Annotated in this window: 226 protein-coding genes, 6 pseudogenes and 1 other annotated feature (2 of these 233 cut by a window edge); of the genes and pseudogenes, 125 read left to right on the top strand and 107 right to left on the bottom strand. The window is 66.7% G+C overall.

The genetic code is table 11. The features are described from left to right. On the top strand, nucleotides 1-338 hold the 3' end of the coding sequence (locus E8M01_RS25925) for a gamma-glutamyl-gamma-aminobutyrate hydrolase family protein (RefSeq protein ID WP_136964837.1). The gene continues 478 nt to the left of window position 1, outside the view; only the last 338 of its 816 coding nucleotides appear in the window; the start codon falls outside the window, past its left edge; its stop codon occupies nucleotides 336-338. 56 nt (nucleotides 339-394) lie between these two features. Here the strand turns inward: E8M01_RS25925 and E8M01_RS25920 are convergent, their stop codons facing one another. The 4 genes from E8M01_RS25920 to E8M01_RS25905 all read right to left on the bottom strand — a co-directional run bounded on the left by E8M01_RS25920 (nucleotide 395) and on the right by E8M01_RS25905 (nucleotide 3,948). After that, on the bottom strand, nucleotides 395-1,087 hold the full coding sequence (locus tag E8M01_RS25920; RefSeq protein ID WP_170182076.1) for a GntR family transcriptional regulator: 693 nt from the start codon (nucleotides 1,085-1,087) through the stop codon (nucleotides 395-397). 38 nt (nucleotides 1,088-1,125) lie between these two features. Beyond that, entirely contained in the window at nucleotides 1,126-1,950 is an 825-nt protein-coding gene (locus tag E8M01_RS25915) for an ABC transporter permease (RefSeq protein WP_136962789.1), read from the bottom strand. A gap of 8 nt (nucleotides 1,951-1,958) precedes the next feature. Continuing rightward, the gene (locus E8M01_RS25910) at nucleotides 1,959-2,795 is read right to left on the bottom strand and encodes an ABC transporter ATP-binding protein (protein WP_136962788.1); all 837 of its coding nucleotides are present in this window, start codon (nucleotides 2,793-2,795) and stop codon (nucleotides 1,959-1,961) included. Between the two features lie 64 nt (nucleotides 2,796-2,859). Continuing rightward, a complete protein-coding gene (locus E8M01_RS25905; protein WP_170182075.1) occupies nucleotides 2,860-3,948 on the bottom strand; it encodes an ABC transporter substrate-binding protein in 1,089 nt (362 codons plus the stop codon). 242 nt (nucleotides 3,949-4,190) lie between these two features. Here E8M01_RS25905 and E8M01_RS25900 point away from each other — a divergent pair, with 242 nt between their 5' ends. From E8M01_RS25900 to E8M01_RS25855, 10 genes are all read left to right on the top strand, one after another. Next, nucleotides 4,191-5,324, top strand: coding sequence for a pyridoxal phosphate-dependent aminotransferase (locus tag E8M01_RS25900; protein ID WP_136962787.1), 1,134 nt, complete (start codon nucleotides 4,191-4,193; stop codon nucleotides 5,322-5,324). Between the two features lie 554 nt (nucleotides 5,325-5,878). Then, on the top strand, nucleotides 5,879-6,661 hold the full coding sequence (locus tag E8M01_RS25895) for an SDR family oxidoreductase (protein WP_136962786.1): 783 nt from the start codon (nucleotides 5,879-5,881) through the stop codon (nucleotides 6,659-6,661). 10 nt (nucleotides 6,662-6,671) lie between these two features. Further along, nucleotides 6,672-7,553 (top strand): alpha/beta fold hydrolase, encoded by an 882-nt coding sequence (locus E8M01_RS25890; protein WP_136962785.1) that lies wholly within the window; start codon nucleotides 6,672-6,674, stop codon nucleotides 7,551-7,553. 8 nt (nucleotides 7,554-7,561) lie between these two features. Next, nucleotides 7,562-8,839 (top strand): M20 family metallo-hydrolase, encoded by a 1,278-nt coding sequence (locus tag E8M01_RS25885; protein WP_136962784.1) that lies wholly within the window; start codon nucleotides 7,562-7,564, stop codon nucleotides 8,837-8,839. A gap of 50 nt (nucleotides 8,840-8,889) precedes the next feature. Further along, entirely contained in the window at nucleotides 8,890-9,663 is a 774-nt protein-coding gene (locus tag E8M01_RS25880; protein WP_136962783.1) for an enoyl-CoA hydratase/isomerase family protein, read from the top strand. A gap of 213 nt (nucleotides 9,664-9,876) precedes the next feature. After that, nucleotides 9,877-10,197, top strand: coding sequence for a BufA1 family periplasmic bufferin-type metallophore (locus E8M01_RS25875; protein ID WP_136962782.1), 321 nt, complete (start codon nucleotides 9,877-9,879; stop codon nucleotides 10,195-10,197). A gap of 45 nt (nucleotides 10,198-10,242) precedes the next feature. Beyond that, complete coding sequence (bufB, locus tag E8M01_RS25870; protein WP_136962781.1) at nucleotides 10,243-11,169, top strand: MNIO family bufferin maturase; 927 nt, start codon at nucleotides 10,243-10,245, stop codon at nucleotides 11,167-11,169. After that, nucleotides 11,156-11,956: an HvfC/BufC N-terminal domain-containing protein gene (locus E8M01_RS25865; protein ID WP_136962780.1), complete on the top strand. Its 801-nt coding sequence runs from the start codon at nucleotides 11,156-11,158 to the stop codon at nucleotides 11,954-11,956. Before bufB ends, E8M01_RS25865 begins: the two co-directional genes overlap by 14 nt. A gap of 4 nt (nucleotides 11,957-11,960) precedes the next feature. Continuing rightward, nucleotides 11,961-12,473 carry a DoxX family protein gene (locus E8M01_RS25860; RefSeq protein WP_136962779.1) on the top strand — a complete coding sequence of 171 codons (513 nt, stop codon included), beginning with the start codon at nucleotides 11,961-11,963 and terminating at the stop codon, nucleotides 12,471-12,473. Between the two features lie 222 nt (nucleotides 12,474-12,695). Then, entirely contained in the window at nucleotides 12,696-13,118 is a 423-nt protein-coding gene (locus E8M01_RS25855) for a YciI family protein (RefSeq protein WP_136962778.1), read from the top strand. A 213-nt stretch (nucleotides 13,119-13,331) separates the two neighbouring features. Here E8M01_RS25855 and fhuF read toward each other — a convergent pair whose 3' ends face one another. Beyond that, complete coding sequence (gene fhuF, locus E8M01_RS25850) at nucleotides 13,332-14,096, bottom strand: siderophore-iron reductase FhuF (RefSeq protein ID WP_136962777.1); 765 nt, start codon at nucleotides 14,094-14,096, stop codon at nucleotides 13,332-13,334. Nucleotides 14,097-14,249: 153 nt separating this feature from the next. Next, nucleotides 14,250-14,963, bottom strand: a complete 714-nt coding sequence (locus E8M01_RS25845) for a TetR/AcrR family transcriptional regulator (RefSeq protein WP_136962776.1) — start codon at nucleotides 14,961-14,963, stop codon at nucleotides 14,250-14,252. Between the two features lie 114 nt (nucleotides 14,964-15,077). On the opposite strand from E8M01_RS25845, the gene E8M01_RS25840 reads away from it, so the two are divergent. Further along, nucleotides 15,078-15,296: a putative antibiotic biosynthesis monooxygenase gene (locus E8M01_RS25840; RefSeq protein WP_136962775.1), complete on the top strand. Its 219-nt coding sequence runs from the start codon at nucleotides 15,078-15,080 to the stop codon at nucleotides 15,294-15,296. A gap of 28 nt (nucleotides 15,297-15,324) precedes the next feature. On the opposite strand, the gene E8M01_RS25835 is transcribed toward E8M01_RS25840, so the two are convergent. Continuing rightward, the gene (locus tag E8M01_RS25835) at nucleotides 15,325-15,777 is read right to left on the bottom strand and encodes an anthrone oxygenase family protein (RefSeq protein ID WP_136962774.1); all 453 of its coding nucleotides are present in this window, start codon (nucleotides 15,775-15,777) and stop codon (nucleotides 15,325-15,327) included. A 181-nt stretch (nucleotides 15,778-15,958) separates the two neighbouring features. Here E8M01_RS25835 and E8M01_RS25830 point away from each other — a divergent pair, with 181 nt between their 5' ends. Beyond that, nucleotides 15,959-16,396: a MarR family winged helix-turn-helix transcriptional regulator gene (locus E8M01_RS25830; RefSeq protein WP_136962773.1), complete on the top strand. Its 438-nt coding sequence runs from the start codon at nucleotides 15,959-15,961 to the stop codon at nucleotides 16,394-16,396. Here the strand turns inward: E8M01_RS25830 and E8M01_RS25825 are convergent. Then, nucleotides 16,393-17,427, bottom strand: coding sequence for a GlxA family transcriptional regulator (locus tag E8M01_RS25825; protein WP_136962772.1), 1,035 nt, complete (start codon nucleotides 17,425-17,427; stop codon nucleotides 16,393-16,395). The genes E8M01_RS25830 and E8M01_RS25825 overlap by 4 nt on opposite strands. A 102-nt stretch (nucleotides 17,428-17,529) precedes the next feature. On the opposite strand from E8M01_RS25825, the gene E8M01_RS25820 reads away from it, so the two are divergent. Beyond that, nucleotides 17,530-18,252, top strand: coding sequence for a DJ-1/PfpI family protein (locus E8M01_RS25820; RefSeq protein WP_136962771.1), 723 nt, complete (start codon nucleotides 17,530-17,532; stop codon nucleotides 18,250-18,252). Between the two features lie 75 nt (nucleotides 18,253-18,327). Further along, the gene (locus E8M01_RS25815; RefSeq protein ID WP_136962770.1) at nucleotides 18,328-19,503 is read left to right on the top strand and encodes an MFS transporter; all 1,176 of its coding nucleotides are present in this window, start codon (nucleotides 18,328-18,330) and stop codon (nucleotides 19,501-19,503) included. Nucleotides 19,504-19,563: 60 nt separating this feature from the next. Here E8M01_RS25815 and leuA read toward each other — a convergent pair whose 3' ends face one another. Beyond that, nucleotides 19,564-21,234, bottom strand: a complete 1,671-nt coding sequence (gene leuA / locus E8M01_RS25810) for a 2-isopropylmalate synthase (RefSeq protein WP_136962769.1) — start codon at nucleotides 21,232-21,234, stop codon at nucleotides 19,564-19,566. A gap of 1,080 nt (nucleotides 21,235-22,314) precedes the next feature. Here leuA and E8M01_RS25805 point away from each other — a divergent pair. Further along, nucleotides 22,315-22,785, top strand: coding sequence for an aminoacyl-tRNA deacylase (locus E8M01_RS25805; protein WP_136962768.1), 471 nt, complete (start codon nucleotides 22,315-22,317; stop codon nucleotides 22,783-22,785). Between the two features lie 87 nt (nucleotides 22,786-22,872). Here E8M01_RS25805 and metG read toward each other — a convergent pair whose 3' ends face one another. The 3 genes from metG to E8M01_RS25790 form a co-directional block, all read right to left on the bottom strand. Continuing rightward, entirely contained in the window at nucleotides 22,873-24,564 is a 1,692-nt protein-coding gene (gene metG / locus E8M01_RS25800) for a methionine--tRNA ligase (RefSeq protein WP_136962767.1), read from the bottom strand. Nucleotides 24,565-24,813: 249 nt separating this feature from the next. After that, complete coding sequence (locus E8M01_RS25795; RefSeq protein WP_136962766.1) at nucleotides 24,814-25,575, bottom strand: sulfite exporter TauE/SafE family protein; 762 nt, start codon at nucleotides 25,573-25,575, stop codon at nucleotides 24,814-24,816. A 34-nt stretch (nucleotides 25,576-25,609) separates the two neighbouring features. Then, entirely contained in the window at nucleotides 25,610-26,425 is an 816-nt protein-coding gene (locus tag E8M01_RS25790; protein WP_170182074.1) for a helix-turn-helix domain-containing protein, read from the bottom strand. A 210-nt stretch (nucleotides 26,426-26,635) separates the two neighbouring features. On the opposite strand from E8M01_RS25790, the gene E8M01_RS25785 reads away from it, so the two are divergent. From E8M01_RS25785 to E8M01_RS25765, 5 genes are all read left to right on the top strand, one after another. Further along, entirely contained in the window at nucleotides 26,636-26,959 is a 324-nt protein-coding gene (locus E8M01_RS25785) for an ArsR/SmtB family transcription factor (RefSeq protein ID WP_136962765.1), read from the top strand. 61 nt (nucleotides 26,960-27,020) lie between these two features. Beyond that, on the top strand, nucleotides 27,021-27,485 hold the full coding sequence (locus E8M01_RS25780; protein WP_136962764.1) for an SRPBCC domain-containing protein: 465 nt from the start codon (nucleotides 27,021-27,023) through the stop codon (nucleotides 27,483-27,485). A gap of 194 nt (nucleotides 27,486-27,679) precedes the next feature. Further along, a complete protein-coding gene (locus tag E8M01_RS25775; RefSeq protein ID WP_136964835.1) occupies nucleotides 27,680-28,396 on the top strand; it encodes a GntR family transcriptional regulator in 717 nt (238 codons plus the stop codon). Between the two features lie 149 nt (nucleotides 28,397-28,545). Further along, on the top strand, nucleotides 28,546-29,463 hold the full coding sequence (locus E8M01_RS25770; protein ID WP_136962763.1) for an NAD(P)-dependent oxidoreductase: 918 nt from the start codon (nucleotides 28,546-28,548) through the stop codon (nucleotides 29,461-29,463). Continuing rightward, the gene (locus tag E8M01_RS25765) at nucleotides 29,460-30,683 is read left to right on the top strand and encodes an alpha/beta fold hydrolase (RefSeq protein WP_136962762.1); all 1,224 of its coding nucleotides are present in this window, start codon (nucleotides 29,460-29,462) and stop codon (nucleotides 30,681-30,683) included. Before E8M01_RS25770 ends, E8M01_RS25765 begins: the two co-directional genes overlap by 4 nt. A gap of 82 nt (nucleotides 30,684-30,765) precedes the next feature. Here the strand turns inward: E8M01_RS25765 and E8M01_RS25760 are convergent, their stop codons facing one another. From E8M01_RS25760 to E8M01_RS25730, 7 genes are all read right to left on the bottom strand, one after another. Continuing rightward, nucleotides 30,766-31,554 carry an N-acyl homoserine lactonase family protein gene (locus tag E8M01_RS25760; RefSeq protein WP_136962761.1) on the bottom strand — a complete coding sequence of 263 codons (789 nt, stop codon included), beginning with the start codon at nucleotides 31,552-31,554 and terminating at the stop codon, nucleotides 30,766-30,768. A gap of 85 nt (nucleotides 31,555-31,639) precedes the next feature. Continuing rightward, nucleotides 31,640-32,032, bottom strand: a complete 393-nt coding sequence (locus E8M01_RS25755) for a carboxymuconolactone decarboxylase family protein (RefSeq protein ID WP_136962760.1) — start codon at nucleotides 32,030-32,032, stop codon at nucleotides 31,640-31,642. A gap of 45 nt (nucleotides 32,033-32,077) precedes the next feature. Further along, nucleotides 32,078-32,797 (bottom strand): ABC transporter ATP-binding protein, encoded by a 720-nt coding sequence (locus tag E8M01_RS25750; RefSeq protein WP_136962759.1) that lies wholly within the window; start codon nucleotides 32,795-32,797, stop codon nucleotides 32,078-32,080. Then, nucleotides 32,794-33,528, bottom strand: coding sequence for an ABC transporter ATP-binding protein (locus tag E8M01_RS25745; protein WP_136962758.1), 735 nt, complete (start codon nucleotides 33,526-33,528; stop codon nucleotides 32,794-32,796). Before E8M01_RS25745 ends, E8M01_RS25750 begins: the two co-directional genes overlap by 4 nt. Further along, nucleotides 33,525-34,526 carry a branched-chain amino acid ABC transporter permease gene (locus E8M01_RS25740; RefSeq protein ID WP_136962757.1) on the bottom strand — a complete coding sequence of 334 codons (1,002 nt, stop codon included), beginning with the start codon at nucleotides 34,524-34,526 and terminating at the stop codon, nucleotides 33,525-33,527. Before E8M01_RS25740 ends, E8M01_RS25745 begins: the two co-directional genes overlap by 4 nt. Then, entirely contained in the window at nucleotides 34,523-35,383 is an 861-nt protein-coding gene (locus E8M01_RS25735) for a branched-chain amino acid ABC transporter permease (protein ID WP_136962756.1), read from the bottom strand. Before E8M01_RS25735 ends, E8M01_RS25740 begins: the two co-directional genes overlap by 4 nt. A gap of 126 nt (nucleotides 35,384-35,509) precedes the next feature. After that, entirely contained in the window at nucleotides 35,510-36,736 is a 1,227-nt protein-coding gene (locus E8M01_RS25730) for an ABC transporter substrate-binding protein (protein WP_215908803.1), read from the bottom strand. Between the two features lie 259 nt (nucleotides 36,737-36,995). Here E8M01_RS25730 and E8M01_RS25725 point away from each other — a divergent pair, with 259 nt between their 5' ends. Together E8M01_RS25725 and E8M01_RS25720 are read left to right on the top strand one after the other, a co-directional pair. Then, complete coding sequence (locus E8M01_RS25725) at nucleotides 36,996-37,970, top strand: Bug family tripartite tricarboxylate transporter substrate binding protein (protein WP_215908802.1); 975 nt, start codon at nucleotides 36,996-36,998, stop codon at nucleotides 37,968-37,970. Between the two features lie 132 nt (nucleotides 37,971-38,102). Continuing rightward, complete coding sequence (locus tag E8M01_RS25720; protein ID WP_136962755.1) at nucleotides 38,103-38,756, top strand: peptidylprolyl isomerase; 654 nt, start codon at nucleotides 38,103-38,105, stop codon at nucleotides 38,754-38,756. A 15-nt stretch (nucleotides 38,757-38,771) separates the two neighbouring features. Here E8M01_RS25720 and E8M01_RS25715 read toward each other — a convergent pair whose 3' ends face one another. Continuing rightward, entirely contained in the window at nucleotides 38,772-39,290 is a 519-nt protein-coding gene (locus E8M01_RS25715; RefSeq protein WP_136962754.1) for an MFS transporter, read from the bottom strand. Between the two features lie 208 nt (nucleotides 39,291-39,498). Between E8M01_RS25715 and E8M01_RS25710 the strand changes: the two genes are divergently transcribed. Next, nucleotides 39,499-40,110: a hypothetical protein gene (locus tag E8M01_RS25710; protein WP_136962753.1), complete on the top strand. Its 612-nt coding sequence runs from the start codon at nucleotides 39,499-39,501 to the stop codon at nucleotides 40,108-40,110. 206 nt (nucleotides 40,111-40,316) lie between these two features. Here E8M01_RS25710 and E8M01_RS25705 read toward each other — a convergent pair whose 3' ends face one another. The 4 genes from E8M01_RS25705 to E8M01_RS25690 form a co-directional block, all read right to left on the bottom strand. After that, the gene (locus tag E8M01_RS25705; protein ID WP_136962752.1) at nucleotides 40,317-40,736 is read right to left on the bottom strand and encodes a DUF3597 domain-containing protein; all 420 of its coding nucleotides are present in this window, start codon (nucleotides 40,734-40,736) and stop codon (nucleotides 40,317-40,319) included. Nucleotides 40,737-40,822: 86 nt separating this feature from the next. Next, entirely contained in the window at nucleotides 40,823-41,650 is an 828-nt protein-coding gene (locus tag E8M01_RS25700) for an SRPBCC family protein (RefSeq protein ID WP_136962751.1), read from the bottom strand. Beyond that, on the bottom strand, nucleotides 41,650-42,465 hold the full coding sequence (locus tag E8M01_RS25695; protein WP_136962750.1) for an SRPBCC family protein: 816 nt from the start codon (nucleotides 42,463-42,465) through the stop codon (nucleotides 41,650-41,652). The genes E8M01_RS25700 and E8M01_RS25695 overlap by 1 nt, the downstream gene beginning before the upstream one ends. Next, nucleotides 42,456-43,064: a helix-turn-helix domain-containing protein gene (locus tag E8M01_RS25690; RefSeq protein ID WP_136962749.1), complete on the bottom strand. Its 609-nt coding sequence runs from the start codon at nucleotides 43,062-43,064 to the stop codon at nucleotides 42,456-42,458. Before E8M01_RS25690 ends, E8M01_RS25695 begins: the two co-directional genes overlap by 10 nt. A 144-nt stretch (nucleotides 43,065-43,208) precedes the next feature. On the opposite strand from E8M01_RS25690, the pseudogene E8M01_RS25685 reads away from it, so the two are divergent. The 3 genes and pseudogenes from E8M01_RS25685 to E8M01_RS35605 all read left to right on the top strand — a co-directional run. Beyond that, nucleotides 43,209-43,445, top strand: a pseudogene (locus E8M01_RS25685) (flotillin family protein); the annotation flags it as partial. Nucleotides 43,446-43,483: 38 nt separating this feature from the next. Then, nucleotides 43,484-43,582, top strand: a pseudogene (locus E8M01_RS35895) (SDR family oxidoreductase); the annotation flags it as partial. A gap of 36 nt (nucleotides 43,583-43,618) precedes the next feature. Then, nucleotides 43,619-43,780 (top strand): hypothetical protein, encoded by a 162-nt coding sequence (locus tag E8M01_RS35605; protein WP_246088435.1) that lies wholly within the window; start codon nucleotides 43,619-43,621, stop codon nucleotides 43,778-43,780. Here E8M01_RS35605 and E8M01_RS25675 read toward each other — a convergent pair. Then, nucleotides 43,777-44,436 carry an SdpI family protein gene (locus tag E8M01_RS25675; protein WP_136962747.1) on the bottom strand — a complete coding sequence of 220 codons (660 nt, stop codon included), beginning with the start codon at nucleotides 44,434-44,436 and terminating at the stop codon, nucleotides 43,777-43,779. The two genes, E8M01_RS35605 and E8M01_RS25675, sit on opposite strands and share 4 nt — an antisense overlap. Next, nucleotides 44,433-44,702 (bottom strand): autorepressor SdpR family transcription factor, encoded by a 270-nt coding sequence (locus tag E8M01_RS25670; RefSeq protein WP_215908801.1) that lies wholly within the window; start codon nucleotides 44,700-44,702, stop codon nucleotides 44,433-44,435. Before E8M01_RS25670 ends, E8M01_RS25675 begins: the two co-directional genes overlap by 4 nt. A 208-nt stretch (nucleotides 44,703-44,910) precedes the next feature. Between E8M01_RS25670 and E8M01_RS25665 the strand changes: the two genes are divergently transcribed. Then, entirely contained in the window at nucleotides 44,911-45,234 is a 324-nt protein-coding gene (locus E8M01_RS25665; protein ID WP_136962746.1) for a DUF1330 domain-containing protein, read from the top strand. A 36-nt stretch (nucleotides 45,235-45,270) separates the two neighbouring features. On the opposite strand, the gene E8M01_RS25660 is transcribed toward E8M01_RS25665, so the two are convergent. Next, nucleotides 45,271-45,648, bottom strand: a complete 378-nt coding sequence (locus E8M01_RS25660; protein WP_136962745.1) for a nuclear transport factor 2 family protein — start codon at nucleotides 45,646-45,648, stop codon at nucleotides 45,271-45,273. Between the two features lie 134 nt (nucleotides 45,649-45,782). Between E8M01_RS25660 and E8M01_RS25655 the strand changes: the two genes are divergently transcribed. After that, the gene (locus E8M01_RS25655) at nucleotides 45,783-46,457 is read left to right on the top strand and encodes a DUF4304 domain-containing protein (RefSeq protein ID WP_136962744.1); all 675 of its coding nucleotides are present in this window, start codon (nucleotides 45,783-45,785) and stop codon (nucleotides 46,455-46,457) included. Between the two features lie 28 nt (nucleotides 46,458-46,485). Here E8M01_RS25655 and E8M01_RS25650 read toward each other — a convergent pair whose 3' ends face one another. Further along, complete coding sequence (locus E8M01_RS25650; protein WP_136962743.1) at nucleotides 46,486-47,667, bottom strand: Fic family protein; 1,182 nt, start codon at nucleotides 47,665-47,667, stop codon at nucleotides 46,486-46,488. 173 nt (nucleotides 47,668-47,840) lie between these two features. Beyond that, the gene (locus E8M01_RS25645; protein WP_342778626.1) at nucleotides 47,841-48,554 is read right to left on the bottom strand and encodes a DUF2867 domain-containing protein; all 714 of its coding nucleotides are present in this window, start codon (nucleotides 48,552-48,554) and stop codon (nucleotides 47,841-47,843) included. Between the two features lie 26 nt (nucleotides 48,555-48,580). Here E8M01_RS25645 and E8M01_RS25640 point away from each other — a divergent pair, with 26 nt between their 5' ends. Together E8M01_RS25640 and E8M01_RS25635 are read left to right on the top strand one after the other, a co-directional pair. Further along, nucleotides 48,581-49,033, top strand: a complete 453-nt coding sequence (locus E8M01_RS25640) for a type II 3-dehydroquinate dehydratase (RefSeq protein WP_136962742.1) — start codon at nucleotides 48,581-48,583, stop codon at nucleotides 49,031-49,033. Continuing rightward, nucleotides 49,033-49,968 (top strand): 2-hydroxyacid dehydrogenase, encoded by a 936-nt coding sequence (locus E8M01_RS25635; protein ID WP_136962741.1) that lies wholly within the window; start codon nucleotides 49,033-49,035, stop codon nucleotides 49,966-49,968. Before E8M01_RS25640 ends, E8M01_RS25635 begins: the two co-directional genes overlap by 1 nt. On the opposite strand, the gene E8M01_RS25630 is transcribed toward E8M01_RS25635, so the two are convergent. Further along, nucleotides 49,921-50,883, bottom strand: coding sequence for a LysR family transcriptional regulator (locus E8M01_RS25630; RefSeq protein ID WP_136962740.1), 963 nt, complete (start codon nucleotides 50,881-50,883; stop codon nucleotides 49,921-49,923). The two genes, E8M01_RS25635 and E8M01_RS25630, sit on opposite strands and share 48 nt — an antisense overlap. Nucleotides 50,884-50,975: 92 nt before the next feature. Between E8M01_RS25630 and E8M01_RS25625 the strand changes: the two genes are divergently transcribed. From E8M01_RS25625 to E8M01_RS25585, 9 genes are all read left to right on the top strand, one after another. Then, nucleotides 50,976-52,439 (top strand): 4-hydroxyphenylacetate 3-hydroxylase family protein, encoded by a 1,464-nt coding sequence (locus E8M01_RS25625; RefSeq protein ID WP_136962739.1) that lies wholly within the window; start codon nucleotides 50,976-50,978, stop codon nucleotides 52,437-52,439. After that, a complete protein-coding gene (locus E8M01_RS25620; RefSeq protein WP_246088434.1) occupies nucleotides 52,436-52,930 on the top strand; it encodes a flavin reductase family protein in 495 nt (164 codons plus the stop codon). Before E8M01_RS25625 ends, E8M01_RS25620 begins: the two co-directional genes overlap by 4 nt. A gap of 11 nt (nucleotides 52,931-52,941) precedes the next feature. Continuing rightward, a complete protein-coding gene (locus E8M01_RS25615) occupies nucleotides 52,942-53,355 on the top strand; it encodes a RidA family protein (protein WP_136962738.1) in 414 nt (137 codons plus the stop codon). A 174-nt stretch (nucleotides 53,356-53,529) separates the two neighbouring features. Then, entirely contained in the window at nucleotides 53,530-54,567 is a 1,038-nt protein-coding gene (locus E8M01_RS25610) for an ABC transporter substrate-binding protein (RefSeq protein ID WP_136962737.1), read from the top strand. 72 nt (nucleotides 54,568-54,639) lie between these two features. Beyond that, a complete protein-coding gene (locus tag E8M01_RS25605; RefSeq protein WP_136962736.1) occupies nucleotides 54,640-55,491 on the top strand; it encodes an ABC transporter permease in 852 nt (283 codons plus the stop codon). Further along, nucleotides 55,491-56,309 (top strand): ABC transporter permease, encoded by an 819-nt coding sequence (locus tag E8M01_RS25600; protein WP_136962735.1) that lies wholly within the window; start codon nucleotides 55,491-55,493, stop codon nucleotides 56,307-56,309. Before E8M01_RS25605 ends, E8M01_RS25600 begins: the two co-directional genes overlap by 1 nt. Continuing rightward, nucleotides 56,299-57,456 carry an ABC transporter ATP-binding protein gene (locus E8M01_RS25595; protein WP_136962734.1) on the top strand — a complete coding sequence of 386 codons (1,158 nt, stop codon included), beginning with the start codon at nucleotides 56,299-56,301 and terminating at the stop codon, nucleotides 57,454-57,456. Before E8M01_RS25600 ends, E8M01_RS25595 begins: the two co-directional genes overlap by 11 nt. After that, the gene (locus E8M01_RS25590) at nucleotides 57,453-58,106 is read left to right on the top strand and encodes a DUF1028 domain-containing protein (protein WP_136962733.1); all 654 of its coding nucleotides are present in this window, start codon (nucleotides 57,453-57,455) and stop codon (nucleotides 58,104-58,106) included. Before E8M01_RS25595 ends, E8M01_RS25590 begins: the two co-directional genes overlap by 4 nt. A gap of 106 nt (nucleotides 58,107-58,212) precedes the next feature. Next, the gene (locus tag E8M01_RS25585) at nucleotides 58,213-59,037 is read left to right on the top strand and encodes an LssY C-terminal domain-containing protein (RefSeq protein WP_136962732.1); all 825 of its coding nucleotides are present in this window, start codon (nucleotides 58,213-58,215) and stop codon (nucleotides 59,035-59,037) included. Nucleotides 59,038-59,066: 29 nt separating this feature from the next. On the opposite strand, the gene E8M01_RS25580 is transcribed toward E8M01_RS25585, so the two are convergent. Beyond that, nucleotides 59,067-59,840, bottom strand: coding sequence for a peptidoglycan-binding domain-containing protein (locus E8M01_RS25580; protein ID WP_136962731.1), 774 nt, complete (start codon nucleotides 59,838-59,840; stop codon nucleotides 59,067-59,069). A 248-nt stretch (nucleotides 59,841-60,088) separates the two neighbouring features. Between E8M01_RS25580 and E8M01_RS25575 the strand changes: the two genes are divergently transcribed. Further along, a complete protein-coding gene (locus E8M01_RS25575) occupies nucleotides 60,089-60,919 on the top strand; it encodes a bestrophin-like domain (RefSeq protein ID WP_246088433.1) in 831 nt (276 codons plus the stop codon). Nucleotides 60,920-61,150: 231 nt separating this feature from the next. Beyond that, a complete protein-coding gene (locus E8M01_RS25570) occupies nucleotides 61,151-61,483 on the top strand; it encodes a GYD domain-containing protein (protein ID WP_136962730.1) in 333 nt (110 codons plus the stop codon). Between the two features lie 64 nt (nucleotides 61,484-61,547). On the opposite strand, the gene E8M01_RS25565 is transcribed toward E8M01_RS25570, so the two are convergent. Together E8M01_RS25565 and E8M01_RS25560 are read right to left on the bottom strand one after the other, a co-directional pair. Beyond that, entirely contained in the window at nucleotides 61,548-62,015 is a 468-nt protein-coding gene (locus E8M01_RS25565; protein ID WP_136962729.1) for a hypothetical protein, read from the bottom strand. Nucleotides 62,016-62,034: 19 nt separating this feature from the next. Next, on the bottom strand, nucleotides 62,035-62,388 hold the full coding sequence (locus E8M01_RS25560; RefSeq protein WP_170182073.1) for a DUF6152 family protein: 354 nt from the start codon (nucleotides 62,386-62,388) through the stop codon (nucleotides 62,035-62,037). A gap of 295 nt (nucleotides 62,389-62,683) precedes the next feature. On the opposite strand from E8M01_RS25560, the gene E8M01_RS25555 reads away from it, so the two are divergent. After that, complete coding sequence (locus E8M01_RS25555; protein ID WP_136962728.1) at nucleotides 62,684-63,430, top strand: hypothetical protein; 747 nt, start codon at nucleotides 62,684-62,686, stop codon at nucleotides 63,428-63,430. Nucleotides 63,431-63,519: 89 nt separating this feature from the next. Here the strand turns inward: E8M01_RS25555 and E8M01_RS25550 are convergent, their stop codons facing one another. After that, nucleotides 63,520-65,715, bottom strand: a complete 2,196-nt coding sequence (locus tag E8M01_RS25550; protein ID WP_136962727.1) for a TonB-dependent receptor — start codon at nucleotides 65,713-65,715, stop codon at nucleotides 63,520-63,522. Between the two features lie 157 nt (nucleotides 65,716-65,872). On the opposite strand from E8M01_RS25550, the gene E8M01_RS25545 reads away from it, so the two are divergent. The 8 genes from E8M01_RS25545 to E8M01_RS25510 all read left to right on the top strand — a co-directional run bounded on the left by E8M01_RS25545 (nucleotide 65,873) and on the right by E8M01_RS25510 (nucleotide 75,962). Continuing rightward, nucleotides 65,873-67,039: a hypothetical protein gene (locus E8M01_RS25545; protein ID WP_136962726.1), complete on the top strand. Its 1,167-nt coding sequence runs from the start codon at nucleotides 65,873-65,875 to the stop codon at nucleotides 67,037-67,039. A 129-nt stretch (nucleotides 67,040-67,168) separates the two neighbouring features. Continuing rightward, entirely contained in the window at nucleotides 67,169-67,459 is a 291-nt protein-coding gene (locus E8M01_RS25540; RefSeq protein ID WP_136962725.1) for a hypothetical protein, read from the top strand. Nucleotides 67,460-67,714: 255 nt separating this feature from the next. Beyond that, nucleotides 67,715-69,049 (top strand): SMP-30/gluconolactonase/LRE family protein, encoded by a 1,335-nt coding sequence (locus E8M01_RS25535; RefSeq protein ID WP_246088432.1) that lies wholly within the window; start codon nucleotides 67,715-67,717, stop codon nucleotides 69,047-69,049. A gap of 250 nt (nucleotides 69,050-69,299) precedes the next feature. Further along, the gene (locus E8M01_RS25530; protein WP_136958680.1) at nucleotides 69,300-70,499 is read left to right on the top strand and encodes an IS4 family transposase; all 1,200 of its coding nucleotides are present in this window, start codon (nucleotides 69,300-69,302) and stop codon (nucleotides 70,497-70,499) included. A gap of 170 nt (nucleotides 70,500-70,669) precedes the next feature. Then, nucleotides 70,670-72,292, top strand: a complete 1,623-nt coding sequence (locus tag E8M01_RS25525) for an ABC transporter substrate-binding protein (protein ID WP_136962724.1) — start codon at nucleotides 70,670-70,672, stop codon at nucleotides 72,290-72,292. 17 nt (nucleotides 72,293-72,309) lie between these two features. Next, entirely contained in the window at nucleotides 72,310-73,029 is a 720-nt protein-coding gene (locus tag E8M01_RS25520) for a DUF1028 domain-containing protein (protein ID WP_136962723.1), read from the top strand. A gap of 307 nt (nucleotides 73,030-73,336) precedes the next feature. After that, nucleotides 73,337-75,271, top strand: coding sequence for a putative bifunctional diguanylate cyclase/phosphodiesterase (locus E8M01_RS25515; RefSeq protein ID WP_246088431.1), 1,935 nt, complete (start codon nucleotides 73,337-73,339; stop codon nucleotides 75,269-75,271). 94 nt (nucleotides 75,272-75,365) lie between these two features. Continuing rightward, nucleotides 75,366-75,962 carry a TetR/AcrR family transcriptional regulator gene (locus tag E8M01_RS25510; RefSeq protein ID WP_215908800.1) on the top strand — a complete coding sequence of 199 codons (597 nt, stop codon included), beginning with the start codon at nucleotides 75,366-75,368 and terminating at the stop codon, nucleotides 75,960-75,962. Nucleotides 75,963-76,032: 70 nt separating this feature from the next. On the opposite strand, the gene E8M01_RS25505 is transcribed toward E8M01_RS25510, so the two are convergent. The 7 genes from E8M01_RS25505 to E8M01_RS25475 all read right to left on the bottom strand — a co-directional run bounded on the left by E8M01_RS25505 (nucleotide 76,033) and on the right by E8M01_RS25475 (nucleotide 83,408). Next, on the bottom strand, nucleotides 76,033-76,872 hold the full coding sequence (locus E8M01_RS25505; RefSeq protein ID WP_136962720.1) for a MipA/OmpV family protein: 840 nt from the start codon (nucleotides 76,870-76,872) through the stop codon (nucleotides 76,033-76,035). Between the two features lie 325 nt (nucleotides 76,873-77,197). Further along, the gene (locus tag E8M01_RS25500) at nucleotides 77,198-78,244 is read right to left on the bottom strand and encodes a tagatose 1,6-diphosphate aldolase (protein ID WP_136962719.1); all 1,047 of its coding nucleotides are present in this window, start codon (nucleotides 78,242-78,244) and stop codon (nucleotides 77,198-77,200) included. Beyond that, a complete protein-coding gene (locus tag E8M01_RS25495; protein ID WP_136962718.1) occupies nucleotides 78,244-79,158 on the bottom strand; it encodes a PfkB family carbohydrate kinase in 915 nt (304 codons plus the stop codon). The genes E8M01_RS25500 and E8M01_RS25495 overlap by 1 nt, the downstream gene beginning before the upstream one ends. Nucleotides 79,159-79,163: 5 nt before the next feature. Next, nucleotides 79,164-80,675 (bottom strand): tripartite tricarboxylate transporter permease, encoded by a 1,512-nt coding sequence (locus tag E8M01_RS25490; protein WP_136962717.1) that lies wholly within the window; start codon nucleotides 80,673-80,675, stop codon nucleotides 79,164-79,166. A 135-nt stretch (nucleotides 80,676-80,810) separates the two neighbouring features. Beyond that, the gene (locus E8M01_RS25485) at nucleotides 80,811-81,284 is read right to left on the bottom strand and encodes a tripartite tricarboxylate transporter TctB family protein (RefSeq protein ID WP_136962716.1); all 474 of its coding nucleotides are present in this window, start codon (nucleotides 81,282-81,284) and stop codon (nucleotides 80,811-80,813) included. Then, nucleotides 81,281-82,243, bottom strand: coding sequence for a tripartite tricarboxylate transporter substrate binding protein (locus tag E8M01_RS25480; protein WP_136962715.1), 963 nt, complete (start codon nucleotides 82,241-82,243; stop codon nucleotides 81,281-81,283). The genes E8M01_RS25485 and E8M01_RS25480 overlap by 4 nt, the downstream gene beginning before the upstream one ends. Before the next feature lie 247 nt (nucleotides 82,244-82,490). Then, complete coding sequence (locus tag E8M01_RS25475; RefSeq protein ID WP_136962714.1) at nucleotides 82,491-83,408, bottom strand: dihydrodipicolinate synthase family protein; 918 nt, start codon at nucleotides 83,406-83,408, stop codon at nucleotides 82,491-82,493. Between the two features lie 183 nt (nucleotides 83,409-83,591). On the opposite strand from E8M01_RS25475, the gene E8M01_RS25470 reads away from it, so the two are divergent. Both E8M01_RS25470 and E8M01_RS25465 read left to right on the top strand, forming a co-directional pair. Further along, nucleotides 83,592-84,422 carry an IclR family transcriptional regulator gene (locus E8M01_RS25470; protein WP_246088430.1) on the top strand — a complete coding sequence of 277 codons (831 nt, stop codon included), beginning with the start codon at nucleotides 83,592-83,594 and terminating at the stop codon, nucleotides 84,420-84,422. 97 nt (nucleotides 84,423-84,519) lie between these two features. Then, complete coding sequence (locus E8M01_RS25465) at nucleotides 84,520-85,509, top strand: AraC family transcriptional regulator (RefSeq protein ID WP_136962712.1); 990 nt, start codon at nucleotides 84,520-84,522, stop codon at nucleotides 85,507-85,509. 301 nt (nucleotides 85,510-85,810) lie between these two features. On the opposite strand, the gene E8M01_RS25460 is transcribed toward E8M01_RS25465, so the two are convergent. The 3 genes and pseudogenes from E8M01_RS25460 to E8M01_RS25450 all read right to left on the bottom strand — a co-directional run. Further along, on the bottom strand, nucleotides 85,811-87,307 hold the full coding sequence (locus E8M01_RS25460; RefSeq protein ID WP_136962711.1) for a flavin-containing monooxygenase: 1,497 nt from the start codon (nucleotides 87,305-87,307) through the stop codon (nucleotides 85,811-85,813). A gap of 383 nt (nucleotides 87,308-87,690) precedes the next feature. Further along, a complete protein-coding gene (locus E8M01_RS25455; RefSeq protein WP_136962710.1) occupies nucleotides 87,691-88,140 on the bottom strand; it encodes a cupin domain-containing protein in 450 nt (149 codons plus the stop codon). 304 nt (nucleotides 88,141-88,444) lie between these two features. Continuing rightward, nucleotides 88,445-88,756, bottom strand: a pseudogene (locus E8M01_RS25450) (phosphatase PAP2 family protein); the annotation flags it as partial. A gap of 103 nt (nucleotides 88,757-88,859) precedes the next feature. Here E8M01_RS25450 and E8M01_RS25445 point away from each other — a divergent pair. Continuing rightward, nucleotides 88,860-90,059 carry an IS256 family transposase gene (locus tag E8M01_RS25445; protein ID WP_136958310.1) on the top strand — a complete coding sequence of 400 codons (1,200 nt, stop codon included), beginning with the start codon at nucleotides 88,860-88,862 and terminating at the stop codon, nucleotides 90,057-90,059. A 10-nt stretch (nucleotides 90,060-90,069) separates the two neighbouring features. Here the strand turns inward: E8M01_RS25445 and E8M01_RS25440 are convergent, their stop codons facing one another. From E8M01_RS25440 to E8M01_RS25430, 3 genes are all read right to left on the bottom strand, one after another. Further along, nucleotides 90,070-90,645 carry a phosphatase PAP2 family protein gene (locus E8M01_RS25440; protein WP_136962709.1) on the bottom strand — a complete coding sequence of 192 codons (576 nt, stop codon included), beginning with the start codon at nucleotides 90,643-90,645 and terminating at the stop codon, nucleotides 90,070-90,072. Nucleotides 90,646-91,054: 409 nt separating this feature from the next. Next, nucleotides 91,055-92,089 carry a DUF1254 domain-containing protein gene (locus E8M01_RS25435; protein WP_170182072.1) on the bottom strand — a complete coding sequence of 345 codons (1,035 nt, stop codon included), beginning with the start codon at nucleotides 92,087-92,089 and terminating at the stop codon, nucleotides 91,055-91,057. Between the two features lie 271 nt (nucleotides 92,090-92,360). Next, nucleotides 92,361-93,161 (bottom strand): neuromedin U, encoded by an 801-nt coding sequence (locus tag E8M01_RS25430; protein ID WP_211596672.1) that lies wholly within the window; start codon nucleotides 93,159-93,161, stop codon nucleotides 92,361-92,363. A gap of 641 nt (nucleotides 93,162-93,802) precedes the next feature. Here E8M01_RS25430 and E8M01_RS25425 point away from each other — a divergent pair. Next, a complete protein-coding gene (locus tag E8M01_RS25425) occupies nucleotides 93,803-94,822 on the top strand; it encodes a helix-turn-helix transcriptional regulator (protein ID WP_136962708.1) in 1,020 nt (339 codons plus the stop codon). A gap of 29 nt (nucleotides 94,823-94,851) precedes the next feature. Here the strand turns inward: E8M01_RS25425 and E8M01_RS25420 are convergent, their stop codons facing one another. Further along, entirely contained in the window at nucleotides 94,852-95,322 is a 471-nt protein-coding gene (locus E8M01_RS25420) for an Lrp/AsnC family transcriptional regulator (RefSeq protein WP_136962707.1), read from the bottom strand. A 378-nt stretch (nucleotides 95,323-95,700) separates the two neighbouring features. Between E8M01_RS25420 and E8M01_RS25415 the strand changes: the two genes are divergently transcribed. The 4 genes from E8M01_RS25415 (at nucleotide 95,701) to E8M01_RS25400 (ending at nucleotide 99,190) form a co-directional block, all read left to right on the top strand. Continuing rightward, nucleotides 95,701-95,991: a hypothetical protein gene (locus E8M01_RS25415; RefSeq protein WP_136962706.1), complete on the top strand. Its 291-nt coding sequence runs from the start codon at nucleotides 95,701-95,703 to the stop codon at nucleotides 95,989-95,991. Continuing rightward, entirely contained in the window at nucleotides 95,988-96,536 is a 549-nt protein-coding gene (locus tag E8M01_RS25410; RefSeq protein ID WP_136962705.1) for a PPC domain-containing DNA-binding protein, read from the top strand. Before E8M01_RS25415 ends, E8M01_RS25410 begins: the two co-directional genes overlap by 4 nt. Next, nucleotides 96,529-96,954 (top strand): PPC domain-containing DNA-binding protein, encoded by a 426-nt coding sequence (locus tag E8M01_RS25405; RefSeq protein WP_246088429.1) that lies wholly within the window; start codon nucleotides 96,529-96,531, stop codon nucleotides 96,952-96,954. Before E8M01_RS25410 ends, E8M01_RS25405 begins: the two co-directional genes overlap by 8 nt. A 424-nt stretch (nucleotides 96,955-97,378) precedes the next feature. Continuing rightward, the gene (locus E8M01_RS25400) at nucleotides 97,379-99,190 is read left to right on the top strand and encodes a metallophosphoesterase family protein (RefSeq protein ID WP_246088428.1); all 1,812 of its coding nucleotides are present in this window, start codon (nucleotides 97,379-97,381) and stop codon (nucleotides 99,188-99,190) included. Between the two features lie 122 nt (nucleotides 99,191-99,312). Here E8M01_RS25400 and E8M01_RS25395 read toward each other — a convergent pair whose 3' ends face one another. The 3 genes from E8M01_RS25395 to E8M01_RS25385 all read right to left on the bottom strand — a co-directional run bounded on the left by E8M01_RS25395 (nucleotide 99,313) and on the right by E8M01_RS25385 (nucleotide 102,668). Beyond that, a complete protein-coding gene (locus E8M01_RS25395) occupies nucleotides 99,313-100,200 on the bottom strand; it encodes a dihydrodipicolinate synthase family protein (RefSeq protein ID WP_136964823.1) in 888 nt (295 codons plus the stop codon). Nucleotides 100,201-100,255: 55 nt separating this feature from the next. Then, entirely contained in the window at nucleotides 100,256-100,822 is a 567-nt protein-coding gene (locus E8M01_RS25390) for a peroxiredoxin (RefSeq protein WP_136962704.1), read from the bottom strand. 121 nt (nucleotides 100,823-100,943) lie between these two features. Beyond that, nucleotides 100,944-102,668, bottom strand: a complete 1,725-nt coding sequence (locus E8M01_RS25385; RefSeq protein ID WP_170182071.1) for a serine aminopeptidase domain-containing protein — start codon at nucleotides 102,666-102,668, stop codon at nucleotides 100,944-100,946. Nucleotides 102,669-102,958: 290 nt separating this feature from the next. Between E8M01_RS25385 and E8M01_RS25380 the strand changes: the two genes are divergently transcribed. Continuing rightward, nucleotides 102,959-103,414, top strand: coding sequence for a cupin domain-containing protein (locus E8M01_RS25380; protein WP_136962702.1), 456 nt, complete (start codon nucleotides 102,959-102,961; stop codon nucleotides 103,412-103,414). A 57-nt stretch (nucleotides 103,415-103,471) separates the two neighbouring features. Here E8M01_RS25380 and E8M01_RS25375 read toward each other — a convergent pair whose 3' ends face one another. The 3 genes from E8M01_RS25375 to E8M01_RS35785 all read right to left on the bottom strand — a co-directional run bounded on the left by E8M01_RS25375 (nucleotide 103,472) and on the right by E8M01_RS35785 (nucleotide 106,316). After that, the gene (locus E8M01_RS25375) at nucleotides 103,472-103,804 is read right to left on the bottom strand and encodes a hypothetical protein (protein ID WP_136962701.1); all 333 of its coding nucleotides are present in this window, start codon (nucleotides 103,802-103,804) and stop codon (nucleotides 103,472-103,474) included. A gap of 269 nt (nucleotides 103,805-104,073) precedes the next feature. After that, nucleotides 104,074-106,068, bottom strand: coding sequence for an HWE histidine kinase domain-containing protein (locus E8M01_RS25370; RefSeq protein WP_136962700.1), 1,995 nt, complete (start codon nucleotides 106,066-106,068; stop codon nucleotides 104,074-104,076). Between the two features lie 122 nt (nucleotides 106,069-106,190). Next, nucleotides 106,191-106,316, bottom strand: a complete 126-nt coding sequence (locus tag E8M01_RS35785; RefSeq protein WP_281287805.1) for a hypothetical protein — start codon at nucleotides 106,314-106,316, stop codon at nucleotides 106,191-106,193. Nucleotides 106,317-106,550: 234 nt separating this feature from the next. Here E8M01_RS35785 and E8M01_RS25365 point away from each other — a divergent pair, with 234 nt between their 5' ends. The 4 genes from E8M01_RS25365 (at nucleotide 106,551) to E8M01_RS25350 (ending at nucleotide 109,555) form a co-directional block, all read left to right on the top strand. Then, on the top strand, nucleotides 106,551-107,537 hold the full coding sequence (locus E8M01_RS25365) for a sigma-70 family RNA polymerase sigma factor (protein WP_136962699.1): 987 nt from the start codon (nucleotides 106,551-106,553) through the stop codon (nucleotides 107,535-107,537). 215 nt (nucleotides 107,538-107,752) lie between these two features. Next, a complete protein-coding gene (locus E8M01_RS25360; RefSeq protein ID WP_136962698.1) occupies nucleotides 107,753-107,980 on the top strand; it encodes a hypothetical protein in 228 nt (75 codons plus the stop codon). A gap of 158 nt (nucleotides 107,981-108,138) precedes the next feature. Further along, complete coding sequence (locus E8M01_RS25355; protein WP_136962697.1) at nucleotides 108,139-108,603, top strand: carboxymuconolactone decarboxylase family protein; 465 nt, start codon at nucleotides 108,139-108,141, stop codon at nucleotides 108,601-108,603. A 67-nt stretch (nucleotides 108,604-108,670) separates the two neighbouring features. After that, nucleotides 108,671-109,555 carry a sigma-70 family RNA polymerase sigma factor gene (locus E8M01_RS25350; protein WP_211596671.1) on the top strand — a complete coding sequence of 295 codons (885 nt, stop codon included), beginning with the start codon at nucleotides 108,671-108,673 and terminating at the stop codon, nucleotides 109,553-109,555. Nucleotides 109,556-109,684: 129 nt separating this feature from the next. Here E8M01_RS25350 and E8M01_RS25345 read toward each other — a convergent pair whose 3' ends face one another. Next, the gene (locus tag E8M01_RS25345; protein WP_136962696.1) at nucleotides 109,685-110,152 is read right to left on the bottom strand and encodes a YccF domain-containing protein; all 468 of its coding nucleotides are present in this window, start codon (nucleotides 110,150-110,152) and stop codon (nucleotides 109,685-109,687) included. Nucleotides 110,153-110,491: 339 nt separating this feature from the next. Between E8M01_RS25345 and E8M01_RS25340 the strand changes: the two genes are divergently transcribed. Further along, the gene (locus E8M01_RS25340; protein WP_136962695.1) at nucleotides 110,492-110,734 is read left to right on the top strand and encodes a hypothetical protein; all 243 of its coding nucleotides are present in this window, start codon (nucleotides 110,492-110,494) and stop codon (nucleotides 110,732-110,734) included. 204 nt (nucleotides 110,735-110,938) lie between these two features. Here E8M01_RS25340 and E8M01_RS25335 read toward each other — a convergent pair whose 3' ends face one another. After that, nucleotides 110,939-111,241, bottom strand: a complete 303-nt coding sequence (locus E8M01_RS25335) for a hypothetical protein (protein ID WP_136962694.1) — start codon at nucleotides 111,239-111,241, stop codon at nucleotides 110,939-110,941. Between the two features lie 301 nt (nucleotides 111,242-111,542). On the opposite strand from E8M01_RS25335, the gene E8M01_RS25330 reads away from it, so the two are divergent. The 3 genes from E8M01_RS25330 (at nucleotide 111,543) to E8M01_RS25320 (ending at nucleotide 114,644) form a co-directional block, all read left to right on the top strand. Next, nucleotides 111,543-112,271 (top strand): carbonic anhydrase, encoded by a 729-nt coding sequence (locus tag E8M01_RS25330; RefSeq protein WP_136962693.1) that lies wholly within the window; start codon nucleotides 111,543-111,545, stop codon nucleotides 112,269-112,271. A 517-nt stretch (nucleotides 112,272-112,788) separates the two neighbouring features. Beyond that, on the top strand, nucleotides 112,789-113,697 hold the full coding sequence (locus E8M01_RS35140; protein ID WP_170182070.1) for a cupin domain-containing protein: 909 nt from the start codon (nucleotides 112,789-112,791) through the stop codon (nucleotides 113,695-113,697). A gap of 128 nt (nucleotides 113,698-113,825) precedes the next feature. Next, a complete protein-coding gene (locus E8M01_RS25320; RefSeq protein ID WP_136962692.1) occupies nucleotides 113,826-114,644 on the top strand; it encodes an IclR family transcriptional regulator in 819 nt (272 codons plus the stop codon). 286 nt (nucleotides 114,645-114,930) lie between these two features. On the opposite strand, the gene E8M01_RS25315 is transcribed toward E8M01_RS25320, so the two are convergent. After that, nucleotides 114,931-116,142 (bottom strand): aminotransferase-like domain-containing protein, encoded by a 1,212-nt coding sequence (locus E8M01_RS25315; RefSeq protein WP_136962691.1) that lies wholly within the window; start codon nucleotides 116,140-116,142, stop codon nucleotides 114,931-114,933. 348 nt (nucleotides 116,143-116,490) lie between these two features. Between E8M01_RS25315 and E8M01_RS25310 the strand changes: the two genes are divergently transcribed. From E8M01_RS25310 to E8M01_RS25265, 11 genes are all read left to right on the top strand, one after another. Then, nucleotides 116,491-117,060, top strand: coding sequence for a hypothetical protein (locus E8M01_RS25310; RefSeq protein WP_136962690.1), 570 nt, complete (start codon nucleotides 116,491-116,493; stop codon nucleotides 117,058-117,060). A gap of 96 nt (nucleotides 117,061-117,156) precedes the next feature. Then, nucleotides 117,157-117,753, top strand: coding sequence for a TetR/AcrR family transcriptional regulator (locus E8M01_RS25305; RefSeq protein WP_136962689.1), 597 nt, complete (start codon nucleotides 117,157-117,159; stop codon nucleotides 117,751-117,753). Nucleotides 117,754-117,969: 216 nt separating this feature from the next. Next, nucleotides 117,970-118,965 carry a TRAP transporter substrate-binding protein gene (locus tag E8M01_RS25300; RefSeq protein ID WP_136962688.1) on the top strand — a complete coding sequence of 332 codons (996 nt, stop codon included), beginning with the start codon at nucleotides 117,970-117,972 and terminating at the stop codon, nucleotides 118,963-118,965. Nucleotides 118,966-119,216: 251 nt separating this feature from the next. Continuing rightward, a complete protein-coding gene (locus tag E8M01_RS25295) occupies nucleotides 119,217-119,795 on the top strand; it encodes a TRAP transporter small permease (protein ID WP_136962687.1) in 579 nt (192 codons plus the stop codon). 9 nt (nucleotides 119,796-119,804) lie between these two features. Continuing rightward, complete coding sequence (locus tag E8M01_RS25290) at nucleotides 119,805-121,085, top strand: TRAP transporter large permease (protein WP_136962686.1); 1,281 nt, start codon at nucleotides 119,805-119,807, stop codon at nucleotides 121,083-121,085. A gap of 27 nt (nucleotides 121,086-121,112) precedes the next feature. Then, nucleotides 121,113-121,895, top strand: a complete 783-nt coding sequence (locus E8M01_RS25285; RefSeq protein ID WP_136962685.1) for an HpcH/HpaI aldolase family protein — start codon at nucleotides 121,113-121,115, stop codon at nucleotides 121,893-121,895. Nucleotides 121,896-121,929: 34 nt separating this feature from the next. Further along, nucleotides 121,930-122,874, top strand: coding sequence for a DUF6282 family protein (locus E8M01_RS25280; protein WP_136962684.1), 945 nt, complete (start codon nucleotides 121,930-121,932; stop codon nucleotides 122,872-122,874). Between the two features lie 269 nt (nucleotides 122,875-123,143). Further along, the gene (locus E8M01_RS25275; protein ID WP_136958680.1) at nucleotides 123,144-124,343 is read left to right on the top strand and encodes an IS4 family transposase; all 1,200 of its coding nucleotides are present in this window, start codon (nucleotides 123,144-123,146) and stop codon (nucleotides 124,341-124,343) included. A 56-nt stretch (nucleotides 124,344-124,399) separates the two neighbouring features. After that, nucleotides 124,400-125,113, top strand: a complete 714-nt coding sequence (locus E8M01_RS25270) for an NAD(P)H-dependent oxidoreductase (protein WP_170182069.1) — start codon at nucleotides 124,400-124,402, stop codon at nucleotides 125,111-125,113. A gap of 66 nt (nucleotides 125,114-125,179) precedes the next feature. After that, nucleotides 125,180-125,341 (top strand): hypothetical protein, encoded by a 162-nt coding sequence (locus tag E8M01_RS35135; RefSeq protein ID WP_170182068.1) that lies wholly within the window; start codon nucleotides 125,180-125,182, stop codon nucleotides 125,339-125,341. Between the two features lie 208 nt (nucleotides 125,342-125,549). After that, nucleotides 125,550-126,398, top strand: a complete 849-nt coding sequence (locus E8M01_RS25265) for an aldo/keto reductase (protein WP_136962682.1) — start codon at nucleotides 125,550-125,552, stop codon at nucleotides 126,396-126,398. Between the two features lie 11 nt (nucleotides 126,399-126,409). On the opposite strand, the gene E8M01_RS25260 is transcribed toward E8M01_RS25265, so the two are convergent. Then, complete coding sequence (locus tag E8M01_RS25260; RefSeq protein ID WP_136962681.1) at nucleotides 126,410-126,604, bottom strand: hypothetical protein; 195 nt, start codon at nucleotides 126,602-126,604, stop codon at nucleotides 126,410-126,412. Nucleotides 126,605-126,990: 386 nt separating this feature from the next. Here E8M01_RS25260 and E8M01_RS25255 point away from each other — a divergent pair, with 386 nt between their 5' ends. Further along, entirely contained in the window at nucleotides 126,991-128,190 is a 1,200-nt protein-coding gene (locus tag E8M01_RS25255; RefSeq protein ID WP_136958628.1) for an IS256 family transposase, read from the top strand. Nucleotides 128,191-128,371: 181 nt separating this feature from the next. Then, nucleotides 128,372-129,010, top strand: a complete 639-nt coding sequence (gene bluB, locus E8M01_RS25250; RefSeq protein ID WP_136962680.1) for a 5,6-dimethylbenzimidazole synthase — start codon at nucleotides 128,372-128,374, stop codon at nucleotides 129,008-129,010. A gap of 414 nt (nucleotides 129,011-129,424) precedes the next feature. Here bluB and E8M01_RS25245 read toward each other — a convergent pair. Continuing rightward, a pseudogene (locus E8M01_RS25245) lies at nucleotides 129,425-130,201 on the bottom strand (MBL fold metallo-hydrolase); the annotation flags it as partial. Between the two features lie 53 nt (nucleotides 130,202-130,254). Here E8M01_RS25245 and E8M01_RS25240 point away from each other — a divergent pair. Further along, nucleotides 130,255-131,189 (top strand): annotated as a pseudogene (locus E8M01_RS25240) (IS3 family transposase); the annotation flags it as partial. Continuing rightward, nucleotides 130,539-130,655: a sequence feature (AL1L pseudoknot), on the top strand. Its footprint overlaps the pseudogene before it by 117 nt. Nucleotides 131,190-131,229: 40 nt before the next feature. Here the strand turns inward: E8M01_RS25240 and E8M01_RS25235 are convergent. Then, nucleotides 131,230-132,600, bottom strand: a complete 1,371-nt coding sequence (locus E8M01_RS25235) for an IS30 family transposase (protein ID WP_211596664.1) — start codon at nucleotides 132,598-132,600, stop codon at nucleotides 131,230-131,232. A gap of 46 nt (nucleotides 132,601-132,646) precedes the next feature. Between E8M01_RS25235 and E8M01_RS25230 the strand changes: the two are divergent. Then, nucleotides 132,647-132,946, top strand: a pseudogene (locus E8M01_RS25230) (integrase core domain-containing protein); the annotation flags it as partial. 1 nt (nucleotide 132,947) lies between these two features. Here E8M01_RS25230 and E8M01_RS35780 read toward each other — a convergent pair. Both E8M01_RS35780 and E8M01_RS25225 read right to left on the bottom strand, forming a co-directional pair. Next, nucleotides 132,948-133,079 carry a hypothetical protein gene (locus E8M01_RS35780; protein ID WP_281287804.1) on the bottom strand — a complete coding sequence of 44 codons (132 nt, stop codon included), beginning with the start codon at nucleotides 133,077-133,079 and terminating at the stop codon, nucleotides 132,948-132,950. 165 nt (nucleotides 133,080-133,244) lie between these two features. Continuing rightward, nucleotides 133,245-133,685: a winged helix-turn-helix transcriptional regulator gene (locus E8M01_RS25225; RefSeq protein ID WP_425467682.1), complete on the bottom strand. Its 441-nt coding sequence runs from the start codon at nucleotides 133,683-133,685 to the stop codon at nucleotides 133,245-133,247. 130 nt (nucleotides 133,686-133,815) lie between these two features. Between E8M01_RS25225 and E8M01_RS25220 the strand changes: the two genes are divergently transcribed. Next, the gene (locus E8M01_RS25220) at nucleotides 133,816-135,078 is read left to right on the top strand and encodes an MFS transporter (protein ID WP_136962678.1); all 1,263 of its coding nucleotides are present in this window, start codon (nucleotides 133,816-133,818) and stop codon (nucleotides 135,076-135,078) included. A 294-nt stretch (nucleotides 135,079-135,372) separates the two neighbouring features. Here E8M01_RS25220 and E8M01_RS25215 read toward each other — a convergent pair whose 3' ends face one another. The 6 genes from E8M01_RS25215 to E8M01_RS25190 form a co-directional block, all read right to left on the bottom strand. Then, nucleotides 135,373-135,873 carry a hypothetical protein gene (locus tag E8M01_RS25215; RefSeq protein ID WP_136962677.1) on the bottom strand — a complete coding sequence of 167 codons (501 nt, stop codon included), beginning with the start codon at nucleotides 135,871-135,873 and terminating at the stop codon, nucleotides 135,373-135,375. 31 nt (nucleotides 135,874-135,904) lie between these two features. Continuing rightward, entirely contained in the window at nucleotides 135,905-136,288 is a 384-nt protein-coding gene (locus E8M01_RS25210; RefSeq protein WP_170182067.1) for a RidA family protein, read from the bottom strand. Then, nucleotides 136,285-136,812 (bottom strand): YcxB family protein, encoded by a 528-nt coding sequence (locus E8M01_RS25205; protein WP_136962675.1) that lies wholly within the window; start codon nucleotides 136,810-136,812, stop codon nucleotides 136,285-136,287. The genes E8M01_RS25210 and E8M01_RS25205 overlap by 4 nt, the downstream gene beginning before the upstream one ends. Nucleotides 136,813-136,991: 179 nt before the next feature. Continuing rightward, complete coding sequence (locus E8M01_RS25200) at nucleotides 136,992-137,837, bottom strand: APH(3'') family aminoglycoside O-phosphotransferase (protein ID WP_425467681.1); 846 nt, start codon at nucleotides 137,835-137,837, stop codon at nucleotides 136,992-136,994. A 222-nt stretch (nucleotides 137,838-138,059) separates the two neighbouring features. Beyond that, complete coding sequence (locus E8M01_RS25195) at nucleotides 138,060-138,350, bottom strand: hypothetical protein (RefSeq protein WP_136962674.1); 291 nt, start codon at nucleotides 138,348-138,350, stop codon at nucleotides 138,060-138,062. Nucleotides 138,351-138,808: 458 nt separating this feature from the next. Continuing rightward, nucleotides 138,809-139,111, bottom strand: coding sequence for a hypothetical protein (locus E8M01_RS25190; RefSeq protein ID WP_136962673.1), 303 nt, complete (start codon nucleotides 139,109-139,111; stop codon nucleotides 138,809-138,811). Nucleotides 139,112-139,298: 187 nt separating this feature from the next. On the opposite strand from E8M01_RS25190, the gene E8M01_RS25185 reads away from it, so the two are divergent. From E8M01_RS25185 to E8M01_RS25175, 3 genes are all read left to right on the top strand, one after another. Beyond that, entirely contained in the window at nucleotides 139,299-139,529 is a 231-nt protein-coding gene (locus E8M01_RS25185; RefSeq protein WP_136962672.1) for a hypothetical protein, read from the top strand. 177 nt (nucleotides 139,530-139,706) lie between these two features. Continuing rightward, nucleotides 139,707-140,120, top strand: a complete 414-nt coding sequence (locus E8M01_RS25180; protein ID WP_136962671.1) for a VOC family protein — start codon at nucleotides 139,707-139,709, stop codon at nucleotides 140,118-140,120. Between the two features lie 235 nt (nucleotides 140,121-140,355). Then, on the top strand, nucleotides 140,356-140,703 hold the full coding sequence (locus E8M01_RS25175) for a hypothetical protein (RefSeq protein WP_136962670.1): 348 nt from the start codon (nucleotides 140,356-140,358) through the stop codon (nucleotides 140,701-140,703). Between the two features lie 89 nt (nucleotides 140,704-140,792). On the opposite strand, the gene E8M01_RS25170 is transcribed toward E8M01_RS25175, so the two are convergent. After that, the gene (locus tag E8M01_RS25170) at nucleotides 140,793-141,089 is read right to left on the bottom strand and encodes a hypothetical protein (RefSeq protein WP_136962669.1); all 297 of its coding nucleotides are present in this window, start codon (nucleotides 141,087-141,089) and stop codon (nucleotides 140,793-140,795) included. Between the two features lie 577 nt (nucleotides 141,090-141,666). Here E8M01_RS25170 and E8M01_RS25160 point away from each other — a divergent pair. Further along, nucleotides 141,667-142,011 carry a VanZ family protein gene (locus E8M01_RS25160; RefSeq protein WP_170182066.1) on the top strand — a complete coding sequence of 115 codons (345 nt, stop codon included), beginning with the start codon at nucleotides 141,667-141,669 and terminating at the stop codon, nucleotides 142,009-142,011. Between the two features lie 155 nt (nucleotides 142,012-142,166). Here the strand turns inward: E8M01_RS25160 and E8M01_RS25155 are convergent, their stop codons facing one another. Further along, on the bottom strand, nucleotides 142,167-142,724 hold the full coding sequence (locus E8M01_RS25155) for a hypothetical protein (RefSeq protein ID WP_136962667.1): 558 nt from the start codon (nucleotides 142,722-142,724) through the stop codon (nucleotides 142,167-142,169). A 103-nt stretch (nucleotides 142,725-142,827) separates the two neighbouring features. After that, a complete protein-coding gene (locus E8M01_RS25150; RefSeq protein ID WP_136962666.1) occupies nucleotides 142,828-143,190 on the bottom strand; it encodes a LexA family protein in 363 nt (120 codons plus the stop codon). Nucleotides 143,191-143,324: 134 nt separating this feature from the next. Here E8M01_RS25150 and E8M01_RS25145 point away from each other — a divergent pair, with 134 nt between their 5' ends. The 6 genes from E8M01_RS25145 to E8M01_RS25120 all read left to right on the top strand — a co-directional run bounded on the left by E8M01_RS25145 (nucleotide 143,325) and on the right by E8M01_RS25120 (nucleotide 146,743). Then, complete coding sequence (locus E8M01_RS25145) at nucleotides 143,325-144,035, top strand: XRE family transcriptional regulator (protein WP_136962665.1); 711 nt, start codon at nucleotides 143,325-143,327, stop codon at nucleotides 144,033-144,035. Between the two features lie 31 nt (nucleotides 144,036-144,066). Further along, nucleotides 144,067-144,831, top strand: a complete 765-nt coding sequence (locus tag E8M01_RS25140; RefSeq protein WP_136962664.1) for a hypothetical protein — start codon at nucleotides 144,067-144,069, stop codon at nucleotides 144,829-144,831. Between the two features lie 327 nt (nucleotides 144,832-145,158). Continuing rightward, nucleotides 145,159-145,473, top strand: a complete 315-nt coding sequence (locus E8M01_RS25135; protein WP_136962663.1) for a hypothetical protein — start codon at nucleotides 145,159-145,161, stop codon at nucleotides 145,471-145,473. 13 nt (nucleotides 145,474-145,486) lie between these two features. Then, entirely contained in the window at nucleotides 145,487-145,687 is a 201-nt protein-coding gene (locus E8M01_RS25130; protein WP_136962662.1) for a hypothetical protein, read from the top strand. A 320-nt stretch (nucleotides 145,688-146,007) separates the two neighbouring features. After that, nucleotides 146,008-146,337 carry a hypothetical protein gene (locus tag E8M01_RS25125; RefSeq protein WP_136962661.1) on the top strand — a complete coding sequence of 110 codons (330 nt, stop codon included), beginning with the start codon at nucleotides 146,008-146,010 and terminating at the stop codon, nucleotides 146,335-146,337. Nucleotides 146,338-146,536: 199 nt separating this feature from the next. Further along, the gene (locus E8M01_RS25120; RefSeq protein WP_136962660.1) at nucleotides 146,537-146,743 is read left to right on the top strand and encodes a hypothetical protein; all 207 of its coding nucleotides are present in this window, start codon (nucleotides 146,537-146,539) and stop codon (nucleotides 146,741-146,743) included. 194 nt (nucleotides 146,744-146,937) lie between these two features. Here E8M01_RS25120 and E8M01_RS25115 read toward each other — a convergent pair whose 3' ends face one another. Further along, nucleotides 146,938-147,183 carry a hypothetical protein gene (locus tag E8M01_RS25115; protein ID WP_136962659.1) on the bottom strand — a complete coding sequence of 82 codons (246 nt, stop codon included), beginning with the start codon at nucleotides 147,181-147,183 and terminating at the stop codon, nucleotides 146,938-146,940. Nucleotides 147,184-147,445: 262 nt separating this feature from the next. On the opposite strand from E8M01_RS25115, the gene E8M01_RS25110 reads away from it, so the two are divergent. Then, nucleotides 147,446-147,757 (top strand): hypothetical protein, encoded by a 312-nt coding sequence (locus E8M01_RS25110; protein WP_136962658.1) that lies wholly within the window; start codon nucleotides 147,446-147,448, stop codon nucleotides 147,755-147,757. 257 nt (nucleotides 147,758-148,014) lie between these two features. Continuing rightward, on the top strand, nucleotides 148,015-148,155 hold the full coding sequence (locus tag E8M01_RS35130; RefSeq protein WP_170182065.1) for a hypothetical protein: 141 nt from the start codon (nucleotides 148,015-148,017) through the stop codon (nucleotides 148,153-148,155). Nucleotides 148,156-148,660: 505 nt separating this feature from the next. Here E8M01_RS35130 and E8M01_RS25105 read toward each other — a convergent pair. Together E8M01_RS25105 and E8M01_RS25100 are read right to left on the bottom strand one after the other, a co-directional pair. Beyond that, nucleotides 148,661-148,978 carry a hypothetical protein gene (locus tag E8M01_RS25105; protein WP_136962657.1) on the bottom strand — a complete coding sequence of 106 codons (318 nt, stop codon included), beginning with the start codon at nucleotides 148,976-148,978 and terminating at the stop codon, nucleotides 148,661-148,663. Nucleotides 148,979-149,071: 93 nt separating this feature from the next. Continuing rightward, nucleotides 149,072-149,587 carry a hypothetical protein gene (locus tag E8M01_RS25100; RefSeq protein ID WP_136962656.1) on the bottom strand — a complete coding sequence of 172 codons (516 nt, stop codon included), beginning with the start codon at nucleotides 149,585-149,587 and terminating at the stop codon, nucleotides 149,072-149,074. Between the two features lie 269 nt (nucleotides 149,588-149,856). Between E8M01_RS25100 and E8M01_RS25095 the strand changes: the two genes are divergently transcribed. Together E8M01_RS25095 and E8M01_RS25090 are read left to right on the top strand one after the other, a co-directional pair. Next, complete coding sequence (locus E8M01_RS25095; protein WP_136962655.1) at nucleotides 149,857-151,011, top strand: OpgC family protein; 1,155 nt, start codon at nucleotides 149,857-149,859, stop codon at nucleotides 151,009-151,011. A gap of 78 nt (nucleotides 151,012-151,089) precedes the next feature. After that, nucleotides 151,090-151,800: an IS110 family transposase gene (locus E8M01_RS25090; protein WP_136962654.1), complete on the top strand. Its 711-nt coding sequence runs from the start codon at nucleotides 151,090-151,092 to the stop codon at nucleotides 151,798-151,800. A gap of 99 nt (nucleotides 151,801-151,899) precedes the next feature. Here E8M01_RS25090 and E8M01_RS25085 read toward each other — a convergent pair whose 3' ends face one another. Continuing rightward, nucleotides 151,900-154,938 carry a tetratricopeptide repeat protein gene (locus E8M01_RS25085; protein ID WP_136962653.1) on the bottom strand — a complete coding sequence of 1,013 codons (3,039 nt, stop codon included), beginning with the start codon at nucleotides 154,936-154,938 and terminating at the stop codon, nucleotides 151,900-151,902. A gap of 187 nt (nucleotides 154,939-155,125) precedes the next feature. Here E8M01_RS25085 and E8M01_RS25080 point away from each other — a divergent pair, with 187 nt between their 5' ends. After that, nucleotides 155,126-156,331 (top strand): MFS transporter, encoded by a 1,206-nt coding sequence (locus E8M01_RS25080; protein ID WP_136962652.1) that lies wholly within the window; start codon nucleotides 155,126-155,128, stop codon nucleotides 156,329-156,331. A 321-nt stretch (nucleotides 156,332-156,652) separates the two neighbouring features. On the opposite strand, the gene E8M01_RS25075 is transcribed toward E8M01_RS25080, so the two are convergent. From E8M01_RS25075 to E8M01_RS25065, 3 genes are all read right to left on the bottom strand, one after another. Beyond that, complete coding sequence (locus E8M01_RS25075) at nucleotides 156,653-158,413, bottom strand: Eco57I restriction-modification methylase domain-containing protein (RefSeq protein ID WP_136962651.1); 1,761 nt, start codon at nucleotides 158,411-158,413, stop codon at nucleotides 156,653-156,655. After that, nucleotides 158,317-160,887 carry a BREX-1 system adenine-specific DNA-methyltransferase PglX gene (locus E8M01_RS25070; protein ID WP_136962650.1) on the bottom strand — a complete coding sequence of 857 codons (2,571 nt, stop codon included), beginning with the start codon at nucleotides 160,885-160,887 and terminating at the stop codon, nucleotides 158,317-158,319. Before E8M01_RS25070 ends, E8M01_RS25075 begins: the two co-directional genes overlap by 97 nt. 242 nt (nucleotides 160,888-161,129) lie before the next feature. Next, complete coding sequence (locus E8M01_RS25065; RefSeq protein WP_136962649.1) at nucleotides 161,130-161,564, bottom strand: hypothetical protein; 435 nt, start codon at nucleotides 161,562-161,564, stop codon at nucleotides 161,130-161,132. Between the two features lie 318 nt (nucleotides 161,565-161,882). Here E8M01_RS25065 and E8M01_RS25060 point away from each other — a divergent pair, with 318 nt between their 5' ends. The 5 genes from E8M01_RS25060 to E8M01_RS25040 all read left to right on the top strand — a co-directional run bounded on the left by E8M01_RS25060 (nucleotide 161,883) and on the right by E8M01_RS25040 (nucleotide 165,859). After that, nucleotides 161,883-162,611 (top strand): outer membrane protein, encoded by a 729-nt coding sequence (locus E8M01_RS25060; RefSeq protein WP_136962648.1) that lies wholly within the window; start codon nucleotides 161,883-161,885, stop codon nucleotides 162,609-162,611. Nucleotides 162,612-162,893: 282 nt separating this feature from the next. Further along, complete coding sequence (gene queE, locus E8M01_RS25055; protein ID WP_136962647.1) at nucleotides 162,894-163,526, top strand: 7-carboxy-7-deazaguanine synthase; 633 nt, start codon at nucleotides 162,894-162,896, stop codon at nucleotides 163,524-163,526. Nucleotides 163,527-163,714: 188 nt separating this feature from the next. Continuing rightward, nucleotides 163,715-164,056: an ArsR/SmtB family transcription factor gene (locus E8M01_RS25050; protein ID WP_136962646.1), complete on the top strand. Its 342-nt coding sequence runs from the start codon at nucleotides 163,715-163,717 to the stop codon at nucleotides 164,054-164,056. Next, on the top strand, nucleotides 164,056-164,487 hold the full coding sequence (locus E8M01_RS25045) for an SRPBCC family protein (protein WP_136962645.1): 432 nt from the start codon (nucleotides 164,056-164,058) through the stop codon (nucleotides 164,485-164,487). Before E8M01_RS25050 ends, E8M01_RS25045 begins: the two co-directional genes overlap by 1 nt. Nucleotides 164,488-164,752: 265 nt before the next feature. Beyond that, nucleotides 164,753-165,859 (top strand): helix-turn-helix transcriptional regulator, encoded by a 1,107-nt coding sequence (locus E8M01_RS25040; RefSeq protein WP_136962644.1) that lies wholly within the window; start codon nucleotides 164,753-164,755, stop codon nucleotides 165,857-165,859. 78 nt (nucleotides 165,860-165,937) lie between these two features. Here the strand turns inward: E8M01_RS25040 and E8M01_RS25035 are convergent, their stop codons facing one another. Next, the gene (locus tag E8M01_RS25035; RefSeq protein ID WP_425467751.1) at nucleotides 165,938-167,077 is read right to left on the bottom strand and encodes a threonine synthase; all 1,140 of its coding nucleotides are present in this window, start codon (nucleotides 167,075-167,077) and stop codon (nucleotides 165,938-165,940) included. Between the two features lie 399 nt (nucleotides 167,078-167,476). Between E8M01_RS25035 and E8M01_RS25030 the strand changes: the two genes are divergently transcribed. From E8M01_RS25030 to E8M01_RS24990, 9 genes are all read left to right on the top strand, one after another. Continuing rightward, nucleotides 167,477-168,409, top strand: a complete 933-nt coding sequence (locus E8M01_RS25030) for a tripartite tricarboxylate transporter substrate binding protein (protein WP_215908799.1) — start codon at nucleotides 167,477-167,479, stop codon at nucleotides 168,407-168,409. A gap of 293 nt (nucleotides 168,410-168,702) precedes the next feature. After that, nucleotides 168,703-169,599: an ABC transporter permease gene (locus tag E8M01_RS25025; RefSeq protein ID WP_136962642.1), complete on the top strand. Its 897-nt coding sequence runs from the start codon at nucleotides 168,703-168,705 to the stop codon at nucleotides 169,597-169,599. A gap of 16 nt (nucleotides 169,600-169,615) precedes the next feature. After that, nucleotides 169,616-170,734 carry an ABC transporter ATP-binding protein gene (locus E8M01_RS25020; protein WP_136962641.1) on the top strand — a complete coding sequence of 373 codons (1,119 nt, stop codon included), beginning with the start codon at nucleotides 169,616-169,618 and terminating at the stop codon, nucleotides 170,732-170,734. A gap of 2 nt (nucleotides 170,735-170,736) precedes the next feature. After that, on the top strand, nucleotides 170,737-171,774 hold the full coding sequence (locus tag E8M01_RS25015; protein WP_170182064.1) for an extracellular solute-binding protein: 1,038 nt from the start codon (nucleotides 170,737-170,739) through the stop codon (nucleotides 171,772-171,774). Between the two features lie 151 nt (nucleotides 171,775-171,925). Continuing rightward, entirely contained in the window at nucleotides 171,926-172,753 is an 828-nt protein-coding gene (locus E8M01_RS25010; protein WP_136962640.1) for an ABC transporter permease, read from the top strand. 279 nt (nucleotides 172,754-173,032) lie between these two features. Beyond that, nucleotides 173,033-174,223, top strand: a complete 1,191-nt coding sequence (locus tag E8M01_RS25005; RefSeq protein WP_136962639.1) for a M24 family metallopeptidase — start codon at nucleotides 173,033-173,035, stop codon at nucleotides 174,221-174,223. A 264-nt stretch (nucleotides 174,224-174,487) separates the two neighbouring features. Next, nucleotides 174,488-175,093: a GAF domain-containing protein gene (locus tag E8M01_RS25000; protein ID WP_215908798.1), complete on the top strand. Its 606-nt coding sequence runs from the start codon at nucleotides 174,488-174,490 to the stop codon at nucleotides 175,091-175,093. Between the two features lie 21 nt (nucleotides 175,094-175,114). After that, nucleotides 175,115-175,894 (top strand): TetR/AcrR family transcriptional regulator, encoded by a 780-nt coding sequence (locus E8M01_RS24995; RefSeq protein ID WP_136962638.1) that lies wholly within the window; start codon nucleotides 175,115-175,117, stop codon nucleotides 175,892-175,894. Nucleotides 175,895-175,901: 7 nt separating this feature from the next. Further along, nucleotides 175,902-176,465: an AAA family ATPase gene (locus E8M01_RS24990; RefSeq protein ID WP_136962637.1), complete on the top strand. Its 564-nt coding sequence runs from the start codon at nucleotides 175,902-175,904 to the stop codon at nucleotides 176,463-176,465. Nucleotides 176,466-176,534: 69 nt separating this feature from the next. On the opposite strand, the gene E8M01_RS24985 is transcribed toward E8M01_RS24990, so the two are convergent. From E8M01_RS24985 to E8M01_RS24940, 10 genes are all read right to left on the bottom strand, one after another. Next, complete coding sequence (locus E8M01_RS24985) at nucleotides 176,535-176,894, bottom strand: Rap1a/Tai family immunity protein (protein WP_136962636.1); 360 nt, start codon at nucleotides 176,892-176,894, stop codon at nucleotides 176,535-176,537. Nucleotides 176,895-177,038: 144 nt separating this feature from the next. Continuing rightward, nucleotides 177,039-179,459, bottom strand: a complete 2,421-nt coding sequence (locus E8M01_RS24980) for a bifunctional diguanylate cyclase/phosphodiesterase (protein WP_136962635.1) — start codon at nucleotides 179,457-179,459, stop codon at nucleotides 177,039-177,041. A 210-nt stretch (nucleotides 179,460-179,669) separates the two neighbouring features. Then, nucleotides 179,670-181,280: a copper resistance CopC/CopD family protein gene (locus tag E8M01_RS24975; RefSeq protein ID WP_246088427.1), complete on the bottom strand. Its 1,611-nt coding sequence runs from the start codon at nucleotides 181,278-181,280 to the stop codon at nucleotides 179,670-179,672. A 32-nt stretch (nucleotides 181,281-181,312) separates the two neighbouring features. Beyond that, nucleotides 181,313-182,158, bottom strand: coding sequence for a DJ-1/PfpI family protein (locus tag E8M01_RS24970; protein WP_246088426.1), 846 nt, complete (start codon nucleotides 182,156-182,158; stop codon nucleotides 181,313-181,315). Nucleotides 182,159-182,295: 137 nt separating this feature from the next. Next, entirely contained in the window at nucleotides 182,296-182,697 is a 402-nt protein-coding gene (locus tag E8M01_RS24965; RefSeq protein ID WP_136962633.1) for a hypothetical protein, read from the bottom strand. Nucleotides 182,698-182,962: 265 nt separating this feature from the next. Beyond that, a complete protein-coding gene (locus E8M01_RS24960; RefSeq protein WP_136962632.1) occupies nucleotides 182,963-184,600 on the bottom strand; it encodes a class I adenylate-forming enzyme family protein in 1,638 nt (545 codons plus the stop codon). Next, nucleotides 184,597-185,403, bottom strand: coding sequence for an enoyl-CoA hydratase/isomerase family protein (locus E8M01_RS24955; protein ID WP_136962631.1), 807 nt, complete (start codon nucleotides 185,401-185,403; stop codon nucleotides 184,597-184,599). The genes E8M01_RS24960 and E8M01_RS24955 overlap by 4 nt, the downstream gene beginning before the upstream one ends. A 2-nt stretch (nucleotides 185,404-185,405) precedes the next feature. Then, on the bottom strand, nucleotides 185,406-187,154 hold the full coding sequence (locus E8M01_RS24950) for an ABC transporter permease subunit (RefSeq protein ID WP_136962630.1): 1,749 nt from the start codon (nucleotides 187,152-187,154) through the stop codon (nucleotides 185,406-185,408). After that, complete coding sequence (locus tag E8M01_RS24945; RefSeq protein ID WP_246088425.1) at nucleotides 187,151-188,245, bottom strand: ABC transporter ATP-binding protein; 1,095 nt, start codon at nucleotides 188,243-188,245, stop codon at nucleotides 187,151-187,153. Before E8M01_RS24945 ends, E8M01_RS24950 begins: the two co-directional genes overlap by 4 nt. Nucleotides 188,246-188,301: 56 nt before the next feature. Then, nucleotides 188,302-189,354, bottom strand: a complete 1,053-nt coding sequence (locus E8M01_RS24940; RefSeq protein WP_136962629.1) for an ABC transporter substrate-binding protein — start codon at nucleotides 189,352-189,354, stop codon at nucleotides 188,302-188,304. A 139-nt stretch (nucleotides 189,355-189,493) separates the two neighbouring features. Here E8M01_RS24940 and E8M01_RS24935 point away from each other — a divergent pair, with 139 nt between their 5' ends. Next, on the top strand, nucleotides 189,494-190,207 hold the full coding sequence (locus E8M01_RS24935) for a TetR/AcrR family transcriptional regulator (protein ID WP_136962628.1): 714 nt from the start codon (nucleotides 189,494-189,496) through the stop codon (nucleotides 190,205-190,207). A 15-nt stretch (nucleotides 190,208-190,222) separates the two neighbouring features. Here the strand turns inward: E8M01_RS24935 and E8M01_RS24930 are convergent, their stop codons facing one another. The 7 genes from E8M01_RS24930 to E8M01_RS24900 form a co-directional block, all read right to left on the bottom strand. Further along, nucleotides 190,223-192,109: a bifunctional sugar phosphate isomerase/epimerase/4-hydroxyphenylpyruvate dioxygenase family protein gene (locus E8M01_RS24930; RefSeq protein ID WP_136962627.1), complete on the bottom strand. Its 1,887-nt coding sequence runs from the start codon at nucleotides 192,107-192,109 to the stop codon at nucleotides 190,223-190,225. 239 nt (nucleotides 192,110-192,348) lie between these two features. Continuing rightward, the gene (locus E8M01_RS24925; protein ID WP_136962626.1) at nucleotides 192,349-193,086 is read right to left on the bottom strand and encodes an ABC transporter ATP-binding protein; all 738 of its coding nucleotides are present in this window, start codon (nucleotides 193,084-193,086) and stop codon (nucleotides 192,349-192,351) included. Nucleotide 193,087: 1 nt separating this feature from the next. After that, the gene (locus E8M01_RS24920; protein WP_136962625.1) at nucleotides 193,088-193,861 is read right to left on the bottom strand and encodes an ABC transporter ATP-binding protein; all 774 of its coding nucleotides are present in this window, start codon (nucleotides 193,859-193,861) and stop codon (nucleotides 193,088-193,090) included. Next, nucleotides 193,858-194,853, bottom strand: coding sequence for a branched-chain amino acid ABC transporter permease (locus E8M01_RS24915; protein ID WP_136962624.1), 996 nt, complete (start codon nucleotides 194,851-194,853; stop codon nucleotides 193,858-193,860). Before E8M01_RS24915 ends, E8M01_RS24920 begins: the two co-directional genes overlap by 4 nt. Next, nucleotides 194,850-195,728: a branched-chain amino acid ABC transporter permease gene (locus E8M01_RS24910; protein WP_136962623.1), complete on the bottom strand. Its 879-nt coding sequence runs from the start codon at nucleotides 195,726-195,728 to the stop codon at nucleotides 194,850-194,852. Before E8M01_RS24910 ends, E8M01_RS24915 begins: the two co-directional genes overlap by 4 nt. Nucleotides 195,729-196,138: 410 nt before the next feature. Beyond that, on the bottom strand, nucleotides 196,139-197,305 hold the full coding sequence (locus tag E8M01_RS24905) for an ABC transporter substrate-binding protein (protein WP_246088424.1): 1,167 nt from the start codon (nucleotides 197,303-197,305) through the stop codon (nucleotides 196,139-196,141). A 63-nt stretch (nucleotides 197,306-197,368) separates the two neighbouring features. Continuing rightward, entirely contained in the window at nucleotides 197,369-198,292 is a 924-nt protein-coding gene (locus E8M01_RS24900) for a shikimate dehydrogenase (protein WP_136962622.1), read from the bottom strand. 361 nt (nucleotides 198,293-198,653) lie between these two features. Here E8M01_RS24900 and E8M01_RS24895 point away from each other — a divergent pair, with 361 nt between their 5' ends. The 6 genes from E8M01_RS24895 to E8M01_RS24870 all read left to right on the top strand — a co-directional run bounded on the left by E8M01_RS24895 (nucleotide 198,654) and on the right by E8M01_RS24870 (nucleotide 206,019). Continuing rightward, on the top strand, nucleotides 198,654-199,616 hold the full coding sequence (locus tag E8M01_RS24895; RefSeq protein ID WP_136962621.1) for an AraC family transcriptional regulator: 963 nt from the start codon (nucleotides 198,654-198,656) through the stop codon (nucleotides 199,614-199,616). A gap of 27 nt (nucleotides 199,617-199,643) precedes the next feature. Continuing rightward, the gene (locus E8M01_RS24890) at nucleotides 199,644-199,988 is read left to right on the top strand and encodes a hypothetical protein (RefSeq protein WP_136962620.1); all 345 of its coding nucleotides are present in this window, start codon (nucleotides 199,644-199,646) and stop codon (nucleotides 199,986-199,988) included. 167 nt (nucleotides 199,989-200,155) lie between these two features. Then, complete coding sequence (locus E8M01_RS24885; RefSeq protein ID WP_136962619.1) at nucleotides 200,156-203,857, top strand: autotransporter outer membrane beta-barrel domain-containing protein; 3,702 nt, start codon at nucleotides 200,156-200,158, stop codon at nucleotides 203,855-203,857. 66 nt (nucleotides 203,858-203,923) lie between these two features. Beyond that, entirely contained in the window at nucleotides 203,924-204,265 is a 342-nt protein-coding gene (locus E8M01_RS24880; protein ID WP_136962618.1) for a hypothetical protein, read from the top strand. 172 nt (nucleotides 204,266-204,437) lie between these two features. Continuing rightward, on the top strand, nucleotides 204,438-205,085 hold the full coding sequence (locus E8M01_RS24875) for a class I SAM-dependent methyltransferase (RefSeq protein ID WP_246088423.1): 648 nt from the start codon (nucleotides 204,438-204,440) through the stop codon (nucleotides 205,083-205,085). A gap of 340 nt (nucleotides 205,086-205,425) precedes the next feature. Next, nucleotides 205,426-206,019 (top strand): TetR/AcrR family transcriptional regulator, encoded by a 594-nt coding sequence (locus tag E8M01_RS24870; RefSeq protein ID WP_246088858.1) that lies wholly within the window; start codon nucleotides 205,426-205,428, stop codon nucleotides 206,017-206,019. A gap of 34 nt (nucleotides 206,020-206,053) precedes the next feature. Here the strand turns inward: E8M01_RS24870 and E8M01_RS24865 are convergent, their stop codons facing one another. Further along, the gene (locus E8M01_RS24865; protein WP_136962616.1) at nucleotides 206,054-206,641 is read right to left on the bottom strand and encodes a thiamine pyrophosphate-dependent enzyme; all 588 of its coding nucleotides are present in this window, start codon (nucleotides 206,639-206,641) and stop codon (nucleotides 206,054-206,056) included. Between the two features lie 6 nt (nucleotides 206,642-206,647). Then, a complete protein-coding gene (locus E8M01_RS24860; protein WP_246088421.1) occupies nucleotides 206,648-207,232 on the bottom strand; it encodes a thiamine pyrophosphate-binding protein in 585 nt (194 codons plus the stop codon). A 171-nt stretch (nucleotides 207,233-207,403) separates the two neighbouring features. Between E8M01_RS24860 and E8M01_RS24855 the strand changes: the two genes are divergently transcribed. From E8M01_RS24855 to E8M01_RS24845, 3 genes are all read left to right on the top strand, one after another. After that, nucleotides 207,404-208,372, top strand: coding sequence for a LysR family transcriptional regulator (locus E8M01_RS24855; RefSeq protein ID WP_136962615.1), 969 nt, complete (start codon nucleotides 207,404-207,406; stop codon nucleotides 208,370-208,372). 97 nt (nucleotides 208,373-208,469) lie between these two features. Continuing rightward, nucleotides 208,470-210,827 carry an Orn/Lys/Arg family decarboxylase gene (locus E8M01_RS24850; RefSeq protein WP_136962614.1) on the top strand — a complete coding sequence of 786 codons (2,358 nt, stop codon included), beginning with the start codon at nucleotides 208,470-208,472 and terminating at the stop codon, nucleotides 210,825-210,827. Between the two features lie 30 nt (nucleotides 210,828-210,857). Beyond that, complete coding sequence (locus tag E8M01_RS24845) at nucleotides 210,858-211,418, top strand: GNAT family N-acetyltransferase (protein WP_136962613.1); 561 nt, start codon at nucleotides 210,858-210,860, stop codon at nucleotides 211,416-211,418. A gap of 25 nt (nucleotides 211,419-211,443) precedes the next feature. On the opposite strand, the gene E8M01_RS24840 is transcribed toward E8M01_RS24845, so the two are convergent. From E8M01_RS24840 to E8M01_RS24800, 9 genes are all read right to left on the bottom strand, one after another. Further along, nucleotides 211,444-212,631: an MFS transporter gene (locus tag E8M01_RS24840; RefSeq protein WP_136962612.1), complete on the bottom strand. Its 1,188-nt coding sequence runs from the start codon at nucleotides 212,629-212,631 to the stop codon at nucleotides 211,444-211,446. A gap of 138 nt (nucleotides 212,632-212,769) precedes the next feature. Beyond that, nucleotides 212,770-213,462 (bottom strand): class II aldolase/adducin family protein, encoded by a 693-nt coding sequence (locus tag E8M01_RS24835; RefSeq protein ID WP_136962611.1) that lies wholly within the window; start codon nucleotides 213,460-213,462, stop codon nucleotides 212,770-212,772. 13 nt (nucleotides 213,463-213,475) lie between these two features. Next, the gene (locus E8M01_RS24830) at nucleotides 213,476-214,333 is read right to left on the bottom strand and encodes a VOC family protein (RefSeq protein ID WP_136962610.1); all 858 of its coding nucleotides are present in this window, start codon (nucleotides 214,331-214,333) and stop codon (nucleotides 213,476-213,478) included. Between the two features lie 26 nt (nucleotides 214,334-214,359). Then, nucleotides 214,360-215,226, bottom strand: a complete 867-nt coding sequence (locus E8M01_RS24825) for a VOC family protein (RefSeq protein WP_136962609.1) — start codon at nucleotides 215,224-215,226, stop codon at nucleotides 214,360-214,362. After that, complete coding sequence (locus E8M01_RS24820; protein ID WP_136962608.1) at nucleotides 215,223-215,966, bottom strand: ABC transporter ATP-binding protein; 744 nt, start codon at nucleotides 215,964-215,966, stop codon at nucleotides 215,223-215,225. Before E8M01_RS24820 ends, E8M01_RS24825 begins: the two co-directional genes overlap by 4 nt. Continuing rightward, nucleotides 215,966-216,727, bottom strand: coding sequence for an ABC transporter ATP-binding protein (locus tag E8M01_RS24815; protein ID WP_215908797.1), 762 nt, complete (start codon nucleotides 216,725-216,727; stop codon nucleotides 215,966-215,968). The genes E8M01_RS24820 and E8M01_RS24815 overlap by 1 nt, the downstream gene beginning before the upstream one ends. Continuing rightward, complete coding sequence (locus E8M01_RS24810; protein WP_215908796.1) at nucleotides 216,724-217,767, bottom strand: branched-chain amino acid ABC transporter permease; 1,044 nt, start codon at nucleotides 217,765-217,767, stop codon at nucleotides 216,724-216,726. The genes E8M01_RS24815 and E8M01_RS24810 overlap by 4 nt, the downstream gene beginning before the upstream one ends. After that, nucleotides 217,764-218,633, bottom strand: a complete 870-nt coding sequence (locus E8M01_RS24805) for a branched-chain amino acid ABC transporter permease (RefSeq protein ID WP_136962607.1) — start codon at nucleotides 218,631-218,633, stop codon at nucleotides 217,764-217,766. Before E8M01_RS24805 ends, E8M01_RS24810 begins: the two co-directional genes overlap by 4 nt. Before the next feature lie 24 nt (nucleotides 218,634-218,657). Then, nucleotides 218,658-219,875 carry an ABC transporter substrate-binding protein gene (locus E8M01_RS24800; protein WP_136962606.1) on the bottom strand — a complete coding sequence of 406 codons (1,218 nt, stop codon included), beginning with the start codon at nucleotides 219,873-219,875 and terminating at the stop codon, nucleotides 218,658-218,660. 254 nt (nucleotides 219,876-220,129) lie between these two features. On the opposite strand from E8M01_RS24800, the gene E8M01_RS24795 reads away from it, so the two are divergent. Then, nucleotides 220,130-220,882, top strand: a complete 753-nt coding sequence (locus tag E8M01_RS24795; RefSeq protein ID WP_170182063.1) for a GntR family transcriptional regulator — start codon at nucleotides 220,130-220,132, stop codon at nucleotides 220,880-220,882. Continuing rightward, nucleotides 220,882-220,927, top strand: the start of a protein-coding gene (locus tag E8M01_RS24790; RefSeq protein WP_136962604.1) for an SDR family NAD(P)-dependent oxidoreductase. The gene runs 692 nt beyond the window's last position; 46 of the gene's 738 nt are visible here — the first part of the coding sequence; it begins with the start codon at nucleotides 220,882-220,884; its stop codon lies off the right edge, out of view. Before E8M01_RS24795 ends, E8M01_RS24790 begins: the two co-directional genes overlap by 1 nt.

The following is a 220,927-nucleotide window of genomic DNA, read 5'->3' as shown; positions in this document are numbered from 1 at the left end:
ATCGCCATGATGTCCGTCTGGTCCCCGGCGGCGTCTTCGCGCGGCTCTTCGGCCGGGAGACGATCCGCGTCAACTCGCTGCATGGCCAGGGCATTCTCGAACCCGGCGAGCGGGTCGTGATCGAGGGCGTGGCCGAAGACGGCACCGCCGAGGCGATCCGCATTGCCGATGCGCCGGGCTTTGCGCTCGGCGTGCAATGGCACGCGGAATATGATCCGCAATGCAACCCGGTGAACCGCGCGCTGTTCGAGGCCTTCGGCGAGGCGCTGGCGGCCCGCAAGCAGCCGGCGGCGCGGCGGGTCCGCCCGGCATGGGCGAAGCCGGCGAGCGTCGGCTGAGGCCTGCGCCTGCGCCCAGGCCAAAGGCTGCATGACCGCCGCTGACCGGCGGTGCGTCAGGCCAGTTCGGCAAGCAGGTTGTGGTCGCCCGAGAAGCGCAGGAAATGCAAGAGGTCGGACAGGCCCTCGCCGAGCAGCGTCACATGGGCGCGCATCAGCTGGCTCGCCTGGGCACCGTCGCCGCGCAGGATCGCCTCCATCACCTGGCCATGCTCGGGAATCGACGACTGCATGCGGCCCGGCTGATAGGTGATGGTGCGCCGGTAGGGCGAGATCTTGAGCGTGAGCCGCCGCAGCTCCTCCTGCAGGATACGGTTGTGGCTCGCCGCCGCGATGGTCTCGTGGAACACCAGATTGGCCTCGTAGAAGCCCTCGACATCCTCGGCGTCGGCAGCCCTGGCACAGGCCGCGTGGGCGGCCTGCAGCCGCTGGCGCTGGTCCGGCTGGATGCGCCGGGCGGCCTGGGCCGAGGCCAGGCCCTCCAGTTCGGCGACGATGGAGAAGGCGTCCAGCAGGTCGGCGAGCGAGAGCTGGGCGACCTGCAGGCCCTGGCGGCCGCGCGAAATGACCAGGCCGCTGGCGGCCAGCCGCTGCAGCGCCTCGCGCACCGGCGTGCGCGACATGCCGAACTGCTCGGCGAGCTGGCGCTCGTCGAGCTTGTCGCCGGGACGCCTGAGGCCTTTGAGGATTTCCTCCTCGAGCCGGTGGACGACCTCGGCCGAAAGCGATTCCGGTTCCTCAGACGCCATGACCGTTCCGATTTTCCGCTGCACGCCGAGACGGGGCTTCATCGGCTGTCCGAAGAGTAAAACCTGTTCGCGATCGATTCCGCGAGCGCCACAAGGCCGTACAGCAACAGTCCGCAAACGCAAAGCACCACGATGGCCGCCATCGAGACCTCGGTATCGGCCCGCGCGGTGGCGAAGATGATGAGATAGCCAAGGCCGGCCTGGGCGGTGATGAACTCGCCGATGATCACGCCGATGATGGCGAGCGTGACCGCGATCTTGGCGCCGGAGAAGATATGCGGCAGCGCGGAAGGGAAGCGCACGCTGGTGAACACCTGCCATTCGGTGGCGGTGAGCGACCGGCAGAGCCTGAGCATGCCCTTGTCGACGCTCAAGAATCCCGCCGTGGTGGCGATCACGACAGGAAAGAAGGCGATGAACACCGAGAAGGCGATGCGCGACTGCGAGCCGATGCCGAGCCAGATGATGAACAGGGGCGCCAGCGCGATCTTGGGGATCAGCTGGAAAAAGATCAGGTTCGGATAAAGCGCCTCATGGGCCACCCGCGAATAGGTGATGATGATGGCGAGCACGATGCCGAGCACCAGGGCGAGCAGGAAGCCGGCAGCCGATTCCAGTGTGGTCGGGACCGCGTGCATCAACAGGATGTCGTAGCGGGCGACGATGTAGCGGGCGATCGAGATCGGCGACGGCAGGATCACCGAGGGGATGTTGCCAATGGTGACATAGAGCTGCCAGGCGGCGAGCACGATGAAGGCGAGGCCCAGCGGCAGCAGGATGCTGCGCAGGCCGGCGACGGTCTGGCCGGCATGGGCGCTGGGGATGACGGCACCGGTCTCCGTGCCGATGGTGGCGGTGGCCATGGTGGACCTCACTCGATGACGGCCGAGCCGGAAGCCGGACTCGCAGTTGAAGATTTGACCAATGCAGGCGGATGACCGTGGGCGGCCTCGATGGTCAGGCGCAATTGCCGGCAGACTTGAGCGAATTCCTGCGTCTCCTCGATCTCGAAGCGGCGCGGACGGGGAAACGGCATCTTCATGTCGAGAATGATGGTCGAGGGACGGCCGCCCATCACCACCACCCGGTCGGACAGGAAGGCCGCCTCGCGGATCGAATGGGTGACGAAGATGACGGTCTTCTTATAGGTCTCCAGGATCTCCGACAGCGCCACGTTCATCTGGTCGCGGGTGATGGCGTCGAGAGCGCTGAACGGCTCGTCCATCAGGAGAATGTCGGGGTCGTGGATCAGCGCCCGGCAAATGGCGACGCGCTGGCGCATGCCGCCCGACAGTTCCGCCGGCTTCTTGTGCTCGAAACCGGTCAGCCCGACCATGGCGATCAGTTCACGCGCCCTCTCCCGGTATTTCTCCATCGGCAGCTTCAGGATCTGGATGGGAAACAGCACGTTTTCCAGCGTGCTCTTCCAGGGCAGCAAGGTGGCGTCTTGGAAGATGATGCCGATGTCGCGGCGCGGATTGACGACGGCCGAGCCGTGCAGGCTGATCGACCCGGCCGTCGGCTTTTCCAGGCCGGCGATCATCATCAACAGCGTGCTCTTGCCGCAGCCCGAGGGCCCGAGCAGCGAGACGAACTCGCCCCGGGCGACATCGACCGAGGCCGAGGCCACGGCCTGGATCGGCGACTGGCGGGTGAAATAGGTCTTCTGCACCCCGCTGACGGAAACAAGGGGCTCCTGTGGCGGCATGAGCTCCGCTTTCGTTGCCAAGGCCAACATTGCGTTCTTCCCTTCTGGCACGTCTTGCGCGTGGTCAGCCGACATATTTGCGGTAGGCCGCGGCGGTCCGCTCGGCGGTTGCGAGCTCGGCCGCGGTCAGCTTGATCTTGCCGGCGAAGGCGTTGGTGAACAGGGCGCCGAGATCGGGCCGCGTGGCGCCCTCGCCGGCGGCATATTTCAGCACGAGATCGGCCATGGTCGCGACCTTCTGCGGGTCGGCAAACCCGAGCCCCTTGTCCTTCACCTCCGGCACCAGGTTGGTCAGATTGGTGAGGCCGAGGCCGATGCGGGAATAGTCCTTGCCGGTGGCGGAGATCGCCACCTCGCTATTGGCCTTCAGGAAGATGTCGATGGCTTCGTCGAAATTGGTCAGCGTGAAGCGGATCGCCTCCATGGCGCCCTGGACGAAGGCCTCGCAGAGCGCCCGGTCCTTCTCGATGCGCGCCGGCTGGGTGGTCAGCGACTGGCCGTAGAATTCGATGCCGACGCTGGAGAACAGCATGAAGCGCACGTCGGTGCCGAGCGGTGCCAGCGAGGGCACCGTGCTGGTGGCGAAGGCCGAGACGGCATCGACCTGCTTCTCGACCAGGGTGCGCTCGCGCACCTTGCCGTCGACCTGGACGATCTGCACCTTGGCGAGGTCGAAGCCGGCCTTCTCGGCATAGAGCGGCAGGAAGGGATATTCGCCCGAGGTGACGCTGGCGCCGAGCTTCTTGCCTTCCAGGTCTTTCGGGGCCCGGATCGGCGAGGCGGCGAGCACGCCGACACCCATCAGCGCATCGTAATTGATCTGACCGATGCAGGTGATCGGCAGCTTCTTGGCGGCCTGGATGATGACGGTTGGTGTCGCCGCCATGCCGAAATCGAAAGTGCCGGCGCTGACCGCCTGGGCGGCGGCGCCCGAGCCCGAACCGCGAGCGACGCTGACATCGAGGCCGGCATTCTTCCAGAAGCCTTTGTCGCGGGCGACATAGGCGAAGAGGTTCGGCCCTTCCGGAATCCACGAGGTGGTGAACGACACCCGGCTCGCGCCCTGGGCGATGGCCGGGGCTGAGAGCGTCAGGCCACCGGCGGCGGCAGCGGCGGCGCCCAGGCCTTTAAGAGCATTTCGGCGTGACAGCATGTGACTTCTCCCAAACCCGTCGGTCATGCGGTGAGATCCCCTCTACACCCAGGCCACAACCATCACTGCCTTTGCTCTGGCGCGCAAGTCTCATTATGCCAGAAATCAAACTTGGCATAATATTTTTGCTTATTGCGCATTTTTTGAGCTATCCGGCATGCCAGAATAGTGCATATTTGGCTCGAGCAAGGAGCGAGACGGCCTCTCATTATGCCAGATCGCCTGATATGTGCGGAGAGATGATGAAACCCTTCGAGGTCAGGAACGCCCATTTCGATCGCCTGGTGAACACGCCGGGCCTGCGCTGGATGGGTCAGAACACCAATCACGCCACGCCGCATCCAGCCGTCCTGGCGGCAATGGAGAAATGCATCCGCGACGAGGAGTTCCACATCTACGCGCCGCCGGCGGGCCTGGAAGAGCTGCGCCACGGCATCGTCGCCGATCTCGGGCTGCCAGGTCAGGCGGCGCTGCTGTCGGACGGGGCGGTCGCCTCGCTCTACCACGTCTGCCACACGCTGCTTGAGCCCGGCGACGAGTTCATCACCACCGATCCGACCTGGAACTGGCCGATGGCCTTTGCCCGCTCGGTCGGCGCCACGGTGACGCAGATCCCGATCTATGGCGAGGAGCACGGCTATCGCCTGGCGCCGGAACGGCTTGCCGCCGCCATCACGCCGAAGACCAAGGTGGTTTACCTGGTCGATCCGAACAATCCGCTCGGGAGCGCCTGCACGGCAGCCGAGATCGACGGCATCGTCGCGGCGACAAGACAGGCCGGCGCCTATCTGATCCACGACTGCACCTATCGCCATTTCGCCTATGACCACACGCTCGCCGCGACCCGCTACCCCGAGCGGACCATCACCATCTACAGCTTCTCGAAATGGCTGGGCTTCGCGGGCCTTCGGGTCGGCGCCGTGGTCGCCCATCCCGATATCGTCGAAAAGCTCGCCGGCGCGCCGCCGAACAATCTCGGCTCCAACATCCTGTCGCAGCGCGCAGCGCTCGCCGGTCTGACAATCAAGGACGAATGGTTCCCGGGCGTGCTGGCTCAGCAGCGGGCGAACCAGAAGCTGATCAAGGACGCCTCCGACCGGATCCCCGGCCTCGCTATGCCGGTCTATCCCTCCAACGGCAATTTCATCGTGCTGGAATGCGAGCGCGCCGGGGTCAAGCCGGAGGCGCTGGTCGCCGCCTATCAGGAGCACGACATCATGATCCGCCAGGGCGCCTATCACACGCCGACCTTCGGCGACCGCTTCGTCAAGATCAGCACCAGCGTGCCGACCGCCTGGGTCGAGGAATTCGTCGACCTGCTGCCGCGCCTGGTCGAACAGGCCCGCGGCCGCAACGAAGCCGTCAAATTGTTCTGACCCGCCTGCCCTCGCCCATGAGGTTTCCGCCAATGGCCGCCTTCGCAGAACGCAAGACCCACAACCGGCCCAGGTTCGCTTTGCCTTTCCCAGCGGCACCTCTTCACCTCTCCCCGGCGGGGCTACCGGATTCACACAACGCATTACACGCCGCAGTACGTCACCCCCGGCGAGCGAAGCGAGGGAAGGGGGTCCAGGAGTTGCGGGGCCCTGGCCTCAACACAGCGAGATCACCCAAACACATGCACTGGGGGCGCGGCGAAGCGACCCCTGGCCCCCCTTCCCTCGCTTCGCTCGCCGGGGGTGACGTAGAGCATGGTGCGTCGCCGGTTTCGCATGATGCCTTCGCGGAAAGCGGCGCGCCCCCTCTCCCGGCCTTCGGCCGACCTCTCCCCGCCGGGGAGAGGTCAAGGCGGTGGTTCTCGGGCGGACCTTCAAGGCTCGTGCATCAGACCAAGTTCACCCCGCGGGTCGAAGGCCGGAACACAAGACGTCCCTAGGCGACCACCCTCACCCGTCGCGCAGACACCACTCTCATACGGAGATTTCGAACCATGGACCTCGGGCTCAAAGGCAAGACGGTGCTGATCACGGGCGCCTCGCAGGGGATCGGCGAAGGGCTCGCCCGTTCCTTCGCCGAGGAAGGCTGCAACCTGCATGTCGTGGCGCGCTCGGGCGACCGGCTCGACGCGTTGAAGCGCGCGCTGGAGGCCGAGCACGGCGTCACCGTCACGGCCCATGCCATGGACATGACGGCACCCGGCGCGGTCGAGACGCTGGTCGCCGCCGTCGGCGACATCGACGTTCTCGTCAACAATGCCGGCGTCATTCCGAGCGGCTCGCTGTGGGATGTCGACGAGGCCAAGTGGCGCGCCGGCTGGGAGCTGAAAGTGCTCGGCTATATCAATCTGACCCGCGCCTTCTATCCGCGCATGAAGGCGCAGGGCGGTGGCGTCATCATCAATAATATCGGCAATGGCGGCGAGGTCTTCGACCCGGCCTATGTCGCCGGCACGACCGGCAATGCCAGCCTGATGGCCTTCACCCGCGCCATGGGCGGCCATTCGCTCGACGACAATATCCGGGTGGTCGGGGTCAATCCCGGTCCCGTCGATACCGACCGCATCTACAACATGCTGAAGAAGCGGGCGAAGGACTGGCTCGGCGACGCCGACCGCTACGACGAGCTGCAGCAGCGTTATCCGCTGAAACGGCCGGCCCATATCCACGAGGTGACCGACCTCATCGTGTTCCTGGCCTCCTACCGCTCCGGCTACACGTCGGGCGCCATTTTCACCGTCGACGGCGGCATCGCCTCGCGCCGTTCCGTGATCTGAGGGCTGAGCCATGGCTTTTGCGACGACCAGCGACGGCATCCGCCTGTTCTACGAAACCGCCGGCCAGGGCACGCCGATCATCTTCGTCCACGAGTTCGGCGGCAGCCACTGGAGCTGGGAGCCGCAGATGAATGCCTTCGCCAGGCGGCACCGCTGCATCACCTTCGCGGCACGCGGCTACCGGCCCTCGGACGTGCCGGCCGATGTCGAGCGCTATTCGCAGGCGCGCGCCGCCGACGACATCGTCGACGTGCTGAGCGCCGAAGGCATCGACAAGGCCCATGTCGTCGGCTTGTCGATGGGCGGCTTCGCCTCGTTGCATGCGGCATTGCGCCATCCCGACCGCGTCAAGTCGGTGGTCGCCGCCGGCGCCGGTTATGGCGCGGAAAAGGCCCATGAGGACTATTTCAAGGGCATTTCCGAACAGGTCGCGCGCAACTTCCAGGAGCGCGGCCCAAAAGACTTTGCCCCCGTCTATGCCGAGGGCGCCTCGCGCGTACAGTTCCAGAACAAGGATCCGCGCGGCTGGCAATTGTTCGCCGACCGGCTCGGCCAGCATGACGCGCTGGGCGCCGCCAACACCATGCGCGGCGTGCAGATGCGCCGGCCCTCGCTCTATGACCTGGAAGCCGAATTCGGCAAGCTCGACGTGCCGGTGCTGGTGATGACCGGCGACGAGGACGACCACTGCATCCAGCCCGGCCTGTTCCTGAAGCGCGCCATTCCGCGCTGCGGTCTCGCCGTGCTGCCGAAGGCCGGCCACACGCTGAACCTCGAAGAACCCGAACTGTTCAACCGCCTGGTGGCCGAGTTCATCGCCCAGGTCGAAGCCGGCCAATGGGGGCCGCGCGACCCGCGTGCCAATCCCGCCCAGATCATGCGGACCAATTGAGGCATGGCATGACGCAGTCGAGAACCTCCCAATCCAAAACCTCCCAATCGAGAACATCGGATGCGGTCGACGGCCAGCGGCTGTGGGATCGCCATATGGCGCTTGCCCGTTTCGGCGCCCGCGACGATGGCGGCGTCGACCGCCCCACCCTCTCAGGCGTCGAGAGCGAGGCGCGCGCCCAGGTGATCGCCTGGGGCCGGCGGATCGGGCTGAAACCGTTCACCGACGGCATCGCCAACCTGTTCCTGCGTTACGAGGGGCGCGATCCCGCGCTGCCGCCGGTTGTCGCCGGCTCGCATATCGATTCCCAGCCGACCGGCGGCAAGTTCGACGGCGTGTTCGGCGTGCTGGCGGCACTCGAAGCGGTGGAGGCCATGGCGGCGCGCGGCGCGCGGCCGCTCCGGCCGATCGAGATCGTCGCCTGGACCAATGAGGAAGGCTCGCGCTTCGCGCCGGGCATGACCGGATCGGACGTCTTCACCGGCACCAAGACGCTCGACCAGGTTCTGCCGATCCGCGACGCCCAGGGCGTTTCGATCGCCGACGCGGTGAAGGCGATCCTCGCCGGCGACCAGGGCGTGCCGCTCCGGCCCTTCGGTTTGCCGATCGCGGCTTATGTCGAGCCGCATATCGAACAGGCCTCGGTGCTGGAGGCGGCCGGCATTCCCTTAGGTGTCGTCACCGGCATCCAGGGCACCCGGCGCTACCGGGTGACGGTGACGGGCGAAGCCGCCCATGCCGGCACGGCGCTGCGCGCCGACCGCCGCGACGCGCTGATGGCCGCGGTCAGGATGATCGCCGCCATGGATCAGGCGGCCATGGAGCCAGCCGATACGCTGCTCACCGTCGGGCTCATGCAGGTGACGCCCAACGCCCCTTCGGTGGTGCCGGCGGAAGTGTTCTTCTCGATCGACCTGCGCCATCCCGACAATACGATCGTCGACCGGGTCGATGGCGAGATCAGGCGCATTGTCGAGGCCGAGCGCGGGCCCTGCCAGGTCGCGCTGAAGCAGATCCAGCACTCCCCCTCGCTCACCTTCGCGCCCGCCATCCGCGACGCCATCGGCAAGGCCGCCGGCGCGCTCGATATTCCGGCCATGGATGTCTATTCGGCTGCCGGCCACGACGCACGCCAGCTGCACTATGTCTGCCCGGCCGGCATGATTTTCGTGCCCTGCCGCGGCGGCATTTCGCACAATCCGGCGGAATGGGCCGAGCCGGCGCATCTGACCGCCGGGACCCAGGTTCTCGCCGATGTGCTTTGGGATCTCGCCAACCGCGCCTAGGCTCGGGCGACGATTCAGAACCGCCAGACGCCAAAAGAAAGTCAGCCCGCATGGACCAGGGAACCGTCCGTTTCACCCGCGAGGGCGCCATCGCCCACGTCCTGTTCGACCGGCCACAGGCGCGCAACGCCATGACCTGGGCGATGTATGAGCAACTGGCCGAGATCTGCGCGACCATCCGCGCCGACCGCACGCTGCGGGTCGCGACCTTCCGCGGCGCCGGTGGCAAGGCCTTCATCGCCGGTACCGATATCCATCAGTTCCAGGCCTTCACATCAGGCGAGGACGGCATCGCTTATGAGGCGCGGATCGAGGCGATCCTGACCGCGCTCGAAACCTTGCCGGTGCCAACCCTCGCCGTGGTCGACGGCTGGTGCGTCGGCGGCGGCCTGGCGATCGCCGCCTGCTGCGACCTGCGCATCGCAACCGCCGACGCCCAATTCGGCATTCCGATTGCCCGGACGCTCGGCAATTGCCTGTCCGCCGCCAATTACGCCCGCCTGGTCGCCGAGCTCGGGGTTGCGCGCACCAAGCGCATCCTGCTGATGGCCGAGATGATCCCGGCCGCCGAGGCGCGTGATGCCGGCTTCCTGCTCGACGTGGTCGAGGAAGGCATCGACGGCCGCGTCGCCGAGATCACCGGGCGCCTGGTCAACCACGCCCCGGTCACCATGCGGGTCAGCAAGGAGGCCATCCGCCGCATCCTGAAGGCGGTCGAAGTCGACGGCGACGACCTGGTTCGCGAATGCTACGGCAGCCGCGACTTCCGCATTGGCGTCGACGCCTTCGTCGCCAAACGCACGCCGGAATGGACCGGCAGCTGAGGGACGGCCAGGGCGTGAGGCGCCGGGAGCAATAGCCGCGGTTGATTCAGCTACGCTTTTTACGCCGAATCCGTCGATCACGCACTCGTGTCGCCAGAGCCACGTAACGCATGGCCCATCCGCATCGAACTGCCCATTGCGTGCTGATCCCGCGCGCGAGTGGCCATGGCGCTTGGGGAATAGCGCTCTGAGCAACACACCGGAGATGGCAACATGTCCACCAGATCAATCGTGAGTTCGACCTTCCTGGCGAGCGCCGTCGCGACCGCGCTTTCGTCCTTCGCAGCCGCGGCACCGCTGACGGATGCGCAGGTCAGGGACGCCATGTCGAGGGGCATGGAGAAATGCTACGGCGTCGTGCTGAAGGGACAGAACGACTGCGCCGCCGGTCCCGGGACGACCTGCCAGGGCACTTCTACCGTTGATTACCAGGGCAATGCCTGGAAGTTCGTGGCTGGCGGCACCTGCGCCACGATGCAGCTACCGGGAGGTCGCACCGGCTCGCTTCAGGCGCTGACGCGCGACTTGCGGTAGCGGACGGCCGAGCCATGAGCCTGGCTACCCGAACCGGAGGCCAAGATGAAGTATTTGGCGCCAAGACCCGAGCCGAACGCATCCGGGATGCTCCGCCTTCCCGCGCATCCCGTGGCAGGCCTCGCCGGAACCAGCCTCAAGCATGAGCATCTGCCGGCCATTCTCGCCGACGTGAAGCAGACCGGCTTCTTTGAAGTTCATGCCGAAAACTATATGGGCGCCGGCGGCCCGCCACACGACGCGCTCACGCGCATCCGCCTGAGCTACCCGGTCTCGCTCCACGGCGTGTGCATGTCGATTGGCGGGCCTGAGCCTCTGGACAAGACCCATCTCGGGCGCTTCCAGGCGCTTGTCGATCGTTACGAGCCGGCGCTTGTTTCCGAGCATCTCGCCTGGTCGACCCACGATACGACCTATTTCAACGATCTATTGCCGCTGCCCTACACACTGGCCACGCTCGCCCGGGTCGCCGACCACATCGATGAAGTGCAGGAGGCGATCGGCCGCCCGATCCTGCTGGAGAATCCGTCCACCTACGTCCTTTTTGCCGAGTCGACGATGAACGAGACCGATTTCATCCGCGAACTTGTCCGGCGCACAGGCTGCGGCCTGTTGCTCGACATCAACAATGTCTTCGTTTCCGCCACCAATCACGGCTACGCCGCGCTTGCCTATCTGGCTGATTTTCCGCTTGAGCATGTCGGCGAAATCCATCTGGCGGGACATGCCGAACAGGCGGACGACGAAGGCGATCTCCTGCTCATCGACAGCCATGACGGCCCGGTCGCCGACGCCGTGTGGACGCTTTTTGGCGTCGTGATCGGCCACTGCGGACCGATACCGACGCTGGTCGAATGGGACAGCGCCATTCCCGACTGGCCCGTGCTCAAGGCGGAGGCCACCGCCGCGCAAGCGATCCTCGACCGCCACGCGACCAGTGCCATACGGGACAGGACCCATGCTGGCGCGTGAACGCCCCGCGGACGATTTCGGCGACAAGCCTGGCTATGCGCGGGCCTTTGCCGCCGCGCTGCTCGATCCCGGTCGACCGCCGCCCTCGTCGCTCACCGGGCCAGCCGGCAAGGCCGCGGGCAAACGTTACGACGTCTATCGCAACAACATCACCGTCAGTCTCGTCAACGCGCTGGCGGCAACGTTTCCGGCGACGGCGCGCATTGTCGGCGTGGATTTCTTCCGGGCGATGGCGAGGGCTCATGTGCGCGCCGCGCCACCCTCATCGCCGCTTCTGTTCGAATATGGCCACGGCTTTGCCGATTTCATCGAAGCTTATGAACATGCGCAGCCGATGCCATGGCTGGCGGACGTGGCGCGCATCGAGCGGGCCTGGCTCGACGCCTATCACGCCGCCGATGCCGAACCGCTGACGCCCCAGGCTCTGGGTTCCGTAGCGTCGGACCGGCTGGCCGATACCGTTCTGACGCCCCATCCGGCGACCCGGATCCTGCGCTCCCGGTTCCCGGCACTCACCATATTCGTCGCAAACCGGAGCGACGGCCCGGTCGGGCGGATCCGCGCAACCGAGCCGGAGGACGCGCTGGTGACGAGGCCCGGTCTCGAGGTCGTTGTCAGGCGCCTGCCACCTGGCGGCACGGTCTTTCTGATGCACCTCGTCGCGGGCGCGCCACTCGGCGCGGCCGCCGCGGCGGCGCTTGCGGACAGTCCGGAATTCGATCTCTCCGCCAGCATCGTCGGGATGCTCGAGGCCGGTGCCTTCATCGCGGCAAATCAGGGAGGATAAGGCCATGGCCCCTGGACCGCATGTCGCCGGCGCCGCTGGATGGCAAGCGATCGGCAGGGTTTTCTACCGCGCAGGCGCCATCCTTCGCGCCCTCGCCCCGCCGTCGCTGACCCAGCTTGTCCTGCGCTGCGCGCTGGCAGTTCCGTTCTGGCGATCCGGGGTCAACAAATGGGACGGTTTCCTGCAATTGAACGAGGTCGCCGTGCTGCTCTTCAGTTCGGAATTCCAGTTGCACTTGCCGGGCGGTCCTTATTCCTTCCCGGCTCCCGCCGTGGTGGCCTTCGCCGCAGGTTCCGCGGAAATCCTCTTGCCCATCCTCCTCGTTCTCGGTCTGGCGACGCGACCGGCTGCGTTCGGACTTCTGGTCATGACGCTCGTCGTGCAACTGACCGTGCCGCAGGGCTGGCCTCTGCATGTGACCTGGGCCGCGATGGCGCTCGCCATCATGGCGTCTGGGCCGGGGCGGATTTCGCTCGACCACTGGCTCGATCGGTGGATCAAGCGGCGTCCAGGATGAGCATTTCCGTCGAAGCTGGCCGCTTCCGCAATTCAGTTGGCCGATCCGGCAGGACCCCGCCTTGCCGCGCTGTCGCTCCAGGATCGCGCGCAAACGGCGCACGGCCCTGCCTCGAAAAAAGCATCGGACGATGTCGATCCCGCGGGATCCCGTTCGTTGTCAGGATGGAGCGCGAGCCCCAAGGCCCGCCTCCCGACAACATGCGAACCAGGAGACACGACCATGCGATTCATGATGCTGATGATCCCCAGGGGCTATGAGACCGCGGCGCCCGGCACGTTGCCCGACGCCGAGGCGGTGGCCGCCATGATGAAATATAATCAGGAGCTGAAAGCGGCCGGCGTGCTGATCACGCTGGATGGCCTGCACCCGCCGTCGATGGGCGCGCGGGTGACCTTTCCCGGCGGCAAGGCCAAGGTGACCGACGGTCCCTTCTCCGAGGCCAAGGAAGTGCTCGGCGGCTATTGGATGATCGACGTGAAGTCGAAGGCGGAAGCTGTCGCCTGGGCCTCACGCTGTCCGGGCACTGACGACGCGACCATCGAGATACGCCAGGTGCAGGAATTCGACGATTTCCCGGCCGATGTGCAAGCCGAGCTCAAAGACTTCACCGAGATGCATGCCGGCGAAGCGCGGAACGGCTGAAGCGGCCGGCAGCGCGCCGCGGGGCGCAAAAGGCCACTCTGAGATCGATCCGAGGCAACGGTCACGCCGGTCGCCGGGCTTGAAACCGCCTGTGACCGGCGCAACCATGGCCGGGCCCCGGCCTCGTCGCCTCGCTCATCGGCATGCCCTATCTGGTCTGGCAACGGAGCCGGCGGGGATAAGGGATCGAGCGGCGCGCGCGGCGTCCCAAAGTCATGTTCGCGCGCGCGCCGCCTGACGCTCGTCCGCATCGCGGCTCGCCCGATCCTTGCGGACGATCGGACAGGCACCGCAATATTTCTGTTCGGGAATGAGGTAGCGGATACAGCAGATCCGCCGGCGCCGGCCGGTCTCAGCCTGTTGGTCGAGGTAATAGACCGGCTCGAACAAGGGGTTCGGCCGGCCATCCGCTCGTGTCCGGCTCGCCAGCAAAGCCTTGGCGTGAACGACGCCGGGCTGGGCTGACGAGGTCGCCCGCTCGACGGTGCGCAGCGCATGCTCGAAATAATTGCCGGCATTGCTCCAGAGCACCCGCGGCGTGATGCCGGTTTCCCCTGCGAGCGCGGCAATGACCGGTTCGAGATGGCCGTCGATCAGCGCGGCGAAACGCGCCTCCGCCGTCGCCGGCTTGAAGGCATGGCCGGCACGGGACACCTTGAGCGCCTGCGCCCGCGCCTCGGCGGTGAAGATCAGGCCAATGTCGCCGAGACCGGTCGGCAGGGCCCAGTCGAGCAGCATGTTGGTCGCCAAGGCCGGCTCGAGCACGACGGCGAAGTGCCATTTCGACCAGAGCGAGGCGACGGCGCGCGGGTCCTGGCCGGGATAGGCCTCGCCGTAACGCGCCAGGATGTCACGCAAGACCGTCCGGTCGGTGAGATCGGCGCCATGGACTGCCTCGCGCGGGTCATCGGCGAAGGCGAGCTTTTCTTTCAGGAAGGCCAGCTGGCCGTCGAGCAGCGGCGCGAGCGCGTTGGTCACCTCGCCTCCCGGCCATGATCCTCACACGAGGCCCGATCTCTATAGGCTCCGAGAAAAAGCTGCAATCTCAACAGTTTAAATGAATTCCAAGGTAGGCCGTCGGATCGTGCGTCGCGCGCGAGGCAGTGATCCGCGGCGGGCACCGCGAAGCGATCACTCCTCGGGCAGCAGCGTCAGCTGTAGCGCTAGTTGCCGGGTGCGCGCTCGCGGCTTTGCCTGCGGAGCGGCCTCCGGCGCGCGCGTTGGACCCGCGCCGCCACCGCGCACGATGATGCGCGCCATCCGCTCGATGGCCTCAACCTCGTCCTCGACGCGACCGGTGAGCAGGTGAAACCAGTTGAAGCCGATATAGAGCGCCAGCAGCGTCTCGATATCAGCGGCATCGATCTCGCCCCGCGCCGCGGCGCGGGCAAAGATATGCCTGAGCAGATCGATCCGTTCGGGCAGGAACTTGACGCGCAACGCATCAAGCGCGGCTTGGCTCGCCTGCGCCTCGGCCACCAGCGCCCGAAACGCCCGCCCCGAAGGCGTCTCGCGCCAGAAGCCCCAGAGCGCGCGTGTGAACTCGGCGAGATCGCGGGCCAATGAACCGGTATCCGGCGCGGCGATCGACGCCGCCTTGTCCTCGGCATAGACGGCGATGAACAGATCCGCCTTGGTTGGCCACCAGCGATAGATCGTCGGCTTGCCCGCTCCGGCGCGGCGCGCCACCTCGTCGATCGAGAAACCGGCATAACCCTTTTCCGCCAGCAAGCCGCGCGCGGCGGCCAGCACGGCAGCCTCGCTGTCGGGATTGCGCCTGGCGCCGACCGAGGCGCGGCGGGCAAGGGGTTTGGATTTGGGCTTGGGTTTGCGGGCGGCCGCCATCGGGAACTCCCAGACGATTTTCGTGATGCGCGACCTTGCCATAACGGAACGGTCCGTTTATATCAAGACCCACATAAGAACGACCCGTTTCGTTTCGACATTCGAAAGCTTGCCATGCCCCGTGTTCGCGCCGCCACCGCAACGCTTGCCCACTGCCGTTTCCTGGCCATTTTGATGTTCGGCGCCTATGCCCTGATCAATGCGTTGCTGTTCGCACTCGCCCCGCTCACCACCGGCTGGCCGACCTGGGCGGTCACCGCGCTGGCTGTCCCGCCCATGGTGCTCGGCATGGTTCACCTGGTCATTCCGCTGGCGCGGCGAAGCGGCCGCTGACGCGGACGGCCATAGGCGATCATCGATCTCACCGGCTGATCGCCACCACCCCGAGAACGGCTGAGGCCAGGCCCAGCAGGATGCGGACGGCATGCAGCTGGAGCCAGAGATCCAGTGTCGCCCTGATGTCGGCCAGCGCGATGGACTTGGCCGCGAAGGCGTTGTTGGTCGGGATGTGCCAGGCGAAGGTGATGACCCCGATGCCGATCATCGCGGCCAGGGATGCGAGCCAGAGCCCCCTTGCGACCGGCGCGTTCCAGTCGAGCCAGAGCGCGCCGGCAAGCCCGATGAAGGTCGGGACGACAAAGAGCGGGATGGTCCGCCCGATGAGCCAGCCATTGGCGCCGAACCAGTCGAGGAACTCGGCCGGTGGCAGCCTCTTCCAATAGGCGCCGAAGGAGAGGCCAATATTGAGCATGGCGCCGGCGAAGGTCGCGGCGCCGCAAATGGCGAGGATGTGGAAGACCAGGCGTATGGTCATGACGGATTGCTCCCGTTTCGAGGGGTGGAGGTCATGCCTGAAGCGATCGATGCCGCTGCCCCGAAGAGATGGTCGCCGGGACCCGCCTGCCCTCCGCTGGCGGCTTGGCGGGACCTGCTTGCGGTGGCTCCAATCAAGCGGTTATATAGCATGCAATATATTTCAATAGCAAGCTATACAAATGACCTTCCGACGCACCCGGTCCGCCGGCTACATGACCAATTGGGCGGCGCGCCTGTTCGCCCGCGCCATTGATCGCCGATTGAAGGAGATCGGCGTCTCCTCCGGTCATCTGCCGGTGTTCTTCGCCCTCGGCGACGGCGCCGCGCTGTCCCAGAAGGCACTGACCGAGGCAGCCGCCATCGAGCAACCGACCATGGCGGCGACGCTCACCCGGATGGAGCGCGACGGGCTGATCCTGCGCAGGCCCGACCCGCAGGACGGGCGCAGCACGCTGATCTCGCTGACGCCGGATGCCATCGAGAAGATGCGGGCGGTGCGCGAAGCGATCGTGGCGGTGAACGGCGCCGCCCTGACGGGATTGGACGAGGCGGAGCGCACGGCTTTCCTGAAGGCGCTGGCGACGGTGGTGGCGAACCTCGAGAAGGCGGGGGCCTAAGGGGCCGAGCCAAGGCGCACCGGAGGGAGAGGCTTGGTTCCAGAGCCCGTGCCGGCCTCGCCCCGGCGAAACCGGATCCGATAATCCTGCGGCAGCACGTTCAATCGTCGACGGAAGGCGCGGCGCATATGCTCCTCGTCCTGGAAGCCGGCGCGCGCCGCGATCTCCTTCATGCTGAGCGCGCTTTCCTCGAGCGCCCGCCGTGCCGCCTCGACGCGGAACTCCTCGACCACCTTGCCGGGGGTCCGGCCGGTCTTCTGCCGGAACAGGCGGGCGAAGGTGCGTGGGCTCATGCCGGCCTTGTCGGCAAGCACTTCCACCCGCAGATCCCGCTGGAGGTTGTCCTGGATCCAGGCCGACAGGTTTTCGAAACCCTGCTCCGCCTCGGATTGCAGGGTCAGCGGCACGCTGAACTGGGCCTGGCCGCCGGGACGTTTCAGGAAGACCACCAGCCGGCGTGCCACCCGCATGGCCTCGCGATGGCCGAGATCGTTTTCCAGCAAGGCGAGCGCCAGATCGATGCCGGCGGTGACCCCCGCCGAGGTCCAGATGCCGCCGTCGCGAATGAACACCGGGTCGGTCGACACGGCGATGTCGGGATAACGCTCGCTCAACAGCCCGCAGGAGCCCCAATGGGTCACGGCCCGGCGGCCTTGCAGCAGGCCGGCCGCGGCCAGCACAAAGGCGCCGGTGCAGACCGAGCAGACGCGCCCGACCGCCGGCGCGTTACGGCGGAACCAGTCGACCAGTTCGGCATCGGCCGCCGCCTGATGCACTCCCGGCCCGCCGCCGACAACCAATGTATCGACCCCCACCAGGTCGCAATCGCCAAGCGCCGTCGTCATGACCTCAAGGCCGGACGATGTCCGCACCAGTCCGCCGGCGAGCGACGCGATCTGCCAACGATAGGGCGGCTGATGCGCCGGTGCGGTTTCGCAGGCCAGCTCGAACACCTGCAGCGGGCCGGCGAAATCGAGCAGCAGGCAACCCTCGAACAGCACGAAGACGAGGCGGCGGGGATCTGAAGCCATGGCGGTCCTGGCAAGGACTGGCAGGAAATGCGTCCACTATGACATTTCGGTAAATCCGGCTCTCCGTCAACGTGGCGTCATTCCAACCGCGAGGTACGCCCCATGTCGGACAAGCCGATCCAGATCGGACTGCTGTTCTTTCCCGGAATGACCCAGCTCGATGTCACCGGGCCGTTCGAAGTCTTCGCCCGCCTGCCGAATGCGCGCATCCACCTCCTCTGGAAGCGGATCGAACCGGTGGTCAGCGATGTCGGCCTGCCGCTGATGCCGACCACCACTTTCGCCGACTGCCCGGATCTCGACGTGCTCTGCGTCGGCGGCGGCCCGGGCCAGGTCACCGTCATGGACGATGACGACCTGCAGGCCTTCCTGCGCGACAAGGGCGGTTCCGCCCGCTACCTCACCTCGGTCTGCGCGGGCTGTCTGATGCTCGGTGGCGCCGGCCTGCTCGACGGCTACAGATCGGCCTGCCATTGGCTACTGATCGACCAGCTCAAGGCCTTCGGGGCTATCCCGGTCGATCAGCGCGTGGTGGTCGACCGCAACCGCATTTCCGGCGGCGGCGTCACCGCCGGCATCGATTTCGGTTTCAAGGTGGCGGCCCTGCTGTGCGGCGAGGATGTCGCCAGGCGGCTGCAGCTCTTCCTCGAATACCAACCCGAGCCGCCCTTCGACATCACCGTCCAGAATGCCCCGCCGGAACTGCTGGCCGAGATCCGCGCCGCGGCCGTGCCGATGGTCCGCGAGCGCGCGGCCGCGGGCCAGCGGGCGCTCGCCAAGCTCAGGGCGTCCGAGCGGCCTCGAACGGAAAAGGCCATTGCCTGACGTCCAGACCAACCCGGCGCCGATCCCAAAGCCATGAACAACAAGGCATGGGCGGCCCCACCAGAGGGGACCCACATGAATCGCAATGTCATTCTGCTCTGCCTCGCGGAAGCGCTCTACGTTTGCTACCTGTCGATCGGCTTCACGCTGATCAGCCTGGTCGGCCAGAGCCTGGCGATCGACAAGAACCTCGCCACCCTGCCCTTCTCGCTGACCATCGTGGCCTCCGCCGTCACCACCATCGGCGCCTCCATGCTGATGGCACGCATCGGGCGGCGTCCGGGCTTCATGGTCGGCGCGATGATCGGCGTCGCCGGCGGCGCGCTGGCCACCTTCGCCATCATTGGCGGCAGCTTCTGGCTGTTCTGCGCCGGCAATTTCCTGATGGGGATGTTCAAGGCCTTCGCCCAATATTACCGTTTCGCCGCGGGCGAGGTCACCGAGCCCGACAACCGTGCCTCGGCGATCTCGCTCGTGCTTGCCGGCGGCGTGCTGGCCGCCGTCGGCGGACCGCAGCTCGCCGCGTTCAGCCGCGACCTGCTGGCGCCGGTGGCCTTTGCCGGGTCGTTCGCCGCCATCACCGTGCTGGCCTTGCTGACCTTCGTGCTGACCGCCTTTCTGAAGGTCCCGCCGGTCGCCAAGGCCGTCAGGTCGGAAGGCGGCCGGCCACTGGCGGACATCATGAAGACCCCGCCGTTCATCGTGGCGGTCGCCGCCGGCTCGGTCGGCTACAGCGTCATGGGCTTCGTCATGACCGCCACGCCGCTGGCGGTGATCGGCTGCGGCTACAGCATCGGCGAAGCCGCCACCGTCATCCAATGGCATCTGCTCGGCATGTTCGCGCCGTCGTTCCTGACCGGCAAGCTGACCGCCCGGATCGGCACCTCGACGGTGATCCTGACCGGCGCCGTGCTGCTGCTGGCAAGCGCGGCGATCGGCGTCTCCGGAACGACGCTCGGCCATTTCTGGGTCGGGCTTCTCATGAGCGGCATCGGCTGGAACTTCATGTATGTCGGCGCGACCATTCTCCTGACCGAGAACCACGCGCCGGAAGAGCGGGCCAAGGTCCAGGCAGCCAACGAGTTCATCATGTTCACCTGCGTGTCGCTGTCGACCTTCATCGCCGGCGCCTTCTACAACCTCTATGGCTGGACCGCCGTTGCCCTGCTCGGGGTACCGCCGGTCATCCTGGTGCTCGGCCTGATCCTCTGGCTGATGACGCGGCGACGGCCCGAACCGGCCTCGGTCTGAACCTTCTCCGGCCATGCGCGAGAGGCGGCGGGCCTTGGTGCCCGCCGCCATTCCTTGGCATCACGCGGCGTTGGCGGCGCCGAGCACGGCCTTCACCGAGGCGGTCGCGACATCGCCGTCGATGCCGACGCCGAACACCGTGCGGCCGTCGGCCAGGCGCGCTTCGACATAGGCCGCGGCCTGGGCATCCGAACCGCGGCGCAGCGCGTGCTCGTGATAGTCGACCACCTCCATGTCGATGCCGCAGCCGTCGTTCAGCGCCGCCACCACCCCGGAGATCAGGCCATTGCCGATGCCTGCGATCGCCCGCACTTCGCCGTCGATGCGGATATGGCCGGCGAAACGACGCTTGTCGCCGGGACGGCGCAGGCCCGCCGCTTCGTAATCGACCAGCGCGAAACGTTTGTTCCCGTCGAGATGATAGGCCGCCTCGAAGGCCTGCCAGATGCTCTCGGAGGTCATTTCCTTGCCCGTCCGGTCGGCGATCTCCTGCACGGTGCGGCTGAAATCGACCTGGAAACGGCGCGGCAGTTTCAGCCCCCGGTCCTGTTCCAGCACCCAAGCGATGCCGCCCTTGCCGGATTGGCTGTTGACCCGGATCACCGCCTCGTAGGTCTCGCCGAGATCGGCCGGGTCGATCGGCAGGTAGGGCATCTCCCAGATGCCGTCATTGCGGGTTTCGTGGGCAGCGAACCCTTTCTTGATGGCATCCTGGTGGGAACCGGAAAAGGCGGTGAACACCAGTTCGCCGGCATAGGGGTGGCGCGGATGCACCGGCAATCCGTTGCAATGTTCCACCGTGCCGACCACCTCGCGCATGCCGGAGAAGTCGAGCTTGGGGTCGATGCCTTGGGTGTAGAGGTTCAAGGCCAGCGTCACCAGGTCGACATTGCCGGTGCGCTCGCCATTACCGAACAGGCAGCCCTCGACCCGGTCGGCACCCGCCAGCAGCCCCAGCTCGGTGGCGGCGACGCCGGTGCCGCGATCATTATGCGGATGCAGGCTGATGACGACCGAGTCCCGCCTGGAGATATTGCGGCAGAACCACTCGATCTGGTCGGCATAGACATTGGGCATGGCCACCTCGACGGTGGCCGGCAGGTTGAGGATGACCGGGTTGTCGGGTGTCGGCTGGAACACGTCGAGCACCCGCTCGCAGACCTCGAGGGCAAATTCCGCTTCGGTGAACGAAAACGTCTCCGGCGAATATTCGAAGGTCCAGCGCGTCTCCGGCTGCTTGCGGCTCTCGGCCAGCATTGTGCGGGCGCCGGCGACCGACAGCGCGATGATCTCGGCCTTGTCCATGCCGAACACCACGCGGCGGAACAGCGGGGCGGTCGCGACATACATGTGGACAATGGCCTGGCGCACGCCCTTCAGGGATTCGAAGGTGCGGGCGATCAGATCCTCGCGCGCCTGGGTCAGCACCTGCACGGTGACGTCGTCGGGGATCTTGCCGCCGTCGATCAGGCTGCGGACGAAATCGAACTCGGTTTCCGACGCCGAGGGAAAGCCGATCTCGATTTCCTTGAAGCCGATCTTCAGGAGCATGTCGTAGAAGCGCAGCTTCTTTTCGACACCCATCGGATCGGCCAGCGACTGGTTGCCGTCGCGCAGGTCGGTCGAGACCCAGCGCGGCGCGGCCTCGATATGGCGTGACGGCCATCGCCGGTCGGCCAGCGCTACGGGCGCCATGAACGGTCGATATTTGGATTCCGGATTGATCAACATGGTGTTGTCTCGCTTGAGCTTTTTGGTATTCGGGGATGATGCGAATACGGCCGAGCTCCAGCCGTCGGGCGGCCGTCAGTCCCGACGGCTGCCGATAAGTCGCGAGGCCGCGCGGGCGAGACCGGCGCGGTGCGAAACAACATGATCGATCAGGACAGATTTCGATGGTATTTCCATCGGCATGACGGCACCCGTGCGGACGACAACCCCAAACGACGTTCCCCCGCCTCCCTCAGGAGGTCGGGCAGACAAGTCGAAGGTTGGCGCCAAGGCACAGGGTCATGATGGCCGCTTCATCTCACGAGGCTGGCTGCCAAGTCAACCGCGAGGATGGGCATCGACGCGTCCGACGCGGCCGCTCGGGCAGCCTGCTTTCGCACGCTGCCAGCCTTGGCCGGATGGGCGGCCTTCAGGGGCCGCCGCGCCAGGTCGCCGACGGACACGCGTGCCCCGAGAACCAGTCCGGGGATCGCAGCGTTCGGCGCCTGAAGGCGGCTTTTGCGACCTGATGCCGAACCGGTGCGCGGCATCAACCCCGCCAGACCGCCATCAGCAGAAGCGTCAGCAGGACCGCCATGATCGGCCATGCGAGCCAAGGCGATATTGGGCCTTCCCTCAGCCAGGGGTCGGCTTGGGGTATTTCCTCGGGCGACGGGTAAGGCTGCGTCCGGCCGCGTTTTTTTGGCGACATTCTGTCCTCCGGGGCTCTGATCGTGGTCCGTCTCATTTCGCCGACCTCCGCCACCTCGAACCCTGCGGTTCAGCAGGGCTCAGGAGGCCGATCAAGATGCGGTGGCATGCGCGATCCAAGGGGGCTAGTTGTCGACAGCCTCTCGCTCCGCGTGACAGGATCGGCGGCCATTGCTTCGGCACGCCGGGCCCTGGGCGGTTTGGCCATTCGCTGGCCACCTCTCACTAGCCTCGAGCCATCTTACTCTTGTTCACGACCAGAGCCAAAGGCCACGCGCCGCGCTGGCGCCAGCGCGGCCCGGATGCCGGGGCTCGATTGACAATGGCGCCCACCGGACCAGAATACCGCGATCGTTTACTTGATGCGTCGACCAGAAAAGGACGGCGACGATGACGATGGCAAACCGACTCCAAACCTATCTGGACAGCGAAGGCGTCCGCTACGAGATCGTCGCGCATCCACGCACCGCGTCGAGCAGCCGCACCGCCGAGGCAGCCCATGTTCCCGGCGGCCGCGTCGCCAAGTCCGTGGTGATCCACCATGAACTCGGCTATGTGCTGGCCGTCGTGCCGAGCACCCATCGGGTCGAGCTTTCGACCTTGCAGGCCGTCCTGGACAAACGTCTCGGACTGGCCTCGGAAGGCGAAATCAGCCGGCTTTTCGACGACTGTGACGTCGGGGCCGTGCCGGCTGTCGGGGCGGCCTATGGCGTGCCGGTCATCCTCGACGACAGCCTTGGCGGCGCGACCGATCTCTATTTCGAGGGCGGCGATCACAAGTCGCTGATACATGTCAGCGGCGACGATTTCCGGATCCTCACCCGGGACGCGCAACGGGCACGCTTCAGCCACCCGGCGTGACCAGCGAAGGCCATGGCTGATGAGGCACGCCTCTCCCGCCGGGAGAGGCGGCCTCGGCCCGTTCCGGTGCCGGGCTGACTGTCCCGGTCAGCTGCCGCCGCCAGCAAACCGCGCCCGGCTTGCCGCCACCCATTCCGGCGTCAGCTTGGCGAACAGCACCGGTGGCAGGCTCACCTCCTGGCCGGAAGGGACCTCGCGCAAGGCGCTGGCGGCGGATTGCGGCAAGGGCGGCACGCCGGCAGAACGCCCCAAGGCCCTCAGGACCTTGTCCGCGGCCTCGGGAATGAAGGGCCAGGCCACCGTCGCCGCGGCGGCCACCAGGTTGACCCCGGTTCTGACCACCACGGCCGCCCGCTCGGGGGCATTGGCAAAACTCCTCCAGGGTGCTTCATCGGCGAGATAGCCGTTGGCAAGGCGCCAGATCGCCCGAACCGTTCCGGCGGCCTTGCGGAGTGCGCAGCCCTTGTGATGGCCGCGCAGGTCATCCAGCTGCCGCTGAAGTGCGGCGGCAAGACGCGCCTCGGGTTCAGCGGAAACCCCGCCGCCGGGCACGATCCCGCCGTGACGGTTGACGGTGAACGTCAGGACGCGGTTGACCAGATTGCCGAAAGTGTCGGCGAGATCGTTGTTCACATCGGTCGCGAAGCGCTCGAAGCTGAAATCGGTGTCCCGGCTCTCGGGCGCATTGGCCGCCAGCCACCAGCGCCAGTAATCGGCCGGCAGCAGGTCGAGCGCCTGATCCAGGAACAACCCGCGGCGCTGGCTGGTCGAGAATTTGCCGCCCTCATAGGTCAGCCAGTTCACGCCTTTGATGACGTCGACGGTCTTCCACGGCTCGCCCGAACCGATCAGGGTGCAGGGAAAACTGACCGCGTGGAACGGCACGTTGTCCTTGCCCAGGAACTGGGCATATTCGACATCGTCCGCCTGCCACCACCAGGCGCGCCAATCACGATGGTCGGGATCGGCGTCCGACCAGTCCTGGGTCGCGGCGATATAGGCGATCGGCGCGTCGAACCAGACATAGAAGACCTTGCCCTCGAAACCAGGCTTCGGCACAGGCACGCCCCAGCCGAGGTCGCGGGTGATGCAGCGGTCCTGGATCCCCTCGTCCAGCCATTTCCGGGCGATCGAGGTGACCAGCGGCGGCCAGCCGTCGCGGCTCCCGATCCAGCTTTCCAGCTCATCCACCAAGGCCGACTGGCGCAGGAACAGGTGACGGGTCGGGCGCACTTCCAGCGCCGTGCTGCCGGACAGGGCCGAACGCGGCGCGAGCAGGTCGACCGGATCGAGCGGCCGGGTACAGCTTTCGCATTGATCGCCCCGGGCCTGGCTGAAGCCGCAATGTGGACAGGTGCCGATGATGTAGCGATCGGGCAGGAAGCGACCATCGGCCGGCGAGTAGACCTGCTGCAGCACGCGCTCCTCGATGAAACCCTGCGCGTCCAGGCAATGGAAGAAATGCTGGGTGAGCGCGTGGTTGCGCGGCGACGACGACCGGCCGAAATGATCGAAGGAAAGGTTCAGCCGGCGATAGATGTCGGCCTGAGCGGCATGCTGTCGCCGGCAATAGTCGGCGACCGCGACGCCGGCCTCGGCGGCCGCCAGTTCAGCCGGCGTACCATGTTCGTCGGTCGCGCAGATGAACAGCGTCCGATCGCCGATCTGACGGCGGTGGCGCGCCTGAATGTCGGCCGGCAACAGCGAGCCCGCGAGATTGCCGAGGTGCTTGACGCCGTTGATATAGGGAAGTGCGCTGGTGATAAGAGCCTTTGCCATGATGCCCTCCTCGGGGCCATGTCACGGGTGAGGCGCCGGTACCTGGTCGACACAAAAAAGCCCTCCGCAGAACCGGGAGGGCTTGGGTCCGACGCTCACACGCGCGGGCAAAAGCACGCGCTCAACCCCTCCGGCCAATCTCCTGCTGGCAGGGCCTGCGCATTCGTGCGGTGAGGCGGCGGGTGAACATGGTGAAAGTCCGGGCAAAAGGCCAAGCGAAAATGCCCGACGGGCGTGCCAAAGGCAAGCTCAGAACCAGTAGCGCCAGGCATAGACGATCGTCATCACGGCGCCTGCCACGATGACCAAGCCCTGGACGAGCCGCCCCGGCAGGACGCGCACCAGCGCGCCGCCGGCATAACCGCCGCCAAGCGCACCCGACAGCATGACCAGGGTTTCCGGCCAGCGCACCATGCCCTGGGCGATAAAGATCCCGATGGCCGCGAGGCTGACGGCGGTGGCCAGCAGGTTCTTCACAACCTTGACCTTGCGGATGTCGTTCGGCTCGGCGATCGACAGCACCGCGGTCAGGATGACGCCAAGGCCGGCGCCAAAGAAGCCGCCATAAACCGAAGCGCCGCCGAGCACGGCGAGGCCGGCCGGCTGCGATGGCGCAGCCCCGCCGCGCCGCCTTTCGGTCCAGGCCTGGATCGTCGGCGCGAAGGCAAAGAGCAGCGTGGCGAAGCCGATCAGCGCCGGCACCGGCAGGACGAAGAGCCGGTCCGGCAGCACCTTCAGCAGCAAGGCGCCCATGACCCCGCCGGCCAACGCGACGCCGAGCGCGGCGGCAAGCCGCCGATCCAGGGGCGGCAGCTTGGCCCGGTCGGCGAAGGCGGCGATCAGGTGGCCGGGCGAGATCGCCACCGCGTTGGAGGCATTGGCGATGACCGGCGGCAGGCCCGCCGCCAGCATCACCGGAAAGGTGACGAGCGTCGCGCCACCGGCGACCGCATTGATAATGCCGCCGGCAAAGCCCGCCAGAACCAAGAGAATTGCGATCGTGATGTCCATGCCAGGCCCTTTTTCGGATCGGGCAAGGGCTAGATCACGGCGGCGGCGGCGTCTGGAACATTTGTGACGGCGCGATCCCCGCCCGGTAGGCCGCCGGGGTCACGCCGAAGACCCGCCGGAACTGCCGGCCGAAATGGCTCTGGTCGGCGAAGCCGAGTTCGGCTGCCGTCGCGGCGACCGCGGCACCTGCCCGCAGCCGGGTGCGCGCCTCGTTCAACCTGGCAATGATGCGCCAGGCATGCGGCGGCAGGCCAACGGCGCGGACGAAGCGCCGGCTGAAGGTTTCGCGGGTCGTGCCGGCCCGCGCGGCGATCCGGCCGATGCTGGCGCGTCCGACGGCAAACGTGTCGCGGCCGGCCGCCGGACCGGCCGTGGTTCCGGCCGCGCCGATCCGCTCCCGAACGCATGCGATCAATTCCGCCGGGGCAAACCTCTCCGCGAGTTCCGCTAGGTCAGGCAGGTCCGGCAGGTCAGGCAGGTCGAGCACGCCAGCCGCCGGGCCGATGCCCGGGATCGGCGCATAGAGATTGAGGCAGCGTGTGCCGGCATGAACCAGCGGCAGGCCGCGATGCGGCAGGCCGGCGGGAATGACGGCGCATTGCCCGGCCGTGACATCGAGCCTGACGCCGCCGGCCTCGAAGGCCCGGGCGCCCGACAACACCAGAGTGAGCTGCGTCACGTCGTGGAAATGGGGCTTCAGGTCCGGCGCGCGATCGCCAGCCCAGCACGCCAGCTCGATCGCGGCCGGGCCGCCGTCGCGCCAATAGCTCCAGATCCCCAGGCGGTGAGTTTCCGGGCGGTTGTCCAGGCGGTGAATGGCAGGGGCTCCCGACGTCATCGGCGCCAGCATGACATGTCCGGCCCTGGTACGGCAGTCCTGGAACCGGCGGGTGGCGACGTCATTTTTTCATGTCCAGGCAAGGGCTTGGCCACGATCGCTGGATGGCAGCGCGAGGCGCATGGCCGCCTTGTCGTGATCCGCCCCACGAAAAACGACGGCGCTGGCTTGACGATAATCGTCTCGTTATATAACGTACTAATTATATAATGAGAGACGCAAATGACCCGCCTGGATGCAACCTTCTCCGCCCTTGCCGACCCGACCAGACGGGCCCTCCTCGCCCGGCTGGCCTTGGGCGAGGCGACCGTCATGGAGCTGGCGCAGCCTTTCGACATGACGCAGCCGGCGATCTCCCGGCACCTGAAAGTGCTGGAAGGCGCGGGGCTGATCGAGCGGCGGATCGACGGTACGAAGCGCCCCTGCCGGTTGGCAGCGGCCGGCATCACCGAAATCGACCAATGGCTTGCGATGCTCCGGCAGGCGCTCGCCACCAATTACGACCGGCTGGACCAGGTGCTCGCCGCCATGGATCCCCAAGACTGACCATCCCGAAACCTGAACCATCCCGAAACCTGGGCAATCCAACTCCTTGAAAGGAAGGCTTATGACCAAGCTGGTGCTCAAGACCGAAGGCGACCGGCACGTTGTCGTCACCAGGCGTTTCGCGGCCTCGCCCGAGGCGGTCTATCGCGCCCATACCGAGCCGAAACTGATCCAGAAATGGCTTCTCGGCCCCGACGGCTGGACCATGCCGGTCTGCATCAACGAGCCGCAGCCGGGCGGCAAGATCCGCTACGAATGGAGCGACGGCAAAGGCGCCGGCTTCAGCCTGACCGGCGAATATGTCGCGCTCACCCCGTTCAGCCGGATCGTCCATGTCGAGCGCATGCACCTGCCCGACACCACCCCGGACAACCATGTCGAAACCCGTTTCGACAAGGACGGGTCAGGCACCCTGATGACCATGCGCATGACCTTGCCGGATGCCGAGACGCGCACGGCCATGCTGGCGACCGGCATGGAGCACGGCATGGAGGCAAGCTATGTCCGGCTCGAGGCCATGGCCTGAGGCCGGAGCCACCGGGCCTCGATCCAGACACGAGGCCTCGCCTCGGCCCGGACTGGCGACTTCGTCGCCAGTCCGGACGTGATGGTTGCCGCACCAGTCTGGACATGACGCCTTCATCGGGAGGCGCTATGGCAGCGTCCTCCGGCGGCTCGCCGGCGATTGACTGATTGTCAGCTCGGACCGACAATTCCGCCATGGAAAACATGAACCTTCAGATTCCGCGCCATGCCGCGACGCTCCGCCTGCTCGTCGAGGAACGCATCCGTTCGGCCATTGCCTCCGGCCATTTCAAGCCGGGCCAAAGGCTGATCGAGCGCGAATTGTGCGAGCAGATCGGCGTCGGCCGGACCTCGATCCGCGAAGCGCTGCGCCAGCTGGAGGCCGAGGGCCTGGTCAATACCGTGCCGCATCGCGGGCCGGAGGTCAGCTCGATCACCTATGACGAGGCGCGCCAGCTCTACCAGGTGCGCGGGCTGCTGGAGGGTTTTGCCGGGCGCAATTTCGCCGAACAGGGCAGCGAGGCCGAGATCGCGGCGCTCGGCGCGGCGGTCGAGCGTTTCGCGGCGGCCGCCGCCGGCACGGAACGGGGCGAACTGATCGCCGCCAAGACCCATTTCTACGCGGTGCTGATGGACGGCGCCGGCAACATGTTCATCAAACAGATGCTGACCTTGCTGCACAACCGGATCACCGTGTTGCGGGTGACCTCGATGACCCAGGCCGGCCGGCTCGCCGACAGCGTCGCCGAGATCCGCGACATCTACGAGGCCATTCGCACCCGCAACGGGCCGGCCGCCGCCGAAGCCTGCCAGATCCATATCGAGCGGGCCGCCAAGATCGCGCTCGCCGTGCTGGCCAAGGGCCCGGAGGGCGGCGACAAGCGCCCGACGGAGCCAGCCGCCGCGCGGTAGAGGCGGTTCGGGCTGGGCCCCTGCCCTGCGCATGGGCGATTGACAGATTGTCTGCTTGTCTGCGACAGACTGACATCGACGAGATGCCGTCGCGCCGCGGGCCCTGAAGGCCGTCGCGGGCCGTCGCACGGCGCAGCGGGAGAAGCGTCATGTCGGAAGCGAGCACTGCGGTCATTGAACCGCCGGCCATCGTCGTGGTCGTCGGCCTCGGCCAGATGGGCCTGCCCATGGCGAACCGGCTGATCGGCGCCGGTTTCACCGTTCACGGCCTGGACCCGACGCCGGCCGCATGTGCGGCCTTGGAGGCGAAAGGCGGCAAGGCCTTCGCCGATCCCGCCGCCGCGGTCGACGGCGCCGCAGCCATCATCACCATGCTGCCGAACGGCAAGATCGTGCGCGACGCCCTGCTCGGCGCGGCGGGCTTTGCCCGCCGGCTGCCACGCGGCACGCTGATCATCGACATGAGCTCGTCGGCGCCGACCGAGACGATCAGCCTCGGCGCCGAACTGGAGCCGCTCGGTCTGCCGCTGATCGACGCGCCGGTGTCGGGCGGCGTCAAGCGCGCCATCGACGGCTCGCTCGCCATCATGGCCGGCGGCCCGGGGCGCCAAGTCGAGCGCGGGCGCGCCATCCTCGAGGCCATGGGCAAGTCGGTGTTCCCGACCGGCCCGCTCGGCTCCGGCCATGCCATGAAGGCGCTGAACAATTACGTCTCCGCCGCCGGCCTGATCGCGGCCTCGGAGGCGCTGCTGGTCGGCCGCACCTTCGGTCTCGAACCCGACACCATCATCGACGTGTTGAATGCCTCGACCGGCCGCAACAATTCGACCGAGGTGAAGATGAAGCAGTTCGTCATCTCGGAGAGTTATGCCTCGGGCTTCTCGCTCGCCCTGATGGCCAAGGACCTGCGCATCGCCGCCGATCTCGCCGGCCACCTGAAGCTCGACATCCCGCAGATCGGCGCGGTCGCCGACATCTGGGACGAGGCCAAGGCGGCGCTCGAAGGCGGCGCCGACCACACCGCGATCTATCGCTTCCTGGCAAAGGACGCAGGCGGCGCCGGATGACCATCGCGGCGCTCACGGCGAGGCTGGCCGCAACGTTCGCCGACGGCGAATTGCCGCGGCTCGGCAAGGGCCTCGACACCGTCGTCAGGTTTCGCGTCGGTGACGCCGCCGTCACGATAACGATCACCAACGGAATGGCGCGGTTCGCGCCGGCCCACTTGGAGGCTGCGATCGAGATCGCCGCCCCGCCGGCCGCCTGGGCCAAGGTGCTTGCCGTTCCGCCCGAGCCGACCTTCCACGCCTTCACTGCCTTGGCGCTCGCCAATCCGGCCTTCACCATCACGGGCGACCCTCTGGTGGTCGCTCAAGGACGGCCGGTGCTGGAGCGGTTGATCGAATGCCTCGTCGCGAGCCCGCCCGCCGCCGCCGAGCCGGTGGCACGGGACCTCGGCCAGATCACCGGCGTCTATCGCGAGATCCGCGCCAATGGCAAACGCTACCAGGTCTTCGTGGAGAGCGCCGGGTCAGGCGCTCCGGTTCTCTGCCTGCACACGGCCGGCGCCGATGCGCGCCAGTTCCAGGGCCAGCTCGCCGATGTCGATCTTGCCGGCAGCCATCACTTCATCGCGCCGGACCTGCCGTTTCACGGCCGCTCCATGCCGCCGCGCGACTGGTCCGGCGGCCCCTATCGGCTGACCAAGAAGGCCTATCTCGGCTTCTGCGCGGCCTTCATCGAACAGGCGATCGGTGAACCTGCCATCATCGCCGGCGGCTCGATGGGCGCGGCGATGGCTCTGGTGCTGGCCGCCGAACGGCCTGACCTCGTTCGAGGCATCGTGGCAATCGAGCCGCCGTTCCGCTCCAAGGGCCGGCTCAATCCCTATCAGCACCATGTCGCCGTCCACGGCGGCCTGCACAATGCGAGCTTCGTGCGCGGCCTGATGAGCCCGACGAGCCCGCTCGCCGACCGCCGGCGCGCTGCCTGGATCTATTCGCAGGGTGCGCCCGGCATCTATGCCGGTGACCTCGCCTTTTACAGCGAAGAGTTCGACGGTTCGGTCACAGCGCCAATGATCTGCGCCGCCCGCACCCCGGTCGCGCTGCTCTGCGGCACCTATGACTATTCGGCGACCCCGGAAGACGGCGCCAAGCTCGCGCTGCTAATACCAGGCGCGAAACTCACCATCATGGGCGGACTCGGCCATTTCCCGATGTGTGAGCATCCGGATCTGTTCCAGCCGCATTTCGCCGCGGCGCTGGCGCATGTGCGGGGCGGTTGAGGCGGGTCTCGGGGCGGCCTGGTCCGGATGCGAAAATATCGCCTAAGCTATTGGGTCTCCCGGGCTCCTAACGTCATCCCCCTCACACCGGATCGAGATGCAGGCACACCGTCTCGCCGTTCGAGCCCGGCAGCGCCGGATAGCGCGTGCGCACCTTGGGGTCGTGGCCGGGAATGACCCTGGCATCGCCGCCGGCGAGCCGTTTCGCCCGCGCCCAGCCGAGCGTCATGGCGCCGAGGTCGTAGACGATCGGAAACGGATTGCCGGTGGCCATATTGGCGTAATAGTGGCTGGCGTCGCTCGCCAGCACCACCGGCCCGCGGCGGGTTTCCACCCGCACCATCTGCAGGCCGTCCGAGTGGCCGCCGACATGGTGCAGGCTGACGCCCTCGGCGATTTCGGCATCGCCGGAATGGAACGTGACGCGCTCGGCATAGACGGCGCGCACCATGGCCACGACGTCCTCGACCTCGAAGGGATGGCGAATGCAGGCCTGGCACATGTGCCGGCCGGTGGCGAAGGCCATTTCGCGGTCCTGCAGGTGGAACCTGGCCTTGGGGAAAAGGTCGAGATTGCCGGCATGGTCGTAGTGCAAATGGGTGACCACCACATCCTCGACCGCTCCGGGATCGACGCCGAGTTCGGCGAGCGCCGTGCCGACCGGGCGCAGGATGGTGCGGCCGCGCGCCTTGGCCGCGGCTTCGCCAAAGCCGGTATCGACCACGATGCTCTGCCCGCCCGCGCGCAGGACCCAGACGAAATAATCCATCGGCATGGCGGCGTCATGCGGGTCGGGCGCCTGGATGAAGTTCAGCCGGGCCGGCCGGTCGTGAAAGGCGTAACGCAGCGCGAAGACGTCCCAAGGCCGCATGGCGATCTGTCCTTCCTTGTTCATTGGAAACGAGCGAGGCGCTTCATATGCCCCGCTCGTCGATCTGACCGCCCTGGCGCAAAGCTCACTTCGCCGGCAGCGCGCCTTCGGCCTTCAGCACCTCGTGCGCCGCCTTGAAGGCGTCGAGGCCGGCCGGAATGCCGCAATAGACCGTGGCATGGAGCAGGATTTCCTTGATCTCCTCAACCGTCACGCCATTGGCGAGCGCGCCCTTCACATGCAGCTTGATCTCGGCGGGGCGGTTCAACGCCGTCAACATGGCAAGATTCAGCATGCTGCGGGTCTTGTGCTCCAGGCCCTCGCGGGTCCAGGCGTAACCCCAGCACCACTCGGTGGTGATGCGCTGGAAGGCCATCATGAAATCGTCGGCCTTGGCGATGCTGCCGTCGACATAGTCGGTGCCCAGCACCTTGCGCCGGACCTGAAGACCCTTTTCGAACTGTTCGCTCTCAGCCATCACTTTGCTCCGCTCTGGTGCTGAAGAAGAAGAATGATCCGGACCCTAGAGGCCGAGATAAGCGGTCCTGACCGCATCGTCGCCGGCCAGCGCCTCGGCCGAGCCGGACAGCACGATGCGGCCGGATTCGAGGACATAACCGCGGCTGGCGACCGACAGCGCCAAAGCGGTGTTCTGTTCGACCAGCAGGATTGCCGTGCCGGTGCGGCTGACCGCGAGAAACGTGTCGTGCAGATCGTCGACCACCTTGGGCGCCAGCCCATGGCTCGGCTCGTCCAGCAGGAGCAGCCGCGGCTCGAGCATCAGCGCCCGGCCGATCACCACCATCTGCTGTTCGCCGCCCGACAGCGTGCCGGCGCGCTGGGTCAGGCGCTCGCGCAGCCTCGGAAACATGTCGAGCACATAGTCGCGGCGCTCGGCGAGCCTGGCCGACTTGCGCACCGCATAGGCGCCGAGCATGACATTCTCGTCGACCGTCATGTCGGGGAAGACGTGGCGGCCCTCCGGCACATGGGCGATGCCGAGGCCGGGAATGCGATGGGCGGCGAGGCCGACAAGCTCGGTGCCGTCGAAGCGCAGGCTGCCGCACGCCGCCACCAGGCCGGAGACCGTGCGCAGCAAGGTGCTCTTGCCCGCGGTATTGGCGCCGATGACACAGACGAATTCGCCTGGGGCGACGGAGAGCGAGATATCGTGCAGCACGTCGCCGGCATCGTAGCCGGCGCTCAGGCCCTCGATGGCGAGAAGCGGATCGGCGCTGGTCATTTCACCTCCTCGCCGGCGGAGCGGCCGAGATAGGCCTTGACCACCTCGGGGTCGCGCGAGACCTCGGCCGGCGTGCCGGTGGCGATCAACTGGCCAAAATTCAGCACCACGATGCGCTGGCACAGCGACATGATCGCCCGCATGTGATGCTCGACGACAACCAGCGTCAGGCCGTCGGCGCTGAGCCGGCGCAACAGCGCCAGGAACTCGTCCATCTCGACATGGTTCAACGCCGCCATGGCCTCGTCGAGCAGCAGGATGCGCGGCTCGGTGCAGAGCGCGCGGGCAACCTCGACGCGGGCGCGTTCCGGAAAGGACAGGTCGCGGGCGAGCTTGGCCGCGATGGCGCCAATGCCGACCTGGTCGAGGCAGCGGCGGGCGAGCGCCCGGGCCTCCTCGACCGAATGACGCATCAGGCCGCCGGTCAGCACATTGTCGAGCACGGAGGAATCCAGGAACAGCGCAATGTTCTGGAAGGTCTTGACCATGCCGGCGGCAGCGATCCGGTGCGGCTTCAGGCCGACCATTTCCGTGCCGTCGAGCCGGATCGAACCGGCGGTCGGGCGATGCAGACCGACCAGGTTGGAGAACAGCGTGGTCTTGCCGGCGCCGTTCGGACCGATCAGCCCGACGATCTCGCCCTGGCGGATGGAGAAGGACACGTCGGACAGCGCGGTGAGCCCACCGAAGCGCTTGGTGACGCCGGAGATTTCGAGGAGCGGTGCGGTCATGACGACGCCCTCCCCGCGAAGCGGCGCTTGAGACGGCTGCCCATGGCAACGAAGCCGCGCGGCTCGACCAGAATGACCACCACCAGCAATGCGCCGAAGACCAGTTGCGACAGGCCGGCGGCTTCGGCTGAGAACACCTGGTTGGCCAGTTCTTCCATCGGGATGATGAAGAGCGCGCCGAGGATCGGCCCGATCCAGGTGCCGATGCCGCCGACAATGGCGATCATGGCGATGCGCACCGAGACCGAGGCGACGCCGAACACCGTGTCCGGGTCGAAGAAATACTGGAACTGGGCATAGAAGGTGCCGAGCGCGGCCGTCAGCGCGCCCGAGATGACCGCGGCGATGATCTTGGTGCGTGTCGTGTCGACGCCGATGACCTCGGCCGCGTCGACATTTTCCTTGATGGCGCGCAGCCGGTAGCCGAGCCGGCTCCGCTGGATGGCGACGAAGACCAGCGTCACCAGCACCAGCGCCGCCAGCATGATCCAGTAATAGGGCCGCGTTTCCTTGAACTGGAACATGGCGAGGCTCGGCTGGGAGAACGGCACGGAAATGCCCACGGGACCGCCGGTCAGCCCGCCCCAGCTATTGCCGATGACCCGCATGACCTCGCCGAAGGCGAGCGTCGCCAGCGCGAAATAATGGCCCTTCAGGCGCATGGTCGGCAGGCTGATGGCGAAAGCCGCGACGCCGCCGAGCAAGCTGCCGGCGATCAGGCCGAGCCAGGGCGACAGGCCGACATGGACCAGCAGGAGCGTCGAGGTATAGGCGCCGATACCGAAAAAGGCGGCGTGGCCGAGCGACATCTGGTTGGCGAGGCCGCCGACAATGTTCCAGGCCTGGGCCATGGCGCCGAACAAGAGCGCCAGGCAAAGAATGCGGATGGCATAACCGCGCGGGTCGAGCCCCAGCGGCAGGACGATGGCGAAGGCCAGCACGGCGGCGATCAGCGCCAGCCGCGGCCAGGAGACGCTCGAAGAGACGCTCCGGATCATTTGGAGCCTCCGAGCAGGCCTTCGGGCCGGAACGCCAACACGCCGATGAACACCACGAAGAGCACGAGGTTCTGCAGCTGGATCGGGAAGGCGAGCGCCGAGACCGACTGGATGATGCCGACCGCGAGGCCACCGGCGACGGCACCGGCGACCGAGCCGAGGCCGCCCAGCACCACCACGGTGAACATCAGCACGACGAACTGGCCGCCAACCGTCGGCGAAGCGGTCAGATAAGGCAGGATCACGGCGCCACCGAAGGCGGTGAGCCCGACACCGAGGCCGAAGGCGAGCATATGCATGCGGTCGGCATCGATGCCCATGAGGCGCGCGGCCATCGGATCCTGGGCGGTGGCGCGCATGGCCTTGCCGAACCAGCTCGCCCGCATGAACAGCCAGAGCGCGAGGCCCGAGGCGACCGACATCACGAAGGCCAGGAGATAGGGCACGCTGATGAACAGCTGGCCGATCTTGAGCGACGCGGTCTGGTAAGGCGTCGAGACCGAGCGGAAGCCCGAGCCGAACATCAAAAGCGCGGCGTTTTCCAGCACGATCAACAGGCCGACGGTCAGGAAGATCTGCGCCACGTCGGGCGCCTTCAGCACCCGCCGGATCAACAGGCGCTGCATGGCGGCGCCAAGAATGAACACCACCACGAAGGCGAGCGGCGCGGCCAGCAGCGGATCGAGCCCCAGCCACGCCCAGGCGTAATAGGCCACGAACATGCCGAGCATGAGGAATTCGGCCTGGGCGAAGTTGACGATGCCCATGACGCCGAACACCAGGGTGAGGCCAATGGAGATGACGGCATAAACACCGCCGATCATCAGCCCGTCGAGGATGGCCTGGATCAGCGCCATGCCGGTCTCCGTCCATAGTCGTGCATAAGTATCGGCGGCGTCTTAAGGCTTGCGATCATCAGCCCGTCGAGGATGGCCTGGATCAGCGCCATGCCGGTCTCCGTCCATAGTCGTGCATGATCGGGCTCAGACCTTCCAGACCGCCTTGGTCCGGGCGACGTCGGAGGGCCAGACGGTGACCAGCTCCTTGTTGCGCCACTGCACCATGACCGGCACGGAAAGCGTGTTGAGGCCGGACTTGTCGAACTTGACCGCGCCGCCGGTCATCGCCTTGGCCCAGCCGCCCTCGAAACGGGTGTCGTGCAGCGCCTTGCGCAGGGCATCGGCCTGGGTGGATTTCGCCTGCTCGATCGCCTGGACCAGCACGTCGAGGCAAACCGCATGTTCCAGCGCCTCGTGCACCATGAAATATCCGAAGCGCTTGCGGAACCGCTCGGTCAGGTCGGGCGCGAGATCGTAATTGGCCGGCGAGATCGACAAGACACCTTCGGCATGTTCGCCGAGGCCCTTCTCGAAATCCGGGATGACATAGCCGGCGGCGCCGCCGATGGCGGGGATGTCGATGCGCTGCTGGCGCATCGAGCGGATGATCTGCAGGCTGTCATTGAGATAGGAGACCGGGAACACCGCCTGGGCGCCCGAGGCCCGCAGCTTGTTGATCAGCGGGGTGACGTCGGTGATCCCCAACGGATAGGCATCGTCCATGACGATCTGGACGCCGGCCGCCTTGGCGCCGTCGCGCAGGCCGGTCGCCTGCGAGGTGCCATAGGCCGTGTCCTCATACATGATGGCGACGCGCTCGAGCTTCTGGCCGGCGGCTTGGGCGACCGCCAGCGTGCCGTCGAACTGGGCCTTGCCGATGACGGAAGCCTTGGCGACCACCTGGAAGATGTTCTCGAAGCCCCTGCCGGTGATCTGGTCGGAAAACGACATGGTCAGCAGCGGCACGCCGCGCCGCTCGGTCACTTCCGAAATGGCGATCGTCAGCGACGAGGCGAAGGCGCCGAGAATGGCGACCACGTCGTTCTGGGTGACCAGCCGCTGCGCGACATTGGCGGCGGTGGTCGGGGTCGAGGTGGAATCGGCGATGACCAGGTTGAGCCTGGCGCCGCCGAGGCCCTTGATGCCGCCGGCCGCGTTGATCTCATCGGCGACCAGCTGAATGCCGTTGCGCGAATTGATGCCGAACTGGGCGTTGGCACCCGACAGCGGCAGCACGACACCGACATTGACGGTGCGGCCTTGAGCCTCGGCGCGGTGCTGCACCAAGGGCATGGCGAGGCCGGACGCGAGGCCAAGCTTCAGCGCGGAGCGCCGGCTGACGGCGCCGGCGAACGTCTTGCGATCGGTCATTCAATCCTCCCGTTCAGATGAGCCCGCGATCGAAACGCCGCGGTTTTGCGAATGCGACACGCCGGTTCGTCCGGCGGGCCTGTTGCCGGCCCAGGAGTAAGGCGGCCTCCGCCACGGTGTCAAGCAGATTGACAGATTGTCTGATAGGAACAAATATCCACCGCGAACGGGCCGCCGATCGCCGGCATCAAGGCCCGGCCGACCAACAAAACCGCGCAAGGCGCGGCGCGACACCGGGAAAGTCCCAGGGGAAACCATGATGATCAGACAGCTCGTTCTGGCTGCGGCTTGCGTCGCGGGACTGGCCACCTCCGCGGCCGCGCAGACTTTCCCCAGCCGGCCGGTGACCTTCATCGTGCCTTATGCCGCCGGCGGCACCACCGACGTGCTGGCGCGCATCATCGCGAAAGCCATGACCACGACGCTCGGCCAGAGCGTCATCGTGGAAAATGCCGGCGGCGCGGGTGCCACCACGGGCACGTTGCGCGTCGTCCGGGCGACCGCCGACGGCTATGTGCTGTCCTTCGGCAATATGGGCTCGCTCGCGGCGAACGTGCCGCTCTATCCCAATCTCGCCTTCGATCCACGCAAGGACCTGGCGCCGATCGGCGTGGTCGCCCGGGTGCCCATGGTGCTGTCGGCCAGCAACAAGAGCGGCATTCGCGACCTCAAGGGCTTCATCGAACGGCTGAAGAACCAGGACAATCCGCTGTCGATCGGCCAGGCCGGCCCGGGCTCGACCGGCCATCTGGCGGCAGCAAGGCTCCTGCAACTGACCGAGACGCGCGCCACCATGGTGCCCTATCGCGGCGCCGGACCGGCCATCGCCGACCTGATCGCCGGCTTCGTCGACGGCGTCGTCGACCAGACCGTCACCATGATCCCGGCCCATCAGGGCGGCAATGCCCGGGCGCTGGCGGTGTCGAGCAAGGCCCGGCTGCCGCAGATCCCGGACGTGCCGACCTTCGCGGAAGCCGGCCTGCCGGCCTTCGACCTGACGGTGTGGAACGCCATCGCCGCACCGAAGGACACGCCGCCGGCCGTGGTCGCCAGGCTGGCGCAAGCGCTGGAGGCAGCACTTGCCAGCCCCGAGGTGCAGAAGACTTTCGCGGAACTGGCGGCCGAAGCGCCCGGCGCGGAGGATCGCGGACCCGAGCCGCTGCGCAGGCTGATCGCGGCGGAGGTCGACCGGCTGACCGACCTGATCCGCTCGGCCGGCATCCGGGTCGAGTGAACGGCAGGCAAGGCCCGGTGGCGCCGGACCAGACAGGATCGTTTCGACATTGCCGGCCGCCCGCCATTCCCCGATGATCGCGCCGGCCATGGTCAGCCGACCATGGCCATGCACGGGCAAGGATCAGGGTTGATGACCGACCGGCACCCACGACGAGGCATTTCGATCATGCGCCGCCGCCTGCTGAACGCCATCCTGCCGGCGGCGCTGGCCGTCGGCGCGGTCTCCTTCGGAGGGCCGGTGGGCGCGCAGGCCCGGCCGCCGCGGGTGAAGGTCACGACCGAGCTCGGCGACTTCGTCGTCGAGGTCTATCCCGATCGCGCGCCGACCTCGGCCAACAATTTCCTCGCCTATGTCGACAAGGGCCTGCTCGACGGCCAGTCGGTCTATCGCATCGTGACCATGGCCAATCAGCCGGCCAGCACGCAGCACAAGATCGAGGTGATCCAGTTCGGCTGGCGCGGCGCCGAAGGCCAGGAGCCACCTTTGCCACGCATCGCGCACGAGACCACCGATGTCATCGGGCTGAAGCACCTGGACGGCACGCTGTCCATGGCACGGCTCGCCACCGGCACGGCGAGCGCCGCCTTCTTCATCTGCGTCGGCGACCAGCCTTCGCTCGATTTCGGCGGCGGCCGGCATCCGGACGGACAAGGCTTTGCGGCTTTCGGCAAGGTGGTCGAGGGCATGGATGTCGTCCGCCGCATCCATGCGACCCGCGCCGAGCCGGCCGACCGCCTCGCCCGGCCGATCCCGATCAGCAAGGCGGCGCGGCTGCCGGTTTAGCCACACGCCTGGACGTCAGCTGTCCTGCCCGGCCCTGCCCCTCGGCAAGGTCAGCGCCACCAGAATGGCGAGGCCAATGGCATTGCCGACATTCAAGGTTGTCGAGGCCATGCCGGAGGCGACGCCCTGCTCGTCATGGGCAACACCCGAGGCCGCGGCGATCCACATCGCCGTCCAGGTGATGCCCTGGCCGATGCCGGAGACGATGAGGCCGGGCACGACGACCGCGTAGCCGCTGTCGAGGCCGGCGCCGGCGACCATGGCAGCCGTGCCGAAAGCACCAACCGTCATGCCGGCGAGCAAGGTGGCGCGCACCGAGGCCCGGGTCGCCAGCCGCTCGCCGATCTGGGTGCCGGCGGTGATCGCCAGCGACGGCACCAGGAAGGCGAGCCCGGTCTGGTAGGCCGAGAAGCCGTGGACCTTGCGGAACAGCACGGTGAGGAAATAGGGCAGCGCGCCGAAGGTGCCCATAGAGATGAAGGTGATGGTCATGCCGGCGGCGAGGCTGCGACTGCCAAACAGCCGAAGCGGCATCAGCGGATCGCGGGCGCGGCTGGGACAAGCCGTGCTTCAAGCACCCGCGTGTGTCGGTCTGGGGCGTTCGCATCGCTCTTCGTGACACTTCGAAGCGGCAGGCCGCACGGCCGCCGCGATGAAACCATGATGCTGGAGGTGAATGCGCGCTCGCCGGACCGGTCCGCCAGGGTGACGCACGCGCCATGCCATTTTCGAGAGACGCGCCTTGAGCACAGAGCCTGACGGCGCGCCGGCGGAACCGACGCCGCGCTTCCGGATCGACCTCGATTATGCCGACGACGAACTCGCCGCCGTCGAGGCGGTCATGGCGCGCCGGCAACAGGCGCTGCTGAAGCGTGACCCGTGGGACCCCTGGGCCATCATCATCATGGGTTGCATCGTAGCCTTCGCCACCGCGATCCTGGCAATGTGGCTCGGCGTCGGCCGGCGCGGCCAGGGCGCCATCATCGCGGCGCTCGCTTTCGTCGCGTTCTGGATCGGCGCCTCGAGCCCGGGTCTCATCGCACGGCGCCAGGCAGCGCGCTTGCGGGCGGCGGAGCGCGCGGACTTCCGGGCGGAATGGGCCGGGACTACGCTGGCCGTCGACGCGCGCGGCATCAGCCTGCAGCGGCCCGATGCGCAGGGCTTCTACGCCGCATCGGCGTTCCGATCGGCGACGCGCGAAGGCGGGCTGGTCCTGCTCTGGCCCCATGCCGGCGCGCCGCTCGCGATTCCCGCCCGGCTGATGAGCACCGGCCAGCAGGCGCGCCTCATGGCCATCGCCAGCGGGCAAAGCGCGACCGAAGCGGGCCTTGCGGCTGCCGCCCAGCACCCATGACGCGGCTGCTCACATGACCAAGGATCTGCTCTTCGTTGGGTCAGAGGGCGGAGTCGCCATCGCCGATGCACAATCCGGCCTGTCGCTGCGACGGCAAGGCCAGTGACGGCGGGCGCCGTTCGCCGGCCCTCTCGCCCGCAGGCCGCGGGGGTGAGGGCGTTCCTTCGCGTCGATGCAACGAAGGAACGCCCTCTCCAGGCTCAGATTCAGTTCTTCAGATCGTCCGGCACCTTGCCGCCATTGGCGGCGAGCTTCACCATGACCTGCTTGTGCAGCCAGACATTCATCGTGGCGGAATCATTGGTGTCGCCGGTGTAGTTGAGCTCCTTGGCGAGCTCCTTGCGCGCCGACAGGCTGCTGTCGAGGTTGAGCAGCTTCATCAGATCGACGATCGAGGTCTTCCAGTTCAACGGCTGGGAGGCTTTCGAGGCGAGATCGGTGAGCACCGCGGCGACATCGACGGTCGCGCCGGGTGCTGCCGGAGCCCCCGGCGTCGCGGGAGCAGCTCCACCCGCTGCGGCGGGCGCCGGACTTGCCGCGCCACCGGCGGCAGGCGCTGCCGGGGCCTCGGCCGCTTCAGCGCGGCCGGGCAGAATCTTGTTCAGGATCGAGCTGAAAATACTCATACGGGTTCTCCAGTTTCACGTTGCCCCGCCGTGAAGCTAGCACGCTGATGCCGGGAGACAATGACAGCGCGAGGAAATCTCCGCACTCAACCCGTTTTGCCCGCCGCCGGCGGTGTCTTGAAATGCTCCGCCATCCAGTCGTCCCAGACCGGCTCTTGGCGCGCCGCGACCGCCAGGGCGTCGTCACCGTAGAAGTAGAGGCTGACCGCGGCACGTGTGATGCCGCCCCAGCTATAGGCGCCGACCATGGCAAGGCCCGGCGCCGGCTGGTCGAGCCGCAATGTCAGTTCCCGGTGATTGCCGCCTTCGCTGATCCGTTCGACCGTGCCGGCCAATGGCGGTGCCGTCTCGGCCGGCGCCGCGCGGCGCTGACCGAGCGCCGCGTCGGCGAGATTGAGCTTGCCGGTCAGCAGGGCCCAGGCCTCGGCATCGCTGCCGGCATGCTGGCCGGTCGGGCGAATCGACGTGCCGGGTTGGCCGGCGAAATGCGTGAGATAGAGCTTGAGCACCTCGAAGAAGGGCGGCCAGCCGGTCTCCATGCTGCCGAGTTCATCATCCCAGTCGGATTGTGTGGTGAACAGGCTGTGGACGAGACGCACCACGCAGGTGCCGCCGGCGCGCGCCTCGATGACGAATTCGGTGCCGAGCGGCGGCGCCGTCTCGCTCCAGCCCGGCTCGACATAAGCAAAGCACCGGGGCGGCTCGAAGGCCGTCACCTCACCTGTCGATTCCAGGCCGGGTCCCAGATGAAAGGCAACCGCTCCGCCTTGCCGCTCCTCGACTTCGGAAGGCACGAACCAGGAGGAGATGCCGGGACCTGTGGCAATCGCCCGCCAGACCTGATCGGGCGTGCCCGGCAATTCGAATTCCAGCGCAATGGAGCGGCGCTCCTGACCATCCGTCTTGATCGGCATCACGAGACCTCCTCGGTTGGGCTGGCGAAACGCGCGCCGATCCAAGCGGTCCAGGCGGTCTCCGCCTGCCGGGCGGCATCGCCCGCGCCCTCGCCATAGAGATAGAAACGGATGGTGAGATAGACCTTGCCGCCCATGGCATGGGGCACGAGATGGGCAAGGCCCGGCGCTGGCCGGTCGAGCTGGACAAGCAGTTCCTCCGGCGCCTCCGGCTGGCCGGCCCATGCGACCGCGCCGGCAAGCGGCGGGCCGTCGGCCGGCGTAGCCACCTGGTCGCCGGCTGTTGCGCCGGCCAGGCCAAGCGGGCCGGTCAATGCCATCCAGGCTTCGCTTTTCGGCTCGGGCGCAATGCCCATGACCTGGAACGACGTGCCATGCCGGCCGGCAAAATGGGCAAGATAGAGCTTGAGCACCCGAAAGAACGACAGCCAGCCATAGGTGTGACCCTCGAACTGGCTATCCCAATCGTCGTTGCTGGCGAACCAGCTATGGACGACGCGCACCACGCAGGTGCCACCGCCACGCGCCTCCACGGTCCATTCGGTGGCGACCGGGCTCGGCCCTTCGGTGGTCTCGACGACGAAACGCCGGGGCGGCGCCCATTCGGTGATGCTGCCGACCGAATCCATGCTGTTGCCAGGGCCGAAATGCGAAACGGCGGTGCCGCCGGTGCGCTCCTCGACTTCGCTCGGCACGAACCAGGACGAGATGCCCGGCCCCGTGGCGATCGCCGCCCAGACCTGGTCCGGCGTGCCGGGAACCTCGACTTCGGCCTCGACCGAGCGACGCCCGGACGCATCCTTCTTCACTGGCACGGCATCGTCTCCCGTCCTGCGTCGGGCGGCAGCGGATGGGCCACCAGCACAAGGCGATGGCGGCGCCCGCCCGGCGCGTCGCCATCGTGGTAGCGTGCGACCAGCGCGGTGATGGCGCCGGTGAGTTCGTGGGTGAAGGCGGCCCGTTCCGCCGCCGAACGGAAGCGGATCTCGGTGTCGATCGCCAATGTCGCCAGGCGCTTGTCGGCGGCGATGGCGCGGCGCCAGAGATCGCCGACCTCGCGGACGATGCGGGCGCCGAGCGCGATGAGATAGCTCGCCGACAGCCGGTCGCCGCCGCGGGCAGGATCGGAGCCGACGGCGCCAAGCGCGTCCGGCGAGACGACATAAGATCTGGCGGTCGCCACCAGCAGGCGCTCGGTGAGGCCGCCCCACTGCCGCTCCTCGGCGACGCGCACCAGCCTGTGGGCCTCCAGCGCGCGCAGGTGATAGTTCACCTTCTGGCGCGCCATGCCGATGCGCTGGGCGAGCGCGGCCGCCGAGGCCGGCTCGGAAAGCTCGGCCAGGAGACGGCTGCGAACCGGTTCGAGCGCCACTGTCGCGGCCATGGGATCGGCAATGACTTCAACATCCAGCATGGCCGGAAGATAGCTTGACAATATTTGTTGTCAAGGCGGGCGATGCGCATTTGCGAAGGTCTGTCTCGAGCCGTCAGACTCGCCGCATTTCCGCAAGCCCGCGTTCACCACCTTCGCCCGACCCAGCCGGCCGCGACGTCATGCCCTTGCGACATCGCCAACAAGACTGCGGCGACCCGGGCTGAGACCGCGCAGAAGGAACAGGCGGCAAAGCGCGCCGAGGAAGAGGCACACATCGAGTCCGAACAGGCGATCGCCGAGCGCGAAGCGGCTGCCCGCCGCGCCCGCGAAACCGCCAACATCGAAGCCGCCCGCGACGTCCGGCAGAAGGACACCGAAGCCAAGCGCGACCTGCAGATCGTCTCGCAGGAAAGCGTGATGATGAGCAGTGGCGCCGGGGCGCCGGGGCGCCCGCCAAGCTGTCCGACCCGTCCTTTTCGACCAATCTGCTCGCCTATGGTTCATCCAAGACGGCGCTGAATGCGATCACCCTGGCCTTCGCCAAGGAATTCCTGGGCACGTCGATCAAGATCAATGCCGCCAATCCCGGTTATGTGGCGACCGATCTGAACGGTCATAGCGGTCCACGCAGGGTCGCCGAGGCTGCGGCGATCGCCATCCGGCTCGCGACGCTCGACGCCGACGGCCCGACCGGTGGTTTCTTCAACGATGCGGGGGTGAAGCCATGGTGCGCGGCACGCTGGAGCGAGACCTAGCGTCCCTGCGCCGGACGGTGGCCGTAGAGGCAGCCATAGAAACCGCCGACGACGGTCGGCACGAGGACCGCCGCGACAAGCGCGACCGCCAGCCACTGCGCCTCATCGACCAACAGGCCGCACAATAGAAGGCCCATGCCGCCGAGCATGAACAAGATGCCGGTCAGGCGCTGCGTGGCGCGCCAATGAGCCGGCTCGGCGGTCATCCAGGGCAGGCGCAGGCCGGCAAGCCGGTTCGGCTGCGTCTTCGGCAGCACATTGCCGAGGAGGATCAGCATGACGGCGAAACCCAGGCTGATGATGCGGACCATGCGGTCGGGATAGCCGGTGCCGATCAGCACGATGCCGCCTTGGACCGCCAGGGCGAGCGCCGAGATGGCCGGCACGACGATCGCCCAGACATGCTTGCCCGCGGCCAGTTGCTCGGCCGGCGCGAAGCGACCGACGAGGGCGAAGATGGCCGCGTTGGCGGCCACCATGACGGGCGCTATGGCGAGGGCGGCATTGCGCGGCCAGAAGGAATCGGCCTCGCCGCTCGGCCCCCAATGCACCGGTAGCAGCGCATTGGCGGGCACTAGGACAAAGCCTGCCAGCGTGACCATCGCCAGGGCCGCCCAGAGGGCAAGGTTGAAGCGCGAGAACAGGGTTTGGCTCATCGAGCCTGATCCTTGAGACTGAGAAGCCCGGCGAGGGCCTCTTCGAGAATGGATGTGTTGAGGTGATAGATCAGGCTCGTCCCCTGCCGCTCCACGGCGACGAGCTCGGCCTGCTTCAGCTTGCTGAAATGGACCGACAGCGTCGGCTTGCTGAGGTCGAAATGGCCTGCCAGATCGCCGGCGCTCATCGGGCTGGCCTTCAGCAGCGCCAGCACCTTGCGCCTGACCGGGTGCGACAGGGCTTCGAAAACCGCATTGATGCCCATGGGCCCCTCGACCGACCGCTATTGGCGACATCTCTTATTTAGCTAATCATCTAATTAGAGTCACGACGAAATTTAAGAGCCGACCGCAAACCGACCCGGGCCAATCCCGATCCATGACGTCAGAGGTCATCGACCCACCTACCCCAAGACGCGATGGTGACCCTGCACGCCGGCCAGAGCGGCCCGGCCAAGCTTTTAGGAGACCACCATGCCCGCCTTTGCCATCGCCCGCCTGCGCAACGTCGCCATGGGCCCTCAGATCGTCTGTTATCTGCAGCGGATCGACGCCACGCTTCAGCCGTTCGGCGGCCGCTTCGTGGTCCATGGCGGCAAGATCGAGGTGCTGGAGGGCAATTGGGACGGCGACCTGATCATCATCGGCTTTCCCGATGGCGACAAGGCGCGCGCCTGGTATGCCTCGCCGGCCTACCAGGACATATTGGCGCTCCGCATCGACAATTCCGAAAGTGACACCTTCTTTGTCGAAGGCGTATCCGAAGACCATCGCGCGACGGATGTGCTGGCGGGATGAGGCGGGGCAAGCCTCGATCACACCGGCCGGGCGCGTTCAATCCCCCATACGTGGCGCGCCCATCTTGAACCAGGCCTTGGCGATGCGACCGCCATCGACCTCGTAGATGGCGATGACGTCGACCTCGCCCCGCCCCTCGGGGAAATTGCGGCTGACGACCTCGCGGTCGACCACCATGGTGCCGACCGAGACACGCGCGATCAACCGGCCGAACAGGTCCGGCTCCTGGAAGCGGGCGACATGGCGGGCGCGGATCGCCGCCGCGCCGTCGGCGAGCAAGGTCGCGGGATGGGCGAAAACCTGGGCGTCGTCATGCCAGAGCGCCATGAAAGCCTCGATGTCGCGGGCATTATAGGCGTCGAGCTGTCGTGCGACGACGGTCTCGGCGTCCGGTTCATTCGTAGCGGTGCTCATCACATGTCCTTGGCGGCAGGGCGCGGCAGAATACCACGCTCCGGCCGGCGGCAATGGCAGGTTCGACTGGCAGGCTATGCGCAGCCGCCGCGCCGCGATAAGGACTCCCGACCAATCTGCGCGGGTCCGATCCCATGCCGAAATCCCCATTTGCCAAACGGCTGGACGCGGTGCAGGCCGAACTCGCCCCGTTGTTCAGGCTCCATGGCTTCGCGCGCCACGGGCGGACCTTCAATCGCCAGACCGAAGACCGCCTCATCCAGGTGGTCAGCCTGCAGATGGGCCAGCCGGCGATCGGCACCTTGGCGCTTTTGCCAGCGGAGCTTGCTCATCTCGGCCGCGACCTGTCGGGCCGCTTCACGGTCAATCTGGGCGTCCACCTCGGGGAGATCTGGGACTGCAACAACCCGCGGCCGGCTGGGCACAATCTCCAGGACCATCATTGCCAGATCCGCGCACGGCTCGGCGAGCTCTGCCGGATGCCCGATGCCTGGTGGCCGCTGGACCAGCCTTCATCTCCCCTCGCCTTCGATATCGGCCGGCGCCTGGTCGCCATAGGCCTGCCGTTCCTCGATCGCTTCCGGTGCCGCGACGACATCATCCGCGACTGGGTGGCGTTCAACGCGGACGAGCGCCTGCTGTCGAGCCGGGCGCGGGTCGACGTGGCAGTGCTGCTCGCGACACGCGGCGACGCGGCCGGTGCGGTTCGGCTGCTCGGCGAACAGGTGCGGGCGACGCCGCTCAAGCTCCATGCCGATTATGTCCGCGCGCTCGCCCGCAAACTCGGGCTCGGCGAATTGCCGACGTGAAACAGCGCTTCCGAGAGGCCGCCCTCCCTCACTCGGCCTGAAGTGGCGCCGTACCGTCATTGAGAATGTCGAGATAGGCCCGATAACCGAACACACGCCCGCGACGACGACCTGTGACCTCCTCGATGATGCCAAGGCGCTTGAGATCGGCGAGCGCCGCGTTGATGGTAGGTGCGGTCAATCCGGTTTGGCTCGCCAGCCTGTTGGCGGTGGCAAAGGGATTTTGCTGAAGGAGGTCGTGGACGCGCAAGGCCGAGTTCGCCCGCTCGGCTGCGGCGACGATGCGCTCACGGTCCTGCTTGAACAGAGCGACAATGCGGGTGGCGGCGTCGAAAGCCTGGTTCGCCGTCTGGGCGACACCATCGAGGAAAAATTCGAGCCAGGCTTCCCAGGCCCCACGCTCGCGCACCTCCTGGAGCAGCCGGTAATACTGTGCACGGTGCGTCTTCAGATAGAGGCTGAGATAGAGCAGCGGCTCGCGCAACACGTCGTGTACGCAGAGATAGAGTGTAACAAGCAGACGGCCGATGCGCCCGTTGCCATCAAGGAACGGGTGGATGGTTTCGAACTGAACGTGCAGAAGCCCCGCCTTGAGGAGAGCAGGCAGGCGCGAGGCGTCCTCGTGCATGAAGCGCTCGAAACCATCGAGGCATGTGTCGAGCTCCGTCACCGGCGGCGGCACGAACAGCGCATTGCCAGGACGCGTGCCACCGATCCAATTTTGCGAACGGCGGAATGCGCCAGGGTCTTTGTTCCCGCCGCGGCCATCCTGGAGGAGCCGCCCATGCATTTCGCAGATCAAACGAAGCGAAAGCGGGAATGTCTTCAGCCGCTCCAGGCCGTACATCATCGCATCGACATAGTTCGACACCTCCCGGATGTCGCCGACAGGCTCGCCCGATTGGGCTTCCGTCTCGAAGCGCAGCAGGTCGGAAAGGCTCGACTGGGTTCCTTCGATCTGCGAGGAAAGCACGGCTTCCTTGCGGACATACATGTAGAGGAACAGGTCGTGTCGCGGCAGCAGGACGGTGATCCCGTCGAGACGGCCAAGCGCACGCTCGGCCAGGCTCAGGCGGTCCAGAAGGCGGAGCACATCGATCGGTGGATGAGGCGGCAGCGGCGGCGGCACGAAGGCACGCACGATCTCGCCGGCAACCGGGGTTTCGACGAAGCGGCCAAGCCGCGTATTGCCGTTCTCGACCAGGCTCATGCGACGACCATGAACGGCACACACTAATTAAGCAATGCGCCACTTTCTTTATTAGCGAGGACCGCTAGTTAAGTCTGCTTAATTGGCGGGTCCCGCTCGGCAGTAGATTGCCGCTCTCTAGCGGGCCCTGCTTGGCGCAGCAGATCTTGGCTGTGGGTCCCGCAGCCGCCCCATCACCTGGCGGGCGCGACGACCTGCGCGACCATGGTCCTGACGATCACGCGGTGGAACGGCAATATGGCGGCAAGATAGGTCCGGCCGAGCAGATTGTGGGTCTTGACCAGGGTCGTCGCCGTGACGCGCCGGCGGCCGCCGGCCTCCGAGACGTCAACGATCATGCGAAAATCCAGGTGCTTGTCATCGAGGCCGGCGATGAGGCGATGTGGCGTCTCACTGATCACCGGAAAGATCCCGATCCTATCCGACGCCTTGGCGGCCGATGGCTGCCCGGCCTTGAGGCCGAACGGCGCGACGACGGCGTTGCGCAAACCAAGGAGGGTGTTGACCCAGCGCGGCGAGCGCCCGAACGCCCGTTCGGCGGCGGTGCGCGCGTCCATCCCCACCTCGTCGACCACCACGCTATAGGCATCGGCGAATTGTGCGCCGGCCAGGACCTGGCCGATCTCGACGTCTGGCTCGACGGCTTGGACCATCATGCCTGATATCCCCATGGGCAGACGATGTATGTCTCGTCGCCGCAGTAGCAGGTTCGCCGGCCGCGCCCAACGCGGGACGTTGCCGCACGGGGCCGCTGGCTCGGCAAAGGGGTCGGCAGCAATCCGCGCCATCAGGCATTCCGATGCAGGCGACAGGTTTTTCCGATTTGCCTTTGCACCCGCACTGATCTCGACTGGCTCGCCGTCGAGGGCGACCCGCGAAGGCACCATGGCGACGACCAGACTGAGGAGCGGGCGTGAGCGGCGAGACGATCTTCTTCATCAATGGGCCGAATGCCAACCTCTACGGGCTCGATCCCGGCGGCACCTATGGCAGCGACAGTTTTCCGGTGCTGCAGGCGCGCTGCGAGGCGCATGCCCGCGGTCTCGGCCTCACGCTCGACTTCCGCCAATCCAACCACGAGGGCGTGCTGGTCGACTGGATCCAGGAAGCCCGCGGCGGCGCCGCCGGCCTGGTGATCAATGCCGCCGGTCTGACCTATACGTCGGTGCCGATCCTCGATGCGCTGCTCGCCTTCGGCAAGCCGGTCGTCGAGGTCCATATGAGCAATATCTGGAAGCGCGAAGCTTTTCGCCACCATTCCTATGTCTCGAAGGCGGCGACCGGCGTGATCGCCGGGCTCGGCGGGCTCGGTTACGAACTCGCCATCACCGCCGCGGCCACGCTCGTGCGCGCGGACATCCGGTAATGGCGCGCGAGACGATCGTCTTCTCCAGCGCGGTCGATCCGATCGCACCCTGGCGCGAAGGGCTCGAGGCGGCACTGCCGGATGTCGCCTTGCGCGCGCCGCCCGAGCTCAGCGCCGACGACGACGTTCGTTATGCGCTGGTCTGGAAACCGCCCGAGGGCTTTTTTGCCGCCTATCCCAAGCTGAGGCTGATCACCATCCTGGGCGTCGGTGCGGACGCCCTGGCCGGCCGCACCGACCTGCCGGACGTACCGATCGCCCGGCTGTCGGATCCGGCCATGGCGCAGATGATGGCGAGCTACATACTCTTCGCCGTCCTGCGCTATGCACGCGACATCGACGTCTTCGAGGCGGCCCAGCGCGACAGGCGATGGCACTATGTCCATCCGCGCGAGGCGCGGTTGACCCGGGTCGGCGTGCTGGGGCTCGGCGAGCTCGGCGGCGTGGCTGCGACCGAACTGGCGCGGCTCGGCTTCGATATCAGTGGCTGGTCGCGCTCGCCGAAGACCCTGCCCGGTGTCAGGACAACCTCCGGCATCGACGCGCTGGATGCCTTCCTGGCCGAAACCGACATATTGGTCGTCATGCTGCCGCTGACCGGGCAAACCCATCACCTGCTCGATGCCCGGCGGCTGGCGCTCCTGCCCGCGGGCGCCAAGCTCATCAACGCGTCGCGCGGCGCGGTGGTCGACGAGCCCGCGATGATCCAGGCGCTGGTCTCGGGCCAGCTCGGCGGCGCGACGCTCGACGTGTTCGAGCGCGAGCCGCTGCCGACAGACCATCCGCTCTGGACGTTGCCGAATGTGCTGATCACGCCGCACCTGGCCTCGGTCGCCTTGCCGGCCTCGGCCGCCGCGCAGATCGCGGCGAACATCCGCCGCCTGCGTTCAGGCGAGCCGGTCCGGCACCGCGTCGACCTCACGCGCGGCTATTGAGGCGGCGGCCGGCAGCCCCTCGGCCGCCAGCGCCCGGTCGAGATAGGACCAGAACGCCTCCACCGCCGGGCGCATCGCATGCCGGCGCAATCTCAGGCGCATGATGCCGACGGCGGTCACGTCGTCCTCGATCGGCACGGCGGCCACCCGGCTGCCGTCATAAGACGATGTCGAGCGCGGCACGACATTGAGGATCGTGTAGCCGTGACCGCGCCCGACCAGGCCGCGGATGAACTCGAACGAACGCGACCGGAAGGCAATGCGCGGCTGCAGGCCGCAGGATGCGAACAGCCGGGCGAAATAGTCGCGCGAATGGGGCAGGTCGAGCAGGATGAACGGCTCGTCGATGACCTCGCGCAGCGACACCGTCTCCCGGCCGGCCAGCGGATGGGTGTGGCTGACGATGAGATGCGGCGGCAGGATCGCCAGCGTCTCGCCCAGCACTTCATCCGGCAGCGCGTAGTCATAGGACAGGGCGATCTCGACGCGGCCCGACAGCAGGCCATCGAGGATCTCCTGCTGGTCGCCCTCCTCCATCTTCACCTGAATGCGCGGATGGAGCAGCGCGAAGCCGGTCAGCAGGCCCGGCATGAAGCGCGCGGTCAGCGTGATGAAACTGCCGACCGTGATCTCGCCCTGCAGCGCGGAACCCAGCGAGCGGGTGTTCTCCTCGAAGTCGCGGGCATGGCTCAGCAAGAGCCGGGCGTCATGCACCAGGCGCTGGCCGGCGCTGGTCAGCGTCATGCCGCGCGCATGGTGGCGCACGAAGACCTGGACGCCGAACTGCTCCTCGATCTGCGCGATGGCGGCGGAGACCGACGGCTGGGAGACGTGGAGGCGGCGGGCGGCCTCGGTGACGTTGCCCGCCTCGGCCGTGGTCACGACGTAGCGCAGCACGCGCAGCGAAATCCGCATCGGATAATCCTATCCTGTTCCACCGATAAACATATTTTACCGATCTCGGGCTTTGCCGCAATCTGAGGCATGACCAAGATTGGAGCAGGCAGATGATCCGTACGGGCGAGGAATACCGCGCCGGCCTTCGCGATGGTCGCGAGGTCTGGATCGACGGCGAACGGGTGAAGGACATCACCGTCCACCGGGCGCTCAAGCCGATCATCGATATCAGGGCGCGCATCTACGACATGCAGCACGAGGCGAAGTTCCAGGACGGACTGACCTATATCGACACCAACCAGCGCAGCTCGAGCCTCTACCGCCCGCCACGCGAGACCAAGGACTGGACCGACAAGACCACCGCCGTCGACCTGGTGCTCAACGAGATCGGCGGCGTCGTCACGCGGGTCGGCGACGAGACGGTCGGCGAGATGTGGTCGCTCTATGACGGCCGCGACGTGCTGGCCGAGATCGATCCGCGCTTCGCCGACAATATCGACCGTCATATCCGCGCAGTGGTCGAGAACGACATTTTCCACGTCTCCGCCAATACCGATCCGAAGGGCGACCGTTCGCGGCCGCCGCAGGACCAGGACCCGGACATGATGGTCCGCGTCACCAGGGAGACCGACGCCGGCATCATCGTGCGGGGCGCCAAATACGAGACGGCCTCGGCCTATGCCGACCAGGCCTTCCTCAAGCCGACGGTCGGTGCCTGGTCGAATGAGAAGCTGTCCGACTATGCGGTCGGATGCATCGTCAAGATGGGCGCGCCGGGGGTGAAGCACATTTGCCGCGCCGGTTTCGCCGGGCGCACCGACCCTGCCGACTATCCGCTGGCCAACCGGTTCGACGAGGTCGAGGCGCTGGTGGTCTTCGACGACGTGCTGATCCCCTGGGAGGACGTGTTCTTCTACCGTCACACCCGCGCGGCCCAGCATGTCCGGGCGACGCTGCACCGCTATTCGGCCTTTCCCTATGTGCTCCGGCTGCTCTACACCGCCGACATGATGATCGGCGCGGCCATGTGGAACGCCAAGCAGACCGGTCTCGACAAGCTGCAATCGGTGCGCGAGAAGCTCGCCGACCTGGTCTGCTACCGCGAGGGCATCAACGCGCACCTCACCGCGTCGATCGCGGCGGCCCAGCGCAGCCCCGGCGGGCTGCTCATGCCGCACCAGTCGATGCTTTATGCCGGCCGCGTCTTCGCCTGCTCCAACCTGCCGACCATGATGCATATCGCCCGCGAACTGTGCGGCGGCCAGATCTGCATCACGCCCAATGCCGAGGCCTTCGCGACCAGCGGCCCGGATGCCTGGCTCAACAAGTTCTACAGCCTGAATGACAACTGGCAGGCCGAGGACCGGCGCAAGCTGCTGGCCTTTGCCCGCGACCTGTTGAACTCCGACTATGCCGGGCATCGGCTGACCTTCGTGCAGTTCGCCCAGGCACCGCACTTCAACCATCTGGCGGCGGTCTATAACAGCTTCGATTTCTCCGGCCCGCTCGACTTCGTGCGCAAGTCGGCGCAGCTGTCGGATCGCGTCGCCGGCCAGCCGGAGGCGCTGCAATGATCGCACCCGTTGACGGCGCCCGGTTTCGCGAGGCCATGCGGCTGACGGTGTCCGGCGTGGCGGTGGTGACCACCGACGGACCGCACGGCCGGGGCGGCATGACCGTCTCGACGCTCTGTTCCCTGTCGATGGAGCCGCCTTCGGTCGTCGTCTGCATCCACGCGGCCAACCGGAGCCTGCAGACCCTGATCGACAACGGCGTCTTCGCGGCCAATGCGCTCGCCGACGGACAGGAGCATGTCGCCGACACCTTTGCCGGCCTCGTCGCGGCGCTCAGGGATGATCGTTTCGCCGCCGGCGCCTGGTCGGTGCTCGGCACCGGCGCGCCGGTCCTCGACGGCGCCCTGTGCAGTTTCGACTGCCGGGTCGCCTCGGTCTTCGCCTTCGGTTCGCACCGCATCGTCGTCGGAGAGGTGCTGGGCCTGAACGTCACGCCGGCCGCGCCGCTGGTTTATTCCGACCGTGCCTATCGCCGCCTGCAGGCGGCGTGAGAAAGGACCCGATGACGACCCATCAGCGCTTTCGCAAATTCAACACCAAAGAAGCCTACCCTGAACAGTCGCTCGACAACGACGTGTGCATGGCGGTGCGCGCCGGCAACACGGTCTATCTGCGCGGCCAGACCGCGATGGATCTCGACGGCAAGATCGTCGGCATCGGCGACGCCGCGGCGCAAGCGGAAAACGCCATGGCTTGCGCCAAGGTGCTGCTTGAAGAGGCAGGATCGCGCCTCGCGCACATCACCAAGATCGTCATCTACATCACCGACCGCGCTTACCGCGAACCGGTCTACCGGGTCGTCGGCCGCTGGCTGAAAGGTGTCTACCCGGTCTCAACCGGGCTGATCGTGCAGGGCCTCGCCAAGCCTGAATATCTGATGGAGATCGATATCATCGCCGAGATACCGCAAGACTGAGCACCTTATAGACATCACTCTTTCGATGACGGACAACACCATTCCGTCACGATATCTTGTCGTTACAAGCTATCAGCCTCCTTAATTCTGCAAGTGCTTCAAAAATAACAGAGCATGGCACGGTCTTTGCTTCAAAGACCGCGACCGCATCGAAGAACACAGAAGGGGATCGTCATGATAAACCGTAGAACCGTGCTCAAGACAGGGCTGCTGACGGCGGCGGCCATCGCCACCCCAGCCAGGGCGGCTGAAAAACTCATCGTCAGCACGTGGGGCGGCAGCTTCCGCGATCTGATCGAGGAGGCGATCGCCAAGAAGTTCAAGGCGGAGACCGGCGCCGAGGTCGACTACATCACCGGTGGCACGATCGACCGGCTCAACAAGGCCAAACTCGCCAAGGACAGTCCGGAGAGCGACATCACCTTCACCACCTCGCATGTCGGCTGGCTCTACGCCAATGACGGCCTGTTCGAGACCGTCGACTTCGCCAGGATCGCCAACGCCAGGAACCTGGTCGAGCAGGCCAGGATCAGCCCGTTCCATTTCGGCGCCTGGGGTTATGTCTATACCATCGGCTATCGGCCGGACCTGACACCCCGGGGCATCGACTTCTCGAGCTGGAACGATCTCTGGAAGCCCGAACTGAAGTCGACACTCGCCTCGCCCGACTTCGATCCGAGCCACATCATCAACGTGGCGGCGCTGCTCTCGGGCGGCGATGCCGCAACCTGGCAGAAGGGCGAGCAGAAGCTGCTCGCGCTCAAGCCCAATTTCAAGGCGTTCTACACCAACGATGCCAACAGCCAGCAGCTCATCGCCACCGGCGAGACGCCGGTCCAGGTGCTGCTGTCGATGAACGCCTACCACATGATCGGACAGGGCGTGCCGATCAAGGTGGTCATCCCGCGCGAGGGCGCCGTGCTCGGCATCGACACGGTGGCGATCACCAAGGGCAGCCGGAAGGCCGAACTTGCCTATAAATTCCTCAACATCGCGCTCGACCCCGAGGTCCAGGCCAAGATCGCCGAGATCAAGAAGGGCAGCCCGGTGGTCACCAATGCGGCGGTCAGCGCCGCGACCGCGGCGCTGCCCGGCGTCTTCACCACGGCCGATCAATGGAAAAGCCAGGCCATCGTGATCGACCACAAGCTGCGCGCCGAAAAAACCGCGGAATGGCGCAAGTGGTTCGCCGAGAACATCATGGCCAAATGACCCGCCCCACCTGACATCTCGGACGGGCGGCGGCCGACGCCGCCCGCTCATCGCACCGGATGCCGCCAAGCCATGAACCGACGTCCCTTCCTCCTGCCGCTGATCTCGCCGGCCTTCCTGATCGCCTTTGGCATCGCGGCCGCGATGGCGGCGATCCTGCAATACAGCCTGCGCACCTTCGTGCCCGGCTCGCTCGATGTCGGCGCCTTCACCCTGGCCAATTTCGCCGGGCTTTTGAAGCCGGTCTATTGGCAGGCCATGATCGATACCGTGGTGATCTGCCTGGAGACCGCGCTGGTCGCGCTGATCCTCGGCTATCCCTTGGCCTATGCGCTGGTCCGCGCCCGCAGCGTCGCGCTGAAATCCTTGATCCTGGTGGTCGCGGTGACGCCACTTTTCCTCGGCGAGATCGTGCGGACCTATTCGTGGATCGTGGTGCTGGGCAATAGCGGCTTCCTCAACTCGCTGTTGCTGAAGACCGGCCTGATCGAGCGGCCGATCCAGTTCATGTTCACCCAGTTCGGGGTGATCGTCGCGCTGGCCCACGTCACGCTGCCGGTGGTGGTGATCATGCTGGCGGCGGCGCTTGCCCATATCGACCGTGACTACGAGAAGGCCGCCGGCAGCCTCGGGGCGACCCCGATCCGGGCCTTCCTGACCGTGACCCTGCCGCTCTCGATCCCCGGCATCGTGGCGAGCTTCACCACCGCCTTCGCCTGGACCTTCAGCGCCTTTGCAACACCCCAGATCATCGGCGGCGGCAAGGTCAACACCGTGTCGACGCTGGTCTACCAGGTCGGCTTCGCCTCGTTCAACTTCCCGTTCGCCGCAAGCCTCAGCCTGGTCGGGCTGATGCTGGCTCTGGCGACGCTGGCGCTGCTGACCCGCGCGACCCGTCGGCTCGAGACCATGGGAGGCCATTGATGCGGATCTCGCCGCTCCATCGCGGGCTTTCGATCCTCGGGCGCATCGTCGTCGCCCTGATCCTCGCCTTCGTCATCCTGCCCTCCTTCGTGGTGACGATTGCCGCCTTCAACGACAAGGCGATCCTGAGTTTCCCGCCATCAGGCTATTCGCTGCGCTGGTTCGAGCGGGCACTGAGCTATGGCGACTTCAGGGCCGGCCTGCGCAACGGCCTGGTGGTCACCGCCTGGGCATCGACCATCGCCCTGGTGGTTGGTGCCGGTTTCGCATTCGCGCTCAAACGCTACGCCTTCCGCTTCAAGGCAATGGTCGAGAGCGTCCTGCTGTCGCCGCTGATCGTGCCGCATTTCACCATCGGGCTCGGCCTCTTGATCCTGGCCGCCCAAATCGGCGCGGCGCGCAGTGTGGCGCTGGTCGTCTTCACCCACGTCATCCTGGTGCTGCCCTTCGTCATGCGCAGCGTCTACATCTCGCTGCAGAATGTCGACGAACGCCTGGAACTGGCGGCCGCGAGCCTCGGCGCGCCACCCGGGCGCGTGCTCACCTCGATCACCTTGCCGTTGCTGCTGCCGGGCCTGGTCAGCGGCTGGCTGTTCGCGGCCATTCTCTCGTTCAACGAGTTCACCGCCTCGCTGTTCGTCACCAGCCAGGCGACCCAGACGCTGCCGGTCGCGATGTACAATTACGTGCGCGAATATGCCGACCCCACCCTTGCCGCGGTCTCGGTCATCTACATCGTGATCACCGCCCTGCTCTTGACCATCGCCAACGCCTTCCTTGGCCTCGGAAAGGTTCTCAATGTTGAGCATGCCCGCTAAACGCCCGGAGGCTTCGAGCGCGCCGCCGCCGCTGCCGGACAGTGCCCGCCTGGTTCCAGCCGTCCAGCTGGACGGCGTCGCCAAGAGCTTCGGCGAGGCCTCGGCGCTGCGCGAGACCTGGCTGAAGGTCGCGCCGGGCGAGTTCGTGACGCTGCTCGGTCCGTCCGGCTGCGGCAAGACCACGCTGTTGAACCTCGTCGCCGGTTTCCTGGAGACCGACGCAGGCGAGATTTTCATCGGCGGCGATCTGGTCACGGAGACCCCGACCTGGCAGCGCGAGATCGGCGTGGTGTTCCAGAACTATGCGCTGTTTCCGCATATGAGCGTCGAGCAGAACATCGGCTACGGATTGAAGATGCGCGGCGTGCCGAAGGCGGAGATCGCCACCCGCGTCGCCGAGGCGCTGGAGCTGGTCAAACTCGCGGGTTTTGGCAGCCGCAAGCCGCGCCAGCTCTCGGGCGGCCAGCAGCAGCGGGTGGCGCTGGCGCGCGCCCTGGTGATCCGTCCCAAGGTGCTCCTGCTCGACGAGCCGTTCTCGGCGCTCGACAAGAACCTGCGTGTCGCCATGCAGGTCGAGCTGAAGGAGATCCAGCGCCGGCTCGGCGTCACCACCATCTTCGTCACCCACGACCAGGGCGAGGCGCTCAGCATGTCCGACCGGGTGGTGGTGATGTCGCAAGGCCGCATGCACCAGATCGGCACCCCAGACGAGGTCTACCGGCGGCCCTGCGACCGCTTCGTCGCCTGTTTCGTCGGCGATGTGAACATCCTGGCCGGTTCGCTCGAGCGGCGGCTGGGCAAGGGCGCGACGGTCGCCGTCGGCGACGCGTCCTGGGCCGTCTCGGCTGACGCGCTCGATGCCTGCGTCCTCGGCTCGGCGATCGACGTCTTCGCGCGGCCGGAGGACATCCGCCTGACCGAACACGCCGCGCCCGGATCGATCGCTGGCACGGTGGCCGCCCTGGTCTACCAGGGCGGCCATGTCGACGTTTACGTCACCGTCGCCGAGGCCAGGGGCGGACGGCTGGTGGCGCGCCTGGCCGGCCATGAGGCCATGGCGCGCTTTCCCGTCGGCACCGCGGTCGGCGTCCTGCCGCCGGCGGCCGATCTGATCGCATTCCCAGCAGAAGAAGGTCCGCCGGCTTGACCTATTCCATCGCAGCCCGATGCCCACGCGACAACGCATTCGGCATCGCCATCACCTCATCCAGCATCGCGGTCGCGAGCCGCTGCGCCTGGGTCGGGCCGCTCGGCCTGGTGGTCACCCAGAACGTCTCCGATCCCGCCCTCGGCCCGGCCGGCCTTGGCCTGCTGCGCCAGGGGCTCGGCGCCGGCGCCGTTCGCGACGCCCTGGTGAGCGGCACGCCGGAGCCGGCCTGGCGCCAGGTCGGCGTGATCGACCGCTACGGCCAGGTGGCGCTGCACTCGGGCGAACAGGCCCTGCCCGTTGCCGCCATCGCCCGGGGCGACGGTTGCTTCGCGCTCGGCAACCTGCTGGCCAACCCTGACGTGCCGCGCATCATGGTCGAGACCTTCGCGGCCGAACCGGCCCTGCCGCTGGCCGAGCGGCTGCTGCGCGCGCTGGAGGCCGGCGTCGCCGCCGGCGGCGAGACCGATGACGAGCATGGCGCGGGGCTGCATGTCGCCCGCGCCTTCGACTGGCCGGTGGTCGATCTCCGGGTCGACTGGCACGACCTGCCGATCACCGAACTGCGCCGGGTCTGGACGCTCTATGCCCCGCAACAGGCGGCCTATGAATGGCGCGCGCTGAAACCGAGCCAGGCGCCGAGCTTCTGACCGCATGAGTGGAAATGCCGGCGCGCATGGCGCAGTCTCGCGCGGCGCAGGCGTTGCGACGGGATGAGTCACGCAAGCCCGCGCTGGCAGGCGGAATGGCGGGCCCATGGCGACGGCGCGGCGGCGGTTCAGGATCAGGCTCTTGGTCTGGGCGCTTGTCCTGGTCGCCAGCCTCTACGGCGCGCTTGCCTATCTGGCGCTGCCGGCGGTCTGGTCGCATTACGAGCATCAGCCCGGCCTTGCCGGCCGACCCATGGTGACCACCACGACGACGGGCATTCCGGGCGACCCGATCAATGTCGGCCTGGTCGGTTCGCGCGGCGAAGTGGCGCAGGCGCTGACGGCCGCCGGCTGGAAGCCGGCCGATGCCATCACCTTGCGTTCGAGCCTCGGGATCGGCTTCAGCGTGCTGTTCGCCAGGCCCTATCCGCAGGCGCCGGTGAGCACCTTGATGTTCGAAGGCCGGCCGCAGGACCTCGCCTTCGAAAAGCCCGTGGGCGGCAGCGCCGACCGCCGCCACCATGTCCGCTTCTGGCAGGCACTGCAGCGCGGCACCGAAGGCCGGCCGGTCTGGCTGGGGGCAGCCAGCTTCGACCGGGGCGTCGGCTTCAGCCGCTTCACCGCCCAGGTCACCCATCACATCGCGCCCGATGTCGATGCCGAGCGCGACCTTGTCATCGCCGACCTGACGGCGGCCGAGATGCTGGCCGCGACCTATCAGGTCTCCGGCATCGGCCCGACATTGGCTGGCGTCAATGGCGGCGGCGACCGCTACTTCACCGATGGCGAGGTGACCATCGGCATCCTCAGCGTCGATGCCGCAAGGGTCGCGGAGGCCCCTCGCGAACTCGCCAACCCGCCGGCCGTCGCGGTGAAACAGGGCGTCTGGCAGGCGATCTCAGGCGTGCTCCGGTGGTTTGCCAGCCGCTAGCGTGCCGGCAATGGCGCGCCGGCTGCGCCTCAGGTCGACATGCTGACATTGCCGTGCGCGGTCTCCATGGCCTGGGCCCATCCGGCCAGGGAGGCGCCACCCGGAAAGCCGGTGACGGTCGTGCCTTCGAAACGGAAGGTTGCCGAACCGCCGGCGAACTGGGTATGGCGGCCGGCGGTGACCGGCACGCCCCAGGTATCGGCCAGGCGCCGCATCAGGATGGGGCCCTTGCCGCCGCCGACCTCGCAGCCGAGCATCTGCACCGATCCGAACTGGACGAACCTGTCGGTGATCTTGGCGAGGCTGGCCTTCACCTGGTCGAAATTATCAACCGAAATGCCGGCCAGGTGCGGCGCGCCGTCGATCTCGCCGCCGGTGACGTTCTGCAGGCCCTTGTTGCCGTGGCCATGGAAGCGCAGCAGCATGACATTGCCGGCGCTCGCCTTGTTGGCGATCGCGTTCATCACCACGTCGACGCCGTTCGACATGCCGAAAACGATGATCGGGTCGAAACCCGCGGCACGCAGGTCCGCCGCCTCGAAGGCAATCAGCGACGGATCGGTTCCGTCGACCACATCGATCGTCTCGAAACGGCTCACCGCGGTGAAGGCACCCCAGGTGTTCTTGCCGATCTTGCCGTCCTGGGTCAGCCGGTGAAACTTCTGAAACTCCCTGACCGCGCCGGCGGTGCGCGGGCCGAAAATGCCGTCGGCCTTGATCACCGACTGCGGATTGTGCCGCCGCAACAGGATCTGCGACGTGGTGACCGAGGGAAAGCGGTCGCCCTGGAACAGCAAGGACATGGACGGCTCCTTGGCAGCGCGCGGGTGGCCCTCTGGCCGGGGGATCGGCCGAAAGAGGTCGCGGGCGGATTGCCGTCAGGGCTTACGTCAACCGGGGCCCAAGCGGATGTGCGGCGGCGCACAGCCCGGCCTCGGCGGACGGCCGCGCCATCGCGACCCAAGCCGAACCAATGCCGCATTGTCGGGCACGAGGCCCCTCCAGAAATTGCTACACTTGGGCCCGGCGACGGCGCTAACTCGACGGTCTGATGATTCACGGCATTGGGAGCGACGCCACGGCGGCGCTCGAGGCTGTCGACGCGCCGGCACCGGAGATCCGACATATGAACTATCTGATCGCCGCCGGCGTGTTCGTGGCCCTCACCGGCGCCTCGCTGCTCTGCCTTGCCTTCCACGAGCGGCTGCCCTCCGAACAGCGCGACGAGCGCACCCACGATGTCGTCAAGCTGGCGATCAACATCTTCGTGGTGATGACGTCCCTGGTGCTCGGGCTCCTGATCACCTCGGTGAAGCGCAATTTCGACTCGATCGACACCAACGTGCACAGCTTCGCCACCGAGATGATCCTGTTCGATCGGGCGCTGCGGTTTTACGGTCCGGAGGCGGCGGGAGCACGCCAGTTGCTCGGCAGCTATGTCGAGCGGGCGCTGCGCGGCACCTGGCCCGCGCAGGGCGAGCCGCTGATCGAAGACAAGGATGCCGAACGTGTCCTGGACGAGCTGGAGCAGCGCCTGCGCGCGATCAACCCGGCCGACACCCGCCATGTCGAATTGTGGAACGACGCGCTGCAACGGCTGCAGCGCATCGTGGCGCTGCGCTGGACCCTGATCGGCGAAGCCGGCGGGACGGTCTCGTCGTCGCTGCTGATCATGCTGGTGGCCTGGCTGACCCTGATCTTCGCCAGCCTGGGCTACAACGCGCCACGCAATCAGGTGGTCGTTGCGACGCTGCTCCTGTGCTCGGTCTGGATCGCCGGCTCCATCTATCTGATGATCGAAATGGATACGCCCTTCACCGGGACGATCCACGTCTCGCCGGCGCCACTGGAACGGGCGCTCGACTATGTCAGGCGGGGGTGAGGCTCGTCGAAGCCGAGATCGAGGCCGACGCAAACGCTCCATAGATAGCCAATCATCCGTCCGACCGGGAGCGCGAAGTCCCGGCCGAACCGCAGGTGGAAGGCGGCCCGGCGGATCGGGACGTCTGCATCCACGCGCGGTCTTGCGGTGCCGATGCGCGAAGCGCACGCTGGGACGTCTGATCCGGCACGTTCTGACCGCCGGCGGGATGAAAGCAAAGGAGGACGACCCATGCCCTTCTACTTGACCCGGTTCAGTTACACGCCAGCAACATGGGCGAAGCTCATCAAGAACCCCGAGGACCGCCGAGCGGCAGCCAAGACGTATATCGAAGCAGTCGGTGGAAAGGTGCACGGTTTCTGGTATGCCTTCGGCGATCACGACGCATACAACTTGTGGGAGGCGCCAGATAACGTCTCGATGGCAGCCACGGCGATCGCGATCAGCGCAGGCGGAGCGCTGAGCTCGTTCCAGACAACCGTCTTGCTGACCGTCGAGGAGACGCTCGCAGCCATGCAAAAGGCCTCGTCGATTCAATATCGGCCGCCCGGAGACAAAGGATAGCGGCGCGAGGTCGAGCGGCGCCACGGGATCGCCGAGATCCTGGCCGCTCGCGTGCCCTGACGGGCTAGAGATAGGCGATCATCCGCCCAGCCAGCAGCGTGGAGACCCAGGCGCCGAGCGAGATCAGGCCGTGCGGGCGGGTGCCCGCCAGGGCATGCCCGGACCACAGGTCCCGGCCGAAGCGCAGGTGGAAGGCCGCGAGGTTGACGATCGCGACCGCGATGAACGCCATCTTGGCGTAGAAGGCCGGGTTCTGGCCGAGCGCGCGCGCCTCGACGGCGAGCAGGATCAGCCCGGTCGGCACCTGCAGCAGGACGCCGATCACCGCCAGGGGAATGGCGACGCGTGCGGTCGACGCAATGGCGGCATCGCGTGCCGCGATCAGCTTGATGTCGAGCACGGCGATCGCGCCGACGAGCAAGGCGGCGCCCAGGACATGCAGCAGATTGGCAAGGGTGAACAGCCAGGCGGAATGGCGTGCGGCATGACCCAGCGCCGAAGCCTCGAGGCTGGTCAGCAGTTCGAGATACATGGCTGGACCTGTGGTTCGGTCAACGCAATTCGACGGTCTTGCCGTCGACGGTAATCCGTTCCGCGCGCATCTCGGTGGCGCTCCTGGTCGAGGGATAACCTTCGACACTGACCCTCACGCCCTTGCCGATCATGGCGGGCGTCAGCCCACGCGTCTGCATGCGGAAGGGCGGCGCCAGCACGATCTCCCAGGTGGCGTTGTCGTGCTTGAGATCGATGTGAACATGCGGGTTCGCCCATTCGAGGCGCTCGACACTGGCGGTGATGGTGAATTTCTTCGCCGCATCGTAGCTGCCCCAGCCATGATGGGCGAGCGCGCCGCCGGCGGCCAACAGAGCCGGAACCGATAGTGCGAAGACGATTGATCGACGCATGATGCCATTTCCTTCCGATGCAGAAGAAGGCCCTCGCCACAGCTTGGTCCGTTTGGTGTCGCGGTCAAGGGCCCATGGGCCGTCCAGACGCGGGCACCGATCGGCGGCGAGAGGCGATTGCGCTGCCACCAACGGTCACGACCGGCCCCGAGCGCCATGCGTTAACCGCATGTGAATTCGCCGACCCATTTCGGCTCAAACGGCTTTTCTCATCACCGGCAGTCCTGCTAACGTCATGGTGGCGATGCACGAAAGATGCACGCGTGTGGGGGATGCCGTTATGCGTTGCGGTTTGATGATCGCGCTCGTCGCGACGATGCTGGCTGGTTGTGTCTCGACCGACCGTGTGCGGTTCAATGCCGGCCAGGGACAGACCGCCATGCAGCGGGACGGACGGCCGGCCGTCTCATCCGTGCAACGAAACACCATTGCTATCTTGAGCCGCATGGGACGAGAAATCCCGCAAGGCGGCCGGGTCGGATATGTCCTGGCCGTCCATAATCGCTCCGGTGGCGCCGTCGACTTTTCCATCCAAGGGGTGGAAGCGGTTCAGACCATGCCCGGTCGTCCGCAGCACCGCATCGCCGTGATCCCCTTCGAACAGATGCTTCAGGAGGAGCGGAATCGGCAGATCGCGACCGCAATCCTTGTCGGTGTTGCGGCGGGAGCAAATGCGGCCGCAGCCGCCAATGCCGGGAACTGGCGTTCCAACACGACGATCTATACGCCGCGTGGCGTCTATTCGGGCACAACGGTCGGCTACAGCCCCGGTCTTGCCGCCGCTGCCTCGGCCAATGCCGCCGTGCAGAACCAGGCCATGATCGAAGGTGTTGTCGCCCAGGGCCAAGCCAATATGGCGTCGCTCGAGGGGACCTATATCAAGGACCACACGGTGATGCCGGGCGAGTGGTATGGCGGCAGGTTCGGCATCGAGCCGCCGGTTTCCGATGGGTCAACCGCGACCAAGACCTACCAGATCCAGGTGCGGCTGGGCGCGGATGTGCATGTCTTCGACATCGTGCAGGAGCCGGTTCCTCGCTGACCGATCCAGCGTCCGCTGGTTCTGACCAGGCCAGCATCCGGGCGGAACGGCGGCGGGCAGAAGGGCCGCGGGCGTCGGCCTCGCTCTCCTCAAAACCTTGCCCGCACGCCCAGCTCGAAGGTCCTTGGCCGCCCCAGGATCACGTAATTCGCATCGGTCGCCCAGGCGGCATAAACCGCGTCGGTGAGATTGTGGACGCGCAGCGTCACGTCGGCCGAGGCTGACACGCGGTAGGTTGCGAAGACATCGGCGATCAGCGCAGCCGGCAGCTTCACCGTATTGGCGTCGTCGGCGGCGATCGAGGAGCGGTAGCTCAGGCTGCCGCCGAGCGACCATTTCGGATCCGGGCTCCAGACCGCGCCGAGATTGGCCACCCAGCGCGGCACGTTGGGCGGACGGTTGCCGGCGAAATCGGCGCTGCCGGAGCGGAACTCGTCATAGCGCGCCTCGACCATGGCGAGATTGGCCGTCAGCCTGATCTCGTCGACCGGACGATAGCTGCCGCCGATCTCGAACCCTTGCGACGATTGCCGGCCGACCTGCACGGTATTGCCAGTCAGCGGATCGGTGGAGGGCACATTGGTCTTCTCGATCCGGTAGAGCGCGGCGGTCACCTCGCCCCGGCCATTCCAAAAGCCCTGCTTGAAGCCGATCTCGATTTGCCGCGCCTCGGTCAGGCTGAACGGCGTGTCGGTCGCGCCGAGCGTGAACAAAGCGAAGCGCGGTTCCACCGCCGTCGCGAAGGACGCGTAGAGCGAAGCTTGCGACCAGACATCCCAGACCGCGCCGACGCGATAGGTGAAGGGCTGGTAGTTGCGCGAATAGGTCTGGTTGGCCGGCTGGCGGTCATAATCGACGGCCAGCCAGTCGCTGCGGAAACCGGCGACCAGCTTGACACCGGGCAGCACCTCCACCCGCCCCTCGCCGAACACCGCGCCCTGGGTCAGGTTTGCCCGTACCGTCTGGTTGCGCGCAGTGCCGCGCGAAAAGAAATCGGTCGCCGGCGGATTGAAGGGGTCGACCAGTTGCAGCGAGGTCACCTCGCTGCGCGGGCTGGTCCAGCGCGTCTGGGCGAGCTCGACGCCGAAGGTCGCGGCAACCTCCAGGCCGGAGATGCGGCCGCGATAGGCGGCCTCGGCCCGGTTGCCGGTGAAGCGGTGGTCGTAACCGAGATTCTCCCAGGTCATGCGGCAGACCTGGTCGGTGCCGGTCCCATTGACCAGCGACTGGCCGCGAAACCGGCAGGTGCCGCCGGCCGGGATGGCGGCGAAACGATAGGCGTTGATCCAGTCGCGATTGGCCTGGTGGTTCCAGACCTGATGGCTCAGGCGCCAGCCATCGTCGGTCTCGTAGTCGAACCGGGCGCGCAGCCACAGCACGCTATCGTCGTAACGGTTGTTGGCGATCGTGTTGTAATTGACCCGCCGCAGCGCCGGGGCGATCGCGCCGCGCACCAGCGGCGTGCCCCAATAGGCATTGTCGATGCTCGAGCGCAGGTAATCGAAATCGATGGTCGCGGCGAAACGCTCGTTGACCTGCCAGCGCAGCGCGCCATTGATCTGGCCCTGGCGGATCCTGTTGTCGTCGACCTGGCCGAGGTCACGGGTGACGACTCCGTCGACGCGGTAGGCAAAGCTCTCGCCGATGACGCCGCCCTTGCCGAGGCCGAGGCGGACCCCGCCGGGCGTGCTGACCGAGGTGATCGCCTCGAACGGCTGGTCGACGGCCGAGGGCTGCTTGCGCACCAGGTTGATCGCGCCGCCCACAGCCCCCTCGCCGTAGAGCACGGAAGCCGGTCCGCGCAGCACCTCGATACGGTCGAAGACGAAGCTGTCGTAATTGCGCGCGCTGATCGTGGTCGACGACACCCGGATGCCGTCATAGAGCAGGGCGAACCCATTTTCGGTGAAGCCGCGCGCCGACATGATGCCGGCAGCGCCCGGCCGGATCGCGGCGGTGAAGCCGGTCAGGCCCTGCAGCGCCTCCACCCAGTTGCGGTTGCCGCGCTCCTGCATGGTCGCCTGGTTCACCGCCTCGACGCTGGCCGGAATGTCGCGGGCGGTGCCCGGCAGCCGCGAGCCCGTCGTGTTGGGCGCGGTCAGATCGGTCGGCGAGCGAACGCTGTCGCGCGACGGGCGGCCGGTCCGCTCGGATTCGACCACGATGGTGTCGAGTTGTGTTTCCGCACCCTGCCCCGCCGCGGGCGCCGTCATGAACAGCCCGGCGGCCAGGCAGAAGCCGCCGGCAAGCCGCGGCAGCGGCGAGGTGGACGAGACATCCGGCATCGGTCTTTCTCTTCAATTTATGTTATACTATAACGTTGCATATCGAGCCGATTTCAGGGAGTCAATCGAGGCCATGCAGAGATTTCAGAACCGGGATGGCGGGAGGATTTCGGCGCGCCGGCAGGCTGTGGGCGCGGTTCTGGCGCTCGCGTGCGCGATGGCCACGGCCCAGGCCGAAAGCACCGGCGCGGCAGGGCAAGGCAGCCGTGTCACCGCCCATCGCCTGCTGGCCTCGGACGGTGGCCAGGGCCGGTTGTGGGTCACCGATCTCGATACCGGCCGGCTGCTTTCGACCTTCCGCCTGGCCAGCCCGGCGCGGCTCGCACGCGGCGCTTCCGGCCGTTATGTCCATGCGCTGCAGGCCGAAGCCGCACGCATTGCGGTCATCGACAGCGGCATCACGCTCGACGATCACGGCGACCACGCCGATATCGCCATCACGCCGCCGCGGCTGCTTGCCGCCCGTCTCGACGGCCCGAAGCCCGCGCACTTCAATGCCGACAGCACGCAGGTCGCCGCCTTCTTCGACGGCAGTGGCAGCGCCCAGGTGATCGCCGAGGCCGATCTCGTCAGCGGCCGCATGGCCAGCCTCCGGCGCATCGAAACCGGCCTTGCCCATCACGGCGTCGCCAAGCCGGTCGGCCGGTTCATCGCGGTCTCGGTCGCCTCGGCCGGCGAGACCTTGCCGGTGGCGGTGGAGCTGCGCGACAGGCAAGGCCGGGCTTCGCAGCGCATCGCCTGCCCGCGCCTGCATGGCGAGGCCACCACCGTGCGCTTCACCGGCTTTGGCTGCGCCGACGGCATCGCGCTTTACGAAGTGGGCCGCGGCACGCCCGCCGCCCGCCACATCGCCTATGGGTCCGCGCTGCCGGCCGGCCGCATGGTGCGCAGCCTCTCGGGTGCCGCCGGTTTTGCCTTCTTCGCCGGCGATTTCGGCGCCGATGGCCTTGTCGTCATCGACCCGACCAAGGCCGATGGCGACATGCGCTTCATCCAGCTGCCCGGCCGGCGTGTGCATTTCGCACTGCATCCGGCAACCGGCGACCGGCTGTTCGTGCTCATCGAGGACGGCCGTGTGCTCACCATCAATCCGCTGACCGGCGCGACCACGCACGAACGTGCCGTGCTCGGGCGCGTCGCCCTTGATGGATCATCGCCCCGGCCACGCCTGACGGCCTCCGGGCCTTATCTCGCGATCTCCGATCCGGCCGCGCGGATGGTTGTCGTGCTCGACGCCGAGACACTGGCGGAGAAACGGCGGATCGCTTTCGACGGCGAACCGATCGACATTCTGGCGGTCGGCGGCAGCGGCCAGCGGCACTGAGGCGGAGAGCGACGACGAGGCGATGTCGCCACGGCGAAACGGTGGCCGTTTCAGCTTCCGGTTTCATCGCTTGTTACCATCGCCATGGTAGTTCCAATGCAGCGACTTGCACATGGCGCAGAACCAACCGTGTCATATCTCGTCAATCTGCTTTTCTCGTGGGCTATCGTTTTCGTCTTCGTCCTGGCTCCGACAAGCTTTGTCGGAGCACTGGTGGCGTGGCTGGTGCCTTCCCGCTGGCGGGCCCTGCCGGTCCTTGGCCTCGTGCTCCTCTGGCCCACGCACCTGGCGGTCAACTTCGGTGCCGACCCGAAGCTGGGACAGCCCCGCGACATCTTCCTCATGTGGCTGCCGCCCGTCCTGCTCGCGATGATGCTGGGCGTGTGGCTGGTCAATTGGATCCGGCGTTTGCCGAGATGATCCGGCGGCGTCGCGGTCGACGCCAGCGACCGGACGTGCAGGGGGCCGAGCGCGCCGTCGCGTCCCTGCGATGCGAATCCGGGGCTGCCAGCTCGCGCGCTCGGGCGTAGGGTCCCCCGTCGCCCTCCGGCGGCACCCGCCATCCCTGATGAGGATGCCGCGATGGCGGGACGACCCAGCAAGCTCTGTTCGACGTCATTCACCGGCTCTCCACCACTGGCCCGATCCAAGGGCTCCATCAGAAGGGTGCTGACCATGATTGCAGAACGAACCAGCCTCCAGGAAACGCCGCGCCTGCCCGGTTCGGCCCAGGAACCGGATGCCCCGGCCGCCTCGCGGCGCGCCCTGCTCCGCGCGGTCGCCGGTCTCGGCGCGGTCGCCGGTCTCGGCGCGGTCGCCGGTCTCGGCGCGGTCGCCGGTCTCGGCGCGGTCGCCGGTCTCGGCGCGGTCGCCCTTGGCGCCGGACCGGCCTTTGCCCAGGCTCCGGCCCCGGTGGCGCCGCCCAGCACCATCACCACGCCACCGCGCGATTTCAGCCCCGGCGGCGCGCCGACCACCTATTTCACCGATCCGGACATTCTCTCGGTCGACCCGGTATTCGACGGCTACGCCCAGCCGAACAGCGCCATCCAGCGGCTGTGGACCGGCGCGCTCTGGGCCGAGGGTCCGGCCTGGAATGCGCAAGGCCGCTATCTGGTCTGGAGCGACATTCCGAACAACCGGCAACTGCGCTGGCTCGAAGACGACGGCCATGTCAGCGTGATGCGCCAGCCTTCGAACAATTCGAACGGCAATTCCTTCGATTTCCAGGGCCGCCAGCTGTCCTGCGAACATCTGATGCGCCGCGTCGTGCGCTACGAGCTCGACGGCTCGGTCACCGTGCTGGCCGCAGCCTTCGACGGCAAGCGGCTGAATTCGCCCAACGACGTCGTCGCCCATCCCGACGGCAGCTATTGGTTCACCGATCCGCCTTATGGCGGCCAGCTCTACGAGGGCGCGCCGGATGCTCCGGGCGGTCCGAGCAATGCCAATCGCCGGCTCAACCCGAAGCTCGGCCAGCCGGCCGGCATCGGCGAATGGCGGCGCGAATTGCCGACCAATTGTTACCGCATCGATCCGAGCGGCCGGATCGACCTGGTCGTCACCGAAAGCCAAGTGCCCGACCCGAACGGGCTTTGCTTCTCGCCCGACTTCAAGAAGCTCTATGTCGCCTCGACCGGCAAGGGTCCCGGCGACCAGGGCCCCGGCGGCAAGGGCGACATCCATGTCTTTGATGTCGGCGCCGACAACAAGCTGTCGAACGGCAAGCAGTTCACCGACTGCATGGTGGACCGGGTGAAATGCGGGCCGGACGGGCTGCGCTGCGACGTCGACGGCAATCTCTGGGCCTCCAGCAATGCCGGCCGGTCGGTCGGCTATAGTGGTGTCACCGTGTGGAACCCCGAGGGCAAGCTGATCGGCCGCATCCGCCTGCCGGAGATCTGCGGCAATGTCTGTTTCGGCGGGCCGAAACGGAACCGGCTGTTCATGGCCGCGAGCCAGTCGATCTATGCGGTCTATGTGAACACCCAAGGTGCCGGCCCCGGCTGAGGCGGGCCGCACCAAGGCACCAGCCCTCTCCCGACGGGCTACGACATTCACACATCGTGGGTTGCGAGGAGGATGCGGCTCTGATTCCTTGATCCGCAGATAGCGGGAGGAAGCAGATGCAGGAGCATGGGCTGGGGCGGTTTGGCGACCGCCGGCTGGAAAAAGGGGGGTCTTTTTGCACCGCCGGCTGGTCGAGTGGGGTGGTCGTGGGATTCGGATTCGGCCGCTGGGCGGCAACCGGCGAGGCGAGATGCGCCTGACCCGTTTGCTGCGCAATCCGGCGGTGACGGTCGAAGAGATGGCGGCGACGGCGCAAGAGCGCACGGCGGAACGGTGTATCGGCCGGCCGGTGCTGGCGATCCAGGACACCACCAGCATCAAGTCGAGCGGCGGCGGTGGGCTTATGTTGCATGCGATGATCGCGGTGGATGCCGAGGACGGCGCCATCCTGGGGTTGGCGCATGCTCAATTCATGAGCCGCGACAAAGGCTTGCGTGGGGAGCGGAAATCCCGCCCATTGGCGGCGAAAGAGAGCCGGCGCTGGCTGGAAGGGGGCGAAGACGCGGCCAGGATCGGGGCGCTGGCTCGTAGCGTGACGGTGATCGCCGATCGCGAGGGCGATATCTTCGAGGCCTTTGCACGACGCCCGAAGGACATCGAGCTTCTGGTCAGGGCGGCCCAAGATCGCAGCCTCGGCGATGGCGGTCTGCTGTTTGCCACCGTGGATGCCTTGCCTGAGGCCGGCCGGACCCTGCTGGACCTGCCGGCCAAGCCCGGCCGCAAGGCGCGCCAGGCGCGACTGGCGGTCCGCTTCATGGCGGCGCAATTGGCACGTCCCAAGGCCGGCACACCAGGACTTGAGGCCCTGCCGGCGAGCGTCGGCATGACGCTGGTCGATATCCGCGAAGTCGATCCACCGGCGGGCGAGCCGGCGGTTCACTGGCGGCTCTTGATCTCGCGCGCGGTCCGCGACATCACCGAAGCCCTGGCGGTGGCCGAGCTCTACCGGCGTCGTTGGGCCATCGAGCAGTTGTTCCGCACCCTGAAGACCCAGGGCTACGACATCGAAGGCCTGCGCATCGCCGAGGATGTGCCCCGTCTCAAGCTGGTCATGGCAGCGCTGGTGGCCGCGGTCAGCGTCCAGCAACTCGTCCATGCTCGTGACGGCGCATCGCCTCAGACCCCGCTCAGGCCGCTCACCGATGCCTTCCAGCCGGAAGATCAGCCCTTGCTCGAGGCGCTCTCGGCCAAGCTGGAGGGCAAGACCCAGCGGCAGAAGAATCCACACCCCAAGGGCTCGCTCGCCTTTGCCGCCTGGGTTTGCGCAAGGCTCGGTGGCTGGACCGGATATTACGGCAAGCCTGGCCCGATGGTCATGCTACAGGGCTGGCTATCCTTCTACGATGCCAAGCAGGGATGGGACGCTCTCGCCCAGGCAAAAGATGTGTGAATCTAGTAGCCCGACGGGAGAGGGTATTTTTCGGAGCCCCCTCGTCGCTCGCGTCGCGTTGCACCACCCGCCGCCTCTGCTATCGTTCTCCCTCGATCTCCTGAGGGGAATGCCGCGTTCGTTCTCGCAAGCTGCGGGCTGACGAACCGGTCGGGCGGGGTGAGGCGCACATGAACATCGTCGGCTGGGGGGCACGAGCGGTCCGCGGTCTTTTTCGAGCGGTCGCGGCCGCGACTTTCATCACCGCCCTGACGGGCGCGCTGCCCGGCGCGACGCCGCGCAGCGCCGCGGCGGAAACGATATTGCGGGTGGCGCTGCATTCCGACCTGAAGATCATCGATCCGGTCTGGACCACCGCGCTGATCACCACCCACCATGGCTTCATGATCTACGACACGCTGTTCGCGGTCGACGAAAAGCTTGCCGTGCAGCCCCAGATGGTCGAGCGCTGGACCGTCAGCGACGACAAGCTGACCTTCACCTTCACCTTGCGCGACGGGTTGGAATGGCATGACGGCCAGCCGGTCACGGCCGAGGACTGCGTCGCCTCGATCCGCCGCTGGGGCGCCCGCGACGGTCTGGCGCAGAAGCTCATGGCCGTGACATCAGAGCTTCGCGCGGTCGATGCCAGGACCTTCATCCTGCGCCTGAAGGAACCCTATGGCCTGGTGCTGTCGACGCTCGGCAAGCCCTCGTCCAACGTGCTGTTCATCATGCCGAAACGGGTCGCCGAAACCGACCCCAACACGCAGATCTCTGACAGCACCGGGTCCGGCCCGTTCATCTTCGTGCGCGACGCCTGGAGGCCGGGCGAGCGGGCGGTCTATGTCCGCAACCCGCGCTACCGGCCCAGGGCCGAGCCACCGTCAGGCATGGCCGGCGCTAAGGTGGTGCACGTCGATCGCGTCGAGTGGATCTGGCTGCCCGACGCCCAGACCCAGGTGAACGCCCTGCTGCAGGGCGAGATCGACATGGTCGAGGCGCCGCCGCACGACCTCTTGCCGCTGATCGAGAAGGACCCCAACATCGCGATGGCGGTGCTCGCCCCAATGGGCCGGCAATATGCCTTCCGCTTCAACGTGCTGCACAAGCCCTTCGACGACCCGCGCATCCGCCAGGCGGTGGCCTATGCGTTCAACCAGCAGGATTTCCTGCAGGCGACCATTGGCGATCCCCGCTTCTTCCGCACCTGCCTGTCGCTCTACCCCTGCGGTTCGCCCTATGAGACGACGGCCGGTTTCGAGGACAAGCTGGAGAGCAATTTCGCCAGGGCCCGGGCGCTGCTGCAGGAGGCCGGCTATGACGGCACGCCTGTCGTCCTGATGCAGTCGACCGACGTCGCCTCGCTCGCCAATCTCGCGCCCGTCGCCAAGGCCCTGATGGAGCGGGCCGGCTTCAGGGTCGACATGCAGGCGATGGACTGGCAGACGCTGGTCTCGCGCCGGGTCAAGCGGGAGCCGCTGGCCGCTGGCGGCTGGAGCGCTTTCCTGACCTCCTGGGGTTCGATCGACGTGCTCGATCCGGTCTCCACCGCCTTCCTCAATGCAAGCTGCGAGCGGGCGACGTTCGGCTGGCCCTGCGATGCCGAGCTGGAGCGCCTGCGCGACGCCTTCGCACGCGAAACCGACCCGGAAGCGCGGAAGGCGCTGGCCGAGGCGGCGCAGCGGCGCGAGGCCGTCTATCCGACCCATATCCAGCTCGGCCAATATCTCCAGCCCTCGGCCTTCCGCCGCAACATCACCGGCGTCTTCCCGGCAGGCAATCTCGCCTTGTGGAACATCGAGAAGAAGTAGCGCCGCGAGGTTTGGACATGACCTGGTCGATCGTCGCCCATGATCCGGCGAGCGGCGCCTTTGCCGTCGCCGTGACGACCTGCTCCTTCGCGGTCGGGGCAAGCTGCCCGTTCGTGCGGGCCGGTGTCGGCGCGGTCGCGACGCAATCGATGACCAACCGCTATCTCGGTCCGGCCGTGCTCGACGGCCTGGCTGCCGGCCTGGCGCCGGCCGAGGCGATCGAGGCGGCGCTCGCGCGGGACGACGGACGCGGCTTGCGCCAGGTCCACGCGGTGGACGCGAGGGGTCGCAGCGCCGCCTGGACCGGACGCAACTGCGTGGAATGGTCGGGCGAACGAACCGGCGCCCATGTCTCGGTTGCCGGCAATATGCTGGCGGGCGGCAATGTCGTCGGCCGCACCTTCGAAACTTTCGCCGCGGGCGTTTCGCTCGCCCTGCCGGAACGGATGATGGTGGCGCTCCTGGCGGGCGAAGCCGCCGGCGGCGACCGGCGCGGCCGGCAATCGGCGGCGATGCAGCTCGTCACGACGGAAGATTTCCCCGATCTGAACATTCGCGTCGACGATCACGCCGACCCGCTCGGCGAACTTCAACGGCTCGTCGCGCTCTGGCGCAGCACCTGGCCGGCCCGGCAGGGCTGGTCGCCGACCAAGGCCAATCCGTCAGGCAATGCCGACATGGACGCGATCGAGGCCGGCTGGATCGCGCAAGGGTCGGATCTCCGGTTCCGGCGGTAGGGCGCGCGCCACTACCCTTCTGAGCAAGCGACCCGTGACGGTGCATGTCGTATCATCAGCCCATTGGCCAGAGTCCATCGGCGCTTGGCTCGTGGGCCCTAACCTTTCGGCATCGTTACGAAATCAGTGACGTCTCTCTGCTTATCCTCTGCCTGCCGCGAACACGTTCGGCGCGATGGCGCATGCCTATCGCCGCCTTCGTCGGCCCGGCAATTCGAAGATCGGTCTGGGGTCTGTCGTGCAAGACGTGCTTCTCAGCAAGGTTCGACGGATCGTTTCGGGCGATCTCTCGGTATTTGGCGGCCCGATGACCGACGAAGCGATCGCGGGGCAGTTGCGCGCGGAGCAACTGGCCGGCGTTCTTCGCCACACGCGCGGCATCATGATCGCCAATATCTGCAACGCGCTGATCTTCCTCGCGGCCCAATGGAGCGCGCCGGACCAAGGCCTTGCCCTGATCTGGGCCGCAATGGTCGTCGCCCTGGTGGCGCTGCTTCATGTCAGGCAACGCACCCGCCAGGGCCGCCCGAAACCCCGGACGGTTTCCGAACGGGCCATCCGGCGCGCCAGCCTTTATGCCCTGGCACTCGGCGGGCTGTGGGCGGCGGTGCCGCTCTTGTTCTTCAACAGCGCCGGCCACGGCGTGCAACTGGTCATTGCCTGCCTCTGCGCCGGCATGCTGGCCGGCGGCGCCTTCGGTCTCGGCGGCATCCCGATCGCCGCCGTCGCCTTCACCGCGCCGATCTTCATCGCCTCGGCGATCGCCATCGGCCGGTCCGGCGATGCCACCTACCTGCTGGTCGCGGCCTTGCTGGTCGTCTATGCCCTCGTGCTGCTGCGCACGGTCTTCGTCTATGCGATCGAAAACGCCGTCCGCCTGGTTGCCCAGTTCGATGCCGAGCAACGGATCCGTCGCGACCCGCTGACCCAGTTGCCCAATCGCGTCGGCTTCACCGAAAGCGTCGAGACGGCATTCGCGCGGCTGGCCAGCACCGGCGAGCCGTTCACCCTGCTCTGGCTCGACCTCGACAGCTTCAAGGCGATCAACGACCGGCTCGGGCACACGGTCGGCGACGAGATCCTGATCCAGGCGGCCGACCGGCTGCGCGCCTGTGCCGGCCCCCGGGATGCGCTGGCACGCCTTGGCGGCGACGAATTCGCCGTCATCGCAGCCGGCATTGGAGGCCTGGATGCGGGAGCCGCCGTCGCCCGCCGCGTGGTCGAGGCCTTCGCCAAGCCCTTCCATGTCGATGGCCAGGAGGTGCTCAGCACCGCCAGCATCGGCGTGGCGATCGCGCCCGGCGACGGCAGCGAGCCGCCGCACCTGCTGCGCAGCGCCGATATCGCACTCTATCACGCCAAGAGCGCGCGCGGCGGATCGTTCCGCTTCTTCGACGTCAGCGACCACGCCCTGGCACGCGAGCGCCGCGCGCTCCAGCATGACCTCGGCAACGCCCTGCACCGCGGCGAGTTTCGTCTGGTCTACCAGCCGATCCTCGCACTCAGCGACAATCGCATCGTCGGTTTCGAAGCCCTGCTCCGCTGGCAGCATCCGACCCGCGGCAGCGTGCCGCCCACCGCGTTCATTCCGGTCGCCGAATCCACCGGATTGATCCGCTCGATCGGCGAATGGGTGATCGAGGAGGCCTGCCGCACGGCCGCCGCCTGGCCGCAGCCGAGCCGGATATCGGTGAACGTCTCGGCGGTGCAGTTCCGCGAACCGGCGATCGCGGCGCAGATCATGGCGGCGATCGCGGCGAGCGGCCTTGCGCCCGAGCGGTTCGAAATCGAGGTCACCGAAACCGTGCTGCTGTCGGACGACGAGACCGCGCTTGAAATCCTCCGGACGCTGTCGGCCGGGGGGATCCGCGTTGCCCTCGACGATTTCGGCACCGGCTACTCGTCGCTGAGCTACCTGCGGAAGCTGCCGCTGCACCGGATCAAGATCGACCGCTCCTTCGTGCAGGACCTGAAAACCGACCTTCAAAGCGCGGCGATCGTCAAATCGGTGATCGGGCTGGCAACCGATCTCGGCATCGACACCACCGCCGAAGGCGTCGAGACGGCCGAACAACTCGGCTTCCTGCGCGCCCATGCCTGCGGCGAAGCGCAGGGCTACCTCATCGGCAGGCCGGTCGATGCCGCCGAGGCCATGGCGATATTGCGACGGCAACCGAAGCGTCCCGGCGCCGGGGCCGCCTCGGCTGCGGACAAGCCCTTGCCGAAAGCCCATTGCAGCTGAACGCCGCCCGCAGGCCGCCATCAAATTGCCCGCCTTGCCAACGCCATGATGGATTTCCCTTAGGTGAGAACCACATGTCGCGACGGTGCCCTCCATGGTGAACGCCCCTCGCAAACTGCCGCGCCAGGCGCGCTCGCAGTCGACCGTCGATGTGATCCTCGATGCCACCGCGTTGCTGCTGGTTGCCGAAGGCTTCGCGAGGACCACCACGACCCGCGTCGCCGAGCGCGCCGGGGTCAGCATCGGCTCGCTCTACCAATATTTCCCGAACCGCGAAGCCCTGGTCCGAGCCGTGGAGCACCGGCGCGATCTGGCGCTGCATGCGGACATCCGGCAAACCCTGGCCGAGACATGCGGCCAAGGCCTGCGCGTGGTTCTGACGCGCGGCCTGCAGACGCTGATCAGGGCCCATGGCAGCAACCTGGCGCTGCATCAGGTTCTGGCGCAGGAGGCGCCGCGGTTCAGCGCCATGGATGGGGCCGCCAATGCCGATGCGCACCGCTATACGGTGACCCGGCAGGCGCTCGAACGGCACCGCGACGAATTGCGCCCCGGCTTCGACCGCGAGGCCGCCGCCTTCCTGATGCCCAATGTCATCGGCGCGACCATCACCGCGACCGCCCTCGCCCGGCCGACCGCCTTCGCCAGCGGCGAACTGGAACGGGAACTGACCGAGATGATGTATTATTAGGTTGCCGGGCGCTGAGAGCGATCAGCGCCCCCCGGGCGGACGGCAAGCGTCGGGACGCAGCCCAATTCCGCTAGCGCACCCTGACGTCGAAGGAATAGGACGCGCCGAAACCGAAGGTCACCTGGTCGGTCGAGCCGCGCAGCCGCACCAGCGGGCTCGACGCCGCGCTGCCCAGCAGGCGGCTGTATTCGACATAAGAATGCACCGTCCATTGCGGATTGATCCGGTAGCGCAGCAACGCACCGGCACCGACCGAACGGGCGCCGCCCTTGGCGTCGAAGCTCGGCAGGCCGGAGGCCAGCGCCTGCGCGGCATTGATGCTGTAATAGGGCTGAACCGAGCGGGTGTCGCCCAGCGAGAAGCGCGGGCCGCCCGACAGCGTGAAGCCATGCCAGGACGGCGCGATCAGATCGGCCGAGAAATCCGCGACGATGCCCTCGTGGCCACCAAAGCCGCGGCGGACCTCGATGCGGGTGCGGAACCATTCGACCGGGAAATATTCGGCGAAGCCGCCGATCTCGACCGCGAACTTGACGTCGCCCAGGCCGTGCAACGCGGCGTAGCTGTCGGCATTGCGCTCGCGCACGAACTTGCCGACCGGGCCGGCGCGAAAGCCGCCGAATTCGATCAGCCCGAAACTGATGCCGTCGCGCGGGCTGCGGAACCGCTCGGCCGTGCCGGCACGCCGGATGGAAAAGATCGGCACCGGACTGAGCAGGAAGTTCTTGGAGCCTTCGAAACTCGGCCGCGCCTCGCCGCCGACGCCGATCGTCACGGTCCAGTCCCCCAAGGGCGACGGCAGGAACGGCAAGGTGAAAGGCGGCGGCGGCAATGTGAATGCGGGCTCGGCGGCAGCGGCGGCGGCCGACACCAGTGCGCCGGCCAGCGCAAGCGAAATGGAACGGAGCATGGATGCCTTCGACCTTGGTCTGCCGCAAATCTCGGGAGAGACCAGCGCGAATGGTCATCCGCGCCGGCCCCGGTTTCGCTCGTGTCGTCTTGAAGTCACCTGAGCCCGGACAAGGTACGGGCGATCGGCCTTAAGCGAAATTCGCGTTCCCGTAACGTAAGGCTGCAGGCCTTAAGATTTTGATATCGTGCGCGAAATCGGCGCCTTCCAAGCCTCGCCCCGGGTTTTTTCCGCGCCGCCTTTCGCATTCCCCGGTCGCCGGGCGGTCAGGCGCCGAAAGCAGCCGGCCGCCGCCGCGAGGAGGGATGATTTGTGCTGCCTGCCCCTACCGGCAAAACCCCGCATATCGCGCGGGAAAATCATGCCCTGCTACCGCCAGCATGGCCCGCCCGCCGATCGCCGGTGCGTCCTGCCAGGGCCGTGCCAGCTTGTCGGTCAGCCAGTTGATTTCCGCCATATAGCCCCTGGCCTCCCCGGCAAGGCTCGCATCCATGGCGGCGAGGTCCGGATAGGCGCCGAAGGCCTTCCACCAGATGGCGCGGCCGGCAAGGTAGCCATTGGCGCCGGCGCGATAGGCAAAGCCCAGCACCCGGCGGAATTCTTCCATGCCGGCGCCGGCCGAGAGCATCACCCAGGGCCGGTCGATGATGGCGCCGAGCTTGTCGAACCAGACCTGCGCCACCCGCGTCTCCGCCATGTCGGCCTCCGGGTCCGGCAGGCTCGCGGCGGTCAGCGGGCTCTCGAGCTTGTAGATGTCGACACCGAACGAGGCATCGGCAAAGTCGCGCGCGCTCTGCAGCACCAGTTCCGGACGCTTGTCGCGGTCCTCGATATAGTCGGTCGTGTGATTGGCCGCGCCGGCGAAGGGATAGACCAGCAGCTCCAGGAGAAGCGGAATATCGCAGCGCGCGCAGTCGGCGCCGACCCGGCGCACCAGGTCCTGCTGATGCCGGATCACGTCCGCGCCGGCATCCGGACGGTACCAGAGCAGGAGCTTCACGCCGTCGGCGCCGAGCCGCTTGATCTGGTCGACCGACCAGCCCTCCATGATCCGCGTCTTGCGTCCATCAGATGTCTCTTCGAAGCGGAAATCCTCCAGCGTGATCAGCAAGCCCCGGTCCGGCCGGATGTCGGGCTCGGCGGTGGAGAAGCCATAATCCGGATCGATCAGCACGGCGGAGCCGTCGGCGAGCAGGCGGCGGGTGAGCAGCGCCTTGACATCCGCCAGTTCCTCATAGGCCGCCGGCCGGCCGCGCTTCTCGCCAATGCCCTTGATCAGCGGCGGACGCTGGTCGACGGCGACCATCTTGAACCGCCCCTGAGCATCACAAAGGCGCTTCAGGCCACGCAGCTTGCCGGCGGAAATGAACATCAGAGGACCTCGGTCTGGAGAAGCAGCCGGTCGACCTCGGCGCGGGTCGGAATGCCCGCCCGGCCGCCGCTGCGGGTGCATTTGAGGGCGGAGGCCGCATTGGCGAAGCGCGCGGCCCCGGCGACGTCGCGGCCCTCGGCAATGGCCAGCGCGAAGGCGCCATGGAACACGTCGCCGGCGCCGAGCGTGTCGATCGCCTCGACAGAAAAACCCGGCTCGTGCCTGATGACACCGGCTTCGAGCCAGCGATAGCCACCGGCGCCGACCGTCACCCCGACATGGCCGGGACAAAGCAGCTGCGCCGCCTTCAACCCGGCGAGCGGTTCGGCTTCGCCTGTCAGCCGGCTGAGGGCCGGCGCCGAGAACACCGCGTAATCGGCAAGCGGCACCAGGCTGCGGGCAATGTCGTCGGTGGTCAGGTCGGCATCGAGCACGCTCGGCACGCCGAGGCGCCTGGCCTCTCGCAGCACCAGTTCGGCGGCGCGCGGCCAGCGCAGGTCGGAGAGCACGGCATCGGCCTCGCCCAGGCGCTCCAGCGGCAGCCAGGACGGATCGCTGTCGAGCTTCGGATCGGCGAAAGCAAAGATCAGCCTTTCGCCCTTGCCGTCGATCGCGATCGCGGAGACGCCGGAACGACCTTCCCGGGCATGGCGGATGACCGGCTCGACGCCCCATTCGCCGATCTCCTCGACGATGCGCCGGCCGACCGGATCGTCGCCGACCCGTGCCCAGAGCTCGACCTTGGCCCCGAGCCGCGCAGCGGTGACCGCGCCGGTGGCGGCCGGGCCGCCGCCGATCTCGTGATAGGAGCGCGCGAAGACCTTGGTTGCCTCGCTTGGCATCTCGTCGATCCCGAAGATCTTGTCCATCACGGCAATGCCGACGGCAATGACACGCTTGCCGCTTCTGTCCATGCCGGTCATTTCGCCGCCGCCTCGGCTGCCGCGATCTGACGCGACAGCGCCAGCGACCGGCGGATCGCGCTGACCGCGGCGAGCACGGCCAGGATCAGGATACAGGCGGCGATCGGCCGGGTGATGAAGATCATCAGGTCGCCCTGGCTCATGGCGAGCGAGCGGCGAAAATTCGATTCCGCCATGGCGCCGAGGATCTGCGCCAGCACCATGGGCGAAACCGGGAAGTCGTAACGCTGCATGAGATAGCCGATGAAGCCGAAGATCAGGCAGACCCAGACATCCGACGGATTGTTGTTCAGCGCGTAGGCGCCGATCAGGCTGAACAGGAAGATCGCCGGCACCAGGAGCCGCCGGTCGACATTCAGGACCTTGGCGAAATAGCGGGCGCCGAGCAGGCCAATGAACAGGAAGGACAGGTTCGCCACGATCATGCCGGCGAAGATCTGATGCACCACGTCGGGATGGTCGCGAAACAGCAGCGGCCCCGGCTCCAGGCTATGGATGGTCAGCGCGCCCATCAGCACGGCGGTGGCGGCGTCGCCGGGCACGCCGAGCGTGATCATCGGCAGCACGTCGCCGCCGGTCGAGGCGTTCTCGGCGGTCTGCGCCGCGACCACGCCAGCCGGCTCGCCCTTGCCGAAGTCTTCCGGGTTCTCGGCGGTGCGCTTGGTCTCGGAATAAGACATGAAGGCTGCGGTCTCCGGCCCCATGGAGGGCATGACGCCGACCGTGATGCCGATCAGGCAGGCGCGCAGCACCACCCATTTGTGCACGACGATCTCGGCGAGCCGCGGCACCACGCGGCCGATCTTGGCGGTGACCTGCTCGGCCTTCTCGATGATCTCGACCTGGCGGAAGGCTTCCGACAGCGAGAACAGGCCGATCAGCATGGGCACGAAACTGATGCCGCCGACGAGTTCAGTGGAACCGAAGGTGAAGCGTGGGAAACCACCGATCGGATCGAGCCCGACCATGGCGATGAGCAGGCCGGCGGTGGCCGAGACCGCGCCTTTCAGCGGTGAGCGGCCGGTCATGGTGACGGTCACGGCCAGGCCGAGGATCGCAAGCGCGCAATATTCCGGCGCGCTGAAGCGCAGCGCGAAGGCCGCCAGGATCGGCGCGAACAGAGCCAGGCAAATGGCCGAGAACAGGCCGCCAAGACCGGAACCGACGGTGGCGAGACCCAGCGCCTGGCCGGCAAGCCCCTTCTGCGCCATCGGATAGCCGTCGAGCACGGTGACCACCGCCGCCGGCGTGCCGGGCGTGCGGATCAGGATCGAGGCGATGCCGCCGCCATAGATGCCAGCGGTATAGACCGCCAGCAGCATGCAGATGCCGGTGGTCGGGCCCATCGAGAAGGTGAAGGGGATGAGCAGCGCGATCGCCATGGTGGCGGTCAGGCCCGGCAATGCACCGACGATGATGCCGCCGATGGTACCGAGCACTATGGCAAGGAGATTCGGCCCGGACAGGACGGTCGCGAAGCCCTGGAAGAGCAGGTTCAAGTCAAGCATGGGACGATCCGCGCGAGGGCTGCATTGCGCCGAGGAACGAACCCTCTCTCAGAGGGAGGGGGTGGTCGCGCAGCCGCTTCTGCGCGCCGGGGCGTGATTCACTGCGCAGTGCCTGTCTCGCCATCCTTCACCTCCTCAGAACGGCCAGGCCGCCGGTGGCAACGGCACTTTCAGCACCGTGCTGAAGACGAGATGGAAGCCTGCCGGCAAGCCCACCGCATAGCCAGCGATCAACGGCCAGTGACGCAGTCCCAGGACCAGCGCGAAGATCGCGAGATAGGCGATGGTCGCCGGCAGGAAGCCCAGCGGCTCGAGCGCGGTGGCATAGAGGGCGGTTACCGCCAGCATGATGCCGAGCCGCTGCTTCTTGACCCAGTCGAGCGGTTCCTCGATCACCTGGGACTGCCCCTTCAGGGCATTCCAGGCGAGCGCCGCGGCCGCCGAGAACAGGATGACCGCAATGACGCGCGGCACCACCGCCGGGCCGCCAATGAATTCCGGCGCCGGCCAACGGCCGGATTCGATCACCGCCCAGGTCGCCGCGGCAAAGGCGAGGCCCGCGGCGACGAGATCGGGAACGGTCATCCGTTTCAGCGCGGCGCCGCTCATATCTTGAGCAGCCCGACTTCCGCCAGTGCCGGCTGGAGCGAGGTTTCCATGCCGGCGAGAAACGTGCCGAAATCGGCGCCGTTCATATAGACGCGCGGCAGAGCGACCTGATCCATCAGGGTGATGAAGTCGGGGTCGCTGGCCATCTTGGCGAACCCCTCGTTCAGCGCCTTGGCGATGTCGGCCGGCAAGTTCTTCGGACCGGCAATGCCGCGCCAGTCATAGATGATGTTCTGGATCGGGAAGCCGGCTTCGGCCACGGTCGGCACGTCGGGGAAGCTCGGGTGGCGCTGCTCGCCCACCATGGCGAGGAAGCGCACCTGGCCGGTCTTGACATATTGCAGCACCTCGTCGGGCCCGGAGACCAGGGCCGAGACGTGGCCGCCGACCATGGCGGTGCGTGCCGGCGCACCGCCGTCGAAGGGCACGAAGCTCAATTTGATGCCGGTGTTCTTGGCCAGCACCGCCGCCGACAGGTGGGTGTTGGCGCCGGCGCCGCTATTGGCCACCGTCACCACGCCGGGATTGGCCTTGGCATAGTCGACCAGGTCCTTCAGCGTCTTGAACGGTGAATCGGCTTTCACGCTGAAGGCGGCCGGCGTGCGGTTCAACAGCGCCAGCGGCTGGAAGTCGCGATAGGAGAGCTGGCTCAGCCCCATCAGCCGGTAGGCCGAAAGGTGGAAGGTGACCAGGCCGACCGTGTAGCCGTCGGGCCTGGCGGCCGAGACCGACTGCATGCCGACCGCGCCGGTACCGCCGGTCCGATTCACCACATTGACGTTGACGCCTATATGCTGCTTGGCGTTTTTGACCAGCGTGCGGGCGAGCGTATCGGTGCCGCCACCGGCCGCCCAGGGCACCACCATGGTGATGTCGCGCTGAAAGCCCTGGCTGAGCGCCGGGCCGGCAAGGCCTGCCAGCGCGGCACCGGCCGTGAATGTGCGTCTCGTGAGCGTCATCGCTCCCTCCCTGATTCCGTTTCTTGCCCGAAGCCCCTGTTTTCAGAGGCATTTTTTCATTGTCTTGAAGATGTACCGGAGGGCGGACTGGCCATCCGGCGTTGCACTCAGATCAGACGTCCTTCCAGATGCACTCACTGGCCTCGAAGGCTCCACCTTCACCTCTCCCCGGCGGGGAGAGGTGATGGGAGAGCCCTTCAATGCCGCAGCCGGGATTTCAGTCGAGCCGCATTGCCCCAGTCCCGACTCAGGCCGCGCCTTTCAACGCGTCCGTCCGCAAATCCTGAATGCCCAACCCCTGCAACGCCTTGGTCACCGCCACCTGCTGCGCGGGCGAGGCCACCGGCATGGGTTGGCGCGGCAGCATGGCCGGCACGCCCTGCAAGCCTTGCGCGAATTTGGTGCAGGCCGGCAGGTTGTCGGCGATCATGGCGTTCCACAGCACCAGGAGCTTGCGGTGCAGGTCGTGTGCCTTCCCATGATCGCCGGCTTTCACCGCATCCCAGAGATCGACGGAGGCCTTGGGCGCCGCCGACAGGATGGCGGCGATCGAGCCGGCCGCGCCCAGTGTGTAGGACGAATACATCAGCGCATCGACGGCCGAGAAGATCAGCTTGTCCTTGGGCGCGTTGAGCATCAGGTCGGCGAACAGCTTGAGGTCGCCGGCGCTCTGCTTGACGCCGATGACCAGCGGCACCTCGGTCATGATGCGGATCAGGAGCGCCGGCGACAGATAGCTCCAGGGCACCACGTTGTAGATGATGATCGGCATGCCGGTCTCGTCCGCCATGGTGCGGAAATGACGGACCATCGCGTCGTCGTCGGGCTTGAACAGGTAATGCACCGGGGTGACCTGCAGCGCCGCGACGCCGAGATCGCGCACCGCCTTGCCACGCCTCACCGCGTCGCGGGTGGAATCGACGATAATGCCGGCGATGACGGGAATGCGGCCGGCGGTGGCGGTGACCGTTTCGGCCATCAGGTCGCGATATTCCTCGTGGTCGAGGGTATGGCCCTCGCCGGTCGAGCCGCCGGCGGCCAGGCCGTGGGAACCGGCCTCGACCAGGAAGTCGACCTGCGCCTTGACCGCGCTCAGCACCATCTCTCCATCGGCCCGGAAGGGCGTGGTCATGGGCGGAATGACGCCATAGAGTTTCGAAGTCATTGGAGGAATTCCCTAGGTTTCCACATGTCCGACTGGACTTCTTATTCCGGATAGCAGAACTCAACAGCCGAAATGGCCATTGGTCAAGGGGCCAATTCCGATTTTCCTTCTTCGCAATATCGGCTATGAAAGCCGTGCATGGCCGGCGACCGGAACCGTGCGGAGGCTGCCGAGAGGGCAAAAGTGAGCGGCGGAACGGCGGGCGGATCTTCGGCCAAGGACCAGGTGCAGTCGCTCACCAAGATGGCGCGCATCCTGCAATGTTTCACCGTGCAGAACCGCACGCTGGGACTTGCCGACATTCACGCCCGTACCGGCTTTCCCAAGGCGACCACCCACCGGCTGCTCGCCAGCATGAAGGAGATCGGCTTCATCGAGCAGGCGCGCGGCCGCGACCGCTACCGGCTCGGCCTGAAGCTGTTCGAGCTCGGCAGCATGTTCCTGGCCAATCTCGACCTACACCGCGAGGCCCAGCCCTATGTCGACGGGCTGGCCAAGCTGTCGGGCGAGGTGGTGCATCTCTGCCTGTTCGACGGCCTGCACGCCGTCTATGTCGACCGCAAGGAGCTTGAATCCGGACCGAGCTCGCTGATCATGACGATCGAGGGCGCGCCCTGCTATTGCACCGGCGTCGGCAAGGCGATCCTGGCCTTTCGTGACCTCGCAACCTTCGACCAGGTGGTGGCGGCCGGCCTCAAGCGCTACACGCCATCAACCATCACCGACCCGGAGGCACTGCGCCGCGACCTCGCGGAGACCCGGGCGCGCGGCTATTCGATCGACCGCAGCGAGCACCAGCCGAACCTGCAATGTGTCGGCGCGCCGATCCGCGACGCCGGCGGCTCGGTCTTCGCCTCCATCAGCGTCTCCGGCCCGCGCGAGCGCATCACCGATGCCCGCGTGCCGGTGCTGGGCCCGCTGGTCGCCGAGACCGCCGAGACCATTTCGCGCGCACTCGGCTGGACGCCGGAGGTGGAAGCACCGGGGAGAAAGACCAGCGCGGCGGCGGGCTGAGCTTTCCCGGGCGACGGCACCCGCTTCCGCCCGCCGGCATTTCACCGCATAGTTCCGCCCCATGCCCAGGCTCACCGGCACGAGGAGATGTGAAGCCATGCAGGCCAATGTCCCCGTTCATGCCCCGCTGGCGCGCTTCGCGGCGGTCGACACGCGCTCTCCCGACCAGGCCCGGGACGAGATCGGCCGGATCTTCTGCCCGCATTTTCTGATCCCCACAGCAGCCAACCCAAGCCATTTCCACGCGCGCCACCACAGCGCCGCCCAGGCCGGCTATTCGATGAACTTCGTCGCTTATGGCGCCGAGGTGGAGATCGATCCGGGCGAGCTCTCCGGCTTCTTCCTGCTGCAGGTGCCGGTGAGGGGCGCGGCGCGGGTGCGCTGCGGCAGCGTGCTGACCGAAGCGGCGGCCGGCCGCTCCGCCTCGATCCTGTCGCCGACGCTGCCGACCCGCATGACCTGGCACGACGGCTGCGAGAAAATCATCGTGCTGATCCGCCGCCAGGAGGTCGAGCGGCTGGCCGGCGCGATGATCGACCGGCGGTGCGAGCGCGTCGAATTCGACACCGGCGTCGACCTGACCGACCCGGTCGGCCAGGCGCTCGCGCGCCATGTCCGGATCATGCTCGACGCCGCCGACGGACCGGCACCGGTGCCCGAAGCCTATCAGGTGCTGTTGCGCGACGGCCTGGCGACGCTGATGCTCACCTGCCTCCGGCATGACCGGGCGGATCTGCTGGCGCGGCCCGAGCCCCTGCCCGGCCCGGCGGTGCTGCGGCGCGCCGAGGCCTATCTCGCCGCCCATGCCGACCGGCCGATCGCCATGGCCGATGTCGCGCGCGCCGCCGGCGCCAATCTGCGCTCGCTGCAGGAAGCGTTCCGCCACCATCGCCAGGAAACGCTGAGCGAGCGGCTGCAGACGATCCGGCTCGAGCGCCTGCGCGCGGCGCTGACCGATGGCACCAACGAGGCCAGCGTCACCGAAATGATGTTCCGTGCAGGCCTTGGCCATGCCGGCCGCGCCGCCGCAGCCTATGCCGCGCGCTACGGCGAAGCGCCGTCGGAGACGCGGCGGAGGGTGAGGTAGCGAATGGTGAGTAGCGAATAGCGAGTGGGGCATGAAGCCAAACGCGCGGCGAACCCTCTCCCGCCTGCGAGAGAGGGTGCCGGCGTCAGCCGGCGGGTGAGGGTCTAAATCCTACACCCGCCAATCATTTGGATGCGGAAGGCACCCCCTGCATTGACGCAACCACCCTCACCCGGCCGCTCCGCGGCCACCCTCTCCCGCGAAGACGCGGGCGAGGGTTCATGCGCCTCGCCCGGGACACAATACCGAGGGAGAGAGGGTTTGCGCGAAGCCTCTCGCATCATGCCCCATCCGCTTCTCGCTATTCGCCACTCGCCCGGTAGTCCGGCGCCGAGGCCAGATAGCGCCCAAAGGCATCGGCGTCGGGCGGCGAGAATTTCTCCACCAGCGGGCTGCGCTTGCGTGTCGTCGCGCCAATATCCTCGAGCAATTCGTCGAGATGTTTGAAGTGGAAGGGCGCGACGCAGAGCCCGCCATAGACACTCGCCGCCGGCCGCTCGTCGCGCTTCCAGCGCAGCATCATCTCGATATTGTCGCGCATTTCGGCTGCGGTCGGCTGGCGGGCGAGCTGGCTATCGGCGTAGCGGACCAGCCAGTTGGCCGCCATTTCCGCGCAGAGCACGGTGGCGAAGGACGAATTGAACCCGACGAAGCCCATGTCGGGCAGGTCGGGATTGGCGACAAGGCGGTAGAGCCGGTACTGGCCGTCGGGCTCGACCAGCTTGGCGCGGTAGTCCTCGGGCAGGAAGGGCACGCCGAGCTTCCAGCCGGTCGCCTGGACGACGATGTCGGTATCGAGCCTTTCGCCGGTGCTGAGCACCACGGTGCGGCCGTCATAACGCGCGATGGTTCCCAGCACGATGTGGATGCGCCCGTCCGCCGCCATCGGATGATAATCCGGCGTGGCGATGGGAAGCGCGCAATTGATCACCGTCTCGATCGGCGTCGAGGGCACCATGCCGCACTTCTTGAGTTTCAGCTGGGTCTTGAGCAGGCTCTCCAGCGCCCGCCAATTGGCCCAGACGAAGGGCTTGGCGATGGCATGGCCGAAACGCGCCCGGCGGGTCTGGCCCCAGCCGCCGAACATCTCCTCCTGGGCGCGGGCATAGACGATGCGCTTGAAGTTGATCAGCCCGCCGAGAAAATAGGGTATGCGCCACAACGGCTCGCGCATGACATTGGTGACCGAGGCGGCGCCCACCTTGACCGCATTGACCGCAATGTCGGTGGCCGATTTCGAGCCGCCGAGCACGATGACGCGCTTGCCCTTGAGCGTGGCCGGATCGGTATAGTCGGAGGAGTGCATGATGGCGCCGCCGGCCGCCGTGAAATCCTGCGCGCCGGGATGGTCGACGACATTTTTGTCGGAGAACTGGCCGGTGCAGACGGCGACGAAGTCGAACTCTTCCGATGTCGCCGGACCGTCGCCGGTTTGGATGTCCAGCGTCCAGCCCGGGCGATCGGCCGGCTGCCGCCTCATCGCGACAACCTTGCTGTTCAGCCTGAGATAGGGCCCGAGGTCGTGATCGCGGGCGAACTCGGTCAGATATTGATGAACCTGCGGGCCCTTCGGCCATTCCGGATAGGACGCCGGCATGGCCTTGCTGGTGTAGCGATAGAGGTCCTTCGGGCTCTGGGTCTGGACATCGGGATAGGAGCGGCTCGGCTCCCAGACGCCGCCGATATCGGCGGCGCGTTCCACGACGGTGATCTTGTGGCCGTGCTGCTTGAACACCTTGGCCGCGACCAGGCCGGAAATGCCGGCGCCGATGATGCAAACAGTCTTCTGGGCAACCATGATCCGGCCCTCGCTCGAGCGGTTTTGTGAGAAGGCACTGCAATCCGGGGGAAGCCGGCGCGGAGGCGCAGCGCCTCACCTCGCCTTGAGCGAGACATGCGGCGTGCACCAGAACCACCACCTTTCACCTCTCCCCGGCGGGGAGAGGTCGACCTGAGGAACGAAGGTCGGGAGAGGGAGAATTGGGCTTTTCCGAACAAGACTTTGGAGGTTTCGCATGGCGCCTGGCCGACAAGCGCCTCGCCCCCTCTCCCGGCTTTCGCCGACCTCTCCCCGCCGGGGAGAGGTGAGTTGGAGGTTCAAGTGCGAACCTCCGGAGATCAGCGATCGGCGACCAGGCCGACGGGATCTTCCGCCTGAAGCAGCCAACCTCCGGGCCCGGCTCAGGCATTGGCCTCGGGCGGCAGGAAGTTGACCTCGTGGCGCGCCGAGATCTTCACCACCTCTTCCGGGTCGGCGACGTTGTGGAGGTTGTTGAACAGTTCCTCCAGCATGCGCGCCGGCGAGACCCAGAACAGCGCGCGCGCCGGCTTGTCCGACTTGTTGAAATAGCCGTGCGGAATGCCGCGCGGCAGGCGCACCAGATCGCCGGCCTTGGCCTTCACCCACTGGCCATCGAGTTTCAGGTCGAGCACGCCCTCCTGGACCAGGATGAACTCCTCCTGGGTCGGGTGGATGTGCACCGGCACGAACTGACCGGGCGCGCTATTGGTCTCGAAAGCGAAGGTGGAGTCGCAGACGGCTTTCGGGAAATAGACCTGGCCCAGGATGTTCCAGGTCTTGCCGGCGTAGCCGGTGCCTTCCTGCGTGATGCCTTTTTCAAGTTCCGCCATCCGATCCTCCCCAGGATGAAGCCGCCTCGCACGGCCGATGATGACGCAACGAGAGCGCGAATGGGCGACAAGCGCAATCCGGATTGCGCGGGGAAGAATCCGGATTGCGCGGATTTTGTTGGGGAGTGGTTGCGCGAGGGCGCCGCGGCGCGAGAACGAAAGGCGCCGACGAACCCTCTCCCAGAGGGAGAGGCTTGATTCATCAGCGTCCCGCCCGCCCCTCAGCCCTCCGGCACCACCGACAGGACCGTGGTTCGCTTCAGACGGCCGCCGTAGCGGTGGGCATGCGCATGCTTCGGTCGCCTCATCGAACGGCCAAGGCCGCCGCTTCGTCGACGCAACTGGTCCGCGGCTCAAGATTCGCCTGGCGCGCGCGCGTCAGCTCTTCGCGTGCGGCCTGAAGATCGGCGAGAAAGGCAGCGTCGGAATGCAGGCGCGACAGCGTGGCGGCAGCCATGATCCGGCCCGCTTCGACATCGCTCTGCCAGTGCGCATTGCAGATGACCCGGCTTTGTCCGAAGGCCAATCCGCGCGCCAAGATCTCATTCGAACGCTCCGGATTGATCTCGGCCAATGCCAGAGCCCAGCCCCAACCAACCGCGGAGTGCCCGGACGGATAAGGTCGTGTCCCGACTGGTGGTGTAACTGACGGGTGGTCATCGGCGGTTGCCGGTTAGGTTTGGGTTGCGACGACCAACCCCGAACCGAGAGATCCACCGATGACCGACGAGATGATGAACCTGCGCGGGCTGCTGGAGAAGAGCCCCGACGCCGATTTGCTGCGCGAGATGATCGGCTTTGCCGCCGGGCGGCTGATGGAGCTTGAGGTCAGCGGCCTTGCCGGCGCCGGCTTCGGCGAGAAGAGCCCGGACCGCCTGGCCCAGCGCAATGGCTATCGCGAGCGGGATTGGGAGACCCGCGCCGGCACGGTCGAGCTGCGCATCCCGAGGCTACGCAAAGGCTCCTACTTTCCGGGCTTTCTGGAGCCGCGCCGGCTGGCCGAGAAGGCGCTGACCGCGGTGATCCAGGAGGCTTACATCCAGGGCATCTCGACCCGCTCGGTCGATGACCTGGTCAAGGCGATGGGCATGAGCGGCATCTCGAAGAGCCAAGTCAGCCGGCTCTGCGAGGAAATCGACCAGCGCGTCCATGCGTTCCTCGACCGGCCGATCGAGGGCGACTGGCCCTATCTGTGGATCGACGCGACCTATGTGAAGGTCCGCCAGGCCGGCCGGATTGTCTCGGTGGCGGTGATCGTGGCGGTCGGTGTAAGCGGCGACGGTCGGCGCGAGGTGCTGGGCATGGATATCGGCCCCTCCGAGGCAGAGACGTTCTGGACGGCGTTCTTGCGCAAACTGGCCAGACGCGGCCTGCGCGGCGTAAAACTCGTCGTCTCCGACAGCCACGAAGGCATCAAGGCGGCGGTCTCCAAGGTGCTCACCGCGACCTGGCAGCGCTGCCGCGTGCACTTCATGAGGAATGCGCTCGCCCATGCCGGCCGCAGCGGGCGGCGCGTTGTCTCAGCCTTCATCGCCACCGCCTTCGCCCAGAACGATGCCGCCGCCGCCAGCCAGCAATGGCGCCGGGTCGCCGACCAGCTCAGGCCAACGGTGCCGAAACTGGCGGCTCTGATGGATACCGCCGAGACCGACGTGCTGGCCTATATGACCTTCCCGACGCAACATCGGGCGAAGCTCCACAGCACCAATCCGCTGGAGCGCGTCAACGGCGAGATCAAGCGCAGGACCGAGGTGGTCGGCATCTTCCCCAACGAGGCCGCCATCGCCCGGCTCGTCGGCGCGATCCTGCTCGAACAGAACGATGAATGGGCCGTCCAGCGGGCCCGCTACATGACCCTGGAAACCATGGCCGGCCTGAGCGATGATCCTAGTGTCGGCCTGCCAGCCGTCGCAGCCTGACCAGCCCGGCCTATGCCGGCGATCGTGGGGCCTTGCGCCAGCTACACCACGCTACGGGACATGACCACGGATAAGACCCGTCGGTCCGAAGGATCGCCTCGTCGCCGGGCGTGCAGGTGCCCTCGGCGTGCCTGACGAAAGGACGCGTCCGCTGGACCTTGTTCTTGACGCCATAGGTGGACAGGCCGACGTCGGTCAGCATCTTCCGCATCAGGTTGTAGAGACGCGGCGTATTCTTCTCGTCGATGGCGATGCCCATGGCGCAGGAGAAGTTCTCGGCGGGCTGCGGGAAATTCAATTCGGCGTCGCGGACCGCCTGCTGCCAGCGCGCCGATCCTCCCTGGCGCGCGGCTTCGGTTCGCGCCTCCTCGTCGCGGGCGAGCGCAGCCGAACCGTCTGCCGGCGAGGCCGGAAGAAGCAGCAGGCTGTCGGGCAAGTCGGCCTGCTGCAGATAGCCAGGCAAAAGGTTGAAATGCGGATCGGCCGGCGCATTGGAGCGGCCGCCATGATCCGTCTGCGCACCAACCGGCCCCGCCAAGGTGATCATGAGGGATGTCAGGATCACGGAGAGGAGATTCTGCTTCATCGTGCTCGCTACATAAGCCAATGGGTATGTCCAGCTCTGCTCTGGGTCATGGATCGCAGGTCGGGGGAATGCGTCGATCGCAGGGCATCGGGCACCGCTGCACAGTGGTTGTGACGGGCTGATTGCCGCGAACAGATGAATGCTTGGCCGGCTCCTGCGCCCGGTCGATCCAACGCCCGCGCGCCCAAGGACAGTTCTCGTCTTGGCCGGGCTAGTCCCGGCCACCCACGAATTGATTGCCGTGAGCGGATGAATGCGTGGGTGCCCGGGACAAGCCCGGGCAAGACGACGTGGTGCGAGCATGAGGACGTGGTGCCGAGTTACCATTGCTCCGCTGTCTATTATCAGCGCAGCGCCTATCCAGCCCAAGAGCCACAACCACTGTGCCCGCCGAACGATCCCCCGAGGCTCAGTTCAAGGGATTTGCCTCCGGAAACCTCCAGTTCCCGCTGAGAATGGGTTGCTCCGGACGATAAAGCCGCGCGGTGTAGTTCCACCCCTCAACGATCGGCAGGCAGTTCGGGATCTTGCCGTCACAGCCGCCGAACTGGATCGTCACCGAGCCGTCCGCATTCTTCTTCGCGGTAATGCTGTTGATCGAATAGGCGTTGTAGGCGTTTTTCTCGAAGAAGCCCCTTGGGTTGTAGACGCTGATCGACCAGAACTCCTTCACCGGCACATTCGTCGGCACGACGAGGGTGTGGACTGTCCGGCCATCGTTTTTCGCGGGCGTGATGCTCACATAGATGGCGTCCCTGTCCGGAATACCGCCCCATCCGGCGGCCGTGCCGATCAGGTGCTGGATCGGATCGACCTGGCCACGCGCTCCGAAGGCGCCCCGAAAAGACGGCTGATGTTTCGCCAATGCGAGCAGCGCATTGCGGATATCCGTGAGACTGGCTTCATCCCAGTTTGGAAGCTCGAGCCGCCCTGTCTGGTTCTGGCTGACCTTGATCGCGTCCTGAAGCCTGTGGACCTCGTCGAGATCCTTGCGATCGTTCGGATCAACCAGCGTCCGGACGGCGACGAAGGCATATCGGGTGCCCACCGATTGCTGCGTCAGCGTGACCGGCTCCGGCCCGTAGGCGACGACCGGCAGGTAGTGGTCCTGGTCAACCACCATCATCGACATGTAGCGCCTGCCCGCGTCGGGCAGCGCGAGCGTCACCGGCCCGCCGGCGAGATCAAACACCGCGAACGAATAAAGCGTGTCCCGGTTCATGCGAATGACCGTTTGATTGTCGATCGACGCGGGTTCCCGGGAGTGCTGGAACCGGCCCAGTCCGCCGATGACCTTGGCATTCATCGCGAGGTAATGGTCGGTCTCCGCGCGATTGAAATTGTCAGTGGTGACCAGCATTCTGCCGCTGGGCGCCTGGGCAAACGCTCCACTGGCCAGTGCAACCGAAGCAATTGCGAGACCGATCCCAACCAAGCGCAACATCAACATACCTCTTCGTTCAAGGCCGCGCTGACGAACGCCGTGGGGCATTCGACAAGGCGCGGCATGGGCCAACTCAGATGCCGTCGAACCGATCACCCTCCGATCGGCAGACGAACTTTGTTCGGCTCATTTCGAGCATAGGCGGGTCACCCGTCTTGCCATTTCGCGCCAATCGCCGTCAGGCGACCGGATTTCTCCCATGCGCCGCCCGCAATGACTGGCCGAGCCTGAGCAGTCCTTCCGCAGGATGCATGTCGGCCCCTCGGACGACCTATTTCGGAAACAGGAACTGGACTTGTGTCCGGATCTGCCAGGACGAACCGCCAGTCGGCGTGACGGCATTGTAGTAAGCGGCAAGCTGCATGTTCACGGCCTGCTCGCCGATCTTGAAGGCACGGCCGAAGCCGCCGCCGACCGGCAAGGTCCAGCGCTCGCTCGACTTCGCTTGCCAGTTCGCGGTGATCACCGGAGACGTGGTCAGATACCAGCCGTCATGAAGGTTGTAGTTCACGAAGGGCTGAATCGTCGTCTGGTTGACCGTGTGGCTGTCATCGAAGGACCACATGTGATTGACCAGTGCGCCGATCACCCAGGGGCCCGAGATCGTCAACGCAACCGCTCCGGCGCCGGCCCCCCAAGCGGCCCTCCCGAGAGCCCTGTCGGTCGAAGTCGGAAGCTGGAACGTCGGTCCGACACCCCAGATGATGCCGGCTGTCGGCTGCTTGGGTGAAAAGAAAAAGCTCGGGTTCACATTGCCCAGGCCAAATTCGCGCTCCCCTCCGATCGAGAGCGCCGGCTGCGAGATGATGGGTGCAATCCAGCGCGTGATCAGATTCCAGTCGTCGTTCAACGAGATCGGGATGACCGGCTGAACATTCATGACGTTCTGGGCGCCGGAATAGGGGCCGACGCCGAAGTTCAGGTTGTTCTGAATCGGCAGGCTGATCATGGTGGAAAGGGGATTTTGCGCCGCCCTCGCAAGATCTTCGCCTCCCGCCTCCCCGGCGCGGGCGAACGAGGTGGCGGCGAGGCTACATGCGGCCACAGCGGAAATAAGCACCCGACTATGCATAGCTTTTCATCCGATGGTCGCTCGCAACCCCGATTTCGCGGTATGCGGAGCAGATCAAGAACGCTCAAATGCCGTCTGACCGATCACCGTCTGATCGGCAGACGAACGTTGTTCGGATCATTTCGAGCATAGGCCGATCACCAGTCTTGCCATTTTGCGCCAATTTCTATCCGACGAGCGCATTTCTTCCATGCGGCGCCCGCGACGAATTCCTCGCCGCCACGGCCCAAAACCTCGGAAAGACGGCGAATCTCCCGCCAATCGAGCCGCAAACTCTGCCCGCCTGGGGCTGGCTCGCCGTTTTCCCGGGACGGACGGCGGAGGCCATGTCGGTGATGCATTGCGCCGCTCTCCGGGAGCTGCTGTGTGTGTGTCGATCACATGCGGGGGCGGTCATCCGCTCGCTTCAATGGCCGGCGGCGCGGCGCGATTGCTGACCCTTCGTGAGGAGGACCGTTCGCGGAAGCCGAGGCCTCCTTTCCACCGATCGCCGGGCGGGACACACTCCGCCCAGATCTTTCCGTGCATGGCAGATCGGCGGCCTTGCCATTTGGCACGCATCGCTACCGGCTATTCACGATCTTCCGATAACCAATCCCACGGAAGCACCAGCATCGACTCCGTGATCGCCGCGAGACCCAATGCCTAGCATTCCTTTGACGCGCTCCCAGCTCCTTCTTCCTTTCGTCGGAATTCTCGACGAAATGGGCGCGCCGACAAACGCGCTCCTGGAAAAGTTCCGGCTTCCGTCCACTTTGGAGGAAAAGAACGATCTCTACGTGCCGCTCCTGCCGGCACTTCATTTCGTCGACGCCGCCCAGAGAGGTCAGGGCATCCAGGATTTTGGCTTCCTGGCCGCTCGGCGGCTGCATTTTACCCATCTCAGTGGAAAGACCCGGGCCCTGATCGCCCATTCCCCGACACTGCTCGTGGCGCTGCGGCATTCCTGCCATTGGGCATCGCGAGAAGACACCATTCTGACGATGTGGATCGAACAGCACCACGACCAGGCGCGGATTTGCAGCAGGCTCGCCGGAACACACGGGGCTCTGCACCTGAAATACGTGCAATGGATTCAGAACATCTTCTCGATATACACCGTGCGGCAATTTGCCGGGCCCGACTGGATGCCGACGGAAATTGCCTTTGAATCTCATTATGCACCGAGCCAGGCGACGCAATCCTCCTGGCCGAATGTGCGGTTCCTGTCAGGCCAGCCGGCTGCCTGGATCAGCTTGCCGATCTCGCACCTGAGTCTCCCCAACCGCTCGACCGGACTATTTCCTCTGCCGCACGATCACGAGGAGGGCCCTTCCGGCTATGACATTGTCGACCTCCTCAAACTGATGTTGCCGGCCTATCTGGATGAGGGAGCACCAGCTCTTGCCGACGTCGCGGAGATGGCCGGCGTCAGCACGCGCACCTTTCAACGCAAGCTCTCTCGTGTCGGCCTTGCCTATTCAGATATACTCGACACGGTCAGGTACGAGCACGCGAGCCGGCTTTTGCGCGACACCAACACCAAGATTATCGAGGTCGCGTTGTCTTCCGGCTACACGGATCCAGCGCATTTCAGCCGCGCCTTCCGCCGAATTTCCGGCGTTCCACCGCGTCAGTTTCGTGAGCAATCGCGGCTACGACAATCGGGTGAAGCACTCTGAGATGACCGAGCTGCTCGTTTCGCAGCCCCTCATCCCTCCGGCACCACCGACAGGCTCCGCTTCAGGCATTTCAGCGCGAAACAGGAGCGCGAATGACGCACGCCCGGGATCTTGTAGAGCTTCTTCCTCAGAAACTCCTCGTAGCCGGCGGTGCCGCTGACCGCGACCTTGATGAAATAGTCATATTCGCCGGTGGTCAGATAAGCCTCCAGCACTTCCGGCAGCGCCGCCATGGCCGCGCCGAAGCGTTCCAGCACCTCGTCGTCATGGCGCTCCAGCGTCACCTCGATGATGACGGTCTCGGTCAGGCCCAGGCGCGACTGGTCGAGGATCGCGGCGTAGCTCTGGATCGTGCCGTCCTCCTCCAGCCGCCTGACCCTTTGCCAGCACGGGCTGGTGGAAAGCCCGACCCGGCCGGCAAGCTCGCTCATCGACAGGCGGCCGTCGGCGAGCAGTTCCTTCAGGATCTTGCGGTCGATGGCATCGAGCGGTCTGGACAAGGCTGAACTCCTTGGGCCTGGCACCAAGGTCAGTCGTCCTTCGAGGCTCGCAAGAGCTCGCACCTCCCCGCAAAAGGAGCTTTTGCGTAGGGATGAGGAACGTGAGGGACTGCATCAGAGTTGTTGGTGAAGCTCGACGTCCGCCGCGCATTCGGCACCGCCATGGCTGCAATTCTCAACAATCCTCATCCTGAGGTGGGAGCGAAGCGACCCTCGAAGGACGGCCGACCCTGCCGTAATCCAACATTGCAGTTGATCTTACCGACAATATCTACTCTTGCCAAATGATCATTCCGAGATATCTCCCAGAAGCCGCAAATTCAGCAAGTCTTGCCGTGCCGCCTGACATAGCATTGCCGGCGCTCCGGGGAGACCGCCATGCACAGGATCGATTTTCGCACCGACACGCCGCTCGATGACCTGCCGCGCGCGCTCGACATCCTGCGCAAGCTGAACTACCGGCTGCGCGCCGTCGCCATGACCGCCGATGACGAGGGTCCGGCCCGGATCTCGATCTCCTTCAGCCCGAATGGCCTCTTGTCGGTCGAGACTTTCGCCGCGCTGGTCCAGCGGCTGCCCGGTGTCGTCGATGCCCGACATGTCGCACCTGCCGTCGCCGCGCCGGCCCGGCAGAACGACGCCAGCCTTCGCGAAAGCGTCTTTGCGTGACTGTGCCGACACCGTTCCCGCGGCCGCGCACGCTGATCCATCCCGGGCGGTTCAACCCGGTCCGGATCCAGAGCCTCGCCTCCGCCGGCGCCCGGCATGTCCGCCTGGCGCTGCAGCCGGGCCTGAGCCTCTACGACGCGCTGGTCGGTCCGCTCGCGACGATCGGCATCACCTCGGCCTCGACCACCCTTCTCGGCGGCTTTTTCGACGACCTCAGCTATTGCGTCGCGCCGCCCGACCCGACCGGCAAGGCGGTGATCGCCTATACCCGGCCGATCCAGGCCGGCCGGGCCTTCATGGTGTTCGGCAACGCGACCATCGGCAAAAGCCTGCAAGGTGCGCCGCTGGTCCATTGCCATGCCGCCATCCGCACCGAGGCCGGCGTCATGATGGGCGGCCATATCCTGACCGAAAGCTGCATCGTCGGGCCCGAGCCGATCCCGGTGCTGGTCACCTCGCTCGACGATTTCGAGCTGCGCCAGGCCTATGACCCGGAAACCAATATTCCCCTGCTCCAGCCCCATGAGATGCGCGCCCATGGCTGACCTCGTCGCAGCAGCCGTCGTCGAGACCGGCCGGATGGGCCGCGTCGCCTATGCCCGCATCGCGCCGAACGAGGACCTGGTGCAAGGCGTCGAGAAGCTTTGCCTCGCCGAGGGCTTCCGCAACGCCTTCGTGCGGGGCGCGCTGGGCAGCCTGGTCGATGCCTGCCTGGCCACCCGCGACGGCGGCTTCGTCGCGGTCAAGGGACCGGCGGTGGAGATCGTCAGCCTCGCCGGCGAAGTGCGCGAGAAGCCCGACGGATCGGTGCGCGCGGTGCTCTCCGGCGTGGTCGCCGGCACCGATGGAGCCATCCATGGTGGGCCTTTCGTTGCCGGAGCCAACCCGATCTGCATGACCTTCGAGGTGACCCTCGAGGAATGGTTGCCCGAGGAGCGAATGGCGAATAGCGAATGGGGATGATCCGACCGACGCAGTGAACTCCCCTGCCCCAGGGCGAATGATGCCAGCGGCATTTCGCTGCATGCCCCATTCGCCACTCGCTATTCGCCACTCGCCCCATATCATGTTGGCGTAATGCGCGGCCGCGACGCTCCGGCCCGGCACCGCGACGGATCCTCTCAGGCGCTGCCGGAGCACCGTGCGAGCCATGCCGCCAGCCACGACGATCCTCGACGTCGTCAGGACCCTGAGATCGGTCATGCCCGGCGGCGGCGCCGGGCATCGTGTCCGGCTCGCCGAGATCGTCCTTGCGCTGGCGCGTCGCGATAGGGTCAAATCGCCGGATCATGGCTTTGCTGCATCTTCCCCATCGCCGCAGTCCGGCCAGCCGATGACGACGCTGGAGCCTGGACCTCGTCCCGCCGACGAGCCTGGAGGGCCAGGCATGACAACAAAAACCATGCGACCGCCGGTCCACAGGCCGCCGGTCATGAAGCCGATCATCGATCCGCGCCGCGGCGATATCGAGGACGATGCGCTGTCGACCAAACGGCGCTCGCTGTTCGCGCTCGCCGGCACGCTGGTCGCCGAGATCAGCCTGCCGAAGCTGATCGCCGCCTGGTTCATCCTGATCATCGGCCCTGGCCTGATCCTGGGGCTGGCGCCGCAGGTGGCGCTCGGCTGGGCGTCGACCTTGCAGGCCAAGATCACCGCGCCCTATGCCGGGCTCGGCGCGCTTCTGCTGTTCCTGGTGGTGGTGGCGATCGGCTGGTTCGGCGGGCGGCCGCTGTTCCGCGCGGCGGAGAGCAATTTCTGGCAGCTCAATTCGCTCGCCGTGCAGCCCTTCTATGTCATCTGCCGCGAAGCGCTGCGCCATCTCGCCGAGAAGCTGCTGCCGGCCGATGCAACGGAAGCCGGGCGCGCGACGCTGCGCTCGGCAACCTCGGCGGCCGCCGGCGTGGTGCTCTGCTGCCTGTCGCTTGCCGCGGTCCTGCACGCCTGGCCCAGTTCCGCCTGGGTCGGCGACATCGCCGATCTCGCCTCGCCGCACCGGCTCGCCATGACGGCGCTGGCCAATTCGGTGGTGCTGATCGGCGCCTATCTCACCGCGGCCGCGCTGGTCTGGTCACTGGCCGACGCCGCCATGCCGCAGCCTCGCGCGCTGCGTGATTTCGCCGCCGCCGGCTCCCCCGCCGCTTCATCGAGCGCCTCGCCCGCACGGTCCTGGCGGGTTGCCCATCTGTCGGACCTCCATGCGGTCGGCGAGCCCTATGGCCTGCGCATCGAGAGCGGACGCAGCGGACCCTGCGGCAACGGCCGGATCAAGGCACTGCTGGAGCGGCTGGAACTGGTCCACGCGGCCGAGCCGCTCGACCGGATCCTGGTCACCGGAGACACCACCGACGCCGGCCGCTCAGCCGAATGGGCCGCTTTTTTCGACGCGCTGAAGCTGCACCCGCGTCTTGCCGAGCGCATGCTGGTGCTGCCCGGCAATCACGACCTCAACGTCGTCGACCGCGCCAATCCGGCGCGGCTCGACCTGCCGATGAGCCCGAACAAGCGGCTGCGCCAGTTGCGCGTGCTCTCCGCCATGGCGGCGATCCAAGGCGCCGGCGTGCGCGTCGTCGACCGCGTCAAAGGCGAGCTCGGCGCGACGCTGGCTGCGGCGCTAAAACCCCATCTCGCCAGCCTGACGCAGTTTGCCGACACCGGCTCCTGGCGCCAGGCCGGGCGATTGAGCGCCGTCTGGCTCGATGTGTTCCCGCAGGTATTGCCGCCGGAAACCGAGGACGGCCTCGGCATCATCCTGCTCAACTCCAATGCCGACACGCATTTTTCCTTCACCAACGCGCTCGGCCTGGTCTCGGCCGAGGACGTCAAGGCGGTCGAAATCGCGCTGGCGCATTATCCTCGGGCGCGCTGGATCGTGGCGCTGCACCACCACCTGGTCGAATATCCCATGCCGGCCCGCGCCTTGTCGGAGCGTATCGGCACCGCGCTGATCAATGGCAGCTGGTTCGTCCGGCGGCTCAGCAGTCTCGCCGACCGGATCGTGGTGATGCACGGCCACCGGCATCTCGACTGGATCGGCGAATGCGCCGGCCTCACCATCGTCTCGGCGCCCTCGCCGGTGATGGAGGCGAGCGATACCTGCGAGACCTATTTCTACGTCCACACGCTGGTTGCATCCGAGGGCGGCAGGCTGCAATTGCGCCGGCCGGAACGGGTGGTGGTGAAAGGGGCGAGTAGCGAATAGCGAATGGCGAATGGCGAATGGCGAATGGGGAGTAGCGAATGGGGCATGATGCGGCGAGCGCGTGAAACCTCTCCCGCGTCTTCGTGGGAGAGGGATTGCGCGGCACCGGCCGCCATTCACCCCTATCTCAACCGCAACCGCTCGACCACCTCACGCACCTGGCGCTCGGCATCCGGCTCCAGGGGCAGGATCGGGCGCGGCGGGGCAGCCTTGACGATACCGAGCGCATTGGCGGCGGCGTAGACCACACGCAGGCTGGAATGGGCGATGAACAGGTCCCAGAGCGGCTGCAGGTCGGCATTGAGCTTGCGCGCGTCGGCCGGCTTGCCTTCGCGCACCGCCCGGACGATCGCCATGCAGGGCTCGGGGAACAGGCCGCCGACGACGCTGTACCAGGCGTCGGCGCCGGCGATCAGCGTCTCGGTCACCTTCCAGTCGCCCGAAAATCCAAGCGAGAAATCCCGGCCGACACGCGCGCGGAGATCCTCCAGCTGGGCGAAGACATGGCCGGCATCGGGCGCCGGGTTCTTCACCGCGACGATATTGGCGATCCGGCTCAGCCGCGCGACCAGCCCGGCCGAGAAGGTGAAATGGGTGGTGCCGGGGTTGTTGTAGATGCAGACCGGCAGTTTCACCGCGGCTGCCACCGTCTCGAAATGGGTAAAGACTTCGCGGTCGGTGAGCGGGGTATAGGAGACGGGCGCCAGCAACAGCGCATCGGCCCCGGCCTCCTCGGCATCACGCGCCAAGGCCACCGCCTCGTCGGTGCGCATGGCGCCTGAGCCGACCAGGATCGGCGACTTGCCCTTGGCGATCGCCGCCGCAGCCTCGATCGCCCGGCGCCGTTCGGCACGGCTCAGATAGGGATAGCTGCCGGTGCTGCCGAGCAGGCCAATGGAATCGACCTTGGCGTCGACCAGGCGCTTGACCAGCCGCTGCAGGGCTTCGACATCGACCCGCCCGTCGGCATCCGCAGGCGTGATCGGGAAAGCGGACAGGCCGCGGAACATCGCATTCACAGGAAAAGTCCTTGTCCAGAAAGCGGATTTCGGTGCGCCGGAGCCGTCATGCCTGGCGCTTCAGCCAGGCGATGACGTCGGCGGCGTTCCGGTCAGGCGGAAAGACGGGATAGAAGACGTGCTCGACACGGCCGTCGCGGATGACCAGGGTGACGCGTTTCATCAGCGTCATGCCCGCCGTCACGAAGGTCGGCAGCGCCATGGCGGTGCTCAGCGCCAGGTCTTCGTCCGACAGGATGGCGAAGGGCAGATGCAGCCTTGCCGCCGCCTCGCGCTGATAGGCTGGATCCTGGGTCGAGAGGCCATAAAGATTGGCGACGCCGAGGCCCTTCAGCTCGGCGAAATGGTCGCGGAAGGCGCAGGATTGCGGCGTGCAGCCGCGCGCGCCGGGGATCATGTCCCAGCCCTCGGGATTGTCGGTGCCGGGCCTGCCGGTGCGTGGATAGGCATAGACGACCGTCAGGCCTTTCAGGGCCGCGAGGTCGACGCGGGCGCCGTCGGTCGCCGCAAGCGGAACCGGCGGAACCAGGCTGCCCACGAGATGGCGCGCCGCGCCGTCATCCGGCGGCGCGGGAATGGTGGACCAATCGGGGGCTTCGACCGAGCCGGCCATGGACGGTTTCCTTCATGCGGAGCGCCGGTCCTTAGGCAATTATTGGCCTTGGCGACAGCACCAGTATGTGGTGCTCGCCAAGACCACTTTCAGCATCTTCGGCAACGCCGGTCCGCCGGCCTCATGCCGCCCTGGCTTCGTCGCGCCCGGCCAAGAAGCCAATCATCAGCGCCAGCAGAGCAGTTCGCGCATGGCTTTGCGTCATCGGATGGTCGGCGCCGGCGATGATCCGCTTCGCGACGCCCGCGAGCCGGGTCGCCTCGATACCGTCAGGACCCATGTAGAGCGCCAGCTCGTCGAGCCCGGGGTCTCCCTCGCTATAGGCCAGCAGGATGCGCGTGCCGCGGCGCGAGAGTTCGTCGAAACCGGCGGCCACCGGATTTTCGGCGTCGCCGGTGGCCTCATGCCGGCTGAGCCGGCCCGCCAGTTGCTGCAGCGCCTGGACCGCCGGCTTGGCGTAGCGCCGGGCGAGCGCGACGGTGCGCTCCTTCCAGCGGGCCACCTGGCGCGCCGCCTCGCTCAGTTCCTCGTCCTCCTGGCGCTTCTTCAGGTCGATGCTGACCGGCAGCGCCGCCATCCAGGCACCGAGCGGCAGCTTGTAGCGCGGCCCCCAGATGAAACATTGCAGGTTGGTGAGCACGAGCCCGCGGATGCGCCGGTCGGCCAGCGCCGCATGGAAAGCGTGGTGGGCACCGCTGCAATTGCCCGACACGGTCACGTCGCTCAGACCTCGCGCGGCCAAGAGGTCGACCGCTGCAATGATATCGGCCGGTGTCGCCGTATCGTAATAGAAAGGCGTCGGCTCGTCCGTTTCGGCCCGACTGTCGCCCAGGCCCTGGAAGTCCAGGCGCAGCGAGGCAATGCCTTCAGCCGCCAGGGCGCGGGCGAAGGTCACCGTCATGCGCGCCCAGCCGATATGCGGCGTGCCGCCGGAATTGGTCAGGATGATCGTATGGGCCGCTTGCCTGACCGGACGGCAGAGAATACCGGCGAGCCGGTTGTCCGGCCCGAAGGTCACCGCTTCTTCGGTAAAGGCATCGGCTTTCAGCAGGCCCGGCGCCGGCGCAGAGACCGGAGCAAGAGCGGCTGACGCGCCGTCGCCGGCCCAGGCGACGACCTCGTCGATGACGGCGAAGGGCGCCTCCGAGGCGGTCGGGTCGCAGATCATCCTTTCATAGCCGGTGAAGGCGAGCCTCTGCAGGGTGACATCAGGCGCGACGAACCGATCGGCGAGACCTTTTGCCCCTTTGCCTGCCGCGGCCTGGCCTGGCGCGGCGACCAGCAGGCGCCGGCAAGGCGCCGCCGGCCAGCCCAGGCCTTTCAGCGCCTGAACCGTTGCCTCGGTCACATGGAAGCCGGCGACCGTGATGCCGCCTGCGCCATTGGCCGGCTGCGCCGCGATGATCCGCGCCAGCGCCGCCGTTTCACGGGCATAGGCCTTGCCGGAGGCGGGCGGCGCGAGCAGTCCCAGCATGGCGATATCGTCCCGCCCGGCGGCGGCATGGGCGGCCACCAGCGCGCCGAAGCGAAGCCCGATCAGCACGACTTCGGTCACACCGGTCAGGCCCCGCAGCCGGTCGACCGCGCGATTGATATCGGCGGTCCAGCGGGCGAGCCGGTCCGGCGCGGTGTCATCGCCGAGCGAATCCGCCGTGCCGTGCAGGTCGAAGCGCAGGGTCGGCAAGCCGGCCGCAGCGAGCCGGTCGGCCAGGATGCGCAAAGTCCGGCGCGTGCACAGCTCCTCGAAGCCGAGCGCCGGCACCAGAACGACGCCCCGGTCCCGCGCTGCCGGTCCGGCGGCCGGGTGCAGCCAGGCCGCGCAATCGTCCGATGCCACAGGGATCATCATTCGCCTCCAGGCAGGCGATGATGGCAGAGGCCGGTTAGCGCAAAGGAAATTGTCGGGGCGAGTGGCGAATGGCGAATGGGGCATGATGCGAAACGCGCATCGATCAGCCCTTCTCTCCGGAGAGAATTCCGGCGGGGTCATTCAATGCCGTCGCCGCCTCATGTCCCATTCGCCATTCGCTATTGGCCACTGACCATTTACCAAACCCGGGAAATGCCGCCGTTCGGAGCGATCATCCTAAGGCTGGGCTAACCTTTCCGCCGTCTGATGGCGGCAAGGAGACCGTGATGAGCCAGCCCCCCATCGTCAGCAGCGCCATTGACAGTGTCGTGCTGCAACCCGCGCCGATCACGCCGGCCTGGATCGTCGCGGGCGCCCCGGTGGCGCGCGCCACCGAACTGTCGCGTTCCACCGACGGCACGGCGGTCAGCCTGGTCTGGGATTGTACGGCCGGCACGTTCAACTGGCATTTCGGCGTCGACGAGACCGTCCATATCCTGGAGGGCGAGGTCGAGGTCAGCACGGAAGGCCTCGCGCCGCGGATGCTGAAAGCCGGCGACGTCGCGCTGTTCCGCTCCGGCACCACGGCGCGCTGGCACGTACCGCGTTATGTCAGGAAGCTGGCCTTCTGCCGCCACGCCTTGCCGCAACCGCTGGGCTTTGCCCTGCGCGGCTTCAACAAGCTGAAAAGCCTGGTGCGCGGCGCCCCGCCCGGAATGCCGCTCGCGGGTAACGCCGGCTGAGCCCGGCCCCTTCGAGACGACGGCGCCGGCCGCCGCGTTTGCCGGCCAATGCGCTCGTCAACGCGTCCCGGCGCAGCGATGCACCATGTCCTCGTAGAAATAGCGGGCGAAGTCGCGCACTTCGAGCGCCACCCGGCTGCCGCGTCCGACCCGTCGGATCTCGGCACGTGCGACGATCAGCCCGACCTGGTCGACCGACACGATCTCGACGCCGTCACGGAGGTTGGCCACCCTGACCAGCTCCAGGCGCGTCCTGAACAGAGTGCCAATGCAGGCCGCCTCCTCTTCCATCGCGCGGGCCGAATTGACCACGATGGGTGGAGCCATGGCGGTGGAGCAGCCGGCAAGAACGAAGGTGAGCAACAGAACGGGAATGATCGACAGGCGCATGAGGGTTCGACGCGATCCAGGCCAACAGGGTCCAAGGCGACGTGATCCTACCATAGATTCGTGACAGGCCGCCTCCACCCGAGCGCATGAGCCGGCTGCTTCGACGGGTCTTGGCATTTGATCCGCAGCGGTCAAACGAGCCTCATGGAACTTTCCGGCCCCGGCGCGGTTGGATGATCGAAGCGGCTTCCCGCCCTTCGCGCCTGTAGACTCCAAAAGCCCGTTCCGTGCCTGGAACGGGCTCTTTTTTTGCCCGATCCGGCCGCCGCTCAGTCTCCCGAGGAGAATTGGATTTCGGCCAGTGCGGCGCTGGCCGTCCAGGTCACGCCGCCGTCGGCGAAATCGAGGTCGACCACGCCGGACGGCACGCCGAAGCCGAGCCGGATCAGCCGCGAGCCGAAGCCCTTGGCGGAGGGCGGGGCAACTTTGGGCCCGCCCGTCTCACGCCAGCTCATCACCACCCGTCGCCCGGCGCCGGTGTCATCGACCGTCCATTTCAGCGCGACCCGGCCCTGGTCGTTGGACAGGGCGCCATATTTCAGCGCGTTGGTGCCAAGTTCATGCAAGGTCAGCGCCAGGGTCAGCGCCGCCCGCGGCCCCAGAACCAGCTCGGGTCCGTCCAGGCTGAAACGGCTGCCGGTATCGTCGTGCAACCGGACCGCCCGTTCGATCAGCGGCCTGAGGCTGGTGCTCGACCAGTTCGAATGAATCAGCACGTCGTGGGCCGCCGACAGCGCCTGCATGCGGGCGGCAAAAGCGATGCCGGCCTCTTCCACCGAATGGGCACTGCGCAGGGTCTGCGAGCCGATCGCCTGCACCATCGCCATGGTGTTCTTCACCCGGTGGGTCAGTTCCTGCATCAGCAGGCGCTGCTGCTCCTCGGCCTTGCGCCGGTCGGTGACGTCGAAACAGGCGCCGAGCACGCTGGTTGGCCGTCCCTCGGCATCACGCAGCACATCGCCACGGCGGGCCAGCCAGTGCACCTCCTCGCCTTGCATGACGCGATATTCGACATAGTCTCCGGCATTTTCGATGGGCCCGTCACGGCGGGCGAGCAGCAGATGCCGGTCATCGGGATGGACATGGGTCGAAAAGATGTCGCCGGGCAGCGCCGCCTGCGGCTCGATACCCCAAAGCCGGCAAAACTCCTCGGACGGGTAGACGATATTGCTGCCGATATCCCATTCGAAGGTGCCGACCTCGGCGAAATTCTGGGCGACCCGCAGCCGCCGCTCGCTCGCCGCCAGGCGCTCCTCGGCCGCCTTGACGCCGCTGATGTCGCGCGACACGGCGAGCAGTTTCTGCGGCCGGCCGTCTTCGCCGATGATCGGAGTGACCGCCACATCCCACCATTTCCGCGTGCCCTTGGCGGTCGGGCTGAACCCCTGGAAGCGGCTGATGCCACCGGCGGCGGCGATGCGAATGGCCCGCCGGGCGTCGTTGTCGTCGCCGTCACCGGTTCCAGGGCTCCACATGGTCGGCCATGAACAGCCGGCGACATCGGCAAAGTCGTCGATTTCCATGACGCCGAGGCCGCCGGAATTCATCAGTTCCAGCGTGCCGTCCAGGCTCAGCACCTTGATGCAGTCGGTGCTGGAATCGAGAATGCTCTGGAGGAAGGCCGAGGTCTCGGCGAGCTCGATATTGGTCTCGCGCAGCGCCACGTTGCTGCGATGGGCGCTGACCTTCTTCTCCATCCGGTCGCGCAGCTTGAGCGCCAGCACCAGCTGGACCGCCAGATGCTCCATGACGCGCGCGTCCTCGGCATCGAAACGTTTGTCGGCCTCGTGATGGACCACCCAGAGCGCACCGAGCGCCAGGCCGCCGGTGTCGAAGAGCGGCACCACCAGTTCTTCGGTCACCGGTTGCGCGAGCGCCTCGAACGCACTGAAAGTCAGCGACGGCTGACGGACCAGGACGGTGCGTCCGGCGTCGAGGCAGAGGCTGCAGGGGCTGAAATGGCGCGGCATGGTGCCGCCGACATGGCCTTTCAGCGCACCCGATATCGCCTCCCAGACAAATTCCTCCGCGCCCGCCTCGTTCTCGTCGATCAGGCTCAGTCCGGCCGAACCGGCCCGGCACAACCTGACCGCAAGCTCCATGAAACGATTGATCGCCCGGTTCGGATTGCGCGCGATCAGGCTCGAGAGCTCGCGGAAAGCCTCAGCCTCGGCCTGGAGATTGGCCGGCTTGAACGGGCGCCTGCGCAGTTCTTCGGTGATCAACACGTCGGCTGGAACCAGGGTGCGATTCTCCGCAAACATCCGGCCCCGTCCCGATACGAGGCATCCAATTGACAAGGCGCAAACAGACGATCCGGCGCCCCGGCGAGGTCGAACGATGCGCGACTATAGGGCGGTTTCCGTGCCGGGGCATCCGCTTTGTTTCAGCTGCCTTGTGCACCGAACATCCGATAACTGCCGATCTCCGTCAGCGCCACCGCAACCGGCGGCGCCTCGCAGCGGCCGCGGACGTCGGCGGCAAAGGCCTTGAAGGCGGGCAAGTCGGTCAACGGGTTGCCGCCGCCGGCGGCATGACCAGGGCGGCGCCGGCGCCCTGTATGGCGCGGGTGAACCGCCCTCGCTCCGGAGGGGCTGGGTTCGGAAAAGCTTTTCGTCGCGCGGCTGAAGACGTGTTGCGGCTCGAAAAGGATGCGGCTGCAAAAATATTTCCCGCGGCCGTCTCTTTCGACCGGTGCCGAACGTCCTTGGGCAAGAGGCGACGCGCGCCTGCATGAGGTTTGGCCATGGGATTTCAGGGAATTGTCCTCGGTACCGCGGGAGCGCCTGTCGTCCGCGCCGCAAGCACCGAGGCCGATCTCGACCGGGTCTTCGCGGCGCTCCGACCGAAACTGCACCGCTACTGCGCGCGCATGACCGGTTCGGTGATCGACGGCGAGGACGTGGTGCAGGAGACGCTGGTCAAAGCCATGGAGGCGCGGCGGCGGGTCGGGACGATTGCGGTGCCCGAGGCCTGGCTGTTCCGCATCGCGCATAATGCCGCGCTCGATTTCCTGCGCCGGCGGGCCAGGAGCGCGGCACTGCACGTCGCTTTTCCCGACGAAGCCGACGCCGAAGCGCTGGCCGATCCGGCCGACCGGACCGGCGATCGCGCGGTGGTCGCCGCCAGCCTCGCCGCCTTCATGCGGCTGTCGGTCGCCCAGCGCGGCAGTGTCATCCTGGCCGACGTCCTCGGCTATTCGCTGAAGGAAACCGCGGCGGTCCTGGAGACGAGCCCAACCGCCGTAAAGGCGGTGCTGGCGCGCGGCCGGGCGCGGCTGCGCCGGCTCGCCGACGAACCGGAAGACCTGGTTTCGCCGGTACTCTCAGGGGATCAGCGCCGGCTGCTCGCCTTCTACGTCGAGCGCTTCAATGCCCGCGATTTCGATGCGATCCGCGATCGGCTCGCCGACGAGGTCGAACTCGACCTGGTCAATCGCAAGCGGCTGAACGGCCGGTCCGACGTCGCCGGCTATTTTTCCAATTACGCGCGGATCGATGCCTGGCTGGTATCGGCCGGCTTCGTCGACGGGCAGCCTTGTCTGCTGGTCAGCGATCCCGCCGATGCCACCGCCACACCACTTTACCCGGTGCTGCTCGGTTGGGCCGGCGACCGGATCGTCCGCATCCGCGACTTCCGCTACGCCCGCTATGTCATGGACGGCGTCATGCGCGATGTCATGGGCGGCTTGGCGCCGGCCCGGGCGCCAATTCGGCCGCCGTCAGGCGCTTGAGCTCGACCAGCGTCAGCCGGTCACCCCGGAGGGCCGCGACATGCGACACGCCCTGTCGACATTGACGCACCGCAGGATCGAACCGGCCGGTACGACTAGGCATGGCCCCGAGCGACCTGGACACCACGCCGGCGCGACACGTGACCGGCCGGTTCATCGCCCGTTCAAGCCGGATCAGGCTTGCTCGCACTCCGCTCGGAAACAGGAGATCCGCGATGAAACATCTGCTCATCGCCTCGGTGCTGGCGACCCTTGCCCTCGCGACACCAGGTCAAGCCGGCAATACCTCGTCGAACTCGAGTTCGAACTCCTCCAATGGCGTTCACACCCGGGTCGACACCATCATCACCGACAATGGCCGCGGCCGACGCGTCTACGAGCGGCGGGTCTATCGCCAACGTGACGACGGCTATCGCTCCATGCGCCGCTGGCGCAGCGACTGAGCAGGTCGCGGCGGCGTGCCGACACAAAATTTTTAGCCTTCTAAAACAATTACTTGGAACCGCGCGGACAAAAATCTTCGCAGGGCATGTCACACCGGACAATGCCTCCTCGTCTTGGCGTCGGACGCTCCAGAAGCGCCTTCGACAGGAGACGACAGATGAAACCGCGCTTGAACCCCTTTGCCGCCGCCCCCGCCACGATGCAGGCCTTGCTCGACCTTGGCGCCAAGGCCACCGAGAGCGGCCTGGAAAAGAACCTCCTGGAACTGGTCAAGATGCGGGCCTCGCAGATCAATGGCTGCGCCAACTGCATCCACATGCACGGCAAGGAGGCGATGAAGGCCGGCGAGACGGCGGAGCGGCTGCTGCTGCTCGACGCGTTCCGCGAATCGCCGCTCTATACGGCGCGCGAACGGGCGGCGCTGGCCTGGACCGAAGCGCTCACCCGGGTCGCCGAAACCCATGGATCGGACGAAGATTACCAGGCTCTGCAGGCCGAATTTTCGCCGGAAGAGCAGGTCAAGCTCACCTTGATGATCATCACGATCAATGCCTGGAACCGCTTCGCCATCGGTTTCCGCTTCGTGCACCCGGTCGACCAGCCGGTCGGCCAAGCGGCGTAACGACCACGGCGTAACGACCACGGCGTAACGACCAAGGCATGACAACCAAGACATGACGCGCAGGAGCATGACGACAATGGGTGAGGACGGATTGGCCTTTGACCGGATGCGGCCGCGGCTCATTCGCATCGCCTATCGCATGCTCGGCTCGCTCGCCGAGGCCGAGGATGTCGTGCAGGACGCCTATGTCCGCTGGCACAAGACCGACCGTGTGGCGGTGGCCAACGCGGAAGCGTTCTTGACCCGCACCGTCACCCGGCTCTGCCTCGACCAGTTGAAATCGGCCCGGGCCCGGCGCGAGACCTATATCGGTCCGTGGCTGCCCGAGCCGATATTCGAAGCCGAGCCCGAAGCCGGCGATGCCGACGACCTGACGCTGACCCTGATGATGGCGCTCGAACGGCTGTCGCCGCTCGAGCGCGCGGCTTTCCTGCTGCATGACGTGTTCGGCCAGGACTTCGACACGGTGGCCGAGGCCATCGGCCGCGAACCCGCCGCCTGCCGGCAATTGGCGGCGCGCGCCCGCGATCATGTGCGGGCGGCGCGACCACGCTTTCCGGTCTCGCGCGACCGCGGTCTCGAAATTGCCGATGCCTTCATGGCGGCGACGCGCTCGGGCGACGTGACGGCGCTCAGGAGCCTGCTCGCCGCCGATGTCGTGGCCCAGGCCGATGGCGGCGGCAAGCGCCCGGCGGCCCCGGCGCCAATCATCGGCGGCCAGGCCGTGGCGCAGTTCTTCGCAGACCTTTCCAAACGGCCCGGCTATCTGCCGCCGCAGATCCTGGCGCGCGGCCTGATCGATGGCCTGCCCGGCATCGTCTCACTGCAGAACGGCGTGCTGCAAACCACCGCCTTCGCGATCGAGGACGGCCGGATCGTGGCGATCTATGTGACCCGCAATCCGGACAAGCTGCAGCGTATCGGGGCGATGGTGGGGGCGAGTGGCGAATAGCGAGTGGCGAATAGCGAATAGCGAATGGGGATGAAGGGGGAGCGCATCGCTTGCCTCCGGCGGCAAGGGCCATGCGCAAAGCGTCTCACATCATGCCCCATTCGCCATTCGCTATTCGCGTTCTATCCCCTACCGCCAGCGCAGCGCGGCCAAGACGCTGGCGGCATTGCGTTCGCGGGCGAGGTTGGCGACATCCGTTGCGACGATCCGCTTGCCGAGCGGGAAAACCGAGGCCTGGGCGAGCTTCAGATGGGCATAACCGAAGGGAATGCCGATAATCGTGATGAAGCAGGCGATCGCAGCCAGGATATGCACCACCATCAGCGAAAAGCCGATCGGCACGAACCAGATGATATTGCCGATCAGACGCAGCGGCGCCATGGCGCCCTGGCCCTCGCCTGACAGTTCGCGCTTGGAAATGACCTCGCGACCGAAAGGAAAGAAGGTGTAATTGCCCAGCCGGAAACAGGCGAAAGCCCAGGGCAGGCCAACAATGGTGACCGCCGCGATCAGCCCGGCGAGATACCACATCAGGCCGGCAATCAGACCGCCGAGCAGGAACCACAGGACATTACCGGCGAAGCGAAGCGCGTCCATTCAACCCTCGATCCCACTTGCCCGCGCGCCTGCCCGGCGCCGGATGCCCGACCCGGCAAGGCTGGGGTGTAGCGTCCCGCGAGCGGTTCGGCCACCGGCGAAACATCCGGCATCTCGCCCGATCCGGAGCCATGCACAAAATGGGGAGCGAGCGGCGTCGGCGCCACCCGGCCGCATCAGGCGGATCTCGCCGGGCCGGTAGCCGCGCGGCCGGCCCGATTTTCCGTCATCCCGCCCTGGGCCGTGCTATGATCAGGGATCGCTGGCCAGGACAACCTCGGCGCCGGCGACTGCATGACGAGCCATGCTCCCGGCCCTTTCAGCGAAGGGATGACCAGCATGCCGAAAGTGACCCGCGAGCCGCGTCCGATCGGTTCCTATTCACCTCAGGAACTGCGGCTGATGGAAGCGGTCTTCTGCCGCTGCTGCGACCAGCTCCGCGTCGCCCCGAACGATGTCATGGCGCGGGCGACCATTGCCACGGCGATCGTCGAGACCGGCAATGCCGGCTTGCGTTCGGTCCAGCCGCTGCTCTCGGCCGGGCTCGCCGCCGGACGGCGCAAGGCCGCGATGGCGGCCTGATCCGCGGGGCGAACCGCCATATGGCGGCGATCAGGGGACATCGAGGCAGCCACCGCGGGCACCTGCGGCGAAACAGTCAATAGGAGGTCGAGATGCGCAGTCTGGATCTGGCCTATGTTTCGACCCTCATGGTGATCGGCTTCATCATGGCCGTGGCCATCGGCTCGATGCTGCCGGCCATCTTCTGAAGCCGGACGCCGGCCTTCAGGGCTTCTGCTTGTCGGTCAGCTTGCCCCGGCGCTTCGCCTTGTCGTCGGCGCTGGCCGGCACATTGGCCAACATGACGTCGACCTTGGCCGCGGCATGGGTGCGCACCCGTTCTTCCGACACCTTGCGCTGGGCAGGCGATCGCACCGACGGGCCGCCGACGAGATAACCCCGCCCGTTGGCCCATTCCACAAAGGCGGCGATCAATGCCTCAGGCCGGCTGGCGCCGGGCTTTTCCTCGGTGATGAACCGGTCGAGCGCCGCCACGATATCCGGGTGCAATCGGAGGCCGAGGCGCACGGCCTCGGTCGCTGGCGTGGTGCTGGGGTTTTGTGCTGACACGCTGGTGAAGCTAGCACGCGAGGTCGTCAGGAGATAGGGCGCGGCTCGTCGCGACCGCGGGAACGCGTTCGCCCTCGCGCGCCATCCGCACGGGCGCTCCCATAGATTGCATTGTCTCCAGCGGCTTAACGCCACGGAAACCCTGAACCGATAGCTGCAATATTTGGGCTTCCAGGCACCCCTTCCGCCAGCTGCAAATGGCGCATGGGCCTCGGCCCGGGCGCAATGACGCGCCGGACAGACCTTGGAGGGACAGCTCATGTGCGAGTCATGCGGATCTCCCGCTTTCGGCCGGTTCTCCCGGCGCTCCCTTTTGAAGGCCTCCTGCGGCCTCGCGCTTGCCGGCGGCATGGCCGTTACCGGCCTCGCCCCGGCATCGGCGCAAAGCCCGCCACAGAATGCCATCTCGGCCGAGGCTGCGCTCAAGCGCATCATGGAGGGCAATGCCCGCTACGCCGCCAATACTCCGAACGAGCGCGATTTCTCCGCCCGGCGCGCCGCACTGGCCCAGTCGCAGCACCCGATCGCCTCGATCGTCAGTTGCGCCGACTCGCGCATCGCCCCGGAGCTTGCCTTCGACCAGGGCCCGGGCGACCTGTTCGTGGTGCGGGTGGCCGGCAATTTCGTCAATGAGGACGGATTGGCGAGCCTGGAGTTCGGTTCGGAGGTGCTGGGCGCGCCGGTCATCCTGGTGCTCGGCCACAGCGGCTGCGGCGCGGTCAGTGCGACCATCGACGTCGTCCGGAACAACACCACTTTGCCCGGTCACCTGCCGGCGCTGATCAATGCCATCCGCCCGGCGGTGGATGCGGCGAAAACGGACAATCCGGCCGACCTGATGGCGGCCGCAACCATCGCCAATGTCCGGCTGAACGTCGAGAAGCTGAAGGTCGCCGCGCCGATCCTGTCGGCGCGTGTCGCGGGCAAGAGGCTTCAGGTGGTCGGTGGCGTCTACGACTTGTCGACCGGCAAGGTGACACTGATCTGAGAGCCGCGGGCCTGCCGCTGGCGCCGGCGTGACAGGCCTTCGCATTGTACTGGCAAAACCTGAGTCGGGTCAGAGCCTTGCGCCGACCGGCGAAGATCCCGATTCAGCATGGGCGCCCGCGGCCCTCTCCCAAGGGAGCCAGCGGATTCACACATCTAACGATCGGCGGTGAAAGCTGGCGGGCCTTGCGTCCTTCGAGACTCGTGCCGGAACCGCCCATCTGACCTCGCTCCGGCGCCAGCCTCGATCTCACGGCGCTCATCGTGCAAGGCTTCCTCGGTCCGGACCGAGTGGATAACCTATTGGGACCTCACACCTAGCTCCCGAGCGAAAGGGTTTGCACGAAACCTTTCGCATCGTGCCCTGTCGGCCGCGCGCGGCTCGCCAGTCGCCCGGGTCCTCCCGGTCCGTCCCCTCCCCGCATCCGCTGCCTTGACAAGACGGCCGCCCGTCATGTTTCGTTGTTTCGACAACCGCTTTTATGTTTCGAACAACAAAACGTCTCGGGAGAGGATGCATGTACGACCGCAACGACCCGCGCGCCCAGCTGGCCACCGCCACGCCGGCGGCCGCCCTGCCCGCCACCTTCGCCGGCGGCGAATATGGCCGCTTCTATGACGATGCGCCGCAGATCGACGACGCCACTGGTCGGTCCTGGTTCATCCGCGGGCAGAATTTCGTGCTTGCGCTGACCGAAGCAAGCCCCGGCGCCAGCTTGGCGCGCGCCGTCCAGGCCGACGAATATGTCGTGCTGGTGCCGCAGCGCGGTCATGAGGTCGAAATCCGCGCTGGCGAGGAGGTGAAACGGATCACCGGCCCGGCGCTGGTGGTGGTGCCGCCCGGCCCGAGCCAGGTGACCGCGCTCTCGGCCGGCCGCATCGTCCGCCTGGTCACGGCCGAGGCCGAGGACCTGGTGGCGCTCTGCCCCAACCGCGCCTCCTATGCCGAGCACCGCGGCAATATCCCGAAGTTCCAGCCCTGGCCGGCTCCTCCCGAAGGCTATCGCATCCGCGCCTATTCCATTGACGTGCCGCCCAAGCCCGGCCGCTTCGGCCGGATCTTCCGCTGCACCACCTTCATGGTGAACATCCTCGACCCGCAGGTCGGCCCACGCGACATCACCAAGTTGTCGCCCCACCACCACGACGATTTCGAGCAATGCTCGCTGGCGCTGGAAGGCGCCTTCGTCCATCACCTGCGCTGGCCTTGGACCACCGACCTGAATGCCTGGCGCAACGACGACCATGCCCATTTCGCCTCACCCTCGGCGCTCGTCATTCCGCCTCCGGCGATCCACACCTCGCGCGGCCTGGAACCGGGCACCAACCAGCTCGTCGACATCTTCTCGCCGCCACGGACAGACTTCTCACGCCAGGACGGCTGGGTGTTGAATGCCGCTGACTATCCCGACATTCCCAGTGAATGACTTCATTCACGCTGGACGCATGACGGCATGCGTCGGGCTGAATGACGTCATTCGCGCTCCCCGCTGACCGCATGATCCGCCCTTCCGGACGGCTTTCCGAAACGCCTGCAACCGCTTAGGGTCTTTCCATGCCCCGTATTTCAGGAGAATCGAGCGGGAACGGCGTGCAGGCGGTGCTGCTCGCGCTCCAGACGCTCGAATTCATTGCCCAAGCTCAGCGCGCCGTCGGCGTTACCGAACTGACGCGCGCCTTCGGCACGACCAAGAGCCGGATCTACCGGCACCTGCAGACGCTGGTCTCCGCCGGCTATCTGATCCAGGAGACCGAGACCGAGCGTTATCGCGTCAGCGCCCGGCTGATGGCGCTCGGCCAGGCGGTCAGCGAGGGATACGAGCTGGCCGGGGCCGCGCGCACCATGATGCGCACGCTGCGCGACAAGCTCGGCCATCCCGTGGTCCTCAGCCTGCCGGAACCGGACGGCGTGCGCATCCTCTCGCTCATCCCGGGCCGGTCCAATATCGAGATCGGCGTCAAACCCGGTTCGATGCTGGAGTTTCATTCCAGCGCCCAGGGCAAGCTCGCGCTGGCCTATGGCGACGACGTCACCTGCCAGCGGGTGCTGCGCTCGAAGCTCGCACAGTCGACACCGGATACCATGACCGATCCGCAGGCGCTCAAGGCCGAGATCGAACGGACGCTGGCGCGCGGCTGGGCGGTGGCGCCCAACGAAGCGCTGATCGGGCTGAACGCGCTCGCCGCCCCGGTCTTCGACGCGCTCGGCGCCTTTGCCGGCTCGCTCGCCATTGTCGATTCGATCCAGCATATCGGTGCCGAGCCGACGGCGGAGCAGATCGACAGCGTGGTCGAAGCCGCGGCCCGCATCTCCGCCGATCTCGGGTATCGGGAAGGCCGCGGCAAAGCCCTGCCGCAGCGCAAGGGGATGTGAGACGGGCGAATGGCGAGTGGCGAGTGGCGAGTGGGGAGTGGGGAATAGGGCATGATGCGACGAGCGCGCAAACCCTCTCCCGCGTCTTCGTGGGAGAGGGTGCCGGCGTAGCCGGCGGGTGAGGGCCCCAAATCTGCTTCGCCAATCAATTCGACGCAAAAATGTACGTCGCGCTTTGACGCAACCACCCTCACCCGGCCGCTGACGCGGCCACCCTCTCCCGCGAAGACGCGGGCGAGGGTTCACGCGCGCGTCGCATCATGCCCTATTCGCTATTCGCCATTCGCTATCTCGCTGCGATCAGCCGCCCCAACCGGCCAATGCCCGCGCTGATCGCCTCGTCGCCGGCGAGCGAGAAGCTCAGGCGAATGGTATTGCCGCCGGAGCCGTCGGCGTGAAAAGCCCGGCCCGGCACGAAGGCGACCCGTGCGGTCTCGATCGAGCGTGCCAGCAATGCCGCCCCATCCATGCCTTCGGGCAAGGTCAGCCAGATGAACATGCCGCCCTCGGGCCTGGACCAGGTGACGCCTTCCGGCATGTGGCGCTCGAGTTCGGCGAGCATGCGGTCGCGCCGGTGGCGATAGGCGGCGCGGATCTTCACGACCTGGGCGGCGAAGGCGTTTTCGGCCACGTGATGCATGGCCATCTGGTTGATGCTCGGGCTGTGCAGATCGGCCGCCTGTTTCATCAGCACCAGCTTGGCGATGACCGGCTTGGCGGCGCAGATCCAGCCGACCCGCAGGCCCGGCGCCAGGGTCTTCGAGAAGCTGCCGCAATAGATCGTGCGGGTCTTCTCGATGTCGCCATGCCTGGCGATGTCGAGCGCCAGGATCGAGGGCACCGCCTCGCCGTCGTAACGCAGTGCCTGATAGGCCGAATCCTCGATGACCGCGATATCGAGCTCGTCGGCGAGATCAAGCATCCGCTCGCGCGCGGCGCGGTCCATGGTCTCGCCGGTCGGATTGGCAAAATCCGGCGTCAGATAAGCAAGTTTCACCCGCCCGCCGGCTTGCCTTGCACCGTCGGCATAGGCCGCGGGCGTCACATTGCCGAGGCCGGGCGTCAGGCGGTCGTAACGCGGTTCGTAGGCGTTGAACGCCTGCACTGCGCCGAGATAGGTCGGCCAGGTCACCAGGGCGGTGTCATTGGGCGACAGCAAGAGCTTGCCGAGATAGTCCAGCGCCTGCTGCGAGCCCGAGGTGATCATCACATTGTCGATGCCGCAGGGGATGCCGATGCCGGCCATTTGCCCGACCAGCCATTGGCGCAACGGCGGAAAGCCCTCGCTGACCGAATATTGCAAGGCCACGCCGGCGCCGGCCTCGGCCAGCACCGCCTGATAGGCAAGGCGAAAAGCCTCGTCCGGGAACAGCGCGGGATCGGGGATGCCGCCGGCGAATGAAATGATGTCCGGCTGTTCCAGGAGCTTCAGCAGCTCGCGGATCTCGGATGCGCGCATTCTCTGCGCGCGGCTTGCAAACAAGGCGTCCCAGCCCATGGCGTCCTCTTGAGGTTTGTTGCGCGCACCATGATCCCTGCGACATATTATGTCAATAATGCTGACCTAATTGGCATGTCTGGCATTCGCTGGAGGCGGGGCCGGCCATCAGCTACGTGGCGAGCCGGTCGCCGCGCCCCAGGCGGCGATGCCGCCAGGCTTCCGCGGCCACGCCGCTCGGCGCCGATTGACGTGTCCGGCCAACGTCTTGCCCCGCCTGGTCAAGGTTCTGATTCAATGTCAGCCGCCGGCGCATCGAGCGGCACGGCCGACGACCCCGGATTGACCTGACCGATCGCATTGGCCTAGAAAAAGACCGACCGGTCGGTCTGACTCCCTGGAGCCGAGATGAAAGCCGTTGCGATCCCGCGCCACCTGCACGATGTCCTCGGAGAGTCCCAGACCGTCTTCGAACTCGTCGCCATCTTGGCCTTCGGCGTCGGCGCGACGGTCGCCCTGGCACTCGCCTGTCCCGAGGCGATGCAAGGCCTGCCGCTCTGGCGCAGCTTGCCGGCCCTGGCTCTCGTCCTCGACATCGCGGCCGGATGCGCCGCCAATTTCACGCGCGCGACCAACGACTTCTACGCCACCCGCCCACGCAACCGCTGGATCTTCATCGCCGTGCATGGGCATGTCGTCGTCGTCGCGCTGCTCGTCGGCGCCGACCTCCAGGCGGCGGTGGCAGTGTGGCTCTACACGATCGCCGCGGCGGCGCTCGTCAATGCCTTGAACGCCAGCCGCCTGCAGACCTTTGTCGCCGGGCTGCTGCTCGCCCTCGGCCTTGGCGCGATCCCCGTGTGGCCCGGCCTGTCGCCGTTCATGCAAGTCGTCGCGATCCTGTTCATGCTGAAGGTGGTCTTCAGCTTCGCCGTCGACCACTACCGCTCTGCGGCCCCGATCGAAGCTCGGCGGCCCTGACGGCGCCAGCGTCATTCCAGCCCGACGGACGTCGGGCACCAACCGAGCCATGGGCCCCGCAGCGGGCGGCATGGTTTTTCGCAGGCCAAGGACGCCATGACCGACACCCGGACCCGGATCATCGCATGCGCGTTCCGCCTTTTCCTGGAGCGCGGATACGAGGGCGCCAGCATGGCGGATCTGGTGCAGGCCAGCGGCCTGTCGAAGGGCGCCGTCTATCACCACTTCGCGGACAAGGACGCGCTGCACGACGCGACGATCCAGTATTTCATTCTGCGCTTCTTCGAGCCGGGGGACGGAACCGCCGGCGGGGCCGAGGCCACCCTTGACGCGGTCGTGCAGGATATCTGGTCGGGCTATGCGCGCCTGCTCGAAGCCATTTCCGCTGTGGTGCCTGATATCGGGGCCTATCACCGGTTTCTGTTCTCGATCCTGCCCAAGGTGAAACCCGTCATCGCGGCGCGGATCGGCGAGGCCCGCGCGCAGGTCGCGGCCGCCGCCCGCCGCGAGCAGGACAGAGGGCGGCTCACCCTCGCCCTGCCGCCAGACATCATTGCCGATCAGTGCCTTGGCCTGGTTGAGGGAACCGGCCTCCTCTGCCTGCTGGAAGGCAAGGACGATGTCGAAACCGCCTTCCGCAGGGTGATCGGAGGCTATCTGCGCGTCCTTCGCTCCGGCTCGGTGCCCGCTTAGGCCGCCTGTCGCCCGGCTTGCACCCGCGCACGCAATTCCTTGCACATTTGCGCGCCTCATGGCGCGCCGGCGCGCCGATCCGCCGGTGATCCGCCGGTGATCCGCCGTCCGGCCGATTGCACAGCCATCGAATGGGTCTTGACGCCTCGAAGCGACTGTAGATAATCGATTCACAGAACATCGTTTCGTCTACAAGAACACACACGAGGAAACACCATGCTGACCAGACGCATCGTCTCCGTCGGGGTCGCCGCGGCGGCGCTCACGAGCCCCTTCGTTGTCCGCGGCCAGAGCCCGATCCGCATGCGCCTGGCCCACGCCACCGCCGAGATCCATCCCGGCCATGTCGCGGCGGTGAAATTCAAGGAAGCGCTGGAAAAGCTCGTCCCGGGCCGGGTCAACGTCCAGATCTTCGGCAACCGCCAGCTCGGCGACGACAAGCAGAACCTCGAATCGGCCATCGCCGGCACGACGCAATTGTGCCTGGCGAGCGGCGTGCTGTTCCCGCTGGTCACCGGGCGCTCCGCGCTCAACGCCTTTCAGCTGCCGTTCCTGCTGAAGGACTATGCCCATTTCGGCAAGATGGCGGTGAGCGACATCGGCCAGAAGATCCTCGACGACCTCGCGCCCGCCGGCCTCGTCGGCCTCGAAGTCACCGATATCGGCCAGCGCCACTTCCTCTCGGCCACCCGCCAGGTGAAGAAGGTCGCCGATTTCACCGGCCTGAAGACCCGCATCGTGCCGGTGCCGCTGCACAAGTCGATCTGGGAGGCAGCGGGCACATCGCCCGTCGGCCTGCCCTATGGCGAGGTCTATGGCGCGCTGGAGACCAAGGTCATCGACGCGGTCGAGATCAACGTCTCGTCGATCCTCGGCGAGAACCTGTGGGAGGTCGGCAAGAACCTGACGCTGACGGGCCACTATCCCTGGCACGCCGTCATCGCCGCCAACAAGACCTTCTTCGACAGGCAGCCGGCCGAGATTCAAGCCGCCATGCGGGAAGCCGGGCGCAGTTCGACGCAGGCAGCGCTCGACTATGCCCGCGACCAGGACCTCTCGGCCCGCGACCTCCTGAAGGCCAAGGGCGTGCAGATCACCGAGCTCGAGGATCTCACCGCCATGCGCGAGAAGATGCGGCCGCTGATCGCCCAATATGCCGCGCAGTCGCCGCTGATCGCCGAATTCGTCGAGAAGGCGCAAGCCGCGGCGTGAGATCGACCGACGCCTTGCACGTCGAGGTGTCGTCCTTCGAGGCTCAGGCGTGAACCACCAGCCTCTACCTCTCCCCGACGGGCAGCGTGAACCACTGCCCGCCGACCTCCCCCGCCGGGGGGAGGTGAAGGGAGGTGGTTCACGCCTGAGCCTCGAAGGACGACCGACCTGAGTGCGAGGCCATCCGGCCCTATCGATCAAAGACCACGCTTGCCGCCCTAGACGCCCACGACCTCGCGGAAAAACCGACCATGACACCGCCAGACACATCGGCCGCGCCGCCGCGGAATGGCTTCGTGCAGCTCTATACCCGGGTCCTCTGGGCCTTTGCCGGCCTCTCCATGGCGGCGATCGTCGGCATCATGCTGGTCCAGGTCGTCGCACGTTACCTGTTCGGCGCCTCGCTGATCTGGGCCGAGGAGCTCTGCCGCTACATCCTGATCTGGCAGACCTTCCTGCTGATCGGCATCGCCTATAGCCAAGGCGAACTGGTGGCGCTCGACCTGATCGGCACGCGCATCGCGGGGCCCTGGCGCTTCCTGATCCGGCTGATCGTGTCGCTGCCGGTCTGCTATTTCCTCTATCTGCTGATCGAGACCGGCCTCGTCCATGCCGACCGGTTCAAATCCCAGACCATTCCGGCGATCGACTTCATCTGGGGCTCGCTCACCGGCCGGCCCGCCGGGCTGCCGGTCTGGTGGATCTATGTCTCCGTGCCGGTCGGCTCCGTGATCTTGCTCGCCCATATCGTGGTCGGCCTTGTCGACGAGGTCATCGCCTTGGCTCGGGGTGGCACCGGCGCCGCCCAGCCCCCGTCCTCAAACGCCTAGGCTCAAGCGATGTTCAGCTTTCTCGGTCTGTTCATGACCTTCCTGCTGCTGGGCGTGCCGATCTCGCTGGCGCTCGGCGTCGGCGGCATGCTCTATCTCGCCTTCACCGACAACTGGTCGCTGGTCGGCGCGCTGCCGCAGCGCATGCTGGCCGGTGTCGACCAGTTCGTGCTCCTGACCATCCCCTTGTTCCTGCTTGCCGGCAACCTGATGAATCTCGGGGGCCTGAGCGATCGCATGATCAAGTTCGCCAATGCCCTGGTCGGCCATATGAAGGGCGGCCTGTCGCTGGTGACCGTGCTCGCCAGCATCATGTTCGCCGGCATTTCCGGCAGCGCCATCGCGCAGTCCTCGGCCATCGGCTCGCTGATGATCCCGGCAATGGCGCGCCAGGGCATTCCGGCGGCCTATGGCGCGGCGCTGGTGGCGATGAGCGCGGTGATCGACCCGCTGATCCCGCCGAGCATCACCATGATCATCTATGGCGTGCTGTCCGGCGCCTCCATCGGGCAAATGTTCATCGCCGGCATCATTCCCGGCCTGCTGCTCGGCCTGTCGCTGCTTGGTTATGCCTATTGGAAGGCCTGGAAATACAATTTCCCGTCCATGCCGCGCGCCGACTGGGGCGAGCGCGGCCGCTCGCTAGTCGCGGCCATTCCGGCCCTGATGCTGCCGGTCATCATCGTCGGCGGCGTCAAGAGCGGCATCTTCACCATGACGGAATCGGCGGCTGTCGCGGTCGGTTATGCCTTCATCGTCGGCGCGCTGCATCGCGAGCTGACGATGAAGCGGCTGTGGGAGGCGCTGTGCACCACCGCCATCACCACCTCGGGCCTCCTGTTCATCCTGGCCATGGCGAGCATCGTCGCCTTCGCCCTGACCGTGGAGGAAGTGCCGACACGCTTCGCCGAGAGCCTGCTCAGCATCAGCGACAACAAGCTCGTCGTGCTGCTCATGCTCAACATCATGCTCCTGCTGCTCGGCAAGTTCCTCGAGCCGATCTCGGTGATGATCGTCACCATGCCGATCCTGATGAAGGTCTGCACGATGATCGGCATGGACCCGGTGCAGTTCGGCGTGATGGTCACCCTCAACGTGGTCATCGGCATGGTCACCCCGCCGGTCGGCGTCTGCCTCTTCGTGGTCTGCGCCATCGCCGGCAAATCGGTGATCGAGGTCAGCCGCGAAGTCCTGCCGATGTTCTTCATTTGCCTCGTGCTGCTGGCGGTGGTCGCCACCATTCCCGCCGTCACGCTGGCGCTTCCCCACCTCATGCTCGGCGCGCGCTGAGCGGCGGCGCCGGAGAGGAGACCCGTCATGACCGAAAGACCCCACCCCTCCGCCTTCCGCCGGCGTTTCGCCGCCGGCAATCACCTCATCGGCACCTTCATCAAGACGCCGGTGACCCACACGGTCGAGATCATCGGCGCGCTCGGCTTCGACTTCGTCGTCATCGACGAGGAACACGCGCCGTTCGACCGGGTGACCATCGACGGGGCGATCCTGGCGGCGCGCGCGGTCGGCAGCGCAGCCCTGGTCAGGGTCGCCGAGCCGACGCCGGCGAAGATCCTGTCGGTGCTCGACGACGGCGCCACCGGCATCCTGGTGCCACATGTCGCCTCGGCCGACAGGGCGCGCGAGGTCGTGGCCTCGGCCCGCTATCGCGGCGGAAAGCGCGGCTTTTCCAATTCGCCGCGCGCCGGCGGCTATGGCGCCCGACCGCTCTGGCAACACATCGAGGCGGCGGACGCCGAGGTCACCGTCATCGGCATGATCGAGGACCCGGAAGCGCTGGATCAGCTCGACGCCATCCTTGCCGTCGACGGCCTCGACGGCGTGTTCATCCGCCGCGGCGACCTGACGGTGGCGCTCGGTGCCGCCGGCCCCGACGCCCCCGAGGTCCAGGAGGCCTGTACGAAAATCTTCGCCGCCGCCAAGCGGGCCGGAAAGCCGGTCTGCATCATGGTCGGCGGCGCAGCGGAAGCCGCCGCGTTCCAGGCGCGCGGCGCCTCGGCCTTCATCGTCTCGACCGATCTCGGCTTCCTGCGCACCGCTGCCACCAAGGCGCTCGCCGAGGTCGCCGCGCTCGCCCCTGCCTGATCCATCGTCTCATAGCCAACTGGAGGTTCCCGCCATGGCTCAGCCGTCCACCCTGCCCACTGTCGTCCCCTGCCCCAGCTTCACGCCCGACCGCGCCGCCGATATCGCCGAACTGCTGGTCGGCGCCGTCGACCTGCATTGCCACAGCGGCCCGGCCGCCATGCCGCGCATCCTCAACCATCACGAGGCGCTGATGGACGCGGCCGCGGCGAAATTCGCAGCCGTGCTCTACAAGGATCACTTCTATCCCGGCATGGCCCATGCCCAGATCCTGGAGGGCCTGTTTCCGGATACCGGCGTGAAGCTGTTCTCGGGCGTCGCCCTCAACAATGCGGTCGGCGGGCTCAACCCCTATGCGGTCGACCACGCCATCAAGCTCGGGGCCAAGATCGTCTGGATGCCGACTTTCGCGGCGGCCAATCACATCAACGCCTATTCGGCCAAGACCTTCCCCAAGACGGCGCAGAAAATGCTCGACCCGACCGCGCTCAGCGTGCTCGACGGCAACAAGAAGCTGACCGACGACACCTTGCAGATTCTCGACCTGATCGCCGAGGGCGACATCATCCTGGCCGGCGGCCACCTGCATGTCAGCGAATTGTTCGTGCTGTTCGAGGAGGCCCGCAGGCGCGGCGTCGGCCGACTGATGGTCAACCACCCGAGCTATGTCATCGGCTGCAGCGACGAGGACATCCGCGGCCTGGTGGCGCTCGGCGCCACCATGGAGCACTCGATCTGCATGTTCGTCGAAAGCCGCGCCAAGCAGCACGACATGGACGATCTCGCCCACCTGATCGAGGTCGCCGGCGTCGACCGCACCATTCTCGGTTCGGATCTCGGCCTGACCCAGGCGCCGCGCCCGGTCGACGGCTACCGGATGATCGTCGACCAGATGCTCGACCACCAGATCTCGCGGGCGGATATCCGCAAGATCACCTCGACCAACGCGGCGAAGCTGTTGGGGATCGCGGTGAATTGAGGGGCGGACGAACCAACCCTCCCCAGCGAAGCGCAACCAACCCTCTCCCATTGGGGGCTACGACATTCACACATCGTGGGTTGCGAGGAGGATGCGGCTCTGATTCCTTGATCCGCAGATAGCGGGAGGAAGCAGATGCAGGAGCATGGGCTGGGGCGGTTTGGCGACCGCCGGCTGGAAAAAGGGGGGTCTTTTTGCACCGCCGGCTGGTCGAGTGGGGTGGTCGTGGCATTCGGATTCGGCCGCTGGGCGGCAACCGGCGAGGCGAGATGCGCCTGACCCGTTTGCTGCGCAATCCGGCGGTGACGGTCGAAGAGATGGCGGCGACGGCGCAAGAGCGCACGGCGGAACGGTGTATCGGCCGGCCGGTGCTGGCGATCCAGGACACCACCAGCATCAAGTCGAGCGGCGGCGGCGGGCTTATGTTGCATGCGATGATCGCGGTGGATGCCGAGGACGGCGCCATCCTGGGGTTGGCGCATGCTCAATTCATGAGCCGCGACAAAGGCTTGCGTGGGGAGCGGAAATCCCGCCCATTGGCGGCGAAAGAGAGCCGGCGCTGGCTGGAAGGGGGCGAAGACGCGGCCAGGATCGGGGCGCTGGCTCGTAGCGTGACGGTGATCGCCGATCGCGAGGGCGATATCTTCGAGGCCTTTGCACGACGCCCGAAGGACATCGAGCTTCTGGTCAGGGCGGCCCAAGATCGCAGCCTCGGCGATGGCGGTCTGCTGTTTGCCACCGTGGATGCCTTGCCTGAGGCCGGCCGGACCCTGCTGGACCTGCCGGCCAAGCCCGGCCGCAAGGCGCGCCAGGCGCGACTGGCGGTCCGCTTCATGGCGGCGCAATTGGCACGTCCCAAGGCCGGCACACCAGGACTTGAGGCCCTGCCGGCGAGCGTCGGCATGACGCTGGTCGATATCCGCGAAGTCGATCCACCGGCGGGCGAGCCGGCGGTTCACTGGCGGCTCTTGATCTCGCGCGCGGTCCGCGACATCACCGAAGCCCTGGCGGTGGCCGAGCTCTACCGGCGTCGTTGGGCCATCGAGCAGTTGTTCCGCACCCTGAAGACCCAGGGCTACGACATCGAAGGCCTGCGCATCGCCGAGGATGTGCCCCGTCTCAAGCTGGTCATGGCAGCGCTGGTGGCCGCGGTCAGCGTCCAGCAACTCGTCCATGCTCGTGACGGCGCATCGCCTCAGACCCCGCTCAGGCCGCTCACCGATGCCTTCCAGCCGGAAGATCAGCCCTTGCTCGAGGCGCTCTCGGCCAAGCTGGAGGGCAAGACCCAGCGGCAGAAGAATCCACACCCCAAGGGCTCGCTCGCCTTTGCCGCCTGGGTTTGCGCAAGGCTCGGTGGCTGGACCGGATATTACGGCAAGCCTGGCCCGATGGTCATGCTACAGGGCTGGCTATCCTTCTACGATGCCAAGCAGGGATGGGACGCTCTCGCCCAGGCAAAAGATGTGTGAATCTAGTAGCCCATTGGGGGAGGGGTGATTCATCAGAGCCCCCAGGACGCCCCGCCATGCATGTGCTCATCGTCCATGCCCATCCGGAGCCGGCTTCGTTCAACGGCGCGCTCACCCGCCGCGCCGTCGAGGCTTTGACCGGCGCGGGCCATACCGTCACCGTCTCCGACCTCCATGCCGAGGGTTTCGATCCGGTGGCCGGCCGGCACGACTTCACCGAAGTCGCCGACGCCCATCGGTTCCATTATCAGACCGAACAGGCCCATGCGGCGAAGACCGGAACCTTCTCGGCCGAAATCACCCGCGAACAGGCGCGTGTCGCCGAAGCTGACCTGCTGGTGCTGCAATTCCCGCTCTGGTGGGGCAGCCCGCCGGCCATCCTGAAAGGCTGGTTCGAACGGGTGCTGGCCTATGGCTTCGGTTATGTCGACGGCGCCCGTTTCGACAACGGCCTGTTCCGCGGCAGGCGGGCGCTCATGTCGGTCACCACGGGCGGCACGCCGGAGCGCTTCTCCGAAGGCGGCAGCTATGGCGAAATCGGCCGGGTGCTCTATCCCGTCGAACATCTGATGCTGGCCTATATGGGCTACGAGGTCGAAGAGCCCTTCGTGGCCTATGGCGCGCCGCGCATCAGCGCCGAGGCGCGCATGGCCTGTCTCGACAGTTTCGAGCAGCGCCTCATCGCCGCCGCCGCCAAGCCGGCCGCGCCGCTGGCCAACCTGCACCTGCGCGAGACCATCACCGACGCCGCCTGGGCACGCCAGGCCTGACCCGCCCCCCCGTCGCTCCTCGAACGGAGTGTCCGATCGATGCGCAGGATATCCGGAGTGGTCACCATGGTGCTGCAACGCAGCCTGACGTCGATGAAAACGATGATGAACCTCGGCTTCCATGCCATGCGGCGCAGCGGTGCCGAGGCTCGCCCCCAGGCCCGCGCCGAAGCCGCACGCCGCGACGAAGAGCAGGACCGCATCATCATGAGCCAGTGGCCGCGTTGAGCGATTGCCTGATCCGGTCAGGAGCAGGCCGGGCCTGATTCAGGTGCCGCGGCAAGGTGAGTTGCGATCCATTCCCTGACGATGGCGGCGGCTCGCCCGGGCCTTCCGCAAATGACGGGACGGGGTGCGAGGGTTGGTCTCACAGCCAAGGCGACAACGCGCTATGATGCGCCGCCTGCCGCCCCGCGCCCTTGAGGTTCGCGCCGCCATGACCAAACCCGTCCGCACCACGACCTTGCCCTCGGGCGCCGCCATGCCGGCACTCGGCCAGGGCACCTGGCACATGGGCGATCGGCCCGGCCGCCGCAGTTCCGAGATCGCCGCGCTCAGGCTCGGCCTCGACCTCGGCATGACGCTGATCGACACCGCGGAGATGTATGGCGACGGCGCCGCCGAGGTGCTGGTCGGCGAGGCCATCGCCGGGCGGCGCAACGAGGTGTTCCTGGTCAGCAAGGTGCTGCCGCACAATGCCACGCGACGCGGCACGCGGGCGGCCTGCGAGGCGAGCCTCAGACGGCTCGGCACCGACCGGATCGACCTCTATCTGCTGCATTGGCCCGGCAGCGTGGCGCTGGAGGAGACGATCCAGGGCTTCGAGGACCTGACCGCGTCGGGCCGCATCCTGCATTGGGGGGTCAGCAATTTCGACGTCGAGGATATGAAAGCGCTCGATGACGCCGCCGGTGGCGACGGCGTCGCCGCCAACCAGGTGCTCTACAATCTCGCCGACCGCGGCATCGAGTTCGACCTGCTGCCCTGGTCGGCCCGGCACGGCTTGCCGGTCATGGCCTATTCGCCGATCGAACAGGGCCGGCTGCTGATGCATCCGGCGCTGAAGACCATCGCGACGCGCCATGCCGGTGCCACGCCCGCACAGGTCGCACTGGCTTTCGTACTGCGCCACGACCATGTCTGCGCCATTCCGCAAGCCGGCACACCCGCCCATGTCGCCGAAAATCGGGCGGCGCTCGACCTTGTCCTGACCGAGCAGGACCTCGCCGATCTCGACCGCGCCTTTCCGCCGCCCAAGGCGAAACGTCAGCTGGCGATGATCTGAGCGTCAGACGCTCAGGTCACGCTCTTCTCGAAACATTTGGCGTCGCCATCCTCCTGCTCCGCCGCATGCTCGGCGGAGCGGTCCGGCAAGGCGATCGCCGGCCCGGTCCTGGCCGCCCGGATCGGCGGCGTCGCGGCCGCGGTCATGCGGCGCATCGGCAGATGCGTCCCAGGTCGCGCGGCCGGAACATCCTGAAGGCGTTGCATGACTGTCTCCTCTCACGGTTCGACAGTGCATCCGGGGCTCGGCACGACAGGTCTGGCCCCGAAGGCTCGACACCGAAGGCTTGGCACCGAAGGCTTGGCACCGGGGCATGGAATGCCCTTCAAGACGTGAACCCGCTGGCACAACGAAGGTTGCGCCTCGCCGGCACATCGGCCCACGGCCCCGCAGCTCCAGCCATCTTATGCCGATACGCAAGCCGCGGCCAGTTGGACCGGCCGCACGAGACATTGACGAGTCGCGTCAGGCTGTTGGGCCGATGGCCGCAGGTGGTCGTGTCCCGACTGGTGGTGTAACTGACGGGTGGTCATCGGCGGTTGCCGGTTAGGTTTGGGTTGCGACGACCAACCCCGAACCGAGAGATCCACCGATGACCGACGAGATGATGAACCTGCGCGGGCTGCTGGAGAAGAGCCCCGACGCCGATTTGCTGCGCGAGATGATCGGCTTTGCCGCCGGGCGGCTGATGGAGCTTGAGGTCAGCGGCCTTGCCGGCGCCGGCTTCGGCGAGAAGAGCCCGGACCGCCTGGCCCAGCGCAATGGCTATCGCGAGCGGGATTGGGAGACCCGCGCCGGCACGGTCGAGCTGCGCATCCCGAGGCTACGCAAAGGCTCCTACTTTCCGGGCTTTCTGGAGCCGCGCCGGCTGGCCGAGAAGGCGCTGACCGCGGTGATCCAGGAGGCTTACATCCAGGGCATCTCGACCCGCTCGGTCGATGACCTGGTCAAGGCGATGGGCATGAGCGGCATCTCGAAGAGCCAAGTCAGCCGGCTCTGCGAGGAAATCGACCAGCGCGTCCATGCGTTCCTCGACCGGCCGATCGAGGGCGACTGGCCCTATCTGTGGATCGACGCGACCTATGTGAAGGTCCGCCAGGCCGGCCGGATCGTCTCGGTGGCGGTGATCGTGGCGGTCGGTGTAAGCGGCGACGGTCGGCGCGAGGTGCTGGGCATGGATATCGGCCCCTCCGAGGCAGAGACGTTCTGGACGGCGTTCTTGCGCAAACTGGCCAGACGCGGCCTGCGCGGCGTAAAACTCGTCGTCTCCGACAGCCACGAAGGCATCAAGGCGGCGGTCTCCAAGGTGCTCACCGCGACCTGGCAGCGCTGCCGCGTGCACTTCATGAGGAATGCGCTCGCCCATGCCGGCCGCAGCGGGCGGCGCGTTGTCTCAGCCTTCATCGCCACCGCTTTCGCCCAAGACAATGCAACGGCCGCCAGCCAGCAATGGCGCCGGGTCGCCGACCAGCTCAGGCCAACGGTGCCGAAACTGGCGGCTCTGATGGATACCGCCGAGACCGACGTGCTGGCCTATATGACCTTCCCGACGCAACATCGGGCGAAGCTCCACAGCACCAATCCGCTGGAGCGCGTCAACGGCGAGATCAAGCGCAGGACCGAGGTGGTCGGCATCTTCCCCAACGAGGCCGCCATCGCCCGGCTCGTCGGCGCGATCCTGCTCGAACAGAACGATGAATGGGCCGTCCAGCGGGCCCGCTACATGACCCTGGAAACCATGGCCGGCCTGAGCGATGATCCTAGTGTCGGCCTGCCAGCCGTGGCAGCCTGACCAGCCCGGCCTATGCCGGCGATCGTGGGGCCTTGCGCCAGCTACACCACGCTACGGGACATGACCCCGCAGGTTCCGATTCAGGTTGAGCGTGCCACCGGCAGGCTCCAGCCCGCCGGCCGGTTGACTCTACACCGCCCGTGGGCGACGCCGTAGCACCCCTAACGGAAAGCCCAAGCCTTTGGTCCACAACGCCGATGCTTTCGACCCCGCCTTCCGGTCCGAGCTCACCCGCCTGCTCACCTGGCGGCGCGACGTCCGCCACTTCCTCGGGCGACCGCTGCCCGAGGGGGCACTTGCCCGGCTGGTCGGACTTGCGGCGCTGGCGCCGTCGGTCGGCCTGAGCCAGCCCTGGCGTTTCGTCAGCGTCGAGGCGCCCGAGCGGCGCGCCGCGATCCGCGCCGAATTTGCCCGTTGCAATGCCGAGGCGCTGGCCGCCGAGCCGCGGGAGCGTCAGGCGCTTTATGCCCGGTTGAAGCTGGAAGGCCTTGACCAGGCACCGGTTCATCTCGCCGTTTTCGCCGATCCGTCGACGCCCCAGGGTCATGGGCTCGGCCGGCGCACCATGCCGGAAGCACTAGCCTATTCGGTGGTCATGGCGGTGCATACGCTGTGGCTCGCGGCTCGCGCCGAAGGCATCGGCATGGGCTGGGTCTCGATCCTCGATCCGGCCCGGGTCGCAGCCGTCCTCGATGTGCCCGATGCCTGGCAGTTCATCGGCTATCTCTGCCTCGGCTACCCGGCGGACGAGCATGAGGTGCCGGAGCTCGAACGCCGCGGCTGGGAGCGCCGCGCGCGCCAGACCCTGCTCAGCCGGTAGCGCACAAAAAGGCCCCGCCGCAAGAGACGACGGGGCAGTCAATGGAGAGTGTGGGACGACCCGGCCCGCGCGGCCGATAATGGACGCGACTGGGGGCGGCCGGGGGTATCCCGATAATGTAACGCGCAGCCTGCGGGAAGGTTCCAGGGAGCGAATGGCGAGTAGCGAATTGCGAATGGGGCATGATGCCGAGAGCGCAGTGTGCGTAAACCCTCGCCCGCTTGCGGGACGACACCTCGCCCATCATTTCGACCCGGAACGCACGGCGCGCATTGACGCAGCCACCCTCACCCGGCCGCTCCGCGGCCACCCTCTCCCGCGAAGGCGCGGGCGAGGGTTCGCGCGGCCCTGTTCGCCGGGCTGCGCTTCCCCAATCCCTATTCGCCATTCGCTACTCGCGCTGCCCCATTCGCCCTACCCTACTTCCTCGCAGCGGAACCCCTCGCCCCAGCGCTTGATCCGCCCGACCGAGGGTGACGGGAAATGGGCGGTGCAGCAGAGCGTCTCGGTATCGCAATAGCGCTCGAGGAAGCTGCGCCGGGTGACCGCGGCCGCCGCCTGGTCGACGTCGAAGCGGATCGACAGTTCCGGATGGCGCGCCTGCAGCGGCGAGTGGATCAGGTCGCCGGTCATGACCGCTTCGTCGCGGCCGCGGCCGAAACAGACCGCGGCATGGCCGGGCGTGTGGCCCGGCGTCGGCAGGAGGCGAACATGGTCGCCGACCTCATGGTCGCCGCGCACCAGCTCGGCCCGGCCGGCTTCCATGACCGGCAGCACGCTGTCGCCGATCGCCGGCAGCGGCGTCCTGGCATGCTGTTCGGTCCAGTAGCGATATTCCTGTTCGCTGAACAGGTAACGCGCCCGCGGAAAGGTCGGCACCCAGCGATCCTTGTCCAGCCGGGTGTTCCAGCCGACATGGTCGGCATGCAGGTGGGTGCACATGACAAAGTCGATGTCGTCGACCCGAAGGCCGACGGCGGCAAGACCGCTGAGATAGGTGTCGTCGGTCTTCTGGTGCCAGCCCGGGCGGGTCGGCCGGTGCTTGTGGTTGCCGATGCAGCTGTCGACCAGAATGGTGTGGTGCGGCGTGCGCACGACGTAGGACTGGAAGCAGAGGATCAGCACGCCCTCGGCGTTCATCGCCTTGGGCTGGAGCCAGGAGCGATTTTCCTCGAGCCGCGCCGGGGTCAGATCTGAACCGCCCCGGGTTTGCCGGAGGCTCCCAACTTTGAGAGATTGGAGCCATGGGCAAACAAGGACAAGTGAAGCACTCATCCGAAGTGCGGGAGCGGGCGATCCGAATGGTTCGCGAGCATCAAGGTGAGTATGGCTCGGAATGGGCAGCGATCTGCTCGATTTCGGGAAAGATCGGCTGCACGGCAGAGACCTTGCGGCGATGGATCCGTCGAGCGGAGCAGGATGAAGGTGTTCATGCCGAGCCGACAAGCGCGGATCCGGCCCGGATCAAGGAGCTTGAGCGTGAGAACCGCGAGTTGCGCCAGGCGAACGAGATTCTTCGCAAGGCATCGGCTTATTTTGCCCAGGCGGAGCTCGACCGCCTGTTCAAGCGATGAAGGCGTTCATTGACGAGCATCGCGCGGAATATGGGGTCGAGCCGATCTGCAAGGTGTTGCCGATAGCCCCTTCCACCTATTGGGAGCACGCAGCGCGTCGAGCCGATCCGCAGCGGCGGTCGCAAAGAGCGCGCCGGGACGAAGCGCTTTGCGCTCAGATCAAGCGGGTCTATGCCGAGAACTTCTCGGTTTACGGCGTGCGCAAGGTTTGGCTGCAGCTGGTGCGGGAGGGCTATGAGGTGGCCCGCTGCACGGTCGCCCGCCTGATGAAGGGGCTGGGCCTGCAAGGGGCTCGTCGGGGCAGAAGCGTGAAGACGACGGTCAGCCATCCGACGGCGCCTTGTCCGAGCGACAAGGTCAATCGCAACTTCCGGGCGGATCGGCCCAATGCCCTGTGGTTGTCGGACTTCACCTATGTCTCGACAGGGGGCGGCTTTGTCTATGTTGCCTTCGTGATCGACGCCTTTGCCCGCTTCATTGTTGGCTGGAAGGTCTCCCGATCCATGCAGACCGCCTTCGTGCTCGACGCCCTGGAACAGGCTCTTCAGGCGCGTCGACCGCTCAAGCAAGGCGGCCTGATCCATCATTCCGATCGAGGGGTCCAAGGCGGATTCAAACGGTCGTCGCAACACCGATTGTGTTCACTCATGGCAGTAACGCGTCAAGCGCCTCTGCCGGCGTTTTCCAGCCCAGCGTCTTTCTCGGTCGGGCATTGAGGACCGCTGCCACGGCGGCAATCTCATCGGCGCTGTGGATGCTCAGGTCGGTGCCTTTCGGGAAGTACTGACGCAGCAGCCCATTGGTGTTCTCGTTGGTGCCGCGCTGCCATGGGCTTTGCGGATCGCAGAAGTAGACCTGGACACCCGCATCGATTTTGAGACGATCGTGCTGGGCCATTTCGGCTCCCTGATCCCACGTCAGCGAGCGACGCAGTTCTTCGGGCAAGGTGATGATGGTGCGCGCGATCGCATCGCGCACGGCCTCAGCTCCGTGTCCCGCGAGCGCTGGCCCGTTCTTCGTGCGAGGAGCTTCGCCGTGCCCCGCGAGGCGGGGCAGATGCAGCAGCATCGTGAAGCGCGTTGTGCGCTCGACCAGCGTGCCGATCGCCGAGCTGCCAAGACCGAGGATGAGGTCTCCCTCCCAGTGGCCAGGCACCGCTCGATCGGCTGCTTCGACGGGGCGTTGACTGATCATGATCTCGGGCGAGACAAAGCCCTTGCCTCGCCTGCGGACGCGCGCCCTTGGCACCCGCAACACGCGTCCTGTTCGCAAGCAGGCCGTCAGTTCGCGGCGCAGCACCCCCCGGCCCTGAACGAAGAGGGCCTGATAGATGGCTTCGTGGCTGATACGCATCGTCTTGTCGTCCGGGAAGTCGATCGGCAAGCGCCGGGCAATCTGCTCCGGACTCCAGGCCCTTGCCCATCGCCGATCCTTTCGCGGGCCATGCCGGCGGCCCTTCCACGGAACGGCAGGACCTGGAACGGAAACGCCGCTCGGAGCCACGACGACGCCGGCAAGTCTCTCCTCCACATAGGTGCGCAAGGTTGTGTTGAGCGCAAGCTTGGTCGGTTTGGGCCGACGGGCCGATCGATCCGCATGCCACTGGGCAGTCGTCGCCCGATACTCCAACCCGCCGCTGCGCGTGGCTGCGTTGCGCCGCAGTTCACGGGAGATTGTCGAGGCGGCTCGCCTCAGGCGGCGCCCGATCTCCTGCATGGAATGGCCCTGCACCCTAAGAAGTGCGACCTCTTCACGCTCCACCAATGACAGGTAACGACCAGGCGGCTTTGCCGAGGATCTGAACATTGCTGGTGGCATACCGCCCGCCTTTCGGAACCATCTGGTTCCTACAGGCTGCGACACTCCGGCTTCGAGAGCAGCATCTTCGCTGCTCAGCCCCGCGGCGATCGCCCGCCAGAATCGAATCTGTTCATCGCGCCCCGCCAAAGGCGGCCGTCCTGGTGAAGGTAATGGCGCTCGTCCAGACCGTGCCGATCGCCGCTTTCGGATGCTCATCGCAACCTCCAACTTCAGAGTGTTGCGACGACCGTTTGAATCCGCCCAATATGTTGCCATCAAATATACCGATCGCCTGAAGGAGGCAGGCGTTGAGCCATCGGTTGGCAGTGTCGGCGACAGCTACGACAATGCCTTGGCGGAAACCATCAATGGGCTCTACAAAGCCGAGCTCATCCATCGTCGCGGCCCCTGGCGCGGCATGGCAGACGTCGAGATCGCGACGCTGGAATGGGTTGATTGGTTCAACAATCGAAGGCTTCTTGAACCAATCGGCAACATCCCTCCCGCCGAAGCCGAAGCGCGCTTTTGGGCGCAAACCACCGAGCACGCCAGAGCCGCCTGACTCAAATGAAACAGCCTCCGGCAAACCCGGGGCGGTTCAGATCCGGCATCACCTCGAGCGCCGAAAAGAACGGCACCTCCTGCTCGATGATGCGGTGAACGGTCATGTCGGCCAGTCTGAAGCTTGTCGTCATGGATTGGGTTCCTGCGAGCCGGCCGGAGGTTACACGGGAACAGCGAATGGCGAATAGCGAGTAGCGAATGGGGATGATGCGCGGAGCACGGTGACCAATCCTGCGACGAGGCGCCGCGCTTCCCGCATCATCCCCATTCGCCATTCGCCACTCGCCGTTTCCCCCTCACACCTTCCGCACGACCACGTCCTGCGTCCGCAGCGGCCGGCCGCCGGCCGAATAGAGCGCCAGGCGGCGAACCTCTTCGCCGGTCTCGGCGTCGCGCATGGTCGAATGCGGCTCGCCGGGGGCGTAGAACGACGCCTCACCCCATTGGCGCAGGGCCACCATGACCAGGAACAGGCCGCGGCCTTTCTCGGTCAGCACGTAGCGCTGATAGGCGCTGCCTTCGGCCGCCGGCTCGACGGCCAGGATGCCGCGGGCGGTGAGCGTGCGCAGCCGCGCCGACAGGATGTTCTTGGCCAGCCCCAGGCTCTTCTGGAATTCGCCGAAACGGCTCAGCCCGTCGAAGGCGTCGCGGATGATCATCAGCGACCACCAGTCGCCGATCGCGTCCAGCGAGCGGGCAACCGGGCATGGGTCGGCTTCGAGACACTTGCGTTTCACATCTGCCCCCTGGCGCGCGGCGCAACGACGGCTTTCGGTCCGCACGTGTTTTTCTGGTTGCAAGATAAAACCGTCTGGCCTATCCAACAAGTGGTTTCATTTTTAAACTACTTATTGGATGGAGGCTTTGATGCGCATCGAGACCGAGGCGGCTGTCGACAGTGGCGGGATTGGCGGCGGCGCGGCGACGCACACGCCTGCGACAACCGGCGGCGAAGCCGCCGCTCTGTCCCGGACCGTGGCGCTGCTGTTCGCGGTCGCCTCGGGGCTCGCGGTGGCCAATGTCTATTTCGCCCACCCTCTGCTCGACCGCATGGCCGAGGATTTCGCCATCAGCCATGGCGCCATCGGCCTGGTGATGACCATGACCCAGGTCGGTTACGGCCTCGGCCTGCTGTTGATCGTGCCGCTCGGCGACCTCCTGGATCGCCGCCGGCTGATCGTCGGCCAGTCGGTCGCCTCGGCCGCCGTGCTGCTGGTGGTCGCGACGGCATCGAACGCCACGGTGTTCTTCGCCGCCCTGGCCGTCATGGGGCTGCTCGCCGTGGTGACCCAGGTGCTGGTCGCTTTCGCCGCCGGCCTCGCCCGGCCCGACGAGCGCGGCCAGGTGGTCGGGGTGGTCACCAGCGGCATCGTCATCGGCATCCTGCTCGCCCGCACCGTCTCGGGCACGCTCGCCGATCTCGCCGGCTGGCGCTCGGTCTATGTCGTTTCGGCCGGACTGACGCTGGCCATCGCGCTGGTGCTCGCGCGCGTGCTGCCGGCCGAGACCCGGACGCCGGCGGCAACCTCCTATGTCCGTCTGATCGGCTCGGTGTTCACACTGTTCGCCGAGATGCCGGTGCTCAGGATCCGCGCCACCATCGCCATGCTGATCTTCGCGGCCATCGTCACCCTGCTGACCCCGCTGGTGCTGCCCTTGAGCGCCCCGCCCTTCTCGCTCAGCCACACGCAGATCGGGCTGTTCGGACTGGCGGGCGCGGCCGGCGCACTCGGCGCGTCGCGCGCCGGCGCCTGGGCCGATCGGGGGTTTGCCCAACGCGTCAGCTGCTTCGGTCTCGCGCTGATGCTCGCAGCCTGGCTGCCGATCGGACTGATGCACTGGTCGCTCTGGGGGCCGATCATCGGCGTCGTGATCATCGATTTCGGCCTGCAGGCGGTGCATGTCACCAACCAGGCGATGATCTATGCCGAGCGGCCGGAGGCGCAGAGCCGGCTGACCGCCGGCTACATGATCTTCTATTCGATTGGCAGCGCGCTCGGCTCGATCGCCTCGACGCTGACCTATGCCTCGGCCGGCTGGACCGGGGTCTCGATCCTCGGCGCCGCGATCAGCGCCACCGCGCTGGTGTTCTGGGCGGCGACGCGGCATGTCGGGGCGAAAAGCGAATGAGCCATGAGACGGGACGCGCTGAAGCCGCGCAGACCCGAAGCGATCCGATCCGGCCGGCCGATGGGGAGGCGCTGCTCGTAGCAGCGGAAACGATCGGTCACGGCGCTGCCGTGCGAATGGCCGACGGCATGAGGCTCGCCAGGCCCCGGCACGGTGAAAGTCGCCGCATCGGCGCCGTCGACCGGCCTCATCGCGCGGCGCCAGGGCCCGGAGCGAACAGCCCGGCCCGCCGGACCAGGCACCACCTCGCGACGTGCGCCGCAACCAGCACGCCTGCCGCCAAGACGCGCGAGATCATGCCGCGGGTCCCGCCGCCAAGCTCTCCGCCGGGTCGTCCCACTGGCGATGGACCGTGACCGCCACGGCTTGCCCCGGCCACAGATGCAGCACGTAACGATCGTCGCCCTCCAGGCCGTCTTCGCTGATGGTTCCAAGGCCCGAGAAGACGGCCAGGACGCGCAGATGGCCGGGCGGCGCATTGAAGCGCGCAGCATCCGGCAGGTAATCGGTGCAGCCGGCGATCACCACCTCGCCGGCGGTCAGCAGCGACCCCTGGACCAGATGATCGGCCTCGGCGAGGTCGAGTGCCGGTGCGGCGTCATGCAGCTCGACACGAACCGGCACGGTCATGTTGCGGGCGGTCGAGATGGCCACCAACCGATCCTCCGGATGGAGCCTGCGGCCGACATCGGCGTCGGTCCAGGGCGTCGGTTCTGCGGTTGCCACGGCACCGGCATCCGCCAGATAGAATTGGTGATAGTCGGCGAAGAGCTCGCCATCGAAGACGGTCGGCATCCGATGACCTCCTCCGATGCCGGGCGGCGTTTCAGGCCAAGGCCAGCGCGATGCAGGCGAACCCGACCTTGGCATCGGTCGGCACGCCGAAGCGCGCGGTGTGGCGCGCCGGCAGGCCGCCCGGAAAATGCTTCACATATTCCGCGTTGCAAGCATCGTAGTCGGAAGGATCGGTGATCAGCATGGTCATCTGGACGATCCGGTCGAAGCTGCTGCCGGCTTCGTGCAGGACCTCGGCGATAACGGCCAGGGCAGCCCGAACCTGGTCCGCGGCGGTGTCGCCGCGATGGATGCCGTTCGCCGGGTCATGCGGCGCGGTGCGGCCGGAGACGAAGACCAGGCCCGCCGCGCGGGTTGCCGCGCTATAGGGCCGTGCCGAATCCGGTCCCGGCTGGCCGATAAAATCGATCGTCATGGCGTCACGTCCTTCGACAGGGCAGCACATTGCATGACATCGGCCAGCTGCTCGGCCGTGACTGCGCGCTTCGGCAACATCTGGAACAGGCGCGGCGCCTGATAGAACAGCACGACGCGGTCGTCCTCGCTCCACTTGAGATAGTCGGTCCAAGGCACCAGCCATTCGCCGCTGACATTTGTCGCTTTGAGACCGGCCTCCGACCAGGAATAGGTGATGGGGTGATGCAGCGTCTTCTGCTGCCGAAAGGTCTTGCGCGCCGTATAGGGCGCCAGCACCAGGTAGTTCACCGCCGGCAACGCGAGCAGTGCGATAAAAATAATATGGACATAGAGGCCAGGGATGGCAAATGAACGAAAGCCCGTGACGGATGCATAGATGAAAAGGCAATAAATGACGACAATGCAGGCGATCGCGATCAGAGACCAGGGGCGGCGATATTCATTCAACACATGCAACTTGTTCGCCGCGGCATAGTCGTCCTCGGTGAGCGTCACGGTCACGGCGCGGTCTGTCGAAGCCATTGCTGCGCTCGATCCTCAGGTGGCCACGATCACGGACCTACCAGCCAAAAAACTGTATTTCAGCGGCCGGGATTCGCAAATGTCGGGCGCGCTGCGCCCGGTGGCCCGGAGTTCGCCGGCCGGAACAAGATCTCCAACCAAACCCTGCGGGCCGGGTCGCCGTGACGTCTCGTCCACGATCATCCCCAGGTCAGAGGGTCCAGGCGAAGGTAGAAATCCAGCCGTTCCTGGTCGGGCTGCGCGATGGCATGGATGTCGAAGAGACGGGCCCGTGCCGCCGGCGCATCCCCCGGCGAGGTCCAGCTTTCCCTGGCATTGGCGAGGAGCAGCGCAAGGTCGACATAACGGTCGGCCGTTCCAAGGCGCCCGAGGTCGATCAGACCGGTGCAGCGATACGTATCGGGATCGACCATGACATTCGGCAGGCAGGCATCGCCGTGGCAGACAACAAGGTCGCCGGCCTCCTGAGCGAGCCGCCTGGGCATGTCCGCCTGCAGGCGCGCGAGAAGGACAGCGGCAGGAATGGCCCGCTGGTCCGGGTCGAGGAAGTCGGGGTTGACGGCGCCCCGCCCGACAACGTCCGCGGCGCGATCGACCATTGTCGACAGACCGCGCTCGAACGGACAATCGGCGACCGGAAGGTCGTGCAGCGCCTTGATCTGCCGGGCAATGGACGGCCATGCAGCGCTCAACGCGGAAGCGGAGAGCTCGCTCGCGGACACGCCCGGGACGGTCCTGGTGACAAGGCAGGCGCCGCTGTCCGACATCCTCCAGTCGAGCACGGTGAGAGACCCAAGACCGGTGGCAGCGAGCCATTCGGTGCGGCGCCGCTCGCCATCGAGGCGAGCCGCGCCCAGCCCCTGCGAGAGTTTGGCATAGGCCACGCCATCACTGCGGCAATACACTTTGTCACCGGATTCGCCGCTGCCGACCGGAACCCAGGTTCTGCCGGCCGGAAGGTCTGGCAGAAGGTCTTCATTAAAGTCGTCATCGGATCGCGCGGTTTCGTGCATGAGTCCGGCCAATGTGAAGCCTCCGCGCTTCGCTCGAAATGGCGCCGAGCGCGGTCGCGCAGGCGCCGCCTTCTGCAGCCCCTTTGCGACCAATTTCTGCTCTGGGCGCGCATGGCAGAGGGCCGACGGCGTGTCGGATGTGGCGCAGGGCTGAGAGCCAAAAAAACCCTCTCCGGTCGGGAGAGGGTTATCGGGGTTACTCCGGAGCAGCGTCAGTCGCGGCTCGCCGCCGGCTCACGCCGCCGCTTGCACGGTGTCCGGCTTCCACCACACGAGCGGGCCCTGGGGAGTATGGCCGCGGGCGCTGCGGCCGGTATTGACCGCCGAGGCGGTCACCGCCAGCGGCGAGCGGATGCCGAGTTCGTAGTGCTGGACAATGGCCACGGCGATCGCCCGGCGAATGCGCGGCTCGTTGCCGGCGCCGCCGAGTTCCCGGCAGGTCGCATCGAACACTTGCTGCATCTGGGTCAAGATTTCGGGCCCGAAAATGTCGTCAATGTCGAGATCGGCGAGAGCGCTGCGCATGGTCGGCTCCCTTTCGTTGGCTTCCTACGTCGATCGGAGATCACTGCGCATATCAGACAAATAGTAAGGCAATGTGACAGGCATGCGTCGCGCGTCAAGAGATGATTCGCGTCGCCTGCCCTGTTTCAGCCGCAGGTTGCCACCACGGCGATGCAACTGCCGAAAACGACGGAAGATCGGCTTTTCCAGCGGATTTTCGAGGCTTCCGACCAGGTCCCCGGACCCGATCAAAAAAGCTTGAACGGCAGGGAACCCTGCGCGCCCGATATCGTTTCCCGGATATGGCCGCTCGTCGGCCATTGGCACGCGTCGCCATCGCCCGCGCGGACTGCCGGCGGCCCACCCCCTGTCGTCCACGCATCATGCAGCGAAAAGACACCGCGAAAGCCATCTGGAGACAGGTGGCTTTCGTCGTTGCGGGCCGGTGCGGCAGGGCTCTGTCGCTTGCGCGGCAGCCGCTATTTCACCACTTCGAGGTGACCGTAGATCGAACCGTAGGAGACGTTTTTGCGCCGGTCATCGGCCAGCACGCCGATATCCTCGAGCAAGGCACGGATCGCCCGCTTCGGATCGCCGTCGAACTCCGCCAGCACCGCTTCGACGTCTTCGTCGGTCGGTACATAGGGCACGCCGGGCGGCGACAGGCCGACATCATAACCGGGGCCGTCCTCACGGAACTGGCCTTCGGCCGGCCATTCGCGCTTCTGGTCTTCGGTCGCCGTGAAAACCGGCACCACCTGCAGTCTGGCTGCCTGGGTCATGGACTCACATCTCCTGGCTCGCGCCTGTTCGTTCTTGTTATGTTCTGTTTTCACCAAGAAGGCAAGCGCAAATCGGCGAGGCCTGGCCTGGCGTTGCGGCGGGAACCCGAATGGCTGCCGGCGCGTTGGGTCCACGCGCCCATTCGCCTCGTCTGGGCAAAAGGGCAACTGCCCGGGAGACAAGTTGATGTCGGACGTGATTCAAAGCCGCCGCGCCATGATCTTCGGTGCGCTGGCGAGCCTTGTCGGCCTGACCGCTCTCAGCCCCGAAGCCGAGGCCCAGGGGCGCGGCTGGGGGCCGGACGGAATGGGACCGCCCGGCCAGCGCCGCCGCTCCGGCTGGATCCCGCCGGGCCATCGACGGCACCGGCGCGGCCGCGGCTATGGCTGGGGCCGCAGACGCGGCCATGGCTGGTGACGGACCGGGCCCTGGCCTGACCGACCTGAGCCCGATCGAACCCACCGCGCCGGCAGCGGCGCAGGTGTGGCCGTGCTTTGTGGCGACCGCAGCCGGTCGCGCCGGCCACTGCAGTCCAAGGGCGGCTTCCGGCAAAAATGGCCTTGCCGGCATCGGCCGGCGAGCGGAGACGCTTCCATGCCAAAACTCAATCGTATCCTCGAGACCTCGATCTATGTCGACGACCTCGAGCGCGCGGCGCGGTTTTATGAAACCGTCATGCAACTCACGCCGCTTTTGAAAACCCGGACCCTGTTCGCTTATGACGTCGGCGGCGCGAACGTGCTGCTGATCTTCAAGCGTGGCGCCTCGCTGCGAACCCAGACGCTGCCGGGCGGCACCATCCCGCCGCATGACGGCGCCGGGCCGCTGCACATCTGCTTCGCCGTCGATCAGGAGGCGCTGGCCTGGTGGGACGACCGGCTGGCCCAGCACGACGTGGTGATCGAAGGCCGCACGACGTGGGAGCGCGGCGGCCAGAGCAGCTATTTCCGCGATCCGGACGGCCACCTGCTGGAACTGATGACGCCGGGAAACTGGACGATCTATTAGGCCTGTTGGCCAATCGCAGGTGGCCCGCGGACAAAAACTGATACAATCCGACGAACAATTTCCGCGCCGGTGAGCCTTGCTCGCCGGCGTGGGCCCGGCCCGCATTTCGCGCCTTCGGGGTCGATTGCCTTGCAAATAATCACGCAAACGTGATAGTCGTGACCATGGTACCGCTTGCACATCTCAACGGTTGTAGCAGCATCTGGAATCAGCGGTTTGATTGCAGGTGAGCGCGATGCGAGACTGCCCGGGCCAGCGCATTCTGACGATCGAAGGCAGCGGCAAGAGCGGCCGCATCTACACAGCCGAGATCAGGCTCGGCACACTGACCGAAAAGGGCATCATCCGGATGCTGCAGCGGCTCGCCGCCAGCCACCTGACGCCCGCCGAGATCATCGCGGCCTCGTTGCCGCAGAACGCCATGGGTTATCGGCCGCTGCTGGAGCCGAAGATTTCCCCGTCGCGGATCAGTGTCGGCTTGATGCCCTGTTATGTCGCGACGGTCAGCCCGGTCGAGGGTGAAGGCGCCCAGATGACACTGCGGCCGGCGGCCAAGATGGCCCCACCCCGCCGCTGGTTCTAGAAGGCCCGGCTGACGCTTGTGCTTCCAGCCCAACCGGCCGCGCGTGCGTCTGGCCGGAACATCTTGTTCTGGCCAGCCGAACCTTGATTTCAGGCCTGCCGCGGCTGGAGCCACCCGAGCAGCGCCATCAGGCTGGCCCAGGGCGTACGCGGCCGGGCAGTCGCCCTGCGGGCGGCCTTGCGGGCCTCGCCGAGCGCCAGAGCCGCCAGCCGTTCGGGATCGGTGGCGCCAGCGACATAATGCTGCATGATGGTGCGGGCGAGCGCCTGATGCCGGCTGCTGGTGCCGCCGGCAAGGCCGAGATCGGCGCAGCAGCGGCGATAGATCGCGCGCATGACGATGCGGTCGGCTGCGGAAAATGAACGGCCCGGAGGGACATCCGCCATGACAGGCTGCCTTTCCATGAGACGAGAAGGATAGGCTTCGAAGGCATGCAACGCGAGTGACTTGATAGTGAACAGAATGGCGCGAAAGCCTTAAGCGATCCTTGTCGAGCGGTAAGCCATAACCGCAAGCGACCATTGGCCACACGGCGTTTCACCTGCGCCGCGCCGGTGCCCACACAGAATAAACCGCATAATTGCCACAATCTCGCCCAAATGATGAACGCGCAGCGAGCCTTCACGCAGCCCGTGGAGACGATCAAAACCGCGTGTGCAAAGATCTCGATCGCGGACCCGCGACCGCGTGATCCCGGTGGCGGATCGCCCCGCGCCGGCCCGGGTGAAGGTCGTCCAGCTCTTGCGGAGCCGGCCGACGCAGGATAGCCGGCGATGCCCGGCTTGGCGCCCGAGTTGGCGCCCGAGTTGGCGCCCGAGTTGGCGCCCGACTTGGCGCCCGACTTGGCACCCGACTTGGCGACACGCGCCGCCATGCTTCCGCCCGATCGCCGATGTTATCAGGAGCGATGCAGGCAACGGCCAGGACATCGCCTTGACATCTTCCGGTTTGACGTCGCCCGGTTTGGCATCCCTTCTGATCCGCGGGGCCGCCTGGGCCCTGCTGGCGGCGGTGTTCGTCGCCACGATCGGGCCCATGCAACTGCGCCCGGTCACCGGCCATTCCGCCGGGCTGGAACGCTTGCTCGCCTTTGCCGTCATCGGCGGGCTGTTCGGCCTTGCCTATCCCAAGCGCTGGGCGCTGGTGCTGGCCCTGGTCCTTGGCAGCGCCGCCGTCTTCGAGCTGATGCAGGAACTGGCGCCCGGCCGGCACGGCAGGTTCGCCGATTTCGCGGTCAAGGCCGCCGGCGGCTTCATCGGCCTGGTCGCGGCCGGGATCGTCAATCGGCTGTGGGCGAGTGGCGAATAGCGAGTGGCGAATAGGGAATGAATCCGCATGGGTGGTGACCATTCGGGACCAATCCCTTTCCACGAGAGAGGATTGATCGCCGCGCCCCTCGCATCATGCCCCACTCGCCACTCGCCATTCGCTATTCGCCACTCGCCATTCCCCACCCGCCTTCCCTACCCGGCCCTTCGCCGGCCCTCGGCAATGCCGAAATGCCAGGCGAGCACGGCGAGGCCGCGCGCCAGGTTGGGCAGGTTGCGGGCCTCGCGGCCGTCGACCGCCACGCTCTCGACCTCGGCCGCGACCTGATAACCCTCGTCACGCAGAACGGCGTTCGCTTCGGCCCAGCGCCGGCGGGTGGCGCGGTCGCGCTCTTCCGGCGCCCGTGTGTCGAGACCGCCGGTCCCGGCCTCGGCAAGCCCCGGAGACGCCGCCATCGGCCCGGCGGCGAGGCTCTTCGGGTCGGGCAGCGGCGCGTCCAGCGCGCGCCGGCACTGGGCAACCAGGATCCGCCAGGCCTTGCCAGCCTCATAGGCTTCGGCGTCGATCAGGCCCGCCATCGCCAGCCGCCCGAGCGGGTCGGCGGCACGCTCGTCACGGAAATTGGCAAGGCCGCGCCGGTGCGGCTGGTTGCGCGCGACGGCGAAGATCTCATCCTGGCGGCCGGCGCGCGACGGCTGGCCGTTCGGCTGGCGCTTGACGTCCTTGCGCTTCCGTCCCCTGAGCTTGGTCATGACCTGACATCCTCCATGCAAAACGCGCTGCCTTCGAACAAGAGCCGGGCTCTGGGTGGACAGGCTGGCGTTTCCGTCGCCCGAGGGATCACCGCGCCAGACGTCATCGGCCAGCTCCGGCATCCGGCCTGGTTGCCGCCAGGATCAGGGTCGCGACGAGTTCGCTGACCGGGATGCCCTGGGCGGCGGCCGAAGCCTCGGCGCGCCGATAGGTAAATTCCGGCAGCGCGACCGGGATGGTTCCGGGTTTCGGGCCGTCCTGAACGACGGCAATGGAGCGGGCGCAGCCGGCAATGCGGCGGATCAGGCCGCGGGTCTCCAGGCCTTTCACCAGCCGGTTGATGCCCGAGAGCGAGGCGAGCCGCAGGTGGCTGGCCATTTCGACGTAGGACGGCGGCGGCAAGCCCTGGTCGAGTTCGGATTTGATGAAGGCGAGCAGAGCCGCCTGTCGCTTGGTGAGGCCCATCTGACGTCCTCGGACGAAGGGGTGAATCGAGATCAGGAATTTAAGCAACACTTTCAAAATAATCAAGCATCACTTTGTGGACTAAATCAAGCACCGCTTTAGTATGCACCCCAGGACAGCTCCGGAAGCGGCCCATGGCAGATCCAGCGACGGTTTCGACGACGGCTCCCCTGACGCGTGGCGACCGCATCCGGGCGGCGCGCAAGCAGCGCGGCTGGACGCAAGGCCAGCTCGGCGAGGCGCTCGGCGTCTCCTCGCAGGCCGTATCGCAATGGGAACAGGGCCGGACCGACCCGGAGATCGACCGCCTGCAGCAGGCTGCCGACCTGCTCGGCGTGCAGCGCGACTGGCTGACCTCCGGGCTCGGCCCGGATCGCTCGGAGGCGCAAGGCCCAGCCCCGGTGATCGCGCCCTTCGCCCCGGCGATCGTGCCGGGCGCCGATCTGGTCGGCGCGCGCGACTTCCCGATCTATGCCGCGGCCCAGGGCGGCGAAGGCCACCTGATCGTCACCTTCGACCCGATCGAAGTGGTCAAGCGCCCGGCGATCCTGGAGGGCGTCAAGGGCGCCTATGGCATCATGGTCTATGGCGACTCGATGTCGCCGGCCTATCGCTGGGGCGACATGGCGCTGATCAATCCGCATATGCAGCCGGCGCGCGACGAGGTGCATGTGTTCTACGACCACGGGCCCAATGGCGAGGCCGAGGCGATCATCAAGAACCTGATCAGCTGGAACGACCGGATGTGGAAGCTCGAGCAGTTCCGACCGGAAAAACAGTTCGACGTCGCCCGTGTCGACTGGCCCATCTGCCACCGGGTGGTGGGCAAATATAACCGGCGGTGAACCTGCCGATTCCAGGCATCTCGGAGGGAAAATGCTGTTCCGCTGGTTCAGGGAGCGGCCGCTGCGCGTCGCGCTCCGCAGCGCCTATGCCGACACCCGGCTGACGACGGAGGAACTGGCCGGGCTTGCCGCCCTGGCAGAGGCCGGCGGCGTCCCGCCGGAGCGCTTCGCCGTCCTGCAGCGCAAACGCGCGCAGGTCCGGATGAAACAGATCGGCAAGCGGGCCGCCGCCGAGCGCCGGCTGGATCCTGTGGCAATCGAGGCGATCAACCATATCTCGGCATCGATCGGCGAAGGCGCCGAGCTTGATCCCTATGACATGACGCTGTTCACCACCAACTGGAACCTCGCCAACGGCATGAGGCCGCTGGCGCTGCCGGACGAACTGGCCAAGGTCAACCTGCAGCGCGGCGAGAGCGCCTATTATGCCTGCGGCTCGACCTGGATCGAGAAGCGCTGGGTTCGCGAGCAGATCGGCAGCTCCGGATATGTCGCGGTGGTCCCGGTGATCTGGCGGATCAATTATTGGGTCGACACGCTGCGCGGGCGATACCAAGAGGTCGAACAGCCGGCAACCATCAGCATCGGCCGGTTCGTGGTCACCGATCGCCGCATCCTGTTCGTCGGGGATGCCAGTTCTCTGGCGCAGTCTTATGAGCGGATCAGCACGATCGAATTGCTCAACGACACCGTGCGTATCGTCAGGGAGGGCGATACATCCTGCTATTTCATGCTTCCCGCCGACGATGCCGCCGATGTCTGCCAACTCGTGCGGCATTTCCTCGCGCAGAATTGAGGGGGCGAGTAGCGCGTGGCGAGTAGCGAATGGGGATGCGGCGGAGCGCGCCGCGAACGCTCCCCTCCGGACGAGGTCATTCAAGATGCGCTTCGCATCATGCCCCATTCGCCACTCGCCATTCCCCCTTCCCCCTTCCCCATTCGCTCCCACAACACCCCTTCCATTCGGTAAAGACGCGCCGGGCAATTTTAGAGGTCAAGGCAAAGCTCACGCTCATCCCCAGATGACTTGCTGCGGTCACATTTCTTGTGTTTTACGCGATGTTCCATCCCCGTAAACCGTCGATCTGGGCTATTCACTTGCGCCTAGCGACCGGAGGTCCTGATGACCAGCTGGCTCTTGCGTGAGATAGGAATAGACGTCGTCATTTTGATCTTTATTTTACTCTTGTTGCTCATTGCCGCCTCGCTCTGGATGCAGGTGCTGGGCCTGGCCGGCCAGCGCGCCCACCTGCAGGCGATCGAGGAAGCCTTGCGCAAGGCCGCCGATCGCGACGAGGACCGGGCGCGCAGCATCGCCGCGCTGCGCGGCCGCATGGGGCGCGTCGAGCGGCGCCTCGATGACGAATGGGGCGCGGCGCCGGAGACCTTTTTCTGGGACCGGATGCTGGGCAAGGTCGACCGCAAGGGCGGCGCATAGACGGGAGAGCATCATGGACGACGTGCTGCCGATCGGGGTCAATATCGACGGCGCCCTGCTGATCACCATGGGACTGGTCGCCTGGCTGGCCTGGCTCGGTTTTGCCGGGCTCCAGCACTTCAGGGCCGAGACGGCGGTGCTCGAGCGCCTGCACCGCCAGGCTGCCCGGCTCGGCCGGGGTCCCGCCCGGCGCCGGACGGGGAGACCCGGCTGAAACGGGCGCGACAGCGCCAGGGAATCACTTATCCTGGGTTGCGCACGAAGCTCGCAATCACGGCGCGGGCCTGAACGAAACACGAAACCTCAGCTGGCCGCCCGGCGCTGAAACGCCGGCCGGCGAGACCTTGACCAAAGGTGGCCACCGACAGACCGAGACCCGGAGCCCGGCCGCCCGGATCGTTCCCGGCCGACGCTTTCCCCGAGCGGACTTTCGGGTCCGCGCCTTCTGACGCCCGATAGGCCCGGATCGCTCCGACGGTCCCGATCCGGGAACCCAGAGCCGCATATCAGGTTGTTCGACGAGGAGACGATTTCATGCGCCTGACGACTGCCCCCCTTCTCGCCTGCCTCGCCTTTTCCGCTTTTGCCCTTGCCGCCTGCCAGACTTCGCCGCCACCGCCGCCGCCGCCCCCCGGCGAACCGGCGGTCTGGGGCCGCGCCGATTGCCAGCGCGCCGCCGGCCGGCAGGATCTGGTCAACGCCTTCGAAACCGCCAAGCAGATCTGCGGCATCGCCGCCGAGCCTTATCAGTCGAGCGGCGTGCAGTGCATGGCGCAGCGCGGCTACCTGCACCGGCCACGCTCGGCCCATGACCGGGCCTGCTCCGGCTCGCAGTCACGGCTTTCGGTGCCGCATATGCGCTGAGACTGTCTCGGACGCCGATTCGGGACGGTGGCGTAAGCTCTTGATATCCTGAGCTTACGTCCCTCTCGGATGGTCGGCCGCGGGCGGCCGGCGGCAACCCTGCCGCAAAACCTGCGAGCCGGCGGGGTTGACGGGGCCCTGCGCTTGAGCGAACGGGAGCGGGCCGGCGCGCCAGCCGGCCACAAGCGGACCGCGAGCTTTGTCATCCTTCAAGAAGCGCCAGGCGGCAAAACGGCGGATCCGCGCCGATGCCGATCAGTTGATCCGGGACTTCCAGGCCAAGGCCGTCGAGGAAGCGCGCTCGCGCGCGGCCGCCGCGCAGGCCGCCGGCGAAAGCGACGAGACGCGCGACGGCTGGCACTGGGAACGGGTGGCGCTGGAGATCGAACGGCGCGAGCGGGGGTGAGGCAGGGCCGCACCTTGCCATGCCGATTCAACAGATCCACGCCAAGAGCTTGATATCATGAGCTTGATATCAAGAGCTTGATGCCGTGAGCTCAACGCCGCCTCGCCCCGGCGCCTTGTGGCATCGCGCCAAGGCGCCGCTCGCGCAACCGGACCGGCCACGTTGTTCCACCCGACCGCGTTCGAGCGCCATGGTCACACCGCCAGGACCTCGTCCGGCAGCGCGCCATACACCCCAAGGATGACCGCCTCGGCGAATTCGCCGGTCTCGGGATCGCCGGTGCGGATAAAGGCGACCGCCACGCCGCCTTGTGCCGCGACCCGCAAGCCCTCGCGGCAGGCCGCTTCCGCCGATTGCCATTCGCGCGCATCGCGCTGGATCATCCGGCCCTTTTTCGACCGCTCATAGGGCTGGACCACAAACCAGGTCGCCACCGTCATGCCATGCCTCGTCCATATCCGCCGTGTTGCGCTGCCTTGTCGTGCTCGTCGGTGTCTCGGATCTCACGCGGGTGAGGCCAGCATCTTGACTCCGAGGAAGAGAACATATCAAGAACAAAGCTTGGGGTTGTGGATAGTGCTCCCCTGCCCTGCCGGAGTGTCGCTTTCATGCTTTCAGCCCGTTCGCCAAAGTTTCCCTTGAACATTGATTCAAGCAATGCTTTCATATTGTCATTGCCGCCGCAAGCCTCCGGGAGACCCCATGCGCCGCCATCTCGAGCTTGCCCTGGACGAGCTGCCGATCCTGCCACGGGTCGCCGGCGGCGACGGCCGGGCTCATGACGTGCACCTGTTCGCCCATGGCTCGGCCGACCTGATCGTCGATGCCGAGGGCGATTGGCAGGTCAGCGAGATCTATCTGGAAACCTCCGAAGCGCTGGCGCTGGCCGGCGGCCGGCTGTCACGGCGCTTCACCCGGGTGGAGCGCCAGGCGCCGCATTGGGACCTGATCGAACAGGCGATCCGCCGGCAGCTCGGCGCGCGGGTGGACGGGCGAATAGCGGAGGGCGAATGAGGGCGAATGGCGAATGGGGCACGATGCGAAGAGCGCAGCGATTGCCCTTGGTCCGAGACAGAGAAAGAGAGAGCACGGCGTTGGTCACCGCATGCCCCATTCGCTACTCGCCATTCGCTACTCGCCATACGCCATTCGCCCTTGCTCGCCCGCTGCAAGCTTGCCGCAATGCTCTGCATCCAGAACGGCTGCCGCCGCGTAGACAGATTCAGGGCGCCTGGCGTGCCCACGCACTCAAAGCCGACGGAGGCGAGACGATGACCTGGCATACCCAACTCGGCGTCAACCGCCTGCCGCCATCGCGGATGGAGCGCTCGCGCTTCTGGATGGTCGCCGTCGTGGCGGCGGCCGTGGCCGCTGGCCTGTTCACCTTGCTGACCGCCGCGCCGACGCCCTAGGTCGTGTCCTCATAATGGATGGCGGCACGACCTAGACGCGGCGCCTTCGGCAGGCCGTTTGCTGGCCGGGCCGGCGCTGTCGCAGGCCCGCTATGGCCGGGCCTCATTGTTGCATCGTGCGCCACAGCACAGCGCCGGACGCCTCAGAGGGTTGAGATCCGGCGCGAAAATGGTCCCGCAAATGGACTCCCGCGTTCAGTTTTGGGAGATGTCCCATGTCCCGGCATATGGCTTCCCGGCTTATCGCTTCCCGGCTTATCGCTTCCCGGCCCGGCACGTCTTGGCTCAGCACGTCTTGGCTTAGCCCGTCCTGGCGCAGCCTGTTCTGGCCTGCTCGACTGCACCATGCCCATCAAGAGCCCGCGCCGCGCGGGCCGCTGGGCCTCGGCCGCCTGCCGGTGCGACGCCGGCAGCGCCTCACCTTCTGGCTCTGGGCGATCGCCGGCGCCCTGCTGGCCGCCGGGCTCCTGACCTTCGTCGCAACCGCGGCGCGCTGGTCCGGCGGCTAGCGCGTGGTGGCGCCCTTGGTGCCCTTGGCACCTTTGCGCGTGCGGTCCGGCAAGGCCTTGGCCGCCTTGTCGGCGCCCCTGTCCTTGCCCGTGACGCCACGCTGCAGCACCTTGGTGGCAGCCTTCTGCTTGGCCTTGAGCGAGGCCGGGATGGGCGCGGTCTCGGAGGTCGCGACCAGGCCGACATCGGCCGGCTTCTTGCCGCCCTTGCGCGCGGCGGCGCCGAAAGTGGCGAGGCTTTCCGGCTGCTGACCGTCGGTCTTGGCTGTAGTCGTTTTGGCTTTGGTCGTTTTGGGCGCGGCTTTGGTGGCCATGGCGGGCTCCTGCTCGGGGCTGCCGGCGGACCGGTGGCCGGCTAGCGTGACAACGGCAAGGCGCGCCTTTGGTTCCTTGCCGGCGATTCCGGCTCAGGTCCGGTCGTTCATGAGCTCGAAGAGATAGGCGGCGAGCGCGCCATAAAGCGTGTGGCCGATCGTGCTCATCAAGGTGAGCTGGCCGCCCCAGGCGAGCAGCAGGAACGGCAGGCCGGCGAGCGGGGCAAAAATGCCGAGCGCGATGAAGGTGGTGGCGAGGCCCCAGAGCCAGCCGTCGAGTGGCCGGCCGAGCGAGACGCCGTTGCGGGTGAGAAGGAAATAGGCCAGCGGATAACCGATGACGCCGGTGAGATAATGCAACGCCCTGGCGACGACATCCGAGGGCTCGACGCCCAGGCGATAAGCGAACAGGGCCTTGATCAGCGCCGGCGGCTCCAGCGGGCCACCCGCCACCAGAGGCGTCGGCACGGAGGCCCAGATCTCCCAGAGGCCGAGGCCGGCAAGACCGCCGATCGCCAGGGCCGCAAGCTGCCGGGCATTGGGAACGACCAGGCCGGCGAAACGGGCGGGCATGACCGGGCTGGTCGGGCTGGCGCTGGGCATGGTCATGGCGGGTCTCCGGGCGTGGCGCTCCGGCGCCGCTGAGAACCCATTCGCGACCGGGGAGATGCCGTTACGGACGGCGCCATCACCAAAACGTGAGGGCGATGGGGAAACCTCATCGAAGTGGTGAACTGCGGCTCGTCGCGAGCGCCACCGCGCTCCGTGGCCCAGGCGCCCGAAGGCGCAGAGATTAGCTCTCCCTCGCCCGCCCGTAACGATCAGCCTCCCGTCAGCGTAACCGCCTCAAGGCCAGCCGCCGCACCGGACCCATCCGCATGACCCCAGCCGCCAAGCGCCCGCGCGACCAGCGCCTCGATGTGTTCCGCGGCCTGTGCATGCTGATCATCTTCATTGCCCATATGCCCGGCAATCCCTGGCTCGCCTGGATCCCCGCGCGTTTCGGCTTTTCCTCGGCGACCGAGCTGTTCATTTTCGGCTCGGGCTTTGCCAGCGCCATCGCTTTCGGCCGGACCTTTTTCATCGCCGGCTTCTGGAACGGCACCCTGAAGATCGCGCGCCGCATCTGGCAGATCTACTGGGCCCACCTCTGCCTGTTCGTGGTGCTCGCCGGCATTACCGTGCTCGCCGCGCCGCCGGGCAGTCACGCCATGCAGGCACTGGCCTATGTCATCGCTGAGCCGGCCCAGGCGATCGGCGGGCTCGTCACCCTCACCTATGTGCCCATGCTGCTCGACATCCTGCCGCTCTATGTGGTGGTGCTGGCGCTGGTGCCCGTGATGATCGCGGCCTATCGGCTGCATCCGGTCGCGCCCTTCGCGCTGTCGACCGCGCTCTATCTGGCAGCTTCGGTCTTCGGGCTCGCCATGCCCGGCCGGCCGGACAATGGCCAGCCCTGGTTCTTCAATCCCTTCGCCTGGCAGGCCCTGTTCTTCCTCGGCTTCGCCATCGGGCTCGGCTGGTGGAGGCCGCCGGCGCTGAACCGGCGGCCCCTGGTGGCACTTGCCGCCGTGATCGTGGTCGTTTCGATCCCGTTCAATTTCTGGGGCTTCACCGACCACCTGCCCGTCCTCATCGACATCCAGGCGGCGAGCCTGCCGCTCAACACCTGGACCAATCTGCACCCGGTCCGGCTCATTCATTTCCTGGCGCTCGCCTATCTCAGCCTGTCGCTGTTGGACCGCGCGCCTTTCCTGCTCGACACCGAGGCCGCGAAACTCTTGACCCTGGTCGGCACCCAGTCGTTGCCGGCCTTCCTCGCCTGTACCGCGCTTGCCTGGATCGGCGGCATAACGCTCGACATCTGGGGCCGCGACGCCGGCACCGTCGCGCTGGTCAATCTCGCCGGGCTGGCGGGCGTGGTGGCGGCGGCTTGGGCTGCCAGGCTCACCAAGAGCGAACCCTGGGCCAAGCCGAAGACGGTGGAGGGACGGGCCGCAGCACCGGCCGAGGCCAAGGCGCTGGACCGGTAGCAGGCGGAACGTCCTTGCAAGATCGCCTGTGACGTCGGCATGATGGCAGTTCGCTTGGACGGCATCGGACACATGACGATGACCGCAGAGAGAGTGAAGACCGCCGGGATCAGCACGGCCGGCGCCACCTTCGAACTGGCCGTGCAGGATGTGGCCGAGCGCTGGCATGCCGGCGACGACCGCGACGGCTGGCGCGCCTTTGCCTCCGTGCTGACCCGCCACGGCGTGAGCCAGGTCGGCCTGGAGCTGACCGGCCACCGGCCGAAGCTCGCCCATACGCTGCGCGCGACAGGGTTCACCATTGTCGACATCGAGCCGCGCCATGTCAGGGCCTATGCCTGGCTCACCGAGGGACCAGCCGGGGCCCGGGGGCCGGATGCTTCGCGGATCGCGGCGCTGACCGCGCTGCGGGCCGAGGAGCGCGCTTCGCCCGACCCGCGCTTTGCGAGCCTTTCCGGCCACCTCGTCTATCTCGACTACGCCGAGGACGACCTGAGGACCGCCCGCATCAGGCGCCTGCAGCATCGGGCCGGCGTCACCGCGCCCGCCGGCCCGGACGACCGCTCCGCGCTCGATCAGGTCTATGATCGCGACGAACAATGGGCCGAAGAGCGCGCCGGGCGCGCGCTCGCCGAACTTGTCGCCGAACTGCGCGGCGATGCCGAGATCGCCGCCTGTCTCGACCGGCTGATCGCCATGCCTGATATGGACGAACGCCGCGCGATCGCCGCGGTCATCGCCATGCCGGAACTGCTGCGCCTGCGGAAGCAAGGTTCTGCCTCGGGCTAGCGGATGCAAACCAGCCGGACCCCTGGGCGTAACCGAAGCCGGCGGCCGGACCTGTCGCGGCGCCGGGCGAGGCGCGCGCCGGACCGGCAAGACGCGGGCTCAAGGCCTCAGGCGCTCCTGCAGCGCGGTCGCCTCGCGCAATTCGGTCTCGAAGAAGGACACATCGTCTGCCTCGCCATGCATGCGCAACAGGTCGAGCGCCGGCGAAATGTGATCGGCCGCGGCCTGGGCGAGCGAGGCGTCCTTGCGCAGCCCCGCGAGCCATCGCATGGCGACACCCTGGCTGCCATGGGCGCGCGCCCATTGCGCCGGCGTGGCGGCCCGGTCATAGACGCCGAGAGCTTGCCCATAAGCCGCGATGGCCGCCTCCAGGTCCGGCTCGCTGGGCTTTCTCAAGCCGATCCACAGATAGACCACGCCAAGGTCATAGTGGCTCGACGCCCAGGCCCGCGGTGCTGTCGCGCGTGAGCGGCGCTCAGCCAGTTGCCGGGCGATCGGCAAGGCCTCTTCGAACCTGCCGGGCCCTTCGCCATCGCGACCCAGCTGCCAGAGCACGTTGACCACCCCTTGCTGAGACAGGGCCCAGCCACCCATCTCCTTCGGCCAGACCGTCAGGGCCTCGCGATAGGCCGCCAGGGCCTCCTCGAACCGCGCGTTGCTGCGCTCGCGGGTCGCGAGCTCGGACAAGGCATTGCCCAGGTTGGTATGGCTGGTGGCCCAGCGCAACGGCACATTCTGCTTGTCGATGGCGCTGATCGCCTCGCGATATTCGGCAACCGCCTCGACCAGCCATCGGCTGTCGCCCAGCCGCCCGAGGTCCAGCAGCGTGCCTGCCAGGTTATATTTGGTTGCCGACCAGTCGACCGGCCCGCGTTCGCGCGTCTTGACCGTCAGCGCCGCCCGATAGGCCCGAACCGCCGCCTCATGGCGGTCAGCCGACTTCTCGCGCCGGCCGGCCTCCGACAAGGCATTGCCGAGGTTCGACTGGAGCGCGGCCCATTCACCGGGCCACTGCTCGCGGGTCAGCACCGTCAGTGTCTCCTGGTAGGTGGCAATCGCCCGGTCGAGCCAGACCCTGGCCGGGCTCGCCAAGGCGATCGTCAGATAGGCATTGCCCAGATTGGCATAGGTTCGGGCCCAGACGACCGGGTTGCGGTCCCGCGTCCTGACCGTCAGGGCGCCCTCGTAGGCGGCGACGGCGTGCTGCGCCACGGTCGATCCGCCGACGCGAGCGCTGACGTGGAGCAGGCAATTGCCGAGCCCTTCGAGCACCGACGCCCATTCGTCCGGAGCCGTCTCCCGGGGGATCGTTTCGAGGGCCTGCCGATAGGCCTGGACGGCCTGGCTCAGCCAGTCGCCGTCGGTCTCGCGCTCGCCCAGGCGATCCAGCGAATTGGCGAGGCCCAGCATGGCGCGGCCATAGTCCAGTGGTGCGGTGTCGCGCGGACGCAAGGCCGCGGCCGCCTTCCAGAGCGCGATCGCCTCTTCCAGCGCCGGCTTGTCGCCGAAGTCTCCGCCCTGCCCGTCCAGCGCATCGGCCTGCCGGCGGATGTAATCGGCGGAACGCCCGGCGTCGAAAGCGACCAGCCTGGCCGCCTCGGCAAAGGCTGCCGCGGCGGCACGATAGTCCAGCCGCAAGAGCTCGATCCTCGCCTCTTCCGAGAGCAATTCAGCCTCTCGCACGGCGCTGTCCTGGCGGATTTCCGTCAGGCGCTTGCGCGCCGCGCGCAGCAGGTCGCGGGCGCCCGCCAGGTCGCCCGCCTCCATGCGCGCCAGGGCCTGCGTGCGAAGGCCCTGGATTTCGGCGCTGTCGCCGGTCGCCCTTTGCAATTGCGCCCTGAGGTCGGCGTATTCGGTGGCGAATTTCTCCAGAAAGCGCGGAATGTCGTCCGGCTTGATATCGTCGCCGGCGCCGAGGCGGACGAGGTGGCGGACCAGGACTTCGCGCGGCACGCCCTTGTCGGCGGCGATGGCAGCCAGCAGGCTGTCATGGCGGGACGCCGCCACCCGCTCGGCCTCCCTCCTGGCCGCCTCGGCGCGCTCGGCCTCCACCTGGCGCTGCTGTTCCATGCGGTGGATGTCGGCCTGGCGTTGGGCTTCGATGCGGCCGAGCTCGGCCTGCCGGCGCTGTTCGACCCGCGCCGGCGCGAAGACCAGCGCATCGACGACCTTGCCGGCGCCGGCCAGAACCAGCAGAACCGCCGCAAGCCTGAACGCCCTGGGCAACAGGTTCCAGGATTGCTGTCGCGGCAGGTCGACCAGGTCGAAGCGCTCGAACTCACCGGCACCATCAGGTTCGTCGCGCCCACCCAGCCCGTCCGCCACGAAGTCGCGCGTGCGCTGATAGAGCAAGGCGTGCCGGCTGGCCGGCTTGGCGATGCTGATATGGTCGGCATCGATCGACACCGGCGGCAGGCCCGGCAAGCCGGGATCGGCGCTCGCCTCGGCGACGATGACCCCGAACTCGGTCAGTTGCGTCTCGTAAAAGATGCGGTAGGCGATCTGCCGTCCGGGATCGGCGGCAAAGCCCCGGAAATCGACATTGAGCTTGCGCAAAACCGGATCATTCTCGATCAGGCCGCGCACCACCGCGGTCGGCCAGAGGAAGAAGCGCAGGCGAACGAGCCAGCCGGCCTGCCGCGAACCACTATGCGGCGTGGCGATGAACACGACCTGGCGCACCCGGGCGAGCAGTGCCGCGGCCTCCGGACGGCGTCCGGCCTGCTGTTGCAGGTCGAGGATCACCTGCTTGACCAGAAGGCCGCCCAGGCTGTGGCAGACGAAGATGAGCGGCGATCGGCTGAGCGCGGCCTCGCCGAGCAGCGCCTCCAGCACATTCACCGCGCGATCCTGCAGCGCCATGCCGGTGCCGAGCCAATTGGTCGCCGGCGCCTCATAGCTCAGCGTATAGGCATTCAGCCCGACGACATCTTCGGCCAGCCAGCGCGGCCACAGCGACTTGGCCAATTCGCCGGCCGACCAGGTGCGATAGGCATTGCCCATGAGGCCATGAACGAAGACGATATTGCCGCGCGCCTGGCCCGACCAGCCGGCGAGCTTGATCAATTGCGACATTGCGGCCCTCTTCCGCAGTGTTTCATCAGCAATTGATAGTAAATGAAAGCCGGATACAACCATCGAAAACTCTGGACTCGACGGCCCGACCCGATCGACCGGCCCTCTCGGTAGGGAAAGCGCGATCGCTCCGGTGCTTCAACGAAACCGTATGGCCAGCATACGTCCTTGCATGATGCGCCCTGGCCCCATCTCCTGTTGAGTACCGTGCTGGCGTGCAACCCGCGCCGCAGGACGGATCAGCATGGGCATGGACAGGCTTCCCCGCGCCACGCGGGTTTTCGCGCTTGTAACGGCGACCGACTGGCCGGCCGTGGCGCTGGTGGTGGCGGTGAGCGTGGTGGCGGCGCTGCAGGTGGGCAAGGCGGCGATCGCCCTGCCGCAATTGCAGGCCGATCTCGGCCTGACGCTGGCCGAAGGCGGCTGGGTGATGGCGGTGTTCGCGCTGATCGGCGTCGCCGGCGGCATTCCGGTCGGCGCGCTCACCGGCCGCTTCGGCGACCGGGCGCTGATCCTCAACGGCCTGTTCGCGCTCGCGCTCGGCAGCCTTGCCGGCGCCTTTGCCGGCGGGCTCTGGCCGCTGGTCTTGAGCCGCATCGTCGAGGGTTTCGGTTTCCTCTTGATCGCGGTGCCGGCGCCGGTGCTGCTCGGCCGCGTCGCCGCGCCGCAAGACCGCGATCTCGCCTTCGGCATCTGGAGCACCTTCATGGCCGCCGGCATCGCGATCGCGCTGATCGCCGGGCCGGCCTTTTCGAGCTGGCAGAACCTGTGGCTCGCCAATGGCGCACTGGCGCTCGCCGCGGCGGTCGTCTTCGCCATCGTCATCAGGCCCGGCCCGGTCTCGGCCGAGCCCTTGTCGTTCGCCCGCACCGCGCGCGACACCGGCGCCACCATCGCGGCCGGCGGGCCCGGCCTGCTGGCGCTCGCCTTCGCCGCCTATAACCTGCAATATTTCGCCGCCGTCGGTTTCCTGCCGATCCTGCTGACCGAGCGTCTGGGCGTGTCGATATCAGCCGCCGGCGGCTTGAGCGCGCTCGCCATCGGCGCCAATGTCATCGGCAATCTCTTAAGCGGCCCGTTGATCGCCCGTGGCGTGCCGCGCTGGGTGCTGGTGGCGGCAGCCAGCGGCGTGATGGGCCTGACCGGCCTGTTCATCTTCCTCGAAACCACCCCGCCCTTGCTGGTCTTCCTGCTGTTCGTCATCTTCTCCGCGGTCGGCGGCCTGTTGCCGCCCACCGTGCTCGGCGGCGCGCCGGCGCTCGCGCCCTTGCCAACGCTTGCGCCGATCTCGGTCGGCCTGGTCATCCAGGGCAACAATCTCGGCCAGGTGCTCGGCCCGGTCCTGGTCGGCGGCGTGGTCGCAAGCTTCGGCTGGTCTGCCGCGGCCGTGCCGGTGGCGCTGGCCGGGGTGATGGGGGTTGGGATCGGCTGGGCGCTGAGGGGACGGGGTAAATGACGACGGATAGCCACGATCTCGATGCCACAATCCCTTCAGGGAAAGAGATCCTCCGACGACGCCTGAGTGGTCAGAATTGTGGACGTGACCAGGCCACCAGTTCGCGAGACTCGCTTGTCGTGCAAAAAATCGGGCGTCATCGTTGAACGACCGAGTTGGCCCCATAGGCGCGCCGCAGCAAATCCCGCCTTGGCGGATCAAAAGTCCGCGAGTCGAGTTCTAAGCCGACATGCCATGGCGCGTGACCTGGATACGATTGTACTCATCGTGGGCGCGTTGTGCTGTGCGTGGGTGGCTCGCAATTGGGTTTTGTCCCCATTGTCACTGCAGACCCAACCGCCGCAGTTCCTCGGAGGGATTGAGCGGCATGCGGGGGGGAGCGGTCTGCCACATGAGCTTCACTTCATCGGGGGACAGGCCGTAAGCCGCGTTGACGAGGTCGGCCAGTCGGCGTTCGAGGGCGAGGATTTCGTCGGCCGCGGCTCGTGCCGGGGCGACGGTGTCGATCCATTCCCCGCGAAGGCGTGCGACATCAGCGGCCGAGAGCTTCTGCCGCTTCGGCAAAGCGGCGCGAACGACGGCTACGAAAGCATCGGCGTCAAGGCGATGCGCCTCGGCAAGCTGTCGCCCGGGCCTGTCAAGACCGAATTCGACGCGAAGCCAGTCCATGAGAGCTGTTGCCGGCTCGCGCTTCTTTGGCATAAGCGTCAATATTTGCGCTACGTAGTCTTCTGCTGTAGCAGCGCAATCATAATTAACTTGCGCAATTGGCAGACTCTCCATTTTGACACCCACGGGCGTAAGTGCCTCATCCTTCATATGAGGAAGGTAACGCCAATTGTGCCACCACATTAGCGGAGAATTCAGCGCAGCGAGTAGATACTGATCTCGCTTGGCAATCAGAAACGTTTTATTATTTCCAAACAATCCGGTCGAATCATAGGCGTAAAGTGGGGAATATTGAATTTCTTGATATATGATTTTATGCTTTTCGAATTCTAAATAATACTCGATAGAGTCTTGTATTTCAAACCACTTGTAAGAGCCATCCTTACGACCTGGCCACTCCTCACCAGGAATTGTCGGCTTCCAGTTAACAGGCTTTGGTTCAAGTTGCGGTCGATAACACTCCAGGTGCTGCTTTATGCTCGGAAACTTGGAAATGTCGATACCTCGACGAGCAAAGATCATCCATAAACCATCCCATGACGCGGACCAGCGCTCAATGTCTTGTCCGCGCAAATAGGGCTTGATGATGTCGGCACATTTCGGATCGTCACGTACAAGCTGATCGCGTGTCGCGGTGTTAATCAGAAACGCCTCGTTGAAACCAGTCAGCACGCCGCGGTAGGGCTTCACACCCGCATACTCTGCCATTGGAACGCCGTTGCGCCGGATCTTTTCCAAGAGCGCGATCACTGCCGGCGGCTCCAGCGTCCAGCTCTCCTTCGAGAAGAGAGCGAGCGGCAGTGGATAGCTCGCCTCAGCAACCGCGGCCGAGAGGCCTTTCTCGGGAACGAGATCACGTGGGATGACACAGATCTGGGCAGTCGGAGCCGGCGTGTTGCCGGCATCGGACACGGGGAACGCGGCCGACAGCACCGGCTTGCGCACGACCACGACACTCGGAAACACATCCGCGTCGGGAAAGAAGTGCTTGGCATGGCCGAAGTCTGCGACGAATTCGAGCTTGGCGCGCGCGGGATCCGTGAAGAGATCGCGCAAGGCTTCAGCGTAACCGGCCTTCAGCCACTTGTTGGTGACGACATAACTCATACGGCCCCCGGGGCGAAGGAGCCGGAGGCCCTGTTCGTAAAAATAGACGTAGATGTCGGCCATGCCGTCGTAGGCTCGGTATGCCTTCTTTAAGGCTGGCTTGGTTTCACCGAGAAGTTCCTGGCGAACATAGGGCGGGTTGCCGATGACTGCGTCGAAGCCGCCAGCGGGCTGAGTCGACAGGAGGTTTGACCAAACGTTAGGAAAGCCTATCTCCCAGTGGAAGAAGCGATGCTGGGCGGCAATGGTACGCATTTCGGTGACCAAGTCGTCGGCGATGACGCGTCGGCGGGCATTGACGCCCATGTTATCGAACAGCTCCGGCTTCCGGCCCTTCCTTTCCTCCTTTTCGAGAAGCGAGAACTGCCTCGCAGTGTCCTTCGGCGTGATGCGGGTCTCACCGGTCGCGATACGGATTGGGTCGCCGAAGGTCCCGTCAAGGGCGAGCCGTAAACCAGCTGCGCGCTCGAAGCTTGCCGGTCGGTGGCCGCCTTCTTGATCACCTTCTCGGACTTGTTCGCCTCAATTAGGTGTTCGATCGGTTCGGGCTCCTTCCGGGGCGCTGCATCAAGCACGCCCATCAGCGTCTCGGCCGTCATGAGCGAGAAGAAGCTTGCAACCGGGTCGGTTGCCTCAGCGACGATTCGGAACTTCGACTTCGATTCCGTCACCTCGGCGATGTCATTATCGGTCGTGCCCTCGATTTGAGCCATGACCTTACTGACCTGCTCGACACGTGTGATCAGCCCATTCGAAAAGAGGGCGCCCAATCCCTCAAGCTTGTCCACCATCGGCCGCGCCCAAGCGCCGACGACACTGTCGCCACATCGTAGGTGATGGTCGAGGAACGAGAGAGGAGCTCCGACTGTGAAGGAATGGAGCCAAAGAGCCACCTTTGCGAGCTCCACGGCCATCGGATTCTTGTCGACGCCATAGACAACCCGTTTCAGCACCATGCGGCGGACGATATGGCGATCGTCAAGCTGCGCTTCGACGATCGGCCATTTGTGCGATTTGGCTTCGCCCAGAATCTTTGTTCGGATCGCGTCGATCCGGCCGGCCAATGGAGAAACGTAATCGGCGAAAGTGACGATCGCTGCCGCTTCAGCCATCGCGGCCAGAACGCTGTCCGCGAGCCAGTCGACGAGGCTGACCAAGAAATGGCCCGAGCCCATCGCGGGGTCACAGACTTTCAGATCGAGCAAGCGCGATGCAGGATCAAGATCCGTGAGTTCGTCGAGACGGCTACGGATTGGACGAGCGTCATGAGCTGCAGCGGCGGCTTTCTCGCGGAAACAGGAAAGACGCTCGTCGACCAGCGGGCCGACCGCGCGTTCTATGATCAGGCCAACCAGTTCCTCGGGCGTGTAATAGGATCCCGATGTTTTCCGGCCGGACGCGTCGGCGGCAATGCCCACGGTGCCGTCGTCATTCAGGCGAAGTCCGTGTTCGAGAATCTGCTCGTAGACCGAGCCGAGCTGCTGCACCGACAAGTCACGGTAGTTGATGTATTTGGGTGGTCGAGCGGACTTCGGATCGTGTTCGTGCGACAATCGAAAGACAACGTCAGCAACGACGGCGTCGTTAAGAGCAACTCGCTCCAAGATCGGCGCAGCGTCCTTGTCGAAAAGGCCACCGTTGTAAGGCGGAATGCCGAGATCGTCGTCACCCTCTGCAATGGCTCGAAAGATCGATTGCAGACGCGGCCAATATGTCTTGGCTGAGGCCGGAAAAGGCTTGCGTGCGCTCTTGCGCTCAGCCACTTCCTGGCGAACCCGCGTCAGACAATAGTCGGCATAGAGACCGGACTCATCGGGAAGCAGATTGCGATCTTCAGCGTAGAGCACGAAAAGGATCCGATAGAGCAGGATCAGTGCTGCTTGGCGGACTTCGTTGAGATAGGCCGATCCGAAAGCTTTGTCTCGCTGCGGATCGGATTTGGCGAGGGCGTCGGCGAGAAGGGGAAACACCTCGTCGAAGACTTTGTCTGCAAGGTCGCGAGCGACTCGCGTTTCCCATTTCCGTCCTTCTTGGAGCGCGATTTGATGGAAGGTAAGCCTGCCGTCTTGCGGCACGAACGCATCGCGACCAAAGATCACCACGAAAAGCTTGAAGAGATGCTCTCGCAAAGCCTCGATTTCAGCCGGAGTCCGGCCTCGGACATCGATCAAGTCAAGCCCGCACCCGGGCAGGTCAAGGACCTTGCCAAGGTCGATTTCAAGAAAATCTTCCGAGACCGACAGTGCACCCTGATGGTAGAGTCTCCAGTGTCGACCGTTGGTCAGGATACCCCATCGTAGCTTGCCACTCGTGATATCGTCTGCTCGACGCAAATAGCGTAACATCTGCGTCGAGGGTACGCCCTCGTGGGACTTTGCGCCTTTCTCCTCACGGTCGAGGACGCGGTTCCACTTCTTCGATTCAACCAGACAGATGCCATGGCGGAACCGCAGCCAGCTGTCGAGTTCGCGTCTACCGTTCGCGAATGCGGTCTCATCCGCGAAAAGAAGCCCGTCCGGAACATCGCTCCGGCCCTTCTTCGAAGCGCTCTGCTGGACCAGCACCAGATCACCCCAGCCGATCGTCGACAGAAGCGGGTAGATCAGATCCTTCTCAGTAACCGCCTCATTCGGGCTTTTGGTCGACGTGATTTTCGCGAAGAGCGACACAGCCATGTCTTTAAGCCGGCGCAGCTCTGCATCATCTATTTGCTGCCAGGCAGCTTGTCCTTTGATGCCCTCTTCAAGGAAATCTCGCGTAAAAAGGCCACCTTGAATCAACGCCCCACCCCAATACTTGCGCCGGGGTCGCTGACCCCTGAGTCGCGCACAAGTTTTTTACATTCCTTCGCCGCGACGGTTAGTTCAAGCTCCAACAGCACCGAAGGGCTTAAGGGCTGATCCAAGTGAGCGGCAAACCGGCCAAGCCGGTACAGCAGGAGACGGTCGGCCCCTCCTCGGCAAGCGAGACCTCGTTGCAGGGGGCGTCGAGGCGCGCTCGGTACCGGACAGCATCGCCCCCCTCAATCATCCAGCACCTGGCAGAACCTAAAATTCTCGCCGTCCAGCGTCAGGGTCCGGCGCGACAGCACCCGGATCACCCGCTTGACGGTGGGGCCATCCCCTGGCGTTGCGGTTTCGCCGACGTCCTCGCCCTCGCGGCAGGTGGCCTCGAAAGTATTGGCCCGGCCGGCGGCGGGCTGCACCGTGCAGGCCATGCGGTTGGTGGAAATGCCGCGGGCGTCGATGCGGAAGACCTCGGTTTCCGCCTGCTCGTTGCCGCAGCGCACATCGGCGGGCAGGTAGAGGCCCGGCTCCAGCGGCAGCGTCGTGGCGGCCATGGCCGCGCCGGCCAAGGCCAGCCCGAAGGCGCTGAGCGCCAGGCGCGACACCAGGCGCCGGCCGGTCGATCTTGCTGAGGGCTTTTCGACTATCTTGCCGACTGTCTTGCCGATCATGAGCGGCCTCCTGCAATGCGGAAAAGCGGCGAACCTTGCCACTCGGGGCCGGCCCGTCAAGGCCAGATACGCAGGGCGGCCGCGCCCCGACCTGTGGCCATTGCGACACAAGCGGCCGGTCCTCGCCAGCATCTTGGTTCGAACCTTTCCCTGCCACGGAACCGCCACGCCTTCTCCGCGTTGTCCGCACATTCCGGGTGGCTCATCGGCCCTGTCGCAATGCGACACGGGTCGGTTCCGGCCCTCGGGAAACAGGCCCTGCCAGCCGCCTATCGCCACAAGCGGATGGCCCGTTCGAGTGACAGAAGGGAACGACCCATGAAGAAGCTTCTCCTCGCAGGCACCGCTCTGGCCGCCCTGGCATCGGGCGCGCAGGCCGCCGACCTCGGCCCGCGCCGCGTCGAAGTGCCCTCCGCGATCATCGCGCCTGTCTTCACCTGGACCGGCTTCTATGTCGGCGCCCATGTCGGCTGGGCTGGCGCCCGCTCGAACTACACCGACCCGTCGCTCGTGGCCTTCAGCAGCGGCCTGAGCACCAGCGGCGTGTTCGGCGGCGTCCAGGCCGGCTACAACTGGCAGATCAATCAGTTCGTCCTCGGTGTCGAGGGTGACCTGTCGGCCGCCAGCAACAGCAAGACGGTCTTCGCCGATCCGGCCGGCATCTACGCCGGTGACGCGCGTCGCTCGTCGACGCCGTTCCTCGGCTCGCTGCGCCTGCGCGCCGGCTACGCCTTCGACCGCGTCTTGATCTACGCTACCGGCGGTCTCGGCGTCGCGACCTTCAATGACCGGTATTCGTCCGTCGCCGTCCCGGCGCTCAATGTCTCGAGCAACTCCACCCGCGTCGGCTACACTCTCGGTGGCGGCGTCGAATATGCCTTCACCCCGAACTGGACTGCCAAGCTCGAATATCTCTATTACGGCTTCGGCGATCGCTCGAACGTCTTCGTTGCGGGCGATCGGGTCAGCCAGAACATCCACACCGTCAAGCTCGGCGTGAACTATCTGTTCAACACCGGCGGCGGCGGCATGTTCGGCCGCTACTGATCTCCCGCCAGGGATCGTCACGGACGGGCCGCCTTCGGGCGGCCCGTTTGCGTTTTGGGGCGAGTGGCGAGTAGCGAATGGCGAATGGGGATGATGCCGAAGCCCGGGCTGATCGGCCCTCGCCCTTGAGAGCGGCATTTTCCGGTCGCGCGGCCGTGGCCTTGCTGCTAGAAGGCCGGCGGCGCGCCCGGGCGCGGCCAAAACCCATCACAATCCGTTCCTTGGGTATCCTGAGAGCCAGGTTCGTTCGCCCATGCCCCTTTTCGCCTCGGACATGCCGGCATGAGTTATGCGGTGAAGGAGATCTTCCTCACCCTGCAGGGCGAGGGCGCGCAGGCCGGCCGCGCGGCGGTGTTCTGCCGTTTCGCCGGCTGCAACCTGTGGTCCGGCCGCGAGGCAGACCGGGCGAGCGCCCAGTGCCGGTTCTGCGACACCGATTTTGTCGGGCTCGACGGCACCAAGGGCGGCCGCTATGCCACGGCGCAGGCGCTGGCCCGGGCAATTGCCGCGGAATGGACCGGCGCGCCCGACCGGCGCTTCTGCGTGCTGACCGGCGGCGAGCCCCTGCTGCAGGTCGACGCCGCGCTGATCGGTGCTTTGCATGCTGAACGTTTCAGCATCGCGGTCGAGACCAATGGCACGATCGCCGCGCCCGAGGGGCTCGACTGGATCTGCGTCAGCCCGAAGGCCGGCACCGAATTGAAGCAACGCCACGGCCACGAACTGAAGTTGGTCTATCCGCAGCCCGCGGCCATGCCGGAGCAGTTCGCCGATCTCAGCTTCGACCATTTCTGCCTGCAGCCGATGGACGGACCGCAGCAGCAAGACAATACCGCGCTCGCCGTCGCCTATTGCCTGGCGCACCCGCAATGGCGCCTGAGCGTGCAAACCCATAAGCGGATTGGAATTCGTTAGGGGCGAGCGGCGAATAGGGCATGATGCCGCGAGCGCGGTGATCAACGATAAGAGCTCAACGAAACCAACACTCTCCCGGCGGGAGAGGGTTTGCGCGCCGCACTCGCCGCATCATGCCCCATTCGCCATTCGCCATCAGCCACTCGCTGTCTTGACACTTCCCCCGCTCCGCCCTTAAACTTAACTCTATGGTTAAGTTACACGACGCGACCCTCGACCGCACCTTTTCGGCGCTGGCCGACCCGACACGCCGGGCCTTGCTCGCCCGCCTCGACGAGACCGCCAGCCTGTCGGTGAGCGAGCTCGCCCGGCCGTTTCCGGTCTCGCTGCCGGCGATCATGAAACATCTCGACGTGCTTTCCGATGCCGGCCTGATCGCGCGGGAAAAGACCGGCCGCACGGTCGCCTGCCGGCTGACGCCCGGTCCGATGGAGGAAGCCATGGCCTGGCTTGCCCGTTACGAGCGCTTCTGGTCCGAAGGCCTCGACCGGCTCGAAGCGCTGCTCGACCAGCCACCCGAGGACCAATGATGCCGGACAAGCCGAGCCTGACATTGCGCCGCCACCTGAAAGCGCCGCCGGCCAAAGTGTGGAGCGCCTTCACCGAGCCGGCCCTGCTGATGCGCTGGTGGGGCCCGAAGGACACGGTCACCTCGGCGGCCGAACTCGACGCCCGGGTCGGCGGTCGCTTCCTGGTGATCAGCCACACGCCCGATGGCGAGGAGCACCAGGTCGGCGGCGTCTATCGCGAGGTCGCCTATCCGGAAAAGCTGGTCTTTTCCTGGGCCTGGCGCTCGACGCCCGAGCGGGAATCGCTGGTCACGGTCAAGCTCTCGCCCGACGGCACCGGCACCTTGCTCACCCTCACCCACGAACAGTTCTTCGACGAGGCCGCGCGCGACCGGCACCAGGGCGGCTGGGGCGAGGCGCTCGACCGGATGGAAAGGCTGTTTGGCGAGTAGCGAATAGCAAGTGGCGAATAGCGAGTGGCGAATGGGGCATGATGCGAAACGCCGCGTGATCGATGCTCTGCCTTCGTGTGGTCGGTCTATCGCCCGCTTCGCGCATGCCCCATTCGCCATTCGCCCGTTCGCTACTCGCCATTCGCCGCACCCTTTCTCGCAAATTTTTCTGTGAATTGCGCGGAATGAGACGACAGGCCGTCATGGCTGTGTCACCCCTTGGTGGAATCGGCCGCGCGCCGTGCCCGTGCCTCGAGGGCCCGCCATGCAGAGACAGGACGCGACGCCGCGTGACGACGGCGACCTGATCGACCGGATCTATGAGGCGGCCGCCGTGCCCGAGTTCTGGCCCGGCGTGCTGGACGCACTGGCCGCACATGCCGATTGCCGCGCCGCGGTGCTGATCTCGACCGACGGCACCGAGGTCGCCAACTGGATCGGCAACCCGACGATCGTCGAGGCCATGGACATCTATGTGCGCGACGGCTGGGGCGCGCGCAATCCGCTGTCCGATCGCGCCATCGCCCGCAGCCTGCCGGATTTTATTGGCGAATTCGACGTGTTCCACCAGCGCGAGATCGACGAGTCGCCCTTTTACCAGGAGTTCATGCGGCCGAACGGGCTGGCCTGGAGCGGCGGCACGGTCATTTCCGGTCCGACCGATACCCATGTCACCGTGTCGGTGCACCGCCCCCATGTCATGGGCCCGGTCGAGCGGGTCCATCTCGACCGGCTGACGCAGTTGCGGCCACATCTGGCGCGCGCCGCCTTTCTCGCCGCGCGGCTGCGGCTGGAACAGGCCCGCGCCGCCGTCCAGGCCCTGGCGGCGATCGGCCTGCCGGCCGCGGCGCTGTCGGTCGAGGGCCGGCTGAAGGTCGCCAACGACCTGTTCCAGGCGCTGATCCCCGAGGTTGCGCTGGACCGGCGCGAACGCCTGAAATTCGCCGACCGCGAAGCCGACAAGCTGTTCAATCAGGGGCTCGAAGCGCTCCGCCTGGGCGTTGCCGGGCTCACCTTCCCGGTGCCGGCCAGCGCCGAGGCCACGCCCATGGTGGTGCATCTGGTGCCGATCGCCGGCGCCGCCCATGACATTTTCTCGGCCACCCGCTGGCTGCTCGTCTGCGCACCGGTCGCCAAGGCCAACCGGATCGATTCCGGCGTGCTGCAGGGCCTGTTCGACCTGACCGCGGCGGAAGCCCGCGTCGCCAAGGGCCTCGCCGCCGGCGACACGCTGGACAGCCTCGCCGCCCGCCACGGCCTCGGCCGCGAGACCATTCGCAGCCAGCTGAAGGCGGTCATGGCCAAGACCGGCACCCATCGCCAGGCCGACCTGGTGCGGCTCCTGACCGGGACCGCAAGCCTGAGGCGGTAGGGGGAATGGCGAATAGCGAGTGGCGAATAGGGTTTGCGCGAAGCCTTTGGCATCATCCCCATTCGCCACTCGCCCGTTTCACATCTCGACCCCCATCAGCCCGGCCACCCGCTGCGTCGCCTTGAGCCCCGAGCCGGTGAGCACCAGCACGGTCGTCTGGTCCCGGCCGATCACGCCTGCCGCCAGCAACTGTCTGTAGGCGGCAAAAGTGCCGGCCGAGGTCGGCTCGACATAGAGCCCTTCCCGCGCCGACTGCCAGAGCGCCGCCTCGAGCGCCGCTTCCGAGACCGTGACCGTCCGCCCGCCCGAGCGGCGAAGCGCCGCGATCACTTCCTTCAGCCGCACCGGCTGGGCGATCGCCGTGCCTTCGGCAATGGTCGGGCCGATCTCGACCGGCACCGGCATGTCGACGCCGGCGACGAAGCTTGCATGGATCGGCGCGCAGCGCTCCGGCTGGACACCGAACAATCGCGGCAGCCGGTCGATCTCGCCGGAGCGCTTCAGTTCGCCGAAACCGATGTCGCAGCCGAGTACATTGCTGCCCGCGCCCAGGGGTATGATGACATTGTCCGGCGCGCGAAAGCCCAAGTCCTCCCAGAGTTCGTAGGCGAGCGTCTTGGTGCCCTGCAGGAAAAAGGCCTGCCAGTTGTGGCTGGCGTAAAAGATCGTGTCGGACTGGCGCACCGCCGCATCGGCGGTTGCCTGGCGTGGCCCCTCGACGAGTTCGACCTCGGCGCCATAGGCGCGCATCTGCACGGTCTTGCCGGGTTGCGTCGAAGCCGGCACCAGGATCTTGGCCTTCATGCCGCCGGCCGCGGCATAACCGGCAATGGCCGCGCCGCCATTGCCGGAACTGTCCTCCAGTACGGCATCGATGCCCTGCTGGCGCAGCACCGAGAGCATGACCGAAGCACCGCGGTCCTTGAAACTGCCCGTCGGCATCACCCATTCGAGCTTGCAGAACACGCCGGCGCCGTCGACCTTGCGCTCGACCAGCGGCGTGCAGCCCTCGCCCAGGCTGATCGGTTCGGCGACGTGCAGCGGCAGGCTCTTGGCGTAACGCCAGAGCGAACGGTTGGAGCGGTCGATATCGCCGCGCCGGATGCCGGCAAGCGGCGTGATCATCAAGGGCCGGCCCGAGGCCGAACGCCAGACCGGCCGGTCGAGCGGCAGGTGCTCAGCCGTGTCCATGTCGAGATAGGCTGATGTCGCCGGCAGGTCGTTGCCTTGATCGTTCACGCTCGGAACTCCCTCGTGCCGCGGGCCCTGCGAAAGCCCGGGCAGCGCAGATGCCAATATCCGGAGCCGAGATTCGGCCTCGGGGATTGCCGCGAGGTTATGCGATTTCGCCATTGGCCGTGAGGGCCGGCGCCTTGCGCGGTGCCGGGACGCACCAAAAAATGCGCCGGCCCGCTGAGCATGGCGACGGCATGGTTTTGCGCACGGCTATCGATGGCGCCATGCGGCTGCAATCATTGACTTGTCGCCCTGCCCTCCAGAGTATCGGCCAAGAACTGCTCACCCAAAAACAAGAGCAGAGGCCGATCAATAAAAACGAACAGGGAGGAATGCCATATGCCAATACCTCACATTGTCTTGGGCGCCTTGCTCGCGAGCATGGCCCTGATCTGGCCGTCGCAACCACAGGCCCAGACCTATCCGTCGCAGATGATCCGCATCATCGTGCCGGCAACACCCGGCGGCGCAATCGACGTCATCGCCCGGCGTGTCGCCGACAAGCTGCAGATCTTCATGGGCCAGGCGGTGGTGGTGGAGAACCGGCCGGGCGCCTCCAACAATCTGGGCACCGACGTGGTCGCCAAGAGCGCGCCCGACGGCCATACGCTGGTCATCGTCGCCTCCAGCCACGCCACCAACAAGCATCTGTTCCGGCAGTTGCCTTATGACCCGATCGCCGATTTCGAACCTGTCGTGTTCACCCATGTGGTGCCGCTGGTACTGGCCATTCACCCCTCGGTGCCGGCCACCACGGTTCCCGAGCTGATCGCCTGGATCAAGGCCAATCCGACCACCGCCACCTTCGCCTCGTCGGGCAAGGGCAGTTCGCTGCACATGGCGGCCGAGCTGTTCAAGTCGATGACCGGAACCACCATGCTGCACGTGCCCTATCGCGGCAGCACGGCCGCCCATAGCGACCTCCTGGTCGGCCGCACCCAGATCATCTTCGACACGATCACCGCCATCCTGCCGCACGTCCAGTCGGGCGGCGTCCGGGCGCTCGCGGTGACCACCACCAGCCGCTCGCCGTCGCTGCCGGCCATCCCGACGCTCGCCGAGACCGGCCTTGCCGGTTACGACGCCAATACCTGGGGCGGCATCCTGGCGCCGGCCGGCACGCCGCGCGAGATCGTCGCGCGGCTGAACCGCGAGATCAATGCCGCGCTCGAGGCCCCCGACGTGCGGATGGCCTTGACCACGCTCGGCATCGAGATCCAGGGCGGCCCACCCGAGCGCTTCGCCGCCTATATCCGCCAGGAGGTGGAGAAATGGGGCCGGGTGGTGAGCGCCGCCGGCATCACGCCGGATTGAGGGTGGCGCAGGGTGGCCCTCATGCCGGCCTCGAATGGAAAGACGCCAACGAACCCTCTCCGTCCAAGGGAGAAGGTTCGTGCGCATCCCCACTCGCCATTCGCCACGCGCCATTCGCCCGGTCCGCGCCTTAAAAATTTTCTCCCGCAGCCCCATCCGGCCCCGCTTGACTCATACTTACAAGCAGGTCAGTCTGAATGTATCAGCCGTGACGGCAGCTGCCGGCCCTGCGGATTTTCCCGACATTTGAAACGACCTCGTGCGCCCCCGCGCGAGGCAGGATGAGCCACCTCATGAGGGCATCCGACGACCCCCTGCGTCTTGCCGAAGCCACGGCCGGCCCGGCTTCGGGCACGGCCACCCTGCCCGCCGCTTCGGCGCCGATCCTGGCCAGCGCCGGCCGCATCGCCTTCCGGCTCGCCGTGATCGCGGCCTACGCCCTGATTTTCGCGCCGGTCGTGCTGGTGGTGATCACCTCGTTCTTCGCTGACGAGATCGTCTCCTTCCCGCCGAGCGGGCTGACCTTCCAATGGTATGTCAATGCCTGGTCGAAACGGGAATTCGCCCGTGGCTTCGAGACCAGCCTGAAGGTGGCGCTCGCCGCGACGATCATCGGCGTGCCGCTCGGCACGGCAGCCGCGCTCGCCCTGGTGCGCTCCAGCCTGCCCGGCAAGCCGGCGATCAACAGCCTGCTGCTCGGCCCGCTCGCCATGCCCGGCGTGGTGGCGGGCGCGGCGCTCTACATGTTCTACCTGAAGCTCGAAAACGCCCTCGACCACGACGTCAACGCCACCATTGTCGGCCTGGTCGCGGCCCATGTGCTGTTGACCATTCCCTGGACGGTGCGGCTCGCCACCGCCAGCCTGCAGGGCCTCGACCGGGCGCCGGAAGAAGCCGCCGCCAATCTCGGCGCCAGCCCTTTCGTGGTGTTCACCCGCATCACCTTGCCGATGCTCAGGCCGGGCATCGTGGCGGCCTCGATCTTTTCCTTCATCGCCAGTTTCGAGAATCTCGAGATCACCTTGCTGCTGGTCGGCCCGGGGCTGACCACGCTGCCGGTGGCGATGCTCAACTATCTGGAATTCCGCATGGATCCGACACTGGCAGCGGTCGCGACCGTCCAGATCGTGCTGATCGGCGCCCTCATGCTGATCACCGACCGGTTCGTGAAGCTGTCCAGGGTTCTCTAGGTTTCAAGGACGCACGATGGGCAATCTCAGGCTCGAACAGCTCTCCAAGCGCTACAACGAGGCGCTCGCCGTCGCCGGCGTCGACCTCGATGTGGCCGAGGGCGAGCTGGTGGCGCTGCTCGGGCCGTCGGGCTGCGGCAAGACCACGACGCTGCGCATGGTGGCGGGTTTCATCAAACCCACCGCCGGCCGGGTGATCATCGGCGGCGAGGACGTGACGGCCAAGCCGCCGCATGCCCGCGACACCGGCATGGTGTTCCAGTCCTATGCCCTGTTCCCGCATATGACGGTGGCCGAAAACATCTCCTTCGGCCTGGAAATGCGCAAGGTCGGCCAGGCCGAACGCGACACGCGCATTGCCGAGGTGCTGCGCATGGTGCGGCTCGATCACCTGAGCCAGCGGCTGCCCCGCGAGCTTTCCGGCGGCCAGCAGCAGCGCGTGGCGCTGGCCCGCGCGCTGGTCATCAACCCCGCCGTCTTCCTGCTCGACGAGCCCTTGTCCAATCTCGACGCCAAACTGCGTGGCGAGGTGCGGCTCGAAATCCGCAACCTGCAGCAGCGGCTCGGCCTGACCACCCTGATCGTCACCCACGACCAGGAGGAGGCGCTGACCATGGCCGACCGGCTCGTCGTGATGGACCGCGGCCGGGTGCGCCAGATCGGCACGGCGGAAGACCTCTACGAACGCCCGGCCGATGCCTTCGTCGCCGGCTTCGTCGGCCGCTGCAACCTGATCGAGGGCGCGGTCGAGGCCGACGGCCAGTTCCGTGCCGGCTCCGGCGTGCTCATCCCCTGCGCCACCGATACGGCGAAAACGGCGGCCGGAACGATAGCGCTCCGCCCCGAACGGATCCTGCTCCAGGCCGGCAGTCGGCCCGACCAGCAGTCCGGCGTGCCGGCGCGCCTTTCCGCCGTGACCTATCTCGGCGCCCAGACCGAATATCACCTCGACCTCGGCGGCCTCAGCCTGCTCGCCGTCCAGGCGACGCCGGCCGGCGACGACCCCTTGAAAGGCCTGCGCCCGGGCGAACCGGTGACGGTGAGCTGGGACCAGGCCGCCGCCCGCATCCTGCCGCCGACCGACGACATCCACCACCAAGATCTGCACCGCCAAGATCTGCACCAAGGAGCCTGATCATGAGCCTGACCCGTCGCGATACATTGATGGGCGCCGGTGCGCTCGCAGCCTATACCGCCGGCCTGCCCGGCCTGGCCGAGGCCCAAGCCAACCAGGCGATCATCGGCACCTGGGGCGGCGATTATGGCGAGCTGCTGCGCCAGATGATCGACACCCCGCTGATGAAGCCGCAAGGCGTCGAGATCCTGCAGGACCTCGCCAATGCCGACCCGCGCAAGACCAAGCTGATCGCCGAACGGCAAAGCCGGCGCGGCGCCATGGACGTCGCCTGCCTGTCCGACAGCGACATGTACCTGATCGCCCAGCAGGGCGTGTTCGACGAGGTGCCGCTCGACAAGGTGAAGGGGGCGAGCGCGATCATCCCGGCGCTGCGCAAGAGCTACGCCATCCCGCACATCTATTCCTACCGGGTGATCCTCTACAATCCGAACAAGGTGCCGGTGCCGCCGAAGTCCTACGCCGACCTGTTCGATCCGAAATGGCGCGGCCGGGTCGGGCTTTCGGACATTCTCTACCTCGCCAATACCGAATCCGCGGCGCTGGCCGGCGGCGGCAGCGTGTCGAACTACGAGCCGGCCCAGAAGAAGCTGATGGAATGGCGCTCGCTCGACGTGAAGCTCTATCCGTCCAACGAGGCGCTGGCCGCGGCGCTGAAGGCCGAGGAGGTCTGGCTCACCGTCATGTGGATGGCGCGCGGCTTCATGTGGCAGAAGGCCGGCATTCCCTTGAAGCACGTGGTGCCGGCGGAAGGCGCGACCACCATCGTGTTCGAGGCGGGCGTGCCGAAAAACGCCCGCAACAAGGACAATGCCTGGCGCTACCTCGATGCCATGCTGGATCCCAAGGCGCAGGCCGGTTTCGCCGACCGCATGGGCTATGTGCCGACGGTCACCACCGCCACGCTGCCGCCGGAACTTGCCCAGCAGCTGGCGCTGTCGGACGCCGAACGCGCCCGGCTGCTGACGCCCGACTTCGCCTATGTCACGCGTAGCCAGAGCCAGATCCTGGATTTCTGGAACAAGCAGTTCAAAGGCTGAAAGCGAATGACGAATAGCGAATAGCGAATGGGGCTGCCCCGCATTCGAGGCTCGCGTGAGATGCCCGCAGAGCCAACCACCAGGGACGACCGACCGATGTGCCGAACAGCCTCCATTCGCCATCAGCCATTCGCCATTCGCCGGTGACATGATGGCCCTTCTCATCCTGCCCGCGGGTCTTCTGGTCCTGGCGCTGCTGGCGGCGCCGATGGCCATTCTGTTCCGCATCTCGCTCAACCGCTTCAGCCCGACCGAGCTGATGGTGGAGGCGCTGACGCTGGACAATTACGCCCAGGCGTTTCGCGATCCGTACTACCAGAACGTGCTCAGCTCGACACTTCTGATGGCCTTCGCCTGCACGCTGATCGCCTTGATCATCGGCTTTCCCGCGGCCTATTCGCTCGCCCGCATGCAGAGCCGGTGGAAGAGCGTCGTCACCATCCTGACGCTGTTTCCGCTGTTCGTCGGCAATGTCATCCGCTCGGCCGGCTGGCTCGCCCTGCTCGGCACCGACGGCGCGATCAATGCCACGCTGAAGGGCACCGGCATCATCTCGTCGTCGTTCCAGATGATGTACACGACCGGCGCGGTGGTGGTCGGCATCGTGGCGGTGGTGCTGCCCTACATGATCCTGACGCTCGCGGCGGTCATCGAAGGCATTCCGCGCCAGACCGAAGAGGCGGCGGCCAATCTCGGCGCCCGGCCGGTAACCGTGTTCCGCCGGGTGGTGCTGCCGCTCGCCATGCCCGGCGTCGCCGCCGGCTCGGTGCTCGTCTTCATCCTCTGCATGAATGCCTATGCGACGCCGGTGCTGCTCGGCGGGCCGCAGTTCAAGATGATGGCGCCGGCGGTCTACGACCAGTTCGTCAAGGGCAATAACTGGCCGTTCGGCGCGGCGCTCGCCTTCCTGCTGCTGATCGTGACGCTGACGCTGACCGCGGTCGGCAGCACCGTGCTCGGCCGACGCTACAGACGGTGAAGCGTGGGGAGAGGATACGTGGCCCCAAGGACCTATGAACCACCGCCCTCACCTCCCCCCGGCGGGGGGAGGTCGACCGCCCCTCGGCGGTCGGGAGAGGGGGAACTGCCCTTCTCGGTCAGGACTTCGCCTGCTGCGCATGGTGCCTGCCCGGAGAGCACCAGCTCCCCTCTCCCGGCCTTCGGCCGCCCCCCCCCGCCGGGGGGGTGAAGGGCGGAGCCCTTCATCGTCCGCTGCGTCCTTCTACGGCCCTTAATCCCAACTCGTTGAGGCTCTCCCATGGCTTTTCTCGGCACCGCCGTCCGCGATTACCGCTACGGCCTGATGCGCGACATGATGGATCGCGAAGGTTATGACGCGCTCGCCTTCACCCAGGGCGACTTCTTCCAGTTCGTCACCAATTTCGCCACCGACGTGCAGCCCTGGGAACGGCCGATCGTCTGCGTGGTGCCGCGCAATGGCGAGCCCTTCGCCATTCTCAACGAGCTCTCGACCAATCACTGGCGCTTCACGCTGGAAGCCCAGCACCTGTGGGTCACCGATGCCAGCTTCTATGCCGAGCATCCGCGCATCGGCGCGCGCCTGCCGCTCGCCAGCCAGTGGGCCGAGGTCGTCGCGGCCAAGCTGAAGGAAACGGGCCTTGACCGTACGCGCATCGGCGTCGATGCCGGTGGCGGCGCCTTCGGCAAAGTGGCCAGCCTCCTGCCGCACCTGAAGATCGAGGCGGCGACCGCCGAATGCCGCCGGCTGCGCTGGGTCAAGCATGCCGAAGAGATTCAGCTGATGCGCGAGATCGCCGCGCTGACCGACTGGGTGCAGGACCGCTATCGCGAGAACATCCGCCCAGGCCGCCTGGTGCAGGAGCTGGACATGTCGATGGCGGCGCTGATGGCCGAGGAATCGGCCAGGCGCTTTCCCGGCGAAGCCTTGGAAATCCTGCGCTGCTGGACGCTGTCCGGGCCGCCGAGCTGCGCTCCCCATGGCGACGGCCGCTCGTCCGGCGCGCGCATCGAGGAGGGCCACGGCCTGGTCAATATCGTCATTCCGCGGGTCAACGGCCTGGTGGTCGAAAACGAACGCACCTGGTTCTGCGGCAAGCCGTCCCAGCGCCAGATCAAGCTCTATGAGGCCTCACGCGCGGCCAATGAGGCGGCCTGCGAAGCGGCCGTCACCGGCCAGCCGGTCTGCGCCATCGACGCGGCCGCCCAGGCGGTTCTGGAGCGCGAGGGTGTCGCCGAACTGATCCTGCACCGCACCGGCCACGGCATGGGCACGCTCGGCCATGAATTCCCCGAGGACATGGCCTTCAACACGCGGCCCTTGATCGCCAACGAGGTCTATTCGGCCGAACCCGGCATCTATGAATGGGGCCTCGGCGGCTTCCGCCACGACGACACGGTGGTGGTCGGCAAGACGCCCGAAATTCTCACCAAGGCGCCGAAGGACATCGCGCGCCAGACGATCAATTGAGGGGGTCGTACTGACGACGGGGCACCATCGAGGCAACCGCCCTGAATCAACCCTCTCCCAAAGGGAGAGGGTGGCGCCGTCAGGCGCCGGGTGAGGGGCGTAAGCGTCAAGAATTCGCGCTAACGCGCACACTGCTTGCTGCCTCCTCCGGAGATGGACGGCCCCTCACCCGCCCGCTGACGCGGGCACCCTCTCCCTTTGGGAGAGGGTCCAGGTGAGCTTTTTTTTTCTGAGCCGAAGCGACACAAGAACGAGGAAACGACCATGACCCAACCAATCATCAGCCGCCGGACCCTCGCGCTGGGCGCGACGCTGGCCGGCGTGGGCGCCACGTCTGCTCTGGCCCAGAACCCAGCCCCCGCGCCACCGGCCCGCGCGCCCGCGCTGCCGCACCTGATCGATGTCGCGACGGCCTCGATGGCCGAGGGTCAGCCCAATGCCAGCCTCGCCGCGCTCGACAAGGCGCTGGCGGCGGCGATCGGCCACAAGCTGTTCACCGTGCTGGTGATCAACTGGTCGAAAAACGAAAACCAGCGCTTCTACACCAACCAGCCCGGCCCCTACCCGACCGGCGGCGCCAAGCCGCTGGTCAAGGAAGGCGAGTTCTACCGGGAGGTGATCATGGCCGGACGGCCGCGCATCTGCCGGACCTATGACGACGTCAAGCGGGCCTTCTTCGACCATGAGCTGATCCGCTCGCGTGGCTGCGAGAGCGCGGTGAACTATCCGGTGCGTTGGAACGGCCGAACCATCGGCTCGCTCAACCTTCTGCACCAGGCCGAATGGTATCGCGAGGACGACATGCCGGCGCTCTCCGCCTTCGCCCAGATGACGGTCCCCGCCTTGATGGAGATCGTCAGCCGCGCGTGACGGGATGATGCAGGACTTGAAATGACCGAGCAGAAGCCGCCGAAACGCGTCAGACGCACCCAGGCCGAACGAACCGCCGCCATGCGGCTGAGGCTCGCCGACGCGGTGCTCGAGACGCTTTGCGCCGTTGGTTACGACCGGCTGTCGACCGGCCTGGTGGCGGCGCAGGCACGGGTGTCGCGCGGGGCGCTGTCGCACCATTTCCCGAGCAAGGCCGACATGCTGGTCGGTGGTTTCGACCACCTCCTGAAGCAGTGGGAGGCCGGCCGCCTGGCCTTTGTCGGCAAATATGCCACGCCGATCCCGCTCGCCGATTATCTCCGCCACCTCTGGTACGACGTCTTTTCCAAGCCGACCTATGTGGCGGCGATCGAACTGATGATGGCCGCGCGCAGCGACGCCGTGCTGCAGGACCGGCTGCGCGGCGTACTCGCCGAATGGGTCAAGAAGCGCGACGCGCTCTGGGCTCACGTCATCGGTTATGACGATGTCGGCTCGCTCGGTGCCGAGATCGGCCGGGAGAACTTCCTGCACCTCAATTTGAGTGTGCTGCGCGGCATGGCGATCCATGCCAGCTTCAACCTCGACGACACGGTGAACGACCGGCTGCTGGAGGCATGGATCAGGCTCGCCGCCGCGAGCCTGGAGGTGAAGCACGGCCAGAAGGCAAAGGCATCGGTCGCCCCACGCGGCGCGCGCGAGCAACTGAAGGCGACACCAAAAGCTCCGATCGCTCCTGTCCCGATCGGAAAAGGCGGCACCGTCAGGCGCCGGACGAGAGGCGCAAGGATTCAGAATTGACACGCGCATGACCGACACCCCCGCCCGTATCCTGCTCGTCACCGGCCCGGCCGGCATCGGCAAGTCGACGCTCGCCTGGGAGATCGGCAGCCGGCTCGCCGACATGCGGATCCCGCATGTGGCGATCGAGACCGACGAGCTCGACCGCGTGTTCCCGAAACCGTCGCGCGAAGAGCTCGAAACGCTGTCGCCCGGCACGACCGATGTCAGCGGGGTCAATCTCGCGGCGCTCTGGTCGACCTACCGGGCGCTCGGCCATACACGCCTCATCCTGTCCGGCGTCATGATGCATCTGGAGTTCGATCGCCGCTGGATCACGGCCGCCATACCCGACGCCGAGATCACCGTGCTGAGGCTGACGGCCGGCGACGCGACACTGGTCGAGCGGCTCGACAGGCGCGAGGTCGGATCCGGCAAGGACGAGCAGATCCAGCGAACACTGCGGCAGGCCCGGCGCATGGCTGCGGAGGCCCCCGGCGCTCAGCTGATCGTCGAGACCGACGGCCGGAGCGCTCGGGAGATCGCAACCGAGGTGCTGGATGCCGTGGCCTGGCTCACCGGCGAAGCGTAGCCTCGCGCAGCGGCCGGCATCGGCCTGCCACGGCTCGGCTCAGCTCAGCTCAGCTCAGCTCAGCTCAGCTCAGCGGCAGGGAAACTGTTCGGCCAGGGCCGCCAGCATGACCAGGCCGACGTCGACATCACTGCGGCGCGGCTGCCGGCGCAGGTAGGCCGCCAGGATGTCGGCATGCTGCAGGGGCGTGAAACCGACATCGCGCGGCGCGCAGAACAGCATGCGCTGGTTCGAGGCGCGCAATTGCGCATTGGCCCAGCCGAAGCCTTCGGTCAGCCCGACCAGAAAGCTGACGCTCCTGGCGTCCCGGGCGCGGAAGGAGGTGAGGAACTGGCTGGCGGTCTGGTTCGCCTCTGCCTGGCCAATGGCGCCAGCCAGCGCGAGGCAGACCAGAACGCTTGCGCCAATACGCGATATCGCGGTCGTCATGAATGGCCCCCCGGCCCATGCGCCGGGCGCTCATTGCACGGCGCGCGACCATCTCAACAGCCGGCGCCGAAAGTCAATATTCGACGGGGATCCTCGACGGCTTGTGACCGCCGGCCGTCGGGCGGCCGCGCCCGCCCCGTCCGGTCAGCCCAGTCTGGCCGACACGATCCGCTGGCTTGGTCCCCACACCACTTCGGAATCGGCGGTCTCGCGATCGACCAGATAACGGAACTGCTCGATCGGTCCGGGGCGCCCGAGATAATAACCCTGGGCCTCGTTGCAATCCTCGCGGCACAAGAACCTGAGTTCGTCGGCGGTCTCGACCCCTTCGGCCAGCACCGGCAGGTTCAGGCCCTTGGCCAAGCCGACAATGGCGCGCACGATGGTCGCCGACTGCTCGTTGGAATCGACCGAGCGGACGAAGGACTGGTCGATCTTGATCTTGTCGAACGGAAAAGCCCTGAGGTTCGATAGCGACGAATAGCCCGTGCCGAAATCGTCCATGGCGAGCTTCACGCCGAGCGCCTTGATCTGCTGCAATGTGGCAAGCGCCCGGTCGAAGTCCTTGATCAGGGCCGTTTCGGTGACCTCCAGCTCGAGCCGTTCCGGGGCGAGGCCGGTGGTCGCCAGGATCTCCTGGACGAGCTGCGGCAGGTTGCCGTTATGCAACTGCACCCGCGAGACGTTGACCGCGATGGCCAGCGGCTGGTGCCACGATGCGGCTTCCGCGCAGGCCGTGCGGAGCACCCATTCGCCAAGCTGGAGAATGACGCCGCACTCTTCGGCGACGGGAATGAAGACGCTTGGCGAAATGTCGCCCCGCGTGCCGTGCCGCCACCGAAGCAGGACCTCGAACCCCAGGATCTCCTCCGAATTGAGCCGGGTCTGCGGCTGGAAGACCAGACGAAGCTCGTCGCGCGGAATGGCGTGCCTGAGATCGTGCTCGATCTGGCGCCGTTCGCGCAGATGCGTTCCCATCGCCGCTTCGAAGAAACGAAAGATGCCCCGGCCCTCGGCTTTCGCCTCATAGAGCGCCGCGTCGGCATAACTCAGGAGCGTGCTGCGGTCGGTGGCGTCGTTCGGATAGATCGCGATGCCAATGCTGGTGCCGATCGAGATCCCCGCGGGCAAGCTGCTGTCGGGCGTGCCGAGGGCTTCGAGAATGGTCTCGGCAATGTGCCCGGCTTCCATCGGCGCGCCGAGATTGGGGGCGATAATCGCAAACTCGTCGCCGCCCAGGCGCGCCACCATCTGGTCGGCGCCGAGCACGTCCCTGACCTTCTGGGAAACGAACTGCAGCACGGCGTCGCCGGCCAGATGGCCGAACAGATCGTTGATCTCCTTGAAACGATCGAGGTCGAGAAAGATCACGGCGAAGCAGCGGCCCGATGCACCATGGGCGGCAAGCTCGAGCTCCAGCTTCCGGTTGAAACTGGTCCGGTTCGGCAAGGTCGTCAGCGAGTCGTGATGAGCCAGGAAATGGATCTGCTGCTCGGCCTTCTTGCGGTCCCGCAGGTCGCGCACCGCGATCACGCGATGAGGACGCCCGGCATAGGTGATGACATGCTGGATCAACTCCACCGGGATGGTCTCGCCGCTCAGCGCCAGCAGGTTCGCCTCCAGCGGGTGGTCCGACATGGCGGCCAGGCGCGCGAGGATCGCGGCATCGGGAAAGAAGGCGGCGAGCCTCCGGCCGATGGCGCTGCCGGCGCTGTCGTGGCCAAGCTCGCGGAAGCTCTTGTTGGCGGCGACGATCGTCTCGTCGTCGCAGACGATCAGCCCCTCGACGGCGGCATCCGCCAATTCGCGCATCCGGTTCAACATCGCGATCTCGCGGCGATTGCGCAGATCGAACGAGAGGCCGGCCAGGGCCAAGAGGATGATCGTTGCCGAGGCGAGCGCGACCGCGATCGAAAGCCATTCCGCCGGGAGCGCCAAGGGGGACACGACAACCATCGGATCGGGGATGATCGCGGCGGCCCCCATGGCGGTGAAATGATGGCTGCAGATCGCCACCGTCAGGGTGGCGGCGCCAAGGATCTTGCACTTCTGGGAATTGACGCTGAGACCGATCTGCAGGGCCAGGGCGCCAAGCGCCGCGCCGAGCACGATCGATACCAGCACCAGCACCGGATCCCATTCGATCCGGCCGGCAATCTCAAAGGCGGCCATGCCGGTATAGTGCATCGCGGCGATGCCGCCGCCGACGACAGCGCCGCCGATCAGGCGGCCATGGCCAATGCGCGACACACCGATCGCGAGACCGACACCTGTGAGCACGATGGCAGCCAGCAGCGACAGCACGGTCAAGGCGATATTGTAGCCGCTCGGCAAGCCCGGCTGGAACGCGAGCATGGCGATGAAATGGGTTGCCCAGATGCCGAAGCCGGTGGCGATCGCCGCGATCGGAAGCCAAAGCCGGTGGCGCAGCACCTGACCTTCGCTGGCGCGGACGTGATGAACCAGGCTGACCGCGGTATAGGAGGCAAGCGCGCAGACCACCGCAGCTAGCGCAACCAGCCTCAGGTCATGTTGAGTGACAAAGCAGCCATAGACCTGCAGCATGTTGCACTCCGGGTCTCCAGCCCTGACGGGCGGTCAGCACCTCAACGTTGCAAATACTTCTGAATAAATCTTAAATAGTGCAACTTCAGAAGAACTACTTTCCCTAAGGTAATAAAACGGCGATCCGGCTGCGACAACAGGCAGAATGGCACGACAACAAGGGCACGACGGTCCGTCGCGGCGGGGACGGCGGTCAAGCCGATGGCCGCCTCACGGTTTCACCTCGAGCTCGCCGTCGAGCGTCACCAGATCGAAATCGGTGACATAGGCATCCACCGTCACCTGCCAGCGGCCGGCAAAGGGCAACACCATGTCGCGCAGCTCCCAGTTGCCGTCGGCACGCCGGGTCGCCCGGCGCATGAAGGGCGCGATGCCACGCGCCGATTGGGCAAGGGTCAGCCGGACGTCCCTCGGCGCGAGCAGGCCGAAATCGGCCGACAGGAATTGCAGGTCGAAGCTGTTCGGCCCGACCGCTCCGGGCGACACCACGATGTCGACCATGCCCTTGTCCGTGTGGATATGCAGGTTGACCGGGACACGGGCGGCGGCGACGGCCGCGGTGACACGCGGCGGCGGGGTGAAGCGCCAGCCGGCGACAAGGCCGAGAATGGCCAGGACCAGCACGACTTCCGCACCGATGGAGCGGATGAGGGCCCGGGTGTTCGACGGCGCCCGCGGCAAGGCCGGGGTCAACCGGAAACGGTTGAACGCCGCAAGCGCCAGGAGCAGTGCGACCAGCACGAGCTTGGCCGTGAGCACCTGGCCATAGGCGGTGTCGATCAGCGCCGCCGGCCGGTCGAGCTGGATGACCGCGAGGCCCAAGCCGCTCAACGCCAGGACGGCAACGAGCGGGACGGCCAGGCGGGAAAACCTGGACAGCGCGGCCAGAAGTTCCGGCCCCGGGCGGCGCGCCATGAGCGCGAGCGGCAGCAGCGCGCCAGCCCAATAGGCCGCGCCGATGCCGTGCAGGAACACCGCCGAGCGCGTCAGAACCTGCGGCGGGGCATGGGCGGCATGGCCGGTTGCGGCGAGCGAAAGGCCGACGCCGATCAGGCCCGATACCGCCAGAACCCGGGCAAGCCGGTCCGACCGGCAGATCAAGGCCGCCAGGCCGGCCAGCATCGCGGCGGCGCCAAGCCCGAGCGAGGGTCCAAGCGAGGTGGCCAACGCCGCGCGCCAGGGCGCCGACGTGGCAAGATCGCCGAAGCCGAGCCCGAGGAGGTCGAGGCCCTGGACGCCGAGCGAGGCGATCGCGCTGGCCAGGCCGAGCCCGAGTGCGGCCAGCGCCGCCGGCGCCGGTTGCCGGGCCGACGCCAGAACGGCCATGAAAAAGGCGCCGCCAATGCCGGCGAACAGGCCGAGATAGACGCCGAAGCGGCTGAGCCAGATTGCCCAGCCGAGACTGGCACCGGCATCGGCGAACATGCCGTTATGCGCGCCCACGGATGTCGCGCCCGAGACCCGGCCGATCGAGAACTGCACGGCGCCACTGACCGGATGGCCGTCGGCCGAAATGATCCGGTAGCTCAGCACCTGGGTGCCGTGCGGCAGGGTCGCAGGCAATCCGACCCGGATCGTATCGTCATCGGCCGTCACCGTGATGTCGGGCCGTGACTTGCCCTCGGCATCGATCAACTGAATGACCGCCGGCGCGACCGCCTCGTTGAAGCGCAGCACCACGGTCGGCGGCGTCACGGCCAGCATGGCGCCGTCGGCCGGCTCGGCCTTGACCAGCGAGGCATGGGCGAAAGCCGCGGACGGCACGAAAAGGACCAGCATGAAGGCGAGCAGCACGCCGAGCCAATGCGACGATGCTGTCATGACCTGATCATGCCTGCGGCCTGGCCCGCTCGTCATCGCGACCGGCCCGCGGCTGCGCCGACCGCCAGCACCGCGTCGCGCCGGAAGCCTTCGAACATGGCCAGGAGCGGCGCGGTGATCTCCGGACCCGCCTCGGCCGGGGTACCAGCCTTGAACGGCGGCTCCGGCGCATATTCCGCCAGCAGCTGGACCGATCTCGCATAGGCCTCGTCGCGCATCATGGCGACCAGTTTCAGCCCGAAATCGAGCCCGGCGCTGACGCCTGCACCGGTTATCCGGTTGCGGTCGATGACGACCCGGGCGTCGACCGGTTCAGCGCCGCCGGCAGCGAGCAGGTCGCGCGCGGCCCAGTGGGACGTGGCCCTGTAACCGCTCAGCAGGCCGGCGGCCGCCAGCACCAGCGAACCGGTGCAGACGCTGGTCACATAGGTCGCGCGTGCGCCGCGATCGGCGACGAAAGACAATGTCGTCTCGTCCCTGATGGCGGCGAGCGTGCCGGTCGTGCCGCCGGGCACAAAGATCACCGTCGGATCGGCGGGCGCTTCGTCAAAGGTCATGGTTGGCACAATAGCGAATTTGGTGTCGGTCATGACCGGTTCGCGCGTCTGGCCGACAAGATGAACCTTGGCGCCCAGCGTGCAGGCGAAGGCATATTGCGGCCCGACCAGGTCGAGCGCGGTCATCTCGGGATAAACCAGCATCAGCACCTGGTCGTTGCGTTCAGCCATCTTCTGCCAGGTCATGGTCTGTCGGGTGGTCATGTCGGCTCCGTGCTCCCTTGGGCTGGTCTGGGCGAGCGGGGTGCGAGGTTCGGCGAGAACAGCGGGGCCAGCCAGCAGGGCGGCCGCCGCGAGACCGGTAAAGTCACGGCGATGCATGGATATCTCCGTCAGGCGGAGCCGGCCGCGCTGCGGCGCGGCTGGTCGGGCCTTGGGGCTGGAAAATCCGGCCGGAGCGGCAGGTGCCACGCCAGGCCATCGGAACGGATGAGAATGCTGCGCCGGTCGGCCGGCGATCAGGCGCGGCTTGGCGGCCCGCGCGAGCGCGGCCGGTCGACGGCGCCGATGGTGCCGGCAAGGACCGATGGCGCGGCGATCCGCGTGACCGCCATGTTGGCGGGGGCCGGCAAGCCGGCCGGAACCGGCGGCAAGCCGATCGCCGCGATCAGCAGGCAGGCATCGCAAGGGCCGGTGCCCCGGCCCGGCTGATGGCCCGGCTGTTGACCCGGTTCTTGCCCCAGATCGTTCAGGCACCATGCGGTGAGCGAACCGTCCGGCAGCGCGATGCGCAGGATTTCCGGATGCCCGGCGGCGGCCACGGCCGGCGCGCGGTGCGCCAGGCCGAGCCACAACATCGCCACCGCATAGAGCGCGGCGACGATCGGGCGCAGGTCGGGATGGCGCAGGCGGTTCAGCACGACAGGATGATCAGCATCGAAGCAGGTTCGAGGTCAATGGGGGCAACGGCATGGGTGTGGCGCGGATGAACCGCCCTTTCCCGCTTGCGGGAGGGTTGATGCGCGCAAACCCCCTCCTGCTTGCGGGAGAGGGTGGCGGCGCATAGCGAGTGCGGACGCATCTCGCGTTCGCTCGACGCCATAGCCAGATGCGAACGCGTCTCGCGTTCGCTCGACGCTTTGGGAGGCGCCGGATGAGGATTGATTCCGCATCGCGCGCCTGCCCTCACCGCGTCACCTGGTCCTCCGCATCCCAGGCGTCCGTTCTCAAATCGCTCACCCCGGCGATCAGATTGCGCTTCTCGATCTTGTTCGAGACGGTGCGCGGGAAGCTGTCGACGAGCGCGTAATAGCGCGGCACCTTGAAGGCGGCGAGCCCACGCCGGCAGTGATCGCGCACGCGCTGGAACGGCAGGTCGTCCGGCGCGCAGCCGTGCTTCAGCTGGATATAGATCTTGACCTCCTCGCCGCGTTTCGGATCCGGCACGGCCACCGCGGCGCAGTCCTCGACCTCGGGCAATTCGCGCACCACCGCCTCGACCTCGCGGGCGGAAATGTTTTCGGAGGAGCGGCGGATCATGTCCTTGATCCGGCCGACCAGCCAGAGGAAGCCGTTGGCGTCGGCTTCGAAGACATCGCCGGTGCGGAACCAGCCGCCCTCGCGGAAGGCGTCGGCATTGGCCTCCGGCTTGTTCCAATAGCCCTGCAGGATGGAGCGGCCGCGCACCCAGAGCTCGCCACGCTCGCCGGGCGTTACGGGATTGCCCGCCTCGTCGCGAATGGAGGTCTCACGAAACGGCCCGTCTATGCCGACGGAGGCGGAATCATACATCTCGTCGAGTTCGGGCGGCATCCAGGTGCCAAGCCCGATCTCGGTCATGCCGAAACTCTCGCGAGCCATCACCCCGAAGCGGCGCTTGAAGGCGCGGCACGTCTCGCCGTCCCAGCCAAAGGCCGCGACCTGTTTCAGCGCTGTGTCGCGGTCGTCGGGCGCTTCGGGCTGGCGGGTGGCGAGCAAGGGAAACTGGCACCAATCGACCCTGAACTGCTTGACCCAGCCGACATAACGCGAGGCCGAGAGCTGCGGCGCGACGAACAGCGTGCCGCCGAGGCGGAAGGTCTTCAACAGATGCCATTGCGGATCCATGTAGAAGAACGGCTGGGCGGTCAGCAGCCGGGTCGCCCGCATGTGGTCCCAATGCATGGCGGTGAACGACAGGATCAGCCAATACTCGTGGCTGAGCATGCAGCCCTTCGGGAAGCCCGTCGTGCCCGACGTATATTGCAGATTGACCAGATCGTCCGGCGTCACAGTCGCGTCGAGGCAGGAGGTTTCGGGTGCCGCGGCGACGAGCGCCTCGAACGAGGCCATGCCCGCGGGGGCGACGCCGTCGATCACCACGACGCGGGTGTCGTCGAGGCCCTCCGGACGCTCGTCCATGGCTTGGAACGTGTCGAGAAACTGGCGGTCGATGATCATGGCGCGGGCGCCGGAATCGCGTGTCACATAATCGATCTCGCGCGGCGTGTAGCGGGTGTTCACTGGCACGTGGATCGCGCCGATCTTGGCCAGCGCGAGCCAGGTCAGGGGATAAGCGATGCGGTTCGGCAGCATGACAGCGACCCGGTCGCCCTTGGCGATGCCGAGCGTGCGCAGGGCATGGCCGATGCGGTTGGAGGCGCGCTCGACCTCGGCATAGGTCATCCGCTCCTGCCGGTCGAAGACCTCGATGGCGACGGTATCGCCGAGCTCCAGGCAGCGCCTGGTGACGAAGGCGCCAATGGTGGTCGGCTCGAATTCGGCCTCCAGCGCGCGGGTGCGCGCCCTGGCCACAGCGACCTTGTTCGGATCAATGCTGGTCATTCGGCAGCCTCATGCTTGGTGCCGAAGAAACCGGTTCCGGCGCCATAACCCTGATAGGCGACGCGCTGGAAACGGAACAGCGTCGCGGCATAGTCGACCGCCTGGTCGCGGGTCATGTCGAGCGCCCGTTCGGTTACCTCCATTTCCAGCCGCACCGCCACCGGCGGATGGCCGGCGATGCGTTCGGCCATGGCGCGCGCCTCGGCCATCAGGCCGGTCCGCTCGACCACCCGGTTGATCAGATGGGCAGACAGGGCGCGATCAGCCGGAATGCGCTCGCCGAGCAATAACATTTCCATGGCGACGGCCTGGGGAATCAAAGCCGCGAGCCGGGTCATGCCGCCGGCGCCGGCCATGCCATAGGCGATCTCGGGAAAGCCGAACTCGGCCTCCGGCGTCGCCAGCCGGATATCGGTCAGGAGCAGCAGGTAGATCAGCCCCTGCCCCAGACAATAGCCGTCGACCGCGCCGATGATCGGCTTCAGCCGCTTGAAGCGCATGACGTCCTGTTCCCAGCCCGGCCGGGTCAGGCCGGTGCGCCCCTCATGAATGTGCGGGAAAAAATGGGCCTCCAGCGCCTCGTGCGGGGTCAGGTCCGGCAAGGGCGTCTTGATGTCGTCGCCGGCGCAGAACGAGCGCCCCTCGGCGCCGGTCATGATGCCGACGCGGATCATCGGATCGGCGACGAAATCCTGCAGCGCCTCATGGAGCTCGCGGTGCATCTCCGGGGTGAAGACGTTCACCTTGCCGTTGTCGATGGTGAAGGTCGCGACGGCGCCGTCCTTGGCGTAAATGAGGGGCATGTTCAGGCTTCCGTTGAGTGCGTGCGCAGACGCAGGGCGGCGATCACCAGCACGCTCATGACGACGAGCACGAGGGTGGAGACCGCGGCGAGCAGCGGGGAGAAGCGCAGCGTCGCCTCGTCCCACATCAGTTTGGGCAGGGTCGAGTTCAACCCGCCCGAGGCGAAGAGTGCGATGTTGAGCTCATCGAGCGAGACGACGAAGGCAAAGAGCGCGGCCGAAACGAGGCCGGTCCCGACCAGCGGCAAGGTCACGCGCCGCGCGGTGGTCCAGGGCGAGGCGCCAAGCGAAGCGGCGGCCTGGTCGAGCCTCCGGTCATAGGTTTTCAGGACCGCGACCACAGCAATGAAAAAGAACGGCAGCGCGATGACAGTGTGGCCGATGACCAGGCCAAGTGTCGTACCGACCAGGCCCAAGCGCGCATAAAGGTAGAACAGCGAGACCGCGACCACCATGCGCGGCACGATCAAGGGCGAGACCATCAGCGCGAACAGCATGCCGGCGCTCCAGCCGGTCAGCCGCAGGAAAGCGAAGGCCGCGGGCACCGCGACCGCGAAGCAGAGCAGCGAGGTCAGAAAGGCCACCAGGAAGGACAGGCCGGCGGCTCCCATCCAGAGCGGGGAAGCAAAGATCTCGGCATACCATTTGAAGGTGAGCCCGCGCGGTGGCCAGGCGACGAAGCTTTGCTCTGAGACCGAGACCGGAATGAGGAACAGGAGCGGTGCCAGCAGGAACACCACGACCACCACGGCTGCGATCGTGGTCGAGCGTCCGCGCGAGGCGATCCGGCCGTCGCCGATGACCGCACCGGCGAGCCGCGCCAGGCCATCGCCGGTCCTGTCGAGCAGGCGCCGGCTTGCACCCGCGGCACGCGCCGTGAACCCCGAGGTGGCGGCCGAGCGGACCTCGCCTGACAGCGTCGACAGCCCGACGAACCGGTCATAAAGCGCGAAGATCGCGAAGGCGGCGACGAGCAACATCAGGCAGAGGGCGGCGGCAAAGGGCCAGTTGGTCAGTTCCAGGATCTGCTGGATGACCAGTTGGGCGATCATGGTCTGACGCACCGAGCCGAGCAGTGCCGGCGCAATGAAGAAGCCGAGCGCAGTGATGAACACCATCAGCGCCGCCGCCGTGACGCCTGGCATGGAGAGCGGCAGGAAGACCCGAAAAAACGCCTGGACCGGCCGGGCGCCAAGCGTTTCGGCGGCCCGCACCACGCGTCGGTCGATACCCTCCATCACGCCGAGCATGGTCAGGATAGCGAAGGGCGCCAACACATTGGTCATGCCGATGACCACGGCGAACCAGCTGTAGAGCAGTTCCTGCGACTGTTCGCTCAGCCCGCTGCCGGTCAGCATGGCGTTGACCGGCCCATTGCGGCCGAGAATGACGATCCAGGCGAAGGTGCGCACCAGGAAGCTCGACCAGAACGGCAACAGCACGAACAGCGCCCAATAGGAGCGCCGGGTCTTGTCGGTGGTCGCCAGGAGATAGGCGACGGGATAACCGATGACGATCGAGGCCAAAGTCACCCAGAAGGACAGCTTGATGCTGGTCCACATCACCTGGGTATAGGCGGCGCTGGCGAACAGGCGCTCGACATGGGCGCCGCTGAGCGCGCCCGCCTCGCTGGTCAGCCCGCGCACCAGGAAGCTCAGCACCGGCTGCAGGAAGAAGCCGCCGAGCAGCGCGATGACCGGAACGAGCAGGACGAGCGTCGAGATCTGCCGGCGAAGCGTCGCGGCCGTCATGACGGTGCCCCTTCGTTCAACGGCACCACATCGGCAGCCGCGACCTCACAGCGGACCTGGTCGCCGACCGCCAAGCCGGCGGTGGCGCTGCCGAGCTCGACCACGTCGAAACCGAGCCCGCCCGGCGTGCGCAGCGCGAAGCGCCTGATGCCACCGAGATCCAGCACGGTCTCGACCTCGGCCGGAAAACCGGGACCGGCCTTGGCGAGCCGAATGCGTTCGGGGCGGATCAGTACGGAAACCGGCCCGGCCGGGCGTGCGGTGGGCGCCGCGCAGGCGAGCCGCGGCCCACCATCCAGCGCGACGCGCCACGTTTCGTCGCTCTGCTCCAACACCCCATGGGCAATGTTGGACTCGCCGATGAACTCGGCGGCGAAACGCGAGCGCGGCCGGTTATAGAGATCGGTGGGGGCATCGACCTGGGCGACCCGGGCATTGGCCATCAGGCAAATGCGGTCGGAGAGCAGCATCGCCTCGTCCTGGTCGTGGGTGACATAGACGATGGTGGCGCCGAGCTCGCGATGCAGCTTGCGCAATTCGAGCTTCAGCTCCTCGCGCAGCTTCTTGTCGAGCGCGCCCAGTGGCTCGTCCATCAGCACCAAGGCCGGCTTGAACACGATGGCGCGGGCGAAGGCGACGCGCTGCTGCTGGCCGCCGGAAAGTTCCCGCGGATAGCGTTGCCCAAGATGCGGCAGCCTCACCAGCTCGAGCGCCTCGGTCACGGCCCTGGTCATCTCCGGACGCGGCATGTGCCGCATTTCAAGCGGAAAGGCGATGTTCTCGGCCACGGTCAGGTGCGGAAACAGCGCGTAGTTCTGGAACACCAGGCCGATATCGCGTCGATAAGCCGGGCGCTCGGTGATGTCCTCACCCTCCAACAGGATGCGGCCGGCCGACGGCTCGACCAGGCCGGCGATCATCATCAGGAGCGTGGTCTTGCCCGAGCCGGAGGGCCCGAGCAGGGTCAGGAACTCGCCACGACGGACGTCGAGCGTGGTTGGCTCCAGCGCCGCGGTCGGACCGTAGCGCTTGGCGATGCCTGAGATCGACAGCTTGGTGTCGGCGGCGGAGGGCGGATTGGGCATCAGCATGGAAGACTTCCGAGAATGTGGCTCCGATGACGGGGCCATGGCCGGGATCGGCGGGCTCAACTGACGATCCAGCGGTTGAACAGGTCGGCGGCGCGGTCGCGATGGCCAGCCCAGAAGCCGACGTCGATGAGCAGCGCGCTGCGGCTGTTGTCGGGATGGGTCGGCAGCGCCCGCGCTTTGTCCGCCGGCACGAAATCGATCGCCTTGGCGAGCGACGGGCCATAGCCAGTGGCCAAGGCGAAGACCGCCTGGCGGGCCGGATCAAGCGCGAAGGTGATGAACTCGCGGCAGAGCGCGGCGTTCGGCGTCCCCTTCAGGATCGCCCAGCCCTCGGTTTGCCACAGCGCCTGCTCCCACATCAGCGCGACCGGCGCGCCGCCATTGATGGCGACCTGCGCCCGGCCGTTCCATGTCGGGCAATAGTCGACCTCGCCGGACTGCAGCAGTTGCGAGCTCTGCGCGCCCGAGCTCCACCACACCGCAATGTTCTTCTTGATCCGGTCGAGGCTGGCGAAGGCGCGGTTGAAATCACAGGGGTAGAGCGCCTTGGGATCGACACCGTCGGCGAGCAGCGCCTGCTCGATGGTGTCGAAGGGAAATTTGCGCATGGCGCGCTGGCCGGGGCGACCCCGGACATCCCAGAATTCGGCCCAGGACCTCGGCGGGCTCTTCACCCTGTCGGTGCGATAGGCGAGCACCGTGGCGACCACGTCATTGGCGGCGTAGTGGGGCGCCCTGAACATGTCGGGCAAGGCCTGGAAGCCGGCTGCGGCGTCCAGGCCGAGCGGCTCGAGATAACCCGCGCCGTCTTGGGCCAACTGGTCGGCGGTCGCCCGGCTGACGATCGCCATGTCCCAGGTGAAGGTCCTGGTCTCGACCATCTGCTTGATCAGGCCGGCCGGCTCATGCTGCGCCGTCACCGGCACGACCTTGATCCCGGTCGCCTGCTCGAACGGCCTGGCATAGGCGTCGACGAAAGAGCTGCCGATGCCGAGATCGCGCACCACGATGCGCCGACTTTGGGCATTGGCTGACGTCACGATGAATGGCGATGCGACCAACCCTGCTGCGGCCTTCAAGGCGGATCGGCGATCGAGATTTGCGGCCATGACGTCACCCTCCAATTTCTGACGCTAGTGTCAGTTTTGCGGAAAAGTGACATGTGTGTCAGAAATATGCAAGCGCGATTCATGCAGCCGGATGGACCCGATATCTGAGCCGCCGGCGCGACCAGGAAAACGAGAATTCATGTCGACATCAGTCGAGCCTGCCGCCGAGCCAGAACCCGACACCCATCTGCCGTCGGCGCCGCGTTTCGTCGACCTCCTGGCGGCGGAAGCCCATGCTCCCGATCTCAGGAAGGGCGAACGGACCCGGCGGCTAGCGCGCTACGCCACCGCGCGCTGCCTGGAACAGGTGCCGTTCGCGCAATTGAGCATGGACCAGATCGCGGGCGAGGCCGGCGTGTCGCGCGCCGCGATCTACCAATATTTCCGCTCCAAGGAGGACGCGGTCCGGGACGTGATGACCGATTTCCACGACCGGACCATCGCGTTCCCGCGCACCGCGACCCAGAGCCTGACGCCGTTCGACGCGATCTACCGGACCAACCGCTATTACATCGACTATTTCGCCCGCAACGCCGTGCTGATGGAGCGGGTGCGCGAGCTGCGCGATGCGCTGCCGGAACTGTTGCGCGAGCGCCAGCGGATCAACGCCTCCTGGGCGCGGCGCATTCTCGGCAATGTCCTGCGCCAGGGGCCGCTGATCGCCTCGCAGACGGCCATCGAACTGCGCATCGTCTGTCTCGAATGCATGGTCGACGACGTGCTGCGCGAAGCCTTCGTCATCGGCAATCCGGCACTCGCCAAGGCCCGCGACGACCCCGACGCCTTCGCCCACGAACTCACCGCCATCTGGTACCGCGCGATCTATCCGACGCGCGATGACGAGAGGGGTTGACTTGCCGGCCGCCCGCTAATGCCGCGGCATGGTCACCGTCGGCGCGAGCCGCGTCTGCGCCGCCAGCCGGATCGCCGCATTGACGGCGCCGTAACCTGAATAGCCCTTGCGTTCGACGATCTCGAAAAACAGACCGCCCTCCAGGGTCTCGGTATAGGCGTGGAAGAATTCGCCGCCGGCATCCCGGTCGTAGAGTACGTTGCCGGCCTTCAGCCGGTCGATCGCAGCCGGCTCCAGGTCGGTGCGCGCCTCGAGGTCGTCGTAATAATTCTCCGGGATCGGCAGCAGCGAAATGCCGTTCGCCTCGAGTTTCGCGATGGTGGCGTGGATGTCACCGGTCGAAAGCGCAATGTGCTGGACGCCGGAGCCGAAGAAGTCGGTGAGGAAACGGGCCGACAGCGTGCGATGGCTCTGCGAGGCGTTGAGCACCAGGCGCAGCGTGCCGGTCCGGTTTTCCACCACCTGGCTCTGCACGACGCCGCCGGGGTCGAGCACGTCAAGCACCGGGCCTTTGCCGGCATCGAACAGCGAGGTGTAGAACAAGACCCAGCTCAACATTTCCTCGTAGAGCATCGACTGGGAAATGTGGTCGACGGTCGCGAGGCCAGCCCCCTCTCCGGCGCCGGGCACAGGTTCGAAATCGACCTCCCACCATCGGCCGAGACCCGAGGTCTCGTCGACGAAATAGATCAGGCTGCCGCCGACACCACGCACCGCGGGAATATCGAGCTCGCCAGGCCGGACAACCTGGGCAAAGGTCTGGTCGTGCAGGCCGAGCGCCCGCTCCATGGTGGCCTTGGCGTCGGCCACCTTCAGCGCGATGGCGCAGACCGAGCTGCCATGGGTGATGTAGTGGGCGTGGGCAAAACCCTCCTTGTCCCAGTTGAGCACGATATGGATGTCGCCCTGGCGCCAGAGCCCGACATCCTTGGAGCGGTGCCGGCCGGCCTTGGTGAAGCCGAGCGCCTTGAGCATGGTCTCGAAGCTGTCGACCGCATCCTCGCCAATGGCGAATTCGATGAAGGCGACGCCCAGGCATTCGGCCCGCGCCGGCATGGCGGGAATGCCCTGGATCGGCTTGCCCCTGGCCCGGGCGAGCCGGTCCATCAGGTTGATCAGCGAGCGATTGCCGTCGACCGCGATGCCACGCGCCGAGCCGGCGCGGAACCGGTCGTTGAAGATTTCGAGCGACAACAGCCCGTCATAGCCGGTCGCATCGAGGGCTGCCATGAAGGCATCGAGGGGCAGGTCGCCCTGCCCCGGCATGCAACGCCAGTGCCGGCTCCAGGACAACAGGTCCATGTCCAGCAGCGGCGCGTCGGCGACCTGCACCAGCGGAATGCGGTCGCGCGGAATGGCGCTGATGGCGGCGAGGTCGGTGCCGCGCGCCAGGATATGGAAGGTGTCGAGGATGATGCCGACATTCGGATGGTCGGCGCGCCGCACGATCTCCCAGGCGTCGCGATAGTCGTTGACGTGGCGGCCCCAGGCGAGCGCCTCATAGCCGATGCGGATGCCGCGCGCCGCCGCCCGCTGGCCGAGCTCGGTGAAATCGGCCGCCGCGCGGTCGATACCCCCAAGCGATTCCGGCGAGACATTGGAACAGACGAGAAGCAGGTCGCAGCCGAGCTCCTGCATCAGGTCGAATTTGCGTTCGGCGCGGTCGAAGACCCGAGCCCGCTTCGGCTCGGGCATGCCCTCGAAATCGCGGAACGGCTGGAAGGTGATGATGTCGAGGTTGAGGTCGGCGGCAATCCTGGCGACGTCCGCCGGCGAGCCCGGAAAGGACAGGAGATCGGCCTCGAAAATCTCGACGCCGCGAAAGCCGGCCAGCGCGATGGCTTCGAGCTTTTCGGTGAGCGTGCCGGCGAGCGAGACGGTGGCGATGGAGAGGATGGTCATGGATGAGTATCTCCCGCAGACTGTCGAACTCTCGCCCCAACGGCAAAAAGCGCAACGTGATCAACCCTCTCCCGTTTGCGGGAGAGGGTGCCGGCGTCAGCCGGCGGGTGAGGGTCTGAAGAGGGCCGGCCCCTCATTTCCAGGCGAAATGCACGGCACGTGTTGACGCAACGACCCTCACCCGGCCGCTCCGCGGCCACCCTCTCCCGCGCAGACGCGGGAGAGGGTCAAGTTCCCCCTCACGCCGCCTCGACATGACCGCCGAGGAACAATTGCCCGACGCGCGGATCCGCCAGGATGGCTTGCGCGGTGTCGTACATGCGCGTCTGGCCCTGCTCCAGCACGATCGCCTCATCCGAGATCGACAAGGCACTCTTGGCGTTCTGCTCGATCAACAGGATGGTGACGCCCCGCGCGCGCAGGTCTTTCAGGATCTGGAACACCTCCTGCACCATCAGGGGCGACAGGCCGATGGAGGGCTCGTCGATCAGCACCAGTTTCGGCTCGAGCAGCAGGCCGCGGGCGACCTCGAGGATCTTCTGCTGGCCGCCCGACAACGTCGAGGCCTGGGCATCGGCCTTGTCGCGCAGCATGGGAAAGCGGTCCATGGCGCGCTCGATCCGGCCGTCGAGATCGGTGACGCCGGGAATGGCGACGGCGCCGAGCTCCAGATTGTGCCTGACCGAGATCTCCGGGAAGACGTTGCGGCCCTGCGGCACATAGGTGATGCCGCGCGCGATGAGCTTTGCCGGGTAGAGCCCGGTAATATCCTGACCATCGAAACGGATGCGGCCGGACTGCACCTTCAACAGCCCGAACACGGTCTTGAACACGGTGGATTTGCCGGCACCATTCGGCCCGATCACCGTGGTGATGGTGCCGGGCTTCACCGCGAAGCTGGTGCCGTTCAGAATGGTGATCGGGCCATAACCAGAGACCACCTGGTCGAGCGTGAGGACGGCGTTTTCCGAACCCATGTCAGCCTCCCAAATAGGCGTCGATGACGGTCTGGTCGCGGCGCACCTCTTCCGGCTTGCCTTGCGCGATGATGCGGCCTTCGGCCAGCACGATGACCCGGGTGCAGAGGCTCATGACGAATTCCATATTGTGCTCGATGACAACGAAAGTCGTGCCGACCTCGCGGTTGTAGGCTGCGAGCCGCTCCTTCAATCCCTCCAGCATGGTCGGGTTGACGCCGCCGGCCGGCTCGTCGAGCAGGACGAGGCGTGGACCGGCCATGAAGGCCATGGCGGCATCGAGCAGCTTCTGCTGGCCGTAAGAGAGCCTGCCCGCCTTCTCGCCGGCGAGATGGCCGAGGCGGAAGAAGCCGATCATGGTCTCCGCCTTGGCGCTCAAACCCGCGTCGCGCGGGCCGAACAGCCTTGTGAACAGCGAGCCGACATGTTCCTGGCCGGCCAGGATCAGGTTCTCCTTGACCGTCAGATCCGGGAACACCTGCAGAAGCTGGAAGGTGCGGCTGACGCCGCGCCGGTTCACCTCCGACGGCCGCAAGCCGGTGATCGCCTGGCCGTCGAGTGCGACCTCACCCTCGCTCGGCTCGATCTGGCCGAGGATGCAGTTGAACAAGGTCGACTTGCCCGAGCCGTTCGGTCCGATCAGGCCGAGCACTTCGCCAGGCGCCACATCGAAGGAGACATCGGAAACCGCGGTGATGCCGCCGAACCGGCGCGTGATGTTGCGGACGGAAAGGACGGGGTTTTGGAGAACAGGATTTTGGAGAGCCGTGTTCATGACCGCCTCCGCAGGGCTGCAAGGGCGCGTTCACCGAGACCGAGAATGCCGCCGGGGCACAAGATCAGCAGCACCAGCACGGAGGCCGCGAAGATCAGGAGATAGAGCCCGCCGGTGAAACGCAGCCATTCCGGCAGGGCCACCGCCAGCAGCGCGCCGATGAACGGGCCGACCATGAAGCCGGCGCCGCCGCAGATCACCATCAGCACCAGGAAGAACGAGGCTGCCAGCGAGAAGGGCGACGGGTCGATGAACTCGACCAAGGGCGCATAGAGGGCTCCGGCAAAGCCGCCATAGGCCGAGCCGATGGCGAAGGCCATCAGCGTATAGAGCCGGGTGTCGATGCCGAGGCTCGCAGCGCGCACCGGGTTCTCGCGCAGCGCCAGGAAAGCCCGACCCCAGGGGCTTCTGACCAGCCACCACAGCGCCAGGGCCAGCACCAGGGTGACGCCGACGACGAAGCGGTGGAAGGCGAGCGCGCCATCGGTCGACCAGCCGAACACCTGGGGGCGCGGAATGTTGGACAGACCGAAGGTTCCGCCGGTCAGCCATTGCTCGTTGCGCATGATCAGCCAGACGACGGTGGCGAAGGCCAGCGTGACGAAGCCGAGATAATGGGCGCGCACACGCAGGGCCGGAAAGCCGATGACGATGCCGACCAGGAAACAGGCAAGGCCGGAGAGGCCGAAAGCGGCGATCCAGGGCACGCCGGCCTTGGTCAGGAGCGCGGTGGTATAGGCGCCGATGCCGAGAAAGGCCGCCTGGCAGAGCGCCTTCAGCCCGGCATAGCCGAGGATCAGGTTCAGCCCCATGGCGGCGACCGCGGTGACCAGCCAGAGCGACAGCACATAGGTGCCGTAGCGGCCCATATTGACCGGCAGGAACCAGAGGACCAGCGCGCCGACGAGGAGGGTGACCAGCGCCGCGTCGATGCCGGCGACCAGCGCGCCGAGCCTCGAGGCCGGGCGGCCTGACGTGTCGATGACGCTCATACCCGCCGCTCCTCTTTCGAACCGAACAGGCCCTCGGGCTTGACCAGGATGATGATGACAAGGAGCACCAGCGGCACGGCCATGCGATAGCTGGTCGAGACATAGGAGGCGGCGAGCGCGTCGACGACGCCGACCAGCAGACCGCCCCAGAGCGCGCCGCGCACCTGGTTGAAGCCGCCGACGATCGCCGCGATGAAGGCCGAGAGGCCGATGACGTCGCCGTTGGAGAATTTGGCGAGATAGATCGGCGAGACCAGGAAGCTCGCCATGGCGGCAAGGCCGGCATTGATCAGGAAGGTGTAGAGGATCATCCGGTCGACGGGAATGCCGAGCAGCAGCGCCACGTAGGGGTTCTGCGCGGTCGCCTGCATCTGCCGGCCGGTGCGGGTGCGGGTGACGAACCATTGCAACAGGCCGATCGCAGCGAAGGCCACGGTGATGACCAGGATGTTCTGCCAGGAAATGGCAGTGCCGAGGAGTTCGAGATTGCCGGCGGGCGCGAGCGAGGGAAACACCTGCGCCTCGGGCGAGAAGAAGTCCTTGGCGCTTTCCTTCATCAGGATCGACAGGGCCATGGTGGCAAAGGCCAGCGGCAGCACCCCTTGGGTGATCATCTGATCGACCAGCAGGCGCTTGAAGCCGAAACCGAACAACAGGATGAAGGCGGCGGCGCCAAGGATCAGCGCCAGCCAGACCGGCAGGCCGAAGGTCATGGTGCCGACCAGCACCAGGATCGCCGGCAGCATGACGAACTCGCCCTGGGCGAAATTGATGGTCTGCGAGGTCTGCCAGACCAGGGTGAAGCCGATCGCCGCCAGCGCATAGATCGCGCCGGTGGCAAGGCCGGCAATGAGGATTTGGACAAGTTCGGCCATGGCGGGACAGCCTTGGTTGGCGAGGCCCGGGGAAGCGGGCCTCTGGGGTCGAAAAATGGGTCTGCGAACAGGCGGTCGACGGGCAACCGGGCAGAATTGCGCCGGAATTACCGGCCTCATCTCGCCCGGGCACCGCACCTCTCCTCGTCGCGACACCGCCCCCACCTCTCCCCGGCGGGGAGAGGTCGCCGCGCAGCGGCGGGAGAGGGGGCGAGCGCTTGCCGATCAAGGGCCATGCGAAAGCGGAGTGTCGGCTTCCGCGAGATCCGTTCCCCCTCTCCCGGGCTTCGCCCGACCTCCCCCCGCCGGGGAGAGGTGAAGGTGGTGCCCTCGTGGATAGGTGAACTGGTGCCCTCCCGGAGAGGTAAGAGTGGCGCCTGCCTGCAGGGGTCTTGGCCCTCCCCTCGCCCTTAGCCGCCCGGACGCCCGGCCGGATTGAGCATGGGCAAGGTCACGTTGATCACCTGGCGGCCGTTGATCACCTCGCCGAGGAAGCTTTCGCGGTCGAGATCGCCGTTCGGCTCGATGCGGGTGGTGATCAGGATGCCCGGTTCCATGGCCGGCGTGATGGTGGCGCCACGCAGCGTCGCCGCGAGATCCTTCTTGTCGAAGCGCCCCATCTTCTCGGTCGCCCATTTGATCATGAACACCGCCATATAGCCCTTCAGGCCGTTATGGTCGGGGGTGGCGTTGAAGCGCTCACGGAACTGCCGGCCGAATTCCTGGAAGGCCGGCACCGGTGCATCGATGGAAAGGCCGACATGGCCGCGTGCGCCATTGGCGGCGTCACCGGCAAGCTCGATCACCTTCTGGCCGAGCAACGTGGTCTCGCCGACCAGCGGCGCGGTGATGCCCTGCTGGCGGGCGGCGCGCAGGAAGCGGGCGCTCTCGTCCTCGTTCAGGTAGACGAAGACCGCGTCGGCACCGGAATTCTTGATGCGGATGGCATCGGCCGCGAAATCGGTCTGGCCCTGTTCGGTCGAGATGTCGGCGGCGATCGTCATGCCGCGACTGGTGAGTTCCGGAATGATGGCGTCGCGGCCGCCCTTGCCGAAGTCGTTGTTGACGAAGATCACCGCCACCTTGGTCGCCTTGACCACTTCTTTCAGATAGGTCGCGATCTTCGGCATGGCGGCTGCCTGCGACAGCGAGGTGCGGAAGATGAACTGATTGCCCTGGCGGGTGAGGCCAGCCGCCTCGCCGCCGACGATCTGGGCAACCTCGGCGCGCTGGGCGATCTGCATCGAGGCGCCAATCGGCCCGGAGAACACCGGGCCAAGAACGGCATAGGTGTCCTCGTCGATGGCGCGCTGGACGGCGGCGCGCGAGGCACCGGGATTGGTCTGAGTATCGTAGTGGACGATCTGGATCTGCCGCCCGAGAATGCCGCCACGGGCATTGATATGGCTGACCGCGAGGTCGATGCCGTTCTTCCAGTTGGTCCCGGCAGTGGCGCCGGCGCCGGATAGTTCGGAGACGTTGATCAGCCGAACCGTCTGCTGCGCGCCGGCCGGCAGCACCAGGGCCGCGGCCATGGCCAGCCCGGCCATCCAGGATTTCAGGATCGATGTCGTCATGGTCCAATTCCTCCCATCGGTTTGTGCGGGTCCGTTGACCGGACTTCCTTCCGTATTATGAGTTCAGCCGGCTTTTGTCTCCGCATGAATGCTCGCCGTCAAAGGCGAGGTTGCGCGCGCCGCCATGACCCGGTCGAAGGCGCCGCTCATGGCACTTTCCGAGCCTTCGAGCCCGGTGAACAGCCGGAAGCCGTCAAGGGCCTGATGAATGACCAGATCCCGTCCGGTCATGATCCGCGCGCCGCGCCGGTGCGCCTCGGTCAGAAGCGGCGTGAACAGCGGGGAATAGACGACATCGACGACCACATGGCCGGCCGAGATCAGCGCGGCCGGAACCGGGCTTCGGTTGTCCGGCGCCATGCCGAGCGGCGTCGCGTTGACGATACCGTCGGTACCGTCAAGCGCGGCTTCGATGGAGCCGGCGACAGCGACGCGGGCGCTCCGCCCCAGCCGGCCGGCCAGATCCTCGGCCTTGGCCCGGTCCTGGTCGAACAACCGCAGGCGTGGCCCGCCTTTGTGGGCGAGCGCGAAGGCAATGGCCCGGCCGACACCGCCGGCGCCGATCACCGCCACGGTTGCAGGCGCCGCCTTCGGCCCGGAGGCGGCGATCAGCCGGTCATAGGCGGTCCGGAAGCCGGTCGTGTCGGTGTTGTGGCCGATCAGCCGGCCGTCGCGGACGACGACCGTGTTGACCGCGCCCATGGCTTTCGCCACCGGCGCCAGGTCGTCGAGCAGTTCGACCACCGCTTCCTTGTAGGGAAAGGTGACGTTGATACCGGCAAAACCAACCTGACGCACACCATCCAGAATGGCCCGGAGCCGCGCCTTGTCGGCGCCGGCAACCTCGATCAGGTGATAGAAGGCCTCGATGCCGGCGGCGCGTGCCGCGGCCTCATGCAGGGCGGGCGAAGCCGAGCTTGCGATCGGCGCGCCGAGCAGGCCGATCAGCACGCGTCTCGTCCTGGCGTCCGCCCCCTGCCTGGCCACCTGCCTGCCTCCGAAAACCGCTCCCGCCTTGATGCGGGATGTGACGAATGCTGACACGAGATCGCCCTTAACGCGATGACCAACATGGAAGGGATACCTAACATGATGTTCATTTCTGCAGCTGGCTCAGCGACACCGGCGCCGCACCACGACTGCCATCTCCTCGCGGCCCGCGCAGTCACGCATCACACGCGATTCGCCGCGCCGATGCCGCTCCCTATGCAGCCCGGCCAAACTCTTGTCCTGGATCGCACTCAAATTGATCTACAGCGAATAAGTATTGTCCATCCTGTACAAATCGCATTTCGGTCAAATACACTGTATCCTTGCGGAAGACGCATGGGCAGAAAAGGCGCATTACTTGCTCGAAAAGGACGTTTTTTCATCGAAAGACCTGCCCGAACACCTTGACGAGCGCGCGCGATTCGCACTCTGGCAAGACATCCATGTCGCGCAGATCTGGTCGGTCGAATACGAACCTTCCGGCAACCTGCCGTTCGAAGCAACGATCGAAGCAACGGCTGTCGGCCAGCTGGTGCTCGGGCAGATGGCCGGCACGATCAAACACGCCACCCGAAAGGCCCGCAATATCGCGGATGACGGCCGCGACGGCTATCTCCTGCTGGTCAATTGCGGCGACACCATCCTGAGCGGCGCCCAGGTCGGTCGCGACTACAGCGTCCGCCGTGGCGAAGCAGCCCTGGTCTCGGCCTCCGAGCCGTTGAAGATGACCGGTGGCGACAAGAATATCTGGATGAATGTGGTGATCCCGCGCGCCGTGCTCGAAGATGCCTTCGCCCATATCGACGACAGGCTGGCTTTGCCGATCGGCGCCGACAACGAAGCACTCGCCCTGCTCAAGCGCTATTGCCGCTTTCTGGAAGCCGGCCCCGCCATCGTCTCGCCCGACCTCATCACCCATGCCACCGAGACGATCGTCGATCTGATCGGCCTGGCGACCGGCGCCAAGGGCGAGACGGCGGAACTGGCCGGCCTGCGCGGCCTGCGCGCGGCAAGGCTGCAGGCCATCCTGGCCAAGATGCGCGACAATTTCGCCGATCCCGCGATCTCGGCCCAGGGCGTTGCCCAGGAGCTTGGCCTGTCGGTTCGATATGTCCATGATCTCCTGCAGGAAACCGGCTTGAGTTTCGCCGAGCGCATTCTCGAACTGCGCCTGCAGCGAACCCACCGAATGCTCTCGGACCGGCGTTATGACCGCATGAGGATCAGCGAGATCGCGCTGATCAGCGGGTTCAGCGACGTGTCCTATTTCAACCGCTGCTTTCGCCGCCGCTTCGGCTCGACACCCAGCGGCGCCAGGTAGCCGGCGCGCCGATCGGGAGCGCGCCCGATGCACCTGCGCAAATTCGGCGCGGCCCGCGGAATACTCGCCTCGCTGTGGCTCGTCTGCGCCATGGCGACGCCCCTGCCCGCCGACGGCCCGATCCCGCGCTTGCACGCAATCGGTGACGCGTGCCGCACCATCAAGGGCAGCGTCGAGGCCGGCGAACGGGTCAGCCTCAGGCTTCACGGTCTGCGGATCGCGAGCGGCCGGTTCGACAGGTCGATCTTCATCTCGCATGGCCTGCGGCTGCTCGGCACATTGAGCGATGGTTCGCGCCATGACGTGGCGGACTGCATCAGGACCATCGAGACCATCTACCGGTCTCTCGATCTGACCTCGGAACCGCCATAGACCGAGGACGCCGAGGCAGAGCGCCCGGCTGCGGCTCAACAGCCACAGGGCGTGAGAAAGCGCGCCGCCTCTCTCCAGGACTATTCAGGTGCGGTGCAGCCCAAGACGGCGGCGGCCGGCAATGCGACACCCGGGCCATCAAGAGCTGCAAGGCCTCAGGTGGGTTTATGACATCGACGATCATCGGCAGACGCACAACGACCCGCCACGACAAAAACCACCTCAGCTCTCCCAGCTATATCGCCCTGGCCCTGGCGATCGGTTCGACCGCGCTCGCCGGCTTGTCGACGCCGGCAACCGCGGCCGACTGGACCGGCACTGGATCCACAGACTGGTTCGTCATCGGAAACTGGAACCCAGCCGCGATCCCGACTTTGGCCGACGACGTGCGGATCAACACGACGGCGGCCAATGCGACGATTGTCAGCGGAGCGGCAGCCAGCGCGCAGAATGTGCTTGTCGGCGACACCGCCGGTGGCTCCGGTGGGTTGACGATCCTGAACGCCGGCAGCGTCAGCGGCACCAGCGGTGCGGTCGGCAACCTGGCGGGCTCCTCCGGCGCCGTTTTGGTCTTCGGCGCGAACTCGGCCTGGGCCAATAGCGGCAACCTGACCGTCGGCAATTTCGGCGCCGGCATGTTGACGATGGCGAACGGCGGCGCGGCCAACAATGTGGTGGGCTCCGTTGGCTTCGGTGCAGGCTCGACCGGCACCGTGACGGTGACCGGCGCAGGCTCGACCTGGACCAACACCGCCGACCTGACCGTCGGCCGTGCCGGCACGGGGACACTGGCGATCACCAATGGCGGCGCGGTCAGCAATGCGACCGGCTATGTCGGCATGTTCGCCGGCTCGACCGGAACAGTGACCGTCGCCGGGGCTGGCTCGACCTGGACCAACAGCTCGGAATTGCGCGTCGGCCAGGGTGGTGCCGGCACGCTGAAGGTCACCACTGGCGGCACCGTCAGCGCGACCGTCGGCTATCTCGGAAACTTCGGGCACGGCAGCGCGACGGTCGACGGCGCGGGTTCGGTGTGGAACAACAGCTCGGCCCTCTATGTCGGCGTCAGCGGCGGCGGCGTGGGCGCGCTGACGATCTCCGGCGGCGGCATCGTCACGGACACGGTCGGCCATATCGGTTATTCGATCGGATCCACCGGCACGGTCACGGTGAACGGCGCGGGCTCGGCCTGGACCAGCAGCTCCGCCTTGTTCGTCGGCACCGGCGGCACCGGCACGCTGACCATCGCCAACGGCGGAACCGTCAGCAGCGCCAGCAGCAGCATCGGCAGCACGGGGACCGGAACGGTGAATGTCGGCGACGCCAATTCCGCCTGGACCATCAGCGGCAGCCTGACCATCGGCAATTTCGGTTCCGGCACGCTGACGATCACCAGCGGCGGCACGGTCAACAGCGTCGACGGCGTTCTGGGCAACGCGCCCGGCGCCAGCGGAACAGTGACGGTCAGCGGCGCCAACGCGACATGGGCCAACAGCTCGAGCCTCATCGTCGGCTATGCCGGCAGCGGCGCGCTGAGCATTTCGGACGGCGGCACCGTCAGCAACGCCAACGGTGTCGTCGGCGACGACCCCGGCGCGATCGGCACAGCCACGGTCCAGGGCGTTGGCTCGACCTGGATCACCAGCAACCTCCTCGCCATAGGCAATTCCGGCACTGGTTCGCTTGATGTCGCGAGCGGCGCCAATGTCAGCAGCCAGTTTGGCGCGATCGGCCATGGCGCTGGTTCCAACGGTGAAGTCACCATCACCGGACCCGGCTCCACCTGGACAATCGTCGAAGACCTGTTCGTCGGCTTTGCGGGCACGGGCGCACTGACGATTGCCGGCGGCGGCAAGGTCAGCGATGTCTTCGGCGTGATCGGCAACGGCTCAAGCGGCAAAGGCGCCGTGACGGTCGACGGCGCGGGCTCGACCTGGACGAGCAGCGCGGACCTGCGCATTGGCTATTTCGGCACCGGCACGCTGGTCATTTCGAACGGCGGCGTGGTCAATGCCGGTGGCGTTGCCATCGCGACCATGGCCGGCTCCGCTGGCAGCCTCGCTATCGGCGGCGCTGCCGGATCGGCGGCGGTCCCGCCCGGCACGCTCAACGCCGCGGCGATCCAGTTCGGCGCCGGCACCGGCGCGATCAATTTCAACCATACCCATGCGAGCTACACATTCGCGTCGGCGATCAGCGGCCTCGGCACGATCAACCAGATCGCCGGCACGACGATCCTGACCGCCGATTCGAGCGGCTTCACCGGTGCGACCAATGTCAGCGGTGGCCGGCTGGCGGTGAACGGCTCGCTCGCCAACTCCCTGGTGACGGTGTCCGGCAGCGGCATACTCGGTGGCAATGGGATTGTGAGCGGCATCGTTGCGCAGTCCGGTGGCATGATCGCGCCGGGCAATTCGATCGGCACGCTTGTTGTCGCCGGCAACGTCATACAAGCCGCAGGTTCGACCTATCAGGTCGAGCTCAGCTCCACCGGCCAGGCCGACCGGATCAACGCCTCCGGCACTGCGACGATCGCCAACGGCGCGCTCCTCAATGTGGTGAAGCTCGACGCCGCGCCTTATGTGATCGGCACTCATTACACGGTGCTTCAGGCCAATGGCGGCGTCACCGGCACCTATACATTGACCGGCGACATCGCGGTTTCGGCCTTTATCGGCCTCGTCGCCAATTACGACCTGACCCACGTCTATCTCGATGCGGTGCAAACCAAGGCCTTTGTCGCGGTCGGCCAGACCCCGAACCAGATCGCCACCGCCGGCGGCGTCGAGAGCCTGCTCAGCGGCAATTCGCTTTATGACGCCCTCCTCTCGGTGCCGACCGATGCCGCCGCGCGCGCCGCCTTCGACAGCCTGTCGGGCGAGGTCCATGCCTCGGCCCGGAGCGTGATGATCGAGGACAGCCGGTTCGTCCGCGAGGCGGTCACCAACCGCGTCCGATCGGCCTTTGACGGCGTCGGCGTGGTGGCGACGCCGGTCGTCAGCTATGGCCGCAACGGACCGCAGGCCGCGCCCGCCAATACCGCCGGCTTCGCGGTCTGGGGCCAGGCCTTCGGCGCCTGGGGATCGATCGCCGGCGACGGCAATGCCGCGGCGCTCCGGCGCGATATCGGTGGCTTCTTCATTGGCGCCGACGGCCTGGTCGCCGAGCGCTGGCGTGTCGGCGTGGCCGGCGGCTACAGCCACGGCAATATCCGCGTCGGGGCCCGCAATTCATCGCTCACCAGCGACAACTATCATGTTGGCCTCTATGCCGGAACGCAGTGGGGCGACCTCGCGCTGCGCACCGGCCTTGCCTATGCCTGGCACGATATCGGCGCCAGCCGCTCGGTCGCCTTCGCCGGCTTCGCCGACACGCTGAAGAGCCATTACGGCGCGCGCACCGCGCAAGCTTTCGGCGAACTCGGCTACCGCATCCGCGCCGGCCGGGCTGCGTTCGAACCCTTCGCCAACCTCGCCTATGTCAATGCCGCGACCGACGGCTTCACCGAGACCGGCGGCGCCGCCGCGTTGACCGGCCGCAGTGCCACTGGCGGCGTCACCTTCACGACGCTGGGCTTGCGCGCCTCGACAGGCTTTGCCCTCGACAACGGCTTGAGCGTCACCGCCCGCGGCATGCTCGGCTGGCGTCACGCCTTCGGCGCCACCACGCCGGTCTCGACGCTGGCCTTTGCCGGTGGCTCGCCGTTCTCGATTTCAGGCGTGCCGATCGCTGCCAATGCCGCTGTCGTCGAAGCCGGCGTCGATCTCAACCTCGCCGCGAATGCCGTCATCGGCATCACCTATGGCGGCCAGTTCGGCTCGGGCCTCACCGACCAGACCGTGCGCGGCAACTTCGCCGTGAAATTCTGACCAGCCGCGCCCAAGATCTTCGCGCCGGTCCGGCGGCAGACAGAAAGCCTAGCGATGAAGCCAATCATGACCGCGCTCGCGGTCGCCCTGCTCGCCGGGGCGACCGGCCCGGCCTCGGCGGCTTCGATGAAGCCGGGCGACATCGTCGGCGCGATCGCCTTTCTCATGCGGGTCGAGGCCGGCGCCTGTCCGGGCATCACATTCGATCCCACGCCGATGCTAGGGATGCTCGGTCCCGGCCTGACCGTCGCGCAGATCCGCAGCCAATACCGCAGCGACTTCCTGATGTCCTATAACGAGGCCGGGTCGCGCGTCGCGAGCGAAGGCATGCCGGCCTATTGCGATTTCGTGGCCAGCTTCTTCGGCCGGGCAAGGCCAGGCGAGTTTCCCGGGCTCGTCATCCGCTGAACCGTGACGATTGGATGCCGGGCGAGCCCTTGCTTCTGCCCCGGGCGAAGCTCTCGCTCCGTCTTCGGGCAGGGCTCTTGCTTCGGTTCCGGCGCCTGCATATCTTGCATCAAGTGCAAAATTGCAATAAGTACAGATAAGCATCTGTCCTTGCCCACCTCCGGAACCTGCCATGACCAGCGCAACCACCTGTTCGGATACCTTTCAGTTTTTCCGCCTGTGGATCGCCAATCCGCTGCGGGTCGCCGCGGTCGCGCCCTCGGGCGCGACGCTCGCCCGCCTGATGACGCAGGAGATTTCGCCCGACGACGGACCAGTGATCGAACTCGGGCCGGGAACCGGCGTGTTCACCCGGACGCTGCTGGCCCGCGGCGTCCGCGAGAGCGACCTGACGCTCGTCGAATATGGCTCGGATTTCACCCGCATGCTGCAGCTGCGCTTTCCAAGGGCCAGGGTGCTGTGGATGGATGCCGGCCAGCTTGCCCGCTTCGACCTGTTTTCCGGCGCGCCGGTCGGCGCCGTCGTCAGCGGCCTGCCCTTGCTGTCGATGTCGCCGCGCAAGGTCACCTCGATCCTGCAGGGCGCCTTCAGCTATGTCAGGCCCGGCGGCGCCTTCTATCAGTTCACCTACGGGCCGCGCTGCCCGGTACCGCGGCCGATTCTCGACCGGCTCGGACTGAAGGCCACCCGCGTCGGGCACACAGTGCGCAACCTGCCGCCGGCCGCCGTCTACCGGATCGTCCGGCGTCAGCCGATCGGCATCATGCGCGGCGGCTTCGGCGAGACACGGCGCATGTCCGGCGAGGGTCCGGCCGGTTGATCCGCGGCCCTGGGGAGAACCTTTGGAAAACCCCTGGGAAAACCCTGGAAGACCCCAGAGCGAAGCCTGGGGATGAAACCTGGATCAACCCGGCGCAAAAGCCTGTGCGCAGCCTGGGGAGAAGGGAACAAGAGCCTGTGGAGAACGACCGTTCCAGCCATCCGGTGCGCCGCTCGGCTGATCGGCAAGGGCCTTTTGCCTCGACGATCGGCTGACGTTATATGCATCACCGCCGTCGCGGCGGATGATCGGGAGACGACGCGGTTTGGCTCAGTCAGGCGTCAAGGCAGGCACGGACAAGGCGGCCGCGGACCAGGGTTCCGAAGGCAAGCCCGAAGGCCTGCGCGAGCGCAAGCGCCGGCAGACCCGCGAGCGCATCTCGGAAGCGGCCATGACACTGTTCCTCGAGCGCGGCTTCGAGGCCACCACGGTCGACGACATCGCGGCCGCCGCGGATGTCTCCAAGCGCAGCTTTTTCGATTATTTCGCCACAAAGGAAGATGTGGTCTTTGCCTGGCAGGATAATTTCGGCACGGCGCTGGCGGCAGCGGTCGCCGCGCGGCCGCCGGGCGAACCACTGACCCAGGTCGTCGAGGAAGCCCTGGTCGAGGCGGTCATCGCGGCGACGCAGCCGCGCGCCATGGCCATTGGCGAACTGATCCACGCGACGCCGGCGCTGGGCGCTCGCGACCAGCTGAAATATGCCAGGCTGGAACAGACGCTGGCCGCGGCACTGGCCGACCGGGTCACCGATGACGCCGACAAGCCGCGCGCGCGGCTCATTGCCATGGTCACGATCGGCGCCATGCGGATCGGCGGCGAGGGCTGGCGCAGCCGGCCGCAGAGCGAATCCATCGAGAGCTATGTGCGCAAGATCTTCAGAACGGTCTGGACCCAGCTCGGCGAACTCAGCCGGGACCGCGGGGGCCGGTGACCGGCTGAGCCAGCGGTGCGCCCGGCCGGGTCGATCACTCCGCGCCGAGGCCGAGCGCCTGGCGGAACCGGACCTTGGCGTGAGCGCCCTCGCGCAGCGGCACCAGCCGGGCGTTTTCGGCCGCGTCGATCTTGATGACGCGGACCCGCGGACCCTGCCCTGGCGCCGCGATGTCGGCGGCCAGCCGCTCCAGCTCGGCCTCGGTGCGGACGACGCCGATATCGCGAATGCCGCAGGCACCGGCGGCCGCGGCGAGATCGGTCGCGACGGTATGGCTCTGCTGCGCGCCGGTCTCCCCATAAAGGCCGTTGTCGAGCACGACGACGATCAGGTTAGCCGGCTGCGCCAGGCCGATCGTCGAGAAGCTGCCAAGGCCCATCAGCATCTCGCCGTCGCCGGTGATGGCGATAACCGGCGTGTCGGGCTGGGCCAGCGCGAGCCCGAGTGCCAGCGAAGCCGTGCCCCCCATGGCGCCCCACAGGTAGAAGTTGCGCGGACTGTCGCCGGCGGCGGCGACGTCATAGGTGGCTGATCCAAGGCCGGTGACGACCAGGGCGTTTGCGCGGTCGCGCAGGAGGCGCGCGACGGCCTGCCTGCGATCGAGATGGTTCGAGGACATGATCGGCTCCTACCGGGTAAAGACCTTGGCGCCGACCAGGCGCTGGGACAGCAGCACGGCCATGGCCGAACCGCCGCCATAGGCCATGGTGGCGGCATGCCGGACGACGTCGCCGACCTCGTCCGGGCGGTCGGCGCGCTGGACCTGGACGTCCATCAGCCGCAAGGCGTCCGGGGTGGTCGACCCCATCGGCACCTGCCAGGGGTTAAACTCGCCCCATTCGCCGCGCATGGTGACGAGCATGAGCAGCGGGAATTTGCAGATCTTGATCAGCGACAGCATGTTGACGCAGTTGCCGACACCGCTGGACTGCATCAGCAGTGCCGCGCGCTGGCCGCCGAGCCAGGCGCCGGCCGCAACCGCGATGCCCTCCTGTTCCGAAGTCAGTGCGATGCCGCGCATGCTGGGCTCCTGATGGACCCGGCTGATCAGCCGCGCGTGGCCGCCGTCGGGCACGTAGGGAACCTGGCGCACGCCGAATTCCCGCAGACAGTCGAAGATGTCGTCGGGCCAGCCTTGGCGGATGGTCGCCCCGGCCGATCCGTCCGCCCCTGTCACGGGCACGTCCTGCGCCGTCATGTCCTGCGCCGTCATGTCCTGTCCCTCCGGCAAAGTCCGTTGGGCCGATCCATCGCAGTCCGCATCGCCCCGGAGAATGACAATCTGGCGATAGCACCTATCGCCGATCTCGAAGGGCGGCCTTGCCTCCGCTTTCGAAGAACGGCAATGCTTGGCTCAAGCTATTCCCGATCCTGAAGGCAAGCGGTGGACCTCAAGCAGCTCAAGACCTTCATTCGCGTTGCCGAAACCGGCTCGCTCAGCAAGGCGTCGGACCGGCTCCGCCTGGCCCAGCCGGCCCTGTCGCGCCAGATCAAGCTGCTGGAAGCCGAGATCGGCATGCCGCTGTTCATTCGCTACGGCCGCGGCATGCAGATGACCGAAGCGGGCCAGGAATTGCTCGCCCGTGTCGCCGGCCTGGTGCACCAGCTGGAAACGTCCATCGACGACGTCAGGTCGCTGCGCACGGTGCCGAGCGGAACGGTCGCGCTCGGCATGATGCCGACCGTGTCTTATGTGCTGGCGGCCCGCCTGGCGCGCCGGGTCGCCGCCGAGCTTCCGGGCATTTCGCTCCGGATCGTCGAAGGTTATGCCGGCCACCTGGTCGACTGGCTGCACCGGGGCGACGTCGACGCGACCTTGCTCTACGGACCGAGTTCGGACCTGCACCTGCGCGTCACCGACCTGCTCTACGAGGAACTGGTCCTGGTTGGCCCTTCGACAGCACGGCTCGACGCCGAGGTGCCCATGCCGGTGGCGGCGCTCGCCGGCCTGGAGCTGGTGCTGCCGAGCCGCAGCCACGGCCTTCGCGCGGTGGTCGAGACCGCCGCGCAAAAGGCCCGGATCGATCTCACCGTCAGGTTCGAGGCCGATTCCTTCCGCGTCCTGAAGGACCTGGTCGAGGCTGGCCTCGGCTACACCGTATTGCCGATCTCGGCGATCAGGCGCGAGGAACGCGCCGGGCTGTTCAAGACCGCGCCCCTGGAGAAGCCGAAGGTGACCAGGCAGATCATCCTGGCGCTGCCCTCCAGCCGCACCGACACGCGCGCCACCCGCGCGCTGGTCGACCTCGTCATCGACGAGATCGCGACGCTTGTCGCCAATGGCGATTGGGTCGCCGTGCCCTCGGCGGAGCTGCGTGGCAGGAATGGAAGCGCCGCGCCTCCGCAAGCGTGACGCATTTTTCCCCGTCCGAAACAGCTATCGACAGCGATCGTCACCGCGGTGTCATCTAAGCCGTCGACAGCACGCATCGGACACGATCGGGGCACCCATGGAATATTTCCGACGATTCACCTTCCTGTTCGCGACACCGGCCTTCGACACCGATGACCTCGAGGGCATCCGGTTCAACCAGATCGTCGAGGAAATCGAGCGATCCGGTTTCGAGGTGGTCAAGGCGCGCAAGCTGGAGGACGCCGAGATCGCGGTGCAGACCGATGCCGCCATTGGCTGCATGGTGGTCGACTGGGGCAAGAAGGGCCTGGAGGGCAAGACCGCGGCGCTGATCAACCTGATGCGCCGTCGCGGTCTCGACTTCCCGATCATCCTGTTGATCCGCCGCAAGCGCTTCGAGGATCTGCCGGTCGAGGTGCTCGACTTCATCGACGGCTACGTCTTCCTCTCCGAGGAGACGCCCGCCTTCATCGCCAAGAATCTCGTCAGCCGGCTCAAACAATATGCCGAGACGCTGAAGACGCCGTTCTTCGGCGCGCTGGTCGACTACGCCGAAGAGGGCAACCAGCTCTGGACCTGCCCGGGCCATAATGGCGGCGTGTTCTACTCGCGCAGCCCGATCGGCCGGGTGTTCATGGAACATCTCGGCGAGGCGGTGTTCCGCGACGACCTCGACAATTCCGTGCTCGACCTCGGCGACCTCCTGACCCATGAGGGCCCGGCCCTGCAGGCGCAGAAGGAAGCCGCCAAGATCTTCGGCGCGGAAAAGACCTATTTCGTGCTCAACGGCACCTCGACCTCCAACAAGGTGGCACTCGCCGCGCTCGTCACCGATGGCGACCTGGTGCTGTTCGACCGCAACAACCACAAGGCCGCCCACCACGGCGCCCTGCTGATCGGCGGCGGCATTCCCGTCTATATCCCCACCGTCCGCAACGCCTGGGGACTGATCGGGCCGATGTGCTGGGAGGCCTTCGACGAAGAGGCGCTGCGCGAGCGCATCCGCACCCATCCGCTGGTCAAGGACCCGGAAGCCTGGCGCAAACCACGACCATTCCGCGTCGCCGTGGTCGAGCAGTGCACCTATGACGGCACGATCCACAGCGCCGAGATGATCCTCAAGCGCATTGGCCATCTCTGCGACTACATCCTGTTCGACGAGGCCTGGGCCGGCTTCATGAAATTCCACCCGCTCTATGCCGGGCGGTTCGCCATGGGGCTCCAGGACCTCGGTCCGGATGCGCCAGGCATCATCGCGACCCAGTCGACCCACAAGCAGTTGGCGAGCTTCTCGCAGGCCTCGCAGATCCACATGAAGGACCGCCACATCCGTGGCCAGAAGCGGCGGGTCGAGCACCGGCGCTTCAACGAGAGCTTCATGCAATATGCCTCGACCTCGCCCTTCTATCCGCTGTTCGCGTCCCTCGACGTCGGCGCGCAGATGATGAAGGGGCGCTCGGGCGAGGTGTTGTGGGACGATACGATCCGGCTCGGCATCGAGCTGCGCAAGAAGATCCGCGCCGTGCGCCGCGAGTTCGAGGAAAAGGAAGCGCGGCCCGAGCGCCGCTGGTTCTTCGAGCCTTTCGTGCCGGACCGGGTGGAAATTCCCGATGTCTCGCGCGACGGCGGCGTGCATCACGTCGCCTGGGAGACGGTCGGCACCGACCAGCTCGCCACCAATCCGGCCTATTGGCAATTGGCGCCCGATGCCGCCTGGCACGGCTTTGCCGGCATGACGCCGGGCTTCGCCATGACCGACCCGAACAAGCTGACGCTGCTGACGCCTGGCTTCGACCGCGCCACCGGCACCTATGCCGAACACGGCATCCCTGCCCCGGTGGTTGCCCAATATTTGCGTGAGAACCGCATCGTCGCCGAGAAGAACGACCTCAATTCGCTGCTCTTCCTGCTGACGCCGGGGGTCGAGGCCAGCAAGGCCGGCACGCTGATCAGCGGGCTCGTCGCCTTCAAGAAGCTGCACGACGACAATGTGCTGCTGGAAGAGGCCATCCCGGAATTCTTCAGGCGCCGGCCGGCGCGTTATGCCGGCGTGCGCCTGCGCGATCTCTGCGCCGACATGCACCGCTTCTTTCGCGACGCCAATGTCAGCGCCCTGCAGGCCAAGCAGTTTTCGGCCGGGCACCTGCCCGAGATCGCCATGTCGCCCCATGACGCGGCGCGCTGCCTGACCCGCAACGACGTCGACTACCTGCCCATCGACGCGATTGCCGGCCGCATCGCGACGACGCCCTTCGTGGTCTATCCGCCGGGCATCGCCACCATCGTGCCGGGTGAGCGGCTGACCGAGCGGGCACAGCCGATGATCGACTATCTCAAGATGTTCGAGACCTGTTTCAACACCTTCCCCGGCTTCGAGGTGGAGATCCAGGGCCTCTACCGCGAGATCGATGCGTCGGGCCGCGTCAGGCTTCATACCTACGTCGTCTCCGAATAGGCTCGGGATTCGGGGAGGACAGGACAATCCATGGAGAACCAGCAAGCGGTCGTCATCCGGCCATCACGCGACACCGACGTCGAGGCCATGCTGGCGATCTATCGCCGTCATATCCGCCAGGGCATCGACGAACGGATCGACGACAGCGAGGCGGCCGAGCCCGATGACCTGCGCGACCGGCGCAAGAACCTGCGCAACCGCCGTTTTCCGCATCTGGTGGCGACGCTGAACGGCGAGGTGGTCGGTTATGCCTATGCGGTGCTGTTCCGCAAGCGGCCGGCCTATCGCTATACGGTCAAGCACTCGATCTATGTCCACCACGGCCATCTCGGCCGCGGCGTCGGGCGGCTCCTGATGCAGGGGATCATCGACGCCTGCGCGGCCTCGGGCTTCCGTCAGATGATCGGTTATATCGACGCCGACAACGCCGCCTCGCTCGGCCTTCACCAAAGCTTCGGCTTTGCCCGGGTCGGCGTCTTGCCGGCGGTTGCCTATCGCCATGGCCGCTGGTCCGACAGCGTCATGGTTCAGCGCTCGCTCGGCACCGGCTCCACCGCCCCGCCGCCGCCCGCGCCTCGCCCGGCCCGGTGATGCGTCGGGCAGCGCTCGCCGCCGCTCAGCGCCCCGGCCGCCGCGGCGCCACCATGTAGACAAGCGTGCTGACGAACAGAACGGCGGCCAGCGCCCCATGCATGCGCGCAAAAGTGACGGCCGGGTCGAGACCCTGCCCAAGGCCGTCGTCGATCAGCCAGCCCGAACCGGTCTGCACGGCCACCACGCCGGCGATGAAGACGAAGTTGAGCAAGGTCATGCCCCGCCCAACCAGATGGTCCGGGAAGAACGGCCGGGCATGGGCCATCAGGATCGTGTAGCTGAACCCGCAAAACCCGATAAAAACGAAAATGGCGGTCGCCGCCACCGCCGTCTGAACAGCTGTCGCGGCCAGGAGGGCCAGGGCTGCGGCCATGGCCAGATTGCCGGCGACGACCAAGGCCTTGGCCTGGCCCCAGCGATTTTCGATCCAGCCGAACAGGAAGGCACTGGATGTCATGGCCATTGCCATCAGCATCGCGGCATTGCTCTGCTGGGCCGGCGTCAGTTCGATCACCTCGGCGAGATAGGGCGCGATCCAAAGCCCCCTCAACGCAACGGCGACGGCGTAGCTGAAGAATACGATCGGCACGAGAAGCCAGAACAGCCGCGTCGAGACGATCGCGCCCAGGCCGGAAAAGATGCCGGAATCGGCCTTGCCGTCGATGCGCGGCGGATCTTTCAGGAACACCGCCGCCAGCGCGAAGGCGACGCCATAGAGGACCCCGAGCATCATCATCGTTGCCCGCCAGCCAAAACCGTCGGCGAGCAATGCCAGAGGCACCGTGCCGACGAAATTTCCGATCGACCCGATGCCGATCAACAGCGACGCCAGAAGGCCGAATTGTGCCGGCGGATGGTTGCGCGCGAAGACGTAGACGGCACTCATATAGACCGGCGAGCAGCCGATGCCGATCAAGGCCATGGCAAGGGAACCGAGGATCGCATTCGGCGCGAACGGGAAGAGGCAGACGCCGACGGCCCCGACCAGCATCAGCGGCAAGACGGTTCGGCGGGGACCAAAGCGGTCGAGGGCCCAGCCGACCGGAAGTTGCATCACCGCAAAGGTGACGAACCAGGATGAGCTCATGACCGCAAGCTCGGTCGCCCCGATCCGCATATCCGCCATGATCCGGGTCGCGAGGACACTCAGAAACAGGCGGAAGAAGATCGAGATGATATAGGCCAGCGAGAGCGCCAGAAACGTCTGCATGTTCGATCAGGTCACCTGCCCGACCGTCCAACACGACATGCGGCGAGCTTGAGCCTGGATAACGGATCTTGCGGTCGAGACCAGCCGCAAAGGCGACGGGCTGTTGCCCGGGGGCCTCAATGGCCGCGCCGTTCGCCGTCAGGCCCTGGTCGGCGGCCGTGTCAGGTAGTCCCACATGCGGTCCATGATGCGGCCGCTCCAGGTCGCGCGCTCGCAGGCTTCGTCGGCGTCAAGCACCGCGCCCTGGTCGGCAAGCCCGGAGGTAAGACATTCGAGCTCGATCCGGCAGGCATCCTCCAGGAAACGGGTCAGCACCACCGCTTCCTTCAGCGACGTGCCGGCGGTGACAACGCCATTGCCACGCATCAGGATGGCGCGGGCATCACCGAGCGTCTCGGCGAGCGCAGCCGCCTGCTCGTCCGAGCGCAACAATTGCGGATCGTCCCAGAGCGGCGGCTTGGGCGCGAAATAACTGCCCATGCCGTGGCGTGGCTTCGGCGTCAGGCGCAACGTGCCGAGCGTCATCGCCTTTGGCGGCATGGAGCGCACCACCCCGTTCACCTCAGGCCGCCGCCGGTAGATCTCGCGGTGAATGCGCACCTCTCCGAGCACGCCTTCGGGCAAGGGACCGTCGAGGCCAACGACCGAACAGGCCTCGTCGACACCGACCAGACCCAGCGGGGTTGCCGGCGAGACCAGGAAGTGGCGCGCATCCAGCCTGAGGCTGCAATGGCCATAGGCATGGACGAAACCGTGGCGCGCCAGCGCCCAGCCGGCGGTGCGGACCAGCGCGCTGTCGGCTTCGGTCGGGGTCGGCAATGCCAGCGTCATTCTTGAAAGCGGTTCATTTGTTGAATTCGGCGATCGCCGGCTTGGCGCCCCACTTGCAGAAACCCATGGGCTCGAACAGGAACTGGCGCTCGCGCCAGAGCAGTTCGTCGGCGATCTCGCGCACGCCGCTGGAATATTCGAAGACCATGCCGTCGGGGCCCTCGAAATAGAGGAACTTGGCCGAGGAGGTGGGGTGGCGGCCAGGGCCGAAGACCATCTTCACCTGGCGGTCGCGCAGGAACTGGTAGGACCGCATGATGTCGTCACCGGTTTCGACCTGATGGTTGATGTGCTGGATGCCCGGCTTGGTCGAGGGAAACATCGCGATGGTGTGGTGGACCTCGTCGATGCGCAGGAGCGGCGCATCGCCGATGCGGTCGCTGACCCGGGCATTGGTCACCTGGGTCCAGAACGCCTCGTCGCGGGCAAGATCGGTGGAGCAGAGCCCGATATGGCTGAAGCCGGTAATGCCGGCGTCGCGCTGGCCGTGGTAGCGCCGGCCGCTATGGGCCGGCCGCCAGGCGAGTTCAATCGGGTTGCCGGTCGGGTCGCGGAACGAGATGAACTCGCGCACCTTGCGCAAATCGGCTTCTTCCGCGGTGCCGCGCCGGACCGGATGGCCGAGCGCTTCCAGCTGGGTTGCCGCCTCATCGAGATCCGAACGCTGCTCGACTTCGAAACAAACGACATGATCGCCCGGGTCGCCGTCGAAATAGCACAACGTGTGTTCGCGCTGGTCGGACTTGAAATAGACCGCGCCCTTGTTCTGCTCGGCAATGTCGAGGCCGAGATATTCGGTGGCGAAATGGGTCGCGCCTTCCAGGTCGCGCGTGCCCAGGCGAACGTAGGAAACGTCGGCGAGCTTGATCATCTGAAGCCTCCGCGGGCCCTGGCCCGTTATTGATACTCGGCAATCGCGGTTTCACTGCCCCAGGCGCAGAACGAGCCGCGCGCCCTGGGGAACTGTCGCGCGCGGCGGGCGCCGTCGAACCTTTCGCCTTCGCAGACATAGCTGAACAGCACGCCATCGGGTCCGGCGAAGGTGACGAAGAGCTGGTTGGAAAAGGGCCGGCGGCCCGGGCCGTCGACGATCCGCACCTGAGCAGCGCGCAGAAAATAGGCGTTCTGCATGATCAGATCGACGTCCTCGACACCGAACTCCACCGCCAGCACGCCACGTCCCTCGGAGGGATGGACGGCAATGCGGTGATGCGCCTCGTCGAAGCGGATATAGGCCGCCTCGCCGACCCAGTCGCTGACCGCGCCGCTGAGCAGCCGGGTCCAGACGTCCTGGTCGGAAGCGTCGGGCGCGCCGCGCAGGGCGACGCCTTCGAGCCCGGTCATGCCGGCATCGCGTGGCCCGTGATAACGCCAGCCCGACTGCAGCGGCCGGACCACCAGCTCGACGTCATAGCCGCCCGGCATGCGGAAGCTGGCCAACCGGCGCGCCTTGCGGCGCTGCGCGCCCTCGCCGTCGTCCCGGCCGACCATGAAGCCCTGCGCTTCGAGAGCGGCGACCGCCCGGTCGAGCGTCTCGGGATCGCGCAGCTCGAAACCGACGGCTTGATGGCTCGGATCCCCGGCCACATAGACCAGCGTATGGTCGCGATAGTCGGAGCGGAAATAGGCTTCCGTCTCGGTCCGGTTGACCAGTTGCAGGCCGAGGATGCGCTGGGCGAAATCGGTCGCGCCGTTCAGGTCGGCGGTGCCGAGCCGGACATAACGCAATTGCTCGATCGGAATGCGGTTCAGGGTGTCTGTCATAGGCCCAGATGCTCTCGCTGGAGATCGGTGTCGGCGAGCAGCGTCGCCGGCGCGCCGTCGAAGACAATGCGGCCATGGGCGAGCACGACCGCCCGGGTGGCGAGCCGGAGCGCCATCGCGACATTCTGCTCGGCGATCACCATGGTCAGTCCCTCGCGGGCGAGGCGGCCGACCGAGCCGATGATGACATCCTCGATGGCGAGCGGCGCAAGGCCTTCGCTCGGTTCGTCCAGAATGATGAAATCCGCCTGGGTCAGCAAGGCACGCGCGATGGCGAGCAACTGGCGCTCGCCGCCGCTGAGCGCGCCGCTCGACGAGCGCCGCCGTTCGGCAAGCCGCGGAAACACCTCATAGGCGCGCTCCAGCGTCCAGCGGCGATCGGGCGCGCCGCGCGTCCAGAGCATCGCCATGCGCAGGTTTTCCTCGACCGTCAGGTTGGGGAAGACGCCGCGCCCTTGCGGCACCAAAGCCAGGCCGAGGCGGGCGATGCGATGGGTCGGCCAGCCGGTCACGTCATGGCCCTTGACCGATACCCGGCCGCCGACCGTCGGCTCGAGATTGAGGATGGACGAGATCAGCGTGGTCTTGCCGGCGCCGTTGCGGCCGAGCAGTGCCAGCACCTCGCCCTGGGCGAGTGCCAGGTCGACATCTGAGAGAATACCGACACCGTCATAGGAGGCCGACAGCCCCGAAAGCGACAGGCAGGCGGCGGGTTTTTCGGCGGTCAGCAAGGCCGGCATCACGACGCCTCCGCGAGCGTGCCGAGATAGGCGGCCTGGGCGCCGGCATGGGCGCGAATGCCGGCGGGCGTGTCGATGGCGATGAGGCGGCCGAGATCGAGCACGGCGACGCGGTCGCAGGCGCCGAAGACGATGTCGAGGTCATGGGCGATCAGGATGATCGCCACCTCGTCGTCATGATTGCGCACCAGTTCGACCAGGCGCTCGGCCTCCTGCCGGGCAAGGCCCGCGGTCGGCTCGTCGAGCAGCAGCAGTTTCGGCGCCATGGCGAGCGAAATCAGCACGTCGACGATGCGCTGGTCGCCATAGGAGAGGTTGCCGACCTTTTCATCGGCACGATGGCCGAGCCGGGCGCGGCCGAGCAGCGCCTCCGCCGCGCCGTCGGCTTCGGCCGTGACCGAAGCGCTCGACCGCCAGCGATAGCCGGCGCCGCGACGGGCGCGCGCGGCCAGTGCGATGTTTTCGCGCGCCGACAGTTCGGGGAACACCATGCTCTTCTGGAAGGTGCGTACCAGGCCGGCGCGCACCCGCTGGTCCGGCTTCATCCCGACGATATCGGTCCCGGCGAAGCGCACGCCGCCCCGGTCGGGGCTGAGGAAACCGGTGATGACATTGAACAGCGTGGTCTTGCCGGCGCCGTTCGGGCCGATCAGCCCAAGGGTCTCGCCCCGGCCGACCGCGAAGCTGACATCGACAAGCACGCGCAGGCCGCCAAAGGCCTTGGCGACACCGTCGATGGCGAGCATGGCGGGCGCGGTCATGACACACCTCCCCCACCGGCCGGCCGGCGGCCGAGCAGCGACCTGACACCGGCGACCACGCCCTGCGGCATGACCAGCACGGTCATGACGAAGATCAGGCCGACCAGCAATTGCCAGCGATCGGTGTAAGACGACAGATAGGTCTGGATCGACAGGTAGATGGCGGCGCCGACAAAGGCGCCGTAGAGCGAGCCGACGCCGCCGATCACCAGCATGATGATCATCATCGCCGACATGGTCCAATGCACGGCATTGGGACCGACATATTGATTGACGAAGGGATAGAGCGCGCCGGCCGCACCGGCGATGGCGCCCGAGGCGACCAGTGCCATCAGCCGGATCGCCGGGATGCTGTAGCCGAGCGCGCTCATCCGGAGCGCCCGCTCGCGCGAACCGACCAGGGCCCGGCCGATCGGCGCATCGACGAAACAATGGGCCGCGAGCAGCGCCAGTCCGGCGACGGCCGCAGCCGCGACATAGAGCGTCGGTCCGCTGTTGAGCACCACGGTCGCGACCCCCGCATGCAAGGTCAGCGGCGGAAAACCGCGCAGGCCGTCGGCGCCGCCGGTCACCTCGCGCCAGTGGAAAACCACCTCCCACAACATCTGGCCGACGATCAGGCTGAGGATGAGAAAGAACAGGCTGATGGTGCGCATGACGACGACGCCGAGAACCAGCGCCAGGACGACGCCGGTGGCGATGCCGACGGCCAGCATGACGATGAGATCGGCGCCCCAATATTGCGCGGTGATCGCCGCGGCATAAGCCGCGCCACCGAACAGGGCGGCATGGCCGAGCGAGACCAGGCCGCCGAAACCAACCAGCAGGTCGAGGCTGAGCACCGCCGTGCCGATGATCAGGATCTCGGCCAGGAAGCGCAATTGGTAGTCGCCGGCAAGCAAGAGCGGCCCGCCGAGGGCCGCGGTGACGGCCAGTGCGAGCGCGACGCGGGACAGGATCCGGCGGCCGAGCTGCGGCACGGCGGCGGCACCTTCCGCACGCAGGAGTTCCGTCCGGTTCACGGTTTCGATCCGGTTCACACTTGCCTCGTCTTCTGGGCGACCAGGCCCGAGGGCAGCATGACCAGCAGTGCCGCCATCACGCCAAGCGCGACGAAATTGGAAAATTCGGGCACCCAGACCTTGGCGAAGGTCATGGCGAAACCGAGCAGCAGCGCGCTCGCCACGGTGCCGCGGAAGGTGCCGAGACCGCCAACCACCACGACGATCAGCGCCAGGATCAGCACCTCCTCGTCAAGGCCGGGATAGGCGGACAGGATGCCCGCGCCGAGCGCGCCCGAGAGGCCGCCGAGACCGGCCGAAATGACCAGCACGGCGGTGAAGATGCGGCGCGTGTCGAGGCCAAGCGTCTCGACGAAGCCGCGATCGACCACGCAGGCGCGCACCACCGCCCCCCAGATGGTGCGGTCGACGGCGAACCACAGGCCGGCCGCCAAGGCCAGGCCGAAGCCGATGATGAACAGGCGGTAGATGGGGAAAGGCATGTCCATCAGGAAGATCACGCCGCGCAGCAGCTCGGGCATCTCCGGCGACATGATCTGCGCGCCGAAACCCCAGCGCATGAGGTCGGCGAAGACCACCGACAGGCCATAGGTCAGGAGCACCTGCATGAGATGGGTGCGGGCATAGAACTGGCGGAACGGAAAGCGCTCGAGCAGCAGCCCGGCCAGTCCGGCCGCCGCGAAGGCCGCCGGAAAGGCCAGCCACCAGGGCAGGCCGGAGCCGAACCACCAGGCGCCGACATAGGCGCCGAGCAGCACGAAGGAGCCGTGCGTCAGGTTGACGAAATTCATCAGGCTGAGCACCAGCGACAGGCCGAGGCCGGTCAAAAGCAGCAGCACCGAGAAGGACAACGCATTGAGCGTCTGGATGAGATAAAAGCCCACGACGACCTCGATCAGCAGCGTCGGTCAGGCCATCGGGCCCGGATCCTTGACGCCCTTGTAGGTGTGGATGACCTGGTTCAGCGCCCTGCCCTCGGCGTCCTTCTGGACCTCGTTGACATAGATATCGAGGATCGCCTGGTTGTTGCGCGGATCGAAACTCATCGGACCGAACACCGTCTCGATCGGCCGCGCCAGCACCGCTTCCTTGACCTTGTCCTTGTTGGCGAGGTCGCCCTGGACGCCCTCGACCGCGGCCCTGATGACCTGGCCGGTGACATAACCGGCCGTGCCCATCTCGCCCGGCAGCGCATTGCGGGCGGCCTGGTAGGCGCGGGTGAAACCGGCCGAGCTCGGCGCGGTCGGCGACTGGTTGCAGGTGTTGAGCCCGCCGAGCGCCGCGTCCTTGACCGCCGAGACGACGTCTTCCTGATCGAACAGCGCGCCGCCGCCGATCAGCTTGATCCGGCCCGAGAGACGATAATCGCGCATCTGCTGCAGGAACCGCACGGCATCCGAGCCCGCGAAGAAGGCATAGATGAAGTCCGGCCGCTCGGCCGCGATGGTGGTCAGGAGCGGGCCGAAATCGGTTGACCCGAGCGGTGACCACAATTGCCTGCCGATCTGGCCGCCCTGGGCGCGATAGGTCGCGGCGAAGTCGCCGACATATTCGCGGCCCGCGGCATAGTCGGCGCCAATGGTCAGACAGCCCTTCTTGGCGATCTTCTCATAAGCCCAGAGGCCGGCGGTGTGGCCGAGCATCCAGTTGGTCTTGGTCGGCCGGAAGACCAGGGGGCTTGCCGCCTTGCGCGCGAGATCATTGGCCGAACCGGCGGAAATGAAGGTCAGCGCCTTGGCATCCGTCACCACATCGCGCACGGCGAGCGCCACCGCCGAGCTGATGACGCCGCAGACCAGGTCGGCATTGTCCTGGCCGATCAGCTTGCGGAACTTGCGGACGCCCTCGTCGGGCTTGGCCTGGTCGTCCTCGACCACCAGCTCGACCGGCCGGCCGGCGAGACGATTGTCGTTCTCCTTGAGGAACAGCTGAATGCCCGCGCGCATGCTTTCGCCGAGCGCGGCGAACGGACCCGAGAGCGACGTGACCATGCCGATCTTCAGCGGCCGGCCAGCCGATTGCGCCAGGGCCGGAAGACCAAGGGGCGCGCCGATCGCGGCGCCAAGGACAGTCGCGGCACCGCCTGCCAGCACGGCCCGGCGACTGGGTGATGGATGACTGGACATGGCGACACTCCTCCCGTCGCGGTCTTGGCGCCGCACGACGCATCCGACCAGAGGCGTGGCAAAATGTCAAATTAATTTCGAAATTAATGGCCGTCGCAAGCCGGATAGCACTATCAATCCTGATGATTACTCCAGCATCCGTATAACTTATAGCCGAACGTCAGCCGACAGAAATCATACATCGCCAGTGCTCTGAGCTTGTAATTTCGAAATTATCGGATATGACGGGTTTATCCCACCGGCGCGAGACAGGCATGGCTGACAGGGCAGACGACACCACCGCGGACCGGCCCGACGCCGGCAAGACGATGGCCGACACGACCTATCGGCGGCTGCGCCACGACATCGTGGCCGGAAAGCTGCCGGCGGGAGCCAAGCTGAAACTGGAAGGCCTCACCGCGGATTATGCCGTGGGCATGTCGCCGCTGCGCGAGGCGCTGACCCGGCTGATGGGCGATCTGCTGGTCGTGTCGGAGGGCCAGCGCGGCTTCTGGGTGGCGCCCCTGTCGCTCGACGAACTCGATGACATCTCACGCGTCCGCGCGCTGATCGAAACCGAGGCGCTGAACGCCGCCATCCGAAACGGCGATGCCGCCTGGGAGGCGGCGCTGACCCGGGCTTTCGACGATCTGAGCGCCGTCGAAGCGACCCTGCCGCAAACCGCCGAACCTCTCGAACCGGCGGTGCTGGAACGCTGGGAGCAATGCAACCGCGCCTTCCATACCGCGCTGGTGGCGGCCTCCGGCTCGCCCCTGCTGATCAAGCTGCGCGACCTGCTCTACCAGCAGTCGGAACGTTACAGGCGCGTCTCGCTCAACGTCTCCAGGCGCCGGCGCAACGTCCATGACGAGCATGTCGCGATCTACGAGGCGGCGATCGCGCGCAATGCCCTGAGGGCTTGCCGGATGACCGAACTGCATCTCGCCCGCACCGCCGAGGAGGTGCGCCGCGCCATGCAGGAACTTTCCGAAGGCCAGGCGGCGACGGCCGAACCGCGGCGGCACTGATGTCCTTCGATCTCAGGGGCCAAAGAATCCTGGTCACCGGCGCGG

Source organism: Phreatobacter stygius (genome assembly GCF_005144885.1).
Taxonomy (GTDB): Bacteria; Pseudomonadota; Alphaproteobacteria; order Rhizobiales; family Phreatobacteraceae; genus Phreatobacter; species Phreatobacter stygius.
Note: the sequence above shows the minus strand (reverse complement) of the source record. Positions and strands in the feature narration are given on the sequence as shown.

Coding starts and splice junctions, on each gene's coding strand:
- E8M01_RS25920 (WP_170182076.1), bottom strand. CDS start 1,087: ATGGCGTCTGAGGAACCGGAATCGCTTTCGGCCGAGGTCGTCCACCGG.
- E8M01_RS25915 (WP_136962789.1), bottom strand. CDS start 1,950: ATGGCCACCGCCACCATCGGCACGGAGACCGGTGCCGTCATCCCCAGC.
- E8M01_RS25910 (WP_136962788.1), bottom strand. CDS start 2,795: ATGCCGCCACAGGAGCCCCTTGTTTCCGTCAGCGGGGTGCAGAAGACC.
- E8M01_RS25905 (WP_170182075.1), bottom strand. CDS start 3,948: ATGCTGTCACGCCGAAATGCTCTTAAAGGCCTGGGCGCCGCCGCTGCC.
- E8M01_RS25900 (WP_136962787.1), top strand. CDS start 4,191: ATGAAACCCTTCGAGGTCAGGAACGCCCATTTCGATCGCCTGGTGAAC.
- E8M01_RS25895 (WP_136962786.1), top strand. CDS start 5,879: ATGGACCTCGGGCTCAAAGGCAAGACGGTGCTGATCACGGGCGCCTCG.
- E8M01_RS25890 (WP_136962785.1), top strand. CDS start 6,672: ATGGCTTTTGCGACGACCAGCGACGGCATCCGCCTGTTCTACGAAACC.
- E8M01_RS25885 (WP_136962784.1), top strand. CDS start 7,562: ATGACGCAGTCGAGAACCTCCCAATCCAAAACCTCCCAATCGAGAACA.
- E8M01_RS25880 (WP_136962783.1), top strand. CDS start 8,890: ATGGACCAGGGAACCGTCCGTTTCACCCGCGAGGGCGCCATCGCCCAC.
- E8M01_RS25875 (WP_136962782.1), top strand. CDS start 9,877: ATGTCCACCAGATCAATCGTGAGTTCGACCTTCCTGGCGAGCGCCGTC.
- bufB (WP_136962781.1), top strand. CDS start 10,243: ATGAAGTATTTGGCGCCAAGACCCGAGCCGAACGCATCCGGGATGCTC.
- E8M01_RS25865 (WP_136962780.1), top strand. CDS start 11,156: ATGCTGGCGCGTGAACGCCCCGCGGACGATTTCGGCGACAAGCCTGGC.
- E8M01_RS25860 (WP_136962779.1), top strand. CDS start 11,961: ATGGCCCCTGGACCGCATGTCGCCGGCGCCGCTGGATGGCAAGCGATC.
- E8M01_RS25855 (WP_136962778.1), top strand. CDS start 12,696: ATGCGATTCATGATGCTGATGATCCCCAGGGGCTATGAGACCGCGGCG.
- E8M01_RS25845 (WP_136962776.1), bottom strand. CDS start 14,963: ATGGCGGCCGCCCGCAAACCCAAGCCCAAATCCAAACCCCTTGCCCGC.
- E8M01_RS25840 (WP_136962775.1), top strand. CDS start 15,078: ATGCCCCGTGTTCGCGCCGCCACCGCAACGCTTGCCCACTGCCGTTTC.
- E8M01_RS25835 (WP_136962774.1), bottom strand. CDS start 15,777: ATGACCATACGCCTGGTCTTCCACATCCTCGCCATTTGCGGCGCCGCG.
- E8M01_RS25830 (WP_136962773.1), top strand. CDS start 15,959: ATGACCTTCCGACGCACCCGGTCCGCCGGCTACATGACCAATTGGGCG.
- E8M01_RS25825 (WP_136962772.1), bottom strand. CDS start 17,427: ATGGCTTCAGATCCCCGCCGCCTCGTCTTCGTGCTGTTCGAGGGTTGC.
- E8M01_RS25820 (WP_136962771.1), top strand. CDS start 17,530: ATGTCGGACAAGCCGATCCAGATCGGACTGCTGTTCTTTCCCGGAATG.
- E8M01_RS25815 (WP_136962770.1), top strand. CDS start 18,328: ATGAATCGCAATGTCATTCTGCTCTGCCTCGCGGAAGCGCTCTACGTT.
- leuA (WP_136962769.1), bottom strand. CDS start 21,234: ATGTTGATCAATCCGGAATCCAAATATCGACCGTTCATGGCGCCCGTA.
- E8M01_RS25805 (WP_136962768.1), top strand. CDS start 22,315: ATGACGATGGCAAACCGACTCCAAACCTATCTGGACAGCGAAGGCGTC.
- metG (WP_136962767.1), bottom strand. CDS start 24,564: ATGGCAAAGGCTCTTATCACCAGCGCACTTCCCTATATCAACGGCGTC.
- E8M01_RS25795 (WP_136962766.1), bottom strand. CDS start 25,575: ATGGACATCACGATCGCAATTCTCTTGGTTCTGGCGGGCTTTGCCGGC.
- E8M01_RS25790 (WP_170182074.1), bottom strand. CDS start 26,425: ATGCTGGCGCCGATGACGTCGGGAGCCCCTGCCATTCACCGCCTGGAC.
- E8M01_RS25785 (WP_136962765.1), top strand. CDS start 26,636: ATGACCCGCCTGGATGCAACCTTCTCCGCCCTTGCCGACCCGACCAGA.
- E8M01_RS25780 (WP_136962764.1), top strand. CDS start 27,021: ATGACCAAGCTGGTGCTCAAGACCGAAGGCGACCGGCACGTTGTCGTC.
- E8M01_RS25775 (WP_136964835.1), top strand. CDS start 27,680: ATGGAAAACATGAACCTTCAGATTCCGCGCCATGCCGCGACGCTCCGC.
- E8M01_RS25770 (WP_136962763.1), top strand. CDS start 28,546: ATGTCGGAAGCGAGCACTGCGGTCATTGAACCGCCGGCCATCGTCGTG.
- E8M01_RS25765 (WP_136962762.1), top strand. CDS start 29,460: ATGACCATCGCGGCGCTCACGGCGAGGCTGGCCGCAACGTTCGCCGAC.
- E8M01_RS25760 (WP_136962761.1), bottom strand. CDS start 31,554: ATGCGGCCTTGGGACGTCTTCGCGCTGCGTTACGCCTTTCACGACCGG.
- E8M01_RS25755 (WP_136962760.1), bottom strand. CDS start 32,032: ATGGCTGAGAGCGAACAGTTCGAAAAGGGTCTTCAGGTCCGGCGCAAG.
- E8M01_RS25750 (WP_136962759.1), bottom strand. CDS start 32,797: ATGACCAGCGCCGATCCGCTTCTCGCCATCGAGGGCCTGAGCGCCGGC.
- E8M01_RS25745 (WP_136962758.1), bottom strand. CDS start 33,528: ATGACCGCACCGCTCCTCGAAATCTCCGGCGTCACCAAGCGCTTCGGT.
- E8M01_RS25740 (WP_136962757.1), bottom strand. CDS start 34,526: ATGATCCGGAGCGTCTCTTCGAGCGTCTCCTGGCCGCGGCTGGCGCTG.
- E8M01_RS25735 (WP_136962756.1), bottom strand. CDS start 35,383: ATGGCGCTGATCCAGGCCATCCTCGACGGGCTGATGATCGGCGGTGTT.
- E8M01_RS25730 (WP_215908803.1), bottom strand. CDS start 36,736: ATGACCGATCGCAAGACGTTCGCCGGCGCCGTCAGCCGGCGCTCCGCG.
- E8M01_RS25725 (WP_215908802.1), top strand. CDS start 36,996: ATGATCAGACAGCTCGTTCTGGCTGCGGCTTGCGTCGCGGGACTGGCC.
- E8M01_RS25720 (WP_136962755.1), top strand. CDS start 38,103: ATGACCGACCGGCACCCACGACGAGGCATTTCGATCATGCGCCGCCGC.
- E8M01_RS25715 (WP_136962754.1), bottom strand. CDS start 39,290: ATGCCGCTTCGGCTGTTTGGCAGTCGCAGCCTCGCCGCCGGCATGACC.
- E8M01_RS25705 (WP_136962752.1), bottom strand. CDS start 40,736: ATGAGTATTTTCAGCTCGATCCTGAACAAGATTCTGCCCGGCCGCGCT.
- E8M01_RS25700 (WP_136962751.1), bottom strand. CDS start 41,650: ATGCCGATCAAGACGGATGGTCAGGAGCGCCGCTCCATTGCGCTGGAA.
- E8M01_RS25690 (WP_136962749.1), bottom strand. CDS start 43,064: ATGCTGGATGTTGAAGTCATTGCCGATCCCATGGCCGCGACAGTGGCG.
- E8M01_RS25675 (WP_136962747.1), bottom strand. CDS start 44,436: ATGAGCCAAACCCTGTTCTCGCGCTTCAACCTTGCCCTCTGGGCGGCC.
- E8M01_RS25670 (WP_215908801.1), bottom strand. CDS start 44,702: ATGGGCATCAATGCGGTTTTCGAAGCCCTGTCGCACCCGGTCAGGCGC.
- E8M01_RS25665 (WP_136962746.1), top strand. CDS start 44,911: ATGCCCGCCTTTGCCATCGCCCGCCTGCGCAACGTCGCCATGGGCCCT.
- E8M01_RS25660 (WP_136962745.1), bottom strand. CDS start 45,648: ATGAGCACCGCTACGAATGAACCGGACGCCGAGACCGTCGTCGCACGA.
- E8M01_RS25655 (WP_136962744.1), top strand. CDS start 45,783: ATGCCGAAATCCCCATTTGCCAAACGGCTGGACGCGGTGCAGGCCGAA.
- E8M01_RS25650 (WP_136962743.1), bottom strand. CDS start 47,667: ATGAGCCTGGTCGAGAACGGCAATACGCGGCTTGGCCGCTTCGTCGAA.
- E8M01_RS25645 (WP_342778626.1), bottom strand. CDS start 48,554: ATGGTGCCTTCGCGGGTCGCCCTCGACGGCGAGCCAGTCGAGATCAGT.
- E8M01_RS25635 (WP_136962741.1), top strand. CDS start 49,033: ATGGCGCGCGAGACGATCGTCTTCTCCAGCGCGGTCGATCCGATCGCA.
- E8M01_RS25630 (WP_136962740.1), bottom strand. CDS start 50,883: ATGCGGATTTCGCTGCGCGTGCTGCGCTACGTCGTGACCACGGCCGAG.
- E8M01_RS25625 (WP_136962739.1), top strand. CDS start 50,976: ATGATCCGTACGGGCGAGGAATACCGCGCCGGCCTTCGCGATGGTCGC.
- E8M01_RS25620 (WP_246088434.1), top strand. CDS start 52,436: ATGATCGCACCCGTTGACGGCGCCCGGTTTCGCGAGGCCATGCGGCTG.
- E8M01_RS25615 (WP_136962738.1), top strand. CDS start 52,942: ATGACGACCCATCAGCGCTTTCGCAAATTCAACACCAAAGAAGCCTAC.
- E8M01_RS25610 (WP_136962737.1), top strand. CDS start 53,530: ATGATAAACCGTAGAACCGTGCTCAAGACAGGGCTGCTGACGGCGGCG.
- E8M01_RS25605 (WP_136962736.1), top strand. CDS start 54,640: ATGAACCGACGTCCCTTCCTCCTGCCGCTGATCTCGCCGGCCTTCCTG.
- E8M01_RS25600 (WP_136962735.1), top strand. CDS start 55,491: ATGCGGATCTCGCCGCTCCATCGCGGGCTTTCGATCCTCGGGCGCATC.
- E8M01_RS25595 (WP_136962734.1), top strand. CDS start 56,299: ATGCCCGCTAAACGCCCGGAGGCTTCGAGCGCGCCGCCGCCGCTGCCG.
- E8M01_RS25585 (WP_136962732.1), top strand. CDS start 58,213: ATGGCGACGGCGCGGCGGCGGTTCAGGATCAGGCTCTTGGTCTGGGCG.
- E8M01_RS25580 (WP_136962731.1), bottom strand. CDS start 59,840: ATGTCCTTGCTGTTCCAGGGCGACCGCTTTCCCTCGGTCACCACGTCG.
- E8M01_RS25575 (WP_246088433.1), top strand. CDS start 60,089: ATGATTCACGGCATTGGGAGCGACGCCACGGCGGCGCTCGAGGCTGTC.
- E8M01_RS25570 (WP_136962730.1), top strand. CDS start 61,151: ATGCCCTTCTACTTGACCCGGTTCAGTTACACGCCAGCAACATGGGCG.
- E8M01_RS25565 (WP_136962729.1), bottom strand. CDS start 62,015: ATGTATCTCGAACTGCTGACCAGCCTCGAGGCTTCGGCGCTGGGTCAT.
- E8M01_RS25560 (WP_170182073.1), bottom strand. CDS start 62,388: ATGCGTCGATCAATCGTCTTCGCACTATCGGTTCCGGCTCTGTTGGCC.
- E8M01_RS25555 (WP_136962728.1), top strand. CDS start 62,684: ATGATCGCGCTCGTCGCGACGATGCTGGCTGGTTGTGTCTCGACCGAC.
- E8M01_RS25550 (WP_136962727.1), bottom strand. CDS start 65,715: ATGCCGGATGTCTCGTCCACCTCGCCGCTGCCGCGGCTTGCCGGCGGC.
- E8M01_RS25545 (WP_136962726.1), top strand. CDS start 65,873: ATGGCCACGGCCCAGGCCGAAAGCACCGGCGCGGCAGGGCAAGGCAGC.
- E8M01_RS25535 (WP_246088432.1), top strand. CDS start 67,715: ATGATTGCAGAACGAACCAGCCTCCAGGAAACGCCGCGCCTGCCCGGT.
- E8M01_RS25530 (WP_136958680.1), top strand. CDS start 69,300: ATGCGCCTGACCCGTTTGCTGCGCAATCCGGCGGTGACGGTCGAAGAG.
- E8M01_RS25525 (WP_136962724.1), top strand. CDS start 70,670: ATGAACATCGTCGGCTGGGGGGCACGAGCGGTCCGCGGTCTTTTTCGA.
- E8M01_RS25520 (WP_136962723.1), top strand. CDS start 72,310: ATGACCTGGTCGATCGTCGCCCATGATCCGGCGAGCGGCGCCTTTGCC.
- E8M01_RS25515 (WP_246088431.1), top strand. CDS start 73,337: ATGACCGACGAAGCGATCGCGGGGCAGTTGCGCGCGGAGCAACTGGCC.
- E8M01_RS25510 (WP_215908800.1), top strand. CDS start 75,366: ATGGTGAACGCCCCTCGCAAACTGCCGCGCCAGGCGCGCTCGCAGTCG.
- E8M01_RS25505 (WP_136962720.1), bottom strand. CDS start 76,872: ATGCTCCGTTCCATTTCGCTTGCGCTGGCCGGCGCACTGGTGTCGGCC.
- E8M01_RS25500 (WP_136962719.1), bottom strand. CDS start 78,244: ATGTTCATTTCCGCCGGCAAGCTGCGTGGCCTGAAGCGCCTTTGTGAT.
- E8M01_RS25495 (WP_136962718.1), bottom strand. CDS start 79,158: ATGGACAGAAGCGGCAAGCGTGTCATTGCCGTCGGCATTGCCGTGATG.
- E8M01_RS25490 (WP_136962717.1), bottom strand. CDS start 80,675: ATGCTTGACTTGAACCTGCTCTTCCAGGGCTTCGCGACCGTCCTGTCC.
- E8M01_RS25485 (WP_136962716.1), bottom strand. CDS start 81,284: ATGAGCGGCGCCGCGCTGAAACGGATGACCGTTCCCGATCTCGTCGCC.
- E8M01_RS25480 (WP_136962715.1), bottom strand. CDS start 82,243: ATGACGCTCACGAGACGCACATTCACGGCCGGTGCCGCGCTGGCAGGC.
- E8M01_RS25475 (WP_136962714.1), bottom strand. CDS start 83,408: ATGACTTCGAAACTCTATGGCGTCATTCCGCCCATGACCACGCCCTTC.
- E8M01_RS25465 (WP_136962712.1), top strand. CDS start 84,520: ATGCAGGCCAATGTCCCCGTTCATGCCCCGCTGGCGCGCTTCGCGGCG.
- E8M01_RS25460 (WP_136962711.1), bottom strand. CDS start 87,307: ATGGTTGCCCAGAAGACTGTTTGCATCATCGGCGCCGGCATTTCCGGC.
- E8M01_RS25455 (WP_136962710.1), bottom strand. CDS start 88,140: ATGGCGGAACTTGAAAAAGGCATCACGCAGGAAGGCACCGGCTACGCC.
- E8M01_RS25445 (WP_136958310.1), top strand. CDS start 88,860: ATGACCGACGAGATGATGAACCTGCGCGGGCTGCTGGAGAAGAGCCCC.
- E8M01_RS25440 (WP_136962709.1), bottom strand. CDS start 90,645: ATGAAGCAGAATCTCCTCTCCGTGATCCTGACATCCCTCATGATCACC.
- E8M01_RS25435 (WP_170182072.1), bottom strand. CDS start 92,089: ATGTTGCGCTTGGTTGGGATCGGTCTCGCAATTGCTTCGGTTGCACTG.
- E8M01_RS25430 (WP_211596672.1), bottom strand. CDS start 93,161: ATGCATAGTCGGGTGCTTATTTCCGCTGTGGCCGCATGTAGCCTCGCC.
- E8M01_RS25425 (WP_136962708.1), top strand. CDS start 93,803: ATGCCTAGCATTCCTTTGACGCGCTCCCAGCTCCTTCTTCCTTTCGTC.
- E8M01_RS25415 (WP_136962706.1), top strand. CDS start 95,701: ATGCACAGGATCGATTTTCGCACCGACACGCCGCTCGATGACCTGCCG.
- E8M01_RS25405 (WP_246088429.1), top strand. CDS start 96,529: ATGGCTGACCTCGTCGCAGCAGCCGTCGTCGAGACCGGCCGGATGGGC.
- E8M01_RS25400 (WP_246088428.1), top strand. CDS start 97,379: ATGACAACAAAAACCATGCGACCGCCGGTCCACAGGCCGCCGGTCATG.
- E8M01_RS25395 (WP_136964823.1), bottom strand. CDS start 100,200: ATGTTCCGCGGCCTGTCCGCTTTCCCGATCACGCCTGCGGATGCCGAC.
- E8M01_RS25390 (WP_136962704.1), bottom strand. CDS start 100,822: ATGGCCGGCTCGGTCGAAGCCCCCGATTGGTCCACCATTCCCGCGCCG.
- E8M01_RS25385 (WP_170182071.1), bottom strand. CDS start 102,668: ATGATCCCTGTGGCATCGGACGATTGCGCGGCCTGGCTGCACCCGGCC.
- E8M01_RS25380 (WP_136962702.1), top strand. CDS start 102,959: ATGAGCCAGCCCCCCATCGTCAGCAGCGCCATTGACAGTGTCGTGCTG.
- E8M01_RS25375 (WP_136962701.1), bottom strand. CDS start 103,804: ATGCGCCTGTCGATCATTCCCGTTCTGTTGCTCACCTTCGTTCTTGCC.
- E8M01_RS25370 (WP_136962700.1), bottom strand. CDS start 106,068: ATGTTTGCGGAGAATCGCACCCTGGTTCCAGCCGACGTGTTGATCACC.
- E8M01_RS25365 (WP_136962699.1), top strand. CDS start 106,551: ATGGGATTTCAGGGAATTGTCCTCGGTACCGCGGGAGCGCCTGTCGTC.
- E8M01_RS25360 (WP_136962698.1), top strand. CDS start 107,753: ATGAAACATCTGCTCATCGCCTCGGTGCTGGCGACCCTTGCCCTCGCG.
- E8M01_RS25355 (WP_136962697.1), top strand. CDS start 108,139: ATGAAACCGCGCTTGAACCCCTTTGCCGCCGCCCCCGCCACGATGCAG.
- E8M01_RS25350 (WP_211596671.1), top strand. CDS start 108,671: ATGACGACAATGGGTGAGGACGGATTGGCCTTTGACCGGATGCGGCCG.
- E8M01_RS25345 (WP_136962696.1), bottom strand. CDS start 110,152: ATGGACGCGCTTCGCTTCGCCGGTAATGTCCTGTGGTTCCTGCTCGGC.
- E8M01_RS25340 (WP_136962695.1), top strand. CDS start 110,492: ATGCCGAAAGTGACCCGCGAGCCGCGTCCGATCGGTTCCTATTCACCT.
- E8M01_RS25330 (WP_136962693.1), top strand. CDS start 111,543: ATGTGCGAGTCATGCGGATCTCCCGCTTTCGGCCGGTTCTCCCGGCGC.
- E8M01_RS35140 (WP_170182070.1), top strand. CDS start 112,789: ATGTACGACCGCAACGACCCGCGCGCCCAGCTGGCCACCGCCACGCCG.
- E8M01_RS25320 (WP_136962692.1), top strand. CDS start 113,826: ATGCCCCGTATTTCAGGAGAATCGAGCGGGAACGGCGTGCAGGCGGTG.
- E8M01_RS25315 (WP_136962691.1), bottom strand. CDS start 116,142: ATGGGCTGGGACGCCTTGTTTGCAAGCCGCGCGCAGAGAATGCGCGCA.
- E8M01_RS25310 (WP_136962690.1), top strand. CDS start 116,491: ATGAAAGCCGTTGCGATCCCGCGCCACCTGCACGATGTCCTCGGAGAG.
- E8M01_RS25305 (WP_136962689.1), top strand. CDS start 117,157: ATGACCGACACCCGGACCCGGATCATCGCATGCGCGTTCCGCCTTTTC.
- E8M01_RS25300 (WP_136962688.1), top strand. CDS start 117,970: ATGCTGACCAGACGCATCGTCTCCGTCGGGGTCGCCGCGGCGGCGCTC.
- E8M01_RS25295 (WP_136962687.1), top strand. CDS start 119,217: ATGACACCGCCAGACACATCGGCCGCGCCGCCGCGGAATGGCTTCGTG.
- E8M01_RS25290 (WP_136962686.1), top strand. CDS start 119,805: ATGTTCAGCTTTCTCGGTCTGTTCATGACCTTCCTGCTGCTGGGCGTG.
- E8M01_RS25285 (WP_136962685.1), top strand. CDS start 121,113: ATGACCGAAAGACCCCACCCCTCCGCCTTCCGCCGGCGTTTCGCCGCC.
- E8M01_RS25280 (WP_136962684.1), top strand. CDS start 121,930: ATGGCTCAGCCGTCCACCCTGCCCACTGTCGTCCCCTGCCCCAGCTTC.
- E8M01_RS25275 (WP_136958680.1), top strand. CDS start 123,144: ATGCGCCTGACCCGTTTGCTGCGCAATCCGGCGGTGACGGTCGAAGAG.
- E8M01_RS25270 (WP_170182069.1), top strand. CDS start 124,400: ATGCATGTGCTCATCGTCCATGCCCATCCGGAGCCGGCTTCGTTCAAC.
- E8M01_RS35135 (WP_170182068.1), top strand. CDS start 125,180: ATGGTGCTGCAACGCAGCCTGACGTCGATGAAAACGATGATGAACCTC.
- E8M01_RS25265 (WP_136962682.1), top strand. CDS start 125,550: ATGACCAAACCCGTCCGCACCACGACCTTGCCCTCGGGCGCCGCCATG.
- E8M01_RS25260 (WP_136962681.1), bottom strand. CDS start 126,604: ATGCAACGCCTTCAGGATGTTCCGGCCGCGCGACCTGGGACGCATCTG.
- E8M01_RS25255 (WP_136958628.1), top strand. CDS start 126,991: ATGACCGACGAGATGATGAACCTGCGCGGGCTGCTGGAGAAGAGCCCC.
- E8M01_RS25235 (WP_211596664.1), bottom strand. CDS start 132,600: ATGAGCATCCGAAAGCGGCGATCGGCACGGTCTGGACGAGCGCCATTA.
- E8M01_RS35780 (WP_281287804.1), bottom strand. CDS start 133,079: ATGACGACAAGCTTCAGACTGGCCGACATGACCGTTCACCGCATCATC.
- E8M01_RS25220 (WP_136962678.1), top strand. CDS start 133,816: ATGCGCATCGAGACCGAGGCGGCTGTCGACAGTGGCGGGATTGGCGGC.
- E8M01_RS25215 (WP_136962677.1), bottom strand. CDS start 135,873: ATGCCGACCGTCTTCGATGGCGAGCTCTTCGCCGACTATCACCAATTC.
- E8M01_RS25210 (WP_170182067.1), bottom strand. CDS start 136,288: ATGACGATCGATTTTATCGGCCAGCCGGGACCGGATTCGGCACGGCCC.
- E8M01_RS25205 (WP_136962675.1), bottom strand. CDS start 136,812: ATGGCTTCGACAGACCGCGCCGTGACCGTGACGCTCACCGAGGACGAC.
- E8M01_RS25195 (WP_136962674.1), bottom strand. CDS start 138,350: ATGCGCAGCGCTCTCGCCGATCTCGACATTGACGACATTTTCGGGCCC.
- E8M01_RS25190 (WP_136962673.1), bottom strand. CDS start 139,111: ATGACCCAGGCAGCCAGACTGCAGGTGGTGCCGGTTTTCACGGCGACC.
- E8M01_RS25185 (WP_136962672.1), top strand. CDS start 139,299: ATGTCGGACGTGATTCAAAGCCGCCGCGCCATGATCTTCGGTGCGCTG.
- E8M01_RS25180 (WP_136962671.1), top strand. CDS start 139,707: ATGCCAAAACTCAATCGTATCCTCGAGACCTCGATCTATGTCGACGAC.
- E8M01_RS25175 (WP_136962670.1), top strand. CDS start 140,356: ATGCGAGACTGCCCGGGCCAGCGCATTCTGACGATCGAAGGCAGCGGC.
- E8M01_RS25170 (WP_136962669.1), bottom strand. CDS start 141,089: ATGGCGGATGTCCCTCCGGGCCGTTCATTTTCCGCAGCCGACCGCATC.
- E8M01_RS25155 (WP_136962667.1), bottom strand. CDS start 142,724: ATGACCAAGCTCAGGGGACGGAAGCGCAAGGACGTCAAGCGCCAGCCG.
- E8M01_RS25150 (WP_136962666.1), bottom strand. CDS start 143,190: ATGGGCCTCACCAAGCGACAGGCGGCTCTGCTCGCCTTCATCAAATCC.
- E8M01_RS25145 (WP_136962665.1), top strand. CDS start 143,325: ATGGCAGATCCAGCGACGGTTTCGACGACGGCTCCCCTGACGCGTGGC.
- E8M01_RS25140 (WP_136962664.1), top strand. CDS start 144,067: ATGCTGTTCCGCTGGTTCAGGGAGCGGCCGCTGCGCGTCGCGCTCCGC.
- E8M01_RS25135 (WP_136962663.1), top strand. CDS start 145,159: ATGACCAGCTGGCTCTTGCGTGAGATAGGAATAGACGTCGTCATTTTG.
- E8M01_RS25130 (WP_136962662.1), top strand. CDS start 145,487: ATGGACGACGTGCTGCCGATCGGGGTCAATATCGACGGCGCCCTGCTG.
- E8M01_RS25125 (WP_136962661.1), top strand. CDS start 146,008: ATGCGCCTGACGACTGCCCCCCTTCTCGCCTGCCTCGCCTTTTCCGCT.
- E8M01_RS25115 (WP_136962659.1), bottom strand. CDS start 147,183: ATGACGGTGGCGACCTGGTTTGTGGTCCAGCCCTATGAGCGGTCGAAA.
- E8M01_RS25110 (WP_136962658.1), top strand. CDS start 147,446: ATGCGCCGCCATCTCGAGCTTGCCCTGGACGAGCTGCCGATCCTGCCA.
- E8M01_RS35130 (WP_170182065.1), top strand. CDS start 148,015: ATGACCTGGCATACCCAACTCGGCGTCAACCGCCTGCCGCCATCGCGG.
- E8M01_RS25105 (WP_136962657.1), bottom strand. CDS start 148,978: ATGGCCACCAAAGCCGCGCCCAAAACGACCAAAGCCAAAACGACTACA.
- E8M01_RS25100 (WP_136962656.1), bottom strand. CDS start 149,587: ATGACCATGCCCAGCGCCAGCCCGACCAGCCCGGTCATGCCCGCCCGT.
- E8M01_RS25095 (WP_136962655.1), top strand. CDS start 149,857: ATGACCCCAGCCGCCAAGCGCCCGCGCGACCAGCGCCTCGATGTGTTC.
- E8M01_RS25090 (WP_136962654.1), top strand. CDS start 151,090: ATGACCGCAGAGAGAGTGAAGACCGCCGGGATCAGCACGGCCGGCGCC.
- E8M01_RS25085 (WP_136962653.1), bottom strand. CDS start 154,938: ATGGTTGTATCCGGCTTTCATTTACTATCAATTGCTGATGAAACACTG.
- E8M01_RS25080 (WP_136962652.1), top strand. CDS start 155,126: ATGGACAGGCTTCCCCGCGCCACGCGGGTTTTCGCGCTTGTAACGGCG.
- E8M01_RS25075 (WP_136962651.1), bottom strand. CDS start 158,413: ATGGGCGTCAATGCCCGCCGACGCGTCATCGCCGACGACTTGGTCACC.
- E8M01_RS25065 (WP_136962649.1), bottom strand. CDS start 161,564: ATGATCGGCAAGACAGTCGGCAAGATAGTCGAAAAGCCCTCAGCAAGA.
- E8M01_RS25060 (WP_136962648.1), top strand. CDS start 161,883: ATGAAGAAGCTTCTCCTCGCAGGCACCGCTCTGGCCGCCCTGGCATCG.
- queE (WP_136962647.1), top strand. CDS start 162,894: ATGAGTTATGCGGTGAAGGAGATCTTCCTCACCCTGCAGGGCGAGGGC.
- E8M01_RS25050 (WP_136962646.1), top strand. CDS start 163,715: ATGGTTAAGTTACACGACGCGACCCTCGACCGCACCTTTTCGGCGCTG.
- E8M01_RS25045 (WP_136962645.1), top strand. CDS start 164,056: ATGCCGGACAAGCCGAGCCTGACATTGCGCCGCCACCTGAAAGCGCCG.
- E8M01_RS25040 (WP_136962644.1), top strand. CDS start 164,753: ATGCAGAGACAGGACGCGACGCCGCGTGACGACGGCGACCTGATCGAC.
- E8M01_RS25030 (WP_215908799.1), top strand. CDS start 167,477: ATGGCCCTGATCTGGCCGTCGCAACCACAGGCCCAGACCTATCCGTCG.
- E8M01_RS25025 (WP_136962642.1), top strand. CDS start 168,703: ATGAGGGCATCCGACGACCCCCTGCGTCTTGCCGAAGCCACGGCCGGC.
- E8M01_RS25020 (WP_136962641.1), top strand. CDS start 169,616: ATGGGCAATCTCAGGCTCGAACAGCTCTCCAAGCGCTACAACGAGGCG.
- E8M01_RS25015 (WP_170182064.1), top strand. CDS start 170,737: ATGAGCCTGACCCGTCGCGATACATTGATGGGCGCCGGTGCGCTCGCA.
- E8M01_RS25010 (WP_136962640.1), top strand. CDS start 171,926: ATGGCCCTTCTCATCCTGCCCGCGGGTCTTCTGGTCCTGGCGCTGCTG.
- E8M01_RS25005 (WP_136962639.1), top strand. CDS start 173,033: ATGGCTTTTCTCGGCACCGCCGTCCGCGATTACCGCTACGGCCTGATG.
- E8M01_RS25000 (WP_215908798.1), top strand. CDS start 174,488: ATGACCCAACCAATCATCAGCCGCCGGACCCTCGCGCTGGGCGCGACG.
- E8M01_RS24995 (WP_136962638.1), top strand. CDS start 175,115: ATGACCGAGCAGAAGCCGCCGAAACGCGTCAGACGCACCCAGGCCGAA.
- E8M01_RS24990 (WP_136962637.1), top strand. CDS start 175,902: ATGACCGACACCCCCGCCCGTATCCTGCTCGTCACCGGCCCGGCCGGC.
- E8M01_RS24985 (WP_136962636.1), bottom strand. CDS start 176,894: ATGACGACCGCGATATCGCGTATTGGCGCAAGCGTTCTGGTCTGCCTC.
- E8M01_RS24980 (WP_136962635.1), bottom strand. CDS start 179,459: ATGCTGCAGGTCTATGGCTGCTTTGTCACTCAACATGACCTGAGGCTG.
- E8M01_RS24975 (WP_246088427.1), bottom strand. CDS start 181,280: ATGACAGCATCGTCGCATTGGCTCGGCGTGCTGCTCGCCTTCATGCTG.
- E8M01_RS24970 (WP_246088426.1), bottom strand. CDS start 182,158: ATGCATCGCCGTGACTTTACCGGTCTCGCGGCGGCCGCCCTGCTGGCT.
- E8M01_RS24960 (WP_136962632.1), bottom strand. CDS start 184,600: ATGACCAGCATTGATCCGAACAAGGTCGCTGTGGCCAGGGCGCGCACC.
- E8M01_RS24955 (WP_136962631.1), bottom strand. CDS start 185,403: ATGCCCCTCATTTACGCCAAGGACGGCGCCGTCGCGACCTTCACCATC.
- E8M01_RS24950 (WP_136962630.1), bottom strand. CDS start 187,154: ATGACGGCCGCGACGCTTCGCCGGCAGATCTCGACGCTCGTCCTGCTC.
- E8M01_RS24945 (WP_246088425.1), bottom strand. CDS start 188,245: ATGCTGATGCCCAATCCGCCCTCCGCCGCCGACACCAAGCTGTCGATC.
- E8M01_RS24940 (WP_136962629.1), bottom strand. CDS start 189,354: ATGGCCGCAAATCTCGATCGCCGATCCGCCTTGAAGGCCGCAGCAGGG.
- E8M01_RS24935 (WP_136962628.1), top strand. CDS start 189,494: ATGTCGACATCAGTCGAGCCTGCCGCCGAGCCAGAACCCGACACCCAT.
- E8M01_RS24930 (WP_136962627.1), bottom strand. CDS start 192,109: ATGACCATCCTCTCCATCGCCACCGTCTCGCTCGCCGGCACGCTCACC.
- E8M01_RS24925 (WP_136962626.1), bottom strand. CDS start 193,086: ATGGGTTCGGAAAACGCCGTCCTCACGCTCGACCAGGTGGTCTCTGGT.
- E8M01_RS24920 (WP_136962625.1), bottom strand. CDS start 193,861: ATGAACACGGCTCTCCAAAATCCTGTTCTCCAAAACCCCGTCCTTTCC.
- E8M01_RS24915 (WP_136962624.1), bottom strand. CDS start 194,853: ATGAGCGTCATCGACACGTCAGGCCGCCCGGCCTCGAGGCTCGGCGCG.
- E8M01_RS24910 (WP_136962623.1), bottom strand. CDS start 195,728: ATGGCCGAACTTGTCCAAATCCTCATTGCCGGCCTTGCCACCGGCGCG.
- E8M01_RS24905 (WP_246088424.1), bottom strand. CDS start 197,305: ATGACGACATCGATCCTGAAATCCTGGATGGCCGGGCTGGCCATGGCC.
- E8M01_RS24890 (WP_136962620.1), top strand. CDS start 199,644: ATGCACCTGCGCAAATTCGGCGCGGCCCGCGGAATACTCGCCTCGCTG.
- E8M01_RS24885 (WP_136962619.1), top strand. CDS start 200,156: ATGACATCGACGATCATCGGCAGACGCACAACGACCCGCCACGACAAA.
- E8M01_RS24880 (WP_136962618.1), top strand. CDS start 203,924: ATGACCGCGCTCGCGGTCGCCCTGCTCGCCGGGGCGACCGGCCCGGCC.
- E8M01_RS24875 (WP_246088423.1), top strand. CDS start 204,438: ATGACCAGCGCAACCACCTGTTCGGATACCTTTCAGTTTTTCCGCCTG.
- E8M01_RS24860 (WP_246088421.1), bottom strand. CDS start 207,232: ATGACGGCGCAGGACATGACGGCGCAGGACGTGCCCGTGACAGGGGCG.
- E8M01_RS24850 (WP_136962614.1), top strand. CDS start 208,470: ATGGAATATTTCCGACGATTCACCTTCCTGTTCGCGACACCGGCCTTC.
- E8M01_RS24845 (WP_136962613.1), top strand. CDS start 210,858: ATGGAGAACCAGCAAGCGGTCGTCATCCGGCCATCACGCGACACCGAC.
- E8M01_RS24840 (WP_136962612.1), bottom strand. CDS start 212,631: ATGCAGACGTTTCTGGCGCTCTCGCTGGCCTATATCATCTCGATCTTC.
- E8M01_RS24835 (WP_136962611.1), bottom strand. CDS start 213,462: ATGACGCTGGCATTGCCGACCCCGACCGAAGCCGACAGCGCGCTGGTC.
- E8M01_RS24830 (WP_136962610.1), bottom strand. CDS start 214,333: ATGATCAAGCTCGCCGACGTTTCCTACGTTCGCCTGGGCACGCGCGAC.
- E8M01_RS24825 (WP_136962609.1), bottom strand. CDS start 215,226: ATGACAGACACCCTGAACCGCATTCCGATCGAGCAATTGCGTTATGTC.
- E8M01_RS24820 (WP_136962608.1), bottom strand. CDS start 215,966: ATGCCGGCCTTGCTGACCGCCGAAAAACCCGCCGCCTGCCTGTCGCTT.
- E8M01_RS24815 (WP_215908797.1), bottom strand. CDS start 216,727: ATGACCGCGCCCGCCATGCTCGCCATCGACGGTGTCGCCAAGGCCTTT.
- E8M01_RS24800 (WP_136962606.1), bottom strand. CDS start 219,875: ATGTCCAGTCATCCATCACCCAGTCGCCGGGCCGTGCTGGCAGGCGGT.
- E8M01_RS24795 (WP_170182063.1), top strand. CDS start 220,130: ATGGCTGACAGGGCAGACGACACCACCGCGGACCGGCCCGACGCCGGC.